Consider the following 230686-nt stretch of genomic DNA (forward strand, 5'->3'; position numbering starts at 1 on the left):
AGGCTGTTATCAATGACTACGTTACGCCGGTGCTGTGCCACGACATTCCGTTGCAGATGACCGTCGGTGTGGGATTGTTAAAACTTGGGGGGGCAGGTGAGTCGCCGCATGAGTGCTTACGTCTGGCGATCAGCGCCGCAGATGATGCTCGAGATCGAATGGTGGGCTGGTGTTACTACGAGGCTAAACTGGACACCGCGCAGCAGCGCACTTTTATTATCTTGAGCTCGCTGGCAACGGCTATAGCCAGCGATGAACAATTCAGAATGGTCTACCAGCCTCGTATTGATATAGGCACCGCAAAATGCACGTCGGTTGAGGCGCTGCTGCGCTGGGAACATCCGCTTCTTGGGGCAATTGGACCTTCAGAGTTCATACCGCTGGCTGAAAAAACAGCGTTAATGGGGCAGATCAGTTTGTGGGTCTTGCACAACACGATCGACCAAGCTGCCCAGTGGCAGCGTCAGGGCTTGAATTTCAAGGTGTCGATCAATGTAACTGTGCAGGATATTGAGTCTTCAGTATTCATAAACGCTCTGGTTCGCAGGGTTCGACAGGCTGATTTCGATCCTCGGTTACTTGAAGTGGAGTTGACTGAAAGCGCCCGCATAGATGACTTCGACAGCGTGCTGCTCCATCTCAATCAGCTGCGTGCGTTGGGCATCGGGATTGCCATTGATGACTTCGGTACGGGCTATAGTAATTGGTCTCACCTGCAACGGCTCCCCGCCAGTGTCGTCAAATTGGATCGTTCACTGATTGAAAACCTGGTCCAGCAGTCCAGGAGTCAGTGCCTGGTACGCACCATTATCAAACTTGCCCATTCGTTGGGGTACCGCGTTGTGGCTGAGGGCGTTGAGACCCTTCAAACGTATGAGCTTGTCAGTGGCTGGGGATGTCATGAGGTCCAGGGATATTTGATCGCAAGGCCGATGGAGGCTGCTGCGATACCTGGATGGTTATCTAATCGCGCCTGAGAATAATCACCCGAGCCTGTCCCTTTTTTTCAACTCGCCTGTCATTCCAGGCAGTGAATAAAATCGAGAGCCCTCCCATGCCCGCCGTCCCCGCCATGTCCTTGCGTCCCTTACTGAAACTGAGCCTGCTGCTCAGCCTCGGCACCAGCCCGCTGTTCATCCCGTTCAGTTACGCCGAAGACGCCGCCGCCCGTCGCAGTTACCAGGTGCCGGCCGGCAGCTTGAGTGCGGCGCTGACGCGTTTCGCCGGGCTGGCGGGGGTCAACCTGTCGATCGATCCGGCGCTGGTCAGCGGTCGCAGCAGCAGTGGCTTGTCCGGCGATTATGGTGTGGAGGAGGGCTTTGCACGGTTGCTGCAAGGTTCCGGTCTGCAGCTGCAACCGATGGGCGAGCAGGCGTATGTGTTGGTGGCGGTGCCGGACGGCGCGAGCCTGCAATTGGCGCCAACGTCGATTGTGGGCACTACCGGTCTGGCCGATGGCGACACCTATGCCGGTGGCCAGGTGGCGCGTCGGGGTTCGCAAGGGCTGTTGGGCGCGCGGGACTTCATGGAAACGCCGTTCAGCATGACCACCTACACCGCGGATGCGGTGAAGAATCAGCAGGCGCGCACCCTCGGCGATCTGATCGCCAGCGACCCTTCGGTGCGTGCCACCAACCCGGCCGGCGGGCGTTATGAGCAGTTCACCATCCGTGGGTTCAGCCTGTTCAACAGCGACGTGGCCTACAACGGCTTGTACGGTGTGTTGCCGACTTACACCATCGACATGGAAATGGCCGACCGCGTCGATATCGTCAAGGGCCCGACGCAGTTGATCAACGGCATCTCCCCACGCGGCAGTGTCGGCGGCGGGATCAACGTGGTGCCCAAGCGGGCTACCGACAAGGACATCAATTCGTTCACCGGCAGCTGGGCCTCCGACAGCCAGGCCGGTGGTGCGGTGGATATCGGGCGTCGGTTTGGCGAGGACAATAAGTTCGGCATCCGTTTCAACGGGGTGAAGCAGGCCGGGGATACGGAGTGGGATCACCAGTCGGTCGACCGCGAAATGGCGGTGCTCGGCCTGGACTTTCGCGGCGAGCGCCTGCGCCTTTCCACCGATATCGGCCGTACCGAGCGCGACACCGACGCGCCCCAGGAACGCGTGCAAGTCGGCGCCAATGCCAAGGTGCCGAGCGCCAACGATGTGCGACGCAACTACGCGCAGTCCTGGAGCAAGGCCAGTACCAACGACACCTTTGGCACGCTCAACGGCGAGTTCGACCTCAGCGACAGTGTGATGCTGTACGGCGGGGTAGGCGCGCGCAAGAGTAACCATGACTTCCTGCGCCACGCAGTGTCGGTCACCAATAACGCCGGGGATTTCAGCGTGCTGCCGCGTGATTTTACCCGCGATGAAAATGTGCGCACCGCCACCGCCGGCGTGCGCAGCTGGTTCCACACCGGGCCGGTCAGCCATGAAGTCAACCTGGCGGCCAGCTATTTCTACATGGACTTTGAAAACGGCGGGGCGCGCTATGCGGCGGCGCCGAGCAATCTCTATAACCCGGTACAGACCCCGGTGCCCTCGCGGCCGACGCGCTTTGATTCCAGGGTCTACACCGAAAATAAGTTCAGCGGCGTGGCCTTGTCCGACACCCTGGGCTTCTTCGACGACCGCTTGCTGGTGACCCTCGGGGCGCGCTGGCAGCGGGTGAAGGTGGATGACTGGACCGACAACGTCAAAGGCGCCACCGCCTACGATGAAGAAAAGATCTCGCCCTCCGGTGGCGTACTGTTCAAGGCCACCGACAAACTCTCGTTGTATGCCAACTATATGGAGGGCTTGAGCCAGGGCAAGGTCGCACCGTCCACCTCGATCAACGAGGACGAGATCTTCCCGCCCTTTATCAGTCGCCAGATCGAGGCGGGCGCCAAGTACGACGCCGGGGCCTTTGCCGTGACCGCCGCCGTGTTCCGTATCAAGCAGCCGGCGTATGAAACCAACGCCACCTCGCGGGTGTTCGGCCCCAACGGCAAGCGCCAGAACAATGGGGTGGAATTGAGTGTGTTTGGTGAACCGCTGAAGGGGTTCCGCCTGCTTGGCGGGGTGATGTACATCGACAGTGAATTGACCCACACCACCAACGGTGCTTTCGACGGCAATCGCGCCCCCGCCACACCCAAATACAACGTGAACCTGGGCGCCGAATGGGACGTGCCGACGCTCGAAGGCCTGACCTTGACCAGTCGCGGCATCTACTCCAGCTCACAGTACCTGGACCAATCCAACGTCAAGCAGATCGACGCCTGGAACCGCATCGACGTGGGCGCGCGTTACGCGTTCAAGGTCGATGACAAGCACATCACCCTGCGCGCCAATGTGGAGAACGTCGCCGACAAGCGCTACTGGAGTTCGGCCGGTGCGTCGGATGACAGCGAGCCGGGATTGACCCTGTCGACACCGCGTACCTATCTGTTGTCGGCCACTGTCGATTTCTGAGGATTGTAAACAGACCCCAGTGTGGGAGGGGGCTTGCCCCAATGCCAGTCAGTTAAGGCTTTTTGTAGGAGCGAGCTTGCTCGCGAAAAATTCACAGGCACCGCGTTCATTCAGAAAGCACGCATTATCGTTGACGTTTTTCGCGAGCAAGCTCGCTCCTACAGACGGCGGTGTACGCTTAACTGACTGGCATTAGGGCTTGCCCCCGATCGCAAGCCGCCGGCGTTGGAATTCGGTGTGCTGGCGGCCACGCGGGTGCTGGAAAGCCTTGGCGTACTGGCGGTGGTGGATGAGGTGCAGCGCTTGAACCTGTTGGACTGCCGCCTGATCGAACGCGAAAGCGCCTGAGCTTTATTTGCGGCCCAAGAGCAATTTGGATACGGTGCAAGTCTGCCCACAAGGATGTTCCCATGACAGAAAATCCCCCTAAAACCCGCCGTGCACCCAAGGGTGAAAAACGCCGCGAAGAGCTGCTGGACGCAGCTTTGCAGGTGTTCTCCCTGGAGGGCTACAGCGGCGCCTCCGTGGCCCAGGTGGCGGCGATTGTCGGTATTTCCGTGGCTGGCCTGCTGCATCACTTTCCCAGCAAGATCTCGTTGTTGATGGGCGTGCTGCAACGCCGCGACGAAGTCAACCAACGGATTGCCGATGAAGTACGCGCCGAGAAGTCGTTGACCGGGTTGCTTGGCAGCCTGCGCGCGATCAACCGCTCGAATGCCACCGCGCCTGGCGTGGTGCGCGCGTTTACCATTTTGAATGCGGAAAGTCTGCTTGATACGCAACCGGCGTGGAGCTGGTTCCAGGCGCGCTATGCGGGGATCCAGCGCCGTTTGCAGGGGCAGTTTGCCGACCTGGTGGCGGCGGGGGAGGTGCGCGGCGACGTGGACATCGCCGGGCTGGTGGAAGAAATCCTGGCCATGATGGATGGCCTGCAGATCCAGTGGCTGCGCTTTCCGGAGCAGGTGGACCTGGTGGCGCGGTTCGATGCCTACATTGCGCGGGTCGAAGCGGCCATTAGAGCCTGAGTCGATCCCGGTCCAAATGTGGGAGGGGCGGTGCGACGATTCGACTTGCCTCCGATGGCGGCCTCGGGGCCGACCAGGATTTTGATGTCGATCCCGGTCCAAATGTGGGAGGGGGCTTGCCCCCGATGGCGGCCTCAGGGCTGGCCAGGATGTTGGATCAGACCGAGTACATATCCGTTTCTGCGGTCACGGCTGCTATGGGTTCCGCCCTTACGGCGGCTCACTTTTGAAAAGCGCAAAAGTAAGCAAAACGCTCTTGCCCCACCACTCGGCACCTCGCCCAGGCTCGGTGTGCCCGAACGCAGGCTTGAATCCGTGGGCCGCCGCCACGCGCCATCCATGGCGCGGGGCGGCTAACCCGGCGTCCTGCCGGGTTACCCACGGATTCAAGCCTGCGTTCGGCCAGCGTGGTTTAACGGGGCGCCTGAGATCAAGATCAAAAGCCAGATCAAGATCAAGAGCGGCTCGCTGCGCATCGTGGTTAGAGGGCGCGCTACAGTATTGTGTAGGTGTGCCCGATAGCAGTGATTCAGTCGGTACAAGTGTCGACTGAACCACCGCCATCGGGGGCAAGCCCTAATGCCAGTCAGTTAGCGCCGATCCCCTGTGGGAGGGGGCTTGCCCCCGATAGCGGTGGGTCAACCAACATCAGTGCTTGCTGGGCCGACGTCATCGGGGGCAAGCCCCCTCCCACATTTGATCTTCGCTGCTTTAAGCATTTCGTTCGCTTAACTGACTGGCATTGGGGCAAGCCCCCTCTCACAGGGATCAGTTGCCCGCAGCACTGCCCTGGCTGCTGTCATCGCTCATGTCATAGCCACCACCGTCGCTGGTGCCGCTGTCCCCTTCGTTTTGATGCAGCACACCGCCGGTCTTCACCGTCGACTCACGCAGCGTCGAGTTCAGCGCCGAACGCGGCAGCGGGTTGCTGGTGGTGGTCGACAGTTCCTGGCGGAACGGGTTGACCAGCTTGGCGTTCAGGCGGATGTCCTGGGACGAAGCGCCCACCGACAGGTTGAAGCTGTCGGCGTCCACCACCCACTGCTTGCTGGCCACATCGTAGTAGGCCAGCGAGCGGTCGTTGAGCTCGATGGTCACGCGCTTGCTCTGGCCAGGCTTGAGGAACACTTTCTTGTAGCCCTTGAGCTCCTTGATCGCGCGTTCGACTTTCGGGTTGTTCTGGCCCACGTACAGCTCGGCCACTTCGGCGCCCGCGACCTTGCCGGTGTTGGCCAGGTCGAACGACACCTTGATCGGCGCACCGGCCACTGCGACGCCAGGGCTGACGCTGATGTTGCTGTAGCCGAAGGTGGTGTACGACAAGCCATAACCGAACGGATACAGCGGCTTGATGCCCTTTTTCTCATAGCCGCGATAGCCCAGGAACAGGTCGTCCTTGTAGCTCATCTCGCTCAGGGTTTCCTGGTTGTCGAATTTCGGAAAAGTCGCGTAGATCGGGTTGTCTTCGATGTTGCGTTCGATACTGATCGGCAGCTTGGCCGACGGGTTGACCTTGCCCAGCAGGATCTCTGCCAGGGCCTGGCCGCCGTTCTGCCCAGGGTAGAACGCGTGCAGGGCGGCCGGCACCTGGTCGATCCAGTCGCTCATCTTCAAGCCGGTGCCGCCGTGCAGGGTGACCACGGTGTGCGGGTTGACCTTGGCGATGCTCTGGATCAGCAGGTTCTGGTATTCCGGCAGGTCGAAGCTGTGGTCGAAGCCTTCGCCCTCGTATTCATTGCTGTTGCCGGCTGCCACCAGTACGGCGTCGTACTGGGCCAGGTCCTGTGGTGCAACCAGCGATGCCCAGCTCATCTGCACGCCAACCAGGCCGCCCATGGTGGAGAGGTAGCCGTTGCGGCGCGAGTATTCAAGCTTGATGTCGACCGGTTTGCCGGCTTCAAGATTGACCTTGGCGAACACCGGGATGGTCGGCGGAATGCTGTTGTTCGGCAGCGGTTTGCCGTCGCCGTTGTCGAGGACTTTCTTGCCGTTGACGTACAGGCGTACCGCACCGTCGGCGCGGACCTTGAACACCTGTTCGCCGCTGACGGTCGGGGTGATCTGGCCGCTGTAGCGAATCGACGTGGCGGCGGTATCGCCATTCACCGGCAGGCTGTCGGTGGACCAGTCGAGGTTGACGTGGGTGTCGGTGCGCGTGGCAGCCGGGTCACCGGACCAGTTGGTGTTGCTGAAGAACTCGGTCTTCAGGCCTTTGACGCTGTTGCCGTTGCTGTCGGCATGGGTCCAGCTGGAGGTGGCCGGGTCCAGCGACAGCCCGTCGATGAACTCGACCTTGGCGCCTGGCGCCAGTTGCTGCAAGCCGCTCAGCTCACTGATGTAGTTGGCGGCCATCACGTTGGCGCTGCCGAAACCGGTAGGCGGCGCGTACTTGGCCAGGGTGCCGACCACGGCGATGCGCTTGACCTTGTTCGCGTCCAGTGGCAGCAGGCTGTTCTGGTTTTTCAGCAGCACGATGCCTTCGCGCGCGGCATTGAGCGCCGTGCGGTTGCTGGTGGCGCTGTTCATGTTGTGGCTGGTCAGCGGGGCTTTGCTGTCGAACTTGTACAGGTAGATCTGCTTGAGGATGCGGCGAACCTTGTCATCGATGGTCGCGCTGCTCAGCTCGCCACTGTCCAGGTACGGCTTGAGGACGGTGCTGTTCATCTGGTAGCCCATCATGTCCAGGTCAGTACCGGCCTGTGCTGCCGGCAAGCCGTCGACCACGGCGTTGTAGTCACTCTGGACGAAGCCCGGGTAGCCCCATTCGGTTTTCAGGATGTCGCGCATCAGGTGCTTGTTCTGGCACGCGAACTCGCCGTTCACCTTCTGGAAGGCACACATCATCATCGCGACTTTGCTGTTCTTCGAGGCGGACTCGAAAGGCGGCAGGGTCATTTCGCGCAGCACGCGCTCGCTGATGGTTTCGTTGAGGTGGAAGCGGTTGCTTTCCTGGTCGTTGGCGGCGAAATGCTTGGCGTTGGCCCACACGCCGCGCGACTGAATCCCGTTGATCACCGCCGGCCCCAGGCTGGCGCCGAGGAAGGGGTCTTCACCCGACAGATACTCGAACGCACGGCCGCTGTATGGCATGCGGTACAGGTTGACGCCGGGGCCGGTGACGAACTGATAACCGCCGCTGGCGGTGTCGTAGCCCAGGGCACGGCCCAGGTCGATGGCGCGACGCGGGTTCCAGCTGGCTGCCAGGTTCGGCCCGGACGGGTACACCACGCCCTGGGCGTTGCCTTCACTGGTGTAGCGCACGCCGACACCGCCGTCGGCGCCGTGGATCTGCGGGATGCCGTATTGGGTCAGCGGCTTGACGTCCCAACCGCCAGTGCCGCCGATGTAGGCGAGCTTTTCTTCCATGGTCATCTTCGCCAGGGTGTTGTCCGCAGCCTTTTGCGCGCGGCTCACCCGGCCCTCATCCAGGGCCGGGCTGGTGGCCGCATGCACCTGGGACACCGCCAGTGCCAGCAGGGCAAATGCCGACTGCGCACCGATCATTTTGCGTTTGTTCATGGGTTTCTCCGACAACTGTTTATTGAAAATAGGGTGCCAAAACGCGCGCTTCACACAGCGCGCTCGTCACTTTTTACGGGCAATAGTCCGCCTTGATCGCAATATTTAACCGATGGCTAATTGCAACTACTTGGCAGGTTTCGCAGTATTAAAAGTTTAATAATTGTATGGATTGTTGTTGTGAGTAGTGTCTAAGTGGCATCACGCGATGGCGTTTTGAACCGCTAAAACTGCATAATTAAGGCAATTCTTGCGGTTATAAGTCAAACAAAAGCTAATTTTTGCGTGAAATAAGAAATATTTCCTTACCTTTCGGAACTAAGGCTAAACCTACCAGTCGATTGGTTTAAGAAAATATATGGCGGCATGGCGAACTAGTGGCGTTGCCCGGTAGTTCTAAAAGGCCATGTTTTATACAAGCTGTCATACACAACGCTTTGGTGTAGGGTCTTGATCGAATTCAAGGCGCCACTTGAGCTGTCCGCTGTTTTTGAACTGGAGAATCTTTATGAAAATATCCCTGTTGGGTGCCGGCCTCGTGCTGGGCGTTGCACTGAGTGGCGCGGTCATGGCCGCTGAATCTACCGACGCCGATGCGACGTCGGGTGCTGCCGATTCCACCGTGCTGACCCAGACCCACGACGCCAAGGCGGCGAAAAAGCAGAAAGCCGAAACCACCAAGGGTGGCCGACCGTTGAATACAACGGCCACCCCAACCAAGTAAGCCTGATCCCTGTAGGAGCGAGCTTGCTCGCGAAGAGCTCAAAGACACCGCGCTCATCCAGAATGTCCGCGTCATCGTTGACGTTCTTCGCGAGCAAGCTCGCTCCTACAGGAGGTTTTCACAGCCCCTCAGATTTTTACCCATGCCCAGTCCCTCAACGCCCATCGACGCCTGCCAGATGCACGTCCCGGATACCGAACAGGTCTGCGCGTGGCTGATGCAACAGGCCGGGTTGAAAACCGTGGACCTGGAGCGCGCCCGGCGCCTGTCCCAGGAGGGCGGCGACACTGAATTGCTTGGCCTGCTGACCCGCCTGGGGTTGGTCTCCGAAGTCGAACTGGCCCGCGCCTGGGCCGACCTGCTCGGCGCGCCGCTGCTGCTGGCCGACGCCGCGCCACCTTTGCTTGACCCGTTACCGAGCCTGACCGAGCGCTTTATGCGCCACTATCAGGTCGTGCCCGTGGGCTGGAGCCAGGGTGGCCTGCGCGTGCTGGCGGCCAACCCGTCGCTGGTCTATCCGTTCCAGGCCATGGCCTATGCCTGCGGCGTCCCGGTGTGGCTGGCGGTCGGCCCGCGCAACGAGGTCGAAACCCTGATCGAGCGCTACTACGGCCAGGGCCGCTCGGCCATGGGCACGCTGATCGAAAACCTCGACGAGCAAAGCGGCGCGCTGGAAGACATCGAGCATCTCAAGGACATGGCCTCCGAGGCGCCGGTGATTCGTCTGGTCAACCTGATCCTGCAGCGCGCGGTGGAGCATCGCGCCTCGGACATCCATATCGAACCCTTCGAAAACCAGCTCAAGGTGCGCTACCGCATTGACGGCGTGCTGCACGAGGCCGAGGCGCCACCGTCGAGCTCATCCGCCGCGGTGATTTCGCGGGTGAAGATCATGGCGCGCCTGGACATCGCCGAGCGGCGTCTGCCCCAGGACGGTCGGATCATGCTGCGCATCCAGGGCAAGGAACTCGACCTGCGGGTGTCCACGGTGCCCACCAGCTTTGGCGAGTCGGTGGTCATGCGTTTGCTTGATCGCCAGACCGTGAGCTTCGACTTCCAGAGCCTGGGTTTTGATGGCCAGCGCCTGCAAACCTTCCTCGAAGTGCTGGAGCGGCCCCATGGGATTCTGCTGGTCACCGGGCCTACCGGTTCGGGCAAGACCACCACGCTGTACACCGCGCTGTCACGGCTCAACACTGCCGAGCGCAAGATCATCACGGTTGAAGACCCGGTGGAATATCAACTGGAAGGCATCAACCAGATTCAGGTCAAGCCGGCCATCGGCCTGGACTTCGCCGGCGCGCTGCGCTCAATCGTGCGTCAGGACCCGGACGTGATCATGATCGGCGAAATCCGCGACCTGGAAACCTGCCGCATCGCTATTCAATCGTCGTTGACCGGGCATTTGGTGCTCTCTACGTTGCACACCAACAGTGCGGCGGCGAGTATCACTCGGCTGCTCGACATGGGCGTCGAAAGCTACCTGATTGCCTCGACCGTCAACGGCATCCTCGCCCAGCGCCTGGTGCGCCGCCTGGACCCGGCCACCCGGGAAGCCTTCGAAGCGCCGCCCGAGCTGATCGCCGAGCATGGCCTGGACCGCTTTACCGATGCGCGCCCGATCATGCTCTATCGCCCCCGCGCCGATGCGCCGGGCGGTGGTTACCACGGCCGCAGTGCAATCACCGAATTGCTGGTGATGAATGAAGAACTGCGCAGCCTGCTGATGCGCCAGGCCGATGCCGCCACCCTGGAAGCCGCCGCCCGCCGTGGCGGCCTGCGCACCTTGCATGAAGAGGGCCTGCGCCAGGCCGTCGCCGGCGTGACGTCATTGGAAGAAGTCCTGCGTGTGACCCGCGGGGAGGGCGCGTGAGCCTGTTCAAATACCGCGCGCTCGACAGCCAGGGCGCCGCACAACACGGCACGCTCGAGGCCAGGGACCACGCCGCCGCCGTCGCCCTGTTGCACAAGCGCGGGCTGCTGGTGTTGCAGGTTGACGTCGCCGGTGCCCAGGGGCTGCGCAATGCCCTTGGCCGTGGTCAGTTGAGCGGGGCGGCGCTGGTCAGTTTCACCCAGCAACTGGCCACCCTGTTGGGCGCCGGCCAGCCGCTGGAGCGCTCGCTGGGCATCCTGCTCAAGCAGCCTGGCCAGCCGCAGACCCGCGCACTCATCGAGCGTATCCGCGAACAGGTCAAAGCCGGCCAGCCGTTATCCAAAGCGCTGGAGGAAGAGGGCAGCCAGTTCTCGCCGCTGTACCTGAGCATGGTGCGCGCGGGCGAGGCGGGCGGCGCCCTGGAAAACACCCTGCGCCAGCTCAGTGACTACCTCGAGCGCAGCCAATTGTTGCGGGGCGAGGTGATCAACGCGCTGATCTACCCGGCCTTTCTGGTGGTCGGCGTACTTGGCTCGCTGGCGCTGCTGCTGGCCTATGTGGTGCCGCAGTTCGTGCCGATCTTCAAGGACCTGGGCGTGCCCATTCCGTTGATCACCGAAGTGATCCTCGGGCTCGGCCAGTTTCTCGGGGCCTATGGCATGGCGCTTTTCGCCGGGTTGATCGTCACGATCTGGACGCTGGCCGCACGCCTGCGCGACCCACAGCGCCGTGAGCGTTACGACCGGCGTGTGCTCGGCATCCGCGTGATCGGCCCGCTGCTGCAACGGGTCGAAGCGGCGCGGTTGACGCGCACCCTCGGCACCTTGCTGAGCAACGGCGTGGCGCTGCTGCAGGCGCTGGTGATCGCCCGGCAGGTCTGCACCAACCGCGCGCTGCAAGCGCAAGTCGCCCAGGCCGCCGAATCCGTCAAGGGCGGCGGCACCCTGGCCAGTGCCTTCGGCGCGCAGCCGCTGCTGCCCGACCTGGCGCTGCAAATGATTGAAGTCGGCGAACAGGCCGGCGAACTCGACAGCATGCTGCTCAAGGTCGCCGATGTGTTCGACGTCGAAGCCAAGCGCGGCATCGACCGCCTGCTCGCCGCGCTGGTGCCGTCGCTGACCGTGGTCATGGCGGTGCTGGTGGCGGTGATCATGCTGGCGATCATGCTGCCGCTGATGAGCCTGACCAGCAATATATGAACCCTCAAGGACCCACACCTATGCGCCATACCCGATTCAAGCCCGCCCGCCGCCAGGGCGGTTTTACCCTGCTGGAAATGCTCGCCGTAATCGTGCTGCTGGGCATCGTCGCCACCATCGTGGTGCGTCAGGTCGGCGGCAACGTGGACAAGGGCAAATACGGCGCAGGCAAGGCGCAACTGGCCAGCCTGAGCATGAAAATCGAAAGCTACGGACTGGACGTTGGCTCGCCGCCCAAGTCCCTGCAGCAACTGGTCGACAAGCCGGGCAACAGCGCCGGCTGGGCCGGGCCGTATGCCAAGCCGTCGGACCTCAAGGACCCGTTCGGCCATGCCTTCGGCTATCGCTTCCCCGGCGAGCACGGCGCGTTCGATCTGATTTTCTACGGTCAGGACGGCCAGCCCGGTGGCGAAGGCTACAGCGCCGACCTGGGCAACTGGGAATAACGGTTGAACATGGCCAACGCCCAACGTGGATTTACCTTGCTGGAGATGCTGGTGGTGATCGTCTTGATCAGCATCGCGGCCGGCCTGGTGGGTTTTGGCCTGCAGCAAGGCCTGCGCGCCGCCAAGGAGCGCCAGGCGGTCGGGCAGATGGTCGAGGCGTTGCGCAGCACGCGGGCGCGCGCGATTGTCAGCGGCACCCCGCAACGCACGGTGTTCGACTTGCGCAGCCTCAGCTTCCAGGCCCCGGGCCGCCCGAAAAAACACTGGCCGGCCGACCTGCAAGTCACCTTGCACACGGCCGAACACGCAGGCTCGGCGGTGGAGTTCTACCCTGATGGCAGTTCCACCGGCGGTAACCTGTTATTGGCCAATGGCAGCCGGCGCTGGCGCATCGATATTGGCTGGCTGACCGGCAGCGTGCAGTCCAAGGCGCTGCCATGAAGCGGCAGGCCGGATTCACCCTGCTGGAAATGCTCGCCGCGCTGACGCTCATGGCGATCTGTAGCACGGTGCTGCTGGTCGCTTTCGGCCAGAGCGCGCGCTCGCTGCTGCAAGTGGCCCACAGCGACCGCCTGAGCCATGCCGCCGTCAGCGTGATGGACCAGGAAGCAGCGGGCCCCTTGGCCAATGGCGTGCGCCAGGGCGATCTGGACGGCATCGCCTGGCAACTGCGCATCGCCCAGCAGCCGACCCGCATCGGCCAGCCGCATTTGTTTCGCCTCGACCTGACGGTCAGCGAAGGGCCGCGCCACGCCAGTTTCAGCACCTTGAAGCTGCGTGCGGCAGGGACCGGTTTGTGAAGCGCCGTCAGCAGGGCTTCACCCTGCTCGAAATCATGATCGTGCTGAGCCTGCTCGGCGTATTGCTGACCCTGGTGGGTGGCGCGCTGCTGGGGGCCAATCGCGCGGTGCTCAAGGCGCAGCGCTACACGGTCAGCCTGGATGAAATGCGTGCGGCGCAGCAGTTTTTGCGCACGGCGATCAGCGAGACGCTGCCCCTTGACGTGACCGAGGACGACAGCCAGACCGACGGGTTTTTCGCCGGCAGCCCGCAGCGCATGCAGTTTGTCGCGACCCTGCCGGGCGTGCTCGGTGGCGGGATTCAGCGCTTCACCCTGCAGTTGACCGGCGCCGAGGCGCAGCGCGATTTGCAGGTGGCGTTCGCGCGGTTTGAGTCTCAAGCGCAGGTCAATGTACCGGCGTCGCGCAGTGAGCCACAGGTGTTATTGAAAGGTGTCGAAGATCTGCAGTTCAGCTATCGCGGCGTGTCGCCCAAGGGCCAGGCCACCGGCTGGATCAGCGAGTGGCCGTGGACCAGGCGCTTGCCCTCGGCGGTGCGGATTGCGGCGCGCGTCAACGGGCCGGTGCCGTGGGTCACCCAGGTGGTCGCGCTGCGCTTGAACCTGTCGAGTGGGGGCCCCGAATGATCCGGCATCAGCGCGGTGTCGCGCTGCTGCTGGTGCTGTGGGTGCTGGCGTTGCTCAGCCTGCTGCTCGGTGGCCTGGCCGGCTGGGTGCAACTGGAAACCCGCCAGGCGGCGTGGCACCGCCAGCACACCCAGGCGGTGCTGGCCGCCGAGGCGGGCGTGGCGCTGGCGATGCAGGGCCTGGCCGACCCGTTGCAGCGCAAACAATGGATCGCCGATGGGCGTGAAATCCCGTTGGTGTTCGACGATGCGCAGCTGCACGTCAGCCTGCGCAGTGAACGCGGCAAGTTGTACTTGAACAGCGCCGAGGTCGGCGATTTTGCGCGGCTGGCCCTGGCCTGCGGTGCGACCCAGGCCCAGGCCAGCCAACTCGCCAAGGACCTGGAGGTACGACGCAACCAGGGCCTGGCGCCGTTCAGGGTCATGGAAGAAGTGCGGCAGTTGCCGGGCATGACCCAGGCGCTGTACAGCGCGCTGGTCCCCGAGATCAGCTTGTGGAGTGGCCTGGACCGGCCCGATCCGGCCTTCGCCAGCGCGCTGATGCGCCGCGCCTTGAACCTGCCGCACCTGAGTGCGGTGGGCGCCGACCCCGGTGAGGTGCTGGTGATCGACAGTCGCGCGCAACGCCCCGGCGGTTACCAGGCCCAGTTGCAGGCCACCGTGTTATTGAGCCCCGCGCAAGGCAGCGCACAACCTTATCGAGTCTTACGTTGGCAAGAATGAACGAACACTTATCCGCACGGCTGCAGTTGCTGACGGAACCCATCACCCAGCGCTGGCGCGGCAGCCTGCTGCAAATGGGCTGGCGGCTGTGGCTCAAGGAGCTGCGTGGCTGCCTGCCGGCCTGGCTGTCGCTGCAGGACATCCCCGAGCATGTGTACCCATGGCCGCTGACCGCGCCCGTGTCGCCCGTGGCCGGCGAAGCGCGCCAGGTGCTGTTGCTGGCGCCCTCGGCGGTGCTGGTGCAAGCCTTGCAGCTACCCCCGGCGGCGGCGCGCAACCTGGCGACGGTGGTGGGGTATGAACTGGACCGTTTCACCCCGTTCGATGCGGCGCAGCTGTACTTCGTCGCGCGCCAGGAACGGCGCACTCCGACCCACGTGCACGTGACGCTGGTGGCGATCCTGCGCGAGCGCCTCGACCAGATCCTCACCGAGTGCGCCGCCCTCGGCTTGCAGCCCCACGCGGTGGATGTGGCGGACGCGGCGGGCGTCCCGATGGGCATCGACCTGCTGCCGGTGCCGCTGCGCCCACGGCAACGCCCGGCGGGCAAAGGCCTGCAACGCAGCCTGCCGTGGCTGTGCGGTGCCTTGCTGATTGCCGCCATGCTGCTGTGGCTCGACGACCGCCAGCGCGTGCTCGAGAGCATGCAGCAAAGCGTGCGCGCGCAAAAAGCTCAGGTCGCCCAGGTCCAGGCCCTGCGCCAGCAGCTGCTCAATACTCGCGGTGCCGCGCAGTACCTGATCCGCCGCAAGACCGCCCAGCCGCCGCTGGCCGGGCTGCTCAACGAGCTGACCGCCTGCCTGCCGTCCGACACCTGGATCGACCAGCTGGAATTCAACGATGGCGCCGAGGTTTCATTCTCCGGGCAAAGCGCCAAGGCCAGCGCCCTGATCACCCGGGTCAAGGGCTGCCACAGCCTGGAAAACGCCCAGTTCGAAGGGGTGATCCAACCCGATGCGCAAACCGGCAAGGATCAATTTTCCTTGCGCGCCCACCTGCACCAGGAGGCCGCCGATGCGCCGACCACTGACACCCCGTGAACGCCGTGGCGCAGCCCTGATCGGCCTGGCTCTGGTGCTCGGCGCCGCGTATTGGCTATTGGTCGACAGCTGGTTCGCCGGCCCTTTGCGCGAGATGGGCGAGCAGGCCGAGCAGTTGCGCGAACAGCAGCAACGCTACGCCGGCGTATTGCGCCAGGGCGATTCCCTGCGCCAGCAACTCGAGGAGGCGCGCCAGGACCCGGCCAGCAGCACCAGCCTGCTGCCCGGCGATGACCCCAGCGCCGTGGCGGCGGACCTGATGCAACGCATCGCCGACCTGATCAACAGCCGCGCCGGCCTCGGTGGCGGCTGCAGCCTCACGCAGCGCATGCCGATCACTCCCGAGCAGGACGACAGCGAACCCTACCGCCAAGTCAAAGTCAGCCTGACCCTGAACTGCGCCATCGAGCCCTTGACCGCGATCCTGCATGAGCTGGAGTACCAGCGCCCGTTTCTGTTTGTCGACGAGATGAGCATCCGCCGTGGGCCGAACGCGCCCGCCAGCGGGGGTGCCGGTCAACTGGTGGTGCACCTGCTCGTGCGTGGCTACCTGCAACCGGCTTCCGCCGCGCAGGTGCGCCGATGATCAACGCACTGCGTCCCCTGGAGTGGCTGTTGCTCGGCGTGGCCGGGCTGTTGGGCCTGTTGATGGTCGGCATCCTCAGCAGCATCGGCGATGCGCCCGAGTGGTTGCCGGCGCCCGAACCCGATGCGCGCGCCAACGCCACGGCCAAGGTGCTGGTGGCCCCGAGCGCATCCCTGGAAAGCCTCGCCGGCACCTGGCAGGCGCCGCTGTTCAGCCCTGACCGCAGCCCTGACCGCGCGGTTGGCCAAGCCGCCGTCTCCAGCCTGTCGAGCCTGACGCTGACCGGCATCGTGCTGGACGGCGATCTGCGCGTCGCACTGCTCAAGCGCACGGACGGCCCGCCACTGAAAGTCCACCAGGACCAGACCCTGCCCAACGGCTGGCGCCTGGAACACCTGACACCCCGCGAAGCCCGCTTTGTGCTCGACGGCCGCACGCAGACCCTGAGCCTGCGAGGCCTGCGCCTGCCGCCGCCGTCGACCACCCCCCCGATTACCCTTCCTCACGAGTCCGCCCCTTGATCGATACATTCCCCGGCGCTTTGCGCACCACCGTGTTTTGCCTGGCCACCGCCGTTTCCCTCGGTGGCTGCGGCACATTCCCCGAGCATCTGGACCCGGACGAGGCCTTGTTGCACGAGGCGATGCAGGGCACCGGCGCGCAACGCCCGCCCGTCGACCCGGCCAGCGAGCAGGCCCCGGTCGATAACAGCCAGCCCCAGGCCAGGACACCGCCCCAGCGCCAATTGATTCGCGGCAACCAGCAGTTCGTGCGCCAACCCACAGCAGCGCCGGCCGACAAGGCAGAGGCGGGCGGCGACATCGTGTTCAACTTCGCCGACCAGCCGATCGAGGCGGTGATCAACAGCGTGATGGGCGACCTGCTGCATGAAAACTACAGCATTGCCCAGGGGGTGAAGGGCAATGTCAGCTTTTCCACCTCCAAACCGGTGAACAAGCAGCAGGCGCTGTCGATTCTGGAAACCCTGCTGTCGTGGACCGACAACGCCATGATCCAGCAGGGCAACCGCTATGTGATTTTGCCGGCCAACCAGGCGGTGGCGGGCAAGCTGGTGCCGCAGATGCGCGTGTCGCAACCGTCCAGCGGCCTGTCGGCGCGGCTGTTCCCGCTGCGTTATATCTCGGCCACCGAGATGCAGAAACTGCTCAAGCCGTTTGCCCGCGAGAATGCCTTTTTGCTGGTTGACCCGGCGCGCAATGTGCTGAGCCTGGCCGGTACGCCGGAAGAGCTGGCCAACTACCAGGACACCATCGACACGTTTGACGTGGACTGGCTCAAGGGCATGTCGGTGGGCGTGTTCGGCCTGCAACGCGCCTCCGTCGCCGAACTGATGCCCGAGCTGCAAAAAATGTTCGGTCCTGACAGCGGCATGCCGTTGGCGGGCATGGTGCGTTTTTTGCCGATCGAGCGGACCAACTCGGTGGTCGCGATTTCGTCGCAGCCACAGTACCTCAGCGAAGTCGGTGACTGGATTCACACCATCGACGAAGGCGGCGGCAACGAGCCGCAGATGTATGTGTACGACGTGCGCAACATGAAGGCCACCGACCTGGCCAAGTACCTGCGGCAGATCTACGGCAGCGGCGCGATCAAGGACGACGCCCCGGCCAAGGTCGCGCCCGGTTTGCGCACCGCGACCCTGTCATCGCCCGGCACCAACAGCACGTCCGGCAACACGCCTGGCGGGCTGAGCGGCAACAGCAGCGGCATGGGCAACACCACCCAGCCTGCCAGCGAGGATGACGAGCAAGACACCCAGACCAGCGAAGACACCGAAAGCGCCGACGACGGTAGCACGGCTGACGCGCCGGCCAAAAGCCTCGACGCCGGCACCCGCATCACCGCGCAAAAAAGCAGTAACCAGCTGCTGGTGCGCACGCGCCCGGTGCAGTGGAAGGAGATCGAATCGGCGATCAAACGCCTCGACAACCCGCCGCTGCAAGTGCAGATCGAGACGCGCATCCTTGAGGTCAAACTCACCGGTGAACTGGACCTGGGCGTGCAGTGGTACCTCGGCCGCCTGGCCGGCAATTCCACCAGCACCACAGTGGCGAACGCTTCCGGCAGCCAGGGCGCGCTGGGCGGTGGCGGGGCCGGGCTGGGGGCGGCGGATTCGTTGTTCTATTCCTTCGTCAGCTCCAACCTGCAAGTGGCCCTGCACGCCCTGGAAACCAACGGCCGCACCCAGGTGCTGTCGGCGCCGTCGCTGGTGGTGATGAACAACCAGCCGGCGCAGATCCAGGTGGGCGATAACATTCCTATCAGCCAGACCACGGTGAACACCGGTACTTCTGACACTACCTTGAGCAGTGTGGAGTATGTGCAGACGGGTGTGATATTGGATGTGGTGCCGCGCATCAATCCGGGTGGCCTGGTGTATATGGATATTCAGCAGCAGGTCAGCGATGCGCAGGACCAGGCGGCATCGAGTAATGACACGCCGAATAATCCGCGTATTTCCACACGCTCGGTGTCCACCCAGGTGGCGGTGCAGAGCGGGCAGACGGTGCTGCTGGGGGGGTTGATCAAGCAGGACAATGCGGACTCCGTCAGTGCCGTGCCGTACCTGGGCAAGATCCCCGGCTTGCGCTGGTTGTTCGGTAACACCAGCAAATCCAAGGACCGCACCGAGTTGATTGTGCTGATCACTCCCCGTGTGATCACCAGCAGCAGCCAGGCGCGGCAGGTGACGGATGATTATCGCCAGCAGATGCAGCTGCTCAAACCGGCTAACTGAAGGAACGTGGTTAAAAATGTGGGAGGGGGCTTGCCCCCGATGGCGGCCTCAGGACCGACCAGGATGTTGGATCAGATCGAGTACATATCCGTTTCTGTGGTAACGGCTACTTAGGGTTCCGCTTTTACAGCGGCTCACTTTTGAAAAGCGCAAAAGTAAGCAAAACGCTCTTGCCCCACCACTCGGCACCTCGCCCAGGCTCGGTGTGCCCGAACGCAGGCTTGAATCCGTGGGCCGCCGCAATGGGCCATCCATGGCCCAGTGCGGCTAACCCGGCGTCCTGCCGGGTTGCCCACGGATTCAAGCCTGCGTTCGGCCAGCGTGGTTTAACGGGGCGCCTAAGATCAAGAGCCAGATCAAGATCAAGATCGACTCGCTTCGCATCGTGGTTACGGTTGAGCGCTACAGAGTTGTGTCGATACCTATGTTTCGTTCGCTTAACTGACAGGCATTAGGACTTACCCCCGATAGCGGTGTGTCAGATTGAAGATCTATTCACTGACCCTCCCTCATCGGGGCCCCTCCTTCCATAATTGGAGCTCAGATTATTCCCACAAGGCTTTCAGGTTGTCGCTCGGAACCCTGCTGACTAACCTCCTAGCCGTCGCTGCCGATTCAGCGGCCGGATTTGACCGTCCGACTTCCGAGGTGCACCTGTGGCAACATCGACTCAGGCGTTTTTTTCACGTCTGTTGTATCGTGTCGCGGCAGTTGTACGCGGGATACCTTCGGGTATGCCGGTGTTCCTCGAACCGGTCGGTCAACCCGCGTATAGCTGCCACCCTCTTTCGTTTGACCGCGAATCGTGGCGGCTCCATTCCCCGAGGAGTTTCATCATGATCAAAGACAGCCCCAACCCGCCAAGCTCTCCAGAATACGAAGGGCTCTTCACGCTTCGCGCCAACCTGGACACGGAAACCCTACTGGTCAACGCTTCCCAGGATCTAGCTTCCATCAGCGATATCGCCACCCACCTGGCCTTTGAAATAGAAGGCGCCCAACGCAACGTCGCCCTGGGCATATGCCGAATGCTCGAAGGCGTCCAACAGCTGGTCGACAAGGCATTGGACAAAACCCATCCAGCCGCCTGAGCACAGTTAAAAATGTGGGAGGGGGCTTGCCCCCGATGGCAGAGGGTCAGCTACAAATTTATCAACTGACACTCCCTCATCGGGGGCAAGCCCCCTCCCACATTTCCAACCGAGTTCCAGCATTAGACATCGGTCGGCTACCAGGCCGTCGCGCTTCTGCTTTTGATCTTAGGCGCCCCGAGCCTAGGCGAGGTGGCGGAACCCTAAGCAGCCGTTACCTAAACAACGGATATGTGCTCAGTAAAACATCAAATATATGAATAAAAACGCAAAGAAATAATGAAATACAAGAATATTAGCTTATGCCCAAATAGCATTATATTTTTAAAATCCATTCCGTTATGTTTGATCGCAACAGCCTACCCCTGACCCCGGATGGTACCCAGCGTGATTCAGATTCTGCGCACCTGACGGGGTAATTCCCCCGCAGCAGAATCGTTGGAACGGAGTTCGACGTATGTTGCCACTTCAAACCCCTCGCTCGCCCCACACCTAGTTCAAACCGCACCTGCACCTTCAACACCGGCCATGCCGCGCCAGGCGCGTGCCTGCCCGACCCTGCGATTTGAAAAAACCGGGAATAGCGATGAAGCATGTTCTACCCCCCACCGCCGCCTTGACCTTGTCCCTGCTGGCCGCTGCGGTCCAGGCCCAGGACGACAGCACCCTGTCCACCGTCGTCGTCACCGGCAACCGTGGCGCCGAGCAGCGCACCGTCACCAGCAGCGCAGTGCCGATCGATGTGGTCAGCGCCAAACAGCTGCAAAGCACCGGCAAGCCCGGTTTGATGGAAGCCTTGAGCGCGGTGATCCCCTCGCTGACCCTGCCGGAAAAAACCGGCTGGGACGCCAGCGGTATCGCCCGTGCTCCCAACCTGCGTGGCCTGAGCGCCGCCGAAGTGCTGGTGCTGGTCAACGGCAAGCGCCGCCACACCAGCGCCACCCTGAACATCAACGGCATCAACACCGGCGCCGCACCGGCTGACCTGGACCTGATCCCCATCAGCGCCATCGACCATGTGGAAGTGCTGCGCGATGGCGCCGCCGCCCAATACGGTTCCGACGCCATCGCCGGGGTGATCAACGTGATCCTCAAGGCCGATACCCGCGGCACCTCGGTGACCCACGCGGGCCAAGGCTATGACGGCAAGAAGCAGACCGTGCAGCAAAGCCTCAACAAAGGCTTCGAAATCGGCGACGGCGGCATCGTGCAACTGGCCCTGGATGCGCGCAGCCAGAATGACGACAACAAGGCCAGCGCCAACGGCTACACCTATGAACAAGCCTACGGCCTGGCCGGCAAGTCCACCTACGGCGGCTACGGCACGCCCAAGACCAACCTGCTGACCCTGGGCTACAACGCCGAACTGCCGATCGACGACAGCCTCAGCCTGTACTCCTTCACCACCTACTCGCGGCGCAAGGCCGAGCAGGGCCAGAACTTCCGCCTGCCGACCATCACCAACACCATCACCACCGGGCCCAATGGCTATCCTTCCGGCTACACGCCCACCTGGTACATCGACGAAGACGATTTCCAGGCGGCCATCGGCGGCAAGGGCACCGTGGGCGAGTGGGACTGGGATCTGTCCACCACCTACGGGCGCAACGAGGCGGAGCAGGGCACCACCCACAACCAGAACCCGTCCCTGGGCGAGGCCACGCCGAACAGCTTCACCTCCGGCACGTGGATTTCCACCGAGCTGACCACCAACCTGGACTTCAAGCGCGGCTTCGATATCGGCCTGCAAAAGCCGCTGGACCTGTCCTATGGCTTCGAGCACCGGCGCGATACCTATGAGGTGCAGGCCGGTGACTACGCGTCCTATGCCAACGGCGGTTACTGCGTGGCGCCGGGCAATTGCGCCTCGTCCGGGGCCCAGGTCACCAACGGCATTTCCCCCGACGAAGCAAGCAGCGCCTCGCGCAACAGCGTCGCCGGGTATGTCGATGCGGGCTTCAACCCGCTGCCGGACTGGTACGTCGGCACCGCCGTGCGTTATGAGCATTACAACCAGGGGGTGGGCGCCACCCGCAGCGGCAAGCTGACCACGCGCTATGACTTCACGCCGCAAGTGGCCGTACGTGCCACCGTGAGCAACGGCTTTCGTGCGCCGTCCCTGGCCAACAGCCTGTTCAGTGCGCGCTCGACCACCTATGGCGTGGTGGACGGGGTGTACCAGTCGATCAACTACGGCGTCCTGCCGGTCGGATCGGCGGCGGCCAGGGCCCTGGGCGCCGAGGACCTGAAGCCCGAACGCTCGACCAACTTCAGCCTCGGTTTGACCCTCACCCCCACCGACCGCCTGAGCTTCACCGCCGACGCCTACGTGATCAACCTGCGCGACCGCATCACCCTCACCGGCACCCTGCTGGGGCCCGAAGTCAGCCAGGTGTTGCAGAACAACGGCGTCAACTCCACCTCCGGCGGCCAGTACTTTATCAACGGGGCCGACACCCGCACCAAGGGCCTGGACCTGGTCAGCAGCTACAACCAGGACCTGGGCACGTTCGGCGCGGTGAAGTGGACCGCCGCGTTCAACTGGAACCAGACCAGAATCCTCAATTACAAGCAGTCGACCAATATCCTCGGCACTTCCTATGAGCTGATGGACCGCCAGGCGCGCAACCTGATCACCGGCGTACAACCGAGCACCAAGCTGATCCTCGGCGGCGACTGGAGCCTCGGGCGTTTCAACCTGAACCTGGCCCTGACGCGCTACGGCGCCTACAAGGAAGTCAACGCGTCGGCCGATCGCGAGCTGGACCGGGTCTACAGCGCCAAATGGATCACCGACCTCGACCTTGGCTACGACCTCACCAAAGACCTCAACGTGGCCATCGGCGCCAAGAACCTCTTCGACCTCTACCCCAAGAAACAAGGCGTGCCGAGCAGCACCATGCTCGCCAGCTACGGCACCTATTCGCCCTACGGTTTTACCGGCGGGTACTACTACACCCGGCTGACTTATGCCTTCTAAGACCTGCGAGGAATAGACCATGCCCATTGTCGCCAAACCCTTCGACCTGATCGATGAAGTCAACCCTTACCCGCGTCACCAGCGCCGTGTCGCCACGCCGATCAAGGCCTTGCAGGTAGTGCCGGCCCGGCATCCCTGGCGCTGGGCCGGGTCGATCTTTGCCGCGCTGGTGCTGCTCGCCATCGTGCATTCCCTGGCCACCAACCCGCGCTGGGAGTGGGACGTGTTCGGCCAGTGGTTCTTCTCGCCCTCGGTGCTGCGTGGCTTGGGGCAGACGTTGTTGCTGACGCTGCTGAGCACGCTGTTCAGCATTATCCTCGGCACCGCGCTGGCCCTGGCGCGGTTGTCCGGTTCGCCGTTGCTGGCGGCGCTGGCCTGGGGCTATATCTGGTTTTTCCGCTCGATGCCGGCGCTGCTGGTGCTGATCATCCTCTACAACTTTGCCTACCTGTACGACCACATCGTGGTCGGTGTGCCGTTCACCGAGGTGGTGTTCGCCGAGTGGTCGACGGTGGATGTCCTCAGTCAATTTACCGTGGCCGTGCTGGGCTTGAGCCTGATGCAGGCGGCGTATGCGGCGGAGATCATTCGTGGCGGCCTGATCGGTGTGGAGGCCGGCCAGCATGAAGCAGCGGCGGCGCTGGGGCTGCCGGCGTCGCGCCGCATCTTTCGCATCATCCTGCCCCAGGCACTGCGCTCGATTCTGCCGTCGGGGTTCAACGAGATCATCGGCCTGGTCAAGGGCACGTCCATTGTCTACGTGCTGGCCCTGCCGGAGCTGTTTTACACCGTGCAGGTCATCTACAACCGTACCCAGGCGGTGATCCCGCTGCTGATCGTGGCCACGGTGTGGTACCTGATCATCACCACCGTACTGACCAGCGCCCAGTATTACGTCGAGCGCCATTTCGCCCGAGGTACCGCGCGCGTGCTGCCGCCGACACCGCTGCAGCGACTGCGCGATTGGCTCAAGGAGAAAGCCCATGGCTGAGGCACGCGCAGGGCGTATCCAGATCCAGGGCGTCGGCAAGCGCTTTGGCAACCAGCAGGTGCTCGACAACATCGACCTGACGATTGATCCGGGCAAGGTCACGGTGATCCTCGGGCCGTCCGGCTCGGGCAAGTCCACCTTGCTGCGAACCATCAATCATCTGGAGAAGATCGACAGCGGGCATATCACCATCGACGGTGAGTACGTCGGCTATCGGCGCAAGGGCGATCTGCTGTTTGAGCTCAAGGAGCGCGAGATTCTCAAGCGACGCATCGACGTGGGCTTCGTGTTCCAGAACTTCAACCTGTTCCCGCACCTGACCGCCTGGGAAAACATCGCCGAAGCGCCGTTGGCCCACAAGCGCTGGAGCAAGGCCCGGTCCCGGGACAACGCCGCCGAGTTGCTGGCCAAGGTCGGCCTGGCGGACAAGCTCGATGCCTACCCGCGCCAGCTCTCCGGTGGTCAGCAACAGCGCGTCGCCATCGCCCGCGCCCTGGCACTGGACCCCAAGGTACTGCTGTTCGACGAACCCACCTCGGCCCTCGACCCGGAACTGGTGGGCGAAGTGCTCGACGTGATCAAGGGCCTGACCCGATTGGGCGTGACCCTGGTGATCGTCACCCACGAAATCGGCTTTGCCCGCGAGGTGGCTGACCACGTGGTGTTTCTCTGCGACGGCCAGTTGATCGAAGAAGGCCCGCCCGAACAGATCTTGCGCCAACCCCGACATCCCCGCACCCAGGCCTTTCTCGGCAAGGTGCTTTAGTTCAAGGAGTGACTGCCCATGTTTACCCATCCCCTGCGTGTGGCCGTGCTGGCGCTGGCCGTCGGCACCGCGCAACAGACGTTCGCCGTGCAGCAGGTCGACCTCAGCCCGGACCGCCCGCGCATTCATGCGCCCCGTAACGAAGCGGCGATCGCGCAGATCCCGCCGGGCTTCAAGTTCGCCCAGCCGGGCAAGTTCACCGTGGCCGTGTCCGGTGTGGCCGGGCCGCCTCTGGCGCTGCTGGCCAGCGATGACAAGACCACCATCGGCAGTGAAGCCGACACCGCGCAGTTGGTCGCCGACAGCCTCGGCCTGCAACTCAACGTAGTGCAGACCAGTTGGGAGGACTGGCCCCTGGGCGTGAGTTCGGGCAAGTACGACGCGGTGATCAGCAACGTCACCGTGACCGAAGCGCGCAAGAAGCGGTTTGACTTCGCCACCTATCGCCAGGACGTGCTCGGGTTTTACGTGAAGAGCACCAGCCCCATCAGCGAGATCAAACAGGCCGCCGACATTGCCGGGCTCAAGATCATCGTCGGCTCCGGGACCAATCAGGAAAAAGTCCTGCTGGCGTGGAACGAGGCCAATGAAAAGGCCGGCCTCAAGCCTGCGCTGTTGCAGTACTTCGACGACCAGGCCGCCGCGCAACTGGCGGTGCAGTCGGGGCGCAGCGATGCGTTGTTCGGGCCCAACTCGGTGTACGCCTATTCGGCGGCGATCACCGGCGGCATCAAGCGCGTCGGCACCGTCAACGGCGGCTGGCCGTTGCAGGCCGATATCGCCGTGACCACGCGCAAGGACAACGGCCTGGTCAAGCCGATCCATACCGCCCTGGAAGGTGCGATTGCCGGCGGTCAATACGCCCAGGTGTTGCAGCGCTGGGGGCTGGATGTGGAGCGCGTCGATAAATCACTGATCAACCCACCGGGCCTGCCGGATTAGGAGTATCGAACATGGGACTGACACGACGTGAAGCGCTGTCCAGCATTGCCGCCATCGGCGGTGAGCAGGCGGCCAAGGACGCGTTGGCCGCCTTGGGCCTGGGGCCGTCTTCACACCGGCGGCCACAACCGCTGAAACTCAAGGAAGGCCTGGGGCAGGGCACCCGCGTGCTGGTGCTGGGCGCCGGGATTGCCGGGCTGGTCACTGCGCTGGAACTGAGCCGGGCCGGGTTTACCGTGCAGGTGCTGGAGGCCCGCGACCGCGTGGGCGGTCGCACCTGGACCCTGCGCAACGGCGACCGCGTGGACTACACCGATGGCCGCTCGCAAACCGTAGCGTTCGATCCGGACCAGTATTTCAACGCCGGCCCCGCGCGCATTCCCAGCCAGCACCGCACGATCCTCGACTACTGCAGTGAACTGGGTGTGCCGCTGCAAGTGCTGGTCAACAGCAGCCATGGCGCCCAGGTGCGGCCGGACCTGCAACAACCGGCGTTCACCGTCGGCCAGGCGGTCAATGATGCGCGCGGCCATCTCTCCGGCCTGCTGGCCAGGGCGGTGCAGCGCGATGCGCTCGACGACGTCTTGACCGGCGAGGAACGCACGCGCCTGCTCGCGTTCCTGCAGGTGTATGGCGACCTGTCCCAGGCACTGGCCTACGAAGGCAGCTTGCGTGCCGGGCACCTTGAATCGCCCGTGCACCCCGGCGCACTGCCCGCCAGCGCGCAGCCGATCGGGCTTGAGCGCCTGTTGCATCCCGAACTGTGGGGCGCGCTGCTGCACACCGAATTCCCGGAGTTCTCGGCGACCATGTTCCAGCCGGTGGGCGGCATGGACCGCATCACCGAGGCGTTCTACCAACGCGTGCGCGAGCAGGTGCAACTGGGCGCCCAGGTGCGACAGATTCGCCAACTGGAAGACGGCGTCGCGGTGACCTATCACGACCGGCACAGCGGCCGTGAACAGGTGGTGCGTGCCGATTATCTGGTCTCCACCTTGCCGCTGCCATTGCTGGCCAGGCTCGATACCGACTTCAGCGACCCGGTCAAAGCCGCCCTGCTCAGCACCCGCAACGACCAGGCAACCAAAGTGGCGTGGCAATCGCCGCGTTTCTGGGAGACCGATTACCGCATCTATGGCGGCCTGTCCTGGGTTGAACACCCGGCGCGCCTGCTGTGGTACCCGAGCAACGACCTCAATACCCGCGACGGGGTGCTGGTGGCCGGTTACGTCACCGGGGAGGGCGCCGACGCGTTCGGCGCGCAGTCGTTTGCCACGCAATACGCCGCCTCCCGGCACGCCGTGGAATTGCTGCATCCCGGTTATTCCGCGCAGTTGCGCCACCCGTTGGCGGTGGCGTGGGAGCAGATCCCCTACAGCGAAGGCCCATGGCTGCAACGCGAGCACTTCCCCGCCAAGGCCAGCGCATTGCTGGAGCAGGCCCACGGCCGCGTGTATTTCGCCGGCGACGGCCTGGTGCAGAGCGGCGTGGGCATCTGGCAGGAATCGGCAGCCAACTCGGCGCGGCATGTGGTCGCGCAATTGGCTGAACGGGTGACCCGGCAACGTCACAGTGCGGCACTGGCGGCGTCATAGCTTTTGAACCTGTGTAGACATCCAACAAGGAGCAACCCCATGAGCGACAGCATCCAACGCACCAGCGTCGGCGATTTTCCCATCTCGCAAACCGTGACCGTACCGGCCTCGGCCAGCCTGGTATTCGTCAGCGGCACCTTGCCGGACCTGGCCGACCCGAACGTTGCCGGGGTCTACGGCGATACCGAAGTGCAGACAGTGTCGGTGTTCAACAAACTGCGAAACATCCTTCAGCAGCAGGATTTGGACCTGGGCGATATCGTGCAATTGCGGGTCTTCCTGGTGGGCGCCCCGGAAACCGACGGCAAGCTGGACTTCGCCGGATTGCAGCGCGGTTACACGCAGTTCTTCGGCACCCTCGAACAACCGAACAAGCCGGCGCGCACGGCGTTGCAGGTGGTGGCATTGCCCTTGCCCGGGGCATGGGTGGAAGTGGAGGCGGTGGCTGCCAGGACGGTGTGAGCCCAGGGCAGACTGCCACTTTTTTCCGAGAAAATCCCTACAGGTATCTGGGAGTTTTCATTCTTCTCACCCGTGTTTTTCCTCCTAGGATGGCGCCATCGCTTGACCACAAGCGAGACGGCAATGGGGCCTGTCTTTCAGGCCCCCAGCCATACGAATAGGCTTAGGAGTCAAAACATGAGGATCACCCGTGTGAGCAAACGCCTGCGCCGCTCGGCCTGGGCGGTGATCGTTGCGGCAACATTGGCCGGCTGCGCCACGCCGCTGCCGCCGACGGAAAAAATCTCCCTGGCTCGCGACTCCGTGGGGCGTGCCCTGGCGGCACAAGCCACGCAATTCGCACCGCTGGAGATGAAGACCGCTCAAGACAAACTGGCGCGTATGGAGCAAGCCATCGGCGAGAAACACTACGCGGAAGTGGACGCGCTGGCCGAGCAGATCGAAGTGGACGCCAACCTGGCCGAGACCAAGGCCAACACGGTGCGTAAACAGCAGGTCCTGCAGCAGGCACGCGAGGGCATCCAGGTGCTCAAGCAGGAAATGCTCAACGCCCCCGCGACCACCCACTGAGGATTCTCCCATGCGTGCCACTTACTTCATTCCCGTTTTGTCCGCCTTGGCGCTGGCCGTGGCCGGTTGCGCCACGCCGCCGGAAAACGCGCAACTGCTGCAAGCGCGCAGTCAGTTTTCCAGCTTGCAGCAAAAGCCCGAGTCCAACACCCTGGCGGCGGTTGAAACGCGCATCGCCTCGAATGCGCTGGACCGCGCCAACCAGGTCTCGCTGCATGACCGCACCGACCCGAAGATCGATCAGCTGGCGTACCTGGCGTCGCAGCGAATCGCGGTGGCCGAACAGACCATCGCCGGCCGCAAGATCGATGCCCAGCTCGACAATATCGCGGTCGACCGCACCCAGGTGCAGCTTGATGTCCGCACCGCACAACTCAAGGCCTTGCAGGCCATGAAGGCGCAGCCGTCGGAGCGCGGACAGGTGATTACCTTTGGCGATGTGCTGTTCGATACCGCCAGGGCCGACCTGAAACCGGGCAGCCAACGGGACCTCCAGAGACTGGCGGATTTTCTGTTGCAGAACCCCGAGCGCCAGGTTCGCGTGGAAGGTTTCACCGACAGCACCGGTGGCGACGCGTTCAACCAGACCTTGTCCGAGCGCCGCGCCCAAGCCTTGGCGCGTGGCCTGGAGCGGTCCGGCGTGGGCAGCGAACGCATCACCGTGGTCGGCTACGGCAAGCAGTTCCCGGTGGCCGATAACCTGAGCGCGCCGTCACGCCAGTTGAACCGCCGCGTGGAAGTGATCGTGTCCAACGACGGCTCGGCGGTCAGCGCGCGCCGCTGAGCCAGGCGGGAGTAGCGCGCGCCGTTACTCCTGCAGCTGCAACGCCTGCTGTTTGAGCCTGCGCTTTTGCTCGAAGGGCAACTTCTCATTGTCCCCATAGGGCGCGCTGTACCAGTTGCCGTAAGTTGGATTGGGTAGCAGGAACCAGCGCTGCCCCAGCCAATTCACGTAGGGTTGGACCGCCTTGCGCTGGGCCGCCGGCGTGTTGTGTTCGGCCTGCACGAAATCGCCCAGGGAATCCCCGGCCATCAACAGCACCCGCGCATGGCGGGCGACCCATTGGCGACGACAGTTCTTGCCATAGCCGGCGCTTTCGCAGTGGCCGGTAGGCGTGCTGGCCGCCAGGATTTGTTCATCGCTCTCAATCGGGAAACCGCGCAGGCGCAGATTTGCAGCCGTGGCCGCAACCTGGCTGTGTTCGCGATTGGTGAGGTAATAGACCTTGATGCCTTTTTGCCGGGCCGCCTGCAGGAACGCCACCGAACCGGGCAGCGCCCGGGCCTTGGCCTGGTCGACCCAGGTGTTCCAGCGGTCATAGGAATAGACCTGGTTGTTCAGAATGTCGCGGGCATTGAGCGGCACGTTGTCCAACAGGGTTTCGTCGATATCGACCACCACGGCCGGCGGCAGGCCTTTCAGATCTCGCGCGGGAAAGGGCAGGGCGTCCCAGGTGGGATCAGCCAGGGCAACGTCGAGCTGACGGGTGGCGTTGGCGAAGAGCTGACGGTAGATCAGCTCGTGCTCGATGGAGGTCTGGGTCCAGAGCACGGCGTCGAGTTGGTCGTTGGCCCGTGGGGTGTGCTGGCAGCCTGTCAGGGTATTAGCCAAGAGACAGGCAGTGGCGAAGATCAGCTTACGCATGGCGTCGTTTCGCAATGGGAAGTGGGCGGGAACTGAATCAATAAGACTCACCGATAGAGCAGTGTGCAATCAGCTTTTGTATTGCCCGCCGTAACAAGCTTTCTTGGTTTTTATTCATGTATATGATTAATGAACCATTCGGTTGCAGGACGATAATGCCGGCGAGGTCGTCGCGATAATTGATCACTTCATGGAAGCCGCTTTGGTCTGTGAACAGCATCAGGGCTCCGCGCTCGGCTCGGGTGATGTCGTAAATGCCCTGCAACGGGCCGTGCACGGCGGTTTCGAACAAATTGAGCATTGCCTGGCGGACAGGCTCTCCTGAACGTACCGTTGTCTGATAAGAGTCGGCAAGTATCAATTCCATGCCTGAGTTGCTGATACTCTGCGCAGTACTTGGCCAATCACGGTACGCCTGAGGCGTCAGGACATCTGCCATCGAACTTGACACATCGACGATCAGCTTTGGTAACGGCAAGGCATAGTCGGTAATTGCCCGCCGCAAATGCTTGCGTAACTGACGGGCCGAATCCGCATTAGTGGGTGTGACGCAGGCGAATGCCTCGCATCGTTCGCTGACGTTTACGTCGCCTGCCTGCTGGCAAAGCTCAAGGAGCTTTTTAGGTTGGCTGATCGGCACAGGCCCATAGTTTGCGAGCGCTACCAGCGCCTGTGTATTGAGTTTTGCGTAATCACGTAGTGCTTGATTGAAGTTTCGTGTGTTGGCTCTGGCGTATTGTTTGGCTTCAAGCACATAAATGATGCGATGGCTTCCATCGGCTCGGCGCTGCAGCAGTGAATAGTCCGGTTGAATATTTTGTTTTCGGCCGGTTCCCATCAGGGCAATACCTTGCGCCGCGACCCGGAACTCCGCCATCAACTCGAGAACGTCGTTGCCGACATGCAAGTTGGCGACATGGGTAGGGCTGAAAGTGAATGTCAGGCACTTGTTTACCCCCACCAACTGAAAGCGTTCACCGCCTTGTTCCACCTCGCGTTTGATCAAGGTAACCAGCCATATGGAGTAAAGCTGTGAACGATGCTTCCAGATGGGCAGGTCGAGTAAATCCTCAAGATCATGGTACGACGCTTTAGCCGCGACCAACTCTGAGTGAGCATTAACCAGCGCTTCGACTCTGTCTGCCAGGACGCCACGGTGCGACTGGGGCACGCGCTGGTAATACCAAAGCATGCGCAAGAGTTGGAAACGCGCGATGTGATCGTCTTGCGCGTGTGCCAGTGTGGACTCGCTCCATTGTCTGATCGGAGCGCGCTCTGACATCTGTGGCTCGTCATTCCTGCGGGCGCTGCGTAGATCGCTCTGGCTGGTGTAGCGGCCGGTGCGGCGGCATAACTCGTCGACCATCGTTGCGACAGGCAGGAGTGCCTGGCTGAGGGGATCAGTGATCGCCCCCGTGGGTAGCGGAGCGGGTGTCCGGTAAGGCCAGTCGACGTTGTTTATCCAGGCTGTGGCTTGATTACTCGCGATGGGAGCTGCGATGGCCGCCTTGGCTCGTTCGGTTCCGAATGTTTCTTCAAAAGCCGTCTGAAGCCCTCTGCTGATTGCAATCAAGTCCGCGGGCTTATAAGCACGTTGCGCAACAATGTTGTGCAGGTTTTCAATTGCGTTACGCGCGCGGCGAAACGCATCGGCATTGAATGAGAGTTTATCGCCCTCATTAAAATCGAACTCAATCAGGAGTTGCTCATTACTGAGCGATACGCCTCCTTCAGTGAACATCTCGTAGATGTCAGTGAGCATCATGCTAAACGGCTGCAGGGCATTGAGCACGGCAATCAGGAACGTGGTTATGTCGACGTCATGCTGCTTCAGGTATGCGCCCACATCCTGTAACGCAGGTATGTGCAATTGCGCACGCAAATCCGCGACGAATTGCCGGTCATGGCTCTTGGGTGCCAGCCGGTCCCCTGAGTTCAAGCTATTCCACAGCTCGGCGGCGGTTTTTAACGGCACAGGATCATCCTTGATTAAGGTAAGTGGCTATTAGCCATAATTCGCAAAGCGTGAGATGTTACCCCACTTAAGGAAACCATGCGCTTCTCAGGATCATCATGAACATACAACAAGGTCTTTACGAAAACGTCACGCTCATCGACGTGCAATTGGCATCCGTCTATTACCCGATTCTCGTTGACTTGGCCAAGCATAAGCATTGCCTGACTTATACGGAGTTGGTCGATCGAGCCAAGCATGAGCACCCCGACAGCGGGGTTGTTCAAAATGCTATTCCGGTATCCACGGGGCGACGACTGGATGTGGTCAGGCTGTTCACCGATGAGCGTGAGTTGCCAGACCTGACGTCGCTGGTGATCAGTAAAGGCACTGGAGAATGTGGAAGCTTTTTTACTCGTCACTTCGATCCCGTGGCTGCGCGCGAGCAGGTCTTCTCATACGATTGGAATACCGCAACCACAGATTTTGCAGGTTTCGTTGAAGTGACCGAGAGTGCCGTGAAACCTCGAAAAAAGGTCAAGAAGCCGCAGGCTCGCGAACGCATGGCGGCTTACTATCAGGCGAATAAAGCCGGCTTGCCGTTGAATGTAAGTGAATACAGAGAAGCCATCATCGAGCTCATTATGGAAGGCTTCCCTGACGAGCAAGCCTATTCCCTGGCGCTTCGCCAAACAGGCTGAGCATCCCCGTCTACCGTCCAATGAGCCCGAGCCGGTTCAATACAGATCCCGCCTATCCAGCGCGCATGTGAACTGTGGTCAGGCCAATAGGCGTTTGCGTCGAGCACTTCAAGACCGAGCGGCGTCAGCGCCAATTCCCGTCGCGGCCACTCCAGATGCGTCTCGGTTTCCACCAGCAACGGCTGGTCGCCATCGATCAACGGTCGCAACAGCGCGTGAAACATCATGTCGCCCAGGAACGGCAGCGGTTCGCGCTTGGCCATCAGTTCTGCGAACACCCGGCCAAACGGCACCGGCCCGGCTTCGGCGATATGAGCCTTGAGCTTGGGCCAACTGCTGAAACCCAGCGCTTTGGCGATCTGCCATTGCGCCTGGGACAAGGTGGCGTTGGGGTCCTCGTGCTTGAGGTGCAGCAGCAGTTGCTTGGCACGCTTGCGCTGCTGCTCAAGGTTGAGGCGGCCATTGGTAGTGGAAGTAAAAGGGCTTTGCGACATACGAGCTCCTTGCATAAACCTTTTCCGCTTTAAGGTTGGGAGTCGTAGAAACGAGGTGGAGCTGTGATGTCCTGGGCGCAGCCCTTTCCGCGGAAGGTGGCGTGGAGGGCGCCAGGCGGGAAATATAGGCAGAGTGGCGGCCGATTGCAAACTCAGACGGGTTCATCAGACTTGCGATCAATCCAGTGAGTCTTGATCCCTTTGGCCCAGGCCACCGTATAGAAACAGCTCAGCAACACAATGCCCCATTGCTCGGCATTGATCGACGACCAGAACCAGAACGGCTGGCCGGCCATGCCGAACAGGCAGGCGTAGCGGCGGACTTTAAGGCGTTTGCTTTGGCTGAACCAGATGGCGACGACGCCGAGGGCGGCGATCATGAGTTGCGCGATCAAAGCGATTTCCCTTACCAAAGGTGAGAGGGCGCAGGCCTCTCCCACCGGTTGATTTGCTGCGCGTAGGGCTATTTGTCCTTGCGCGCATCCATGGTTTTTTGATGCTCGGCAAGGAACGGCTGTTCCGCCGGATCGAAGCGATCGATCCCTGCGGTAAACCGATGCCAGTACGGATACAGCGGCTGGCGACGCGTCACGGCCTCGATGCGCGAAGATTGTTCTTCGGTCAGTTTCAGCTCGGTCGCCGCGAGGTTGTCGCGCAGGTGCTCTTCGGTACGGGCGCCGACGATCAACGAGGTGATCCCCGGGCGATCCTTGAGCCACGCCAGGCAGGTGCGCGCCACCGACACACCGTGCTCATCGCCCACGGCGGCCAGGGTTTCGATGATGTCCAGCGCGCGCTCCTGGTCATGCACGTAGGGTTCCGGCCAGCCACTGCCCTGGCGGGTAGTGGGCGGTGGCTTGTGCCCGCGCCGGGTCGAGCCGGTCAGCAGGCCTTCGCCCATCGGTCCCCACACCAGCGTGCCGATATTCTGGTCCAGCGCCAGCGGCAGCAGCTCGTACTCGGCCTCGCGGGATTCGGGGGTGTAGTAGATCTGCTGGGTGATCGGCTTGAGCATGCCGTGCAACTCGGCCTTGCCCAGCGCCTTCATCATTTGCCAGGCGGTGAAGTTGCTGGTGCCGAAGTAGCGAATCTTGCCCGAGCCCACCAGCAGGCGCAGTGCTTCAAGGGTTTCTTCGATGGGCGTCAGGCCGTCCCAGTTGTGCAGTTGGTACAGGTCGATATGGTCGGTGCCCAGGCGCTTCAGACTGGCTTCACAGGCGCGAATCAGGTGGTAGCGCGACGAGCCGGAATTGTTCGGGTTCTGGTCCACCGGGCTGCGGCCCTTGGTCGCCAGCAGGATGTCGTGGCGCTTGTCGCCCAGGGCTTTGCCGACCACTTCCTCGGCCAGGCCATGGGAATAAAGGTCGGCGGTGTCGATCATATTTACCCCGGCATCGAACGCGATATCGAACATGCGCCTGGCCTGGGGCACGTCCACCGCGCCGCATTTCTCGAACTCGGCGCGACCGCCAAACGGCACCGTGCCCAGGATGATTTCCGAGACCAGCAGGCCGGAATGGCCCAGTTGTCGGTATTGCATGTTGCCTCCTACATTGCGTTGCACGTGAAGGTGTGAACGACAGGAGTGGCGATAGTTTGAATTTTTTTGTGCAGCCTTCGTGTGCCTGCCGCGCCATTGCCGTCACAGAGGCACCTCATCCGCCAGCGCACCGGCAGAATTCGCGCGTTTATGTGCTTGGGCGAACTCACCTGGATCGGCTGAAATTGCTCTCGTAGCTTAAAGGTTTGTAGGAGACGTCTTGTTTGTATGTATTAATTATTTAACTGTCACGTGGTTTTAGTCAGTGCTGGCGGAATGTTCCTACGTATATTTCCCGGATTAATAAGTTTGCGTTTTGCCTGTTGCTACCTAACCGTTTTGCTAGCTATTATTTTTCCAAGTGATTTGCTAGCGTCTAGGACTGCCGCGAATGGTGCAGAGGCTTGGATATGGAGCTGAAGGATATTGGTAATACGCCGTTAGTTGAATTGGCTACGCTTTGCGCAAATGGAAACAGGGTGTTCTCTAAGTGTGAGTATTTGAATCCGTCGGGAAGTCATAAGGATCGTACGTATTTAAATATCATCAATCGATTGGAGGAAGCTGGGACCATTAGTCCGGGCATGACGCTGGTTGACAGTTCTACCGGAAATGGAGGGGCTGCATTGGCATGGATCGGTAGGTTGAAAGGATATAAAGTAAAGGTGTTTATGCCGGAGGGTATGACCGAAGAACGGAAAATACAAATACGCTCTTATGGTGCGGAAATAGTAGAAACTCCAAGAGAGTTTTTCTTGCAGGGGGCAGTGCGTCGAGCGAAAGATTATGTGTTGAAAACCTCATCCAAAGATTGCTACTGTCTGGATCAGTCCAATAGCTTATTAAATAAAGAGGGCTGGATAGTCTGTGGGAACGAGTTGGTAAAGCAGTTGAGCATGCAAAATGTCGTGCCTGACTTTTTCGTATGTTCAATCGGTACGGGGGGCACGTTCTCGGGTATTGCTGAGGTGTTCAAGCAAGCGTACTCCGGAATCAAAACCATAGCACTGGAGGTTAGCAACTCGGCGCCTTTATTTGCACAGCGAAACAACCTGGCATTTAATCACCAACCCCACAATTTAATGGGCTTGGGAGCTGGCGTCATATCGGCTAACACGGACCCCGGTCTGATTGATGAGATCAGCGTGATTGATGGCGCCGACGCGTGGCCTCGGATGAAGCAGTTTATCGAATCTGAAAAACTCCCCATTGGGCCTACGTGTGGAGCCAATCTTCTGATGTGTGATGAAATTGTTAAACTTTTCCAAAATAAGAACATAGTGACTTTGTTTTTTGATAGTTCTTGGAAATATGCAAGCCGTTGGGACGGCTTCTACCCTGAGTACGGTGAGGTGCGCCATGTTACTGGAAGAGATTTATAAAAAAGCGAGGGTTGTGAGGTCTGGAAAGTCTTTGACGACGGTGAATGAATTTACTGATCAAATACCTGCTTTGCGCCCAGCGGTTCTAATGGAAGTCGCTCATAAGATAATCAAGTCGGCCAATCTTGATGTCTCGAAGATTGTCACGGAGGAAGATAAGGGCGCTGCGCTGGCAACCACAGTCTCTTTGCTGACAGGCATTCCACTGGCCATGGCTAGGTGGTATTCCTATAGTCTAGGTGATGCCAACGAGCAAGTGGTGTCTATTGACTCTGAGTATTTCAAGGGTCAATTGTATCTCAATGGCATTGAAGCGGGTGATCGGGTCATTATTGTTGACGATACACTAAATTCTGGTGGTGCGGTGATTGCGCTGGTAGAGGCTGTTAAGGGAGCTGGAGCTGAAGTAGTAGACATTGTCTGTGCTGTGGAAAAAGTTGGAAATGCGGGAGCTGATAATGTAAGGAAAGCGACTGGATTTCTCGTTAAAACCATTATTAAAGTAGCGGTTGGCGAAGATCGGGTAACGATTGAATGAGGACATTCGACGACGCGTGGGTGGCTGAATGTTAATGCAACGGACAGGAATAATCATCGGCTTGGTATTTTGCTTGATTAGCGCAGCGTTCGACGTTTACGTTGCGTTGATCACACAGTCGATCAGTACGCTGAACGTTGTCTTTTATTGTTTCATGACGTCGGCCTGTTTTTTTGGTGCCTGGGCGCTCTATCGAAATAGGCGCTCACTGTTTTCGAAACTAAGAGCTCAATGGCGATTAATCGTTATCGTCAATCTGGCGGTACTGCTCAATTGGGGCGGGTTGTTCTACGCACTGCGCTATTTGGAACCCGCAGTAGTGGGGGTGGCGTCGGTAGCCTGTGGCCCGGCGCTGACGTTGATTATTTCGTTGTTCAACAAACGTGGCGCCAAGGTCGCCCTCGCGGACGCGGTGGTTTCATGGCTCGTGCTCGTCTCGGTAGCGGTCATGTTGTTCAATTCCTTTGTGGGGGACAGCGGCGTCGTGGCTACCACCGATGGCCAGCGAGCGCTTGGTATCGCCAGCGTGTTGGCGTGCGCATTGGGCACGGTCATGTACACGGTTTTTTCCAAAGAGATGTTCGCTCGTCAATGGACCGTATACGAAATTCTGGGTATCAGGAACATCGCGATGGTTGGCGTTTGTGCCGTTGCAATTCCTGCCATGGGAGGCAGTTTTATACTCGATCGTGAGTGGCTTGCGCCTATCGTGCTGCTGGTAGTGTTAGGGCATTTGCTGCCCATTTACCTGATCCAGAAAACTATCTATTACCTCACGCCTATTCACGTTTCCCTGGTATTGCTGACGCTTCCTGTATTCGTCCTGTTGCTCCAGTACTTGGATGCGAGAGTTGAATTCTCCGTCGCCAGCGTCGCCGCGGTGATTGTGATTGTTTTGCTGCTGCTGGGTAGATCGCTGCATGCCTTGAAAAGGGAGGCGTTATGAGAGTGGTGATGGTCGATGGGTTTTCATCCGGGAAATTCCTGGCCAAGCAATTAAAAGATGCAGGCTGTGTACTGGTGCATGTGGCCTCATCCGACACGCTGGACAGCTACTATTACAAGGGCTTTGACTGCGCGCTCTATGAACGGATGATCGTCCATCGCGATGTTGAGATGACCTTGGCGCAACTCCAGCGTTTCAAACCGCAGTTCATTCTTGCAGGTGCAGAAACGGGTGTGTTGCTGGCTGACCAGTTGAACGAGCAATTGCAACTGCCTTATCGCAATCGTTTCGATAAAACCAACGCACGTCGAAACAAGTACGAAATGATTCAATGTATAACCCAGGCGCAACTGCCTGCGGCGCGGCAGTTCATTGCTGACGGCTGGGAGTCTGTTCAACACTGGATCGATGAGCACGGACGCTTCCCTGTGGTCATCAAGCCGCTTGAAAGCGCAGGCGCCGATGGTGTGTTCATCTGTGAAGATATGTACGCCTGCAAGGCTGCTGTCGAGCGTTTGCTGGGGACGACCAACAAGTTGAATATTCCCAACACGCAGGTGCTGATTCAGGAGTACCTGGCGGGCATGGAGTATGTGGTGAATATGGTCTCACTCAACGGCCGACAGCTTGTCACTGAGGTCGTACGTTACCGAAAGCAGCGAACGGCGAGCGGTGGCATTCTCTACGATATTGACGAACTGATTGGGCCTGACACGCCGGTTTATTCAATTCTTGTCGACTACACGCGAGCCGTGATGCGGTGCCTGGGTATCCGAAACGGTCCCAGCCATGCAGAGGTCATGCTCACCGAAGACGGTCCGAAACTGGTGGAAATCGCTGCTCGCACTGATGGCATTCTTCGACCCGGGGTTTCGAAGCTGACCACTGGCCTGGGTCAGATTGATGCTGTGGTTCTATCCCTTATGCAACCTGCGGCATTTGAGCAGCGTTCAGCGGGTGAGGTGGGTTACCAGCGTCTGCAACATACCTACAATGTCTGCTTGATCAACCGCTCGGAAGGCTATTTCGAAAAGGACGTATTTTTGAGAGAACTGCTCAAACTTGAGTCGTTCTTCGAGGCTGTGTTTTACGTTGAGAACGGCCAGCAGATAGACGTCACTCAGGATGTGTTCAGCCAACCCGGCACGGTGTATCTGGTACACCCCGACCCTGGAGTGATCGAGGCGGATTACCGCAGAATTCGCACACTTGAATTGGAGGGCGCTTATTTGGCTGCCAGATAGCGGGGAAGAGTGGTGAATGCGTTACTGTTTCATTTTATGAAATGCTGGATTGTAAAATCTGGCCATTCCATTGACGGTTGGCACATAAGAATAATGCAGCCATCGACACGAATACTCGGTCGACCACGCCCTGGAGTTCGTCATGCCTGCAATCAAACTGTACGGTTTCCCCCTGTCCGGCCACTCCCACCGGGTCGAACTGATGCTGTCCCTGCTGGGCCTGCCCATGGAATTTATCCTGGTGGACCTCAAGCAGGGCGCCCACAAAACGCCCGAATTCCTCGCCACCCTCAACCGCTTCGGCCAGGTGCCGGTAATCGACGACGGCGGCGCCGTGCTGGCCGATTCCAACGCGATCCTGGTGTACCTGGCCACCATCTATGGCAACGGCCGTTGGCTGCCTGCTGACCCGCCCGGGCAGGCACGTGTGCAGCGTTGGCTCTCGGCGGCGGCCGGTCAACTGCATGCCGGGCCTGCCACGGCGCGCCTGGCCACGGTGTTTGGCGCCGAGGTGGACACAGCCGCTGCCATCAACCGCGCCCACGCCCTGCTGGACGTGATGGAGCAGCAACTGGGCGACAGCCGCTTTCTGGCCGGCGACCTGCCGAGCATTGCCGATATTGCCTTCTACACCTACGTGGCCCACGCGCCGGAAGGCAATGTGTCGCTGGCCGACTATCCTCAGGTGCGCGCCTGGCTCGCCAGCATTGAAGCCTTGCCGGGTTTCGTCGGCATGCCGCGTACGATGGCGGGTCTGCAATCACAGTAAACCCAAGGGGCGTCGATGGACCGTTTTCATGAAATGCAGGTGTTCGTCGCGGTGGCCGAAGAGGCTGGCTTTGCCGCCGCCGCGCGGCGTCTGAACACCTCGCCGCCCAGCGTGACCCGGGCGATTGCCGCCATGGAACAACGTATCGGCACTCAACTGCTGGCGCGTACCACCCGCAGCCTGCACCTGACCGAAGCCGGCCAGCGTTACCTGGAAGACTGTCGGCGCATCCTTGCCGAGCTGAGCGAGGCTGAGGACGCGGCGGCGGGCAGTTATTCGATCCCCTGCGGGCAACTGAACGTGACCGCCCCGGTGCTGTTCGGCGAGTTGTTCGTGGCGCCGGCGCTGGGGGCGTATCTCGACCGTTTTCCCCAGGTGAACATCAACGCCCTGCTGGTCGACCGCGTGGTCAATATGAGCGACGAAGGCGTCGACGTGGCCGTGCGCATCGGCCATCTGCACGAGCCGGGGCAGCAGGCTATCGAGGTGGGCGAAGTGCGCCGGGTGGTGTGCGCATCGCCCGCCTATCTGGCCCGGCATGGGCGGCCCCAGCGGCCCGAACACTTGCGTGAAGCGAAGATCGTCGCCTCATCCGCCAGCCAACGGGTGAGTGAATGGGCCTTTGTCCAGGACGGCCTGCCGCTGACGGTGCCGATCGAACCGCGGCTGGTGGTCACTGCAAACAATGCCGCGATCAACCTGGCGCGGTTGGGGTGGGGCATGACCCAGGTGCTGTCCTATCAGGTCGCGGCGGCGGTGGCGACGGGCGAGCTGGAGATTGTCCTGCAGGACTTCGAGCCGGCGGCGTTGCCGATCCGCGTGGTGTTCCAGAACAACGGTCGAGTGCCGGCCAAGGTCAGCACCTTCGTGGATTTTCTGGCCGAGCGCCTTGGGCGTGACGTGGCCCTGAAACCGATCAAGCAGCGCGGCTGATGGAGCGCTATCGCGATATGCAGTTGTTCGTGGCGCTGGCCGGGCAACCGAGCCTGGCGGCGGCGGCGCGCTTTGCGCACGTCTCAGGGCCGACCCTGGTGCGCGCGATTGCGCGTCTGGAAGCGCGTTTGCGTGTGACGCTGTTGCAGCGCAGCACCCGTGGGGTCGGCCTCACCGACGCAGGCACTGCCTATCTGGCCGACTGCGTGCGGTTGCTGGCGGCGGTGGAGGCGGCTGAAGCCTCGGCCAAGGGTTCGCACCGCCAGGCCCAGGGCAATCTGCGCGTATTCATGCCATTGCTGTTCAGCCGCTATGTAATGGCGCCGGTACTGGCCGCGTACATGGAGCGTTACCCGCTGGTGCGCCTGGTCGCCCACTACCACGACTACTACCCGAACCTGCATGAGGAAGGGCTGGACGTGGCGGTGCTGGTGGGCGAGTTGCCCAGCTCGTCGTTGATCGCGCGACCGGTGGGGCAAGTGCGGCATATTCTCTGCGCCAGTCCCGGCTACCTTGCCACCTACGGCGAGCCGCTGCATCCCGATGCCCTCAGGCGGCATCATCTGATCGCCCATGCCGACCCGGTGCAGTGGGACTTCGCGCACTATCAGCTCAAGGCCCGCGCACGTCTGCGCTGCGCCACGGTGCAAGGCGCGATCAACGCGGCCGTGGTGGGCGCGGGGTTGCTGCGTTGCCTGAATTACCCCGTGCACGAGCACTTGGCAAGCGGACGGCTGCGTCGCGTATTGCAAGGCTTTGAGCCGCCTGCGGTGCCGGTGCAGGTGGTCTACCGCGAAGGTCGTCATGCGCCGATGCGCGTGCGTAGTTTTGTCGATGACTGTGTAGCGGCGCTGCGTGGGCACCCGGCGTTTCAGCTGGCGTAATAGTGGATTGCCTGAGGTGGCCATTCTCTCGGCGACGGGTCAGGCGCAGCATCGAGCTATTCAACGAGAGGTGAGCGCCATGAACGCAATCGAGCAATCCCCCTGGCATGCCGGCGAACGGCAACTGCAGGCCAGTGCCGGCGCAGCCGAGCGCATGGCCGTGATCGGCCCCAAGGTCATACGCGATCATCTGCCGCAGCAGCATCGCGATTTCTATCCCTTGCTGCCTTACCTGGTGGTGGGGGCGGTGGATGAGCAGGGCATTCCCTGGGCGACGATGCTTGAGGGCGCGCCAGGGTTCGCGCATTCGCCTGATCCGTACCGGTTGCAGGTCGACAGCCTGCCCTGCAACAGCGATCCGGCTCGCGCCGGCATTACGGCGGGCGCAGCCGTTGGCGTGCTGGGCATCGACCTGAACACACGCCGACGCAATCGCATGAATGGTCGCATTGGCGCAGTGGGCCATGACGGTTTTGCGGTCGATGTGGTGCACAGCTTCGGCAACTGTCCCAAATACATCCAACTGCGCCCGGTCGATAGGATTGCGCGCAAACCCGGCAGCGGGGCCGAGCACAGCGACAGCCTGGATGATGCCGCACGACGGATGATCCGCAACGCCGACACGTTCTTTGTCGCCAGCTACATCGACCTGCATGGCGAGCGTTCGGTGGACGTTTCTCATCGTGGCGGCAACACTGGGTTCGTGCGCGTGGAAGGCAACGTGCTGACCATTCCGGACTTTGCCGGCAACCTGTTCTTCAACACCCTCGGCAACCTGCAAGCCAACCCGGTGGCGGGGTTGTTGTTCATCGATTTCGCGTCGGGGGATGTGCTGCACGTGGCGGGGCGTACCTCGCTGATGCTCAGCGGGCCGCAGGTGGCCGAATTCGAAGGGGCGCAGCGGTTGTGGACGGTGACTGTGGAACATATCGTCCGACGCCCGGCAGCCTTGGCATCGCGTTGGCAGTTCGTAGAGTTTTCACCCTATAGCCTGGCGGTGGGACGTCGGTGAGCAGGCACGGTTTTGCCGGCGCAGCAGTGGTGCCTCGCCACAGGACCGGCGGTATGTTTGCGGCGTAGCATTGCATTCGGATGAAAACCCCGAGCGTGCGGAGTTTTCCGATAGAAATCAGCCGAAATAGAAGGATGTTGTTACCGGTTGCCCACTTTGGCATCAGGAACCTTTCCTACCGACTTGCCACGCATGAGTACTTGTCGAACTCAATGCGCAACGGTGACGGTTGGCAAGTCATGCATCTTTAATCGCTCTGCGATTTCTATCCTTTTGTTAAATGAGGCTCCATACAATGGTCACGCTCAACACGGCTGACAGTAGACAGGCTTATTCCGCCTATGCCACTTCTCAACAGCCAGATAAAACACCTGAACAATTCGATCGGTTTGGCCAAGTGCCGACACCTCATGCAGCTGGCCAGATTTTCAAGGCCAACCGTAATGATCATGAAATGGCTGAGTTGTTGAAATTGCTAAGTACGTTAGTCTCAACGCTTAAAACCTGGACGAATAACGAAAACGCGAGGCCCACGCCCCCGGCACCCGTGACAGTGATACCCAAACCGCTGGTAAATGTCATGCCCAGGCCACAGATTGAAGTCGCGCCGGCCGCCGAGACGGTGCAATCGGGCAAGAGCGTGTGGAAAGAACAATTGGCACCGTTCATGAATCGATCGAATCTGGCCACTAGTCGAACCGCCTTTGATACCGAACTCATTGAAATGTTTTCCGATAGCAACAGGGATCCTTCAACTACGTTCTTGTCTGAAAAAACCAAAGGGCAAAAACCCGACGATATTCGCAACGGACTGCGCGCCACGTATGAGAACTTTCCCTACCAGGGCACCAACGGCAGAGAGGAGCACGTCGCGGCGATCAAGGTGGCCATGGCCACCTTTGGGCAAAGCCCCGCCGGGATTTTCAAGGATGTCGTCAAAAGTGGCGACGGCTATGACGTTACGATGAAAGACAGCTTCACGCTGCACATCACCGGCGAAGAGCTTCACCTGGCGGCCAAGGCGGCGAAATTCAGTGGCGGGGATGAAGGCATGATCAAGGATGCGCATTTTCTGTTCGGTGTGATGAGCAAGCGTCGACACCTGGAGCTGGAGCGGGGCAACGCGACGGACCGGTTCTTCAGCCTTTATGGCAAGGACAGCGCGTACCATGCCCAACGTACTTATCCGGGGGTGCTGGCGTCAGCGGGACAGGGCGTCGACGGTGACACGGCGTTGAACTATCTGGGGCTCAAGGAGCATGTGCAGGTGATCGACGCCAGTGCACTGGGCACGCACATTGGCGTGCCATTGGACAAAGGCGGGAGAAACAAGAATGGCGCCATTTTTGAAGGTGTCATGGAAGGGCAGTTATACAATAAGCCGGTTTCACCATCATTGAAGGTAGTAACCCTTCGCGGTTGAAGTGAGTCAGTCAATCCATTAAGTCTGCAGGGTTTTATTGCAGTGTAGCGCCGCAGTGATCATGGCGCCCAAGCAATTGTGCGCCTTTTTTTAGTGGGTTATACGAGTGAATGAATATGTTAGTGTCTAATGTTAATTATGCTGTCTCGGGTTACGCCGAGGCGAGCAGTGGCCTGAGTGCTTCAGGATTATCCAATGAGATTATGCCCGCCAGTCCCGCCGAACAACTAAATAGTCTAGTAGGTGAGTTGGAACGTTTATTAGGGTTGTTATCTTCGCGATTTGAAGCAAAGAGCAAAGTAAGTCCGTCACCTGCGCCGGCTGTCAATAATCTGCCTTATAATCGCGAAGTAACCCCCGGCGAGTTTATAAGAGGAACAGCGGCGAATACAGGCGTCAAGCCCGATGATATATTCAAAGACTTTTATCAGATGACGGAAGGTAATTGCGTGACGATATCCGCCATTAAAGCCGCCATGATGAAATTCGGCCACAACCCTCACGGTATTTACAAGTCCATACACGCCACCGACGCCGGTTACCATATTGTCATGCGTGATGGATGCAAGCTGGATATCACCCATGATGAGTTGGAAGAGGCCAAGGCCGGTGCGGACTTCGGCGCCGACCGGCCCAACGACGTATTGGTCAATGCGCAGTTCTTATATGCGGTCAGTGCCAAGCGGGCGTATCACGAAAATAACGACGGGATTGGCAAGCAGAGCTTCGCCGCAGCCATGCGCAGTTTGAATGACGGTGAGTATCCGGGGCAGGCGCTGCGTCGCCTGGGCCTCAAGGACTTCGTTGCACCCGCCAGTCTTGAAGACTTCCTGAGTGGCGCCATCGGTACGGTTGATAACGGCGTCCATTCGATGGCCGTCGTCGATGGCTTTCTGGATGTTTACGGATTCAAGCAGCCCATGCGTGACCGTGGCTGGAGCAGCCATCGCGCGATTGGCCTGAAGCTGCTCTAGCGTGCAGTTGCAAGGCTTGGCGGCTGATCCCACGCGCCGCCCAGCGCGGTATACAGGTTCACCTGCGCCACCAGTTGCGCCAGGCGATCGACAATCAGCGCCTGCTGTGAATTGAACAACGCGCGCTGCGCATCCAGAAAGGTCAGGTTGCTGTCGACGCCGCTGCGGTAGCGGTGCTGGGCCAGGTCATAGTAGCGCTGGTTGGCGGCGACGAAAGCCTGTTGCGCGTCCAGTTGGTCGTTGAAGGTCTGGCGCGCCGCGAGGCCGTCGGCGACTTCCTGGAAAGCGGTCTGGATGGACTTTTCGTACTGCGCCACCGTGATGTCCTTTTGCAGCCGGGCGTAATCCAGGCTAGCGCGCAGGCTGCCGGCGTTGAAGATCGGCAGGTTGATTTGCGGCTGGAACGTCCAGGTGCCCGCACCGCCCTTGAACAAACCCGAGAGTTGCGTGCTGGTGCTGCCGGCGTTGGCCGTCAGGGTGATCGACGGAAAGAACGCCGCCCTGGCCGCGCCGATATTGGCGTTGGCCGCCTGCAACTGGTATTCGGCCTGGAGAATATCCGGGCGCCGTTGCAGCAGGTCTGAAGGCAGCCCCGCAGGCACGCGGGCCACCAGGTCGTCGGACAGCGCGCGCGCGGGCAGGTTGGCATCCACCGGGCCGCCTACCAGCAAGGTGAGGTTGTTGAGGTCCTGGGCTACCTGGCGTTCGTAGCGGGCCACGCTGGCGCGGGTGCTTTCCACCGCCGTGCGCGCCTGTACCACGTCCAGCGCCGAAGCCTTGCCGGCGGTTTTACTGCGGCTGGTCAATTGCCAGCTGCGGTCATTGGCCGCCAGGGTTTGCTCGGCCAGGGCCAGCAGCTCCTGGTCGGCACGCCAGGTCAGGTAGGCATTGGCGACGTTGGTCACCAAACTCAACTGTGCGCTGCGCCGGGCTTGTTCGGTACCCAGATAAGTCAGCAGGGCCTGTTCGCTGAGGCTGCGCACGCGGCCGAACAGGTCGAGTTCATAGGCACTCAGGCCCAGGGTGGCGGAATAGTTGGAGGTGATCGCCGACTGGCCGGTGCCGGTCACACCCTCCGGCAACTTCTGACGCTTGCCGGCCCCCGTGGCGGACACCGCCGGAAACAGGTCGGCGCGCTGGATGCGGTACTGCGCCTGGAACGCCTGTACATTCAGCGCGGCCACCCGCAGGTCGCGGTTGTTGACCAATGCCGCATCGATCAACGGGGGCAGCGCCGGGTCGTGGAACAGCTGGCGCCAGTCCACGGCCTCGGGCAATGTGCCGGCCTGCGCCTGGCGATACACCCCGTCCTGGGGATAGTAGGCCGGCACGGGCGCGTCGGGTCGCTGATACTCGGGGATCAGCGAACATCCGCCAAGCATCCAGGCCACGCCAACGGCGGCAAGGGTCAGTTTGTGCATCAGGCGCCCACCATCCATTTGGCCAGCCCGTGTCGGCCACTCACGCCGAGCTTGGCGGCGGCGCGCTTGAGGTAGGTTTCAATCGAGCTGTTTTTCACACTGAGTTTTTCCGCGATCTGCGGCACGGTGCCACCGGTCAACAGGCCCAGGCAGACTTCCTGCTCGCGGGCCGACAGGGTGATGTCGCTCAGCGCCAAACGCTTGTAGAACTCACGCTGCAAGTGCGACTGCTCCAGCCCGTTGTGCCCGGGCTCCGCCTCGACGTGCGGCGCCTGGCGCAGGATCTGCACGTGGCGCTCCATCAACGGCAGCAAGGTCTCGGACAGGCATTTGAGAAACGACAGTTCCGCCAGGGAAAACCCGCGCTCGGCAGGTGGGCGGTAGAGCGAAATCACACAGCGTCGATGACCCTGGCGCGAGACCAGGTGGCACTGGTGCGAACTGCCGCGCCGGTGCGCGCTGTTGGCCTTGGCTTTCATCTGGATCAGCAGTGGGTCCTGCATGCGTAGCATCTGTCGCAGCAAGGGGTGGTCGTCCAGCGCGTGCAGTATCTGGGGCGCGGGCAGGTCGTCGTTCAGGCCGGCACTGCCCAGCAGTTGGATATCCAGCACGCTGTCACGCAGCTCATCGAGGCTCCACTCGCTTAAGTCCACCAGATGAATCGGTATCCATTTGTCCACCAGATGCAGCATGTTGGCGGCAAAATTTTCCTGGCCGCTGCTGGAAATAAGCTCGCCCATTTGGGCGTAAAACTGTGGGCTTTCGGTGTCGGTAATACTTGGGGTCAGACTCATAGCCATCTCATCCTTGATGTCGAAAACCGTCAACGGATGCCCTGGGTCTGTTCGGGGCGCTCCGTACTGCTTGAACGTAACTCGGCGTTCGAGATTTCATTTAGCCATAGCGATTTGTCCTACGTATGTAGCGGAAACGAGGGACACAAGCTGCCATAAAATTCGCGTCATTAATTCGTCGCTTCCTATAGCAAACTTGGCCTACGAGCCGGAAGAGCGAGACTTTAAAGTTAATTAACTGTTTGATAGTTAAAGAAAATATACTAATTAAAAAATATTTTTCAAATTAAACGTCGGGCAGATATAGCCAATGTCCTACAGGGCTTTCATCGTTTCAGCAGTGAACCCTCAGCCCAGCCCACTCTATCCGTTTGGATGTCCGGGTTTCGGGTGTCAGACGCCGTTGCCCGACCATGCTCAAATCCGGCCAATTCGTGGTAATGGGCGACCCTGCGCGGCCAGTGCCTGACCCCCATGAGAAGGACCTTATGACGCAACTTTCCAGCCCGCCGGCCAGTTTCCCCCTCACCGCCGCGCAACAGGACATCTGGCTCGACCAACTGCGCGCGGGCGACTCGCCGTTGTACAACATTGGCGGCTACGTCGATCTGGCCGGCGCCATCGCACCTGAATGGATCCAGCGTGCGGTCGAGCTGCTGGTGGCCCGGCACGACGCGTTGCGCACCCAACTGCACAGCGACGCCGACGGCTTGCCCCGGCAAACCTTCGCCGCCGCATGGACGGTGGACGTGGCGCAATACGACTTCTGCGGCTTGGCCGACCCCGAGGCCGCCGCCCAGTCCCTGATCCAGGCGCAAATGGCCCGGCCCTACGCCATGAGCGGCGAACCGTTATTTCGCTTTTTGCTGATCAAGCTCGACGACGACCATTACCGCCTTGGCACCCAGGCCCATCACCTGATTCTCGACGGCTGGGGGTTCGGCCAGATGCTGCAATCCCTCGCCCAGCTGTACACCGCCGTGCAGCACGGCCGGCAGCCGGAAGGGGTAGCAGCGTCTTATATCGACTTCATCGACACCGACCAGCGCTATCGGCAGTCGGCCCGCTACGCCCGCGATCGCGACTATTGGTTGGACAAATACCCGGTGCTGCCCGAGCCGCTGCTCACGCCACGGCACACCGCCAAGGCCGCGAGCAGCACCTGCGTGCAACCCTTCCCGACGGCGCTGCTCAAGCGCATGGAACATGTGGCCCACCGTTACCAGGCGTCGGCGTTCCATGTGTTGCTGGCGGCGCTGTACGTGTATTTCACCCGTACCGGCCAACGCGATGATTGGGTGGTGGGCCTGCCGATTCTCAACCGTTCCAACGCGCGCTTTCGCGCCACGGTCGGCTTGTTCGTCCAGGTCAGCGCCGTGCGGTTGCAGTTCAGCGAAGCCTTGAGCTTCGCTGAACTGGTGCGCGGGGTGCGTGACCAGCTCAAGCAGGACATGCGCCACCAGCGTTTCCCCCTCAGTGAGATGAACCGCGAGCTGGGCCTGCGGCGTACGGATCGCGGGCAATTGTTCGACCTGTCGGTGTCGTTCGAGCAGGACGACCACGACCTGCGCTATGGCCAGGTGCAGGCCCGTGCGGTCAAGGTGTCCAACCACCATGAGCCGCTGCCGCTGGCGATCCACTTGCGCAGCAACCGGTACCAGGACACCGCGTGCCTGCATTGCGTGTATAACGAGGCCTACTTTGAACAGGCTGACGTAGAGGCGTTGGCGCAGCGCCTCACCGGGTTGCTGGAGCAGGGCCTGGCGGACACGACGCTGAGGGTGGGCGAGTTTGCGTTGCTGACGCCACAGGACCAGGCCCGCTTGCAGCAATGGAATGCCACCGGGCAAGCCAGCACCACGCCGCAGACCCTGCATGGGCGTATCGAGGCTCAAGTCGAGCGCACGCCGCAGGCTGTCGCGGCGGTGTATCAGGGGCGGCAGCTGACTTATGCGCAACTCAACCGGCAGGCCAATGCGCTGGCCCATCAACTGTTGGCCCACGGCGTGCAGCCGGATGACCGCGTCGCGGTGCTGGCGCGACGCGGCCTGGAGACTCTGGCCGGGTTGTTGGCGGTGCTCAAGGCCGGCGCCTGCTATGTGCCGATAGACCCGGCCCATCCCGCCGAGCGCTTGAATTATCTGCTGCACGACAGCGCGCCCGTGGCGGTACTGACCCAGCGCGACCTGCTGCATCGCCTGCCGGCCCTGGATGTGCCGGTGCTTGAACTGGACGCTTGCAGCGACCGCGATGCCGCCAGCAACCCCCAGGTCGCGGTGATGCCGTCCCACCTTGCCTATGTGATTTACACCTCCGGCTCCACCGGCTTGCCCAAGGGTGTGATGGTCGAGCACCACAGCGTATCCAACCTGGTGGACTGGCATTGCCGGGCCTTCGACCTGCATGCGGGCAGCCATACCGCCAGTGTCGCCGGGTTTGGTTTCGATGCGATGGCCTGGGAAGTCTGGCCGGCGCTGTGCGTCGGCGCGACCCTGCATCTACCGCCCGCCCACGACGGCGCGGAAGATATCGATGCGCTGCTAACGTGGTGGCGCGCCCAGCCACTGGACGTGTGTTTCCTGCCCACACCGGTGGCCGAATACGCCTTCAGCCAGAACCTGGCGCACCCCACCTTGCGCACCCTGCTGATCGGCGGCGACCGCCTGCGCGGGTTCAACCGCGCGCAAACCTTCGAGGTCATCAATAATTACGGCCCTACCGAAGCCAGCGTGGTCGCCACCTCCGGGCGCGTTGTCGCCGGCCAGCCGCTGCACATCGGCGCGCCCATCGCCAATGCCTTTGTCTACCTGCTGGACGCGCAGCAACGGCCGGTGCCGATTGGCGTCGTGGGGGATTTGTATGTCGGTGGTCAGGGTGTGGCGCGGGGCTACTTCAATCGCCACGAATTGACTGCCGAACGTTTTCTCGATGACCCGTTCAACGGCGGCCGAATGTACCGCAGCGGTGACCTGGCGCGCTGGCTGCCGGACGGCAACCTTGAATACCTGGGGCGCAATGACGACCAAGTGAAGATTCGCGGTGTGCGTATCGAATTGGGGGAAATCGAAGCGGCGCTGGCGACGCACCCCTCGATCAAGACCGCCGTGGTGGAATATCGCGAAGGGCAATTGCTGGCCTGGTTCATTGCGCATCACCCGGTGGACATCGAAGCGCTTCGCGGGCATCTGCAAGCCTCGCTGCCCGATTACATGCTGCCGGCCGCCTACGTCCGCCTCGAGGCCTTGCCCCTGACCGCCAATGGCAAGCTCGACCGCCGGGCGCTGCCGGCGCCGACTCAGGCAGCCTTTGTCACCCGCCGCTATGAGGCACCCAACGCAGGTGTCGAAACCACCCTGGCGCAGATCTGGACCGAATTGCTGCAGGTGCAACAGGTCGGCCGGCACGACCACTTCTTCGAACTGGGCGGGCACTCGCTGCTGGCGGTGCAACTGGTGCAACGCATGCGCGAAGCCGGCCTGCAGGCCGACGTGCGGGTGTTGTTCGGCCAGCCGACCCTGGCCGCGCTGGCGGCGGCCAGTGTCGGCAGCGCAGTGGCGGTGCCGGCCAATCGCATCTCGGCCGGTTGCACGCGGATTACGCCGGACATGCTTGCCCTGGCCGACCTCGCCCCATCCAGCCTGGACCGCATCATCGCCGACATCCCCGGTGGCGCCGGCAATGTGCAGGAGATCTACCCGCTGGCGCCGTTGCAGGAAGGCCTGCTCTATCACCACATCACCGACGAGCGCGATCCCTACCAGCAGCAGGCGATGTTCAGCTTCGCGCACCGCGAGCAGTTGGACGCGTTTGCCCAGGCGCTGCAACAGGTGATCGACCGCCATGACATCCTGCGCACCAGCCTGGTGTGGGAGGCCCTTGAACAGCCGATGCAGGTGGTGTGGCGGCACGCGCTGTTGCCGCTTGAACCGCTGCGTGAACCCGCCCAGCCGCTGGACCTGCGCCGTGCGCCGCTGATGGCCCTGGACTACGCCGAAGAGCCGCACCACCAGCGCTGGGTGGCCAGGTTGCGCTTCCATCATTTGGTCAACGACGCCACCTCGACCACCGTGCTGGTGGACGAAATCCGTGCCCATCTGCTCGGTCAACAGGCGCAGTTGCCGGTGCCGGTGCCGTATCGCAACGTGGTCGCGCAGACCCGTTCAGCGCAGCGGCAGGCGGCCCACGAGGCGTTCTTTCGCGAGCGCCTGGCGGACGTGGATGAACCGACCCTGGCCTTCGGCTTGCGGGAGCGCCAGGCGGACCGGGATGAAATCGAGGAGTTCGTGCAGACGCTCGACGCGTCACTCAACCAACGGTTACGTGCCCAGGCCCGGGCTGTTGGGGTCAGCGCCGCCAGCCTGTTTCACCTGGCGTGGGCGCAGGTGCTCAGCCGCGTGGCCAGCCGTGAGGACGTGGTGTTCGGCACGGTGTTGCTCGGTCGCCTGCAAGCGGGCGAGGGCGCGGATCGCGCCCTGGGCATGTTCATCAACACCTTGCCGCTGCGCGTGCGCCTGGCCGGGCAAAGCGTGATGGACGCATTGACCGACACCCACCAGCAACTGAGCGCCTTGCTCGTGCATGAGCAAGCCTCGCTGGCCCTGGCCCAGCGCTGCAGCAGCGTCGCGCCGCTGTTCAACAGCCTGCTCAACTACCGTCACACCAGCGCCGAGCCGACGTTGAACCTGGTGCCGGGCATCGCCTTGATCAGCAGCGAGGACATTCTCAGTTATCCGCTGATGCTCACGGTGGACGACATTGCCAGCGGCTTTCGGCTCAAGGCCAAGGCGCCACGCACCGTGGGGGCCGAGCGCGTGCTGGGTTACCTCGGCACGGCGCTCAACGGTCTGGTCGAGGCGTTGGAACAGGCGCCGGCCACCCCGGTGCGCGATGTGCAGGTGCTGCCCTCCGGTGAGTTGCAAAAACTGCTGGTGGACTTCAACGCCACCGCCACCGCCTATCCCGACACCCTCACCGTGCAGGCGCTGTTCGAGGCCCAGGCGCGGCAACTGCCGGATGCGGTTGCAGTGCAGGCAGGCGCGCAGCAACTGACCTATCGCGAACTCAACCAGCGCGCCAATCAGTTGGCCTTCCACCTGCGCGAACAGGGTGTAACGCCGGATTCGCGGGTGGCGCTGTGCGTCGAGCGCGGGCTGGACCTGGTGGTGGGTTTGCTGGGGATTCTCAAGGCCGGTGGCGCCTATGTGCCGTTGGACCCAGGCTACCCCCGCGAACGCCTGGCCTACATGCTGCAAGACAGCCAACCGGTGGCGCTGCTGCTCCAGGCCGCGACCCGTGATTGTGTGCAGGATGTGGCGGTGCCGGTGATTGATTTCGACCACTGCACCTGGCACCAGGCACCGGCCGACAACCCGGTGGTGCCGGGTTTGACGGTCGACCACCTGGCCTATGTGATGTACACCTCCGGCTCCACCGGTACTCCCAAGGGCGTGATGATCGAGCATCGCGGCCTGGGCAACCTGATGCATTGGGGCGCCCGGTTGTGTCCGCAGGCACCCGGCGGCGCCTTGCTGCAACGCGCGCCGTTCAGCTTCGACGGCTCGGTGTGGGAGCTGTTCTGGCCGCTGACCCAGGGCATGCGCCTGGTGCTGGCGCGGCCCGACGGGCATCGCGAGCCGGCGTACCTGGCCCAGGTGATCCGCGAGCAGCACATCAGCGTGATCAAGTTCGTGCCGGCGATGTTGCAGCAGTTTCTTGAACTGGAAGAATCGGCCCTGTGCACCCGCCTTACCGACATCCTGTGCGGCGGTGGCGAGCTGACCGAAGCCTTGGCGCGCGGGGTGCGGGCGCGCTTGCCCGGCGTGCGCTTGCATAACGTGTATGGGCCCACCGAAGCCACGGTGGACAGCAGCGCCTGGACCCTGGAGCCGGGCGCGCCGGTGCCCGCGCTGCAACTGCCGATCGGCCGGGCGATCAACAACACCCGCCTGTATGTGCTGGATGAACATGACAGACCGGTGCCGATGGGCATCAGCGGGCAACTGCACATCGGCGGCGTGGGTGTCGCCCGTGGCTACCTGGGCCTGCCCCGGATGACCGCCGAACGCTTTATCGACAGCCCCTTCGTTGCCGGCGACCGGCTGTATCGCACCGGCGACCTGGTGCGCTACTTGCCTGACGGCAACCTGGAATTCCTCGGGCGCAATGACTTCCAGGTCAAACTGCGCGGCGTGCGCCTGGAGCTGGGCGAAATCGAAGCGCGCCTGGCCGCTCATCCCGCCTTGCGTGAAGTGGCGGTGCTGATTCGCGACGAGCGCCTGGTGGCCTACTTCACCCTGCGCGAAAAGGCCCCCGGCCTGGACGCGTTGCGCGCCCATGTGCTGGAACAGCTACCCGAATACATGGTGCCGGCCGCCTTCGTGCAACTCGACAGCCTGCCGCTCAATCCTGCCGGCAAACTCGACCGCAAGGCCCTGCCTGAACCGGGCCTGGAGGCTGTGGTCAGCCGCGGCTATGAAGCCCCTCAGGGTGAGGTGGAAACCCTGATGGCGACGATCTGGGCGCAGGTGCTGAAACTGGAACGGGTAGGGCGGCACGACCACTTCTTTGAATTGGGCGGGCATTCCTTGCTGGCGGTCAACCTGGTGGCACGCTTGCGCAAGGCCGGGCTGGAGGTGGATGCGCGGACGCTGTTCAGCCAACCCACATTGGCGCAACTGGCGGCGCGAACAGTGACGCAAGTGCACCGCGCTGAAGTCCCCCAAACCGCCATCCCCCAACTCAACCGCCGCCGCCGTCTGTAGGAGCGAGCTTGCTCGCGAAAAACGTCAACGATAACGCGTGCTTTCTGAATGAACGCGGTGCCTGTGAGTTTTTCGCGAGCAAGAACTAGGCGTCCCCCTCGCTCCTACAAAAAAGCCTTGACTGACTGGCATTGGGGCTTTCCCCCTTCCACTCAATGCCCTTCGGGAATAAACGCCACACTCCCCCCCGACCGCTTCTGAAACAACCGCTCGCCATTATCCGGCTGCGTCGTGATCACCTGATGATCAACCCCCAGAAAGGCCAGTGGCGTCGGGTCTTCTTTGGAGTACTGCGCAATCACAATCGTGTGCTGCGGATCGAACCCCTGGCCGCTGGTTTTTTCCAGCCAGGCCATGAACGCGGCGCTGTCGCCCTGGCGCGGGAAGTCTTGGGTTTCGCTGACGTAGTAGAACGGCTTGCCGCCGTTCTGCAAGTACATCGGCACTTTGTTGTCCACTTCCACCAGCACCAGTTGCCATTGGTTCCAGGGCGCGCTTTTCACTGCCTGGGCTTTTACGTCTTCGGCAAAGCGGGTGACGCCGCCGTTGCCGGTGGTCCATGGGTAGATCACGCCGAGCACCAGCAGCATCAAGCCTGCGGCAATGCCGAAGCTTTTTTGCCAGCGCGGCCAACGGGCCGGTTGTTGATACAGGCGCTCACTCAGCCACCAGGCGCCGAGCAGTTGGGCAAAGGGCACCAGGGGCAGCACGTAGTAGCTGCGTCGGCTGCCGCTGGCGGTGAAGAACACAAACAGCAGGCCCAGGCCCCACACCAGCCAGCGCACGTTGGGCGGTGTATGGCGCCAGTGACGGAGGGCGAGCCACGCGCCGAGCATCCAGCACGGCGCCCATGGCAGGGTGTAGGCCGGCAGGTAGATCAGGTAGGTGTAGATCGGGCCCATATGGTCGAAGGGGTCGAAAAAGCGCACCACGTTTTCGCGAAACACCAGTTGCAGGCCGCTCTCGCCGTAGGTGGGGGCGCCGTAGAGATGGGACAGTACGAAAGGAATCGCGTAGAACGCGCCGGCGATCAGCAGCGCCAGGACCAGCCGGGGGTTGAGGTGGCGTTTGTAGCGGTGCTGGCTGAGCAGATGCGGCAGCAGCACCAGCCCCGGCAGTACGAACCCGATCAGGCCCTTGAACAGCGACGTTGCCGCCAGCAACAGGAAGAACACCGTATAGCGCCCCAACCGGGTGTCGTCCGGCCCGCGCCAATACCACCAGACTGCCGCCAGCACGCCGCACACGGTCAGCACATCGGCGGTGGCCACGCGGGCCCAGAACAGGAAGTAGAAGGTGGTGGCGAGCATCCAGCCGGCGATCAGCCCGGTGCCTTTGCGAAACAGCTGTTCGCCGATCAGGTACACCAGCCAGATGCTCAGCCAGGCCGCAATCACCGATGACAGGCGCAGTGACCACGGCCCCAGGCCGCCCATGAGGTTGGCCAAACCCGTGATCAGCCAATAGGAGGGCAGGGGTTTGTCGTAATAGGGGGCGCCCTTCAGATACGGATCGAAGTAGTCGCCGCTTTGCAGCATCTGCAGGGCGATGTTCGCCCAGCGCGTTTCCGGCCCCCACAGGTCGCGACTGCCCAGGCCCAGCAACAGGAGCAAGGCCGAGACGCCGAGCAATAACGCGAGGGCGCCGCGTTCGGTTTTACACACGCGCATGGGCTGTTCCTGTCAGGGCGATCAAGGTTGTCGGGGGTAAATCGTCAGCACCAGGTTGCCCTTGCGGTAGCGCTTGCCACCGGGCGGCAGTTGGCCTTCCTCAAGGTGTTCGCTGGTGCTTTTGACGCGCATCAGCACGCCGACCGAACCCTGGGTGCGTGCTTCGCTCAACCAGGACTGAACGTTGTCCAGCGTGACTTTGCGCTGTTGCGCATCCAGGTAATCCAGGCCGTAGCGCAGTTCCCCCGCCGTGTTGTAGAACGCCACCTGCGGCCGGCGCAGGCGCCACGCCAGGGCCGACGCCGAGCCCAGTTCGTTGCTCAGCAGAGCATGGGTGTGTTGCAGTTCATCCAGATGCTCAAGCACGAACTGGTCGGGCATTTCGTTGTCCGCGATGATCTGCGGCATGCTCGCCGGCAACAGCGCCACCAGCAGGCCGATCCCCAGGGCCGGCATCGCCCATAACGTCAGCGGACGCATCGCTTGCAGCAGGTTGGTCAGGATCCAGCCGAGCAGCACGATAAACGCGAGAGACAGGCTGAACATTTCGGCGTGGCTGTTGCTGTAGATCGGGTTGGCGATCTGCAGGTAAATCAGCGTCACCATGGCCGCCATGCCGAGGCTGAAATTGAGTGCGCCGTTGATGAAGATCGCACGGGTCTCGTGCCGGTTGAGCAGGTCGATCAAGGCATGGCCCATCAGCAACGCCAGGGGTAGCAGGCACGGCATGATATAGGTCGGCAGCTTGCCGCTGCTCAGGCTGAAAAAGCCCAGGGGCAGCAGCAGCCACAGGGCGAGAAAGCCAATGGCGGGCTCGCGCCGGTGTTTCCAGGCCTTGCACAGGGTGGTGGGCAGCAGGGCGGACCAGGGCAGGCACGCCACCACCATGATCGGCAGGAAAAACCACCACGGCCGCGCATGCTGCGCCGTGTCCGAGGCGAAGCGGCGGATGTGTTCATGCCAGAAAAAGAAGCGCCAGTAATCCGGTTCGCGCACATCGATTGCCAGCGCCCACGGCAGGCAAACCAGCACCGCGACCAGGATTGCCAAAGGCCCGAAGCGCAGCAACTCGCCGACGCGGCGCTGCCAGATCAGGTAGGGCACGGCGATCAGCACCGGCAGCAGCCACGCCAGAAAGCCCTTGGTCAGAAAGCCTGCGCCGCAGGCCAGCCCCAGCAAGGCCCAGGCACCCAGGCGCGCGCGTGGCGTGGCGCTGTCGAGCGCAAACCAGAGGGCGACCAGGCTCAGGTTGACCCAGAAGGTGAATTGCGGATCGAGGTTGGAATACCCGGCTTGCCCGGCCACCAGGCCAAAGCTCATGTAGAGCAACGCACAGGCGAAGCTTTTACGCGGGTCGTTCCACAGGCGGCGTGCAATCAGGTAGGCCAGCAACACACTCAGCGCCGAGGTCAGGACAGAGGCGATACGCACGCCGAACAGGTTCTGGCCAAACACCGCCTGGCCCAGGGCAATCAGCCAATAACCCGCGGCCGGTTTTTCGAAATAACGCACCCCCATGAAGTGCGGTGCCACCCAGTTGCCGCTCATCAGCATTTCCTGACTGACCTGGGCGTAGCGGGTTTCATCCGGCGTCCACAAACCGTGCAAACCCAACGGCAGCACCAGGAAAATGACCAGGCCAAGCACCAGCACCGGCAAGGGCTTCAATCGGTTCATGAACACCTCGTTCCCTGACATTCAGTCACAGGCGCGAGGTTTAAATAGTTAAAGGCGTCGAGCATTAAGATAGTCACTGATTCATTAGAAAGTTAGGGCGTCCTGAACTAACAGGCGCACTTAAAATGCCTGACACGGGCTGTCGTTTTGCTGAACGCCCGACTCGGTAATATGTAAAAAAGTGTATTTAAAGTTGCTTCAGCGCGACCGCCCATTCCTGGCTTTTCATAGTGCCCAGGGCGTTGAGTTTGCCGTCGGGCAATACCTGCACGAACAGCGCGCTGCCGTACTCGGCGGCCTGCGCATGGGGGTAGCCGAGTGACTCCTGGAAGTCACTCATGCAGGCGCTGTGGGTGATCAGCATGAGGTTGCGATCCGCCTGTTTATGGCTGAGGATTTCTTCGCCCATGGCGTCCCCGCAGATGGCGAGGGGGCCGGGGGACAGCTCGGTCTTGCCGAACATGAACAACGACGTTTGCGCGGTGCGCGTAGTGGGGCTGCTGAGCACGTCGGTGCGTTCCATGCCCAGTGTTTCAAAGGCGATGCCCAGGTCGGCCGCGCGTTGCGTGCCATTGACCGTCAGGCCGTCGGCCGGCCCGTAGCAGGGGTTGTTCGAGCGATCACAGCGCTCTTCATGGCGCACCAGCACGATCAGGTCGCCGTTGCGCCAACTGGCCAGCACCCCGGAGGTGACCAGGCGGTTGCCGATGCCCAGATCCTGCGGTGACCTTGGCCAGAACAAAAAAACGTTCAATAGCAGGGCGAATACAATGATGCTCGCCACAGGCACCCGGAATTTTCTCAGGCGCTTTAACCTGGCCCTTCGGGGTTTGGTCAGGGTAATGTCTGCCACGCTGTTCACCCTTGGCACAAATGATTGTTTTGTTGTTAAAAGACAGGCGCAACTCATACGGCAGATGTCCCTGGTGGAGCAAAAGCCTGTCACAAGGCTGCTGTCTTTCAGCTGAACATGTGGGTATTAAGAAACACCGTTTGAGGCAACTTGAAAGTTGTCGGTTAATGCTGCCTGGGTGGGGAATTTAAAGTGTCCGGGGTGGGCAAGCGGTGAAATCAATGTGAAAAAATTGCGTGGGAACGCGCATCAGCCGTTATTCTCGTTTGCAGTCATTGATCCGAGTGTCCATATGTTGCAGGTAGAAGGTGTTGTTAAAAACTACGCCACCCCCCAGGGCCCGTTGACCGTCCTGGCGGGTGTCGACCTGCACCTGGGGGCGCGCAGCAGCCTGGCGCTGATGGGCGAGTCGGGCAGTGGCAAAAGCACGTTACTGCACCTGGTGGCCGGGCTCGACCGTGTGGATGGCGGCAGCATTCTGATCGGCGATCAGCGCCTCGATCGTCTCAACGAAGGGCAACTGGCCCAGTGGCGGCGTACCGAAATCGGCCTGGTGTTCCAGCAGTTCAACCTGATCGGCAGTTTGCGTGTGGAGGACAACCTGGCGTTCCAGGCGCGCCTGGCCGGGCGTTTCGATGCGCAGTGGCAGGCGCAACTGGTGGAGCGCCTGGGGCTGGGCGACTTGCTCAAGCGTTACCCGGAACAGCTCTCCGGCGGCCAGCAACAGCGGGTGGCGGTAGGGCGCGCCCTGGCGTCGCGCCCCGGCTTGCTGTTGGCCGATGAACCCACCGGCAATCTTGACGAAACCACCAGCGATGAGGTGCTGCAACTGCTGCTCGACCTGTTGCGCGACAGTCCCACCAGCCTGTTGATGGTCACCCACAGCCCGCGTCTGGCCGCACGCCTGGATCAGCAGGTGGTGCTGCACCACGGTCGCGTCGTACCGATGGAGCCGCGCTGAGATGGCGGTGTTCTACTGGACGCTGCGTGCGCTGCTGAGCCACTGGCGGCGCCATCCGGTGCAGTTTTTCAGCGTGCTGACCGGCCTGTGGCTGGCCACTGCGTTATTGACCGGGGTGCAGGCCCTCAACAGCCAGGCGCGGGACGGCTACGCGCGCGCCAGCCAATTGATCGGCGGCGAACCGCAAGCCAGCCTGAGTGCGCCGGACGGTGCCGGGTTCGCCCAAGCGGTGTTCGCCGAACTGCGCCGCGCCGGCTGGCCGGTGTCACCGGTGGTGCAGGGGCGGGTGGTGCTTAAGGGCCATGAAGAGCAACGTCTGCAATTGATGGGTATCGAGCCGGTGTCGTTGCCCGGCAGCGGCAGCGTGGCGGGGCAACGCTTGAGCCAGGCGCAGATACTGGCGTTTTTCGAGGCGCCGGGGCGCACCTGGATTGCCGCGCAAACCTTGCAGGCGCTCGGCCTGCATGAGGGCGAGCAACCGCTGACGGCCAACGGGCAACGCCTGCCGCCGTTGCAGGTGCAGCCGGACATGGCCCCCGGCATGCTGCTCACCGATATCGGTTTCGCCCAACCGCTGCTCGACATGCACGGGCGGCTGTCGCGCCTTTTGGTGGACAACACCTTCGCCGCCCGTCATCCCGTGCCGCCTGCCGGGCTGCAACTCAAGCAGGGCGATGACAACAACCTTTCGCGACTCACCGAAAGCTTCCACCTGAACCTCGACGCGCTGGGTTTTTTGTCCTTTGTGGTGGGGCTGTTTATCGTGCACGCGGCCATCGGCCTGGCCCTGGAGCAACGCCGCGGCCTGCTGCGCACCTTGCGCGCCTGCGGGGTCAGCGCACGCCTGCTGATCCTTAGCCTGGGCGTGGAGCTGGGGTTCCTGGCCTTGCTCGGCGGCGTGCTCGGTGTCGCCAGCGGTTATCTGCTCGCCAGCCTGTTGCTGCCGGATGTGGCGGCCAGTTTGCGCGGCCTCTACGGTGCCGAAGTCGCCGGCCAACTGAGCTTGAGCCCCTGGTGGTGGCTGGCGGGCCTGGGCTTGAGCCTGCTGGGTGCGTTGCTCGCCGGGGCCAGCAGCCTGTGGCGCGCGGCACGCCTGCCGCTGCTGGCGCTGGCCAACGCCCAGGCCTGGCATGAGGCTCACGGGCGCTGGTTGCGACGCCAGGGCTGGGTGGCGGGCGCGGCGCTGCTAGTCGCGCTGCTGGCGCTGGTCTGGGGCAACAGCCTGGCTGCCGGGTTCGTGCTGATGGCGGCCTTGCTGCTGGGCGCCGCGCTGGGCTTGCCGGTGCTGCTCAATGGATTGTTGAAGGGCGTGCTGGGGCGCAGTCGTTCGGTGCTGGGCCAATGGTTCCTCGCTGATTGCCGCCAGCAATTGCCGGCCTTGAGCCTGGCCCTGATGGCGCTGCTGTTGGCCCTGGCGGCGAATATCGGCGCGGGCTCGATGACGTCGGGATTTCGCAGCACGTTCAATAACTGGCTGGAACAGCGTCTCACCGCCGAGCTGTACCTCAACCCGCTAAACCCGGCCCAGGCGCAGCACTTGCAAACCTGGCTGGCGCAACAACCGCGGGTGCAGGCAGTGCTGCCCAGTTGGCAAGTCGCGGTGCAGTTGCAAGGCTGGCCGGCGGAGGTGTTCGGCGTGGTCGACGACCCCACCTATCGCCAGCACTGGCCGTTGCTGGAGGCGGCAAGCACACCCTGGGACCGCTTGCTGCAGGACGACAGCGTGATGCTCAGCGAGCAATTGGCGCGGCGCTTGAACGTGCGCTTGGGCGACACCGTTCCAGTCCCCACGCCCCAGGGCCCCTGGTCACCGAAAATCGTCGGTATCTATGCCGATTACGGCAACCCCAAGGGCCACCTTCTGGTCAATGCCAAGCACTTGCTGGCGCACTGGCCGACGCTGTCACCGGTGCGTTTCAACCTGCGCGTGGCGCCCCAGGACGTGCCGCCGCTGGTGCGTGACGTACAGCGTGAATTCGCCCTGGAGGACAGCCGCATCGTCGATCAACAGCAACTCAAGGGCTGGTCCAGCCAGGTGTTCGAACGCACCTTCGCCGCCACCGCCGCGCTGAACAGCCTGACCCTTGGCGTGGCGGGTGTGGCGCTGTTCATCAGCCTGCTGACCCAGAGCCAGAGTCGCCTCGGCCAACTGGCGCCGCTGTGGGCACTGGGGGTGACGCGCCGCCAACTGATGCTGCTCAACCTCGGCCAGACCTGGCTGCTGGCGGTACTCACCCTGGTGCTGGCGTTGCCCTTGGGGCTGCTGCTGGCGTGGTGCCTGGATGCGGTGATCAACGTGCAAGCCTTCGGCTGGCGCCTGCCGTTGCAAGTGTTCCCGTGGCAGTTGGCGCAGTTGATGGGGCTGGCGATGCTTGCCACGCTGCTGGCGTCGGCCTGGCCGCTGTGGCAGCTGTATCGCAGCCGCCCGGCGGATTTGTTGAGGACCTTTGCCCATGAAGATTAAAGCGTTGGCGTGGGTGGTGTTGCTGCTGCTGAGCGCGTGCGACAAGGCGCCCGCGCCCGAAGAAAGCTTCGCCGGCCTGGGCAGCGAGGCCGCCGACTTCGTCCAGGTGGTGCCCGGAAAAGTCTTTACCTTCCCCGAGGACCACGGCCCGCATCCAGGCTTTCGCATTGAATGGTGGTACGTCACCGCCAACCTCAAGGATGCCCAGGGCAATGCCTTCGGCGTGCAATGGACACTGTTTCGCAATGCCGTCAAAGCCGGGCCACCGCAACCGGGCTGGCGCGACTCCACGATCTGGCTCGGCCATGCCGCCGTCACCTCCGCCACCCGCCACTACGCCGCCGAACGCTTCGCCCGCGGCGGTGTCGGCCAGGCCGGAGCGCAGGCGCAGCCGTTCAACGCCTGGATCGATGACTGGAACTTCGCCAGCCGCCCCGGCGCTGCCAGCGCCCTGGCCGATATGCAACTCAAGGCCAGTGGCAAGCAGTTCGCCTATGACCTGCAACTGACCTCCAGCCGCCCGCTGGTGCTGCAGGGCGACAACGGCTACAGCCGCAAATCCGACCAGGGCCAGGCGTCCTATTACTACAGCCAGCCGTTTTTCAGCGCCAACGGCAGCGTCACGCTCGACGGCCAGACCTACCAGGTCAGCGGCAACGCCTGGCTCGACCGCGAATGGAGCAGCCAGCCCCTGGCCGCCAACCAGACCGGTTGGGACTGGTTCTCCCTGCACCTGGACCGGGGCGAACAACTGATGCTGTTTCGCGTGCGGCAAAAGGACGGCGGCGGCTATCTCACCGGCACCTGGATCGACGCTCAGGGACGCACCGAGACCCTGCACAACGCGGATATACAACTGACGCCGCTGACTACCACCGAGATTGACGGGCGCAGCATTCCCACACGCTGGTCGCTGAAAATCCCCGGCAAGCACTTGGACATCACCACCGAGGCCGTCAATTCGAAAGCGTGGATGAACCTGGGCATCCCCTACTGGGAAGGGCCGGTGAAGTTCGACGGTGGGGTGGGGTATCTGGAGATGACCGGCTATTAGGGCGCTTTCCGTAGGCGCTTAACTTTTGCTATGTAGGCAACTTCCCAAACGTATTTTTTGACCCCTTCCTGCTTGTGTCCAGGCTGTAGGCGCCTGCTTATATTTCGATGCCATCTCGCTCGGTATCGGAACTCAGGACATGGCGTACGGCTACATCAATCAACAGGCTATACCCTACGCATTTTTGAAATCAAAACTGTGGCACGCAGGCTTGTTGCAGGGCCCCGATCATTTTGATGTGCTGAATCAACACCTGAGCCAAGGGATGGTGAGGCCGGGTGAGTTGGTGATCGTTCCAGAAACGTCCAGTACCCATTGCACAATCGAAGAAGCCTGGTTGATGCGCCACGCTGAAGAGATCGGCCGCCAGTTGGATCAGGATAGGCCGATCGGTAGAGCAGGAAATACAAATTACGACCTGGCGCAGAGCATTCTGGGGTATGGCTCGATAGGCATCGGCAGTGCGACGTCGGCTTGGAGCCGGCACCTGAAGGAAGTTGCGAATACTTTGGAGGAAATCGAACAACTGCATCGGCAATTGAAGGACGGCGGGTTGGACAGAGAGACGTTTATACGCCAGCGCCAACGGATGTTTGGCGTTTTGGATTCGCAACTGCAAGGGGCGGCGCGATTTGGCTCGGGGTTGCGTGGCAATCAACCGCTGAAGGGAGCGCTTGGGATCTCGACCCAAAGCTATCTGCATCAAGGCGAGATTGCGGGGTACGCGCAGCGGGTGCGGACGATTACGCAGATGTCGAAGTGGTTGAAGCAAGGAACCTATCTTGGGTTGGCGTTGGATGTGGGCGTGGCGGGGTTGGAAGTCAGGGAGGCGTGTGTAGTGGGAAGGGAGGCGCAGTGTCGGCGAGCGAAGTATGTGGAGACGGGGAGGTTTGTGGGTGGAGCATTCGGTGCTGCTGTTCTGGGCAAGCGTGCCGCAAATATTGCTCGCAGTGCATGCCGGATTGCACTGGATGTTTCACTGAAAGGCAACGGTGAACTGGTTTGTGGAATTATCGGAGGCGCTGTTGGCGGGGCGGCGGGAGGCTCTTTTTCTGGTGAGTTTGGTGGGTTTTTGGGGGGAAGAGTATTGGAAGTCGACGGCGATCTGATATTCCAACCCGAGGGAACATAACGATGTCCCTTTTTCTTGTATATAGCATTGTGACGTTCGCTTGGTTGATTGTCGTCTTCGGACTGATAGTGTTTGCTGAATACGCAAGGCTCGATGAACTGGAAAGTTACTTCAGTGAGAACGAGAAGGTTCTTAGACATAAGCGTTTCAGGGAAGGATATGATCCGATCGACAGATATCATCGCATGAGCCTGATGATCGATATCCTGTCAGGACCGAAAGCATATCTGAAGGCAGGCCTTGTGACCGAGGCTGAGCTGGCATCCGTCCCCTTGACGCTTAAACGCTGGGCTTTGTGGCCGTATCGCCTGGCGGATGTGTGTGCCATCGAAATGGTTGTATGGGAGGTTTGGCGCAGGTGGTGCGATATACCAATTCCATGAGGAGTGGCGGCGAGGTGATGTGCGCATAATCTGGGCTTTCGGTTGTGGCTATTGGGCTACCTGGCTCTAGAGAGGCTCGTTTTTTCCTGAGCCAGGGTGCGTGGTCGATATTTTTTTCAAAAAACACTGTTCATTTATCCAGTATTATCCTACAGTCCATCCCAGGTGACCGGATGTCGCCGATCACCTGAACTTCTATTTTTTAACTATGGATGGATAAAAAATGAAATCGAAAAAAGCCCTTATGCTAGGCGCGGCCATGATGGCCTCCTGCTTTGTCTCGGCCTTCGCCCTGGCTGATCAAGCGCCTCAGAAACTCAGTGCCGACGCGGTCAGGCAGGCCGTGAACAAGGCGCTCAAGTCCGGTGGCAAGCTGGACGCGCCGAAGGTGTCGGCTGAGCTCAAGCAAAAACTGTCGGTGGCCAAATCCGGCCAATCCAAAGCGGTGACCAAAGCTCTAAAGACTGCGCCGTTCGACATCGTGGTCGGTGAGCTGAAGAAACCGGCGCAAAGCGAACTGAAAAGTGCGGCGGTTGCAGCGTTTGAACCGTTGTTCCCGACCCTGGATATCAACACGCTCTACACCGTCGATGCGGTGCAGGCAGGTAACGAATTTGCCTACCACTTCAACCTGGCGCAGAACGCGCGGGTGCAGGTGCAACTGGTCAACCAGAGTGCAGGCGCGGACATGTCGCTGACCCTGTTCCAGGATGACGGCCAGGGCAACCTGAGTGTGGTGGGTACGTCGGATGCCGCAGGCAATGCCGATGAATACCTCAACGGTGTACTGCCGGCCGGTGACTACTACTGGTACATGGTGGCCAAGGTTGCCGATAACGCGCAGTTCAGTTTCGGCGTGGCGGTGGACAGCAACATCGACGCATTCGAGCCCAACGACAGCGCGCAAACCGCATTCGCGTTGCCCGACTCGATGAACAAGGTCAGCGGTAACCTCGACAATGCCGGCGATGTCGATTACTTCGACTTCAAGGCGGTACGTGGCCAGAGCGTGAGCATGTACCTGGCGGGCGACGAGAGCGGCAGCCGTAACCAGTGGATCTTCGACCGCTTCGATGGCGCCAATTGGGTCACCGTGCCGGCCGGCTCCACCTCGACCTATCCGAGCGTGACGCCGGGCACCACCGTGAAAGTGCGCGTGCGCGCCAACCCGGCGGTGGCGCAGGACCCGGGCAAGTATTACCAGTTGAGCCTGGGCTCCACGCCGCGCCTGAACACCAGCAGTGTGAAAGGCGACAATATCGTGCGGGTGACCGAAGTGTGGTTGGCCACGCAAACCGCGCGGCTGTTGAATTGGTCGACCCAGTGGTCGGACTCCACCGGCGCGCCGCTGCTGGGCGTGACTCCTGTGTTGCGCGTGGACAACCACTTCGTCGACTTGAACTACCGCTGGGTCGACTACAAAGCGACCACCAACAGCGCGGGTGTTTCCGAGGCCACGGCCAATATCGGTACTTGCTTCGGTGATTACACCACGGTGATCAACGACAGCAGCACCGGTGTGCCGTACACATGGAGAACCACCTACAACGAGGGCGGCTGGCGCATCGAGTTGGCCGAGTTCCCCGGCGTGGGCGTCGGTGGTGACAACGTGCAATACGTCAGCCTGGGGCATATCTGCACCCAGGACATCATCCACTGACACAGTGAGGTAAAACAGAAGGGGCAGCCTCCAGGGGCTGCCCCTTTTTTTGTTGCGTACTCGCGTATTTGCTGGCTGCACATATCAAAATGTGGGAGGGGGCTTGCCCCCGATGGCGGCCTCAGGACCGACCAGGATGTTGGATCAGATCGAGTACATATCCGTTTCTGCGGTAACGGCTACTTAGGGTTCCGCTTTTACAGCGGCTCACTTTTGAAAAGCCGGAATGCCGGCCCAGTCAAAAGTAAGCAAAACGCTCTTGCCCCACCACTCGGCACCTCGCTTGGGCTCGGCCAGCGTGGTTTAACGGGGCGCCTAAGATCAAGAGCCAGATCAAGATCAAGAGCGACTCGCTTCGCATCGTGGTGACGGTTGAGCGCTACAGAGTTGTGTAGATATCTATGTTTCGTTCGCTTAACTGACAGGCATTAGGGCAGGCCCCCTCCCACATTTCGATTGCGACCGACCAGTGGAGGCTTGCACACCTCTCATTTCCTTGTTAGCTTCTGACAAAATGTTAACGATAACATTTGCTCTAAAAATAAAAACAAAACAGAGACCCACGCCATGAAAATGCTCCCGAAAACCCTGTGTTTATTGGCTGCCAGCATCACTCTGGGCAGCGTTTCCCCTGTGTTTGCCGAAGCCGCCAAGCCGATCCGCATCGGCGCCTCGTTCCAGGAAATCAACAACCCCTATTTCGTCACCATGAAAAACTCCCTGGAAGAAGCCGGCGCGAGCATCGGGGCGAAGCTGATCATCACCGACGCCCGTCATGATGTGTCCAAGCAGGTCAGTGACGTCGAAGACATGCTGCAAAAAGGCATCGATATCCTGCTGATCAACCCGACCGACTCGGTCGGTGTGCAATCGGCGGTCAAGTCCGCCCATGCTGCCGGTGTGGTCGTGGTGGCGGTGGACGCCCAGGCGGATGGCCCGCTGGACTCTTTCGTCGGCTCGAAAAACTTCGATGCCGGTTTCCAGGCCTGTGAGTACCTGGCCAAACACATCGGCGACAAGGGCAATATCGCCATCCTCGACGGCATCGCCGTGGTGCCGATCCTCGAACGTGTGCGCGGTTGCAAGGAGGCGGTGGCCAAGCACCCGGACATCAAGATTGTCAGCATCCAGAACGGCAAGCAGGAACGTGACCAGGCGCTGACCGTCACCGAAAACATGTTGCAGGCCCAGCCCACCCTCAAGGGCATTTTCAGTGTGAACGACAACGGCTCCCTCGGCGCGCTGTCGGCCATCGAAGCCAGCGGCATGGATGTGAAGCTGGTCAGCGTCGACGGTGCGCCGGAGGCGATCAAGGCGATCCAGAAACCCGGCAGCAAGTTCATCGCCACCTCGGCCCAATACCCCCGTGACCAGATTCGCCTGGCCCTGGGCATTGCCCTGGCCAAAAAGTGGGGCTCCCAAGTGCCCGCCACGATCCCGGTGGACATCACCCTGATCGACCAGGCCAAGGCCAAGGACTTCAGCTGGTAAACCCAATGCGCCCCACGCGCGCCGTGGGGCGCAGGTCTTCCTTCTGAGTGCGAGGTCGGCGGCATGAGCAGTCTTCTGAAGCTGGAAAATATCTGTAAGCGTTACCCGGGGGTGCAGGCCCTCAAGTCCATCAACCTGCAAGTGGAACGCGGCGAAATCCACGCGTTGCTCGGGGAAAATGGCGCGGGCAAATCCACCCTGATGAAGATCCTCGGCGGCGTCGAGCATCAGGATGAAGGGCAGATCCTCATCGACGGCCAGCCCCGGCAATTTGCGACCTACCGTGATGCGATTGCCGCCGGCATCGGCATCGTGTTCCAGGAATTCAGCCTGATTCCTTACCTCACGGCGGTGGAAAATATCTTCCTCGGCCATGAGCTGAGCAACCGCTTCGGCCTGTTGCGCAAACGTGAAATGGTCGAGGCATCCCAGGCCTTGTTCAAGCGCCTGGGCGTCAGCATCAACCTGCAATGCGCGGTCAAGCACCTGAGCGTGGCCGAGCAGCAGTTCGTCGAAATCGCCAAGGCCCTGGCCCTGGAGGCGCGTTTGCTGGTGCTCGACGAACCCACCGCAACGCTGACGCCCAGCGAGGCCGAGCTGCTGTTCGAGATCATGCGCGAACTCAAGCGCCAGGGCGTGGCGGTGATTTTTATCTCGCACCATCTGGAGGAGATTTTCCAGGTGTGCGACCGCATCAGCGTGTTGCGCGACGGCGGTAATGTGGGCGTCACCGCCGTGGCCGACAGCGATATCGACCGTCTGGTCGAGATGATGGTCGGCCGCCGCCTGGCATGCAGTTTTCCGCCCAAGCCGACCACCGAGCGCGGCCCGCTGTTGCTGGAGGTCAAGGATATCCAGCTGGTGCGCAACGGCCCCCATAACAGCTTCCAATTGCACAAGGGCGAGATCCTCGGCTTTGCCGGATTGGTCGGCTCCGGTCGCACCGAACTGGCCCTGGGCATGCTGGGCGCGCTGCCGTCGGTGAGCAAAGACGTGTGGCTGCGCGGCGAAAAAATCGCCCTTGACGACCCGGCCCAAGCCTTGGCGCACGGCATCGGCCTGCTCCCGGAAAGCCGCAAGAGCGAAGGGCTGATCACCGACTTCAGCATTCGCGAAAACATCTCGCTGAACAACCTGCCCAAGTACCAGAACGCCGCTGGCCTGATCGACAAGGCCAGCGAATGCGCCAGCGTCGAGGCCCTGATGCGCCAGCTGTCGATCAAGGCGCCCAGCGCGGAAAGCCGCGTATTCAACCTCAGCGGCGGCAACCAGCAAAAGGTCGTGATCGCCCGCTGGATCAACCACCACTGCGACGTGCTGGTGTTCGACGAACCCACCCGGGGCATCGATGTGGGCGCCAAGGCGCAGATCTACGCGCTGATGCGCAGCCTCACCGAACAGGGCTACGCAATCATCATGATTTCCTCCGAACTGCCGGAAGTCATCGGCATGTGCGACCGCGTCGCGGTGTTCCACAAAGGCGCGATCGTCAAGGTGCTGGAAGCGTCCGCCGTCAATCCTCAAGAGGTCATGCGCCATGCAACAGGGGGCTCAAGTGAATACGTCCATTAACACCGCAGGTGCCGGCCGGTTGCGCCTGAACCTGGCGCGGTTGCTGCGCTCGCCGGCGTTTTATCCCTTTGTCGGGCTGGTGGTGGTGACCCTGGTGATGATCCTTGCCAGCGACACCTTTCTCACCGCCAGCAACCTGTCGAACATCGCCCGCCAGGTGTCGATCAACGCGATTATCGCGGTGGGCATGACCTGCGTGATTCTCACGGGTGGCATCGATCTGTCGGTGGGGCCGGTGATGGCGCTGTCCGGCACGCTGACGGCCGGCTTGATGGTCGCGGGGCTGCCGCCGGGCCTGGCCATCGGCGCCGGGATGCTGGTGGGTGTGGCGTTCGGCATCGGCAACGGCCTGTTCGTGGCCTACCTGCACATGCCACCGATCATCGTGACCCTGGCGACCATGGGTATCGCCCGGGGCCTGGGGCTGATGTACACCGATGGCTATCCGATTTCCGGGCTGCCGGAGTGGTTCGCGGTCTTCGGCCGCGCCAGCGTATTCGGCATTCAGGTGCCGATTCTGATCATGCTGCTCACTTATCTGGTGGCTTATGTGCTGCTGCAGCACACGCGCATCGGTCGCTACATCTACGCCATCGGCGGCAATGAAGAGGCGGTGCGTTTGTCCGGGGTACGGGCGGCGCGCTTCAAGCTGCTGGTGTACGGCATCAGCGGCCTCACCGCAGCGATTGCCGGGCTGGTGCTGACCTCGCGCTTGATGAGCGGCCAGCCGAATGCCGGCGTGTCGTTCGAACTGGATGCGATTGCCGCCGTGGTACTGGGCGGTGCGTCGATTGCCGGCGGGCGCGGCGTGATCGTCGGCACGTTGCTGGGCGCGATGCTGCTCGGCGTATTGAACAACGGCTTGAACATGCTCGGCGTATCGCCTTACGTGCAGAGCGTGATCAAGGGCGCAATCATTTTGCTGGCGATCTTTATCAGCCGTCAGCGCCATCGCTAACCCCTTATTCACACAGGACCGAACCCCATGGACAAGCACACTGATATGCAAGCCGTCGTCTGCCACGGCCCGAAAGACTACCGCCTGGAGCGCATCGGCAAACCCCGGGCACGCGTCAATGAGCTGGTAATCCGCATTGCCGCCTGCGGCATCTGCGCCAGCGACTGCAAGTGCCATTCCGGTGCGGCGATGTTCTGGGGCGGCGACAATCCTTGGGTCAAGGCGCCGGTGGTACCGGGCCACGAGTTTTTCGGCTATGTGGTGGAGGCGGGCGAGGGCGCCGAGGAACATTTCGACGTGGCGGTGGGCGACAAGGTGATCGCCGAGCAGATCGTGCCCTGCGCCAAATGCCGATTCTGCAAGTCGGGCAAGTACTGGATGTGCGAAGTGCACAATATCTTCGGCTTCCAGCGGGAAGTCGCCGAGGGCGGCATGGCCCAGTACATGCGCATTCCCAAGACCGCCATCGTGCACAAGATCCCCGAGTCGGTGTCCCTGGAAGACTCGGCGCTGGTGGAGCCCATGGCCTGCTCGATCCATACGGTCAACCGAGGCGATCTCCAGCTCGATGACGTGGTGGTGATTGCCGGCGCCGGCACCCTGGGCCTGTGCATGGTGCAGGTGGCGGCGCTGAAGACGCCGAAGAAACTAGTGGTGATCGACATGGTCGACGAGCGTCTGGAACTGGCGAAAAAATTTGGTGCCGACGTGGTGATCAACCCGTCCCGCGACGACGCCCGCGCAATCATCAACGGTCTGACTGACAATTACGGCTGCGACGTGTACATCGAGACCACCGGCGTGCCGGCCGGCGTCACCCAGGGCCTGGACCTGATCCGCAAGCTCGGGCGCTTCGTCGAGTTCAGCGTGTTCGGCGCCGAGACCAGTGTGGACTGGTCGATCATCGGCGACCGCAAGGAGCTGGACGTACGCGGCGCCCACCTCGGCCCGTATTGCTACCCGATTGCCATCGACCTGTTCGAACGCGGCCTGGTCACTTCCAAAGGCATCGTCACTCATGACTTCCCGCTGGATGACTACGCCGAGGCATTCGAGCTGGCCAACTCGACCAAGTCTATCAAGGTGCTGTTGAAGCCGGTGCTCTGACCATGAACTACGTAATGGGTGTAGACATAGGAACCCAGAGCACCAAGGCGCTGCTGGTGGATGCCCACGGCACGATCATCGCCCAGCACAGCCAGGCGTATCGCGTGGACACGCCGAAAGTGCGCTGGGCCGAGCAATGGCCGCAGGTCTGGCTGGATGCGGTCGAGGCCTGTGTGGCGCAGTGCATGCTCAAGGCCGGCGTCGCGGCGCAGCAGGTCAAGGCGCTGTGTATCAGCAGCCTGTACGGCGGCTCGGGGATCGCGGTGGATGCGCAGATCACCCCGCTGCACCCGTGCCTTATCTGGATGGACCGGCGCGCCGGCGAACAGGTGCAGTGGGTACGTGAGCATGTGGACCTGGACCGGCTGTTCGCCGTCACCGGCAACTCGCTGGACAGCTACTACGGCTTCACCAAGATGCTCTGGCTCAAGCAGCATCGGCCGCAGGTGTGGGCCGACACGCGTTACCTGTTGCCGCCCAACAGCTATATCAACTGGTGCCTGACCGGCGAGCTGGCGGTGGACCATAGCAGCGCCGGCAATATCGGCGGTGTCTACGATGTGGCCGCGCGCGGCTGGTCGGGCGAGATGCTCGAGGTACTGGGCATCCCGCCGTCGATGATGCCGCAGCGGTTGCTGTATTCCGGTGAGGTGGTAGGCGGTTTGCTGGAGGACTGGGCCGCCCGCCTGGGCTTGCAGGCGGGTACGCCGATTCTGGCCGGTGGCGTGGATGCGGCCATGGCGACCCTGGCAGCAGGCGTCACTCAACCGGGCAACCATGTGGCGATGATCGGTACCAGCATGTGCTGGGGCTACCTCAACCAGCGGGTGGATGCGCAGCACGGGTTGGTGAGCATGCCTCATGTCTATAACGGCCATCGCGACCTGTATATCTTCGGCGGCGCGATCACCGCCGGGGCATCGGTCAGCTGGTTCCGCGAACAGTTCTGCCAGGCCGAGGAACAACAGGCCCAGGCCAGCGGCCAGGACAGCCTGGCGTTGCTGGAGCGCAGCGCGATGAATATTCCGGCGGGCAGCGAGGGCCTGTTGTTCCTGCCGTACCTGATGGGCGAGCGCAGCCCGGTCTGGGACGACCGCGCCAGTGGCAGTTTTGTCGGGCTGAACCTGTATCACACGCGTATCCATCTGTACCGCGCGGTGCTCGAAGGGGTGAGTTTTGCCCTGCGCCACAATATCGAAGCCGGCACACGGGGCGCCCATTCCCTTGATCCGCACTTGATTGTGGTAGGCGGTGCGAGCCATTCGGATGTGTGGATGCAGATCATCGCGGATGTGACGCGCTACCCGGTGTACACCATCGTCCAGGAAGTCGAAGCGGCGCTCGGTGCGGCGTTGCTGGCGGCGCATACGGTGGGGGTGGTCAGTGATGCGGCGATGGACAAGGGCTGGGTGCAGTTGGCATTGCGGGCGCAGCCCAAGCGGGAGAATGTTGCGGTCTACGATCACGCGTTTGCCCAATACCTGAAGCTGTATCCCGCGCTGAAACCGATCATGCACACCCTGCAGGCCAGCTGACCCAATAGGGTCAAAAATGTGGGAGGGGGCTTGCCCCCGATGGCGGTGGGTCAGTCACAGAGGCATTTGCTGATACTCCCTCATCGGGAGCAAGCCCCCTCCCACAATGGATCTCCATCGTTTCGGGAATTTTATTCATGCCGGCTACTTTTGACTTCACTCACCAACGCATCCTCGTCACCGGCGCCAGCAGCGGGATTGGCCGCGAAATCGCCCTGCAGCTGATCGCCAGTGGCGCCGAGGTGTTCGCTCTTGGCCGCGACGCCCAGGCCCTGGCCGAACTGGGCTGTCACACCCTGAGCCTGGATATCGCCGACAGCGCCGCCCTCGACAAAGCCTTGAATGAGCTGCCAGCGCTGCACGGCCTGGTCAACTGCGCCGGTATATCGCGCCTGGAACCCGCCGCCGCCATCAGCGCCGAGGCCTTCGACCAGGTGATGAGCGTCAACGCCCGCGCCGCTGCGCAAGTGGCCAGCCGTGTTGCGGCAAAAATGATCCAGGCGCATATCCCCGGCAGCATCGTCAACGTCTCCAGCCAGGCCTCGCTGGTGGCGCTGGATGATCATCTGAGCTATTGCGCCTCCAAGGCCGCGCTTGATGCGATCACCCGCGTGCAATGCGCTGAATGGGGGCGCTTCGGCATTCGCGTCAACAGCGTCAACCCCACCGTCACGCTCACGCCGATGGCGACCATGGCCTGGTCCGATCCGGCCAAACGCGACCCGGCGCTGGCCGCCATTCCCCTGGGCCGTTTTGCCCACACCGTGGAAGTCGCGTTGCCGGTGCTGTTCCTGCTCAGCGATGCCGCCAGCATGATCAGCGGCGTGAGCCTGCCCATCGATGGCGGTTATACCAGCCGCTAGCCGTTCTCCAGTTGCCCGGCGATGACCACCTTGTCCCGCGGCTTGTGCGGGTCTTGCAGGCGATCGAGCAGCAGGCGCACCGCACTGCTGCCGGCCAGAGAGGCGTCGTGGGCCACGCAGGCGATGGGCACGCCGAAAATATCGGCGAAGGGCAGGCGGTCGATGCCGCAGATGGTCAGGCTGTCGTGGGCGATGTTGTGCATGCGCAACGCGCGCAGGGCGCCAAGGGTGATCAACTGATTGAAGCCCATGATCGCGTCCGGCGCCGAGTGCGCGGCGAGGTAGTCGAGGGTGTGCAGGTAGGACGGCATCAAGGTGTAGTCCCCGGCCTGCACCTGAACCTGCACCTGGGGATGGTCGGCCAGCACTTCGCGCAGGCCCTTGAGGCGTTCGACGGTGATGCGCGAGTGCTCGGGGCCGGTCAGCACCAGCAGGCGCTCAAGGTTCGGGGTCTGGCGCAACAGGTAGTGCGCGGCCTGGATGCCGCTGTGGTAGTTGTCCAGCACCACGCGGCTGAACGGGCTGTCGTGGAGCGTGCGGTCAAGCAGCACCACCGGCGTCTTGCCGTTGCCCAGGCGCTCGAGATAGTCGGGCTGGTAGCTCGGCTCATCGGAGACCGGCGACAGGATGATCCCCGCCACGCGATAACCCAGCAGGGTATCGACCGCCTTGCTTTCCAGTTCTTCGAGCTCATCGGTGTCCACCAGCATGATGGTGTAGCCGTGCTTTTTCGCTTCGCGGGAGATCGCCTTGATCATCTCGCTGTAGAACGGGTTGTCCACCGATGCGGTAATCACGCCGATGATCAGGCTTTCACTGCGCTTGAGCCCGCGCGCGAAGGCATTGGGCACGTAGTCGAGTTCGCGCGCCACGTCCAGAATGCGCGCCAGGGTGGCGGGTTTGACCAGGTCAGGTTTGCTCAACGCCCGGGACACGGTGATGGTGGTCATGCCCACCCGCTTGGCGATGTCGCTGATGGTGACGGACTTTTTCTTGTTCATCGGTAAGGCTGCAAGAGGACATACCCGCAGGCTAGCATGCGCGTACGCCCAGGGTGATTCAAATCAGCGGGTCCCAACGTTGCGACCAGTCACCTTCGGCCTTGACCACCTCGCGCAACAACGTCAACGCCTGCTGCAGCACCGCCGAATCCCGCGCCCGTGAATACACCAGATAGGTCGGAAAGCTGAATTCCGGCGCCTTGGCCACCCGCTGCATCACGCCGCTGTCCAGGTAGCTCTGCACCACCCGCGTGCGGAAATACCCGGCGCCGCCGTTCTCCAGGATGTACTGCAACGCCAGCGGCCCGAGGTTGAAACTCACTGCGGCGCGGGCGCGGTCGGGCAGGGCGGCGTCGTGCTGCTGGCGAAAACCGTGGCCCCAGTCGATATAGACGTAAGGTTCGGGTTTGCTCGTCAGTTGTACGAGGATCAGTTTTTCCTCCAGCACCTGCTCCACCTGCAAGCCCGGCCAGTACTGCGGCTGGAACACCAGCGCGGCGTCAAGCACGCCCAACTCCAACTGGCGCAGCAGGTACTCGCCTTCCCGCACTTCAGTGCGCAGCGCATGCCCCGGAATCTGTTCGCGCAAGGCCTTGGCCCAACCGAGCATCAGCGGATTGCACAAGCTGACCTCACCGCCGATATGCAGCACATTGCGATAGCCGTCCGGTAACGGCAGGTCGCGCTTGGCGGCTTCCCAGGTTTGCAGCAGCTGGTTGGCATACACCACAAAGGCCTCGCCGTCGGCGGTCAAGCGGGCACCGGCGCGATTGCGCACGAACAGTGTACTGCCCAACTGGTTTTCCAGGTTTTTCACCCGTGCGGTGATAGCGGTCTGGGTGACATGCAGTTTCTCCGCCGCTGCGGCGAAGCTGCCGCAGCGGGTGATTTCGAGGAAGGTGCGTGCCAGTTCGATGTCCATGTCGATTCCGAATCAGGAGAAAGTGTAAGCGCGGAAAAGTCTGCACGATAACACGGGTATTTCGCACGAACGTATTGCTCTCAGGCTTGCTCTTGGAAGTATCTGGACGGCTTCCGGTTAAGGAAACACCTCTGCCGGCCCGGGCGATGCCGGACTAGTTTGACGTGAGCCTGCAAGGGCTTATCCCCAGGCATGTCTCTTGACTTAACTGACCTAGTAATAAGGAGCGGTCACTATGTCCAGTCCAGTAACGTTTACTGTCTCTCTCTTTGCCAGCAATATGATCACTCATTTGGATCGCGTACTTCACGATGATCAGCGAGGTGGTGGGCGCATGATCAATGGTAAGCCCTCATACACGGTCCAGCAGGCGGCCGCTGAGATCACCCGTGAGAAGTCCCGTTGGCACGATACCAATGGTGATGGAAAAACAGATATCACCTACCAGTTCCGAACGACGCCCGGGCCGTTTTTTCGCATACATGGCCTCAGCGGGTTCAGTGAGTTCAACCAGGCACAAAAGGATTCGGCGCGCGAGGCGATGAATCACTGGTCGGATATGACGAATGTCAGGTTCACGGAGGCTGGGCCTGGCGTGTTGGGCGAGGGCAATATCAGCTTGGGAAATTTCGCTGAAAGTACGGATGGGCAGAACGCTTTTGCGAAGATGCCTCCGCCTGAGGCTTTTCAGCGGCACCTGGCGAACAATCCGCATATTCCGCGGATCTGGGCCACTTCTGAAGTATGGCTTAATTCAACGGATGAAGATCACATGGTACCGAGCCATACCAATGAAGGGCATTTGACCATTGCACATGAGCTGGATCATGCGATGGGGTTCTCGCACCCGTTCAGAAGCCCACCTGAAGGTTCGGATGCGAGTTACCACACGGCGACCTATGCAGAGGACACCAGCGGGTACAGCATCCTGAGCTATTGGAATGAAAGCAACACGGGGCAGTCCTTTTCCAAGAACGGTGTCCACTACTCGCCCTCGACCCCAATGGTGGATGATATCGCCGCCAGGCAATCGGTGTACGGTACCAATCACGAAACCCGAGCGGGCGATACCATCTATGGCTTTAATTCAAATGCCGACCGGGCAGCCTATCGCTTGAGTTCATCCGCCGACGCGCCGGTGTTTACGATCTGGGATGGTGGTGGTATGGATACGCTGGACTTGTCCGGATTCAATCAGGACCAGATCATCAACCTCAACGAAGGCGCTCCTTCGGATGTAGGGGGAATGAAAAAAAATGTATTCATCGCCAAGGGCACGACGATTGAGAATGCCAAGGGTGGTTCTGGAAAAGACATCTTCATCAGCAACCTTACCCAGAACATATTGACCGGCGGCGCAGGCAAGAATACCTACCTGTACTTGGACCCGCGGCAATCTGCAGCGCACCAGCCTGACCGGATCACCGACTTCGTTCCGGGAGAGGACAAAGTCGATATCTCCAACCTGCGAGCCACAGGGCCGTCGAGCTCCTATGTCGATGAGTCTGACGCCAACAGGGTCCGAACCAGTTGGTACGGCATGAGCGTTGTTCCGCTTCGTGACATTGCCGAGAAACCTGTGGACTTTGTCAGCCGGTTTACCGGCGCGGGACGCCAGGCCATCCTCGATTACGATGCCGAAACCCGCCAAGCCACGCTGCAGATTGACCTGGACGGCGATCGTAGCGCCGACTTCGCACTCAAGATCGACAGTCAGGAGCCTGTACAAGAAACTGATTTTGTAACCTGAACCCGCATTGTCCACCCCTTGGATACCTTCATGCCGGTATCCGCGGGGTGGATGGCACCTGCAAGTGCTGGTAGTGGCCTGATCTGCAATGCCGCGTTCACTCAGGGCAGGATAATTTCGGCGGACGTTTCTCCTGCTATGGAGCGGCTGACCCTCACGGTATTGCCCTGGGTCGCGGGGTATTCGCTCCAGTACAGGCTGTTTTCATTGCTTCGGGTATACATCTGGCCCACTTGGCGCCCATCCGCCCTGAGCAGGCGATAGTCGCTGTTGATCAGGTAGACCGCCACGGCTTTGTGGGGCCCCAGGGTGCACCAGACGGTGTAGGTTTCGGATTTGGCCCAGCCCCTGGTTTGCGTGCTGACCTGGGTGACGCTCAGGCTGATTTTGGCAGAGGCCTTGAAGAAACTGGCGAATTGCAGTTCGACGCTGCTTTCCGTACCCACGGTCTGCGAGGTGCTCTCGGTGGTCGACCCATTTTCGATGTTGGTACTGGCCCAGTTGTAACGTTGTACGGTCGACGTGTTGTTATGCGCGTGGTTGAGCAACACGTAGTAATCCTTGCGCTCCAACTGGTAGTAGGGCGTCTGGGTCAATTGTTCCATGGGGGTCAGGTCGGGGTCTTCTATGGTGAACCAGGGCAGTTGGGTGACATAGGCCGTGGTGGTTTTTTCGAACGCTGAAGGTTTGGCGTAACTGTGCAGAAGGGGGGCGACGCTGGGCGCCGTCGATTCGATCAGCATATGTGCGCGCAGAGCATGCGCGGGGCTACTGGCCAAAGGTCGAGCATAGCCCGGCTGGCCCATGAAAGTGCCGGCGCTGAAATACACTTCAACCGGTGGCGCGGTGGGCGGCTTGACACTCCAGGCGGAAAAATCCCCGGGTGCGCCGGTGCCTCGATCGCTCCAGAGCAGCTCGTCGATGTGCGACGTGACCGCCAGATCATCACGCAGGCACCGAACCGCATTCACGGAAGGTTCAAGCAGGCCGTTGCCGACTACCAGTCCCATTGCTACATAACCTTCGGGCGGAATCGGGCGCCAGATCGATACGTTGTGCCCGGGTTGCTCAAAGGCCCATACCCGTTCGAAATCCGTAGGTGGCTTCAAGGCGGTACCCGTGGGCCCATTGGCATCGGCGACCACCGGCATCGCCTGGACGCCGTCGATGGTCTTGAAATTATCTTCAAGCCTGTCGCCGATCGGGTAGTAGCCAGCCAGCTTCGGAGGAATGCGAGGGCGCCAGAGACTGGCGGGCGCATCGCCAAAATGCCCATCCTCGCGACGCCGGTTGTTCCAGAAGTGGGTGAAGTTGTTGGTGAAATTGATCAGCAAGTCTTTGTATTTAAGGGGGGCCATCGGGATCGCTCTGTTCAGTTCGCAAATCTCTGGCGGTCGTCAAGCCGCCGGAGGGTTGAGTACGCTGGACAGTTGATACCTGCTGGCGAGGCGGGAAGCGGTAGATAGCTATGATTAGGGCAGGCATTTTTGATTGGAATGCAGTGCAAATGTGGGAGGGGGCTTGCCCCCGATAGCGGTGCGTCAGTCACAGATGTATTTACTGACACGCCGTCATCGGGGGCAAGCCCCCTCCCACATTGGGTTGTGTGGTGAACCAAGAGTGAGCGAACTCCAGTAGATCCGGTGCGGCTCACTCCCAGCCGCCACGGTCGAGACAGCGGGTGCTTGCCGGGGGCTGTTTGCCGTAGGCCAGAAACTCACCCAGCCAGCGGCTGACACAACCGCCGGCAGTTGCCTGGTCGGGTTCCTTGAGCAGCAGCAACTCGACGCCGGAAGCGCCCGGTTCGCCGCGTCCGGCGTTGACCAGCACCATGCGTGCGATGCGTTCGGGAAACCGCGTGGCGTAGCGGTTGCCCAGGCGCGCCGCGTCGGCATTGCCGACGTAGTTGAGCCGGGCCTCGCCCAGTTGCCCGCGTACATACTCCATGTCCTGTGCCGCCTGTTCGATGGCGTCGTCCCCTTTGAGCTCGCGGCTGCTCAGTTCGATGATGTCGTAGCGGTCGACGAGCGTGCGGTAAGCCTGAGTGGCGTAGGACTCCCAGCGGCCGGCCAGATGCAGGGCAAAGGTGGCGTTTTTAGCTGTGTGCGGCTCGCCGGACTGGATAAACACCACGCCCTCGCGGTTGAGCGGGTCGCGCGCGCCGACGCGTGTCACGCTCAAGCGCAGGCGGCCACGGCCAGGGGCGGTATGGTCGCGGGGCACCGTCACCAGGCCGCATTGGGTGCGGGCGAGTACGTCGGGGTCGAGCCGCTCGAAAATCGGGAAAGGGCAATCGAGTAACCAGTCAATGGCGGTGGGCGCGATCAACGGCTCGGCCAGGGCCAGGTGTGCAATCAGCCAGCCGCCGAGGCAGACCAGGCATTTTCCAACAACGCTGGGTTTCATTAAAGGTCCCTGGGAGCCGTGTGAAGGCGGCTTTTTTACCAAGGACCTTGGGTCTAATAATGTAAGGCGATTAAACGGATCGTGTACGAAACTGGAGTTTCGTTTATCAGCTGCCGCTATCCCAGCCACCGCCCAGGGCTTTGTACAAGGCGATGCTGGCTTGCAGGCGCGACAGCCGCAGCTGCACGTTCAAGTCCTGGGCGGCGTACAGGGTGCGTTGGGTTTCCAGCACCGTGAGCAGGTCCTCGGCACCGGCCTGGTAGCGGCTTTGGGCGATGCGGAACGCGGTCTGGGCCTGTTGCAGCTCTTCGGTTTGCCATTGGCGTTGCTGGTCGAGTCGACGGATGCTGCTGAGGGCTTTTTCCACATCGGCAAAGCCATTGATGATCGCCCCACGGTAGATTTGCAGCAGCTCATCCTGGCGCGCACGGGCCTTGTCGCGTTCGGCGCTCAAACGACCGTTGTTGAAGATGGGGGCCACCAGACCCGAGGTCAGCGTGTAGAACGGGCTGCGCAGGATCTCGTCGGCCTGGTACGCGCCCGAGCCCAGGGTCGCGCCCAGGGTCACCGCTGGCAGCATTGCCGCGCGGGCGACGCTGACGTCGGCACTCGCCGCCGCCAGCTGTGCCTCGGCCTGGGCGAGATCGGGACGCCGGCTCAATAACTGGCTCGGCACGCCGGGCCCGATGGTTGGCCAGGTCAGTGCCTGGAACGTCTCGCCGCCCAGTTCCAGCGCCTGCACGGGCTGGCCGAGCAACGCGGCGAGGGTAATGCGCGCCTCTTCGGCCAGTTGCTCGACCAGCGGCAGTTGCCGTTGCTGGCCGGCCACCAGGTTTTTCTGTTGCGAAAGCTCCAGGGCTGTGGCGGAACCAGCGTCGTAGCGGGTTTGCACCAGCTCCAGCACCTTGCGCGCATTCGCCAGGTTCAGCTCGGCGATCTGCACGCGTTGGCGCGCGGCCAGTGTTTGCGCGTAGCGGTCGGCGACGTTGCTGAGCAAGGTCAGTTCCACGTTGGCCTGGTCGAACCGGCTGGCGTGCACGCTCTGCAGCGCGCTGTCCCGCGCTGCGGCGCGGCCGCCCCAGAAGTCGAGTTCGTAGCTGGCCGTGAGATTGGCGTCATAGCTGGTCACGGTTTTATCGCTCTCGCTCGCGTTGAGGTCCGCGTTGCCGCTGCCACGCAACAGCTTTTCACGGGTGGCGGTGAGGTTGAACTTGACCTCGGGCAGCAGCGGCGCCCCGGCAATCACTGCCGTTGCCTGCGCCTGGCGCACGCGGGCCATGGCGGCGGCCACGTCGAAGCTGTCACGTCGGGCCTGGTCGATCAGGCGGTTGAGCGACGGGCTGCCAAACTGCGTCCACCAGCGTTGGTGAGTGGCTTGGCTGGCCGCGCGTTCGGCCTGGTGCCAGGCGGCAGGCGGCGCAATGCCGCTGTCGACGGCGGGCGGGTTGTCGGCGCAGGCGCTGAGCAGCAGGCACAGGCTGAGCAGTGAAAGCGGCGTGGGAAGGGATTGTTTATTCACTGGTCAATGCCTTAACCGGATCGAGCCGGGCAGCTTTACGGGCCGGCATAAAGCCGAATACGACGCCGGTGAACAGCGCGCAGCCAAAGGCGCCGAGCATCGCCACCAGGGAAAATTGCACCGCCACTTCGGCCAGTACCAGCACGCCGCCCACCAGCAGCGCCAGGGCGATACCGAACAGCCCGCCGACCACCGAGAGCATCACCGCCTCGGTGAGAAACTGACGCAGGATGTCGCGCTGGCGGGCGCCGGTGGCCATGCGGATACCGATTTCGCGGGTGCGCTCACGCACGGTCATCAACATGATATTCATCACGCCGATGCCGCCCACCAGCAGGGAAATCGCCGCAATCGAACCGAGCATCAACGACAGGGTGTTGGCCGTGCGCGCTTCGGCCTGGATCATCGCGGCGTTGTTGGTCAGGTGATAGTCGTCCTTGCCATGGTGCAAACGCTTGAGCAACTGATCGATGGCCTGCTCGGCGGCGTTCACGCGGGTGGCGTCGGCAGCGGCAATCACCACGTATTCCGGGTTGTAGCTGCCGAACAGGCGAATGCTGGCGGCGGAGTAGGGGATGGCAATGCGATCGTCGCTGTCTTTGTTGCCCGAACTGGAGCCTTTTTCCTGGAGCACGCCGACCACCTGGAAGGGCACGTTTTCGATCAGGATGTATTGGCCGATGGGGTTGACCAGACCCTTGAACAGCTTGTCGCGCACCCGGGCGCCGATCACCGCGACGGTGGCGGCGTTGCGTTCGTCGGCCTCGGTGAAGTAGCTGCCCTCGACCACCGGCCAGTTGAAGATGGTCGGGAAATGGGTGTCGTTGCCGCCCACATAGGCCATGTAGTCGATGTTGCCGAACCGCACGCCGGCTTCGGCGCCGTTGACCGGCATGATCCGTTTCACCTGCGGCAGGGTGGCCAGGGCGGCCACGTCGGCGGGGGTGATGATGCCCAGGGGCGTACGCGGGTTGGGCGACGAACCACTGACATACAGAATATTCGAGCCGAACGCGCCCATCTGCGCCATGACCTGGCGTTTGCTGCCTTCACCCACGGCCAGCATGACCACCACCGAGGCCACTCCGATAATGATGCCGAGCAGGGTCAGCGCGGTGCGAAACCGGTTGATCCACATCACGCGCCAGGCCGCCTGCAACGCATCGAGCAGTTCGGCTTTCCAGGCACCGTTGTGTTCGGCGCCATCGGCCAGGCGCTGGCGCAGGTCCACGGCTTGCAGCGCAGCGCCGTTCGCTGGCGCCTCGGTGTGGGCGGCGGCCGAGTCGCTGATGATCAGGCCGTCGCGAATCTCGATGATGCGGTTGGCCCGCGCCGCCACTTCGCGGTCGTGGGTGATCAGGATGACCACATGGCCCTGGCTCGCCAACTCGTCGAGCAGGGTCATCACCTCGGCGCCGCTGTGGCTGTCGAGCGCGCCGGTGGGTTCGTCGGCGAGGATGATATGCCCGCCGTTCATCAGCGCACGCGCGATGGACACTCGCTGCTGCTGGCCACCGGAGAGCTGATGCGGACGGTTGCCGGTGCGCTCGGCCAGGCCCAGGCGGGTGAGCAGGGCGCTGGCGCGGGCGTGCCGTTCGCCGGCACTGATGCCGGCATAGATCGCCGGCATCTCGACGTTTTCCTGGGCCGATGCCGACGGGATCAGGTGGTAGCCCTGGAACACGAAACCGAAGGCTTCGCGGCGCAGCCAGGCCAGTTCGTCGCTGCCCAGCTGGGCGACGTTTTCCCCGGCGAACAGGTAGTCGCCTTCGCTCGGGCGATCGAGGCAACCGAGGATGTTCATCAACGTCGACTTGCCGGAGCCCGACGCGCCGACGATGGCGACGAACTCCCCGGCATGGATCGACAGGTCGATGCCGCGCAGCACGTCGACCTGCGGGCTGTCGCCGCCGCCGTAGGATTTGCGGATGTGCTTGAGTTCGATCAGTGGCGTGGTCAATTCAACCCCCGCTGCCGTCGGCCGGGCCGATCAACAGGTGATCGCCTTCGTCGAGGCCGTCCAGCACCTGCACGCGCAGGCGGTCGCTGATCCCCAGGCGCACCGTGCGCTGCTCGATGCTGCCGTTTTTCGCCACCACTCGGGCGATTTGCGTGTCCGCCGTGGGCGTGCCTTGCAGTGCGGCCACCGGCACGGTAAGGGCGTCCTTGACCTGGCTGGCGACGAAAAACACCTGGGTGGTCATTTCCGCCATCAGCGCGTTATCGGCGTTATCGACATCCAGCAATACCGTGTACAGCACTACGCGGCCGGTGCCGCTCTTGCCGGCGCTGCTCGGGCTGCCGCTGCCCTGGGTTTCGTTCAACGGCTTGGGCGGGATCGGCAGGATCTGGCGCACAGTGCTGGTCCAGCGCCGACTGCCGCCGCTCAAGGTGGTGAAATACGCACTCATGCCGGGTTTGACATGGCCGATATCGGCTTCGGAGACTTCGGCCCACACCGTCATGGGCGACAGTTTGGCGATGCGCAGGATCAGCGGAGTCTGTTGTTGGGCGTTGAGGGTCTGGCCGACCCGCGCATCCACCGCGACCACGGTGCCGGCCATCGGCGCGTAGATGCGCGTGTAACCGAGTTCCGCTTCGTCGCTGCGCAGGCTGGCCTGGGCCTGACGAATCTGGGCCTGGAACATGTCGACCCGCGCCTGGGTCGCGCTCAGTTCGGCCATGGCGGTTTGCACATCTTCTTCGCGGGTGGCGTTACCGGCGCTCAGGCGTTGCTGGCGCTGGTATTTCTGGCGCGCCAAGGCGTGCTGGGCTTTCTGCTCCTGCAACTGCGCCTGCAGATTTTCGATGGCGTAGCGGCTGGCATCGAGCTTGGCTTTCTGCGTCGAAGGGTCGATCTCCACCAGCAACTGGCCCTCCTTGACCTGATCACCGGCCTCGACGTGGATCTTCTGGATCTGCCCGGAAGCCTGGGCGCCGACGTCCACATAGCGCCGTGGTTGCAGGGTGCCCAGGGCCGTGACGCTGTTCTCGATATCGCCACGGGTGACGGTAACAGTGGCCAGGGTATCGCGACCCGTCGCAAGGCCTTGCCAGGTGGCAAACGCAACGATGGGAATCAGGCACGCCACCACAAGCAGGGCGCGTCGGGCAGGTCGAGGGCGTTTCATGCGTAGGTTCCAGCCAGGAAAGATCGGGGCGCAGTCGCGCAGAGCTGACAGGTAAACGAAGAAAATGCCCGCGGATTTAGGCTGTTACACGCGCGGTTACAGGTTGTATGAAGAAAAAAATCGACCGTTGATGCGAGACTTCTTTAAAAGTAGATGAGAATTACTATAAATTGCACACACTCAAACTGCCATCATCGATGGATGTGTTTCTACGCAGGTTGGCATCGTCCGCACCACGGCCATGGGCCAGGAGTCATGTTGGAAAACTACTATCGCGAGCTGGTGTGTTTCCTCAACGCCAAGCTGGGCAACCGTCAGGTGGCCGAGGATGTGGTGCATGACGCGTATGTGCGGGTGCTGGAGCGCTCCAGTGACACGCCGATCGAACAGCCGCGCGCGTTCCTGTACCGCACCGCGTTGAACCTGGTGATCGACGGCCATCGGCGCAACGCCCTGCGCCAGGTCGAGCCCCTGGAGGTGCTGGACGCTGAAGAGCGCTTCGCGCCCTGTTCACCCCACGCCAGCCACGATCAGAGCCAGCGCCTGGAGATGCTCGAGCGTGCCCTGGCCGAGTTGCCGGCGGCCTGCCGCGACAGTTTCCTGATGCGCAAACTCGACGGCCTGTCCCACCTGCAAATCGCCGAGCGCCTGTGCATTTCCCGCGCCCTGGTGGAAAAGCACATCGTCAATGCCATGAAGCACTGCCGGTTGCGCATGCGTGAGTGGGAAGCGCACTGAAGCGCTGTTAGTTAAATTTTATTTCACTGTCCTCGTTTCCTATCAACACACGGCCTGTTGTTCAGGCCATGAAGGTATTCCCGCCCCAACCGCCAAGGGGCTTATCCAGAGGACACTGGAATGACACAGGCAATTGCTTCGCCCGCGGTTCACGACCTGATCGGTATCGGCTTCGGCCCTTCGAACCTGGCGCTGGCCATCGCCCTGCAGGAGCGTGAGAAGGCCCAGGGCAAACTGGACGTGCTGTTTCTCGACAAACAAGCCGACTACCGCTGGCACGGCAATACCCTGGTGACCCAGAGCGAATTGCAGATTTCCTTCCTCAAGGACCTGGTGACCCTGCGCAACCCCACCAGCCCGTATTCCTTCGTCAACTACCTCAAGGCCCACGACCGCCTGGTGGACTTCATCAACCTGGGCACCTTTTACCCGTGCCGCATGGAGTACAACGACTACCTGCGCTGGGTCGCCGGGCAATTCCAGGCCCAGGCCCGCTACGGCGAGGAAGTGCTGGCCATCGAGCCGATCCTGCACCAGCAGCAGGTTGAAGCGCTGCGCGTGATTTCCCGCGATGCGCTGGGCGAGCAGCATGTGCGCACCACACGCTCAGTGGTGGTCAGCGCCGGCGGCACACCGCGTATTCCCGAGGCGTTCAAGGCGCTCAGGGGCGACAGCCGGGTCTTCCACCATTCCCACTACCTGGAGCGCATGGCCGGCCAGCCGTGTGTCGACGGCAAGCCGATGCGCATCGCGGTAATCGGCGGTGGCCAGAGCGCGGCCGAAGCCTTTATCGACCTCAATGACAGCTTCCCATCGGTGCAGGTTGATATGATCCTGCGCGGTTCGGCGCTCAAGCCGGCGGATGACAGCCCGTTCGTCAACGAAGTCTTCTCGCCGGCCTTTACCGATCTGGTGTTCCAGCAAGTCGGCGCTGAACGTGAACGCCTGGTCGCCGAGTACCAGAACACCAATTATTCGGTGGTCGACCTGGACCTGATCGAGCGCATCTACGGCATCTTCTATCGCCAGAAAGTCTCCGGCATCGCGCGCCAGGCGTTCCGCACCATGACCGTGGTCGAAAAGGCCACTCCCGGCTCGCTGGGCATCGAACTGGCGCTGCGCAACAATGCCACCGGCGAAACCAGCGTGAGCCACTACGACGCGGTGATTCTCGCCACCGGTTACGAGCGCCAGATGCACCGCGAACTGCTCGCGCCGCTGGAGGCCTACATGGGCGATTTCGAAGTGGCCCGCGATTACCGCATCGTCACCGACGAGCGCTGCAAGGCCGGGATCTACATCCAGGGGTTCAGCCAGGCCAGCCATGGTCTGAGCGATACGTTGCTGTCGGTGCTGCCGATTCGCGCGGATGAAATTGCCGCGTCGTTGTATGCCAATGACCGTAGCCGTGGCAGCGCGCGCTCGGTGCAGGACCTGCTGCTCGCCACTGCAAGCTGACCGGATTCTGTAGGAGCGAGCTTGCTCGCGAAGAACGCGAGGGCGCCGGGTTGATTCAGAAGGGGCGCGTTATCGTTGATGTTTTTCGCGAGCAAGGGCTAGCCGCCCGCCTCGCTCCTACAGGCGGTACTTGTGACAAGGCGTTGCTGCTGATACTGTACAAAAAACCAGTATCGGTAGCTCTCCATGCAGTTGATCGAAAAACTCAGCATTCTTGCCGACGCCGCCAAGTACGACGCTTCGTGCGCCAGCAGCGGCGCGCCCAAGCGCAGCTCCGAAGGCAAGGCCGGGCTGGGTTCCACCGATGGCATGGGTATTTGCCACAGCTATACGCCCGATGGCCGCTGCGTGTCGCTGCTCAAGGTGCTGCTCACCAACTTCTGTCTCTATGACTGCCAATACTGCGTCAACCGCCGTTCCAGCGACGTGCCCCGTGCGCGGTTCAGCCCGGAAGAAGTGGTCACCCTGACCCTGGACTTCTACAAGCGCAATTGCGTCAGCGGGCTGTTTCTCAGTTCCGGCATCATCCGTTCAGCCGACTACACCATGGAGCAGTTGGTGCGGGTTGCCAAGCTGCTGCGCGAGGAGCACGACTTTCGCGGCTATATCCATCTCAAGACCATTCCCGAAGCCGACCCCGCGTTGATCGCCGAGGCCGGGCGCTATGCCGACCGCCTGAGCGTGAACATCGAACTGCCCACCGATGCCAGCCTGCAAACCCTGGCGCCCGAAAAGCAGATCGTCTCGATCAAGCAGGCCATGCAAACCATCTACACCGGTGAACAGACGGTGCTCAACGAACCTCGCGCACCGCGCTTCGCCCCGGCCGGGCAGAGCACCCAGATGATCGTCGGCGCCGACGATACCGACGACAGCACCATCCTGCACGGTGCCGAAGCCTTGTATGGCAATTACAAGCTGCGCCGCGTGTATTACTCGGCGTTCAGCCCGATTCCCAACAGCCCCAAGAGCGTGCCCCTGGCCGCGCCGCCGCTGATGCGCGAGCATCGTTTGTACCAGGCCGACTTCCTCCTGCGCAGTTACGGTTTCAGCGCTAACGAGCTGTTCGAAGGCCCCGGCCACCTGGCCCTGGATATCGACCCCAAGCTGGCGTGGGCCCTGGAGCATCGCGAGGTGTTTCCCCTGGACCTGAACCGCGCCGAGCCGACCTTGATCGCGCGCATCCCCGGCATCGGCCTGCGCACCACCCAGCGCCTGGTGGACCTGCGCCGCGAACGCAAGATCCGCTTCGAAGACCTGGCGCGCATGCGCTGCGTGCTGGCCAAGGCCAAGCCGTTCTTCATCACCAGCGATTACCACCCGCAGCAGGCCGACAGCACCAGCGTATTGCTGCGCGAACAACTGCGCGATCGCCCGCAACCGCAACAGATGGGGTTGTGGGGATGATCAGCCTGGAATGCGACAACCTGTTCAGCACCTGGCGCGAACAGGCGCGCTGGCTGCTCAGCCATCAGGTCGACCCCAGCCAGGTGAGCTGGGGCGAGGCCGAAGTGGCGGATTTGTTTGCCACCGACCAGCCCATTGCGTCCGAGCCGGGTCCGTTCCAGGCGCGCATTCCCAAGGCCTTGTTGCCACTGCTGGAGTCGGCCGCCTGTTACCACGGCGATCAGCGTTGGAGTTTGCTCTACGAAGTGTTGTGGCGGGTCAGCCATGGCGACCGCACGGCCATGCTGGCCGGTGACAAGTTGGGCAGCGAGCTGCAGCGCCGCATCAAGCAGGTCAGCCGTGAAGCCCATCACTTGCATGCGTTTGTGCGGTTTATTGCACTGCCGGCCGAAGCGGGCCCCGAGCTGCCGGAGTACGTGGCCTGGCACGAGCCGGCCCACGATATTTTGCACAGTGCCAGCCAGCATTTTATCGGGCGCATGGGCCGTCATCGCTGGATGATCGCGACGCCCCTGGACGGGGTGTATTACGACGGCGAGCAATTGATTCACCAACGCCAGTGCCCCGAGGCGTGGCAGCAACTGGCGCAGAATGTCGAAGACCCGCACAGCGCCATGTGGTTGACCTATTACAGCCACATCTTCAATCCGGCGCGCTTGAACCCCAAGGTGATGGAAGGGCATTTGCCGAGCCGGTTCTGGAAGAACCTGCCGGAGGGCAAGTTGATTCCGGGGCTGATCAGCGAGGCGCGCACGGGCAAACAGAAGGATGGGCAGGCCAGACTGGTGGGCACCAAACCCGGCAAACGCATTTCAGGCGGGCCCAGTTAGAACATGTGGGTGGGGACTTGGTATGGTGGTGTCTGTCATAGCGCCCGCAGCCAGGAGCAATCATGTCTACCGCTGTTCGTCTTGCCCAAACCGCCGATGCCGAAGGCATCAGCCAAGTCATCCTGGCGGCCTTGCACAGCAGCAATGCGCAGGATTACCCGGCGGATGTGATTGCCCGCGTGGCGAGCAATTTCACCCCCGATGCCGTGCTGGCGCTGCTCAAGCGCCGTGTCGTGCTGGTGGCCACCCAGGGTCAGGTGATCGTCGCCACCGCCGCCCTCGACGCCAACGTGGTGCGCTCGGTATTCGTCAACCCGGCGTTGCAAGGGCAGGGCATTGGTCGGCTGTTGATGATCGAGATCGAACTGCGCGCCCGCGAAGCCGGGGTGACGGTGCTGAGTGTGCCGTCCTCGCTGACCGCCGAACCGTTCTACAGCAAGCTGGGGTTTCACACCGTGCGCGATGTCTATCACGGCAACGAGCGCACGCTGGTCATGGAAAAGGCCCTGCTGTCCCGGCACCCCATCGGCCCGTATCGCGACCGTCAGCACCGTGCGCAAGTGGTTGAGTTGTGGCAGGAGGCGTTCGGCTACGACACCGCGCATAACCTGCCGACCCTGGCGATCGACAAGAAGCTGGCGGTCAATGACGGCTTGTTCTTTGTCGCGACCGATAAAAAGGCCGTGATCGGTACGATTCTCGCCGGCTATGACGGCCATCGCGGTTGGCTGTACTCGGTGGCGGTGCGTGCCGACTATCGTCGCCACGGCCTGGGATCGTCGTTGGTGCGTTACGCGGAACAGGCGTTGACGGCGTTGGGTTGCATGAAGATCAACCTGCAGATCACCGGCGGCAATGACGCGGTGGTGGGGTTCTACGAGGCGTTGGGGTACGGGGTGGAGCCGAGGATCAGCATGGGCAAGAAGATTGCGGGAAATATTCCTGCCCAATCTTGAGAACACAGGAGGCAAATGTGGGAGGGGGCTTGCCCCCGATGGCGGTGGATCAGTCACATCTTCGGTGGCTGACACTCTGCTATCGGGGGCAAGCCCCCTCCCACATGGGTTTTGCGTTGTGGCTATCAGACCTTGACGATCCAACCCGCCGGCGCTTCAACGTCACCGGTCTGCACGCCCGTCAGCTCTTTGTAGAGTTTCTGGGTAATCGGGCCCACTTCGGTTTCGCTGTGGAACACGTGCAGCTTGCCGTTGTACTGGATGCCGCCGATCGGCGAGATCACCGCAGCGGTGCCGCAAGCGCCGGCTTCCTTGAATTGATCCAGCTTGTCGATGAACACTTCGCCCTCGACCACGGTAAGGCCCAGGCGGCTCTGGGCCAGTTCGATCAGCGACAGGCGGGTGATGCCCGGCAGCACCGAAGGCGACTTCGGCGTGATGAACTGGTTGTCATGGGTGATGCCGAAGAAGTTCGCCGAGCCGACTTCTTCGATTTTCGAATGGGTCATCGGGTCCAGGTAGATCGCGTCGGCGAAGCCGGATTTTTTCGCTTCCGAGCCCGGCATCAGGCTGGCGGCATAGTTACCGCCCACTTTCGCGGCACCGGTGCCTTGTGGGGCGGCGCGGTCGAAGGTGGAGATCTGGAAGTTGTGGGGCACCAGGCCGCCTTTGAAATAGGCACCGACCGGGATGGCGAACACCGAGAAGATGAACTCCGGCGCGGTGCGCACACCGATGTTGTCACCGGTGCCGATCACGAACGGGCGCAGGTACAGCGCGCCGCCGCTGCCGTAAGGCGGGATGAAGCGCTCGTTGGCCTTGACCACTTGCTTGCAGGCTTCGATGAAGTCTTCGGTCGACACATGCGGCATCAGCAGGCGGGCGCAGCTGCGCTGCATGCGCGCGGCGTTCTGGTCCGGACGGAACAGGTTGATCGAGCCGTCCTTGCAGCGGTAGGCCTTGAGGCCTTCAAAGCACTGCTGGCCATAGTGCAGGGCGGTGGAACCCTCGCTGATGTGCAGCACGTTGTCGTCGGTCAGGGTGCCTGCTTGCCATTCGCCGTTTTTCCAGACCTGGAGAAACCGCTTGTCGGTCTTGATGTAGTCAAAACCCAGCTTGTCCCAATTGATGCTTTCGTTACCCATGACACCCTCTAATCTCTGGTCAAGTCGGATTTTTTTCTGGATGGGCTCAACAATACTTCATTCGCAGGGCCGTCCGCATCCCCTTGTAGGAGCGAGCTTGCTCGCGAAGAACGCAAGATCACTGCGTTTCGTCTGGATGCGCGCGTTTTCGTTGACGTTTTTCGCGAGCAAGCTCGCTCCTACAGGTGCAACGCATGCCCCAAAGCTCGCAACGCGGCTTCCTGCACCGCTTCGCCCAAGGTCGGATGGGCGTGGATCGTGCCCGCCACATCCTCCAGCCGCGAGCCCATTTCCAGGCTCAGGCCAAACGCAGTGGACAGTTCCGACACCCCGGCCCCCACCGCCTGCCAGCCGACAATCAGGTGATTGTCACGCCGCGCGACGACGCGTACGAAGCCGGTTTTCGACTCCAGGGTCATGGCCCGGCCGTTGGCTGCGAACGGGAAGCTCGACACGATACAGTCCAGGCCGGCCGCCTTGGCTTCGTCCGGGGTCTTGCCGACCACCACCAGTTCCGGGTCGGTGAAGCATACGGCAGGGATCGCCGCCGGGTTGAATTCTCGGGATTTGCCGCTGATCAATTCGGCAACCATCTCGCCCTGGGCCATGGCCCGGTGCGCCAGCATCGGCTCGCCGCTGAGATCGCCGATGGCATACACATTGCGCATGCTGGTCTGGCAACGGCTGTCGATCCTGATAGCGGCGCCGTTCATGTCCAGGTTCAGCGCTTCGAGATTCCAGCCCTGAGTGTTGGGTTTGCGCCCTACAGCCACCAGCACCTGGTCCGTCTCCAGCGAAAGGCTGTCGCCATTCGGATCGCGCACTTGCAGGCAGTTATCGGCAAAGCCGGTGACGCTGTGCTTGAGGTACAGCTTGACCCCGAGTTGTTTGATCGATTCGTTAACCGGCTGGGTCAGCTCGGCGTCATAGGCCGGCAGGATGCGATCCTGGGCCTCGACCACGCTGACGTCGGCACCGAGCTTGCGATAGGCGATGCCCAGCTCCAGGCCGATATAACCGCCACCCACCACGATCAGCCGCTTCGGTACGTGGCTAGGGGCCAGGGCTTCGGTGGATGAAATGACCGGCCCGCCCAGCGGCAGCATCGGCAGCTCGACGCTTTTCGAACCGGTGGCCAGCAGCAGGTGTTCGCACTGGATGCGCTGTTCGCCGACGTCGACGGTCTTGCCGTCCACCACCCTGGCCCAGCCGTGGATCACCTGCACCTTGTGTTTCTTCAGCAGCGCGGCGACGCCGGTGGTCAGGCGGTCGACGATGCCGTCCTTCCATTCCACGCTCTTGCGGATGTCCAGAGTCGGCGCAGCCACTTCGATGCCCAGCGGCGAGCCCTGGCTGTGGTGCACGCTTTGCTGGAACTGTTCGGCCACGTGGATCAAGGCCTTGGATGGAATGCAGCCGATGTTCAGGCAGGTGCCGCCCAACGCCTGGCCTTCCACCAGAATCGTCGGGATGCCCAGTTGGCCGGCGCGAATCGCGGCCACGTAACCGCCAGGGCCGCCGCCGATAATCAGCAGCGTGGTGTGCAGTGTCTGAGTCATGCCCTTACTCCAGGAACAGGCTGGCGGGTTGTTCGAGCAGGCCGCGCACGGCCTGGATGAATTGCGCCGCGTCCATGCCATCGACCACACGGTGATCGAACGAGCTGGAGAGGTTCATCATCTTGCGCACCACGATCTGGCCCTTGATCACCATCGGCCGCTCGACGATACGGTTGACGCCGACAATCGCCACTTCCGGCAGGTTCAGCACCGGCGTGCTGACGATGCCGCCCAGGGCGCCGAGGCTGGTCAGGGTAATGGTCGAGCCCGACAGCTCATCGCGGCTGGCCTTGCCGTTGCGGGCGGCCGTTGCCAGTCGCGTGATTTCTTCGGCCGTGCCCCACAGGTTGCGGGCTTCGGCGTGGCGCACTACCGGCACCATGAGGCCGACGTCGCTCTGGGTGGCGACGCCTACATGCACTGCGCCGAGGCGGGTGATGACCTGGGCGTCGTCGTCGTAGCGGGCGTTGATCTGCGGGAAATCGCGCAGTGCCACTACCATGGCACGCACGATGAACGGCAGCAGCGTCAGCTTGCCGCGTGCGGCGCCGTGTTTTTCGTTGAGGTGCACGCGCAGCTCGTCCAACGCGGTGACGTCGATTTCTTCCACGTAGCTGAAATGCGCGGCGCGGCGGGTGGCGTCCTGCATGCGCTGGGCGATCTTGCGGCGCATGCCGATCACCGGAATCTGGTGCTCGTCGTTGCGTTCGGCATAGGGATTGGCGGTTGCCGAAAGTGTGCTAGCGCCTTGCTGAAGGTAGGCCTCGAGATCTTCATGCAGGATCCGTCCGGCCGGCCCGGAGCCCTGTACCAGGCGCAACGGGATACCCGCATCCAGGGCATGCTTGCGCACGGCGGGGGAGGCCAGCGGGCGCTCATTGGCCTCCCGGGCCACGGGTGCCTGGACCTTGGCCGCCACAGGCGCGGGCTTGCTTTGAACCGGTTCCGGCTTGCTCTCCAGCACCGGCGCGGCTTTTTCCACCGGTGCGGCCGCTGCCGGCGCTTCCCTGGCGTTACCGGCGCCTTCCACTTCAATGCTGATCAGAATACTGCCCACCGCCATGACTTCACCCGGCTCGCCGCCCAGGGAAATCACCTTGCCGTGAACCGGCGAGGGAATGTCCACCATCGCCTTGTCGGTCATCACATCCGCCAGCACCTGGTCTTCGACGACCAGGTCGCCGACCTTCACATGCCATTGCGACAGTTCAACTTCGGCGATGCCTTCGCCAATGTCCGGCATCTTGATAACGTGCGTGCCCATTCAGACCTCCATGACCCGTTTCAACGCCGCGCCCACCCGGGACGGGCCTGGGAAATACGCCCACTCCTGCGCGTGCGGGTAGGGCGTGTCCCACCCGGTAACGCGCTCGATCGGCGCTTCCAGGTGGTGGAAGCAATGCTCCTGCACCAGCGACACCAGCTCGGCGCCAAACCCGCAGGTGCGCGTGGCTTCGTGTACCACCACGCAACGGCCGGTCTTTTTCACCGAGTTGACGATGGTTTCCAGGTCCAGTGGCCACAGGCTGCGCAGATCGATGACTTCGGCATCGATGCCGGTCTCTTCGGCGGCCACTTGCGACACATACACGGTGGTGCCGTAGGTCAGCACCGTCACAGCGGAACCTGGGCGCACGATGGCGGCCACGTCCAGGGGCACGGTGTAGTAACCGTCCGGCACCTGGGCTTGCGGGTGTTTTGACCACGGCGTCACCGGACGGTCATGGTGGCCATCGAACGGGCCGTTATACAGACGCTTGGGTTCAAGGAAGATCACCGGGTCATCGTTTTCGATGGAGGCGATCAGCAGGCCCTTGGCGTCATACGGGTTGGACGGCATCACCGTGCGCAGGCCGCAGACCTGGGTGAACACCGCTTCGATACTCTGGCTGTGGGTCTGGCCGCCGTAGATGCCGCCGCCGCACGGCATGCGCATGGTCAGGGGCGCGGTGAACTGGCCGGCCGAGCGATAACGCAGGCGCGCCGCTTCGGAGATGATCTGGTCGGTGGCGGGGTACACGTAGTCGGCAAACTGGATTTCCGCGACCGGACGCAGGCCGTAGGCGCCCATGCCCACCGCGACGCCGACGATGCCGCTTTCGGAAATCGGTGCGTCGAACACCCGCGAGCTGCCGTACTTGGTCTGCAACCCTTCGGTGCAGCGGAACACGCCGCCGAAGTAACCGACGTCCTGGCCGAACACCACCACGTTGTCGTCACGTTCAAGCATCACATCCATGGCCGAGCGCAGGGCCTGGATCATGGTCATGGTGGTGGTGGTCATGGCGGTTTCCAGTTCGATGCTGTTGTTGTGATCGTTCATGTCAGACCCCCAACTCTTGACGCTGGCGCTTCAAGTGCTCCGGCATCTCTTTATAGACGTCCTCGAACATGGTCGCGGCGCTTGGAATCTGGCCGCCGGCCAGGGTGCCGTACTGTTCGGCCTGTTTTTGCGCGGCGATGACTTCGGCTTCCAGTTCGGCGCTGACCGCCGCGTGTTCCTCGTCGGACCACTGGCCAATCCTGATCAGGTGCTGCTTGAGGCGGGCAATCGGGTCGCCCAATGGGAAGTGGCTCCAGTCATCGGCGGGGCGGTACTTGGACGGATCATCGGAGGTCGAGTGCGGACCGGCGCGGTAGGTCACCCACTCGATCAGCGTCGGCCCCAGGTTGCGGCGCGCGCGCTCGGCTGCCCAGGCGGAGGCGGCGTACACGGCGATAAAGTCGTTGCCGTCCACGCGCAGCGAGGCGATGCCGCAACCCACGCCGCGTCCGGCAAAGGTCGTGGCTTCACCGCCGGCAATCGCCTGGAAGGTGGAGATGGCCCACTGGTTGTTGACCACGTTGAGAATCACCGGGGCGCGGTACACGTGGGCGAAAGTGAGAGCGGTGTGGAAGTCCGATTCAGCGGTGGCACCGTCACCGATCCAGGCCGAGGCGATCTTGGTATCGCCCTTGATCGCCGAGGCCATGCCCCAGCCCACGCCCTGTACGAACTGGGTGGCGAGGTTGCCGGAAATGGTGAAGAAACCGGCGTCCTTGACCGAGTACATGATCGGCAACTGGCGGCCCTTGAGCGGGTCGCGTTCGTTGGACAGCAGTTGGCAGATCAGGTCCACCAGCGGCACGTCGCGGGCCATCAGGATGCTTTGCTGGCGGTAGGTGGGGAAGCACATGTCGTCGATGTTCAAGGCCAGGGCCTGGGCGCTGCCAATGGCTTCTTCGCCAAGGCTCTGCATGTAGAACGACATCTTTTTCTGGCGCTGGGCGACCACCATGCGGTTGTCGAAGATGCGCGTCTTGAGCATCGCGCGCATGCCCTTGCGCATGATGTCTGCCGAGACACCCTCGGCCCACGGCCCGAGCGCCTGGCCCTGGTCGTCGAGCACGCGGATCAGGCCTTTGGCCAGGTCGGCGGTGTCGGCCGGTTCCACGTCGATGGCGGGTTTGCGTACCAGGCCGGCGTCGGTCAGGCGCAGGTAGGTGAAGTCGGTCTTGCAGCCCGGGCGGCCCGAGGGTTCGGGAACGTGCAGGCGCAGCGGTGCATACGGCTGGTTCATGGCTTTCTACGCTCGATCTTGTGAATTTCTTGTAGTGGGCGCGCTAGCTGACAGTCAGTCTTCGGGTAGAAGAAATCTTGTCCTACAACAATCATAGGCGTGGCGTAGAAGAATATTTATCTGTGTTTCGTTGCGCTCAGGATCATTTGCGGATAAAAAATCTGCATAAACATAATAAACAGGTGATTTTGTCTCATGCGCAAACTGGACCGTACCGATATCGGCATTCTCAATGCCCTGCAGGAGAATGCCCGCATCACCAACGCCGACCTGGCCCGCTCGGTCAACCTGTCGCCCACGCCGTGCTTCAACCGGGTGAAGGCGATGGAGGAGCTGGGCCTGATTCGCGAGCAGGTCACGCTGCTGGACGCCGACCTGCTGGGGTTGCACGTCAATGTGTTCATCCATGTGAGCCTGGAAAAGCAGAATGAACTGGCGTTGCAGCAGTTCGAAGGCGCGATCTCGGACCGCCCGGAAGTGATGGAGTGTTACCTGATGGCCGGCGACCCGGACTATCTGATCCGGGTGCTGGTGCCGACGATCCAGGCGCTGGAGCGGTTCATGATGGACTTTCTGACCAAGGTGCCGGGGGTGGCGAACATTCGCTCCAGTTTTGCCTTGAAGCAGGTGCGCTATAAAACCGCGCTGCCGCTGCCGGCCAACGGCATAAACCTGGGCTCCTGATTCAACACGGAACAATATGTGGGAGGGGGCTTGCCCCCGATAGCGGTGTGACAGTCAGCTTATCTGTAGCTGACCCTCCGCCATCGGGGGCAAGCCCCCTCCCACATTTTTGACTGCATTTCAAAGTTGGTTGAGGGGAATCTTGAGGTAGGTGACACCGTTGTCTTCAGCCGGCGGCATGTTCCCCGCCCGCACATTCACTTGAATCGCCGGCAGCAACAAAGTCGGCATGCCCAATCCGGCATCCCGGCTGGTGCGCATCGCTACAAACGCCGCCTCATCCACCCCGTCATGCACATGAATATTCCCTGCTCGTTGTTCCGCCACGGTCGTTTGGCACTTCGCTTCACGGCCCTCGGGTGGATAGTCATGGCATACATACAGCTTGGTGTCCGAGGGGAACGCCAGCAGCTTGCGCATCGACGCGTACAACTGCCGCGCATCGCCGCCGGGGAAGTCGCAGCGGGCGGTGCCGACATCGGGCATGAACAGGGTGTCGCCCACCAGGATCAAGCGCCCGTCGATCAGGTAGGCCATGTCCGCCGGGGTATGCCCGGGCACATGCAGCGCCTGGGCCTGCAGGCCACCGATATGGAAGATTTCATCCGGCGCAAACAGGTGATCGAACTGCGAGCCATCGACACGAAACGCCGGCTCCAGGTTGAACAGCTGCTTGAATACGCCTTGCACCTTGCTGATGGACTGGCCAATCGCAATCTTGCCGCCCAGGGTGCGGCGCAGGTACGGCGCGGCGGAGAGGTGATCGGCGTGGGCGTGGGTTTCCAGCAGCCACTGCACCTGCAGGCCATGCTCGCGGACGAAGGCAATCACCTTGTCGGCCTGCGCGGTATCGGTGCGCCCGGACGCCGGGTCGTAGTTGAGCACCGAATCGACGATGGCGCAGGGGCCGCCATCGGCTTCATAGACCACATAGGTGTAGGTCGACGATGCCTCATCCAGAAAGGCTTGAATCAACGCTGGCATGGCGGCTGTCTCTGTTTGGGAAAAATGTGGTTACAATCAGTTTACGTTTAAACATAATGTCTTGAGCTTAAGTGAGATGAAGGAACCGAGGCAAATGGAATCTACGTTGAGTGAGGGCGAGGTCGCCCAGTTGCGTGCATCGGCGTCCAAGGCCTGTTCCTTGCTCAAGGCGCTGGCCAATGAAGACCGCTTGTTGATCCTCTGCCAGTTGACCCTGGGCGAACGCAACGTCGGCGAGCTGGAAGCCCAGACCGGCGTGCGCCAGCCCACGCTGTCACAACAGTTGGGCATCCTGCGGGACGAAGGGTTGGTCGCCACCCGTCGGGAAGGCAAATACATTTTCTACGGATTGGCCAGCCACGAAGTGATTCAAGTGATGAAGACCCTGTCCGGCCTGTACTGCGGCGCGGTGATAAAAAGCTGGGCGTGACGCCATCCGGCAGCGACCCTTGTGTGCATTGACTCAAAAAGGCAGTAGACCATGACCGAACAACACTGGGGACCCACCATCAGTGGCGATATCGTAGTCATCGGCGGCGGTTCGGCAGGCATCGGCCTGCTGGCCAGCCTGCTCAAGCGCGACCCGCAACTGAACCTCATCCTGATCGAACCCAACGACTACCATTGCTATCAACCCGCCTGGACCCTGGTGGGCGGCGGCGCCTACGACCTGCAAAAGACCCGGCGCCCGCTGGCCGACGTACTGCCCGATGGCGTCACCTGGGTCCAGGCCGCCGTCAGCGAATTACTGCCTGACGAACAGACCCTGGTGCTCGACAGCGGCCAGCGCGTCACCTGGAAAAAACTGATTGTCTGCCCCGGCCTGCGCCTGGCCTGGGAAAAGATCGAGGGCCTGCAGGATACCCTCGGTCGCCACGGCGTCACCTCCAACTACAGCTATGAACATGCCGCCTATACCTGGCAACTGGTGCAGCAGCTCAAGGGTGGCAAGGCGCTGTTCACCCAGCCGGCCATGCCGATCAAATGCGCCGGCGCGCCGCAGAAGGCCATGTACCTGTCCTGCGATCATTGGCTCAGGCAGGGCAGCCTGAAAAACATCGAGGTCGAATTCAACCTGGCCGGTGCCGCGCTGTTCGGCGTGGCGACCTTTGTGCCGCCGTTGATGAAGTACGTCGAGAAATACAACGCGCGGCTGGCGTTCAATGCCAACCTCGTGAAGGTCGACGGCCCGGCGCGCAAAGCCTGGTTTGAAGTCAAGGACGCAGAGGGTAACGTGAGCGTCGAAGAGAAAACCTTCGATATGCTCCACGTCGTGCCGCCGCAAGTCGCCCCGGATTTTATCCGCCAAAGCCCGCTGGCCGACGCCGCCGGCTGGTGCGAAGTGAATCCTCACAGCCTGCAGCACCTGCGCTACCCGCACATCTTTGGCCTGGGCGACGTGTGCGGCACCGCCAACGCCAAGACCGCCGCAGCGGTGCGCAAGCAGATCGTGGTGGTGGCCGAAAACCTGCTGGCCCTGCGCAAACAGGCGCCGCTGCCGCTCAAGTACGACGGCTACGGCTCCTGCCCGCTGACGGTGGAGAAGGGCAAGGTGGTGCTGGCCGAGTTCGGCTACGGCGGCAAGCTGCTGCCGACCTTTCCCCTCGACCCGACCCGGGCGCGCCGTTCGATGTGGTTCCTCAAGGCCACGCTGCTGCCGTGGTTCTACTGGAACGGCATGCTCAAGGGCCGCGAGTGGCTGACCCGGCTGAGCAAGGTGGACTGAATGCTGCTGGCGAGTGTGTTGGGTATCTTGATGGGCCTGGTCATGGGCTTGACCGGCGCGGGCGGCGGCATCCTCGGGGTGCCGGCGCTGGTGCTGGGACTGGGGTTGACGATGACCCAGGCCGCACCGGTGTCGTTGCTCGCCGTGGGTGCGGCGGCGGCGGTGGGGGCGATTGACGGCCTGCGCCATGGACTGGTGCGTTACCGTGCGGCGTTATTGATTGCGTTGCTGGGTGCGTTGTTCTCTCCGCTGGGCGTATTCGTCGCCCATCAACTGTCGGAGCCGGTGCTGATGGGCCTGTTCAGCGCCCTGATGGTGCTGGTGGCCTGGCGCATGCTGCGGCGCGAAAAGGTCGAGGCCGGGCCGAGTGACCATGGCGCGGCCTCCTGGGGCCAGAAGAACTGCATGCTCAACCAGCAGACCGGACGCCTGGCCTGGACCGCCAAATGCAGTGCGACCCTGGCGGCATTGGGCGCGGTCACCGGTGCGGTCTCGGGTTTGCTCGGCGTGGGCGGCGGCTTTCTGATCGTGCCGGCGTTCAAGCAACTGACCGATGTGCAGATGCGCGGGATCGTCGCGACCTCGTTGATGGTGGTCAGCCTGCTGTCGCTGATCGGCGTGGCGGGGGCCTTTCACGCCGGTGTGAATATCGAGCCGGTGGGCTGGGCATTTATCGTGGCGAGTATTGTCGGCATGTTGGCCGGACGGCGCTTGTGCTCAGTGATTCCTGCGCGTGCGCTGCAAGTGGGGTTTGCCGGCTTGTGTGTGCTGGTGGCGGCTGGAATGCTGATGAATGCTTTGCTCCGGACCTGAAATACAGTCCAAGTGAGGGAAGGGCGCGCTTGCGGTGAGCGGCAACTGATGACTTTTCGGCGGGTTCAGCGCCGTCGGGCTGGGGAGTTGATACCCGTCAACACCGCGTGCGGCAGTTTGCGCCATGCTCAGGGCTTGATCTGACGGCTCACGGAGCACCCCCATGAACGCCCCCGCAACAACCGCTGCATCATTCAAATTACCCCTCGGCCTGGTGTTCGCCGTGCTGGTAATGATCGGCGTGCTGCTGTTGCCGCTGCCCGCCGATTTGCCGGTGGCCGGGCATCGCATGCTGGCGATCCTCGCGTTTGCCGTGGTGGTGTGGATCACCGAAGCGGTGTCCTATGAAGCCAGTGCGATCATGATCACTTCGCTCATGGCGTTTTTGCTCGGTACCGCGCCGTCGATCCAGGACCCCGCGCACCTGATCGGCACCAGCCCGGCGATCAGCATGGCGCTCACCGGGTTCTCCAATCCGGCGCTGGCGCTGGTGGCGGGCGCGCTGTTTATCGCCGCCGCCATGACCCACACCGGTCTGGACCGGCGTATCGCGCTGGTCACGCTCAGTCGAGTCGGCACCAGCACCCGGCGCATCCTGCTCGGGGCGATTGCGGTGACCATCCTGCTCAGCCTGGTGGTGCCCAGCGCCACCGCGCGCAGTGCCTGTGTGGTGCCGATCATGATGGGCGTGATCGCCGCGTTCGGCGTCGACAAGCGCTCGAACATCGCCGCCGGCATCATGATCGTAGTGGCCCAGGGCACCAGCATCTGGAACGTCGGCATACAGACCGCCGCTGCGCAGAACCTGCTGACAGTCGGCTTCATGGACAAGATGCTCGGCCAACGCGTGTCGTGGATCGACTGGCTGATCGCCGGTGCGCCGTGGGCGTTGATCATGTCGGCCGTGTTGCTGTTCCTGGTGCTCAAGCTGTTGCCGCCGGAAACCGACAGTATCCCGGGGGGTAAAGAGGCGGTGGCGCAGTCGCTGGTGGAAATCGGGCCGATGACCGGGCCGCAGAAGCGGCTGTTGAGCGTGTCGGTCCTGCTGCTGCTGGCCTGGGCGACAGAAGGCCGGCTGCACAGTTTCGACACCACCTCCACAACCTACGCCGGGTTGGTATTCCTGCTGCTGCCGGGCATTGGCGTGATGAGCTGGAAGGATGTGCAGTCGCGGATCCCGTGGGGCACGGTCATCGTGTTCGGCGTGGGCATCAGCCTGGGCACGGCGTTGCTGACGACCCAGGCCGGACAGTGGCTGGGCTCTACCGTTGTGGCCCACACGGGACTGGATCAGGTGGGGCCGTTGGGGGTGTTTGCAATTCTTGGGGCGTTCCTGATCCTGATTCACCTGGGGTTCGCCAGCGCCACGGCGCTGACCTCGGCGTTGCTGCCGATCCTGATTGCGGTGCTGCAGACCTTGCCGGGGGATTTCAGCCGGTTGGGCATGACCATGCTGCTGGGGTTTGTGATGAGCTACGGGTTTATCCTGCCGATCAATGCGCCGCAGAATATGGTGTGCCTGGGGACGGGAACGTTCACGGCGCGGCAGTTTGCCAAGGTGGGGGTTTTGGTGACGTTGATCGGGTATGGGTTGATGCTGGTGTTTGCGGCGACGTATTGGAGTTGGTTGGGGTGGGTCTGACCGTGCATTCCATGTGGGAGCTGGCTTGCCTGCGATGGCGGCCTTCGAGCCGACCGGAATTTTTGATCGTTCCCACAGTTTGACCGTGCACGCTTGATACATGGCGAGATGAACGTACCTCAGGTTACTGTTCTCTAAGTAATGGCTCCACCAGCCTTACGCGTCGGCTCATCAAGGTCACCGAATGGATAAATACACCCCGCATACATGGCAACCCCACGAGCGGCCGAGCTTGCCCGGTTCGCCGTCGACGCCGCTGCACCCCACCCACAAGCGCTGGCTGTTCGCGCTGGTCGGCGTGCTGGTGGCGATCACGGGCGGGTTGGGCAACGCCCTGGTCATCGCCAACCTGCAATACCTGCAAGGCGCCCTGGGCGCGACCACGGCGGAAATGGCCTGGCTGCCCGCTGCCTATGTGATGACTAACGTGTGCATGAACCTGCTGCTGGTAAAATTTCGCCAGCAGTTCGGCCTGCGGGCGTTTACCGAGGTGTTCCTGGTGTTGTATGCGCTGGTGACCTTCGGCCACTTGTTCGTCAATGATCTCAACTCGGCCATCGCCGTGCGGGCGGCCCACGGCATGGTGGGGGCGGCGCTGAGTTCGTTGGGCTTGTACTACATGATCCAGGCGTTCCCGGCCAAGTGGCGCTTGAAAGCCCTGGTGCTGGGGCTGGGCACTGCGCAGCTGGCATTGCCGCTGGCGCGTTTGTTCTCTGAAGATTTGCTGCAAATTGCCGAATGGCGCGGGCTATACCTGTTCGAGCTGGGCCTGGCGCTGATCTGCCTGGGCTGTGTGTTCCTGCTCAAGTTGCCGCCCGGCGACCGGTTCAAGACCTTTGAAAAACTCGATTTCCTCACCTTCGCGATCCTGGCCACCGGCGTCGCCTTGCTCTGCGCGGTGTTGTCCCTGGGGCGCATCGACTGGTGGCTGGAGGCGCCCTGGATCGGCATCGCCTCGGCCTGTTCGCTGGTGCTGATCATGGCCGGCCTGGCCATCGAACATAACCGCGCCAACCCGATGCTGATGACCCGCTGGCTGGGCAGCGGCACCATGATTCGCCTGGCCTTGGCGGTGATCCTGATTCGGATGGTGCTGTCCGAACAATCCACCGGTGCGGTGGGTTTCATGCAGATGCTGAACATGAGTTACCAGCAGATGCATACGCTGTACGTGGTGATGCTGGTCGGGGCGATTGCCGGCCTGGTGGTCAGCGCCTTGACGATCAATCCGGCACACTTGCTGATGCCACTGATCATCTCCCTGGCGTTGATGGCGACGGGGTCGGTCATGGACAGTTTTTCCAGCAACCTGACGCGACCGCAGAACCTGTATATCAGCCAGTTCCTGCTAGGCTTCGGCGGTACCTTCTTTCTCGGGCCGACCATGGTGCTGGGCACCAGGAATGTATTGACCAACCCGCGCAACCTGGTGAGTTTTTCGGTGATGTTCGGGATTTGCCAGAACCTCGGCGGCCTGATCGGCGCGGCGTTGCTCGGCACCTTCCAGATCGTGCGCGAGAAGTATCACTCGAGCATGATCGTCGAGCACCTGACCTTGCTCGACCCCCGCGTCGCGGCGCGGGTACAGAGTGGCGGCTCGGCCTATGGTGGTATCGTTGCCGACCCGGAACTGCGCAACCTCATGGGCATCCGCAGCCTGGCTACGGCGGCCACCCGTGAGGCGAACGTCATGGCGTACAACGATGTCTTCATGTTGATTGCGATCATCGCGATCCTGACCATGATCTGGATCTTTATCCGCAGCCTGTGGCTGATGAGCACCACCAAAGCAGCCACCCCTTCCGTTCAACCTGTCGGCGCCTCTTCATGACCGAACCCACGACCACGACTACCAACGCCATCGCTTCCACGCCCGAGGGCACCACGCCGCCGGGCGCCGCTGTGACCGAACCGCGCTCGTTGCGAGTACGCCTCCTTTCGTCCCTGGGCTTTGCCGCGGTTGCCATCGTCGGCGTGCTGATCGTGCTGTACGCGTGGCAACTGCCGCCGTTCAGCAGCGCCGTGGAAACCACCGAAAATGCCTTGGTGCGTGGGCAGGTGACGATCATCGGCCCGCAGCTCAGCGGCTATGTATTCGAAGTGCCGGTGCAGGATTTCCAGTATGTGAAGGCCGGTGACCTGCTGGTGCGCCTCGATGACCGCATCTACAAGCAGCGCCTGGACCAGGCCCTGGCGCAACTGGCGGTGCAGAAGGCTTCGCTGGCCAATGTAGTGCAGCAACGCAACAGCGCCGAAGCGACCATCAAGTTGCGCCAGGCCGCGCTGGTCGACAGCCAGGCCCAGGCGCGCAAAAGCACCGCCGACCTGCGCCGCAATGAAGAGCTGATCAGCGACGGCTCGGTGTCCAGGCGTGAGCTGGACGTCACCCGCGCCGCCAATGCCCAGACCGTCGCCGCCGTGGCCCAGGCCCAGGCCAGCCTGGAAATCGCGCGGCAGGACCTGCAAACGGTGATCGTCAATCGCGGCTCCCTGGAGGCCGCAGTGGCCAGTGCGGAGGCGGCGGTGGAATTGGCCCGGATCGACCTGTCCAACACCCGCATCACCGCACCCCGGGATGGCCAGTTGGGGCAGATCGGCGTGCGCCTCGGGGCCTACGTCAACTCCGGTGCGCAGTTGATGGCGCTGGTGCCCAAGCAGTTGTGGGTGATCGCCAATATGAAGGAAACCCAGATGGACAATGTGCAGGTCGGCCAGCCGGTGACCTTCACCGTGGATGCATTGAACCACCGCAGGTTTCACGGCACGGTGCAGCATATTTCCCCGGCAACCGGCTCGGAGTTCAGCCTGTTGCAGGCGGACAACGCCACCGGCAACTTCGTCAAGATCGCCCAGCGCGTGCCGGTGCGGATCACCGTGGACCCTGACCAGGCCGAGAGTGAACGATTGCGGCCGGGGTTGTCGGTGGTGGTGAGTATCGATACGGCAGGGCGCCTGAAGAATAGTCCGCCCTGACATTGACACCACATTTGGAGTGTATTTCAGGTTGAAATTGAGGTGGGTCGACTGGCCTTGTTCCAACAGTCTGTAGGAGCGAGCTTGCTCGCGAAAAACGTCAACGATAACGCGTGCTTCCTGAATAAACGCGGTGCCTGTGAGTTTTTCGCGAGCAAGCTCGCTCCTACAAAAAGCCTTTGACTGGCATTAGAGCAAGCCCCCTCCCACATTTGGAGTGTATTTCAGGTTGAAATTGAGGTGGGTTGACTGGCCTTGTTCCAGCAGTTTCAGGCCCGGCCTTCCCGGCAAGTGATGGGCATTCACCGGATGGCTTACCGGCTCGATGCAGAAAAATTCCAACCCCGGCGGGCAATACAGCAGGAAGTAATCGGCGCCGGTGGCCTGGCACTCGAGGCTGTACCCAAGCTGCGGTTGCTCGATCAGGCAGTGCCCGTCCCAGCCACAAAAGCCGTTATCCACCAGCCCCTCCGGCAGCGGTTTGGTTTGCCCAAAATCCCAATCCTGCGGCACCGCCGCCAATTGCGTCGGCAGCTTGGCCGCATCGCTCATCCACGCCTGCGACGCCTTCGCCTGTAACCGCGTATCCGGACGACGCGGGAAATACGGATGCAATCCCAGCCCATGCCACGCCGCGTTTTCGGCCAGATGAGTCACGCGCAATTCAATCGCCAGCACCCCATCGTGCAACCGAAACCGTTGCTCGGCGCGGTACGCGAACGGTGTGTCGCAAAGCAAGTGCAACACCACTTCATCGGCGGTTTGGCTGCTCACCTGCCACGCCTGCTGCCAGGCCGAGCCATGAATCGGCAGCGGGTCAGTGAGGCTGTTGGGATTGAGGGCCAGCCAGCCGTCGGGGTTGTCGAAGCCGCCGTGGGCGATTCGGTTTGACCAGGGCGCCAAGGGGTAGCAGCCCAGCTTGCCCGGCAGCCCGGTGTTGATCGCCTGCTCATCGCTATTGCGCAACAGCGGCTGGCCGGTGGCGCGTACCGTCCAGTTCACGATGGCGCCGCCGATGGCCGGGGCGAGCACCAGGTGGGTGAAGGGGTCCGAAAGCTCAATCACGATTGACCTGCCTTATGGAAATGGTAAACACAGCGCTGCTCGAAGTGTGGGAGGGGGCTTGCCCCCGATAGCAGTGGGTCAGCTGATGCAACTTTGACTGAACCACCGCTATCAGGAGCAAGCCCCCTTGTGTCTTGAGTCAGGATTAGACTGAGGGTGAGAGCGGTGAGTAGCAAGCTGAATGCCCCGAGTGCTTAAAGCACGTGTGGGAGCCCACGCTGCTACTCACCTCTCCGCTCTGGACATGAGCCCGAACAGTTGAACGAGCCCACCTCGAACAGTTACAAGCGTGGGCCAAGCCAGAGCGCTCTCACTCTAAGTGTAAGAGGGTTTGGCAATGTTTTCCTACTCTGCAGGCATTGATGTTTCCAAAGACAGTCTTGAGGCTCGGATTCATTTACTTGAAGCTGGGGTAAGCTGTTCCAACACTGAAAGAGACTTACCAGCGTTGATCGGGTGGCTAATGCTTTACCAGGTTAGTCGCGTGTTGGTGGAAGCCACGGGCGGTTACGAGCGCAAAATCGTCAAAGCGGCTCAGGCTGCCGGCCTTGAGGTTATGTGCGTTAATCCCCGTCGTGCCAAAGAGTTTTCCAGAGCGATGGGCCAGAAAGCCAAAACCGACCCGATAGACGCAAAGTCTCTGGCGCACTATGCAGCCGTTCTAGACTCGCCAAGTGCCCGAATCACAAGCCCGGAACACGACAAGCTGCGCGCGCTGGTCCAGCAGCGGGAACATTTTGTTCAGCAAAGAGATGACGACAGACGACGCCTGAAAACGGCTTCCTGCGATGCGGTAAAGCCTGCATTGCAGAGCCATATCGACTATTTGAACACGGCAGTGGAGGCGATAGATCGACTGATTCGTCAAAGTGCGAACGAGCTAGATAGCGAAAAGGTGGCTCGACTGTGTTCAGTCAAAGGAATTGGTCTGGTTACTGCCACCAGTCTTATGGCTTACCTGCCTGAGCTGGGGGAGATTGGAGGGCGCCCTATCGCGGCATTAGCGGGCCTCGCTCCGTACAACAACGACAGCGGAAGGCATAAAGGTGCACGCCACATTAGTGGCGGAAGGTTTTCAGCTCGTCGCCCACTTTACATGGCCTGTTGGGTGGTCATCCGGGACCAGCCAGAATTCGGGACTCGATATAAGGCGCTACGTGATAAAGGGAAATGCGCCAAAGTCGCGTTGATCGCCTGTATGCGCGTTTTGTTGGTACGCCTGAACGCGATGCTGCGCGACCGTACTGAATGGAAAGAGCGTACCGCTTAGCGCGGTAGCAGCTATTTCCTCCAACATCGCACGACTTAAGGCTGTGGGAGCTTTGCTGTCTATGAAAAATGACTTCTGAATTGAATCCATTAAGACAGTTGCTCCCACATTCAAGCATCCTTGTTCTTGAAATTGGATTTACAACACCACGCTTGGCAACCACAGCGACAGTGCCGGAATGTAGGTCACCGCAATCAGCACCAGAAACAGCACCGCATAAAAAGGCAGCAGCGCCTTCACGGTCTTCTCGATGCTGACCTTGCCCACCGCCGCGCCCACGAACAACACCGCGCCCACCGGCGGGGTGATCAGGCCTATCCCGAGGTTCACCAGCATGATCATGCCGAAGTGCACCGGGTCCACACCAATACCCAGCACCACCGGCAGCAAAATCGGCGTGAGGATCAGGATCAGCGGCGCCATGTCCATCACCGTGCCGAGCAACAGCAGCATGACGTTGATGCACATCAGGATCACGTAGCGGTTGTCCGACAGGGTCAGGAACAGCGTGGTGATCTTCGCCGGGATCTGCATCAGGGTCATGATGTAGCCGAAGCTGGCGGCGAAGGCGATCAGGATCATCACGATGGAAATGGTGCGCACCGTGCGATGCATCAGCTTGGGCAGCTCGCGCCATTTGTAGTCGCGGTAGATGAACATGGTCACGAAAAACGCCCACAGCACGGCAATCGCGGCGGATTCGGTGGCGGTGAAGATACCCGAGAGGATGCCGCCGAGGATGATCACCATGGCCATCAGGCCCCAGAGCGCATCGGCGGCGATCTTCAGCGCTTGCTTCAAGGGGATGACTTCGCCTTTGGGGTAGTCGCGTTTTTTCGCGAAGATCAGGCACAGCACCATCAGGCACGCGCTCATCAACAGGCCCGGCACCACGCCAGCCATGAACAGCGAGGCGATGGAAACGGTGCCGCCCGCCGCCAGGGAGTAGAGCACCGAGTTATGGCTCGGAGGCGTCAGCAGCGCCTGCACCGAGCCGCTGACCGTCACCGCCGTTGCGAACTCACGGGGATAACCCCGGCGTTCCATCTCCGGAATCAGCACCGAACCGACCGACGCGGTATCGGCCACCGACGAGCCGGAGATCGCGCCGAAAAAGGTCGAGGCCATGATATTGACGAGGGACAGACCGCCACGCACAAAGCCCACCAGCACCCCGGCAAACGCCACCAGGCGCCGCGACATGCCGCCCTCGGCCATGATCGCCCCGGCCAGCACGAAGAACGGAATCGCCATCAGCGAAAACTTGTTCACCCCGCCCGCCACCTGGATCATCAGGGCCTGGAACGGGATGTCGATCCACCATGCGCCGATCAGCGCCGACAAGCCCAGCGCGTAGGCCACCGGCATGCCGATCAGGATCAAGGCGATAAAACTGCCCAACAGAATCAATGCGTCCATATCAGGCGGCCCCTTCGCTTTCTTCTACCAGGTCGAAGCGCACCACGCGCCGGTTGCTCTGGTCGCCCAGCAGCAGTTTTTCCACCACGAAGATCAGGGTCAGCAAGCCGCCAATCGGGATCGGCATATAGGTGATGCCGACGCGCAGGGTAGGGATGGCGCTCATGAACTGGTTCCAGGTGGACAGGCACAATTTGGCGCCCCAGATCGTCATGAACAGGCAGATGGTGCCCATCAGCAGTTGCGAAACAATGCCGACGACGCGGCGTTGGGTGGCAGGCAGGCGGTCGGTGACCATGGCCACCGACATATGCGCACCGGCGCGGTAGCTGGCGGCGGCGCCGATGAAGGTGAACACCAGCATCAGCAGGATGGCGGTGGGCTCCGGCCAGCTTGAGCCGGTGCCGAGGATGTAGCGGGCGAAAATGCCCCAGGGAATGATCAGTGCGACCCCGAGTACCGAAAGGCCGGCGACCCAGATGCAGGTCATGTAGATGCGGTCATTGATGCGCAGCAGTAGATTCTTCATGGCGTTCACCGTAACCGGGCGCGTCGGTGTCGACCGCGCCGGGCCTAGCTGGGGGGAGTGTGCTTACTGAACGGCGTCGATACGCTTGATGATGTCGGCGTAAGGCGCGCCGTACTTGGCACGAACCTGTGCGGTGGCGTCATAGAAGGGCTTTTTGTCGACGGTGATGAACTCGACACCGGCGGCCTTGAGCTTGGCTTCACTGCTGGCGGACTTGGCGTCCCACAACACGCGCTCGTCAGCCTGGGCGGCCTTGGCGGCTTTCTTGACCATGTCCTGCTGCGCGGGGGTGAGCTTGTTCCAGGTGATCTTCGACATCACGATGGGTTCGGGCAGGATCAGATGCTCGGTGAGGGTGTAGTACTTGGCGTTCTGGTAGTGGTTGTGCTCGAGCAGTGTCGGCGGGTTGTTTTCCGCGCCGTCTATCACGCCGGTCTGCAAGGCGCTGAAAATTTCGCCGGTGTCCATGGCGATGCCATTGGCGCCCATCGCGTTGAAGGCATCGATGAACAGCGGGTTGCCCTGCACGCGAATCTTCATGCCCTTGAGGTCTTCGATCTTGCGCACCGGTTTCTTGGTGTAGAGGTTGCGCGTGCCACCGTCCATCCAGGCCAGGGCGACCAGGCCGAACTCGGAGTGGGTGATCTTGGCGAGGATTTCATCGCCGATTTCGCCGTCGATGACCTTGCGCATGTGTGCCTGGTCACGGAACACGAAGGGCAGGTTGAACACGTTGACGTCGGGCACCACCGGGCCGACGATGCCGAGGCTGACGCGGGTCATCTGCACGGCGCCGACCTGGGCCTGTTCGACCACTTCTTTCTCGGAGCCGAGCACGCCGCCCGGGAAGTACTTGAAGGTCAGTTCGCCGTTGCTTTCCTTGGTCAAGGCCTTGCCCATGTTCTCTTCGGCAACGACGGTGGGGTAGCCGGCGGGGTGGATGTCGGCAAATTTGATTTCCAGCGCCTGGACGGCGCTGCTGAGGGCGACGAGTGTGGCGGCGAGCAAGGTGCGTTTGAAGTCCATAGGGTTTCATTCCTGTCTTGTTATTGTTGTATTCAAGGCACAGCGATGCAGCTAGAGGGTGAACGTGGGCTCCGGCAAACCGGTGGTGCCGGGATTGAGGGCAAACACACCGCCGGAGAGGGACTGCTCACTCTGGTCGTCACGGATCGAGGTGACGTACAGGGTGTCCAGACGACTGCCGCCGAAGGCGCACATGGTGGGTTTCTTCACCGGGACGGTGAGGGAGCGATCGAGGCGACCTTCGGGTGTGAAGCGATGGACCAGCCCGGCGTCGTTGGCACAGATCCAGTAGCAGCCATCGGCATCCACGGCGGCGCCATCTGGGCGGCCAAGGTGCTGGTGCATGTCCACGAACACGCGGCGATTGGACGGTGTGCCAGTGTCAATGTCGTAGTCGAACGCCCAAATCTGCTGCACCAGCGGGTGTGAGTCCGAGGCGTACATCGTACGGCCGTCGGGGCTGAAGGCCAGGCCGTTCAGGGTAATGAAACCGTCCAGTTGGGCATGGGGCGCCGAGCCGGCTGCGTAGCGATACAAGATGCCTTCGGCGGCGTTCAGGCCCATGTTCAGCACCATGCTGCCGGCCCAGAAACGGCCCTGGCGATCACAGCGGCCGTCGTTGAGGCGCATGTCCGGGCGTGGATGCTTGACCTCGGCCAGGAGCGTGGTGTCGAGGCTGCCATCGTTGTGCGGGCTCAGGTGGAAAAAACCGGACTCCATGCCGGCGACCCAGTTGCCCGCGTCAGTGCGGGCAATACAGGCGAGCATCTGAGGGGCTTGCCACGTTGCGACCTGGCCTGTGGCCGCATCCCAGCGCTGCAGGCAGCGGTTGGGGATATCCACCCAGTACAGGGCATTTTCCTCGGGCACCCACACCGGACATTCGCCCACGGCGTTGCGGGCGTCGACAATCAATTCTGCACTCATCGTCACTCATTCCCTTGGGTTGCCGTGAACTCAGTCACCGAACGGGCCTGCCGCGCAGAACGCGCCGCCCTGGTAGATTTTGGCCGGGTCATCGTCCGCCACCGGCGGCTGGGCCTCGACCTGGGCGCGGAACACTTCGGAGCTGTCCTTGGGTGCAAAGCCCAGGTGCGCGGCGTAGCGGTTGTCCCACCAGGTGTCGAGGTTATCCGACATGCCGTAGACCACGGTATGCCCCACGTCTGGGGTGTACAGCGCGCGTTCGAGCAGCTGGGTCAGGTCGTCGAAGCTCAGCCAGGTGTGCATCATCCGGCGGTTCTGCGGTTGCGGGAACGACGAGCCGATACGAATGCTCACGGTCTGGATGCCGTAGCGATCAAAGTAGAAACTCGCCATGTCTTCGCCATAGGACTTGGACAAGCCGTAATAGCTGTCCGGACGGCGCGGGGAATGGGCATCGAGTTGTTCGCCCTGCTTGTAGAAGCCGATCACATGGTTGGAGCTGGCGAAAATCACCCGCTTGACCCCATGACGGCGCGCGGCTTCGTAGATGTGGAAGACGCCACTGATGTTGGCACCGAGCACTTCTTCAAACGGACGCTCCACCGACACGCCGCCAAAATGCAGGATCGCATCGACGCCTTCCACCAGATGGTGCACGGCGTGTTTGTCGGAAAGATCGCAGGGCTGCACTTCTTCATGGGCGGCGGCGGGGGCCATGTCGGCGATGTCCGACAGGCGCAGTACCTTGGCGTAGGGGCGCATGCGTTCGCGCAGGACTTTGCCCAGGCCACCGGCGGCGCCGGTGAGCAGGATGCGGTTGAAGGGAGTGGGCGTGATGGTGGTCATGGGCATTCCAATTTTTGTTGTAGGTTGTCGTATGACTATGTGGAAATAGTGTGAGGGATTCCCTGGGTTGTCAACGCCCTTACAGTCAGTGAGATCAAATGTGGGAGGGGGCTTGCCCCCGATTGCAGTGGTCCAGCTGACATCTGTGTGACTGATACACCGCCATCGGGGGCAAGCCCCCTCCCACAGGGGTTTTGCGGCACCTTCAGATCACCTGCTGTCTTAAAGCAAGGATATTGGATAACTCACAAAGATTCGGTTCTCATCGAATTCGTTGTTGCTGAAATCCCGACGCATGGTCGAGTTCCTCCAGCGCACGTTCAAATTCTTCAACGCACCGCTTTGCACGGTGTAGGCCAGCTCGGACTCGCGGCCCCATTCCTTGCCATCGGTAATTGCGCCGGTATGCACGTTACTGCCGCTGATGTAGCGGTTCATCATGGTCAAGCCGGGAATGCCGAGCACCACAAAGTTGAAGTCGTGGCGCAACTGCCAGGATTTTTCTTTGGCGTTGTCATAACTGGCGTTGTAACTGTCGTTGGCCAGTGTGCCGCCGCTGGTGCCGTTAATGCGCATCCACGCGCTGTCGCCGGTGAGTTTTTGCAGGCCGACGTAGAAGGTGTTGCCGCCGTACCTGGCCGAGAGCAGGGCGAAGGCGGTCTTGTTATCGAGGTCGCCGGCCAGCGCGCTGCCGTCTTCCTTGCCGTTGAAGAAACCGAGGTTGGCGCCCAGGGTCCAGTCGCCCATCGGCTGGCTGTGGGTGAAGTTGAGGTACTGCTGCTGGTAGATATCGGTGAGTTCGGCGTACCACAGGCCGACCTGGGTGCGCTTGTCATTGAACGTGTATTCGCCGCCGCCGAAGTTGAAGCGGTCGGAGGTGAACGCGGCTCTGCCGTTCATGAACATGTCTTCCATGCTCGCGTCGTTGCGCGGGCTGTTGCCGCGGAACTGGCCGCCGTAGAGGGTCAGGCCGGCAATCTCGTTGGACGTTACCTGGCCGCCGCGGAAGGTCTGGGGCAGGGAGCGGCCGTCATCGGAGCGCAGGATCGGCAGTACCGGCATCCATTCGCCGACCTTCAGTTCAGTCTTCGATAACTTGGTTTTCAGCGCCACGCCCAGGCGTCCGAAGTTATCGGCCGGGCGACCATCATCGTGCACCGGCAGCAACTGGGTGCCGGCGGTGCCTTTGCCGCCATCGAGCTTCTGCGAGTACAGGCCCAGTACGTCAATACCGAACCCTACGGTGCCACGGGTGTAGCCGGACTTGGCATCCAGGATGAAGTTCTGCGTCCACTCTTCGGCCTTGCCCTGGGGGTTGGTGGGGTTGGTGAAGTTGCGGTTGAAGTAGGCATTGCGCAGGTTGAGCGTGGCTTTCGTGTCTTCGACAAACCCTTCGGCGTGGGCCGTGAAGGGCAGGGTGAACGCGAGGCTGCCGAGGCTGATGAGACCGAGGCGACAGGAGGAATTGCGGGCGAATTGACTCACAGTGAGGCTCCCTTTCTTTTGTTGTTTTTATTATTTGTCATACGTTGTCGTACAACATTAGGCGGGATATTTACGAGGTTTTAACGGGGTGTCAAGCAGAAGTTATAGGATGACCTGCCGGGCCTGGATAATGCCTGGATAAAAAGTGGGCACGGTCAACTGTGGGAGGGGGCTTGCCCCCGATAGCGGTGTATCAGCTGAAAATAATCCTGACTGACACACCGTCATCGGGGGCAAGCCCCCTCCCACATTTGAATGAAGCTTCAGCCGGCCATGACCATCGGCGGCAGGGTGCCCAACAGCGATACCGCCGCCACCGCTGCAACACCTAGTAACCATTCCGTCATTACACTGGCCTTCAAGCTGCTCACCCGCTGTTCGCACTGTTCCAGGCGCAACCGATTCAGCAAGGCCAGCACCAACATGCCGCCTACCAGCAGCACCTTGATCAGCAGAATCAAGGCAAAGCCTTCGAACAGCGGGGTAGGCCACAGTTGGCCGGTGAGCACGCGCACGTTGACCAGGCCGGTCACCAGCAGGCCGGCTACCAGGGCGTAACCCACGCCGCTGAAGCGCCGCAGGATCGGCTGCAGCGCAAGCGGCTGTGGCTGCCGGAGAATCAACACCAGCACCAGCAACCCGCCCAGCCAGGCACCGACGCACGCCAAATGCACCACCTGATTGAGAATCAGCAGTCGTCCGCTGAGGCCATCGAGCATGGCGCCATGGCCCACCGGTGCCAGGGTCGCCAGCATCAGCGCGATCAGCGGCAGGCGAAGCGCCGGCAAGGGCTTGATCAGGGCGATCACCAGCAGCAGGTTCAGCAGCAGATGCCAGGCCCACACCTGGCCGAAGAAGGTCTTGCCCAACACCAACTGGACGGTGGCCGGTTGCAGTGCCGCGTCCCAACCGCCGGCCATGCTGGCGGTGATAAGCAACAGCCACGCCACCCCTGAGCCGAGCCCCAGCCAGGCCAGGCCTCGGGTGATGCGCAGCAGGCGCTGGTCAAGCGCCGGTTGCGCGCCTGCCCCGAGCAGCACAGGCCTGAACACACAGGCCCCGAACATCAGCAGCACAACGATGAAATGCACGAAACGGCACAGCACCAGCAGGGTTGCCATGAATTATTGGCCGACCTTGAAGCTGTATTCACCGTTGCTCTTGTGGGTGTCGACCGACACCGCGTTCCACACCACTTTGTAGTTGCCGGCCGCGAGCGGTGCGGCGGGTGTCACCACCAGGACTTTCTTGTCGGCGTCCGGGGTTTGAAGGCCCTTGATCGCGATTTCCGTGCCGTCCTTGCTCAGGGACACCTTGGTGAAGGTCGCCTCGACGCCTTCGCTGAACGTCAGTCGCAGGTCCTTCGGTGCGGTAACGCTGCTGTCTTTGGCTGGCGTGGCGCTTTCAAGGTGCGCATGGGCAAATGCCGCAGACGCGCCCAGCAGTGAGGCGAGCAGGGCCAAGGATATCAGGGACTTCTTGATCAACATTGTTCAATACCAATCAGAGGATAGAAGTTGCCAGTGTACGAAGTTTCGGTTCGGCGTGTCGCCCCGATCTAGAGCCGATGGTAGTCTCTAGGTCGTGTTGTTGTCAGGGAGCCCTTATGGGCAATCACAAGATCGGCATTCGGCGGGTCAACGTCGAGAAAATCCTGCTGGCGGCGGAGAAGGTCTTCGCTGAAAAAGGCTATGGCAGCACTGCCATGGCCGACATCGCCAAAGAGGCGCAACTGCCGCGCTCGAATCTGCATTACTACTTCACCACCAAGAGCGAGCTGTACAGCGCGGTGCTGTTCGACCTGCTGGAGGTGTGGAAACAGGACGCCCTGAGTTTCGAAACCTTCGATGACCCGCGCGTGGTGCTCAGCAGCTACATTCGCGCCAAGATGCAGCGCTCGCGCACGCGGCCTTACGGCTCGAAAGTCTGGGCCAATGAAATCATCCATGGCGCGCCGACCCTCGGTGAGGCGTTGGATGAAAGCCTGTACGACTGGGCCAAGATGAAGGAAGCGAAAATTCGCCATTGGGTAGAAGACAAACGCATCCTGCCGGTGGAGCCGTCGAGCCTGCTGTATATGATCTGGGCGTCGACCCAGCACTATGCGGACTTCGATCATCAGGTGAATATCTTGAATGATCACCAGCCGCTGTCGGATATGCAGTTCGAGCGGGCGATTCAGACGGTGACCGGGGTGATATTGCGCGGGATTGGGTTGCAGCCTTGAGTCTTGTGGTGAGGCTGAAGGCCTCATCGGGGGCAAGCCCCCTCCCACATTTGGAATGCATTCCAATGTGGGAGGGGGCTTGCCCCCGATAGCGGTCTGAAGGCCTACACCGCCTCCCGATAAGGATTCCTCGGATCCTGGGTCCAATTCAAAAACGGCTTGCCCGTGTCGATCGGCACCATCTCGATGCAGTCGGCCACCGGACAGGTAATCTGGCACAGGTTGCAACCCACACACTCGTCATCGATCACCTCGTATTTATGCGTACCATCGACCTGCTTCAAACTGGCAATGGCCTGGTGCGAGGTGTCCTCGCAGGCGATATGGCAACGCCCGCAGCCGATGCACGTCTGCTGGTCAATCTTCGCGATCACCTGATAGTTGATATCCAGATATTTCCAGTCGGTGGTGTTGCCCACCGCGCGTCCGGAAAACCCGTGCAAGCTGGCGTAACCCTGGCTGTCCATCCACCGCGACAAGCCATCCTTCATTTCTTCAACGATGCGAAACCCATGCAGCATCGCCGCCGTGCACACCTGCACCGCGCCGCAGCCGAGGGCGACGAATTCGGCGGCATCACGCCAGTTGCCGATGCCGCCAATACCGCAGATCGGCAGGCCCTGGGTCTGCGGGTCACGGGCGATTTCGGCGACCATGTTCAGGGCAATCGGCTTGACCGCCGAGCCGCAGTAGCCGCCGTGGGTGCTTTGCGTGCCGACCATGGGCAGGGCGACCATGCGTTCCAGGTCGACGCTGGTGATGGAGTTGATGGTGTTGATCAGCGATACCGCATCCGCGCCGCCGCGATACGCCGCGCGCGCGGCCACGCGGATGTCGGTGATGTTCGGCGTGAGCTTGACGATCACCGGCAGCGAGCAGTAGGTCTTGCACCAGCGCGTCACCTGCTCCACATATTCCGGCACCTGGCCCACGGCTGCGCCCATCCCACGTTCGGGCATGCCATGGGGGCAACCGAAATTCAGCTCGATGCCGTCGCAGCCGGTGGCCTCCACCCGCGGCAGGATGTTTTTCCATGACGCTTCGACACAGGGCACCATCAGCGACACGATCAGTGCGCGATCCGGCCAGTCCTTTTTCACCTGGGTGATTTCGCGCAGGTTGATCTCAAGGGAACGGTCGGTGATCAGCTCTATATTATTGATGCCCAGCACTTCGCGATTGGCTCCATAGTGGGCCGAGTAGCGCGACGACACATTGACCGCCGCCGGGTCTTCACCCAGGGTTTTCCACACCACGCCGCCCCAGCCGGCCTCGAAGGCGCGCACCACGTTGTAGGCTTTGTCGGTGGGGGGAGCGGAGGCCAGCCAGAACGGGTTGGGGGCTTTGATACCGGCGAACACAATCGACAGATCGGCCATTACGCGGCCTCCACGTTAAGCATGAGTTGGGCATGCATGGCCTCGGCGGCCAGCTTGCCGTGTTGCACCGCCTGCACGGTGAGGTCCTGGCCGAGACTGACACAATCACCGCCGGCATAGATGCCGGGAATGCTGGTGCGCAGGTGTTCGTCGACAAAGATGCGTTCGCCCACGCGATGCAGCTGCCGGGCCAGCGGGTCGTGCAGCGCTGCGTTGTCAAAACCCTGGCCGATGGCCTTGAAGATGGCGTCGGCAGCCAGTTCGAAGGTTTCGCCGGTGGGCTGCAGGCGCCCGTTTTCCATGTGCGTGCGGGCAAAGCGCATGCCGCGTACATGGCCTTTGTCGTCAAGCAGGACTGCTTCGGGCTGGGCCCAGGTCAACAGGCGTACCTGATTGGCCTTGGCAATGTCCTGCTCATGCCGGGTCGCGCCCATGTCGGCCACACCACGGCGGTACACGAGGTTGACGTCGCGGGCACCGAGGCGCGCCATTTGCACGGCCATGTCGATGGCGGTGTTGCCGGCGCCGAGCACGATGCAGCGGTCGGCCAACGGCAGTTGGGTAAGGTCATCGGCTTGGCGCAGCTCGCGGATATAGTCGGTGGCGGCGAGCACGCCCGGGGCGTCCTCGTGCGGCAGGCCGAGGTGTTTGCTGGCCGCCAGGCCGAGGCCGAGAAACACCGAATCGAATTGCGTGTGCAGCTCGCTCAGGCTGAGGTTGTCACCCAGGCGCTGGCCGTGACGGAGCTCGATGCCGCCGATTTGCAGGAGGAAATCCAGTTCCTTCTGGGCGAAGTCGTCCACCAGTTTGTACTTGGCGATCCCGTATTCATTCAGGCCACCGGCTTTTTCCCGGGCTTCGAAAATCACCACGTCATGACCATGCAAGGCGGCGCGATGGGCACACGCCAGGCCGGCAGGCCCTGCACCGACCACGGCGATGCGTTTGCCGGTGGGCGCGGCGCGCTGGAACGGGTGTTCGCTGAAGTGGGCGTTGTCCACGGCGTAGCGTTGCAGCAGGCCGATCAGCACCGGGGCGCATTCTTCGGCGTTATTGCGCACGCAGGCTTGCTGGCAAAGGATCTCCGTGGGGCAGACACGCGCGCAGCTGCCGCCCAGGATGTTGGCCGAGAGAATTGTCTGCGCGGCGCCTTGCACGTTTTCGGTGTGGATATTGCGGATGAACGATGGGATATCAATGTCGCTGGGGCACGCGTTCACACACGGCGCGTCGTAGCAATACAGGCAGCGCGAGGCTTCCAGTCGGGCCTGGCGGGCGTTGAGGGGTGGTGCCAGATCGGTGAACTGACTGGCGAGGGTGGCGCCGTCTTCGCGGGGATGGGGGAGGTGGGTCAGGGTCTGGATCACGGTAGTGGCCTCACGGTTTTTTTTGGATTGCCTCTAAGTGGGCATTTTTGTTGCCTTCACTGGCCTCATCGGGGGCAAGCCCCCTCCCACATTGAAATGCATTCCAAATGTGGGAGGGGGCTTGCCCCCGATGGCGGTCTCAGCGGTTCACAGCCACTGGCTTGGACAGCGCTGCCCGCTTGCTCAACTGCTCGAACACCGACGGGTACGCCGGCCGCTGCACATACCGCCCGGCGCCACGCTCGGCGCGCAGGTCGCCATCGGCCCAGACCAGCTTGCCCTGGCTGATGGTGTGGCTCGGCACGCCGCGTACGGTCTTGCCTTCGAAGATGTTGAAGTCGACCTGCTGATGATGGGTCTTGGCGGAAATGGTGCGCGTGCCCTCAGGGTCCCACAGCACCAGGTCGGCATCGGCGCCCACGCGAATCGCGCCTTTGCGCGGGTAGAGGTTGAAGATCTTCGCGGTGTTGGTGGAGGTCAGCGCGACGAATGCCTGCATCGACAGCCGCCCGGTGTTGACGCCTTCGTGCCACAGCAGCGCCATGCGGTCTTCGATGCCGGCGGTGCCATTGGGGATCTTGCTGAAGTCGTCACGCCCGACGGCCTTTTGCTCGGCGCAGAAGCAGCAGTGGTCGGTGGCGGTGGTGTGCAGGTTGCCCGATTGCAAGCCGTGCCAGAGTGCCTCCTGATGCCCGCGCGGGCGGAACGGCGGGCTCATCACGTAGCCGGCGGCGGTCTGCCAGTCGGGGTGTTGATAGACGCTGTCATCCAGCAGCAAGTGGCCGGCGAGCACTTCGCCGTAGACCGCCTGACCCTTGCCCCGCGCATAGGTGATTTCGTCCAAGGCTTCCCGGGTGGAGACGTGCACCAGGTACAACGGCGTGCCGAGGGTTTCGGCGATGCGGATCGCACGGCTGGCCGCTTCGCCCTCCACCTGGGAAGGACGCGACAGCGGATGCGCTTCCGGCCCGGTGATGCCCTGGGCCATCAATTTGCGTTGCAGGTGGTAGACCAGCTCGCCGTTTTCCGCATGCACCGTGGGTACCGCGCCCAATTCGAGGCAGCGCTCGAAACTGGCCACCAGAGTGTCGTCGGCGGCCATGATCGCGTTCTTGTAGGCCATGAAATGCTTGAAACTGTTGATGCCGTGGTGGCTGACCAGTTCGGCCATTTCTTCGCGTACCTGGTCGCTCCACCAGGTGATCGCCACATGAAAGCCGTAGTCGGACGCCGACTTCTCGGCCCAGCCGCGCCATTGGTGGAACGCCTCCATCAGGGACTGCTGCGGGTTGGGAATCACGAAGTCGATGATCGACGTTGTACCACCGGCCAAACCCGCCGCCGTGCCACTGAAAAAGTCTTCACTGGCCACAGTGCCCATGAACGGCAATTGCATATGGGTATGGGGATCGATGCCGCCGGGCATCAAGTATTGACCGCTGCCATCGAGTGTTGCAGTGCCGGCGGGAATATCCAGGTCTGTGCCAATCGCACGTATCAGACCGTCTGCGCAAAACACATCGGCGCGGTAACTTTCATCATGGGTAATAACGGTGGCGCCACGGATCAACAGCGACATGTCGAGTTCCTCACAGGCTTGACCGGCTTGTGCCAGTTCTAAGTGTTGTAATACGGTTCACCGAGAACGGTTTTATTCCTGTCATTGGTGACAGGAATAGAAACTAGCCCGAGTTTTTCGATTGGGCAAGAATATTTTTATCAGTCTGGTTACTGATCTAACTTATTGATTTTTAAGCATAAAAATCTAATTTCACCAAAATGGCGCAAGCGGATACCATTTTGACGCACTTGACAGGTTGCCGATTTGAGCAACATTTCTTATTGCAAATCAGCCGCTTGAGAGATGGCGCTTGACGGGGCCGGGAAATAAAAATAATTGTGTTGCACCAGATTGAGTCCTGAAGGTTCGGACAACTTCCGTGTCATCACGCCTGAGTCGCACGGCAAGTTGCGAATACTCAATCGGGTAATCGGATAAAGCTGATTAACATCAGCCAGTTATATATGCAGTGTGGGTCGCGAAGCGGTTGTCGGCACGGTTATTGAGTGCAGTGGCGGCTGGCCGGGCCTGAGATGTCATGTTGTCTACGAGGTACTCCGGCCACCTGCCTTAACCGCGCAGGTGAGCAACAATAATTTTAAAAAAACCGTGGAGCGGCCATGCAACAGAACAGATCGCAAGTCATTGAACGCAACGGCCTGTACGAACTCGACGCCGGCCCCGACGTCCTCGACAGCCCGCGCTACAACCACGACATGGCGCCGACCAAGGTGCACGAACGCACCTGGAGCACATGGCATATCACGGCGCTGTGGGTCGGTATGTCGATCTGTGTGCCCACCTACACCCTGGGCGGTGTGCTCACCGCGTACTTCGGGTTGTCGGTGGGCGAAGCGCTGATGGCGATTTTGCTGGCCAACATTGTGGTGCTCATCCCACTGACGCTTAACGCATTTCCTGGTACGAAGTACGGCATTCCGTTTCCGGTGCTGTTGCGCTCATCGTTCGGCATCCTTGGCTCCAATGTGCCGTGCCTGATCCGGGCGCTGGTGGCGTGCGGCTGGTTTGGTATACAGACGATGTTCGGCGGGTTGGCGATTCACCTGTTCCTGGGGTCGATTTTCGAGGGCTGGAAGTCCCTTGGCGGTACCGGCGAGGTGATTGGTTTCATGGTGTTCTGGTGCCTGAATCTGTGGGTGGTGTTGCGTGGCGCCGAGTCGATCAAGCGCCTGGAAACCCTGTCGGCGCCGTTGCTGGTCGCCGTGGGCATTGGCTTGCTGGTGTGGGCGATGCCGAATGTATCGATCAGCGAACTGATGGCGATCCCACCCAAGCGTCCCGAAGGCGCGAGCCTCACCGGTTACTTCATGGCCGGCCTCACCGCCATGGTGGGGTTCTGGGCCACGTTGTCGCTGAATATCCCTGACTTCAGCCGCTACGCCAAAAGCCAGAAGGACCAGATCCTCGGGCAGATTTTCGGCCTGCCGCTGACCATGTTCCTGTTCGCCGCCCTGGGCGTGATCATGACCGCCGCCTCGGTGAAACTGGTGGGGGTCAGCGTGTCCGACCCGGTCACCCTGATCGGGCATATCCAGAGCCCGGTGTGGGTCGCCATTGCCATGGCGCTGATCATCATCGCCACCTTGTCGACCAACACGGCGGCGAACATTGTTTCGCCCACCAATGATTTTCAGAACATCGCGCCCAAGCTGATCAACCGCACCACGGCGGTGATTCTGACCGGTCTGGTGGGGTTGGCGCTGATGGCCCATGAGTTGCTGAAAAAACTCGGGCTGATCGTATCGGACGTCAGCCTGGAGACGGTGTATTCCAACTGGTTGCTCGGCTATTCCAGCCTGTTGGGGCCGATTGCCGGGATCATGGTGGTGGACTATTTCATCACCCGCAGGCAGCAGCTGGATCTGGCGGGACTCTACCGTGACGACGTGTACCCGGCCTGGAACATCAGCGGTTTTATCGCGTTCGGCGTGCCGGTGGTGCTGACCTTGCTGTCCCTGGGCAGCGACGCGTTCAGCTGGTTCTACAGCTATGGCTGGTTTACCGGCTCGGCGTTGGGTGGGGTGCTGTATTACGCGCTGAATGCCAGGCGCGCGATCACGCCAGTCGCAGCCAAATCATCTATGTGAACACGGTCAAAAATGTGGGAGGGGGCTTGCCCCCGATTGCAGTGTGTCAATCACCTGTAACTGAACCACCGCTATCGGGGGCAAGCCCCCTCCCACATGTTGACCAGTTTTCACTGTTGGAATCGTGTCAATTCAAGCCTGAGGAGATCCCCCCATGAACGCTGCCCTCGACGTTCTGCAATCGACCCATCAGCACATCAACCGCGACCGGTTATGGCAGTCGCTGATGGACCTGGCCAAACTCGGCGCCACCCCCAAGGGCGGGGTGTGCCGCCTGGCCCTCACCGACCTCGACCGCAAGGCCCGCGACCTGTTCGTGCAGTGGTGCGAGGAGGCCGGTTGCACGGTGACCGTCGACGGCATCGGTAATATTTTCGCCCGACGCCCAGGGCGCAATCCCGACCTGCCGCCGGTGATGACCGGCAGCCATATCGACACCCAGCCCACTGGGGGCAAGTTCGATGGTTGCTTCGGTGTGTTGGCTGGTGTGGAAGTACTGCGCACCCTCAACGACCTCAAGCTCGAAACCGAGGCGCCACTGGAGGTGGTGGTGTGGACCAACGAAGAAGGCTCGCGTTTTCCACCGTGCATGATGGGCTCCGGGGTGTTCGCCAAGAAATTCACCCTGGCCGATACCCTGGCCAAGGTGGATGCGGACGGCGTCTCGGTCGGCGAAGCGCTGAACGCCATCGGTTATGCAGGCACGCGCCCTGAGAGCGGGCACACAGTCGGCGCTTATTTCGAGGCGCATATCGAGCAGGGGCCGATTCTCGAGGATGAGAAAAAAACCATCGGCGTGGTGCTCGGAGCCCTCGGGCAGAAGTGGTTCGACCTGAAGCTGCGAGGCGTGGAAGCGCACGCCGGACCGACGCCGATGCACCTTCGCAAGGATGCGCTGGTGGGCGCCGCCGCGGTGGTCGCCGCAGTAAATGCAGCGGCATTGCAGCACCAGCCGCATGCCTGCGGGACCGTGGGTTGCCTGCAGGCGTATCCCGGTTCGCGCAATGTGATTCCTGGTGAAGTGCGCATGACCCTGGATTTTCGTCACCTGGAGCCGGCGCGCCTGGATTCGATGATTGCCCAGGTGCGCAAGGTGATCGATGACACCTGCGCCAAACATGGGTTGAGCTTTGAACTGGAACCCACCGCCGACTTCCCGCCGCTGTATTTCGACCCGGGCTGTGTGGATGCCGTGCGCGATGCGGCCAATGGCCTGGGACTGTCGAACATGGACATTGTCAGCGGGGCAGGGCACGACGCGATTTTCGTCGCCGAGCTGGGCCCGGCGGGGATGATCTTTGTGCCGTGTGAGGGTGGCATCAGCCACAACGAAATCGAGAATGCCGCGCCGGATGACCTGGCGGCGGGGTGTGCGGTGTTGTTGAGGGCGATGTTAGCGGCTTCAGCAGCCATCGCCAGCGGCAAGCTCGCGGCCTGAAATGCGGTAAAAAGAATGTGGGAGAGGGCTTGCCCCCGATGGCGGTGTATCAGTCACCAGATTTATTGAATGACCCACCGCTATCGGGGGCAAGCCCCCTCCCACATTTGAACTGTATTGGACGTTAGACCCAAATGGCATCCCACAAGGGGTAATCGCCAATCCGCTCGACCAACCCTGCCCGCAATGGATTGGCCACTACATAGCGGGCCATTTTCACAAGGTCATCCTCTTTGCGCAGCGCCCGGTCGTGGAAGCTTTCCTGCCATAGCCGGCCTTTGCGTCCAGCGGTGCCGTTGACGGTTCGTGTACTCCTGGATTTTACCTGGCACATCAGGTTTGCCAGCGAGCCTTTTTTCAACTCGATGATCCAGTGGAAATGGTCGGGCATGATGACCCATGCCAGGGAGTTTGCCAGCCCTTGGTGCTGAGCGATCCGAAACTGCCAGACCACCAGGCGACCGAGATGGAAATTGTTGAATATCGGTATGCGTTCGTGAGTGTTGGTGGTGATGAGGTAGATACGGTTGGGTTCGCTGAAACGTCCGATGCGCAGGCGGTGTGACGCGGGTAAATCTGCCATTCCCTGGCCCTCTCAACAAGTGTCTGGAGAGGCTAGGTCGCCGAGCAAGAGGTCGGCGGACAGGCTTTTGGCAGGATGTGTCTGGAGGGCCGCTATCGGGGGCAAGCCCCCTCCCACAGGGGCTCAGCTCGGTTCATACATTGTGTGTCTGGCGCGGAACCAGTGTGGGAGGGGGCTTGCCCCCGATTGGGGTTTCAATCACAGCCTCAGGCGCCGGGTTGCCATCCACCCCCCAACGCCGTCACCAACCCCACGCTCGCCTGCAACTGCCGCGTCTGCACTGCCTGCAACGTCCTCTGCGCCTGCAAGGCCGCCGTCTGCGCGGTGACCACATCCAGATAACTCACGGCTCCCGCCTCATAGCTGTTCATCGCCAGCGCTTGAGTGTGCTGCGCCGCATGCGCCGCGGCCTGTTCATCCTGGGCCTGCTGCTGCAAGTCGCGCAGTTGTGCAAGGTTGTCTTCCACCTCGCGCACGGCTTTCAAGACCTGGCTGCGGTACTGCGCGGACGCTTCTTCAAACTCGGCCTTGGCCTGGCGTTCGTTGGCACTCAAGCGCCCGCCATCAAGGATGGGCAGGTTCATCAGCGGCCCCAGCGCCCAATAGCGATTGCCCGCTGAAAGCAGATTGCCCACGCCCTGCGTCTGGCCGCCAATCAACCCCGTCAGGCTGAAGTCCGGATACCACGCCGCCTTGGCCACGCCGATAGAGGCATTGGCTGCGAACACTCGTCGTTCCGCCGCTGCGATATCCGGGCGACGTTGCAGCAGGAGGCTCGGCAGCTGCGATGGAATCCCTGGCAAGGCCATCAACTGCGGGCTGGGCGGCAATGAAAAAGTGCTGGCCGCCACGCCGACCAATTCGCCGATGGCATGCTCGGTCAGGTTGCGCTGCCCGCGTACTTCATCCAGCTGCGCCTTGGCCTCGGCCAGTTGATTTTGCGCACGGGTGAGGTCCAGTTCCGACGCGATCTGGCCTTCATAACGGCTGCGGGTAAGTTGCAATGCCTGGCTGAAATCCTCCAGCGAGTGCGTGAGAATCCGGCTCTGCGCATCCAGCCCGTTGAGCTGCACATACAGCGTTGCCAACTGGCGTTGCAGGCTCAGGCGCGCCACGGCCAGGTCATCCCCGGATGCCTGGGCCTGGGCATCGCCGGCCGCGACCTGGTTGCGGATCCTGCCCCACAGGTCCAGCTCGTAGCTCAACGAGAATCCGGCGGTGTCGCTGTTGTACACCGACGGTTGCGTCGTGCCGCGCAACGGCCTCGAATCCGACTGGCGCTGGCGCAACGGCTGGGCGCTGGCGGTGATCTGCGGGAACAGTCCCGCATGCAACTGGCTGGCATATGCCTGGGACGCATCGAAATGCGCCAGCGCCGCGGCCAGGTCCGGGTTGGCCTTGAGCAGTTGCTGTTGCAGCGCATCGAGCGTTGGGTCGTTGTACAGCTTCCACCACTGCGGCGCCAATGGGTCGGACGGCTGCGCGCTGTGCCATGGGCCATCGCTGGTCTGTTCGCGATAGCCCGCCGGCAGGTCAACCGACGGCACTTGATAGGCGGGCGCCATGGAGCAGCCTTGCAAGGCCAGCAGCATCAATGCCGCAAACGGGTTAAGCCTTGGGCGCATGGGCACCCCCGGTGGCATCGGCCAGTTGGACCGGGTCGCCTTCGCGCAGGGCATCGGGCGGGTTGTCGATGATGCGGTCGGCGGGTTTCAGGCCCTGGTCGATCACCAGGCGCTCGCCCAGGTCCAGGCCGATATGAATGGCTTGCAGGTGCACATGGTTGTGCCCGTCCAGTACCGCGACCTGGGTGCCCTGGGCGCGGAAGATCAACGCGCTGGCCGGGATGCTCACACCGTGGGTGTCCGCCGGAATCGGCAAGGTCGCTTCGGCATAGTCGCCGGGCAGCAGTTCACCGTTCGGGTTGTCGACGACGAACTGCGCGAGCAGGGTGCCGGAGCGTCGGTCGATAGCCGTGGAGTCGCCGATCAGGCGCGCCTTGAAGTGCTCGCCCGGATGTTCGGGCACCGTCAGCTCGGCTTCCAGGCCTGGGTGGATTACCGCCGCGTAGTTCTGTGGCACCGGCACGTACAGGCGCAATTGGTGCGTGTCGGCAAGGCTGAACAGCTCCGGATCGCTGTCGGTGTCGGCCTTGATCAACTGGCCGATGTCGGTGTTGCGCGCGGTGATGGTGCCGGCGAAGGGCGCGCGCAGGGTCTTGTAGCTTTCCAGTGCGCACAGCCGCGCATAGTCGGCGGCGGCCGCCTGGGCATTGGCTTTGGCGGCGGCGGCATCCGAGGCTTTCTCATCGGCTTCCTGGCGCGACACGGAATGGCTGGTCAACAGGTTTTGCCAGCGCGTTGCGGTGGTGGCGGCCAGGCGCGCATTCGCCTGTTCCTGGACCAGGTGGGCGTGGGTTTGCGCCAGTTGCTGGTCAAGGTCCGGGCTGTCGATTTGCGCGAGGATTTGCCCGGCCTGGACCTGGCTGCCGATATCGACTTTCCAGTCTTTCAAATAGCCGCTGACCCGCGCATGGATCGGCGCCTTGCTCCAGGCCTCCAGGTGCGCCGGCAAACGCAGCGTATCGCCAGCGGCATTCTGTTCGGGCTGGAACACCATCACCTGGGGAATGGCCGCGGTTTCAGTCCAGGCGGTCACCGATTGTTCATGCAGCGTGCGGGCATGCAAGCCGTTGGCGACCAACAGGGCGGCCAGGGTCAGGCCGCCGACACCCATGAGCATCAGACGCTTGCGCGAGGGTTTTTGATCAGACGACATGGGACGTTTCTCCAGCAATAGCGCGAGTAGGGTGACGACCGTGGACCAGGCTGAAGACCACGGGAACAAACAACAAAGTGGCGATGGTGGCGAAAATCAGGCCGCCGATCACGGCGCGGCCCAGTGGCGCGTTCTGCTCCTCGGACAGCGCCAGGGGCAGCATGCCGATGATCATCGCCAGGGCGGTCATGCACACCGGGCGAAAGCGCGTGTAACCGGCCTCCATCGCCGCTTTCAAGGCATCGCCATGTTCGGCCAGGCGTTCACGACAGAAGCTCACCACCAGGATCGAGTTGGCGGTGGCCACGCCCATGCACAAGATCGCGCCGGTCAGGGCCGGCACCGACAACGAGGTGCCGCTGAGGAACAGCATCCACACGATCCCCGCCAGTGCCGCGGGCAACGCGGTGATGATCACAAAGGGGTCGGCCCAGGATTGGAAGTTGACCACGATCAGCAGGTAGATCAGCACCACGGCGCCGAGCAGGCCGAAGCTCAAGCCGCTGAACGCCTCGTGCAACGCATCGATCTGCCCGTGCAGGCTGATCGTTGCGCCTTTGGGACGCATGGACGCCGTGTCATCCAGGACTTTTTGCACATCGCGTGCGACGCCGCCGAGGTCGCGGCCCTGCACGTTGGCATACAGGTCCAGGGTGGGTTCGATGTTGTAGTGGGTCACCACCGCCGGGCTTTGTACCCGCGAAATAGTCGCCACGCCGCCGAGGATCTGGGACTGGCCATCGGCCCCGGTTACCGGCAGTGCTTCCAGCGAGGGCAGGCTGTCGAGGCGGTATTGCGGCGTAGCGGCCACGATCGAGTAGGACACGCCATTGGCCGGATTCAGCCAGAACGTGGGCGCCACCTGGGAGCTGCCGGCGAGGGAGGCGACCATGCTGTTGGTCACGTCTTTTTCGGTGATGCCCAGGCCATTGGCGCGCAGGCGGTCCACATTCACTTGCAGCGACGGGTAACCGGTGGACTGCTGGATCCGCAGGTCGGCGATGCCGGGGACGTGTTGCAGGCGCCGTTCGAGTTCCACGGCATAGGCGCGGTTTTCTGCATCGTTGCGCCCGGAAATCTTGACGTCCAGCGGTGCCGGCGCGCCGAAGTTGAGGATCTGGCTGCTGATGTCCGCCGGCAGGAACGCAAAATGGCTGCCGGGGAAGCTTTGCGGCAGGGCTTCACGCAGTCGTTTCACGTAATCGGCGGTGGGCGCGTGGTCCTTTTTCAGCGTGACCTGGATATCGCCGTCCTGCGGGCCGATGGTGCCGCTGCTGCTGTAGGCCATGTCGATGCCGCTGAGCGGGATGCCGATGTTGTCGACGACCGTGTCCAGCTCCTGCGCCGGGATCACCTCGCGAATCCGCGCTTCGATGCGGTCGAACGCGGCGGCGCTTTCCTCGATACGCGTACCCAGCGGCAGGCGCACATGCAGCGCCAGTGCGCCGGCATCGGTGGCCGGGAAAAAATCCTGGCCCAGGCTCGGCAGCAACACGAACGAGGCCAGCACGCAGGCGAGAAAACCGACGATAAAGCGCTTGCGCGCGCCGAGCGCGAGCATCAGCAGGCCATGGTAAGTGTCGCGGATGTTCGAGAAATGCCGTTCGAACCCCTGCTGGAAATTCAGTACCCCTTGCAGCACGGCATGGCGCGGCTTGCGGTGCTGTTCGCCCTCGTGGTGGTTGATGAATGGATCTTCCGGATGATGCCCCAGGCCTTGCTCCGGTACGTGGGGCTTGAGCAGAAACATCGCCAGGGTCGGCACCAGGGTGCGCGAGAGAATGAACGAGCTGGCCATGGCGAAGATCACCGCCAGCGCCATCGGCCGGAACAGGTACCCGGCGATGCCTTGCAGCAGGAACATCGGCACGAACACGATGCAGATGCACAGCAGCGAGACGAACGCCGGGCCGACGATTTGTGCGGCACCGTCGAGGATCGCGGTCTTCACCGCCTTGCCTTGTTCCAGGTGCCAGTTGATGTTCTCGATGGTCACTGTGGCGTCGTCCACCAGAATGCCCACCGCCAGTGCCAGCCCGCCCAGGGTCATCACATTCAGGGTTTGTCCGCTGACCGCCAGCAGCGCGATGGCCGACAGCACCGCCAGCGGAATCGACGCGGCGATGATCAGCGTCGAGCGCCAGCTGCCGAGAAACAGCAGGATCATCGCGCTGGTCAGCAGGGCGGCGATGATGCCTTCCTGGGCCACGCTGCCTACCGACTGTTTGACGAACACCGAGGCGTCGCCCAGCAGTGAGGTCTTCAGCGACGGCGGCAGGGTTTCGTTGATGCGCGGCAGCATCTGGCGGATGCCGTCGATGATCGAGAGCGTAGAGATACTGCCGTTCTTCAACGCCGGCATCAGTACCGCGCGGTGGCCGTCGACGCGCACGATATTGGTCTGCGGTGGCGAGCCGTCCCGCACGTGGGCCACTTGGCCGATGGTGATAATCGCGCCGTCGACGTTCTTGATCGGCAAATCATTGAGCTCATCGATGGCCTTGGGGCTGTTGTTCAGCAGGATCGTGTATTCGTTGGGGCCGAGCTTGGCGGTGCCCACCGGGATGATCTGGTTCTGCAGCGCCAGGGCGTTGCCCACGTCCTGGGCCGACAAACCCTTGGCCGCCAGGGCCTGGGGATCGAGGTCCAGGGTGATCTGGCGCTGCTTGCCGCCCATTGGCGTGGGCATCGCCAGGCCGGGCAGGGCGCTCAGCGGCAGGCGGATATTGTTCTGCACCAGGTCGCGGATCCTGGCTTCCGACAGGCTCGGGCTGGAGAACGCCATTTGCAGGATCGGTACTGTAGAGGCGCTGTAATTTAGAATCAGCGGTGGAGTAATGCCCGGTGGCATCTGCTTGAGCACGGTCTGTGACACCGCCGTGACCTGGGCGTTGGCGGTGCGGATATCCACGCCGGGCTGGAAGAAGATCTTGACGATGCCCATGCCCGGCAGGGATTGCGATTCGATATGTTCGATGTCGTTGACGGTCGTGCTCAGGGAGCGTTCGTAGGTGTAGATCACCCGCCCGGCCATGGCGTCCGGCGACAGGCCGTTGTATTGCCAGACCACGGCGACCACCGGAATACCGATATCGGGGAACACATCCGTGGGCGTACGCAGGGCCGCCATGGGCCCGATGATGCAGATGAATATGGCCAGCACGATAAACGTGTACGGCTTGTGCAGTGCGGTCTTTACCAGCCCGAGCATGCGTGAGTCTCCGAAAAAAACAGGATTGCAAACCCCGGCAGTCTTGCCCGACCCAACTAACACGCACCTTTCAGCCAGGTGAAGGAAGATTTAGGTAACGGCTGAAGATCCTTTCATTTGTATTCATTTGTTCTACAAACGGCGGCTCTTCAAGCTTGCCAGCCATCGAATACGCTTTTTTACCGATGTGCTTTGGAGCCCTGCCATGTCACCGAGAACCCTGTTGTTGATTCCCACCCTTGCGGCTGTTGTATTGCTGTCGGCATGTGCCGGTCCGATCCCCAAGGCCGACCCGAGCCAAGCCTGGATCGGCTTGAAGGAGGAAGCGCCGAATGACCTTCTGGCCGAGCGCGTCGACGGCCAGCGCGTGGATGACGGGCGCTACTTTGAAGTAAGCCCCGGGGACCATCGCCTGGACGTGACGCTGTTCGAGGAAGAGCCCGGCGACGATAACCAGCAGGACTGCCAGGGCCGGGTCGAGTACAAGCATTTCAAGGCGGGTGAGCATTACACCCTGGAGGAGTCGAGCCTGGGCACTACCGTGCGCGCAGCGCTCAAGGATGGGCACGGCAAGGAAGTCGCCGCCACGCAAGACTTCAATTGCATGCCCGGCTAGGCATGGTGCGCCGTCGCCTTGTTCGGCTTGGCCGGCGCAGCGGGTTTGACGTGGGGGTGATGATGCCGGCGCGTCACGCGCATGACCCCCCACAACATGGCGGCGGCCACCGCCAGCCAACCGCAGATCAACAGGAAAATCGTCGTTGCAAGGCTCATTCAGGCCTCCCTTCACCCCGTCCGGGGTACACACAGTCTTCTCAATGGACAGTCTAGCTACCCGGCGGTTGCCTGCTATTGACCAATGGTCGTGTCCGTCCAACGTGTTTGCTCTATGGCGGGCGTTTTATCGACACTTGAGGCTATACCCCTGCCCAAGAGCGTCCTATGATCGGGGCCCTCACCGGCAGTTGATCAAGAGAGTCAAACATTGCGCTTACGGTCGAACCTCAAAACAACCCTCCTGCTGGCCTGTGCCCTGGGGCTGACGGCCTGTTCCAGCCAGCCCTCGAAACTCCCCGGCCTGCCGGAGCGGGTTGAACTCAACGGCGTGCCGACCTTTCGCAGCGAGGCTTATCAGAGCGGTCCTACGGCTCTGGCCAGCATGCTGTCGCAACAAGGCATTGTCATGACACCGGGGCTGCTCGATAAGCCGCTGCGCCTGCCGGGTGCCGAAGCGGACCTTGAGCGCAACATGCAAAAGCTGGCGCGTGAGTACGGGCTGATGGTGTATCCGCTGGAGGCCAGGCTCACCGCTGTGTTGGCGCAGGTGGCGGCCGGTTACCCGGTGATGGCACGCATCAACTCCAGCTTCTGGTCCGGGCCACGCTATGTCGTGGTGGTGGGGTTCAATCAGCAGAAGAGCACGGTGCTGCTGCGTTCCGGCAGGGAGCGGCGATTGATGATGCGCTTCAGTGACTTTGAGTCGGCGTGGAAGAGCGCGGGACATTGGGCGATCCTGACCCAGCGTCCGAGCCAGTTGCCGGCGAATGTGGATGCGCAGCGCTGGCGGGAGGCGGCGAACGCAACGGCGCAGGCCGGGCAGGAACAGGCGGCGGCCCAGGCGCTAAAAGTCCTGGCAGAACGAAAATAATAAATGTGGGAGGGGGCTTGCCCCCGATGGCGGTGGATCAGTAGATATTCATGTATCTGACCCACCGCTATCGGGGGCAAGCCCCCTCCCACATTTGATCGGTGTTGTCAGTTGACTAGCGGCGCACTTCTGCCACACCCGCACGGTTCTTCAGATTCTTGTCAGCCTTGTAGCGCAATGCCACATCCGGCACCGCGCCGCCCTTGCCGGTCTCGACCCAGCTGCGAATACGGCTGGCATCGGCAAAGTGAGTGAACTTGCCAAAGGCATCCAGGATCACCAGCGACACCGGGCGGTTACCCATGCTCGTGACCAGCACCAGGCAATGCCCGGCCTGGTTGGTAAAGCCGGTCTTGGTCAGCTTGATGTCCCAATTGGCACGATTGATCAGGTGATCGGTGTTGGAGAAACCCAGGGTGTAGTTGGGCTTGCGGAACGCCACGGTCTTTTCCTTGGTGGTGCTCAACTGGCTCAACATCGGGAATTTGCGCGCATAGGCCAGCAACTTGCTCAGGTCGCGGGCGGTCGAGACGTTGTGGATCGACAGGCCGGTAGGCTCCACGTAATGGGTGCTGGTCATGCCCAGCGCCTTGGCCTTGGCGTTCATCGCCGCAATGAACGCCGCGTAGCCGCCCGGGTAATGGTGGGCCAGGCTCGCGGCGGCGCGGTTTTCCGAGGACATCAGCGCGATCAGCAGCATTTCCTTGCGTGGCATCTGGCTGCCGATCTTCACGCGGGAGAACACGCCTTTCATTTCCGGCGTGTCGGTGATGTTGATGTCGATGTATTCATCCATGTTCTGCTTGGCTTCCAGCACGATCAGGCCGGTCATCAGCTTGCTGACGGACGCGATGGGCACTACCACGTCGGGGTTGCTGGCATAGATGACTTTGTTGGTCTGCAAATCCACCAGCATGGCGCTGCCGGAAGCGATTTGCAGTTTGGAAGCGTCACGCGGGGCCAGGGTGGATTCGGCGGCGTGGGCGAAGGTGCCTGCGAAAGCAAAAAACAGGCTGACGAGAGAAAGACGAATTTTCACGCGGATGAACTCGCTAAAGAAAGTAAGGAAATACCGTGTGGACACGGGTTTTATGAAAAATGACGTTACATTCTAGGAGTATGGATCAGAAACTGTCGAATGTTCTTCCAGAACCAGACGAAAGTGCTTAAAAACTAAGAAAAAACAGTTTTTCTCCTGGCAATAAAAAGCCCTGCGATAAGGCAGGGCTTTTTCAGTACGCCTGGTTATTAGCTGTGCAGGGTTTCAGCGGCATACAGCGTATTTTCCAGCAGGCACGCTCGGGTCATCGGGCCTACACCGCCCGGAACCGGCGTGATCCAGCCGGCGCGGGGCAGGGCGGTCTCGTAGACCACGTCGCCCACCAGCTTGCCGTCGTCCTGGCGGTTGATGCCGACGTCAATGACGATGGCGCCTTCCTTGATCCACTCACCTTTTACCAGGCCTGGCTTGCCGGCGGCGACCACGACCAGATCGGCGCGGCCAACGTGGCCGGCGAGGTCCTTGGTGAAGCGATGGGTGACGGTCACGGTGCAACCGGCCAGCAACAGTTCCATGGCCATCGGGCGGCCGACGATATTCGATGCGCCAACCACGACTGCGTCGAGGCCATACAGATCAACCCCGGTGCTTTCCAGCAGGGTCATGATGCCTTTGGGCGTGCAGGGGCGCAGCAGCGGGATGCGCTGGGCCAGGCGACCGACGTTATAAGGATGGAAACCATCGACGTCTTTGTCCGGGCGGATGCGTTCCAGCAGTTGGGAAGCGTCCAGATGCTCGGGCAGCGGCAACTGCAGCAGGATGCCGTCCATGCCCGGGTCATCGTTGAGGCTGTCAATCAGGTCGGTCAGGGCCTGTTGAGTGGTGTCCGAAGGCAAGTCGTAGGCTTTGGAAATGAAGCCGACCTCTTCACAGTCTTTACGCTTGTGCGAGACATAAACCTGAGAGGCAGGATCGCTGCCGACCAGGATCACCGCGAGGCCGGGCGTGCGCAGGCCTTGCTGGCGACGCTCGGTGACGCGTTTGGCGATCTGCTGGCGCAGGCTGGCGGCGATTGATTTGCCGTCGATAAGTTGTGCAGTCATTACGCGTGATTAACCATCGAGAGGGGGAAGAAAAGTGCGCGCATTCTCGCACGCCAGGGCGCGAGGGCAAAGGCGCTTGGTCTGCAAATTGGCCTAAGCCCTTAAATAAAATCAGTTTTTTTCAAAAAAGATTTGACGGGTTTCAGGTCGCTCTATACTATTCGTCGCACTTGTCGGGCACAGCCTAGCACTGGTTAGAAAGTCGAGCAGAATTGTTGTCCTGCAAGGCTGGAAACACTTAGTTTGTAATCCTCCAAGAGTACAGATTAATCAGGCGCCCGTAGCTCAGCTGGATAGAGCATCCGCCTTCTAAGCGGATGGTCGCAGGTTCGAGTCCTGCCGGGTGCGCCATTAGGCAGCTTTGGCACAAGTAGCGCTAGATGGTGGGCGTAGCTCAGTTGGTAGAGCACGGGATTGTGACTCCCGTTGTCGAGGGTTCGATCCCCTTCGTCCACCCCATATTTTGAAAAGGCGCCAGATTAATCGTCTGGCGCCTTTGCTTTAAGAGCTTCAAGCGCGGATGTGGTGGAATTGGTAGACACACTGGATTTAGGTTCCAGCGCCGCGAGGCGTAAGAGTTCGAGTCTCTTCATCCGCACCAAATAAAGCTCGGTCCCGTCGAAAGGCAGGGAAGGGTTCAACAAAGAAGTGGTTTGGTTTCTTTGTTAACGCAATATGGTGGGCGTAGCTCAGTTGGTAGAGCACGGGATTGTGACTCCCGTTGTCGAGGGTTCGATCCCCTTCGTCCACCCCATATTCGAAAGGCGCCAGATTTAACAGTCTGGCGCCTTTTTTGGTTTTGGCGGTTTGATAGTTCGGCGGTCGCGGTAGTGGGCCCCATCGGCAGCGCGTTTCGTCGCATTTGTGTATCTCGATGATGCCGCGTTGCCTGCTCGCGCCGTTCGCGGGGCGCGCCGTCAGGGAGATGAATGGCTGCTCTTCTTTATATAGAAGGGCGGCGCAGAGCCCTGGCGCAATTGGCTGTATTTGTCACCGGGGCGAGGTACTTCAGTGCCTTCGTACCGATAAATTGCCGGCTGTTTTCAGGTGTATTTCCAGTAGGGTGACTTCTTGAGTTTGACCCACTAGAATGCATGCCCTTGATTGGGGTCGGAAATGGCCGGCTAATGTCTGTGCAACGAGGAATATCCATGCAAGTTTCTGTTGAAAATACTACTGCTCTCGAGCGCCGCCTGAGCATCACCGTGCCGGCAGAGCGTATCGAGACTGCGGTCAACAAGCGTCTGCAGCAGACTGCCCAGAAGGCCAAGATCGCTGGTTTCCGTCCAGGCAAAGTGCCGATGAGCGAAATCAAGCGTCGTTTTGGTGCCGATGCGCGCCAGGAAGCTGTAGGTGACGTGATCCAGGCTTCCTTCTACGAAGCCGTTGTCGAGCAGAAGCTGAACCCGGCGGGCTCGCCTTCGATCGAACCCAAGTCCCTGGAAGCTGGCAAGGACCTGGAATACGTTGCTACTTTCGAAGTCTTCCCAGAGTTTGAAGTGGCCGGTTTTGAAGGCATCGAAATCGAGCGCCTGAGCGCCGACGTCGCTGATTCGGACCTGGACAACATGCTGGAAATCCTGCGCAAGCAGAACACCCGTTTCGAAGTGGCCGAGCGTGCCGCCCAGAACGAAGACCAGCTGAACATCGATTTCGTTGGCAAGGTTGACGGCGAGGTATTCGCTGGCGGCTCCGCCAAGGGCACTCAGCTGGTGCTGGGCTCCAACCGCATGATCCCGGGCTTCGAAGACGGCCTGGTCGGCGCCAAGGCCGGTGAAGAGCGCGTTCTGAACCTGCAATTCCCTGCTGACTACCAGAACCTGGACCTGGCCGGCAAAGCCGCCGAGTTCACCGTGACCGTCAACAGCGTTTCCGAGCCTAAGCTGCCAGAGCTGAACGAAGAGTTCTTCGCTCAATTCGGCATCAAGGAAACCGGCATCGAAGGCTTCCGCACCGAAGTTCGCAAGAACATGGAGCGCGAGCTGCGCCAGGCCATCAAGTCCAAGGTCAAGAACCAGGTCATGGACGGTCTGCTGGCCGCCAACCCGATCGAAGTGCCCAAGGCACTGCTGTCCAACGAAGTGGATCGCCTGCGCGTTCAAGCGGTTCAGCAGTTTGGTGGCAACATCAAGCCTGACCAACTGCCGGCCGAGCTGTTCGAAGAGCAAGCCAAGCGCCGCGTCGTGCTGGGCCTGATCGTGGCTGAAGTGGTCAAGCAGTTCGACCTCAAGCCTGACGAAGACCGTGTTCGCGAAATGATCCAGGAAATGGCCTCGGCCTACCAGGAACCTGAGCAGGTCGTGGCTTGGTACTACAAGAACGACCAGCAACTGAACGAAGTACGTTCGGTTGTGCTTGAAGAACAAGTTGTGGATACTGTTCTGCAGAAGGCTAAGGTGACCGATAAAGCGGTCTCTTACGAAGAAGCAGTCAAACCGGCGGAAGCAGCACAAGCCGACTGATTGTCCAACTCGTTGGAAATTCAACCATAAGCCAGCCTCGCGCTGGCTTATGCGTTTTCAAGACATGACTATTTGGGAGTAACTGCAGAGCATGTTCCGTAATTCCTATATTCAGCAGAACTCTGATATCCAGGCCGCAGGCGGCCTGGTCCCGATGGTTGTCGAGCAGTCCGCTCGTGGTGAACGCGCCTACGACATCTACTCGCGCCTGCTCAAGGAGCGAGTGATCTTTCTGGTCGGCCCGGTAGAGGACTACATGGCCAACCTGATCTGTGCGCAGCTGCTGTTCCTTGAAGCGGAAAACCCGGACAAGGACATCCATCTCTACATCAACTCGCCGGGCGGTTCGGTGACGGCGGGCATGTCGATCTACGACACCATGCAGTTCATCAAGCCAAACGTGTCGACTACCTGCATTGGCCAGGCCTGCAGCATGGGTGCATTCCTGCTGACCGCCGGCGCCGAGGGCAAGCGTTACTGCCTGCCGAACTCACGCGTGATGATTCACCAGCCACTGGGCGGTTTCCAGGGCCAGGCATCGGACATCGAAATCCATGCCAAGGAAATCCTCTTCATTCGTGAGCGCCTCAACACGCTGATGGCCAAGCACAGCGGGCACACACTTGAAGAAATCGAGCGTGATACCAACCGTGATAACTTCATGAGCGCTGAAGCCGCCCGTGAATACGGGTTGATCGACGCAGTGATCGAAAAGCGCCCCGCTTAATATAAGCCGCTCAAAATAGGGCTGGTCGGCATGTCCGACCACTGGCGGGCTTGAAAAAGCCCGCATAAGCCTTCATCTTGTGTTGCAAGCCTATCGGATTTGGATCGAACGAATGACTGACACCCGCAACGGCGAGGACAACGGCAAGCTGCTCTATTGCTCCTTCTGTGGCAAAAGCCAGCATGAAGTACGCAAATTGATTGCCGGCCCCTCGGTGTTTATCTGCGACGAATGCGTCGACCTGTGCAATGACATCATCCGCGAGGAGGTGCAGGAAGCCCAGGCCGAGAGCAGTGCGCACAAACTCCCATCGCCTAAAGAAATCAGCGGCATCCTTGACCAGTACGTGATTGGTCAGGAGCGTGCAAAGAAGGTTCTGGCCGTAGCGGTGTACAACCACTACAAGCGCTTGAACCAGCGTGACAAGAAAGGCGACGAAGTCGAACTCGGCAAGAGTAACATCCTGCTGATCGGCCCTACAGGCTCGGGTAAGACCCTGCTTGCGGAAACCCTCGCTCGCCTGCTGAACGTTCCGTTCACCATCGCCGACGCCACCACCCTCACCGAGGCGGGTTACGTGGGTGAAGATGTCGAGAACATCATTCAGAAGCTGCTGCAGAAGTGCGACTACGACGTAGAGAAGGCCCAGATGGGTATTGTCTACATCGACGAAATTGACAAGATTTCGCGCAAGTCGGACAACCCGTCGATCACTCGGGATGTTTCCGGTGAAGGCGTACAGCAGGCTCTGTTGAAGCTGATCGAAGGCACGGTCGCTTCGGTACCGCCGCAAGGTGGCCGCAAGCACCCGCAGCAGGAATTCCTGCAGGTCGATACGCGTAACATCCTGTTTATCTGTGGCGGTGCGTTCTCCGGGCTGGAAAAGGTCATCCAACAGCGTTCCACGCGTGGTGGCATCGGTTTCGGCGCGGAAGTGCGCAGCAAGGAAGAAGGCAAGAAGGTGGGCGAGTCCCTGCGTGAAGTCGAACCTGACGATCTGGTCAAGTTCGGTCTGATCCCGGAATTCGTCGGTCGTCTGCCGGTCCTGGCGACGCTGGACGAGCTGGATGAGGCGGCGTTGATTCAGATCCTCACCGAGCCGAAAAACGCCCTGACCAAGCAGTACGCCAAACTGTTCGAGATGGAAGGTGTGGACCTCGAGTTCCGTACCGACGCGCTCAAATCAGTGGCCAAGCGCGCCCTGGAGCGCAAGACCGGCGCACGTGGTCTGCGCTCGATCCTTGAAGGCGTGTTGCTCGATACCATGTACGAAATCCCCTCGCAGTCCGAGGTGAGCAAAGTGGTGATCGACGAAAGCGTTATCGAAGGCAAGTCCAAGCCACTGTATATCTATGAAAACAGTGAGCCGGCTGCCAAGGCTGCACCTGACGCGTAAGCGTCTTTGCAGTGGCGGTACAAGCAAGGGGCCTTTTGGGGCCCCTTGTTTTTTTGGGGTGTTTTTGCATGACGGCTGATTAAATCGCGTTTATTCATGCGTTTAACTGCTGGCATTGAGCTTGTTTTTTTTGCATGCAACCCCCATCTTGGTTTCAAGCTTATTTTTGAACTGTCATAGAGGCGAAATCATGAAGACAACCATCGAATTGCCTCTCCTGCCGTTGCGTGATGTCGTCGTCTATCCGCACATGGTTATCCCGCTGTTCGTGGGGCGCGAGAAGTCTATCGAAGCCCTCGAGGCCGCGATGACGGGCGACAAGCAGATCCTGCTGCTGGCCCAGAAGAATCCTGCTGATGATGATCCGGGCGAAGACGCCCTGTATCGCGTCGGCACCGTTGCGACTGTGCTGCAATTGCTCAAGCTGCCCGACGGTACCGTCAAGGTACTGGTGGAAGGCGAGCAGCGCGGCGCGGTAGAGCGCTTCATGGAGGTGGACGGCCACCTGCGCGCCGAAGTGGCGCTGATCGACGAAGTCGAAGCCCCTGAGCGTGAATCCGAAGTCTTCGTGCGCAGCCTGCTTTCGCAGTTCGAGCAGTATGTGCAACTGGGCAAGAAAGTCCCGGCTGAAGTCCTGTCGTCCCTCAACAGCATTGATGAACCGAGCCGCCTGGTTGACACCATGGCTGCGCACATGGCGCTGAAAATCGAGCAGAAGCAGGACATCCTCGAAATCATCGACCTGTCGGCCCGTGTCGAGCATGTGCTGGCATTGCTGGATGGCGAAATTGACCTGCTGCAGGTCGAGAAGCGCATCCGTGGCCGCGTGAAGAAACAGATGGAGCGCAGCCAGCGCGAGTACTATTTGAATGAGCAGATGAAGGCCATTCAGAAAGAGCTCGGCGACGGCGAGGAAGGCCATAACGAGATCGAGGAGCTGAAAAAGCGTATCGATGCCGCCGGCCTGCCGAAGGACGCGCTGACCAAGGCGACGGCCGAGCTGAACAAGCTCAAGCAAATGTCGCCGATGTCGGCCGAAGCCACCGTGGTTCGCTCCTACATCGATTGGCTGGTGCAGGTGCCGTGGAAAGCACAGACCAAGGTGCGCCTGGACCTGGCCCGCGCCGAGGAAATCCTCGATGCCGATCACTACGGCCTTGAAGAGGTCAAGGAACGGATCCTCGAATACCTTGCCGTGCAAAAGCGCGTGAAGAAAATTCGCGGTCCTGTGTTGTGCCTGGTCGGTCCTCCCGGGGTGGGTAAAACTTCTCTGGCGGAGTCCATCGCCAGCGCGACCAACCGCAAATTCGTGCGCATGGCCCTTGGCGGTGTGCGTGACGAAGCGGAAATCCGCGGACATCGCCGGACTTATATCGGTTCGATGCCAGGAAGATTGATTCAAAAGATGACCAAAGTGGGCGTGCGCAACCCGCTGTTCCTGCTCGATGAAATCGACAAAATGGGCAGTGATATGCGTGGCGATCCGGCCTCGGCGTTGCTCGAGGTGCTCGATCCCGAGCAGAACCACAACTTCAACGACCATTATCTGGAAGTCGACTACGACCTCTCCGACGTAATGTTCCTGTGCACCTCCAACTCCATGAACATTCCACCCGCCTTGCTGGACCGGATGGAGGTGATTCGTCTGCCGGGTTATACCGAAGACGAGAAGATCAACATTGCGATCAAATACCTCGCGCCCAAGCAGACGGCGGCCAATGGCCTGAAGAAAGGCGAGATCGAGTTTGACGTCGAAGCGATCCGAGACATCGTGCGCTATTACACCCGCGAGGCCGGTGTACGGGGCCTTGAACGCCAGATCGCGAAGATCTGCCGCAAGGCGGTCAAGGAACATGCACTGGAAAAACGCTTCCTGGTGAAGGTGACGGCCGATGCGCTGGAACATTTCCTCGGTGTGCGTAAATTCCGCTACGGCCTGGCCGAGCAGCAGGATCAGGTAGGGCAGGTGACTGGCCTGGCGTGGACCCAGGTGGGCGGCGAGTTGCTGACCATCGAAGCGGCCGTGATCCCGGGCAAGGGTCAGTTGATCAAGACCGGCTCCCTCGGCGACGTGATGGTCGAATCGATCACCGCCGCGCAGACCGTGGTGCGCAGCCGTGCCAAGAGCCTGGGTATCCCTCTGGATTTCCACCAGAAGCACGACACCCATATCCACATGCCGGAAGGGGCGACCCCGAAGGATGGCCCCAGCGCGGGTGTAGGCATGTGTACGGCCCTGGTGTCGGCATTGACCGGCATTCCGGTGCGTGCCGATGTGGCCATGACCGGTGAGATTACCCTGCGCGGCCAGGTATTGGCCATTGGTGGCCTGAAAGAGAAATTACTCGCCGCACACCGGGGTGGAATCAAGACCGTGATCATTCCCGAAGAGAATGTCCGCGACCTCAAGGAAATTCCTGACAATATTAAACAGGATCTTCAGATCAAACCGGTTAAATGGATTGACGAAGTCCTGCAAATTGCGCTGCAATACGCGCCGGAGCCCTTGCCGGATGTGGCTCCGGAGATTGTCGCGAAGGACGAAAAGCGCGAGTCGGATTCCAAGGAAAGAATTAGCACGCATTAAAGTGTTGGAGCCTGGGGGGCTTCCTTGACAGCTTTTTAGAGCCCTTGTTATAAAGCGGCTCTTAAGTGTCTGTAGGCCATCCAGCACTGGTTTTTGCTTTTTACCAAAAAAACTTAGAATCATACTCATAGATATATAAGGGGACTTAGAGTGAACAAGTCGGAACTGATTGATGCTATCGCTGCATCCGCTGATATCCCGAAAGCTGCTGCCGGCCGTGCGCTGGACGCAGTAATCGAATCCGTCACTGGCGCTCTGAAGGCCGGCGACTCCGTGGTACTGGTAGGCTTCGGTACTTTCTCTGTGACTGACCGCCCAGCTCGCACTGGCCGTAACCCACAGACCGGCAAAGCACTGCAAATCGCTGCTGCCAAGAAACCAGGTTTCAAAGCCGGTAAAGCCCTGAAAGAAGCCGTTAACTAAGCTTCGATCAAGCCTTTGCTTACCCGGGTCGGACGCAGGTCTGGCCTGGCAGCGGAGCGGTAGCTGGCCCGAGTATCCATCGGGTTGCCACGCCGGGGGTCAGAGTTCAAACCCCCGTCCGCTCCGCCAGTTACGAGAAGGCGCATCCTCGGATGCGCCTTTCTTCTATCCGGATTCTACCCACGCTCCACGGTTGCCAATTTTTGATGTTCAACCGTTTCTGGGGGACGCATGCTGCAAAATATCAGGGACAATTCACAAGGCTGGATTGCCAAGACCATTATCGGGATCATCGTCGCATTGATGGCGTTCACCGGTATCGAGGCTATTTTCCAGGCTTCGGGTAATAACAAGCAGGACGTGGCCAAGGTCAACGGTGAGGAAATCACCCAGACTGAATTGAGCCAGGCCGTTGATATGCAACGGCGCCAGCTGATGCAACAACTGGGCAAGGATTTCGATGCTTCCCTGTTGGACGAGAAGCTGCTGCGCGACGCGGCCCTCAAGGGCCTGATCGATCGCAAGCTGCTGCTGCAAGGCGCTGCGGATTCCAAGTTCGGCTTCTCGGAAGCGGCTTTGGACCAGGTGATCCTGCAGACGCCGGAGTTCCAAGTGGACGGCCAGTTCAACGCCGAGCGCTTTGACCAGGTGATTCGTCAACTGGGCTACAGCCGCCTGCAATTCCGTCAGATGATGACCCAGGAAATGCTGATCGGCCAGGTGCGCGCAGGCATCGCCGGCAGTGGTTTCGTGACCGATGCCGAGGTGCAGGCATTCGCCCGTCTGGAAAAACAGACGCGCGATTTCGCCACCGTCAACATCAAGGCTGACCCGGCAGCGGTGAAACTGACCGACGCCGAAGTCAAGGCCTACTACGACCAGCACGCCAAGGAGTTCATGACCCCGGACCAGGTCGTCATCGACTACCTGGAGCTGAAGAAGTCGTCCTTCTTCGACCAGGTCACCGTCAAGGACGATGAGCTGCAGGCCGCCTACGAGAAAGAAACCGCCAACCTCGCTGAACAGCGTCGTGCCGCGCACATTCTGATCGAAGTCAACGACAAGGTCACCGAGGCGCAAGCCAAGGCCAAGATCGAAGACATCCAGGCGCGCCTGGCCAAGGGCGAACAGTTTGACGCGCTGGCCAAGGAGTTCTCGCAGGATCCGGGCTCGGCCAACAACGGTGGCGATCTGGGCTTTGCCGGTCCCGGCGTCTACGATCCGGACTTCGAGACGGCGCTGTACGGCTTGAAGCAGGACCAGGTATCCGCGCCGGTGCGCTCAGCCTTCGGTTGGCACTTGATCAAGCTGTTGGGGGTTGAAGCGCCAGAGGTGCCGACGTTCGCCAGCCTGAAAGACAAACTGACCCGCGAGCTCAAGACCCAGCAGGTTGAACAGCGGTTTGTCGAAGCGACCAAGCAATTGGAAGATGCGGCATTCGAAGCCTCCGACCTGGCACAACCAGCGTCTGACTTGAAGCTGACTGTACACACCTCGGCGCCGTTCGGCCGGGAAGGTGGTGAAGGCGTCGCGGCCAACCGTGCCGTGGTCACCGCTGCGTTCAGTCCGGAAGTGCTGGATGAGGGGGCCAACAGCAGCGCCATCGAACTGGACCCTGAAACCATCATCGTGCTGCGCGCCAAAGAACACCTCAAGCCTGCCCAGCTGCCGCTGGAAAAGGTTGAGGCGGCGATCCGCACGCAGATGACCAAGGAGCGTGCGAGCGCTGCCGCCAAAACCCATGCCGACGAGTTGATCGCCAGCCTGCGTGATGGCAAGACCGCACTGGACCAGCCGATTGACGGCCAGGACTGGAAGGTGACCGAGGCGGCCACCCGTGCTCAGGAAGGCGTCGACCCTGCCGTGCTGCAAGCGCTGTTCCGCATGCCCAAGCCTGCCGCCAAGGGCAAGCCGACCTTCACCACCGTCACTCTGCGCGACGGTAGCCTGATGATCGTGCGCTTGAACGGCGTCAACGAAGCGGCAGCCCCTACGGACGAAGAAAAAGCGCAATACCGCCGCTTCCTCGCTTCCCGTATCGGCCAGCAGGACTTCGCGGCGTACCGCAAGCAGCTGGAAACCCAGGCAGACATCAAGAAGTTCTGATGTTGGCTTGAATAAAAAGACCCCGGCCTGAGAAGGCCGGGGTCTTTTTTTGCGCGCATTAAAGCCCGGGACTGCTCTTGATCGTTCCCACGCTCCGCGTGGGGATGCATCCCGTGACGCTCTGCGTCACTCTTGCGCAGGTGCCGGATTTTGCGCCGAGAGCAGGACGCGGAGCGTCCAGGGCGGCATTCCCACGCAGAGCGGGAACGATCAGCCTGGGACCGAGAACCTGAGCCTGCCCCAGGTCAGCCCGATGACTGCGGCCAGGGTCGAGGCCGTCAACACGCTCAGCTTGGCCGCCGACAGCAAGGCCGGGTCGGAGAACGCCAGGGACGAGATAAAGATCGACATGGTAAAACCAATCCCCGCCAACAGACCCACCAGGCCAACGCCCGCCCAGGTAACGCCGTCCGGCAGCTTGCAGAGGTTGAGCTTGACCAGCATGACACTCGCCAGCATCACCCCCAGGGGCTTGCCCAGCACCAGGGCGAAGATAACGCCCATGAACACGCCATGGGGCAGCGGATCGTCCAGGTTGAAGCCGCTCAGGCTTACGCCGGCGTTGGCCAGGGCGAACAGCGGCATCACGCCAAATGCCACCCACGGGTGCAACGCCGATTGCACCCGCTGCACGGGCGGTAACAGTTCGCGCTGGGCTTCGCGCAATTGCTTGAGCGGCTCGGCAACGTGTCCAGGGCCTTCAGGCGACTGGGAGAAGCGCTCCATCAATTCGTCGAACGTACGGCCGATGGTGTCCAGCGGGCGCTCGTTGGCGGGCTTGGAGTTGACCGGCGTCATCAGCCCCAGGATCACGCCGGCGAGGGTCGGGTGAACGCCGGTCTTGAGCAGGCCGAACCACACGATCGCCCCAGGCAGCAGGTAGATAACGGCCTTGCCGATGCCCATGCGCTGGAACACCAGCACCAGCGCGAGCCCGGCGGCGGCAATCACCAGCCCCATGTAGTCGAGGCTGGCGGTGAAGAACACGGCAATGATCAGGATCGCCACGATGTCATCAATGATTGCCAGGGCCAGCAGCAAAACGCGCACGCCACTGGGAATCGACTTGCCCAACAATGCCAATACGCCGACGGCAAAGGCGATGTCTGTCGCGGTAGGCACGGCCCAGCCACTGGCGGCGGCGGTGCCGTGGTTGAGCAGGGTGTAAATGATCGCCGGCATCAGTACGCCGCCCAGCGCAGCACCCAATGGCAAGGTGGCCAGCTTCAGGTTGGCGAGCGCGCCGTCCTTGATTTCCTGACGAATCTCAGCGCCCACCACCAGGAAGAAGATGGTCATCAGGCCGTCATTGACCAGAAAATGCAGAGAACGCGACACGCTGTAGTCGCCCAGCCCAAGGGTGACCGGCGTGTTCCAGAAGTGTTCATAGGTATCGGCCGCCGGACTGTTGGCCCAGATCAAGGCTACGACAGCGGCCAGCAGCAGGACAATGCCGCTGACGGCCTCAATATGTGAAAAGCGCTCAAGGGCGGACAGTGCGCCCTCGGTCAAACGCTGGGGGCGGGGGATAGCGCGGTGTTTATCAGGCACGACAAGTCTCCATTGGCGGCCCGACCAACGCTTATCGTTTAACCTGCGCTGTGCCGTATGCAGCAACGCACCCAGGGCGATAATAGGAACTTGGGGAATAAGTTGTAAACAAACTTGTCATAGTCGCCGGCGCCGTTCAAAAAACCTGTGACGTTTTACCGACAGGAATGCGCGCGCCAATGCGGTGTTCTGTTGCACAATACCGCCCGGACTGTTTTTCTCAGGATTTTCGATGTCGACATCATTTCACTTGCGAAACCTCGGGTTGGCGCTGGTGCTGGCGGGCGCGGCGGGTTGCTCGTCACCCAAGAGCGCTATTTATGAACATGAGAATTTCGACGACTCCGGTACGTTTTCCCGCGATTACCCGGTGAGCGATGTGGCGGCCTGTGAAGCAGCGCGCCGTGCCCTGCTGAGCCAGGGCTATATCATCACCAGCAGCGATCCGAAGCTGGTGGCCGGTAACAAGAGTTTCCAGCAGACCGGCGAGACCCATTTGCAGATCAGCTTCAACGTGGTGTGTGCCGCTGATGGCAAAGGCAGCAATCACTCGACGATGTTTGCCAACGCCTTGCAGGACCGCTATGCGCTGAAGAAGGTCAACAACTCCGCCAGTCTGGGGGTTGGGGTGCTGGGTTCGGTGTCGATGCCCATCGGCTCCACCGATGACTCGATGGTCAAGGTAGCGAGCGAGACCGTCTCGGCGCCCAAGTTCTACGAGCGTTACTTTGCCTTGGTGGATGTGTTCCTGCCCCAGGAAGTGAAGCAGGCTGAGCATATACCCGAGAAGCCCAAGGACGAGCTTGGCATGCCGGAACCGAAAGCCGCGCCGGCCACCGAAAAACTCGAGGCACCTCAGGCGACACCTGTGACGCCTGCCGCTTCCCAGCCACTTGCACCGCCACCCGAGGCCGCCCCCATCGCGCCGAGCGTAGAGCCAGTACCGGAGATGGCACCGACGGCCCCGGTAACCGAGCCTGCGCCCGCGCCGACCAATCCCAGCCTGCCGGCGCCGACCGAGGCGATTCCACCCCTGCCAACGCCAGCGCAGTAAGTCAAACCGTAACGGGGTCTGTCTTGTCGACGTTGATCCCGTAGCGGTTGATCGCTTCCGTGATTTTGTCACGACCGATCACACCGTCATCCGCCAGTGCCTTCAGCGCTGCCAGCACGATGAAGTGGCGGTCCACTTCAAAAAACTCGCGCAACGCTTCCCGGGTATCCGACTGGCCGAAACCGTCGGTTCCCAGCGCCACAAAGCGGCGGTCGTGTACGAAGGGGCGAATCTGATCGGCAAATAATTTCATGTAGTCAGTGGCAACCACCACCGGCCCGCTTCTACCGGCCAGGCAGTTTTCCACGTAGCTCAGGCGTGGCTCGTTTTCCGGATGCAGCAAGTTCCAGCGCTCCACGGCGTGCCCGTTACGGCGCAGCTCGGTCAGGCTGGTGACACTCCACACGTCGCAGTAGAGGGCGAAGTCTTCCTGGAGCAGTGCCGCTGCAGCGATGACTTCGCGCAAAATCGAACCACTGCCCATCAACTGCACCCGAGCATCCGGGTGCGTGCTCAGCGGATACATCCCTTTGAGAATGCCATCCTCCACGCCGTCGGGCATTGCCGGGTGCGGGTAGTTTTCGTTGAGCAGGGTGATGTAGTAGTAAATGTCTTCCTGTTCGACATACATGCGCCGCATGCCTTCGCGAATAATCACCGCCAGCTCGTAGGCAAAGGTCGGATCGTAGGCGACGCAGCAAGGAATCACCGACGCCAGGATATGGCTGTGCCCGTCGTCATGCTGCAACCCTTCGCCCATCAGGGTGGTGCGCCCGGCCGTGGCACCCAGCAGAAAGCCACGCGCGCGCGCATCACCCGCCGCCCAGGCCAGGTCGCCGACGCGCTGGAAGCCGAACATCGAATAGAAAATATAGAACGGCACCGTCATCAGGCCATGGTTGCTGTAGGACGTACTTGCTGCGATCCATGAGGAAATGGCACCCGATTCATTCAGGCCTTCCTGCATGATCTGTCCGTCCTTGCTCTCCTTGTAGTAGCTCAGTTGCCCGGCGTCCTGCGGGGTGTAAAGCTGGCCGACGGCGGAGTGGATGCCGATCTGCCGGAACAGGCTTTCCATGCCGAAGGTGCGCGACTCGTCGGGCACGATGGGGACGATCAGCTTGCCCAGCTGCGGGTCCTTGAGCAGCGTGCCGAGAATGCGCACAAACGCCATGGTGGTGGAAATGGCGCGCTCTCCAGTGTCCTTGAGTTGAGTGGCGAATGCCGACAGGGGTGGAATCGTCAACGGGGCGACGTCAGTGTGCCGGGCAGGCACATAGCCGCCCAGGGCCTGGCGTCGGGCATTGAAATAGCGGGCTTCTGTGCTGTCGGCTGCCGGCTTGAGGTAAGGAATTTCGTCGAGCAGGTCATCGGCCACTTCCAGCCCGAAGCGGTCGCGGAAAGCTTTTACCGCGTCGGCACCCATTTTCTTCAACTGATGATTGATGTTCTGGCCTTCGCCGGCTTCGCCCATGCCGAAGCCCTTGACGGTCTTGGCCAGGATCACCGTGGGCTGGCCCTTGTGGCGCGCTGCGGCAGCATAGGCGTTGTAGACCTTGAGCGGGTCGTGGCCGCCCCGTGAGAGCTTCCAGATATCGTCGTCGGACATGTCCGCAACCAGTGCCAGCAACTCCGGGTATTTGCCGAAAAAATGCTCGCGCACATAGGCGCCATTCTGGGATTTGTAATTCTGATAATCGCCGTCCACGCATTCCATCATGCGCTGGCGCAGCAGGCCGGTCTGGTCCTTTTCCAGCAGCGCATCCCAGCCCCCGCCCCAGATCACCTTGATCACATTCCAGCCGGCGGCGCGGTACAAACTCTCGAACTCCTGGATCACCTTGGCATTACCGCGCACCGGGCCGTCCAGGCGCTGCAGGTTGCAGTTGACGACGAAGATCAGGTTGTCGAGTTTCTCGCGACCGGCCAGGGAGATAGCGGCCAGGGATTCCGGTTGGTCCATTTCGCCATCACCCAGAAACGCCCATACCTTGCGGCCCTGATGTTGCTTGAGGTCGCGAAACTCCAGATAACGCATGAAGCGCGCCTGATACGCGGCCGTGATCGGCCCCAGACCCATGGACACCGTAGGAAACTGCCAGAAGTCCGGCATCAGCCGAGGGTGAGGATAGGATGACAGCCCAGCGCCGCCGGCCTCGCGGCGAAAGTTGTCCAGCTGGGCTTCGTTGACGCGGCCTTCCAGATACGCGCGGCCGTAGATGCCGGGGGAGGAGTGGCCCTGGATGTACACCAGGTCGCCGTCGAAGGTGTCGGTTCGGCCACGAAAGAAATGGTCGAAGCCTACGTCGTACAACACGGCGGCTGACGCATAGGTCGCAATATGCCCACCCACGCCTGAGTGCTTGCCTGCGCGCAATACCATCGCCATGGCGTTCCAGCGGATAAACGCATTGGTCCGCCGTTCAATGTCCAGGTCACCGGGGTAGGGCAGTTGGCGGTCGACAGCAATGGTGTTGACGTAAGGGGTGGTCACCCGTCCGTAAAAGTCGCCGTGGCGCGCCACGTCGAAATCCAGCAACTGGTCGATCAGGTAATGGGCGCGAGGGCGGCCTTCGGCGGACAGCACCGATTCGATGGAGTCCAGCCACTCGCGGGTTTCCTGCGGATCGTGGTCCAGGGATGCTGCGTTATTCGGGGTCATATGAGGCTCCAGGGTAGGCGGATTCCGGGCGGCGAGCGCCTTGTGGGCGGGCTGCGATATAGTTGCAATTGCAACGACATGCCGGAATTTAGCCCGGGATGAGCTACTATTGCAACCTTCTTGAAATTCCCCCGGATGGTGTTGCATGTCGTCGAAAGAGCCTGATGTATGGTTCCGTTTTGTCAGGGCCCACAGGACGGTCATCCGCGAGATCGAGCGCAGGTTAAGCGAGGCGCAGCTGCCTCCGTATGCCTGGTACGACGCGTTGTGGGGCCTGGAAAGCGGTCCGGAAGGCACCCGCCGTATGCATGAATTGGCCGATGTACTGGCCATCGAGCGTTACAACCTCACGCGCCTGGTCGACCGCCTGGAAAAGGACGGCCTGGTGGTGCGCTCGCGTTCCGACGGTGATGGCCGCGCGGCGTTTGCCTCGATCACCGACGCGGGCCGGATGCTGCGCAAAAAAATGTGGAAAATCTACGAGAGCACCGTGGATGAGCTGTTCCTGTCGCAGATTGAGCCGGAACATCGCCAGGCGTTTGCCGATGCACTGGAGCGTACGGCGGGGTTGGCGATGGGGGCTGGCGTGCAGACCCGTAGCCGGCGCAAAACGTCAATGTGATGAAGTGTGGCCAGGTCATTTCAGGTCATACCGTTGCAGAGCGTCTTCCACTTTTTGTGTATCGAAATGCCCTTCATCGGCCAACGCTTTCAAGGCCAGCACGGCAATCCAATAGCGGTTCGGCGCGGCGGCCTGCACCGAGCCTGCGCCCAGCGCCACGAAGCGCGTGTCCACATGCGCGGCCAACGGGTCGATAACCGACTGTGGGTAGCCGGTGACGGCAATCACCGGTGTTCGGCTCCCCGCCAGGCAGTCGCGCAGGTGGCTGCTGCGTCTGGGTGCGCATGGATGCAGACGGTTCCAGCGCTCAACGGCCGCCGCCTCGCGTGCCAGTCGGGTGTAACTGGGGCAACTCCATACGTGCGCCGTGATACCCCATTGCTGCTCCAGCAATTGTGCGGCGTGCATGACCTCTTCCAGCGCACGACCGGCACCGAGCAAGCGCACGTTCTCTATGCCGGCAGCTCGCTGCACGGGGTACATGCCCTTGATCACGCCCTCACGGTCCAGCGTCTGCGCTGCGAGTGTGCTTGGCTGATCATGCAGCGCCAGGTAATAAAAGCCCGGCTGGCCATCGACATACAACGTACGCAACCCGGCCAGTACGATCGCCCGTGCCTCTTCGCCCGAGGCGGGGTCGTAGGGCGTACAGCGTGGATGGCTCGCCAGCCACAAGGGCAGCGACGGTTGCGCGCCCTTCGGCCAAGGAGAGGGATGGGTTTCGCTGTCATTGCACAAAATGCCGCGCTGGGCGGTCTGGCCTGACAATGCGCACAGCTGTGCAGACGACGTGGCGCTGTGCAGGTAGAGCAGCGGTTTTTCCCCCGCATTGCGCGCGAACCAGATGGGCCAGTGACCCGGGCGCCGACTGCGCGACTGGCCGCGAATCACCCAGGCCTGGCGGCTGGACTCCAGCGTGCCGGCCATGCTCATGACCGTGTACAGCGGCGAGCTGCGCGAGCAGGCGCAGGTGTCCAGTGCGTCGATGCACAGTTGCGCAGCGCGTGCGGTAGAGGCGGGCATGGGGCGTGGCTCCTGGCGACAGAGGTGCCTACCCTACTGGAATTTATCCAGTGATTGCAATTGCAATGATTGCAATAGTTCCTCGGTTCTCCGGCTAAATCGATCCGCCGCTGCTGCGTTTAATCTTCAAGTGCAGGAACGTCACGGCGCAGACATTTTTTCGTCATGACGGCACTTTAGGCTGGTCGTGCAGGTCATTAATGGCGCGGCGCTTTTAAACTCAACAAGGAGTCCCCCATGGACGATTACCAGGAAGAATTGCTCGAGTACCAGGCATTCGAGCTCGACCCGCTGGATCCGGTCGACGATGCCACCGAGCTGTAAACCCGACTTCAGGCGGAATGCCGCTGGCTGCGGCGAAATTCCCCTGGGGTCTGGTTGTTCCAGCGCCTGAAGGCGCGTTGGAAGGCTTGGGCCGAGGCAAAACCGAGCAAGTAGGCGATCTCGCCAAAGGCCAGTTCCGTATCGCGAATGTAGGTCATGGCCAGGTCGCGACGGGTATCGTTGAGAATCGCGCGGAACTGGGTGCCTTCGTCGGCCAGTTTGCGGCGCAGTGTCCAGGTGGGCAGCTTCAAGCGCGCCGCCACTTCTTCCAGGTCGGGTTCCCGGCCACCATTGAGCATCGGCCCCAGTAGCCGGGTAACGCGCTCGCGCAGGCTGCGGGTGCGGGTCAGTTGCTCCAGCTCCCTTTCACACAGCTGTAACAACAGGTGCCAGGTGCTCGGGCAGTGTTGCGGGTTGCGCAGGGCCAGGGTGGCCTGGTTCAGGCGCAGTTGATTGCTGTGGGCACCGAACTGCAGCGGACTGTCCCCCAGCACGCTATACAACGGGCTGTACTCGGGGGCCTGGAATTCGATTTCGATGCGTTGGGCCTGCACCCTCTGTTGCGCCAGGCTCGACAGTTGATGCAGCCAGCCGGCGATGATCGAGTCCACCACAAAGCGGTTATAGGCATTGTAGGGGCTGATGGAATAAAACCTGAGCCAGGCGCCTTCGGCGTCTTCATGAAAGCTCGACTGTCCACGGTAGTTGGAGCCATACAGCGGTTCGAAGCGCGTCAACGTGCGCGCGGCTTCGCGTACGGTCGGTGCCTGGGCGGCGGTGACACCGGCGAGCCCGGCCTGGCTCAGGCGACTGAGCTGACCCATGCGCAGGCCCAGGCCTGGATCGCCGGTCAGTTGGATTGCCGCATGCCCCAGGCGCATATAGCGCGGGATCGACAAGCGTGCGCCTGCTTCGGCCAGGCGCGCGGGGTCCAGGCCGTATTGCAGCAACAGCGGTTGCGGGTCCAGGCCGTGGCTCTGGACGGCATCGGCCAGGGTGTGCACGAAGCCCACCGACAGATCCCCCAGGCGCACCGGCTTCACGCGGTTACAGCCAGATATTCAGCAGGCGCGCGCCACGGGCGTCGCCGTCGGCGAACAGCTGCCCGTTGCGGCTGAGAAAGCTTTGCCCGGCGCTGCCCAGGTCCCAGAACTGTCCACGCAAGAACACACTCATGCCTGCCGTGGCCTGGCTGATCGGTGGCTGACCGATCAGGGTCAGACGACGCCAGGCTTCGCCCTCGCTGGTTTCTTCGGGCTTGAGGCTGACTTCGGACGGGGTCGACACGCTCTTGAAGCCGCGCCACGGGCGGTCCCAGGTATCGCGCCCGGTCACATAGGCCGGCACTGCAATCAGTTGGGCGCCTTGTTCGTTGAGCTTGCGGTAGTTGTCCGGGTACCAGCTGTCGCTGCCGATCAGCACGCCCAGGCGCCCGGCCGGGGTGTCGACTACGCTGACGATGTTTTCATCGCCGGGTTCGATAAAGCCGCGCTCATCGTAGATCGGATACAGCTGACGCTGCGGCTGGCCCAGGGGCAAACCATCGGCGGCAAAGACCACGCTGACGTTATACAGCGCGCCGTGGCCGACCTGCAGTTGCCCCAGGGTCACGCTGGGGTTGGGCAGGGCGATGGAACCGGCCACCAGGGTCACGCCGAACTCCTTGGCCAGGCCGCCAAACAGCACCTGGTAGTCGCGCGCCATGCCGGGGGCTTTCATGCGCAGATACGCATCGTCCATGCGGTTGTCACCGGTGGCGCTGATCCAGGCGCGCAGGAACTGCAACGGGTTGCTGATCGACAGCCAGTTCATCGCGTCCTTGAGGTGGGTGGCCTGGTACAGCTCATTTTTTTCGCCGGTCAGCATCAGCCAGGTGCCGACATGTTCCGGCAGCACGACGACGGTCTTGTCGTTGATCAAGCCCTGTTCCCGGGCCTTTTGCAGGTAGGCCGAGAGCTTCAGGTGCAGGCGTTCCAGGCTCTGGTAGTCGGCGGGAAACAGCTCCGGCTGGATACCCAGCAGGTTGCCACGCTCGGCCGGCTGGCCTTCATTGACCGCGAGTGTGATGCGCAGGTCCGACAGGTAATGCGCCACGGGGCGCTCCTGGGTCCAGACCAGATACGCGGCGAGTGAGGCAACCAGGGCCATGGTGACGGTGAACACGAGTAATTTGCGCATGGGGCAACAGACAACAGACCGGTGGCAGGGTTCGCGACTAGGGTAGGGCCCCTGGCTCGGCTTGCCAAGGCTTGCTGTGCATTTGGATCAATAAGTTGTCAGTTTCAGTCATTGAGCGGTGGGTGATCGCCTCTTAGTCTGTGAGACATAACCGATGGGGTGCCATTTGAGCTCTCCACGTCCCGTGATGATCCGTTGTGGAGCTGTACCATGACCGCTGCTGCCTACCCGCACCTGCTGGCCCCGTTGGACCTGGGTTTTACCACCCTGCGCAACCGCACCCTGATGGGGTCGATGCACACGGGCCTTGAAGAAAAGCCCGGCGGTTTCGAGCGCATGGCGGCTTATTTCGCCGAGCGCGCCCGTGGCGGCGTCGGCCTGATGGTGACCGGCGGCATAGGTCCGAACGATGAAGGCGGCGTGTATGCCGGCGCGGCCAAGCTGACCACCGACGAAGAGGCGCAAAAGCACCGGATCGTCACCCGCGCCGTGCACGATGCCGGTGGCAAGATCTGCATGCAGATCCTGCATGCCGGGCGTTATGCCTACAGCCCCAAGCAGGTGGCGCCGAGTGCGATCCAGGCACCGATCAACCCGTTCAAGCCTCGGGAGCTGGACGAAGAGGGGATCGAGAAACAGATCCAGGATTTCGTCACCTGCGCGCGGCTGGCCCAGGTCGCCGAGTACGACGGCGTGGAAATCATGGGTTCCGAAGGGTACTTCATCAACCAGTTCCTGGCCGCCCACACCAACCATCGCACCGACCGCTGGGGTGGCAGCTTTGAAAACCGCATGCGCCTGGCCGTGGAAATCGTGCGTCGGGTGCGCGAGGCAGTCGGCCCGAATTTCATCATTATTTTCCGCCTGTCGATGCTGGACCTGGTCGAGGGCGGCAGTGTCTGGGAAGAAGTCGTGCAGTTGGCCAAGGCCATCGAGCAAGCCGGCGCCACCATCATCAACACCGGTATCGGCTGGCACGAAGCGCGTATCCCGACCATTGCCACCAAAGTGCCGCGCGCCGCGTTCAGCAAGGTCACCGCCAAGTTGCGGGGCGCGGTGCAGATTCCGTTGATCACCACCAACCGTATCAACACCCCGGAAGTCGCCGAACGGATCCTCGCCGAGGGCGATGCCGATATGGTCTCGATGGCGCGGCCGTTTCTCGCCGACCCGGAGTTCGTCAACAAGGCCGCGGCGGGGCGCGCCGACGAGATCAACACCTGCATCGGCTGCAATCAGGCGTGCCTGGACCACACCTTTGGCGGCAAGCTGACCACCTGCCTGGTCAACCCGCGCGCGTGCTATGAAACCGAGCTCAACTACCTGCCTGTGCAGCAGATCAAGAAAATTGCCGTCGTCGGAGCCGGTCCCGCCGGGCTGGCGGCTGCTACCGTGGCTGCCGAGCGCGGGCACCAGGTGACCTTGTTCGATTCGGCCAGCGAGATTGGCGGCCAGTTCAACATCGCCAAGCGCATACCGGGCAAGGAAGAATTTTTCGAAACCCTGCGCTACTTCAAGCGCAAATTGCAGACCACCCACGTCGAGCTGTGCCTGAACACCCGTGTGGATGTGGCGCAACTGGTGGCGGGCGGTTATGACGAAGTGATCCTGGCCACGGGCATCGCACCGCGTACGCCGGCAATCCCGGGGGTGGAGAACGCCAAGGTGCTCAATTACCTGGACGTGATCCTGGAGCGCAAGCCGGTCGGCAAGCGCGTGGCGGTGATTGGCGCGGGCGGTATCGGTTTCGACGTGTCGGAATTCCTGGTGCATCAGGGCGTGTCCACCAGCCTGGATCGCGAAGCGTTCTGGAAAGAGTGGGGCATCGACACCCGACTCGAGGCCCGTGGTGGCGTGGCCGGGATCAAGCCCGAGCGCCATGCACCGGCGCGTGACGTGTTCCTGCTGCAACGCAAGGCCTCCAAGGTCGGCGACGGCCTGGGCAAGACCACCGGCTGGATCCACCGTACCGGCCTGAAAAACAAACAGGTGCAGATGCTCAACAGCGTCGAGTACCTGAAGATCGATGATGAAGGCCTGCATATCCGCATCGGCGCCGAGGGCGAGCCCCAGGTGCTGGCGGTGGACAACATCGTCATTTGTGCCGGCCAGGACCCGCTGCGCGAGCTGCATGACGGCCTGGTCGCCGCCGGGCAGAACGTGCACCTGATCGGCGGTGCCGATGTGGCAGCCGAGCTGGACGCCAAGCGCGCCATCAACCAGGGTTCGCGCCTGGCTGCCGAGCTGTAAGTCGCCGAAGAGGGGCGGTGGTAGACTACCGCCTCTTTTTCATTCAGATACCTCTCGATGGGCCCTTTCGACTGGCTGCCCCGCGCGCCCCTTGAACCTGTGCAGCTCGATTGGCTGAACGGGATCGAGTTGGCGGTGCTGCGCCTGGACCGTATCGATCCGCTGATCAGCGGCAACAAGTGGTTCAAGCTCACCGAACACCTGAACCAGGCACGACACGCGGGGGCCACCGGGGTCATCAGCCTCGGCGGGTCTTACTCCAACCATCTGCACGCACTGGCGGCTGCGGGCAAGCGCTTTGGCTTTCCCACGGTCGGCCTGTTGCGCGGACATCCTCAAGACACCCCCACCGTGCTCGACCTCAAGGCGTTCGGCATGCACTTGCATTGGCTCGGTTACGGCGGCTATCGCGCACGCCATGAGCCGGGCTTCTGGTTGCCCTGGCGCGAACGGTATCCCCATCTTCATCCGGTGCCCGAAGGCGGCGGCGGGCTGGCCGGTGCGCTGGGCTGCGCGGTGTTGGTCGAGCAGGCGCGGGCGCAGATGGGCCATCTCGGGTGGGCGGATTACGACGCCTGGTGGCTGGCAGCCGGTACCGGGACGACCCTGGCCGGGCTGGTGCTGGCGGAGGCGGGGGCGCATCCGGTGTACGGCGCAATGGCGGTGCCGGATAATCATGGCGTGGCGCAGAATGTGAGTGCGGTTGTGCAGGCCGGTTATGAGTTGCTTGACGCCAGCCGAGGCGGCTTTGCCAAGGTCGATCCGCTGCTGCTCGATTTTATCGAACGCACCGAACAGGCCTGCGGTGTGCCGCTGGAGCCGCTCTACACCGGCAAGGCGCTGTTGGCGTTGAAGCAACAGATCGAGGCCGGACGCTTCGCCCCCGGTACCCGCCTGATCTTCATCCACACCGGCGGCCTGCAAGGCCGCCGAGGTTTCAATGCCTTTGCGGGAGGGGCCTTGCCCTGATGCCAGTCAGTCAAGCGAACGTCGCCCTCTGTAGGAGCGAGCTTGCTCGCGAAAAACGTCAACGATAACGCGTGCTTCCTGATTGAACGCGGCGCCTGTGAGTTTTTCGCGAGCAAGAGCTAGGCGCCCCCCTCGCTCCTCCAAAAAGCCTTAACTGACTGGCATCAGGGCTTGCGCCCGATAAGGTGTATCACTCGATGAATGTGCCCGCTGACTCAACGCCACCGGAAGCAAGTCCCCTCCCACCCGGCATCATTCTCAGCGCTGTGTTATCGCGCAGCACGTAGTGATGAAAGATTCCCGCCAACGCATGCAGCCCGATCAGCCAGTAACCGATTTGGCCAAACAGCACATGCCAGCCTTCGATCTCTTTGGCCAGAGCCTTGTTTTCAGCGATCAGCGGCGGCAATTCCATCCCGTAGAACATCACCGAATGCCCCTCGGCACTGACGATCAGCCAACCGGCAATCGGCATGCCGATCATCAACCCATACAGGGCGAAGTGGGTCAGGGTCGCCAACAGGCGTTGCCAGTGCGGCGGCGCCGGCACGATCTGCGGCGCCACGCCCAGGCTGCGCGCGAACAGGCGCAGCCACACCAGCACAAACACGGTCAGGCCGAACATAAAGTGCATTTCGACGATCAGCGTGCGCGCACCGCTGCCTTTGGGGAACTGGCCGCGCAACTCAATGCAGGCGTAGACCACCGCCAGCAGCACCACCATCAACCAGTGCAACGCAATCGACATGGTGCTGTAGCGCGTATCGGAATTTTTCCACGGCATCGTTGGTTTCCTCACTCATCAGGGCCTACCTCCGTTCTTTGACGGAGTGAGTTAACTGTATGCCTGTTTTAAGCGCTTCGCCTGTTGTGAATGCCGCTGCATTGATCTTCGTCAGTCGCTTTGCGGCATTTCCCCGCGAGCCAGGCGTGCGTTGATATGGGCGATAACCTGCGGCAGATCGGTAATGGTGTCCACGAGATAATGCGGGCGCGAGCCTTCGAACAGCGCTTCGATACGCTGGCGCTCGCGGGCCAGTGTGGCGCTGTCCAGCGCCCGGAACTGCTCATAGGTCAGGCCCAGGGCATTGCCGGAGCAGGTCAGGGCCACCGTCCACATGCCCGCACGTCGGCCTTCGAGGATACCCGGCACGGTGTCGTCGACTTTCACGCACGCCGCCACATCGTCGATGCCCAGGGCGATCACGTTGGCCAGCGCCTGCGCCGGCCACGGGCGGCCGTTGGGCACTTCATCGGTGGCGACCACATGGTCGGCCACGTAACCGTGGGTGGCGGCCAGGGCGACCACCTTGTCCATCACCTGTTTGGGGTAGCCGGAGCAGGAGCCGATCTTGATGCCCTGGGCGCGCACGCCGGCGAGGGTGTCGAGGGCGCCGGGAATAAGTGCCGAGTGTTCGGCGATTTTCTCGATCTGCAGCGGCATGAAGCGTTGGTAGATGGCGCTCACGTCTTCGTCGGTCGGCGTGCGGCCGAAGGCCTTGCGATATCGCTCGGCGACCTGCGGCTGGTCGCAGAGGGTGCGAATGTGGTCCCACTTGCCCATGCCCATCGGGCCACGGGCTTCTTCGATGGACACCTGTACGCCGAACTCGGCGAAGGCCTCGACAAAAATCTGCGTGGGGGCAAAGGAGCCGAAGTCGACCACGGTGCCGGCCCAGTCGAGGATGACGGCCTGGAGGGTGGTGGGGTTTTGATAGTTCATGGTGCGGGTCCTGTGTAAGGGGGCAATCAAATGTCCAGCACGCTCATTTCCTGCAGCGCCTCGGCGATGGCGTTGACCGCCGCCTGCATGCCTGTCGCGTCGACATGGCCGATGCAGCCCACGCGGAAGGTGTCCACCTGGGTCAATTTGCCCGGATAGAGGATGAAACCCTTGGCCTTGACCCGTTCGTAAAAGTCCTTGAACTGGTAGCGCGGGTCTTTCGGTGCGTGGAAGGTGACGATGATCGGTGCCTGGATCGCCGCCGGCAGGAAGCTGCGCAGGCGCAGTTCGGCCATGCCGTGCAGGAGCGTGCGGCAGTTATTGGCGTAGCGTTGATGGCGGGCGGGCAGGCCGCCTTCTTCGTGGTATTGCAGCAACGCTTCGTGCAGGGCGGCGACCACGTGGGTAGGCGGGGTGAAGCGCCACTGGCCGGTGCGGGCCATGTAGCCGTGCTGGTCGAACAGGTCCATCGCCAGGGAATGACAGTTGCCTGCGGCTGCGGCCAGCGCGGTCTTTTCAGCCAAGACAAAGCCCATGCCCGGCACGCCTTCCAGGCATTTGCCGGAGGCTGCGATCAATGCGTCGAAGGGCACTTGGCGCGCATCGATCGGCAGCGCGCCGAAGGAACTCATGGCGTCGATGATCAAGCGCTTGCCGTGGCGTTTGACCACCTCGGCGATCTGCGCCAGCGGATTGAGGATGCCGGTGCTGGTTTCGCAGTGGATCAGCGCGACATGGGTGATCGAGGCGTCGGCGTGCAGCAGGCGGTCCACCTCGGCGGCTGTGGTGGGTTGGTCTTCCGGGGTTTCGAAGGTGCTGTAAGCGCGGCCGAGCACGTCACAGATCTTCGCCAGGCGCTTGCCGTAGGCGCCGTTGATCAGCACCAGCACCTTGCCGTTACGCGGTACGAGGGTGCCGATGGCGGCTTCGACGGCAAAGGTGCCACTGCCTTGCAACGGCACGCAGTCGTGGCTGGCGGCGCCATGGATGATCGCCAGCAAGTGCTCGCACACGCTGGCGGTAAGTTGGTTGAAACGCTCATCCCATGAGCCCCAGTCCACCATCATCGCCTGACGGGTACGCTCGGAAGTGGTCAACGGGCCTGGAGTCAGCAGGAGTGGCGCGGCAGGGGTCATCTCGGGTCCTCGCAAAACAACGGGTCGACTCTACGGCGCCTAAATTGCAGTTTGGCTTGTCATCAATCAAATTGTTTGTTGTTATGCGAGCTATCAGTGAGGCCGATAGACATGAACCTGTTCCAATTGCGCGCATTCGATGCGGTGGCCCGTGAGGGCAGTTTTACCCGGGCGGCGGCCCGGCTGTTCATCAGCCAGCCGGCGGTGACCGGGCACATCAAGGCCCTGGAAGAGCACTACCAGATCCCCTTGCTGCGCCGCACTGCGCGGCGGGTCGAGTTGACCGAGGAGGGCGCACGCCTGGCGGCCATCACCCGGGCGATCTTCGGCCTGGTGGACGAGGCGCAGGCCATGCTCGAAGCCAACCGCCAATTGCTCACCGGGCGCCTGGAAGTGGCGGCCGACGGCCCGCATCTGGTGATGCCTCTGATCGCCCGGCTGCGCGCCCTTTATCCGGGCGTCACGGTGAATCTGCGCCTGGGCAATGCCCAGGAAACCCTGGCGGCGTTGTTGTCCGAGCATGCGGACGTGGCGGTGCTGACCGAAGTGGAACCGCGCAATGGCCTGCACCTGCATCCCTTGGACGAGTCGCGTATTTGCGCGCTGGTGCCGGCCGCGCATCCGTGGGCGACGCAGACCGAGGGCATTGCACTGGCAGCGTTGAACGAGGCGATCATGGTGTTGCGCGAGCCCGGTTCCATCACCCGGCGTACCTTTGATGACGCGTGCCAGGCTGCCAATGTACGGCCCAGGGTGCTGCTGGAACTGGACAGCCGGGAGGCGGTGACCGAGGCCGTGGCGGCCGAGCTGGGAGTGGGAGTGGTGTCGTCGATCGAGGTCAGCCAGGACCCGCGAGTACGCGCTGTGCCGATCCGGGGCGACGGCCTGCTGAACCGGCATCTGCTCGGCTGCCTGGAGCGACGCCGGTCGCTGCGCTTGATCCAGGCGTTTTTCGAGTTGGCGCCTTGAGGGTTTTTTGGTGGAACGATGCGTGGCTGCGCTATAAACTCTGCCCCCAAAGCGCCGGCCAGTAGACGTTTCGGCGCCATGGAAAGTAGAGAGTGAGTCATGGGCGCACAGTGGAAAGTCAAACATAAAGAAGCGGCAGCCAATGCCAAGGGCAAGATCTTCGGCAAGCTGGTGAAGGAAATCACCATTGCCGCCCGCAACGGTGCGGACACCTCGACCAACGCTCACCTGCGTCTGGTGGTGGAGCAGGCCAAGAAGGCCTCGATGCCCAAGGAAACCCTGGACCGCGCGATCAAGAAGGGCGCCGGTCTGCTCGGTGAAACCGTGCAGTACCACCGCGTCACCTATGAAGGTTTCGCCCCGCATCAGGTGCCGTTGATCGTCGAGTGCGTCACCGACAACATCAACCGCACCGTGGCGGAAATCCGCGTGGCGTTCCGCAAGGGCCAACTGGGCGCTTCCGGCTCGGTGGCCTGGGATTTCAACCACGTCGGCCTGATCGAAGCGTCGCCGGACACCCCGGACGCAGATGCCGAAATGGCCGCCATCGAAGCCGGCGCCCAGGACTTTGAAGACGGCGAAGAAGCAGGCACTACCTTGTTCATTACCGAAACCACCGACCTGGACGCCGTGCAGAAAGCCTTGCCGGAACAGGGTTTTACCGTGCTGTCGGCCAAGTTGGGCTACCTGTCGAAGAACCCGGTCAGTGGTTTGACCGATGAGCAGATGGCCGAAGTCGAGGCGTTCCTGGAAGGCCTGGACAACCATGATGATGTGCAGGATATGTTTGTCGGGCTGGCTGGCTGATTCTATCTGGATGCATGCAGTCAAAATGTGGGAGGGGGCTTGCCCCCGATGGCGGCCTCAGGGCCAGCCAATATCTTGGATCAGACCGAGTACATATCCATTATTTAGGTAACGGCCACTTAGGGTTCCGCCCTGACGGCGGCTCACTTTTGAAAAGCGCAAAAGTAAGCAAAACGCTCTTGCCCCACCACTCGGCACCTAAGATCAAGAGCCAGATCAAGAGCGGCTCGCTGCGCATCGTGGTTAGCGTTGGGCGTTGTGTAGATACCCATGGCACACCGCCCCTTGTAGGAGCGAGCTTGCTCGCGAAAAACCTCAATGATAACGCGTGCTTCCTGAATGAACGCGGTGCCTGGGAGTTTTTCGCGAGCAAGCTCGCTCCTACAGGCACCCCTCCCACATTTGCTCCAGTGGTGTCAGAGCGCGCTCAGCAAGACTTCGATCTCTTCGAAGCTTGGTCGTGCCAGCACTTGCGGCTGACAGCAGCTGATTTGCAGTTCAGCCAGCTCATCTGCGACTGCCCCCTCGACTCGCTCCAGCAACTCCCCCAGCAGCACACCGAACGCGCGCACTTCAATGCGCTGCAGCGCCCTGGTTTCCAAGGTGTCCGCCGTTGAATGGAATGATGCCGCGCCAAAATCCCCCAGCAAACAATCACCCGTCGCATTCCACAAAATATTGTGGCCGTACAGGTCGCCGTGGGTAATGCCGTGCCGATGCAGGTGCGCGGCGACCGAGGCGATACCGCGTGCCATGCGCAGTACCACGTCCAGGCTGAAACGGGTGTCGGGTGCGTAGATGTCCCGCGTGCAGGACGCCAGGCTCGGCAACGCCGCGAGATTGCGGTAACTCGGGTCGATCAGGTCCATCACCAGTGCAGCCTGGTCATCGGGGTGATCGCTGACGCGGCCTTCGACCTTGATCAGGTTGGGGTGCAGCCCGGCGGCAATGCAGGCTTGCATTTCATGCAGCGGTGAACCGTCGCTGGTGATGGCGCCTTTGTACAGCTTGACCGCGACCGGCAATGCCTGGGGTTTCCATAGCGCCTTGCGAATGATCCCCGAGGCGCCTTCGCCCAGCACTTCGCCCAGTTGCAGGTCGGTCCAGGGAATGTCCGGCGTCGCATCAGCCGTCACCGCCACGGCCATTTCCACCGGATTGCCGGCATACGCCAGCCATGTCAGGCTCGGCAGGGCCAGCAGCCACTGCGGCAAGTGGGTGAGGCGGTTGGATGCGATGCGGATCAACTCAAGGTTTTCGCACTGGGCCAGGCTAGGCGGCAGATGGGTCAGTTGGTTGCCGGCCAGCATCAGCTTTTGCAGCAGCGGGCGCTGGCCCAGTTCGTCGGGCAATTGGCTGATGCAGTTGTCGGTGAGAATCAGCCAACGCAATTGGGGCGGCAGAGCGGCCGCCGGCACCTGGTGGATGCGGTTGGCCTTGAAGCCGATCATGCTCAGCTGGGCGCAGCGACCCAGGCATTCGGGCAGTTCGGTGAAGGCGTTGTCCGAGCAGAACAGCACGCGCAGGTGCCGCAGGCGGTGCAGGTCGTCCGGCAGGCTGCTCAAGGCGTTGCCCGTGAGGTTGAGGATTTCCAGCGAGTCGGCCAGTTCGAAGATTTCCCGGGGGAATTCGGTCAGCCCGCAGGCCAGATCCAGGCGGGTTGCGCCGGCCAATTGGCCGGCCTTGAGTTGGGCGAGGGTATTGATCAACGGCGCGGTCACTCGGCAAGGAGACGTGAAAAGGCGCTCATGATACCGGGTCGCGCGCCGCTTGCGTGGCGCAGGGACGTAATTGCCCCAGGCGGCTGGCGGTCCGCGCAAGGTCGATGGCCTTGCCGCCCAACGCGTGCTCCAGAGGCTGCGCGCCGATCAGGATCAGCTGTTTGTCGCGGTCGTAAAGCACGTCCACCAAGTTGATAAAACGTTGCTGCACGGCAATCGGGCAGTCGGCGAGGTGGGGCAGGCCGTCGATGGTCCAGTGATCGAAGTCCTGGCACAGCAACAGATAATCCATCACGGCGGTGAGCTGTTCGCACAGGTCGTTGAAGGTGAAGGCGATGCTGCGCGCTTCACGGCGACGGCACTGCAACTGCCGGTTGCCGACGGTCAAGGGCAACGCCGGGCAATCCGCGGCAGGCAGCCCGAACGCCTCACGTTGCGCCACGCTGCCTGGCCAGATGTACCTGCCCGTGCTGAAGCGCTGCTCGGCATGGGCCTGGGGCAGGCGGCGAAAGTCCTCGGGGGCGCTGACTTCCAGCACGTCCATGCGCGCCGCGATCAGGTCGATCACCGGCTTGAAGCGCTGGTGGTACAACGGGTTGGGCAGCAGGCCCTCGGGCGCATAGTTGGACGTCACCAGCACCAGCACACCGCGCTGGAACAAGGCCTTGAACAAACGGCTGATGAGCATCGCATCGCCGATATCGTGCACATGGAATTCGTCGAAACACAGTACGCGGCAGCCCGCCAGCCGTTCGTCCAGGGCCACGGCCAGCGCATCGTCCTGCGCGCGGTGCTGGAACATGCCCTTGTGCAGGTCGGCGAAAAAATCGTGAAAGTGCACGCGCTGCTTCTCGGCAATCGGCAGCGCCTGGAAAAAACCATCGAGCAGCCAGCTTTTGCCGCGTCCGACCGGGCCGTGCAGGTACAGGCTGCGCGCGGGTCGGCCGCCGAGCAGATGCCCGGTCTCGCGCGCCAGGGCGGTGATAGCGTGGGTCTGGCCGGCACTCAGGGTGTAGCCCTGCTGCTCGGCCTTGTGCTTGAAAAATGCACTGATGGGCGAGGCGCCCGCATGTCGGGGTGCATTGCCCAGCAGGCGCCGGATCAGGGAAAGCACGGTCAAAAGGCACGTCTCTCTTGTTTCGGTGGTGGCTCACTTTAGGCCGCTTGCCACGATTTGACCAATAGCCAGGCTGCATCCAGCCGCTCGAAACAGCCAGGCGCGGAGGTATTCCTGACCAGACTGGCAGATTCCCCGCAAGTGACTACCCTTATACGCAGGAGTCACCCCTGTATAAGGATTTGGGGCAGTGAAGGGACGAACAGTACTGGCAGTCATGGGCACGATGCTCTGCAACACGGTTTTCGCAGCACAGGTTCAAGTGGTGGTGCGCATCGACGTGCAGCGCGGTTGCCAGTTGGTGGGTACCACGCGCACTGCGGGCATTGAGCAGCTTGGCGTGCTGGATTTCGGCAGCGGCCCGCGTCTGGATGACCCGGCCGGGCCCTTGAGTGCGGCGCTGATCAGCCAGCGCCAGCCTCGCCTGGAATGCAATCCCGATACACCCTACCAAGTGCGCGTTGATGGCGGCCTGCATGGCGGCGTCGGCGAAGTGCGCTATCTGGCCAATGACGCGCCTGCGAGCAAACCCATCCCCTATCGCATTTATGCCGACGCCGCGCGGTTGATCCCGTTGCCGGTGAATGTGCCGGTCAGCGGTCGCGTGCCGGACAGCGGCTCGGTCGACCTGCCGCTGTTCGGCCGTATCGAACCGCTCAAGGACATCCCCGCCGTCGGCCGTTATTCCGACCTGCTCAAGGTCACGGTCACATGGTAATCCGCTGTCTGGCCGTAACGGCTCTGCTGTTGCTGGCCGAAGATTCGCAAGCGGCTGCCGCCAGCGGGCAGATCCAGGCGCGGTTGGTGATCACTGCCAGTTGCGAGGTCAACATGAGCGTCGAAACGGCACCCGTGACGCCCGAAGGCGGTACCGCGATGCTGGATTTCGGCAGCCAGGGACCGACCTGGAACGACACCTTGGGCGCGGCCGTTTCCGCAGGCGACAAAACCCCGTTGTCGGTGTCCTGCAGCCCCTCTGTGGCCAGCAGTTTCACCGTGACCATCGACGGTGGCACCCATGGCGACGGCATCACGCGGCGCCTGAGCAATGGTAGCCAGTCCATTCCCTATCAGCTGTGGGCAGACCCTCTGGGTCGCAGCGCCTACAGCATCGGCGAGCAACGAAATTTCGCCATGACCCACGACGCCCAGGTACCGATCCCGGTATTCGGCTCCGTGGTGGCGAATACCAGGGCCTTACCGGCCGGCATCTATACAGACACCCTGACGGTGACTCTGGATTGGTAAACCATGAGGATGGATATCATGCATGTACGCGTATCTCGATTAGGCGCTTGCGCCCTGGGCCTGGCGATGGCCTCGAGCCTCAACGCGGCGACCACCGTGACCGGGCAGATCAGTTCCAGCCTGACCTTGATTGCAAGCTGCCAGGTCAACGGCTCCGGTGCGGCGACCGGGTTGAACTTCGGTAGCCTCAATTTCGGTACCACCAATAGCTTGTTTACCAACGCCGACGCCCAGTTGCTGGGCGGGACCGGCACCGGCGGCGCGTTGTCGATCCTGTGTTCGGCCGGCACCACACCCGCTGTCAAAGTGCGCGCCGGAGCCCATGACGGCGCCTCGCCGGGGGGTACGCGCGCACTGGCCGACGGCGCGGGCAATTTCGTGCCCTATGACTTTTACACCGACAGCGGTTTTTCTTCGCTGTTGGCGGTCGATGGCGTGATTACCCTCGCCGCAAGTACCGGTGTGGCGCAAACCGTGGGCCTGTATGGACGTGCGGTGGGCAAGCCGGGCCTGCCGGCAGGCGTCTACACCGACACCGTGGCCGTGGAACTGACGTTCTGACGATGTGGCTCAGAGTGTGGCTGGCCTGTGGGCTGGCGTTGCCGCTGCCGTTGTCGGCGGTGACCAGCCAGAGCTTGCAGGTCAGCGCGACCGTCACGCCGGGCTGCCTGATCATGGGCGGGGGCAGCAACTACGGCGCGCTGACCTATGGCAGCTTTCCGGCCCTGGCCACCGGCACGGTAACCGCCGCCCTTACCGGCGGCGTGGCCTTGCAATGCACGCCGGGCGTGGCGCTGAGCATGAGCGTCGACGGCGGCTTGCACAGTGGCACCGGGCGCAATTTGCAGCTCAACAGCGGCAGCGCGCGGGTGCCTTACCAGTTGTTTCGTGATGCGTCGTTCAGCCAGAGCCTGGGAGTCAACCAGAGCGTCAGCGTGAGCTATAGCGATGCAAACACCATCAGCCTGCCGATCTACGGGCGGGTGATATTACCGGGCAATCAGCCTGGGGGGACGTACAGCGACACGTTGCAGGTGCAGCTGTCGTGGTAGGGCTATTGGTCATGAGGAGTGGGTTTATGCGTGTAACTTCCCGGCGGTTAGGGGCCGCGGGTATTGTCTTGAGTGCCCTGTGCGCGAGCGGGCTTGTGCAGGCGGCCAGCTCGGTGCTGATCTGGCCCATCGACCCGGTGCTGGAGGCAGACCAGCAGGCCAGCGCGTTGTGGCTGGAGAACCGTGGCAGCGAGACGGCCAACCTGCAGGTGCGCGTGTTTGCCTGGAGCCAGAACGGCTTCGACGAGCAGTACCAGAACCAGCGCGACGTGATCGGCAGCCCGCCGGTGGCCAGGATCGAGCCCGGCCAGAAGCAACTGGTGCGCCTGACCCGAACCCGCGAAGTGCCGCCAGGGCAGGAATTGGCCTATCGCATCATCATCGATGAAATTCCCTCTGCGCTGCAGGTGCCCGCGCCACCGGAGGGCAAGAATACGGCGGCGGCGATTCGCTTCCAGATGCGCTATTCGGTGCCGTTGTTTGCCTACGGCGCCGGCCTGTGGAGCAAGGACGACGCCACCCGCCAACGCGATCCCAAGGGCGCCGGCCAGCCGCAATTGAGCTGGAAGAAGGTCAACGTGGCCGGGCGCAGCTATATCGAGGTGCGTAACCAGGGCGCGGTGCATGCGCGGTTGACCGATGCTGCTTTCAAACAGGGCGGCCAGGCCAGGCCGCTGGTGGAAGGGCTGCTCGGCTACGTATTGCCGGGGGCGACCATGCGCTGGCCGATACCGGGCGATGTCTCGGGCGATCAGCCGTTGCAGGTCAGGATCAACGGCGCGACGCAGTTGGAGAGCCTTGCGCCGACACGCTAAAGGGTGTGTCGCGGGACGGGCGCAAGCCCGGGTTTTAGCAGGATGGAGATGTCCATTGAAGGACGCAACGCCATGGTGAGTCGTGGTTGGGCTCGTGGTATATGGCCGTCGGTGGCAGTGGTAAGCGGGCTGTGGGGCGCTGCGGTAGCGGGCGACCTGCCGCCGCCGCCGAGCAGCATGGAGGCTGTCGCCGATGCACAGCTGTTTCTGCAACTGGTGGTCAACCAGATGGACACCGGCCGGGTCATCGCCGTCGATCAACGCGCCGGGCGGCTCTTCGTGCCGGCCAGCGCCTTGCAGGAGGTGGGTATGATGCTGCCGGGTGATCCCGAAGGCAGCGTGGCCCTGGACACAGTGCCCGGCCTGCACAGCGATTACGACAGCAACGGCCAGCGCTTGCTGCTGGATGTGCCACCGTCGTGGTTGCAGGAGCAGTTCATCGGCAACCGCAACACCTACCCGCGTACCCAGGCCATGAGCAGCTTCGGCGCCTTGCTCAACTATGACGTGTATTTCAACGACACCGACGAAGGCGGCAGCTACCTGGCGGCGTGGAACGAAGTGCGTCTGTTCGATAACTGGGGCAGCTTGTCCAACACCGGGCAACTGCGCCAGACCCTGTCCGATGGCATCAGCAGCAGTACGCTCAACAACGGTTACCGGCGCTACGACACCACTTGGCGCTTCTCCGATGATGAACGGCTGCTCACCTACGAAGCCGGGGACGTGATCAGCGGTGCCTTGCCCTGGAGCAGCTCGGTGCGCCTGGGCGGGGTACAGCTGTCGCGGGATTTCGCCGTGCGCCCGGACCTGGTGACGTACCCCTTGCCGCAGTTTGCCGGTGAGGCGGCGGTGCCCTCGTCGGTCGACCTGTTCATCAACGGCTATAAATCCGAAAGCGCGCAGTTGCAACCCGGGCCGTACACCCTGACCAACATCCCGTTCATCAATGGCGCCGGCGAGGCCGTGGTGGTCACCACCGACGCCCTCGGCCGCCAGGTGTCGACCACCGTACCCTTCTACGTCACCAGCACCTTGCTGCAACACGGCCTGACCGATTTTTCCGTGGCCGCCGGCACCTTGCGCCGTGACTACACCCTGCGCGACTTCGGCTACGGGCCGGGCGTGGCCAGCGGTACGTTCCGCTACGGCTATTCCGACAACCTGACCCTGGAAAGCCACGCCGAAGCGTCCAGCGACCTGATCCTCGGCGGGCTCGGCGGCAACCTGCGCCTGGGCAATTTCGGTGTGCTCAATACCGCCGTCAGCCAGAGCCGGTTCGACAGCCTCAGCGGCCGGCAACTGAGCCTCGGCTATCAGTACAACAGCGCGCGCTACAGCCTGATGTACCAACGCGTCGAACGGCGCGACGCGTATGCCGACCTGACCCTGGTCGACACGCCCTACGCCCGCCTCAGCAAGCGCAGCGAGCAAGTCACCCTGAGCCTTAATCTGGAGCGGTTCGGCAGCCTCGGCCTGGGTTATTTCGACGTGCAGGCGGCGGACGATTCGCGCACGCGCCTGCTCAACCTGAGCTGGAGCAAACCGCTGTGGCGCAACTCCAGCGTGTACCTGTCGGCCAACCGCGAAATCGGTGACAGCAACTGGGCGATGCAGGCGCAACTGGTAATTCCGTTCGACCTCAACGGTAGCCTGGCCTTGAGCACCGAGCGCAGCAAGGACGGCGCCAGTACCCATCGCATCAACTACAGCCGCGCGGTGCCCAGCGAAGGCGGGCTGGGCTACAACCTCGGCTACGCCCAGGGCGATACCCCCACTTATCGCCAGGCCGACCTGACCTGGCGCTTGCAGTCGGTGCAGTTGCAGGCCGGTGTGTACGGCAGCAGCGAGGCTCAGACGCGCTGGGCGGATGCCAGCGGCTCGCTGGTGTGGATGGGCGGTAACACCTTTGCCGCCAACCGCATCAACGATGCCTTTGTGGTGGTGAGCACCCAGGGATTCGCCGGGATCCCGGTGCGCTATGAAAACCAGTTGGTCGGCGAAACCGACAGCAAGGGCCACTTGCTGGTGCCGTGGAGCAGTGCGTATTACCGCGCCAAATATGAAATCGACCCGCTGAACCTGCCGCCGAATGTGCAGAGCCCGAATGTGGAGCAGCGCGTGTCGGTGCGCCGTGGCAGCGGTTACTTGCTGGAGTTTCCGTTGCGCCGGGTGCTCGCCGCGAGCATCACCCTGGTCGACAGCCAGCACCAGGAGTTGCCGCTGGGCAGCCTGGTGGTGCATGAACAGAGCAACACCCAGGCGGTGGTGGGCTGGGACGGGCTGGTCTATCTGGAAAACCTCAGCGCCCACAACACACTGCAGGTCACGCTCGGTGAGGGTCGCAGCTGCCAGGCGCGATTCGATATCGATGAGCACCAACAGGACGTGCCGCTGATCGGCCCGTTGGTCTGCCAATGAAGGATTGAACAGGGAGTGTTCGGGTGAGGGGCAAGGGATGGCTGTTTGGGATGGGGCTGTTTGGGTTAGCGCTGTTGTGTTCGGGCAAGGCGTTGGCCGCGTGTTCGGTAGGGGCCACGGTGCCGGCCAGTTTCGGTTCGATCAGTTCGATGACCGTGCGCACCGCTGCGCAAACCAGTTCCACCACCAGCGCCGGGCTGAGTTGCACCTCGTCCCTGATTTCGCTGCTGGTGTCGAGCGACCATTTCTACGCCACGATTACTTCGTCCCAGAGCGGCCTGCGCGGGCCGACGGGGGATGTGATCGGCTATACGATTTATGGCACCAACAGCACCAGTTACCCGATCGCCCGCGGGGCGCAGTTCGATTTTGGCGGTGCCGGCGGTATCGCCCAGATCATCGGCCTGATCGCAGGGCCGGGTCCTAAAAGCGTACCGCTGTACCTGGGCAGCATCACCGGCAGCAATGTCGCCGCGGGCGTGTATACCGAGACGTTGAGCATCGCCTGGAACTGGAACTATTGCTCGGGCGTCGGCCTTGGCGGCATCTGCCTGGGGCGTGACATCGGCAGCGGCACAGCGTCGCTCACCGTGAGCATGACCGTGACCAATGATTGTCAGATCACCGCCCCCAATATCAGCTTTGGCAGCGCGCCGGTGGTCAGCGGATTTACCGCAGTGAGCGGGCAGACCATCAATATCGCCTGCACCAAGGGCAGCGCCTATACCGTGGGCTTGAGCGACGGCCAGAACGCGGTCGGCGTCGGCGGGCGGCGGCGCATGATTTCCGGCGCCAACTACCTGGCCTACGACATTTTCAAAAGTGCCGGCACCACGCGATGGGGCAGCGTCGGCGCGGCGCGGCGGGCCAGTTCCACGGCGGAGGTCAACCCCGGCAACGGCTTGGGCACGGGCAGCCAGGTGTTCAACTACAACGCCCGGATCTACACCGACCAGCCCACGCCGCCGGCCGGTATTTACCTGGACAACGTGGTGCTGGACGTGGGCTTCTAGAACTTAATCTGCTGCGGGGCGGCCTGATCCACCGGGCTGACCATCGCATAGTTGTACCCGCCGCCCGACCAGTAATCGGCCTGCAAGCCGTCGGCGCTGCGGCTGCCGCGCGGCAGGAAGCCGTTGTTTGGACCCGGCGGGCGGATATAGAAGCTGATGCGCCGGCCCTGCGCGTCCTGGTACAGCACCATGGCCGCTGCGCCTTGGTCGGTGGTGAGCAGGCGTCCGCTGACCGGCTTGAACCCCGCCTGGCTCAAATCGGGCAAGCGATGGGCCTGGTTGAAGTAGCGATCGAGCCAGGCCTGCATCGTGCTGCGGTCCTGAGCGTTGTAGTCGGCGGGCATGATGCCGTCCTGGGCAAACAAGCGGTATGCCTGCATCGCATCAGCCATCGGCAACAGCGCTGGCTGGGTGGCTTCGCGGGCGTGCCAGCCGCCCAGTCCGCCGAGGCTGACGGCGATCAGCAGCAGCGCCGCAGTGGCGAGATGGCGGCGGGATTGATGCTTGATGCGCTGGCGAATCAGCGCCGGATCCAATGCCGGGTTGTCCGGCTGTTGCAGGGCACCGCTCAAGGACGCACGCAGCAATTGCGCATCCTGTTGCCAGGCATGCACCTGGGCGGCCACCTCGGGGTGGCTCGCCAGCCAGGTTTCAAGGACGCGGCGATCACTGTCCGGCAACTGGTGATCGACGTAGGCGTGTAAGTCGCGTTCGCTGGGAGGCAGGCTGATCATTTGAGTATCCGCAGGGAAGGGCTGGCAATTTCGCCATCGCTGAGTTGACGCAAGGCCTGGCGGGCGCGTGAGAGACGCGACATCACCGTACCGATGGGCACGTCGAGTATTTCGGCGACTTCCTTGTAGCTCAAGCCTTCGACCGACACCCACAGCAGCAGGGCGCGCTGCTCGGCAGTGAGGCGGTCGAAGGCCAACAGGGTGGATTGGGCCATCACCGTGCGCTCCACCGAGGGCTGCGCATCGTCGCGGCCGGTAAAGAATTCGAGCATGCGCGCGTAGCGCCGGCTGCGCCGATGGGCATCGAGAAATTGTCGGTACAGGATCGAAAACAGCCACGCGCGCAGGTCGCCTGCGATGCGCTTGTCGGCCCAGGCGATGATCGCCCGTTCCAGGGTCGACTGCACCAGGTCGTCGGCACTGCTGGCGTTACGGGTCAGGGACACGGCAAAGCGCCGCAGCCTGGGGATGAGTTCACGTAACTGTTCGTCGAGTTCATGCATGGGCGTCTGGCTGGCTACTACGCTGCTGGGACTAGAGAGACGTCCGGTGCTGAAGGTTATTCCGTGGGCCGAAAAATAAAACGTGGCCAGGGAATAGAGTTTATCGGCGTGCGTCTCAATGCTCCGACCTTATGTTTCACCCCCTAAGGCCTCTGGCCCTGGAGTTCATTCATGGTAGATCACTCACCACCGCCTCGTCCTGCGTTAAGCACCGCGAGCCTGATCGCGCGACTCGCCGGTATCGGTGCCGTGGTTGCCGTTGTTGCCGGGGCATTTGCCTACGTCAACGGCACCCTCGACCCACAGCGCCTGCGCCCGAAAACCCTGGTCAATGCCCTGGAAACCAATAACGGCGTGCATCCGGGGTTTCGGCGTAACCATGCCAAGGGTGTGTGCGTGGCCGGGTACTTCGAGAGCAGTCCCGAGGTGCGCGCTTACTCCAGCGCCCAGGTGTTCAACGAGGCGAAAACCCCGGTGATCGGGCGGTTCGCCTTGCCCAGCGGCAACCCTTATGCGCCGGACAGCAGTGTGCCGATCCGCAGTTTTGCCGTGCAATTCAGTCAGGCCAACGGCCAGCAGTGGCGCACCGGGATGAACAGCATGCCGGTGTTCCCGGTGGGCACCCCCGAGGCGTTCTACCAGTTGCTCAAGGCCGGCGCGCCGGCCCCGGCCACCGGCAAGCCGAACCCGGCGAGCATGCCGGCATTCTTTGCCTCACACCCGGAGACAGCGCCGTTTCTGGCCTGGGTCAAAACCGCCAAGCCATCGGCCAGTTACGCGACCGAAACCTATAACGGTATCAACGCGTTTTACCTGGTGACCGACGACGGCAAGCGCCAGGCCGTGCGCTGGTCCGTGGCGCCGCAGAGCCAGGACGCAGCGGGCGATACCGCGCCTGAAGGCGCCGACTTCCTGGAAAAAGACCTGGTGCAGCGCCTGGCGGCGGGGCCGTTGCATTGGCAATTGAACATGACACTGGCCAACCCTGGCGACCCGCTGGATGACGCCAGCAAGACCTGGACCGGTGAACACAAGGTACTCAACGCCGGCACCCTGGTGTTGCAGAGCAGCCAGCCACAAGCCGACGGCGATTGCCGCGATATCAACTTCGATCCGCTGATTCTGCCCAGCGGTATCGAGGCGTCCAACGACCCGCTGCTGGCGGCACGCTCGGCGGCCTATGCCAGTTCATACCTGCGCCGTGCCGGTGAAGTCAGCCCGTTGCACAGTGCCTCCCAGGAGTCCAAGCCATGAAGGTTCAACCACGCTTTTTCGCCCCGTTGGCGCGTTTGCTGCACTGGCTGATGGCGTTGATGATCATCGCCATGCTGTTTATCGGCGCAGGCCTGGCGGCGTCGGTGTCCGAGCGCCATGAGTGGCTGATTCACCTGCACAAGCCGTTGGGCATCGCGATCCTGGCGCTGGTCGTGGTGCGTCTGGTGGTGCGTCTTTCCACGCGCCAACCGCCGCTGCCGACGGACTTGCCGCTGTGGCAAGTACTCGCGGCCAAGGCGTCTCACGTCGTGTTGTATGGGTTGATGCTGGTGTTGCCGCTGTTGGGCTGGGCAATGATTTCGGCCGCCGGTGACCCGGTGATGCTCAGCAGCTCCGTGCAACTGCCGGCATTGGTCTCGGCGAATGCGCCGTTGTTTGCGCTGCTGCGCAAGGCCCACGGTTATCTCGCCTACCTGCTGTTTTTGACGGTGCTGGTGCACCTGGCGGCCGCGCTGTTCCACGGGTTGATCCGCCGCGACGGCGTACTGCAAAGCATGACCGGCACCCGCCACTGATCAGCGTTGGCTGACAGTCAACGCACGTGGCCGATGATATCGGCCACGCTGCTCAGCACATCCTTGCCCAACTGCCTGGAGCGCTCGCCGGACCAACCGGTTTTCGGGTTGGGCGCGTCATCGTTGTCCTTGAAGGGCATCTCCAGGGTCAGTGACAGGCAGTCGTACTGTTCACCGACCGCATTGCATGCCAGGGTCATATTGGCTTCGCCCGGCAGATCGCGGGTGTAGCCGTGGGTGGTCTGAAAGTCGCGAGTCAGTTGGCTCAGGTGGCTGCGGAAGTGTTTCTCGAGGGCTTCGATACGCGGGCTGTAACCGGGGTTGCCTTCACAGCCAGCGGTGAAAATGTAGGGGATTTCTTCGTCGCCATGGATATCGAGGAACAGGTCGACGCCATATTTTTCCATCTGCTGTTGCACGAACAGGACTTCCGGGCTGAGTTCCTGGCTGGCGCTCTGCCAGGCGCGGTTGAGGTCCTGGCCCATGGCATTGGTACGCAAGTGGCCATGAAACGCGCCGTCGGGGTTCATGTTGGGCACCAGGTACAGGTCGGCGACGGCCAGGAGCTTTTTCAACTCGGTATCACCGCTCTGCTGCAGGCGTTCGATCACGCCCTCCATAAACCATTCGGCCATGTGTTCGCCGGGGTGCTGCTGGGCGATGATCCAGACTTTGCGGCGGCCTTCGCCGCCTTTGCCACGGCGCAGCAGTTGGATATCACGGCCCTCGACACTTTTACCGGTGGCCAGCAGCTTGACGCCGGCGTACTTCAGGGCCTGCTCGATCAACCAGTCGTGACGTTCACGGCTATAGGGTTCGAAGTAGGCGAACCACGCGTGCTTTTCCCGGGTCTGCAGGCTGATATGCAGGATTTCGCCATCAAAGCGTGACGGCACGCGGAACCAGTTGACGTGGTCGTAGGACGCCACGGCGTTATAGCCGGTCCATGCATGCTTGTAGGATGACCGGCCCGCGTTGCTCAGGCGAAAAGTGTGGGTGTGGCCCACGTGCATGCCTTCGGCCTTGAAGTGGAACCACTGGTAATGTTGGCTGCGGGTGTCAGGTTTGATCGCCAGTAACAACTGGTAGGCATCGCTGGCATCCAGGACCTGGATATTGCCGCTGTCGAAGTCGGTGCTGATTCTGATGGACGTCAAGGCCACGGTCATAGTCTAGTTGCCTGAATATGCGGATGTGGCGGTTATCTTACACAGGCGGCAGGCAATGTCTGGAGGCAAAATTGTTGCACGGGGGGAGGGGGCGTCATCCGTGACGCCGCCGCAGCTTAGAGTCTATGAGATTGATTCTCAAGCGCTAAATCGTGAAGATATCGGGCTGGGCCTTGCTGCGGCTTTCTTTTCGCAATGGTCTTTTGCTACCATTCGCGCCATCAAGCAACACACAGTCTTCATTAGCCTGAAGCCGTCAGAAACAACTGGCAAAAAAAAGACCCGGCCAAAGAGCCGGGTCAAAAACCGTGATTAGCCTGATGAGGAGATATTCCAAGAGTCCGACCTAAGGTCTCTTGGTCTATCGACTGATCTCGCGATCAGCCAGGTCCAATAATAATCATTATCATTTGCAAGTCAAATGTTTTTATCCCTCCGATAGAAATATTTTTCCCATGCGCCCGTCAGCCGTTTACCTGAACGTCCGGCGTTCGCAACGACCGCTCCACCATCGCCTTCGCCATATCAATCAAATACACCACCGAAAATGCCAGGTCGCGCTGATTGCCCTGGTGGCTGCTCGCCGACTCGTAGGCGGTTGCCGCAGCGCTGCGCAGCAGGTCGGAGGCATGCACCAGCGCTTCCTCCTGGCTGATGCCTGGCTTGAGGGTGAAAAAGGCTGCGTCCAAGGCGGGTGCAGACATTTCCTCTTTCAAGTAATAGTCCAGCGCGCGCTGTGCGGCGCCACTGCAGCGCATGTCGTGCAGCTCAGTGTTTTCAGGTGTTTCAGGCAGGTGATAGGGGCTCGTCGTCATAAGGGGCAGTACTCTGGGTGGGTGTCGAAAACCTTATATCGATGATAGTACGTATCGTATTTATGTCGTTTTATGGATTACTACAAACTGTTTATTGCCCTGGAAAATACGCAACGTATTGTCAGTGCCATGGATAACTGGATAGCGTTGGTGCGAGCCAATATGAAAGACCGCAAGGTCACGCAGGATGAACTGGCGGAGCGCCTGGGCATGTCCCAGGGCGGCGTCGGCCATTGGCTCAACAAGCGCCGCGTTCCGAGCATCGCGGACATGAACCGGGTACTGGCGGAACTGGGGCTGGGCTATCTGGAGGTCGCACTGGAGATTCGCGAGAGGGCGGATACCCAGGCGACACTGGAGCACCACTACAACCCGTATTTTCGCTACCCGGTCAACGACTGGAACGGTGTGTGCGAACTGCGCGAGGCAAGGGCCAGCTATGGGCCGGAACGCTTCGAATTGACCGATTACCACGCCCACGGCGACGCCTTCTGGCTACCGGTGATCGGCGACGCCATGACCGCGCCCAGTGGCCTGAGCATCAGCGCAGGCATGCTGATCCTGGTAGACCCGGCGGTCGAGGCGCAGCCCGGCAAGCTGGTGGTTGCACAATGGCTGGACAACCCCCAGGCCACCTTTCGCCAGTTGCAGGCAGACAGCGGCCAGCTTTACCTGGTGCCGCTCAATCCCACTTACCCCAAGCTGCTGTTCACCGACGACTGCCGCATCCTGGGTGTTGTCGTGCAAGCCACGGCGAAGTTCTAGTGCGCCGGCTCCAGTTCCACCAGCGCACTGCCTTCGGCGACCATTTCCCCCTCCTGGCAAAACAGGGCCTTGACCACGCCCGCCTCAGGCGCGCGGATGCTGTGCTCCATCTTCATCGCTTCGAGTACCACCAGTTGCGCACCGGCTTCGACCCGTTGACCGATGTCCACCAGCACGCGCACGATGCTGCCGTTCATGGGGGCGGTGAGACCGCCTTGAGGGGACTGACCGGCCTCGGCTGCCGCAATCGGGTCGAACAGGCTGACCGCCTGCATCTCTCCATCCCAGCGCAGATACACGGTGCCTTCAGTGCGCACCGCCAGATGGGCGCGGCGTATACCCTGGTGTTCGATGATCAGTTGCTCGTCGGTGAGTGGCGACGATTGCCCGGCCAGCGTGACCAGTCGATCCTGGCCGTTACAGCTCAAATGCAGCGAAACCTGGGCCGGCAGCCCCGCGCGAAAACCGTGGGTCGCGGCCCACGGTCCGTCTCCGGTCGGCAGGGTTTGCATAAAGGCCGAACCCGCCGCCTGCCAGAACTCATCGCTCAACGCCCCGGCCACCGGCAGCAGTTCTTCCTGATAGCGCGGAATAAATCCGGTATCCAGTTCGGCCGCGGCAAAGGCCGGATGACCAATGATGCGCCGCAGGAAGCCAAGGTTGGTCTTGAGCCCGCCCACCGCACATTCGTCGAGCATACTCAGCAAGCGCAGCCGCGCCTGCTCACGGTCCTCGCCCCAGGCAATCAACTTGCCGAGCATCGGGTCGTAGAAGGGCGAAACGCTGTCCCCTTGTTCGACGCCGCTGTCCACGCGCCGCCCGGGGCCTGGCCTGGACTCGCGGTACAGCGCCAACCGTCCGGTGGCGGGCAGGAAATCATTGGCCGGGTCTTCGGCATACAGCCTTACCTCAATCGCATGCCCCCTCAGCGGTACCTGCGCCTGGGTGATCGGCAGCACTTCACCCTGGGCGACACGGATCTGCCAGGCCACCAGGTCGAGGCCGGTAATCGCCTCGGTGACCGGATGCTCCACTTGCAGGCGGGTGTTCATCTCCATGAAGAAAAACTCGCCGCGGGCATCCAGCAGGAACTCCACGGTGCCCGCGCCCACATAGCCAATCGCCTGCGCTGCGCGTACCGCCGCTTCGCCCATGGCCTTGCGCTGCTCGGCACTGACTCCCGGCGCGGGGGCTTCTTCCACCACCTTTTGATGACGCCGCTGGATCGAGCAATCGCGCTCATTGAGGTACAGGCAGTTGCCGTGTCGATCGGCAAATACCTGGATTTCCACATGGCGCGGTTTGAGCAGGTATTTCTCTACCAGCATCTGCCCGTTGCCGAATGACGAGAGGGCCTCGCGCTGGGCGGAGGCCAGGGCTTCTGCCAGCTGGCTGACATCCTCGACCACCTTCATGCCCTTGCCGCCGCCGCCTGCGGTGGCCTTGAGCAGTACCGGGTAACCGATACGCGCACAGGCTTCGCGGAAGGTTTCCAGGTCCTGGGCCTCGCCGTGATAGCCCGGCACCAGCGGCACGCCGGCGGTTTCCATCAAAGCCTTGGCCGCCGACTTGCTGCCCATCGCGTCAATGGCCGAGGCGGGCGGGCCGAGGAAGATCAAGCCCGCTGCCTCGACGGCCCGGGCAAACCCGGCGTTTTCCGACAGGAAGCCGTACCCCGGATGAATCGCCTGGGCGCCGCTGGCGTGGGCGGCGGCGATCAGTTTGTCGATCTGCAGGTAACTGTCGGTGGCCTTGCTGCCGCCCAGGTCGACACGAATATCCGCTTCGCGGCTATGCCGCGCATCACGGTCGATCGCACTGTGCACGGCCACGGTGGTCAGCCCCATCGCCTTGGCGGTGCGCATGATTCGGCAGGCGATTTCGCCACGGTTGGCCACCAGCACGCTAGTCAATGTGCTCATGGATGCGGCTCCCTGGATTGCCAGCTGGGTGCGCGTTTTTGCAGAAAGGCGCGCAAGCCTTCCTGGCCCTCGGCACTGACCCGAATTCGCGCGATGGCGTTTTCACAGTAACGCCGCAGCGCCGGGGTCAGGGCACCGTTGCCCACCTCGCGCAACAAGTCTTTGCTCGAACGCATCGCCGCCGGGCTGTTGTGCAGCAGGTTGGCGATCCACTCATCCACCCGTTGGTCCAACGTCTCGGCCGGATAGCTTTCCGCCAACAGGCCGATCTCTCGCGCACGCCGGCCGTCAAAGCGCTCGGCCGTCAAGGCGTAGCGACGGGCCGCGCGTTCACCGATGGCCTGCACCACGAACGGGCTGATCACCGCCGGTGCCAGGCCGATACGCACTTCCGACAGGCAGAACTGCGCGTCATCGGCGCCGATTGCCATGTCGCAGCAACTGATCAAGCCCAGCGCCCCACCGTAAGCGGCGCCTTGCACCACCGCCAGGGTGGGGATTTTCAGCTTGGCCAGGTTGTACATCAACTCGGCCAGCTCACGGGCGTCGTCCAGGTTGGTGTGGTAATCCAGCTCGGCCGACTGCTGCATCCAGGCCAGGTCGGCGCCGGCGCTGAAGTGCTTGCCGCGCCCGCGCACCACCAGAAAGCGCAGGGACGGATCGCCCTGTACGTGGTCGAGGGCGATGATCAGTTCGCGGATCATCTGGGCGTTGAACGCGTTGTGCTTGGCTTCACGGCTGAGCCACAGCGTGGCAAAGCCACGGCTGTCGGTGATCAGTTCGAGGGTGTTGAAATCGCTCATGCAAGAAGCTCCATGAAAATGAGAGGCCTCCTGTAGGAGCGAGCTTGCTCGCGAAGGTCGTCCACGATAACGCGGGTATCCAGGATGCACGCGTTGACTGGACGTTTTTCGCGAGCGAGCTCGCTCCTACAGGTTACATGCGGAACACGCCGAAGCGGCTCGGCTCAATAGGCGCATTGAGTGCGGCGGACAGTGCCAGGGCCAGCACGTCGCGGGTCTGCAACGGGTCAATGACGCCGTCATCCCAAAGACGTGCGCTGGAATAGTAGGGGTGGCCCTGGGTTTCATATTGGTCGAGGATCGGCTGCTTGATCGCGGCTTCTTCCTCGGCGCTGAACGCATTGCCGGCACGCTCGGCCTGCTCGCGCTTGACCTGCACCAGCACGCCCGCCGCCTGTTCGGCACCCATCACGCCGATGCGCGCGTTGGGCCACATCCACAAAAAGCGCGGGTCATAGGCGCGCCCGCACATGCCATAGTTACCGGCACCGAAACTGCCGCCGATGATCACCGTGAACTTGGGCACCTTGGCGCAGGCCACCGCCGTCACCAGTTTGGCGCCGTGCTTGGCGATGCCGCCGGCCTCGTACTTCTGGCCGACCATGAAACCGGTGATGTTCTGCAGGAACAGCAGCGGAATGCCGCGCTGGCAGGCCAGTTCGATAAAGTGCGCGCCTTTTTGCGCGGCTTCGGCGAACAGGATCCCATTGTTGGCCAGGACCGCCACCGGGTAGCCGTGCAGGTGCGCAAAGCCGCACACCAGGGTGGTGCCGAACAGCGCCTTGAACTCATCGAACACCGAGGCGTCCACCAGCCGTGCGATCACTTCGCGCACGTCGAACGGCTGCTTGGCATCGGCCGGGATCACGCCATAGAGCTCTTCGCCGCTGTACAACGGCGCGACGGGCGGGCGTTGGCGCAACTCCCCCAGCTTGCGCCAATTGAGGTTGGCCACGCTGCGACGGGCCAGGGCCAGGGCGTGTTCATCGTTGTCGGCATAGTGATCGGCCACGCCGGAAATCCGGCAATGCACATCGGCGCCGCCGAGATCTTCGGCGCTGACCACTTCGCCGGTGGCGGCCTTCACCAATGGCGGGCCGGCGAGGAAGATCGTCGCCTGTTGGCGCACCATGATCGCTTCGTCGGCCATGGCCGGCACATAGGCGCCACCGGCCGTGCACGAGCCCATCACCACGGCAATCTGCGGAATGCCCTGGGCGCTCATGTTGGCCTGGTTGAAGAAGATCCGCCCGAAGTGCTCACGGTCCGGAAACACTTCATCCTGGCGCGGCAGGTTGGCACCGCCGGAGTCCACCAGGTAGATGCACGGCAGGCGGTTCTGCTCGGCGATGGTCTGGGCGCGCAAGTGTTTCTTGACCGTCAACGGGTAATACGAGCCGCCTTTCACGGTGGCATCGTTGGCGACGATCATGCATTCGACGCCTTCCACACGGCCGATGCCTGCAATCACGCCGGCGGCGGGCACGTCTTCGCCATACACCTGGTGGGCGGCCAGTTGGCTCAATTCGAGGAATGGCGAGCCTGGGTCGAGCAGGCGATTGATGCGCTCGCGTGGCAGCAGCTTGCCGCGCGAGGTGTGGCGTTCCTGGGCCTTGGCGCCGCCGCCTTGTTGTACCTGAGCGAGCACGGCGTGCAGCGCGTCGACCTGTTGGCGCATCGCCGCGCTGTTGGCGACGAATTCCGTCGAGCGTGGGTTGAGCTGGGTGTGCAGGGTGGCCATGGGGCGCTCCTTCAGCGGGTTTCGTTGAACAGTTCGCGACCGATCAACATCCGCCGAATCTCACTGGTGCCGGCGCCGATTTCGTACAGCTTGGCATCACGCAACAGGCGCCCGGCGGGGAATTCATTGATGTAGCCGTTGCCGCCCAGGATCTGGATCACATCCAGGGCCATTTGCGTGGCGCGTTCGGCGCTGTACAGGATCACGCCCGCGGCGTCCTTGCGCGTGGTCTCGCCGCGCTCGCAGGCCTGGGCTACCGCGTAAAGATAAGCGCGGCTGGCATTGAGCTGGGTGTACATATCGGCGACCTTGCCCTGGATCAGCTGGAACTCGCCGATGCTCTGGCCGAACTGCTTGCGTTCGTGGATGTAGGGCACGATCAGGTCCATGCAGGCCTGCATGATTCCGGTGGGGCCGCCGGAGAGCACCACGCGTTCGTAATCGAGGCCACTCATCAGCACTTTGACGCCGCCGTTGAGTACGCCGAGGATGTTCTCTTCGGGCACTTCGACGTCATCGAAAAACAGCTCGCAGGTGTTGGAGCCGCGCATGCCCAGCTTGTCGAACTTGTTGCTGCGGCTGAAGCCTGTCCAGTCACGTTCGACGATGAATGCGGTGATACCGTGGGCGCCTTTTTCCACGTCGGTCTTGGCGTAGATCACGTAGGTGTGGGCGTCGGGGCCGTTGGTGATCCAGGTCTTGCTGCCGTTGAGTACATAAACGTCGCCGCGTTTGTCGGCGCGCAGTCTCATCGACACCACGTCGGAACCGGCGTTCGGCTCGCTCATCGCCAGGGCGCCGATATGCTCACCGCTGATCAGCTTGGGCAGGTACTTGAGTTTCTGTGCGTGACTGCCGTTGCGGTTGATCTGGTTGACGCACAGGTTGGAGTGGGCGCCGTAGGACAACGCCACCGAGGCCGAGCCGCGGCTGATTTCCTCCATGCTCACCACGTGCGCCAGGTAACCCAGGCCGGCGCCGCCGTACTCCTCCGGTACGGTGATGCCCAGCAGGCCCATGTCGCCGAACTTGCGCCACAGGTCGGCCGGAAACAGATTGTCGATATCGATCTGGGCTGCGCGGGGTGCGATTTCCTTGGCCACAAAGGACTGCACCTGGTCGCGCAGCATGTCGATGGTTTCGCCGAGGGCGAAGTTCAGGGACGGGTAACTCATGGACAGGCACCTTAATGTGAGCTTTTGTTGTTGTGTTGTTGTGAAGGCCGGGCGCGGGGGAGGGCGCTGACCTTTACGTTAACGTAAGCTTGCGTTGCGGCGCTGTCAATCGTAGTTTACGTTTACGTCAACCTACAAAAAAGACAACAGGGGTCGTTATGGATCAACCGAATCAGAGCTACAGCCGTGGTTCCCAGGACAAGGCTTTGCTGGCCATGACGATTGGCCAGGCGTTCGATCAGACTGCTGCGCAACACCCCGACGGCGAAGCATTGGTGGTCCGCCATCAACAGCGACGCTTGACCTGGCGTCAACTGGCCGAGACGGTTGAATTGCACGCCAGGGCGTTCATTGCGTTGGGCATGCAGACCGGCGATCGCCTGGGTATCTGGGCCCCCAATTGCGCCGAGTGGTGTATCTGCCAGATTGCCAGTGCCAAGCTCGGGGTGATTCTGGTCAATATCAACCCGGCGTATCGCACCAGTGAGCTGGACTACGTGCTCAGGCAGTCCGGTTGCCAGTGGCTGGTGTGCGCCAGCGCGTTCAAGACATCCGACTACCACGCCATGCTGCAGGAGCTCAAGCTTGAGCTGCGCGGCATCATCAGCCTGGACCCCAACCCGCCCGCGCCATTCATGCCTTGGGCGCACTTGTCGGCGCTGGGTGCAAGCGTTTCTGTGCAGCAACTGCATGCCCGCCAGGCCAGCCTGCATGTCGACCAGCCGGTGAATATCCAGTACACCTCCGGCACCACCGGCTTTCCCAAAGGTGCCACCCTCAGTCACCACAACATCCTCAACAACGGCTATATGGTCGGCGAAAGCCTGGGGCTTACCGCACAGGACCGTTTAGTGATTCCCGTGCCGCTGTACCACTGTTTTGGCATGGTCATGGGTAACCTGGGGTGCATCACCCACGGCACCACCATGATCTATCCCAATGACGGCTTCGACCCGTTGCTGACGCTGACCGCCGTCGCCGAAGAGCGCGCCACCGGCCTGTACGGCGTGCCGACCATGTTTATTGCGCTGCTCGATCACCCACGCCTGGGCGAGTTCGACCTGGCCAGCCTGCGTACCGGGATCATGGCCGGCTCGACCTGCCCGATCGAGGTGATGCGCCGCGTCATTGATGAGCTGCACATGGGCGAAGTGCAGATTGCCTATGGCATGACCGAAACCAGTCCGGTGTCCTTGCAGACCGGCGCCGATGATGACTTGGAGCGCCGCGTGACCACCGTGGGTCGCACTCAGCCGCAGCTGGAAAACAAGATCATCGATGCGCAGGGCAACACGCTGCCACGCGGTGAAATAGGCGAACTGTGCACGCGCGGCTACAGCGTGATGCTCGGCTATTGGAACAACCCCGAGGGCACTCGCGATGCTATCGACGAGGAGGGCTGGATGCACACCGGCGACCTGGCGACCATGGACGAACACGGTTATGTCTGCATCGTCGGGCGCAACAAGGACATGATCATTCGTGGTGGCGAGAACGTATATCCTCGGGAGCTGGAAGAATTTTTCTTCACCCATCCGGCCGTGGCCGATGTGCAAATCATCGGTATTCCCGACGAACGCTACGGTGAGGAAATCGTCGCCTGGATCAAGTTCCACCCAGGCCAGGCAGCGAACGAGCTGGAGTTGCAAACCTGGTGCAAGGGCCGCATCGCCCACTTCAAGACACCCAGGCACTTCAAGTTCGTGGACGCGTTCCCGATGACGGTGACGGGCAAGATCCAGAAATTCCGCATGCGTGAAATCTCCATCGAAGAGCTGCGAACACCGCCGCAATAACGCGCAGAAAGCACAAAGGGGACCCGAAGGTCCCCTTAATTTGTCGTTGCGTGCTCTTTTTTATTATTGAGGGGCGGCCTGTTGTTGTTTTTGGTAGCCGTGGCCCTTACCGCTGTTTTGGGTGACCCCCATCCGGGGTCAAGAGCAAACGTATTTTTTTGAGCGCTGATCTGCTTCTTCGTAAACGATCCAACCAGTGGCAGCTACCTGAGGTAGTTTTATTTTTCTCTAACCGGTTGCGGGTTTCGGCATGCCGTACCCTGCGAAGCACATCTTCTCCAAAAAAATCTGTTAGCTGCGTCTCTGCCGTGTTGTTTTTGTTATGTCAGAGTCGTTTCGTCTTATTTTTATTAGGTTTGGCGCTTTTTATTCTTGTTATGCCATAGAGATAGCAGAAGCCGTGCCAACTTTATAAACTCCTTTAAAATCAAATGGTTGATTTTTTGACAGGCCAGAGCTTCCGAGCTGCGCGGCGGATTATGTTCCCGCGTTACCCGCTGTACCGGGCTGCGGTAACACATTGTCACAGCTGTGCTACTCAACCGAGGTTACGCGCCTTCGCCACACGCGATCCGCTCGCCCGTCCCACTACCTGGCTGATCTGCTGGCCCGCGCCAATCAGGCGCTCCAGGTCGATGCCCGTGTCGATCCCCAGTCCATTGAGCAGGTACACCACATCCTCGGTGGCGACGTTACCGCTCGCGCCCTTGGCATAAGGGCAACCGCCGAGGCCCGCGATAGAGCTGTCGAACACCTGGATGCCTTCCAGCAGGCCGGCGTAGATGTTGGCGATCGCCTGGCCGTAGGTGTCGTGGAAATGCCCGGCGAGCTTGTCGCGCGGCACCTGTGCGCCGACCACTTCGAACAGCCGCCGTGTCGCCCCCGCCGTGCCGGTGCCGATGGTGTCGCCCAAGGACACTTCATAACAGCCCATGGCATACAGCTCGCGGGCGACGGCCGCCACCTGTTCCGCAGCGATATCGCCTTCATACGGGCAACCCAGCACGCACGACACATACCCGCGCACGCTGACCCCGTGCTGCCGGGCCGCCGCCATGATCGGCGCAAACCGCTCCAGGCTCTCGCTGATGGAACAGTTGATATTGCGTTGGGAAAACGCTTCGGACGCCGCCGCAAATACCGCGACTTCCTTGACTCCGGCCGCCAGTGCATCTTCAAAGCCGCGCAGGTTCGGCGCCAGCGCGCCATAGGTCACGCCAGGCTTGCGCTGGATCTGCGCGAACACCTCGGCGGAGCCGGCCATTTGCGGCACCCATTTGGGCGACACGAAACTGCCGACCTCGATATAGCCCAGGCCGGCGGCGCTCAGGGCGTCCACCAAGCGGACCTTGTCGGCCACGCTGATCGGCTGGGCTTCGTTCTGCAAACCGTCGCGCGGGCCGACTTCCACCAGGCGTACGTGTGAGGGGAGGGACATGGCGGTTACCTTCTGGTCAATGGCCGGCCTGGCGCATGGTGTGGGCCAGGGCCTGGGTGCAACGCTCTTCGGCGGTGTCCAGTTCCAGCTTCATTTGTTCGATATCCAGCAACTGTTGCTCAAGCTGCTCACGGCGCTCGGCAATCTTTGCCAGCATGCTGTTGAGTTGTATGTGGTTGCCGCTGGTGGGGTCATAGAGCTCGATCAACTCGCGGCATTCGGCCAGGGAAAAGCCGATGCGCTTGCCGCGCAGGATCAGCTTGAGGCTGACCTTGTCCCGCGCCGAGTAGATGCGCTCCTGGCCCCGGCGTTCGGGGGCCAGCAGGCCTTGTTCTTCGTAGAAGCGAATGGCGCGGGTGGTGATGTCGAGTTCGCGGGCGAGGTCGGAGATGCTGTAGGTGGTGCTCATGGCGGTGCTCGAGAAAGGCCTGGCGCTAAGCTAATGGCAGGTTGACGTAAACGTCAAGATCGTCATCAGTACTGTAGGAGCGAGCTTGCTCGCGAAAACCCCGAGAGCACCGGGTTAAACCAGACAACCCGCGTTATCGTTGACGATTTTCGCGAGCAAGCTCGCTCCTACAATTTATCCAGTTTCTTCTCGTGGGCGGTGACTTGCTGGCACAACTCGATCATCTGCTCGCGCATCCAGCGGTTGGCCGGGTCCTGGTCGGTGCTTTCGTGCCAGTACAAATGGGTTTCCACCGGCGGCACGTCGTTGACCGGCAGGTTGAACCAGTGCAGTTCATGGCGACGGGCGAAGCGTTCGGGCACGGTCATGACCATGTCGGTCTGCTGTAATACTTGCGAGGCCATCAGGTAGTGCTGGGAGCGCAGGGCGATCTTGCGCTGGATGCCCATCTTGCCCAGGGCCAGATCCACATGCCCCAGGCCGTTGCGGCGGCTGGAAATATGAATATGGGTCAGCGACAGGTAGTCATCCAGGCTGAATTTGTCCTTGCCCGCCATCGGATGGCCCTTGCGCATGGCGCACACGTAGCGGTCTTCCATCAGCTTGACGTGGCGCACTTGCGGGTCGGTGTTGAGCGGCGCATCCACGGCGAAATCCAGGCGCCCGGCGGCCAGTTCCTTGGTGGTTTCGCGGCGTTTGGACAGGAAACTCTCGATCACCACCGTCGGCGCCAGGCGGCGCAGACGCTGGAACAGCAGCGGTAAAATCACGGCTTCGGTCAGGTCGGTCATGCTGATGCGATAGGTCTTGGCCGCCTGCTGCGGGTTGAAAATCCGGCTCTCCTGCACGGAAACCCGCAGCAACGACAACGCATTGCGCACCGGGCCGATGATGTTCTGTGCCATCGGCGTAGGCACCATGCCTTGGGCGGTACGCACGAACAGCGGGTCGTTGAACGTCTCGCGCAGGCGTGCCAGCGCGTTGGACACCGCCGGCTGGGTGATGCCGACAATCTGCCCGGCACGGGTCAGGTTGGCTTCGGTGTAGATCGCATCGAAGACGATAAAGAGGTTGAGGTCGACCTTGCTCAGATTCATTTGGCTTGCGCTCTTATTATCAGGTGGCGATTTTTACGTCTTCAGACGCCGATCATATATCGGTGATGAATGTTAATACACGCCGAGAATAGGCTAGGTAAATTATCAGCGCTGTTCTAGCATCGATTGCATGCCCTAAACAACCTCTCAGAGAAGGGAGCCGCTCATGGATTTCGCCTATTCGCCCAAGGTTCAGGAACTGCGTGAACGCGTCAGCGCATTCATGGACGCTTACGTCTATCCGGCCGAGCCGGTGTTCGAACGCCAGGTCAGCGAAGGTGACCGCTGGCAGCCCACCGCCATCATGGAGGAACTCAAGGCCAAGGCTAAAGCCGAGGGGTTGTGGAACCTGTTCCTGCCGGAGTCCGAGCTGGGCGCCGGTCTGACTAATCTTGAATACGCGCCACTGGCCGAAATCATGGGTCGCTCGTTGCTGGGCCCCGAACCGTTCAACTGCTCGGCCCCCGACACCGGCAACATGGAAGTGCTGGTGCGTTACGCCAATGAAGAGCAGAAACAACGCTGGCTCGAGCCGCTGCTGCGCGGCGAGATTCGTTCAGCCTTCGCCATGACCGAACCGGATGTGGCCTCTTCGGACGCCACCAACATGGCCGCCCGCGCCGAACGCCAGGGCGATGAATGGGTGATCAACGGCAAGAAGTGGTGGACCTCCGGCGCCTGCGACCCGCGCTGCAAGATCCTGATCTTCATGGGTCTGAGCAACCCGGATGCGCCGCGCCACCAGCAGCACTCGATGATCCTGGTGCCGGTGGACACGCCCGGCGTAAAAATCCTGCGCCCGCTGCCGGTATTCGGCTACGACGACGCGCCCCACGGCCACGCCGAAGTGCTGTTCGATAACGTACGCGTGCCTTATGAAAACGTGCTGTTGGGTGAGGGACGCGGGTTTGAGATCGCCCAGGGTCGGCTTGGCCCGGGCCGTATCCACCACTGCATGCGCTCGATCGGCATGGCCGAGCGCGCGCTGGAGTTGATGTGCAAGCGCTCGGTCAACCGCAGCGCCTTCGGCAAGCCGCTGGCCCGCCTGGGGGGCAATATCGACAAGATCGCCGACTCGCGCATGGAAATCGACATGGCGCGGCTGCTGACCTTGAAGGCGGCGTACATGATGGACACCGTGGGCAATAAAGTCGCCAAAAGCGAAATCGCCCAGATCAAGGTGGTGGCGCCGAATGTGGCGTTGAAGGTGATCGACCGAGCTATCCAGATCCACGGTGGTGCCGGTGTGTCCAATGATTTCCCGCTGGCCTATATGTACGCCATGCAACGCACCCTGCGCCTGGCCGATGGGCCGGATGAAGTGCACCGCGCGGCGATCGGCAAGTTCGAGATTGGCAAGTATGTACCCAAAGAGTTGATGCGCGGCGGGCAGTAAGACCGCGTCGCCTGCTATCGGCGGCAAGCCACCTCCCACACTTGGATGTGTGAATACGGTCAAAATGTGGGAGGGGGCTTGCCCCCGATGAGGCCGGCTTGAACACCCCAAAAACCAGCCTCAGTACACCCAGACCTCCACCCGCCGATTCTTGATCCGCCCTTCATCCGCCGTATTCGCCGCCACCGGCATCTGTGCGCCGAACCCGCGAATGTCGCGCAGTATCACGCCGCTTTTCACCAACTCCCTGCGCACCGCCATGGCCCGCAGCTTCGACAGCAAGGCCGCCCGCTGCGGATCATTCTTGGCATCGCCAAACCCCACCAGCGTCACCTGCTTGTGCAGTTTGCCGTGGCTTTTCAGGTAGGCCACCACCCGCTGCACATCCTGGCGCGCCTTGTTGTCCAGGCTGGCGCTGCCTTCCTCGAAACGAAAGTTCACCGTCAAGCGCTGGGCGTTGCGCGCAATCGCCTGATACTCCTCGGGCATCGAGGCGCGTGGCTCCACGCCGATCGCCTGCACGTGCTGAGCGATAAAGCCGTTGGCCGCGACGATGGCCTGGCCCTGGCTGCTTTGGGCAAAGTCCACCAATGCCCTGGCCCAAGGGTTATGGGTCTCCGCAGGCAGATAAAAGTACAGTCGCCGTGACAGCGGGTAGTCCTCGGTGGCGATCAGGCTGCCCAGTGGCAGCATCGGTTGCGAGTCGCCATCGACCACCGCCACGGCCTTGGCCTGGCGTACGTAGGGCAGCCCGATAAAACCGATGCCTTGGGGGTCCTGGCTGACCGCATCGGACAGCGCTTCGCTGGACTCGAAACGCCGGGCCGACGCGGCCAGCGGTGTGTCGCGGCGGTTCAGCACCAGTTCCTTGAAAGTGTCATAGGTACCGGACCGGTCGTCGCGGGCGTACACATGAATGGCGCCGCCACTGCCGCCCAGCGCTTCCCAGGTGCTGATCTGGCCATTGAAGATCTGCGCCAGTTGCTCGGTATTGAGAGTATCCAGCCGATTCTGCGGGTTAAGGATGATCGCCAGGCCGTCAATGGCGATCACCTGTTCGGCGCCGGGACTTTTCAGGTCGCCAAGGGGCTCGAGATCGACCAGTTCGTTGTCGTTGATCGGGCGCGATGACGCGGCCAGGTCGGCGCTGTTGTTTTTCAGCGCGGCAAAGCCCGTGCTGGAGCCGTGGGCGGCTATGTCGATGAATACGGTCTTACCCTGACGGGTTTTGCCGATCACACGCTGCTCATTGGCACCGTTGGCGGCTTCGCTGTGCACGCCTTGCAAACCCTGGCGCTCCATCAACCCCTTGACCAGGGCCGGCCCCAACCCCGCGCCGATGGTGTTGGAGCCCTGGATGCGCAATGCCGGGCCTTGATCGGGAAGCGGGAGAGGGGAGGACACAGCGAAAAACGGGAAAAGCGTCAGCAGTAACAGAACGCGCAGCCTCATGCCGGCACCTTCTTGCGCAAAAGGGAGTGCCGCGAGATTAAGTCAGTTGGATTGCAAACATATGACTGATAGATCACAGATCAAAATGTGGGAGGGGGCTTGCCCCCGATAGCAGTATGTCAGTCAGTTGATCTGTAACTGATACACCGCCATCGGGGGCAAGCCCCCTCCCACATGGGATTTTCACCGGCAGGGAGATCAGCTCAGCTCAAGCCAGATCGGCGCATGGTCCGACGGCTTTTCCAATGCCCGCAGATCATAATCGACGCCGGCATCCTTGATCCGTGGGAGCAAGCCATTGGACGCCATGATCACGTCGATGCGCAGGCCGCGCTTGGGCTCATCCTCAAAGCCACGGCTACGGTAATCGAACCAGCTGAAGCGGTCGGTCACTTCAGGGTTCAGGTGACGGAAGCTGTCCACCAGGCCCCAGTTTTTCAGGCGGGCCATCCATTCGCGCTCTTCGGGCAGGAAGCTGCACTTGCCGGTTTTCAGCCAGCGTTTGGCGTTGTCGGCGCCGATACCGATGTCGCAGTCTTGCGGGGAAATATTCACGTCGCCCATCACCACCAGTGCCTGGTCATTGCTGAAGCGGCTTTCCAGCAGTTGCTGCAGGTCTTCATAGAAGCGCTGCTTGGCCGGGAATTTGGTGGGGTGGTCGCGGCTTTCACCTTGTGGAAAGTAGCCGTTCATGATGATGACCGGGTTGCCGTTCTCGTCGGCGAAGGTGCCCCAGATAAAACGGCGCTGGGCGTCTTCTTCATCGGTGGCAAAACCTTTGTGCACATCCAAGGCTTCCTTGCGCGAAAGCAGGGCCACACCGTAGTGGCCTTTCTGGCCATGGTAGTAAACGTGATAGCCCAGCGCCTGGACTTCGGCCAGCGGGAACTGGTCGTCGTGGACCTTGGTTTCCTGCAGGCCAATGACGTCCGGCTGATGCTTTTCAATCAGCGCCGCCAGCTGATGAGGGCGGGCACGCAGCCCGTTGATATTGAAGGAGACGATTTTCATGGTCGGCGGTCCAGTCTGGCAAAAGGGCGATGCTAGCCGACAAGTCGGACGGGGGCCAGCGTGGCGGTAGGAAGCATGCGCTGCTACTGTCTGGGAACGACTGGCGCTGCGCAGGTTCGTACCCATAAGAACGCCCTATTTTTGAATGGCGTCCAGGAGATTGACTGTTATGCCTGACACTTCGACGGCCGCTGCCGAGATTCGCGTGCTCAACAGCGGTTATTCCCGCGAAGCGCGTTCCCTGCTGTACCAGGCCTACCGTCACGAACCGACCTTCGCCTACATCTTCGAAGCCGAGCGGCCAGGTTATGAACAGCGGGTGCGCGCCACGGTGCGGGAGCTGGTCAAGCAGCATTTCTTCCAGAAACTTCCGGCCATCGGCCTGTTCGTCAACGACCGTCTGATCGGCGTCGCCCTCATCGCGCCGCCGCAACGGCGCCTGGGCATCACCGAGAGCTGGGCCTGGCAGATCCGCATGTGGTTGAGCACCGGTGTGCGCGGTACGCGGCGTTACCTCGAATACCATCAGGCTGTGTTGGCGTGCCTGCCCGCAGCGTCGGTGCATGTGTTGCCGTTGCTGGGCATTCACCCGCAGTTGCAAGGCCAGCACTACGGCGAACAATTGCTCGAAGCGGTCCATAACTGGTGCGCCGAAGACCCGCACTCATCGGGCGTGGTGCTCGACACGGGCAATTCCCGTTACCTGGATTTCTATAAGCGTCAGGGCTATGAGGAAATCGGTGAAATTGCCGTAGGACCTGTCCTGGAGCATGTGTTTTTTCATCCCAATCCCCAGGCGTTAAATGCTGCAACGGCTTGAGACAGAATTATTCAGATAAATCCGAGTTCAAAGTTCCTCTCTCGCTCGTGTAGCATCCGCGCCTATGAAGTTTCCAGGAAGATTTACCAGCGGCTTGATTCTGCTGTTCACAAGCTGCGGCGCATGGGCGCAAAGCGAACTGGACGTGCGGATCAAACCCTCAAATGACGCGCTGAAAGCCAACATCGAAGGCTACATCGGCGGGGTTGGCGATCGTGATGAAGAAGCCCTGCTGCGATTCAGCCGTGGGGCCGAAGAACAGGCGCGCAAAGCGGCCCAGGCGCTGGGCTTCTATCAGCCCCGGATCGCCAGCGATGTGAAGGGCGGCAAGAACCCGCGCCTGACCCTCACCATCGACCCAGGCGAGCCGGTGCATCTGCGCAACGTCACCCTGCGGGTCGATGGTCCGGCGGCGAGCCTCAAGGCATTTCGCGTGCCCGCCAGTGACGATCTCAAGCCCGGCGCGGTGCTCAATCACGGCCATTACGATGACGCCAAGCGCCTGATCCAGAATCAGGCGTCGCGTTACGGCTTTTTCAGCGGGCGCTTTACCAGCCAGAAACTTGCCGTCGACCCTCAAGCAGGCGTGGCCGACATCGAACTCATTTACGACAGCGGCCCGCGCTACAGCATGGGTAAGGTCAGCTTCAGGGGCGACACGCCCTTTGACGAAGAGCTGTTGCAACGCATGGTGCCGTTCAAACCTGGCACGCCCTATGACTCCGAACTGGTCGCCGAACTCAACCAGAACCTGCAGGCCAGTGGTTTCTTCGACAGCGTGCGCGTGGACGCCAGCCCCACAGCCTCGACCAATGACGTGATTCCGGTGGCCGTGCAACTGGACACGCGCAAACCACGCACCATGGGCCTGGGCCTGGGGTTCTCGACCGATGTCGGCCCACGGGGCAGGGCCAACTGGACGCGCCACTGGGTCAACCCCCAGGGCCACAGTTATGGCTGGGAAGCCGAGTTGTCGGCGCCGCGCCAGAACGTCGGGCTGTGGTATGACATTCCGCTGGACCCTCCGCTCACCGACAAATTGCGTTTCGCCGGCGGCTATCAGAATGAAGAGATCGCCAACACCGACACCTTGAGCAAGCTGCTCACCCTGGGCCCCGAATGGCACAGCAAGTTGCCCGGCGGCTGGACGCGGGTGATCTCGCTCAAATACCAGCGTGAAGAATATCGCCTGGGCAATGACTCGGGCTTGAGCAACCTGGTGATGCCGGGCATCAGCTATTCCTACTTGCGCAGCGACAACCGCATCGATCCGCACAACGGCTATCGCCTGATGTTCGACAGCAAGGTCGCCAAGGAAGGGCTCGGTTCCGACACCAACCTGTTGTATGGCACTGCCACGATCAAGGGCTTGACCACCTTGTGGGATAACCACCGGTTCCTGGGCCGTGCGCAGGTGGGCGGCAGTGCCACCAATGGCTACAAGTCGGTGCCGCCGTCGCTGCGCTTCTTCGCCGGTGGCGACCAGAGCGTGCGCGGTTATGAATACCAGACTCTGTCGCCGGAAAACGATCGCGGCGACCGCATCGGTGGCCGCTACATGGTGGCGCTGAGCGCCGAGTACCAATATTCCATCACTGAAAAGTGGCGGATCGCGACCTTTATCGACCAGGGCAACTCGTTCAACACCCTGGACATGCCCAGCCTGAAAACCGGCGTGGGTGTGGGGGTGCGCTGGGTCTCGCCCGTGGGCCCGATCCGCCTCGACCTGGCCCATGCCCTGGAAGACCCGGGCGGCATTCGATTGCACTTTTCCATGGGGCCTGAGCTGTGATGCGTGGTTTGAAAATAGCGGGGCTGGCGCTGGTCGCCATCCTCGCCTTGCTGTTATTGGCGCTGTGGTCGGGGCTCGGCACCCAGGCGGGCAGTCGTTGGGCCTTGGGCCAGGTGCCAGGTTTGAGCGTGGAGAATTTCCAAGGGCGTCTGGGCGGGCAATGGCGCGCCGACCATCTGCTGTGGCAACAGGACGGCAGCCGCGTCGAGCTGAATGCACCGATATTCGATTGGTCGCCCGGCTGTCTGCTGCGCATGGCCCTGTGCATCAACCGACTGGATGTGGAACAGGTCAGCCTGGAATTCGCCCCCAGTGCCGAAGAAAGCGACAGCGGGCCGATTCAACTCCCCGACCTGAAACTGCCGGTTGCCCTCCAGTTGGGCGATGTGCGCATCGGCAGCCTGCTGTTCAACGGCAGTGAAGAACTCAAGGGCCTGCAATTGGCCGCGCACTGGACCGCCGCCGGGCTGCAGATCGACTCGGTGCGTCTGCAGCGCGATGACCTGGTGCTGGACCTCTCCGGCCTGCTGCAACCTACCGGCGATTGGCCGCTGAATGCCACCGGCAACCTGAGCTTGCCCTATGCGCCGAGCGGCGCACCCTGGACCATCGCCCTCAAGCTCGAGGGCGACCTGCTCAAGACCCTCAAGCTCGACGCCGACAGCAGCGGCTACCTGCCGGCCAAGCTCACAGGCGAGCTGCAACCTCTGGCGCAAAACCTGCCGGCGCAGTTGCGCATCACTTCCGAGGCGTTCAAGCCCAGCGCCGATCTGCCCGACACCTTGCAGCTCAACCAACTGGACCTGAGCGCCAAGGGCGACCTTAAAGCGGGTTATCAGTTGCTGGGCAAAGCAGTATTACCGGCGGAAAAAGGCCCGGTGGATTTACTGCTGCAAGGCAAGGTCGATGCCAAGGGCGCACAGATCGCCGGCCTCGACCTGAACGCCGGCGACAAGCAGAGCCTCAAGCTCAGCGCCAACCTGGACTGGCAACAAGGCTTGCGCGCCGACGCCAAAATCGACTGGCTGGACTTCCCCTGGCACCGCCTCTATCCGGTCATCGACGAGCCGCAAGTGGCCTTGCGTACCTTCAACGGTGAAATCTCCTATAAAGACGGCAACTACCTGGGCAACCTCAAGGCTGACCTCGACGGCCCGGCGGGCAAGTTCAATGTGGTTACGCCGTTCAGTGGCGATCTCAAGCAAGTCTTTCTGCCTGAGTTGAAGCTGAGCGCAGGCCAGGGCAAGGCCGAAGGCCACCTGAACCTGCAATTTGCCGACGGTATCGCCTGGGACACCGCGCTGGACCTGTCGGCATTGAACCCGGCGTACTGGGTCGCAGAGTTGCCCGGCACCCTGGCCGGGCCGCTGCGCAGCAAAGGCGAGTTCAAGAACGAACAGCTCAAACTCAACGCCGACCTCGACCTCAAGGGCCGCCTGCGCGGACAGGCCGCCGTATTTGCGGCCAAGGCCGAAGGCGCGGGGCAGCAATGGACCCTCGCCAACCTGGACATCCGCCTGGGCGACAACCGCATCAACGGCAGCGGCAGTCTGCAGCAACGCCTGGCCGGGCAGATCGACATCAAGCTGGCGCGCCTGGCCCAGCTCTGGCCGCAACTGCGGGGGCAAGTCAACGGGCGTTTCGAGGTGGCTGGCACCTTGAAAGCCCCTCAAGGCAAGCTCGACCTCAAGGGCCTGCAACTGGCCTTTGCCGACAACCGTCTGCAAACCCTCAACCTGGACGCCAACCTCGATAGCGCTCAGCGCGCCAAGCTCGACCTCAAGGCCAGCGGCATTCAAAGCGGCGAGACGCAAGTCGGCAACCTTACCGCCAGCGCCCAGGGCGATATCAAGAACCAGAAGGTTCAACTGGCCCTGACTGGCCCGCTGGTCAAATTGGCCCTGGCCCTGGACGGCAACCTCGACAAAGACAACTGGCGTGGGCGCCTGGCCAGTGGTGACGTACAAGCCGGTGGCCAGGACTGGCGGCTGCAAGCCCCGGCGAAGATCGAACGCCTGGCCGATGGCAAGCTGACCTTCGCCGCGCACTGCTGGGTCTCCGGCGGCGCCAGCCTGTGCGGCGAAGACCAGCGCCTGATGCCCGAGCCGAAGCTGCGCTATCACCTCAAGCAATTCCCTATCGACAGTCTTGCGGCGTTCCTGCCCAACGACTTCGCCTGGCAGGGCAGGCTCAATGCCGACGTACAACTCGACCTGCCGGCCAGCGGTCCGAAGGGCGTGGTTTCGGTAGACGCTGGTGGCGGCAACCTGCGGGGGCGGGACAAGGGCCAATGGCTGGATTTCCCCTACGACACCCTGAAACTGGAAACTACCCTCAACCCCAAGCGCATCGATACCCAGCTCAACTTTCGTGGCGGCAAGCTCGGCGAGCTGCTGTTGCAGGCGCAGATCAACCCGCTGCCGGCCAACAAGCCGATCACCGGCAACTTCAGCCTCACCGGACTGGACCTGGCCGTGGCGCGACCCTTTGTGCCGATGGTGGAAAAGCTCAACGGCAAGCTCAACGGCAATGGCCGCATCTCCGGCGGTTTGCTCGCGCCCCTGGTTAACGGCAACGTGAATCTGGTGGACGGTGAAGTCTCAGGTCCTGAACTGCCCATCAGCCTCGAGGGCCTGAACCTGCAGGCGCAGATCGCCGGCGAAAGCGTTCAGCTTAATGGCGGCTGGCACAGCGGCAAGGCGGGGCAGGGCAGCCTCAAGGGCCAGATCGACTGGGGCCGCGCCCTGGTGGTGGACCTCAGCCTCAAGGGCTCGCAACTGCCGGTGACAGTGGAACCCTACGCGGTACTGGAAGTGGCCCCCGACCTGAACATCAGCCTCAAGGACGACAAGCTGGCGATTGCCGGCAAGGTGCACATCCCTCGCGGCGATATCACCGTGCGCGAGCTGCCGCCGTCGACGGTCAAGGTGTCCGATGACACGGTGATCGTCGGCAGCCAGACCGAAGCAGGCAAACCGCCGATGGCCATGGCCATGGATATCGACGTGGAGGTAGGCGAAGACCAGCTCAACTTCGCCGGCTTCGGCCTCACCGCCAAAGTGCAGGGCCATGTGCATATCGGCGACAACATGGACACCCGTGGCGAGCTGTGGCTCAACGACGGCCGTTATCGTGCCTACGGCCAGCGCCTCAACGTGCGCCGTGCACGGTTGTTGTTTGCCGGGCCGCTGGACCAGCCGTTCCTGGATATCGAAGCGGTGCGGGTTACCACCGAGGCCTCCCGCACGGTCACGGCCGGGATTCGTTTGAGCGGCAGCGCCGAGCAGCCGACCACGCAGATCTTCTCCGAGCCCGCCATGGCTCAGGAGGACGCGCTGTCCTATCTGGTGCTGGGGCGTTCGCGCACCAATAACGGTGAAGACAACAACATGCTTGCCGAAGCCGCCCTGGGCCTGGGCCTGATGGGCAGCGCCGGGGTGACCTCGGACATCGCCCATAAATTGGGCATCCAGGATTTCGACCTGGATACCCAAGGCACCGGCAACAGCACTGCCGTGGTGGCCAGCGGCAAGATCAACGAGAAACTCAGCCTGCGTTACGGGGTAGGGGTGTTCGAACCGGCCAACACCATCGCCTTGCGCTACCTGCTGAGCAAGAAGGTGTACCTGGAAGTGGCCACAGGCGTAGCCAGCTCCCTGGATATCTTCTACAAACGCGACTTCTAAGCCGTACTCGGTTAAAAAATGTGGGAGGGGGCTTGCCCCCGATAGCGGCCTTTCAGTCAGCTAATCTGTAGCTGACACACCGCTATCGGGGGCAAGCCCCCTCCCACATTGGTTCTTTATTTCACTCAAGTTTTTGGTCAGTTACCAAGCAACCTAACTATTCCATTTGACATTCGCTGCCTAAGCAGTAATATCTCGTCACACATTCACTGCCTAGGCAGTAATAAGGTGACTTTCGATGCCCCACTTCACCCCCGACAACTTCCACAACTGCCATCTCGGCCTGTTGCTGGGCCGCGCCGCGATCCTCAAGGACCGCATCATCGACACCCATATGGAACCCCACGGCATCACCGCCGCGCAGTTCAAGGTGTTGATCATCATGGCCCAGTTCGGTGTCGACACCCCGGCCGAGCTGTGCCGCCACCTGTCCCTGGACAGCGGCTCGATGACGCGCATGCTCGACCGGCTGGAGCAGAAAGGCTTGCTCAGCCGCAAACGTTCCGAGCTGGACCGCCGCCAGGTGCAGTTGGTGCTGACCGCCGATGGCCAGCGCCTGGCGGACATGCTGCCGCACATCGGCGCCCAGGCCCTTAACCAACTGGCCGGCGTCCTTGAGACGGGCGAGCTGGAAACCCTGGAACGCATCCTCAAGAAAATTCTGATCGCTGCAGGTGACCCCATCACGATCCAGCGGGTAGGTAACCAATGAACACACGCGCACTCAGTCTGGTGCTGGCGGCGATGACGCTGGCCGGTTGCGCCAACTACAGCGGCCTCGACACCCAAGGCCAACGCCTGGACGCCAACACCCTGCAAACCGGCAAGTCCTTGAGCGGCGTGACGCTGTCGGATGCCGCCTGGCCCAGCGCCGACTGGTGGAAAAGCCTCGGCGACCCACAGCTCGACGGGCTGATCCAGGAAGCCCTGCAAAACAGCCCCGACATGCAAGTGGCCGACGCCCGCGCCCACCAGGCCGAAGCCGCGGCCTATGCCGCCAACGCCGCGCGCCTGCCAACCCTGGATGCCAGCGCCGGCGTGAGCCGTTCGCGCCTGGCCAAGGATCAGGACCCGCGCGGGCAGGGCGATGCCTACTCGACCGTGCGCAACATCGGCGCCAGCTTCAATTACAACTTCGACCTGTGGGGCGGCCAGCGCGCTGCCTGGGAAGCCGCCCTGGGCCAGGCCCGCGCCGCCGAAGTCGATCAGCATGCCGCGCGCCTGACCCTGGCGGCCAACGTGGCCAAGGCCTACAGCGACCTGGGCCAGGCGCACATCGTGCGTGACCTGGCCGTGGATGACCTCAAGCGCACCCGTCAGATGCTCGACCTGAGCCAGCGCCGCCTGAGTTCGGGTATCGACAGCGAGTACCAGTACCAGCAGACCGAAAGCCTTGAAGCCAGCTCCCAGTCGCAGCTGATCGATGCGGAAAAACAACTGCAAAGCGCCAGGATCGCCCTCGCCGTATTGCTCGGCAAAGGCCCGGACCGTGGCAATGAACTGGCCCGCCCGGCGGTGTTGAAACCCGCTGCCGTTGCCGTGCCGTCGGTGCTGCCTGCCGAGCTGCTCGGCCGACGCCCGGACCTGATCGCCGCCCGCTGGCGGGTGGAAGCCGCGAGCAAGGACATCGCCGCCAGCAAGACGCGCTTTTACCCCAACCTCAACCTGAGCGCGAGCGCCGGCGCCGAGTCGTTGCTGGGGGACGCCATGTTCGGTTCGGCCAGCCGCTTCTTCAACATTGCGCCGACCGTGTCGCTGCCGATCTTCGATGGCGGCCGCCTGCGCGCCGACCTCGATGCCCGCGACGCCGATTACGACCTGGCCGTGGCCCAGTACAACAAGACCCTGGTGCAAGCCCTCGGCGATATCGGCACCACCCTGTCGCAACTGCGCGACACCGGGCGGCAGATCCAGGCGCAGCAACATGCCGCCGACATCGCCCAACAGTCCTACGACACCGGGGTGCAGCGCTACAGCTCCGGCATCGGTAATTACCTGGATGTGCTCAGCATCGAGCAGCAATTGCTGCAGGCCCAGCGTCAGTTGGCAAGCCTGAATGCTGCGCAGATCGATCTGTCGATTCAATTGATGCAGGCCCTGGGCGGCGGGTTCGACGCCAACAGCGTGGCCGCGACCGCCCCAGCCACCCGCACGGAATAATTTGAGGTATTTGTCATGGCCACTGCCGACAACAACAACGCAACTGAACAACCTAAAGACAACAACCCGCGCAAACGCAAAGTCATGCTGATCGGCCTGGCGCTGATCGTCATTCTCGGTGCCGTCGGCGTGTGGGCCTGGTACGAGTTGTACGGGCGCTTCAATGAAAGCACCGATGATGCCTATGTGAACGGCAACGTGGTGGAAATCACCCCGCTGGTCACCGGCACCGTGGTCAGCATCGGCGCCGACGATGGCGACCTGGTCCACGAAGGCCAGGTGCTGGTCAACTTCGACCCCAACGACGCCGCCGTCGGCCTGCAAAGTGCCCAGGCCAACCTGGCCCGCACCGTGCGCCAGGTGCGTGGCTTGTACAGCAACGTCGATGGCATGAAAGCCCAGGTCAACGCGCAGAAGGCTGACGTGCAGACGGCCCAGGACAACTACAACCGACGCAAGACCCTGGCCCAGGGCGGCGCGATTTCCCAGGAAGAACTGTCCCACGCCCGCGATAGCCTGACCGCGGCGAAGAACGCCTTGACCAACCTTGAGCAGCAACTGAAAACCACCAACGCCCTGGTGGATGACACGGTGATTTCGTCCCACCCGGATGTGCAAGCCGCCGCCGCGCAGTTGCGCCAGGCTTACCTGACCAACGCGCGCAGCACCTTGATCGCGCCCGTCACTGGCTATGTGGCCAAGCGCACCGTGCAACTGGGCCAGCGCGTCCAGCCGGGTACCGCGCTGATGGCGGTGATACCGCTGGACCAACTGTGGATCGATGCCAACTTCAAGGAAACCCAGTTGCGTGATATGCGCATCGGCCAGCCGGTGGACATCGAGTCGGACATCTACGGCAGCGACGTGAAGTACAGCGGCACCGTCGACAGCCTCGGCGCCGGCACCGGCAGCGCGTTCGCCCTGTTGCCCGCGCAGAACGCCACCGGCAACTGGATCAAGATCGTGCAGCGTGTGCCGGTGCGCATCCATATCAATGCTGAGGAGCTGGCCAAACACCCGCTGCGCGTTGGCTTGAGCACCGTGGTCAATGTGGACCTGCACGACCAGAGCGGCCCGGTCCTGGCGCAACAGCCGCCGCAGAAGGCCTCGTTCACCACCAACGTGTATGACCGTCAACTGGCCGAGGCCGATGCCATGATCAACCAGTTGATCCATGACAACAGCGTCGCCGCTCCCAAGGCTGCGCAACGCTGATGAGCAATAACGCCTCGTTCACGCCACCCAGCCTGTTGATGGCCACTATCGGGCTGTCGCTGGCGACCTTCATGCAGGTGCTCGACACCACCATCGCCAACGTGGCGTTGCCGACGATTTCCGGCAACCTGGGCGTGAGTTCGGAGCAGGGCACCTGGGTCATTACCTCGTTTGCGGTGAGCAACGCCATCGCCTTGCCGCTCACCGGTTGGTTGAGCCGGCGCTTCGGCGAGGTGAAGCTGTTCCTGTGGGCGACCCTGCTGTTCGTGCTGGCCTCGTTCCTCTGCGGTATTTCCACCTCGATGCCCGAGTTGATCGGCTTTCGCGTGCTGCAGGGGCTGGTGGCGGGGCCGTTGTACCCGATGACCCAGACGCTGCTGATCGCGGTCTACCCGCCGGCCAGGCGCGGCATGGCCCTGGCGCTGTTGGCGATGGTCACGGTGGTGGCGCCGATTGCCGGGCCGATCCTCGGCGGCTGGATCACCGACAGCTATAGCTGGCCGTGGATCTTCTTCATCAACGTGCCCATCGGCATCTTTGCGGTGATGGTGGTGCGTGCGCAGTTGAAGAAGCGCCCGGTGGTCACCAGCTACCAGCCGATGGACTATGTGGGGTTGTTGAGCCTGATCGTCGGGGTCGGCGCCTTGCAGATCATCCTCGACAAGGGCAATGACCTGGACTGGTTCGAATCCAACTTCATCATTATCGGTGCGGTGATCTCGGCGATCGCCCTGGCGGTGTTCGTGATCTGGGAGATGACCGACAAGCACCCGGTGGTGAATCTGCGTTTGTTCGCCTACCGCAACTTTCGCATCGGCACCATTGTGTTGATCGGCGGGTACGCGGGCTTCTTTGGCATCAACCTGATCCTGCCGCAGTGGCTGCAAACCCAGATGGGCTACACCGCCACGTGGGCCGGCCTGGCGGTGGCGCCGATCGGTATCCTGCCGGTGCTGATGTCGCCGTTCGTGGGCAAATACGCGCACAAGTTCGACCTGCGCCTGCTGGCGGGGTTGTCGTTCCTGGCGATGGGCTTGAGCTGTTTCATGCGCGCGGGCTTCACCAATGAGGTGGATTTCACCCACATCGCCCTGGTGCAGTTGTTCATGGGGATCGGCGTGGCGCTGTTCTTCATGCCGACCCTGAGCATCCTGATGTCCGACCTGCCGCCGCAGCAGATTGCCGACGGCGCTGGGCTGGCAACGTTCCTGCGCACCTTGGGCGGCAGCTTCGCGGCCTCGCTCACCACCTGGATCTGGATTCGCCGCGCCGACCAGCACCATGCGTACATGAGCGAGAACATGACCACTTATGACTCGGCCACGCGCGACGCGATACAGGCGCTCGGCGGGGCGGGGCACAAAGCGTATGCGCAGTTGGACCAGATCCTCACCAGCCAGGCCTACATGATGTCCACCGTGGACTATTTCACCTTGATGGGGTGGATCTTTGCCGGGTTGATGCTGCTGGTGTGGCTGGCCAAGCCGCCGTTTACCGCGAAAGCGGGGCCTGCGGCTAGCGGCCACTGATCCGAACGGATTGTGAAATGCAATCAACTGTGGGAGGGGGCTTGCCCCCGATAGTGGTGGGTCAGTTACAGATGTATCAACTGACACACCCTCATCGGGGGCAAGCCCCCTCCCACAGTTTGACCTCTGTTCACATGGGATCAGTGGTGCTGCGGATCAAGCGCCGGGCAACGCCAACTGCGGATTGACGAAGTCAAACGCCGCCAGTTGAAAACCTTGCTCATCCACCTGCAATGCCCACCCTTGCTTGTCCCAATCCCCCAGCACAATCCGCTTGGCCGCCTGCTCACCAATCTGCAACTTATGGATGGCAGGGCGGTGGGTGTGGCCGTGGACCAGGGTGCGCACGCCGAACTGCTGCATCACCCGCGGTACTTCTTCGGCGGTGACATCGACAATGTCGTTGGCCTTCATGCGCACCTGGGCGCTGCTTTCACTGCGCAATTTGCGCGCCAGTTTGTGGCGCGTGCTCAAGGGCAGGTGGCGCAGGATAAACAGCACAATCGGGTTGCGCAGGATGCGCCGCAGCTTCATATAGCCGAGGTCGCGGGTGCAAAGGCTGTCGCCGTGCATCAGCAGCACGGGTTCGCCGTACAATTGCACGACACTCGGGTCCTTGAGCAAGCTGGCGCCTGCGGCTTTGCAGAACGCCGTGCCGATCAGGAAGTCGCGGTTGCCGTGCATGATGAAAATCGGGGTGCCGCTTTCGCTCAGTTCGCGCAGCGCGTCACAGATGGAACGCTGGAACGCGGTCATCCCATCGTCGCCAATCCAGGCTTCGAAGAAGTCCCCCAGAATGTACAACGCCTGGGCGCCACGGGCGCGGCCGTGGAGCAGATCCAGAAACGCCCGGGTAATGTCCGGGCGTTCCTCTTCCAGATGCAAGTCTGAAATCAGCAATATCACCCAACGATCTCGGCTTTCTCGACGATCACGTCTTCGGCTGGAACGTCCTGGTGACCGGCTTTGGACGTGGTGGACACGCCTTTGATCTTGTCGACAACGTCCTGGCCTTCGGTGACTTTACCGAACACCGCGTAGCCCCAACCCTGCACGTTTTTGCCGCTGTGGTTCAGGAAGGCATTGTCGGCCACGTTGATGAAGAACTGTGCGGAGGCCGAATGCGGCTCCATGGTACGGGCCATGGCGACGGTGTACTTGTCGTTGGAAAGGCCGTTGTCCGCTTCGTTCTGGATGCTTGGGCGCTTGTCTTTCTTCTCTTTCATGCCGGGCTCGAAACCACCGCCCTGGATCATGAAGTTGCCGATGACACGGTGGAAAACGGTGTTTTCGTAGTGGCCGGCGTTGACGTACTCGATGAAGTTGGCGACGGTGATCGGCGCTTTCTCGGCGTTCAACTCGATGACGATGTCACCGTGGTTGGTGGTCAGTTTGACTTGAGTCATGTTCACTACTCTTTTCAGGGAATTCGTGGGTTTGAGTGCCTGGGCACCTTACCTGTCTGGCTTAAACGACAGCCAAGGCGCGCAGTTTAGCGTGCCCGGCAGGAATTTCGAGGTGGTTTTTTACCGCCCCGGCCACAAAAGCAGTAATTAAACAGCAGTTTTTGGTGCCAGCCTGTCAGTGTCTTGACTGCATCGGCTATTATGAGCCCTTTGTTTTATCTGGCCCCACCTGGCCACGAACCTGTCTGTTCAAGGATCCTATGAGCAAGCCCACTGTCGACTCTACCCCGAATGCCAAGGCCGGCCCTGCCGTCCCGGTCAACTTCCTGCGCCCGATCATCCAGGCGGACCTGGATTCGGGCAAGCACACGCAGATCGTCACCCGCTTCCCGCCAGAGCCCAACGGCTACCTGCACATCGGTCACGCCAAGTCGATCTGTGTGAACTTCGGCCTGGCCCAGGAGTTCGGTGGCGTCACGCACCTGCGTTTCGACGACACCAACCCGGCCAAGGAAGACCAGGAGTACATCGACGCCATCGAAAGCGACGTGAAGTGGCTGGGCTTCCAATGGTCCGGTGAAGTGCGCTATGCCTCGCAATACTTCGATCAGTTGCACGACTGGGCCGTCGAGCTGATCAAGGCCGGCAAGGCCTACGTCGACGACCTTTCCCCCGAACAGGCCAAGGAATACCGTGGCACCCTGACCGAGCCGGGCAAGAACAGTCCGTTCCGCGACCGTTCGGTAGAGGAGAACCTCGATTGGTTCGCCCGCATGCGCGCCGGCGAATTCCCGGACGGCGCCCGCGTGCTGCGCGCCAAGATCGACATGGCCTCGCCGAACATGAACCTGCGCGACCCGATCATGTACCGCATCCGCCATGCCCACCACCACCAGACCGGCGACAAGTGGTGCATCTACCCCAACTACGACTTCACCCACGGTCAGTCGGATGCCATCGAAGGCATCACGCACTCCATTTGCACCCTGGAGTTCGAGAGCCATCGTCCGCTGTACGAATGGTTCCTGAGCAACCTGCCGGTGCCGGCCCAGCCGCGCCAGTACGAGTTCAGCCGCCTGAACCTGAACTACACCATCACCAGCAAGCGCAAGCTCAAGCAACTGGTCGATGAAAAACACGTGCATGGCTGGGATGACCCGCGCATGTCGACCCTGTCGGGCTTTCGCCGTCGCGGCTACACCCCGGCGTCGATCCGCAATTTCTGCGACATGGTCGGCACCAACCGTTCCGACGGCGTGGTCGACTTCGGCATGCTCGAATTCAGCATCCGCCAGGACCTCGACGCGAACGCCCCGCGTGCCATGTGCGTGCTGCGCCCGTTGAAAGTCGTGATCACCAACTACCCGGAAGACAAAGTCGACAACCTCGAGTTGCCGCGTCATCCGCAGAAAGAAGAACTCGGCGTGCGCAAGCTGCCGTTCACCCGTGAAATCTACATCGACCGCGATGACTTCATGGAAGAGCCGCCAAAAGGCTACAAGCGCCTGGAGCCGAACGGCGAAGTGCGCCTGCGCGGCAGCTACGTGATCCGTGCCGACGAAGCGATCAAGGACGCCGTTGGCAACATCGTCGAACTGCGTTGTTCGTACGATCCGGACACCCTGGGCAAGAACCCTGAAGGCCGCAAGGTCAAGGGCGTGGTCCACTGGGTGCCGGCCGCTGCCAGCATCGAGTGCGAAGTGCGCCTGTACGATCGACTGTTCCGCTCGCCGAATCCTGAAAAGGCCGAAGACAGCGCCAGTTTCCTCGACAACATCAACCCTGATTCCCTGCAAGTACTCACAGGTTGTCGTGCTGAACCCTCCTTGGGCGACGCACAGCCGGAAGACCGTTTCCAGTTCGAGCGCGAAGGCTACTTCTGCGCGGATATCAAGGACTCGAAACCGGGCGCGCCGGTATTCAACCGTACCGTGACCTTGCGTGATTCGTGGGGCCAGTGATTAAAGTCTTAAGGGAAACATCGTGCTAACGATCTACAACACGCTCAGCAAGACCAAAGAAGTCTTCAAGCCGCTCGATGGCAACAAGGTGCGCATGTACGTGTGCGGCATGACCGTGTACGACTACTGCCACATCGGCCACGGCCGCAGCATGGTTGCCTTCGACCTGGTGACCCGCTGGTTGCGCTTCAGCGGCTACGACTTGACCTATGTGCGCAACATCACCGACATCGACGACAAGATCATCAATCGCGCCAACGAGAACGGCGAGTCGTTCGACGCGCTGACCGAGCGCATGATCGCCGCGATGCACGAGGACGAGGCGCGCCTCAATATCCTCAAGCCGGACATGGAGCCGCGTGCCACCGACCACATCCCGGGCATGCACGCGATGATCCAGACCCTGATCGACAAGGGCTACGCCTACGCGCCGGGCAATGGCGACGTGTACTACCGCGTCGCCAAGTTCATGGGCTACGGCAAGCTGTCGCGCAAGAAGATCGAAGACCTGCGCATCGGCGCCCGCATCGAAGTCGACGAAGCCAAGCAAGACCCGCTCGACTTCGTGCTGTGGAAAGCCACCAAGCCTGGCGAGCCGAGCTGGGAATCGCCGTGGGGTGCCGGGCGTCCGGGCTGGCACATCGAATGCTCGGTGATGTCCACCTGCTGCCTGGGCGAGACTTTCGACATTCATGGCGGCGGCAGCGACCTTGAGTTCCCGCACCATGAAAACGAAATCGCCCAGAGCGAAGCCGCCACCGGCAAGACCTACGCCAACGCCTGGATGCACTGCGGCATGATCCGTATCAATGGCGAGAAGATGTCCAAGTCCTTGAACAACTTCTTCACCATTCGCGACGTGCTGGAAAAGTATCACCCGGAAGTGGTGCGTTACCTGCTGGTGTCCAGCCACTACCGCAGCGCCATCAACTACTCGGAAGACAACCTCAAGGACGCCAAGGGCGCCCTGGAGCGGTTCTACCACGCATTGAAAGGCTTGCCCGCAGTGGCCCCGGCCGGCGGCGAAGCGTTCGTGGCACGGTTTACCGAAGTGATGAACGACGACTTTGGTACGCCGGAAGCGTGCGCGGTGCTGTTCGAGATGGTGCGTGAGATTAACCGCCTGCGTGAGACGGATATCGACGCAGCAGCGGGTTTGGCGGCACGTTTGAAAGAACTGGCCAGTGTGCTGGGCGTGTTGCAAATGGAAGCCGATGACTTCCTGCAAGCCGGTGCTGAAGGGCGGGTGGATGCCGCTGAGGTAGATGCACTGATCCAGGCGCGTCTGGCGGCTCGTACCAATAAAGACTGGGCGGAATCCGACCGTATCCGTGACCAACTGACCGCGATGGGTGTGGTGTTGGAAGACGGAAAGGGCGGGACGACGTGGCGGTTGGCGGATCAAGCCTGATTGTTAACCCGATCCAAATGTGGGAGGGGGCTTGCCCCCGATAGCGGTAGTTCAGTCAGTTCATCAGCAACTGACCCACCGCCATCGGGAGCAAGCCCCCTCCCACTTTTGACCGTGCTCACTTTGTTCAGTCTTCAGATTCAGATCTATCTTTGGGTATATCTTTGAGGTTTAGCGTTTTATCCACCATCAACTGAATCCCCTCCAGCATCCGGCAAATTCCCAGGGCCACGCTACGCGGGGTGCCTTCGATCTCAAAAGCCAAATGACTTGCCAGCGCTTGAACCGACGCAAGATCCTCCGACGCGTTGACCAGCAGCGTCTCGGCGTCAAATCCTTCACGTACGGCAAACACACCATGATCCTCAGCAGATGGATCTGGTTTTTCAGACGGGTTCAGGTAGTGATTTATTGCTCGATGAGCGGCAGTGTGAAATGCGGTTGAATCTGACGGTGGATTCGGACTGTCTTTAATCATGGCGAAGCTCCTAGAGTATTGGAGTCACCTAGAGTCTAATCGGGCTGCGAAACCCGGTCGCTGAACTTACAGCGACCGCTGAAGATTAGGCAGCCATCTTCCGAGCGACAACCCTAAAACACTGTCAGAAATTTCCGTGCGTGGCGATGCGGCAATATCCAGATTTTAGGATATTTTCCAAGATGCCCATTGAGTTTGACGCTTGTTCGCTCCTAGCTTTAGATGGTTACCACGACCACCCAAGACGAAATTGGCGGTGATTCAAATGGAGTGTATTTTCTGCAGCATTGTCCGCAAAACCTCCCCAGCCCATATCCTGTGGGAGGACGAACATCACATGGCGTTCCTCTCGATTTTCCCCAACACCCCAGGCTTTAGCGTGGTCATCCCCAAGCAGCATTACGGCAGTTATGCGTTTGCGCAGTCGGATGAGGTGCTGGCTGATCTGATCGTGGCCACCAAGAAAACCGCCTTGCTGATCGACCGGGCGTTTCCCGATGTGGCTCGTACGGGGATGATGCTGGAAGGCTATGGGGTAGATCATCTGCATGCGAAGTTGTTTCCCATGCATGGGACGGGGCAGGACAGCGCGTTCAAGCCGTTGAGCTCGAAATTGGATAAGTTTTTTGAGGCTTATGAAGGTTATATCTCGTCCCACGACCACGTGCGGGCGGATGATGCCGAACTGGCAGAATTGGCCGAGCGAATCCGATCTTTCGCCTAGTACAGTTCCAAATGTGGGAGGGGGCTTGCTCCCGATAGCAGTGGATCAGTCAGTTCATCGGTAACTGACCCACCGCCATCGGGGGCAAGCCCCCTCCCACATTGATCAGCGGCGGCTGCTGACTTCGGCGGGTACGTCGTCACCTGCCATGCGCTTGCGGAACAGGGCCGTTCGCGCAAGTAGCAGCGTGGTCACCGGCACCGTGATCGACAATAGAATCGGGATCAACCAGCCGTGCAACACCGGCCCGGACTTGAGTACCGAAAAGTAGATAATCGACGCCAACGCTACGCACCACGCGCCAAGCGTCGAGGCCAGCGCCGGCGGGTGCATGCGCTGGAAGAAATCCTTCATGCGCAATAACCCAAGCGCCCCGATCAGCGCAAACACGCTGCTCAGGACCAGCAGCACACCGACGACGATTTCCATCCATAACGGCATCATTCAATCACCTCCCCACGCAACAGGAATTTGGCCAGGGCGAACGAGCCGACAAAGCCGAACAGCGCAATCAGCAGCGCCGCTTCAAAATAGGTGTCACTGGCGTAACGGATGCCCAGCACCAGCATCATCAGCATCGCCAGGATGTACAGATAATCCAGCGCCAGTACGCGGTCCTGGGCTGACGGGCCTTTGAACAGGCGGATCAACGTCAGCACCATCGCCAACGAGAACAGGAACAGGCTGAACAGGATCGCATTGGAGAGCAGGGCGCTCATTCGAAGATCTCCATCAGGGGCCGTTCGTACGCGGATTTGAAGTGCTCGATAAACTGCGCCTCATCGTCCAGGTCGAACACATGCAGCAGCAGGACGCTGCGGTCCAGCGCCAGTTCCGACCAGATCGTGCCAGGAATCACCGTGGTGATCATCGCCAGCGCCGCGAGGCCGTTGGGGCTGCGCAGGTCGATGGGGATTTTGATGAAGCGCGCGCGTGGCGGGCGTGAGCCGCAGGTCAACACGCCCCAGGCCACTTGCAGGTTGGAGACAATCACATCACGGCCCACGCGCAGGAAAAGGCGCAGGATCACGTCGGGACGGCGCAGGCTGATCGGTTGCGGGCGCAGTGGCGCCATCATCAGCGGCGCCAGCACGCCCAGCAATGCACCGAGCAGCAGGTTGCCGGCGCTCATGGACAGGTTCAGCACCAGCCACAACCCCAGCAAGGCCAGCGACAACCACGGGGCGGGAAACAGGCGCTTCATGGTTGCACCTCCAGCGCGGCGGCCTGGGCTTCGGGACTCGGCACCGGGCGCGTTGCCATCACCGCCATCACGTAGCTTTCCGGGTTGTTCAGGCTCTTGGCGGTGGCCAGCGTGTAGCGCATCAGTGGCTCGGCCTTGAAGGTCAGCGCGATGCTCAGGCCCAGCAGCAGGAAGATCGGCACACATTCGTAGCGGCGCAGCAGGGGCGAGGGCCGTTCTTCCGGGGTCCAGAAGCGCTGGATGCCGAGGCGGGCGAAGGCGATCAGCGAGGCCAGGCCCGACAGGATCAACAGCGCCACCAGGCCCCAGGCCGCCGGACGGATGGGCTGATCCACCGCATTGCCGAGCCCCAGCGGATTGACCAGCGCATGCAGCAGACTGAGCTTGCCGATAAACCCGGACAGTGGCGGCATGCCGATGATCAGCAGCGCGCAGGCCACAAAACTCAGGCCCAGGAACGCCATGGTCCAGGGGATCACCTGGCCGATCACGGCTTTCTGTTCATCGTCGAGGTTGACCCCGGGCCGTGGATGCAGGGATTCCATGGCCTTGGGCAGCGCATCGATTTCTTCATCCAGTGGCAGGTCGTTGGCCGAGCGCGAACGCTCGATCAGCTCGGCCAGCAAGAACAGCGCGCTCAGCGCCAGGGTCGAACTGACCAGATAAAACAGCGCCCCTGCAATCAGGCTGGGCTGGGCGAAACCGACGGCCGACAACAGGATCCCGGCCGACACCAGGATGCTCAGGCTCGCCATGCGCTCCAGGCGCTGCGCCGCCAGCATCGCCAGCGCCGCGCAGACGATGGTCGCCATGCCGCCGTACACCAGCCAGTCGCCACCAAACAACGCCGACGCACCGGCCTGGCCGGAGAACAGCAAGGTCCACAGGCGCAGCACGGTGTACACGCCCACTTTGGTCATGATCGCGAACATCGCCGCCACCGGCGCGCTGGCCGACGAGTAGGCGGGGGCCAGCCAGAAGTTCAGCGGCCACATGCCGGCCTTGGCCAGGAACGCGGTGGCCAGTATCGCCGCGCCGGCGTGCAGCAGGCCGCGATCAGCCTCCGGCACCAGCGGGATTTTCAGCGCCAGGTCAGCAAAATTCAGCGTGCCGGTCACGCCGTAGATCATCGCCGCGCCGATCAGGAACAGCGACGAAGCCAGCAGGTTGATCGCGATGTAATGCAACCCCGATGACACCCGCGCGCGGCCGGAACCGTGCAGCATCAGGCCGTAGGACGCCGCCAGCAGTACCTCGAAGAACACGAACAAGTTGAACAGGTCGGCGGTGAGGAAGGCGCCGTACAAACCCATCAGCTGGATTTGGAACAGCGCATGAAAACTGGTGCCGGCACGGTCCCAGCGGGCCATGGCGAACAACAGCGCGCTGACGCCGATGATCCCGGTCAGCACCAGCATCAGCGCCGACAGTTGATCCACCACCAGTACGATACCGAACGGCACTTGCCAGTTGCCCGGCAGGTACACGCCGATCGAGCCGGGACCGCCTTGTTGCGTCCAGTACAGCAGCAATACGGCGATGCCCAGGCCCATGATGCTGGAGAACAGGTTGATCCTGGCTTTGAGCGGGCGGCGTTTCTCGCCGAGCATCAGCATCAACGCGGCGGTGAGTAACGGCAGCAGAATCGGCGCAACGATCAGTTGGTTGACCCAATTCATTCCTTGGGCTCCCGGCCGTCCACATGGTCAGTACCGGTCAGGCCGCGGGAGGCCAGCAGCACCACCAGGAACAACGCGGTCATGGCGAAGCTGATCACGATGGCCGTGAGCACCAGCGCCTGGGGCAGGGGGTCGGTGTAGTTGAGCAGGTCCTGCGGCACGCCGTCCTTGATGATCGGTTCCTTGCCGATAAACAGGCTGCCCATGCTGAAAATGAACAGATTGACGCCGTATGACAACAGGCACAGGCCCATCACCACCTGGAAGGTCCGTGGGCGCAGGATCAACCAGACGCCGGAGGCCGCCAGGACCCCAATGGCAATTGCAATGACTTCTTCCATCAGGCGGCAGCTCCTTGTGGGTTGGCGACGGCTTTGGGCTGGTTGCTCGGTTTATGCGCGCGCACCGACTGGTGGCCGAGGGCGGTGAGCATCAGCAGGGTCGAGCCGACGACCATGGCGTAGACGCCGACGTCGAAGAACAGCGCGCTGGCGATATGGATGTCACCCAGCACCGGCAAGCTCAGGTGCCAGGTATGAGTGGTGAGGAACGGGTAGCCGGCAAACAACGCGCCGAGCCCGGTGAGCGTCGCTGCCAGCAGGCCGAAGCCCATCCAGCGCATCGGCCGCAGGCTCATCTGCGCCTCGACCCACTGCGTGCCGGCCACCATGTATTGCAGGATAAACGCCACCGACATCACCAGCCCCGCGACAAAGCCGCCGCCCGGTTGGTTGTGGCCGCGCATGAACAGGTAGAACGACACCACCAGTGCTATCGGCAACAGCAGGCGCACCAGCACCGCCGGTACCATCATGAAACCCAGGGCGGTGTCGCTGGCCTGGCGCGGGTTGACCAGGTCGGTCGCCACGTCCGGCGCCAGCTGGCGTTGTTGCGGCGGCAGTTCCATGCTTTCTTTCGACGGGCGGAAGCGCCGCAGCAGGGCGTACACGGTCAGCGCCACGGCACCGAGCACGGTGATTTCGCCAAGGGTGTCGAAGCCGCGGAAGTCCACCAGCATCACGTTCACCACATTGCTGCCGCCGCCTTCAGGCAGGGCGCGGCTCAAATAGAACGAGGAGATATCGTTGGGGGTCTGGCGCGTCAGCATCGCGTAGGACAACAGCGCCATGCCGCCGCCGACCACGGTGGACAGCAGGAAGTCGCGCACCCGGCGGATCCGCGCCTTGCGCAGGGTGTTGGGCAGTGGCCACACCTCTTCGATCCGCCGTGGCAGCCAGCGCAGGCCGAGCAGGATCAATACGGTGGTCACCACTTCCACCACCAGTTGCGTCAGGGCCAGGTCCGGCGCCGAGAACCACACGAAGGTGATGCACGTCATCAGACCGCACACGCTGACCATGGTCAGGGCTGCCAACCGGTGATACTTGGCCTGCCACGCGGCGCCCAGCGCGCAGGCAATCGCCAGCACCCACAGGGTGACGAACACGATGGAGCCGGGGATCTTCGGCCGATCACCCCAGGTCAGGCCGCTGTTGAACATCGGGATCATGGCGCCGATCACCGCCACGATCACCAGCAGGAACAATTGGGTTTGCAGGCGCTTGGTGCTGATGCGTTTTTCGATCTTGCGCACCCCGCGCATCATCACCACCAGGCAACGCTCGAAGCCGCGCTTGCCGTTGAAGTAGCCGATCAGCGGCGGATAGGTGAAGCGACCACGCTTGAGTTGCTTGCGCAGCATCAGGTACAGCAGCACGCCGCCGGACATGGCCACCAGGCTCATGATCATCGGCGCGTTCCAGCCGTGCCAGATCGCCAGGCTGTACTCAGGCAGCGCGCCGCCGACCACCGGCAATGCGGCGGCAGCCAGGATCGAGCCGACCATCTGGGCCGGGAAGATGCCCACCAGCAGGCAGGTGAACACCAGCAGTTCAACCGGCGCGCGCATCCAGCGCGGAGGTTCGTGCGGGGTATGCGGCAGGTCGGTCGCCGGTGGGCCGAAGAACACGTCGACGGTGAAGCGCAAGGCATAGGCCACACTGAAGGTGCCGGCAATGGTCGCGATCACCGGCAGCGCGATTTCCACCCATTTTGTCGCCGAGATAAATACGGTTTCGGCGAAGAACATCTCTTTGGACAGAAAGCCATTGAGCAACGGCACGCCGGCCATCGAGGCACTGGCCACCATTGCCAGGGTCGCGGTAAACGGGATCAGGCGCACCAGCCCACTGAGCTTGCGGATATCCCGCGTGCCGCTTTCGTGGTCGATGATGCCCGCCGCCATGAACAGCGAGGCCTTGAAGGTGGCGTGGTTGAGAATATGGAACACTGCCGCGACGGCGGCCAGCGGGCTGTTGAGGCCCAGCAGCAGGGTGATCAGCCCGAGGTGACTGATGGTGGAATAGGCCAGCAGGCCCTTGAGATCGTTTTGAAACATGGCGCAGTAAGCGCCGAGGAGGAGGGTGAGCGCGCCGGCACCGCCGACGATCCAGAACCACTCTTCGCTGCCGGACAGCGACGGCCACAGGCGGGCCAGCAGGAACACGCCGGCCTTCACCATCGTTGCCGAATGCAGGTAAGCCGAAACCGGCGTCGGCGCGGCCATGGCGTGGGGCAGCCAGAAGTGGAAGGGGAACTGCGCGCTTTTGCTCAAGGCGCCGATCAGCACCAGGGCCAGCATGACCGGGTACAGCGCGTGCGCGCGAATCTGATCGCCTGCCGCCAGCACCTGGTCCAGGTCGTAGCTGCCGACGATGTGCCCCAGCAGCATCACACCGGCCAGCAGGCACAAACCGCCCGCGCCGGTGACCATCAGCGCCATGTACGCGCCACGCCTGGCATCGGCGCGGTGGTGCCAGTAACCAATCAGCAGGAAAGAAAACAGGCTGGTCAGTTCCCAGAAAAACACGATCTGGATCAGGTTGCCGGAAATCACCAGCCCGAGCATGGCGCCCATGAAGGCCAGGAAAAACGCGAAGAAACGCGGCACCGGATCATCCGGCGACATGTAGTAACGCGCGTACAATGACACCAGCGTACCGATGCCCAGCACCAGCATCGAAAACAGCCAGGCGAAGCCATCCATGCGCAGTACGAAGTTCAGCCCAAGGCTGGGCAACCACATGAATTCTTCACGGATGACGCCACCGTGGGCGATCAGGGGATAGAGCAGGGCGACTTGAACGGTACCGACCAGGGCCACCAGGCCGGCCAGCAGGGATTCGGTGTTACGTGCATTGTGCGGCAGCAAGGCCGCCAGACAGCTGCCAATGAATGGCAGAAGCAGTAGAACTATCAGGGACATAGGCTTCTAATCTGCGGGAGTTTGGGATGCATCATACGTGCCGCTTTCGCGATCACCAAACGGCAAGATGTGGCAGCATCCTACAAGGTAGGCTGAAATTGCTCATTTGGCATTGTTTGTGGGAACGCCTCCTGTGACGCTCTGCGTCACCATGGCGCAGGGCTCAAGTTGCCAGCTTGGACGCGGAGCGTCCGGGGCTGCATTCCCACGCAGAGCGTGGGAACGATCAAGTCACCGCTACATTCGGACCTTACCCTTGCTGCTCCTGTTCCCTCTCATCGCGCAATTCGACGGCTTTTTGGCCCCGCGTCTTCAACTCGCTCACAATCACCGCCACCACAATCAACACCGCGCCTGCCATCGCAATCGGCGGGAAACGCTCCCCGGCAATCCGCCCGACCACGCCGGCCCACACCGGCTCGCCGGCGTAGATCAAGGTGGCGCGGGTCGGTGAAACACTCTGCTGCGCCCAGTTCATCGCCACCTGGATCACCGCGCTGGTCAAACCCAGGCCCACGGCGCTGAACAGCAGCAGCCATGAAAAGCCCGGCAACGGCTCGCCCATCGGCACCACCATCAGGAACGACAGCAGCGACGCCGTGGCCAGTTGCACCACGGTCACCCGCCGCACATCCACTTGCCCGGCGAAGGCGCTGATCAGAATGATCTCGGCGGCAATCGCCACGGCACCGATCAGCGTGGCGATTTCGCCGGAGCTGAAATTCAGCGAAGCACCGGCCGGGCCGGTCAACAGCATCAACCCGGCAAACGCCAGCATGATGCCGATGCTCGGCATCAACCCCGGACGCCGACCCAGCACCAGCCACTGCAATAAAGGTACAAACGGCACATAGAGCGCGGTGATGAACGCCGACTGGCTGCTCAGGATCGTCTGCAGGCCAATGGTCTGCAAGCCGTAGCCGAACATGATCGCCACGCCGATGAACACCCCGGCCTTCAACTCGAACAGGGTCAGGTCGCGCAGTGTGCGCAGGGAGAACAGGCCGACCACAATGGCCGCCGCCGCAAAGCGCAGCCCCACGAAAAACATCGGCCCGCTGACGCTCATGGCATGATGCACCAGCAGGAAGGTGCCGCCCCAGATCATGGTGATGAACACCAGGATGCATTCGGCTTTGCTCAAGCGGTTGAAACGCGAAGGGGAGTGCTGGGCAGTCATGGCGGCTCGGTCTTGCAAGGGAAAGGCACGGACCGCACAATGCGCCGCACGCTGGGCAGTATACTGCGCACACCCACCCATTGAGCAATATAGTGCACAAAGAAAATCCACACCGGGCTTCGGTCCTGCAACACGTCAGCCAGAACGTTCGGCGCCTGCGCCATGCCGCCGACCTGAGCCAGACGGCGCTTGCGGAAAAATCCGGGGTCAGCCGGCGCATGCTGGTGGCCATCGAGGCCGGCGAAAAGAACGTCAGCCTGTCCACCTTGGACCGTGTGGCCGAAGCGTTGGAAGTGGCTTTCAGCGATCTGATCCAGGCCCCGGATGCTGGCGACCACAGTCGTATCAACGAGCTGGCCTGGGCGGGCGATATCCTCGGCAGCAAAGCCGTATTGCTGGCCAAGGCCACGGCGCGGCGGGAAGTCGAACTGTGGGAGATGCACCTGGCACCGGGCGATCGCTATCGTCCGGAACCTGATCCGCAAGGCTGGAGCGTGCAGGTTTTTGTGTTCGACGGCTGTTTGACCCTGACGTTGGATGGCACGAGCAAACACATAGCGGCGGGTGAATTCTTTATGTTTTCCAGCGATCAAACCCACGTCTATTGCAATGATGGCGTCGGGGCTGTTCGGTTTGTTCGCAATGTGGTGATTTGAAGCAACACCGAAAGTTCTGTCGCGATTCTCGGATTAGTCATCGCGACGTCCCAAGTTGGGTGCATTACTTTTTTCCCGAGTTCTCCAAATGGAGAACACTGGAATAAGGGGAGATGCCCATGGCTGTAAGCCCGCTCGGTATGACCAGACCGCCTTCGCCGTTAGATAATCATGCGTCATTAATCAATACGCACGCCAGTCCGGTCAAGTCCAACAGTGAGTGCCCGCCACACTGGCGTAGCTGGGAGGCTGAGCATGTGGTGGGCGCAGAAGAAAAGAAACGGGCCACGTTCGCCATACCTTTACGATATCGCAACTACCGCGAGGATAAAGGCGGCCATCTCCCTCCCGTTGATAGAACCGCCCTGACCCGAGCCCCATTGTGCTCAAAAAAATCCGCCGATAAATACAACATGCCTCAAGTAGGGCTCGTCTCCGAGGCCGGCTTGGAAGCACGCATCGCTCGCTATACGCACAATCGGGTGCTGCCTGATTTCATCTACAACTTTTTTACGCAGGCTGACGACAAAAAGTTCCTCGCTTTCCGGCAACACCCCGAGCAGTTTCCAGTAACGCCGTTCACTCCGCAGGGCGGCATCGTATTGATGCCCAATACGCGATACATAGAAAAATATCCCGAGATTTTTCCACAGCCCTTGAACTTGAGCGCCCGCACTCGTGATACCGGCGGCTTTGCGCTGGTGGGATACTGGATACCACCTGATCTGTTTGAACATCGCCAGGCGTTTCAAGAGATTTTCAAAAATCCCATGAATACCGGTGAGGGTGTGAATGTGCGCGAACGTGTAGGCGAATATGAAAGACGTACAAACCGCACGTTTTTGGTGAATCCCATTGACGTGAAAAAAGAACACCTTGGCCTGCTTAAATCCTTTAAGGAAGTGAGCATGCGTTCCATTGAGCAGGTTTACGGTTATCAGCCGGGCAAGGACACTGTGCAAATATATTTGCACAGCCCGATCTACGGAGACTCAACCGCCGGCCTGCATATTCATGTGCGCGTGAATCAGCGGCTTCCGGCAGGTGAGGCCGACGCCGGCAGTATCGCACTGGATAAAATTATCGACGTGCTGGAGGACAAGGCGTTTGGCAGCGGCACTATCAAGAGCAAGGTGTTGGAGATGATGCCTAAAACGCGCTCGGGACTTTGGGTGTCGTTTAATTCGGCTTCGAATAAAAAGCAGTTTGAAGGGATTCCTGTTACCTATGTTTCCAATCCATGGAAGCAACCTTGAAAAAGTAAATAAAGCATGCGTCGGGTCAGTAGTTGAATACTATATTGCTATTGGAATCCTCTTCGCCGACCTTGAGTGGGTGAAGCGATCGTTAGGATGTGTTTATTTCATGCAGAGGTCATGGCTATGTTAGTTTCTTCCACGTCACCGTCATTGGTTCCTTATACCTTGACGACCGCGCCGTCGAGTACATCAACAATCAACACCGACACAGAGCGCGCTCGCGGGACGATGCCGAAGGCACCCGTCAACCTCTCCGGTGGAGTGCCCGTGGAGCGCAGCAGTAATGGGATTTTATTTACGCGTGATGCCCAGTTTATCGAGCATGATAATGAGCTATATCGCGTAAAAAACCCTTACTACACTAATTACGTCGCCGCTGAAGAAGTGGTAATGGGTAATCTGTTCTCGATGACCGGCTTGGGCGCGCCCAAGATGATGCTGTGCAATGGTTGTGAAGGTTTTTTTGACTTTAATAAAACCACCAGAAGGGACTTTTCCGCGAATGCGGACTTGTCAAAATTTGCGTGTGTTGCGTCCAAGGTCGAGCCGAGCTTCAAGGACCTCGGTACATTCCTGTTAGATACAAAGGTGATGCCTGAATTACTCAAGGCCGAAGGTGAAAAGTCGCTCATCAGCGCGCCAGCCGTCAAGAAAGTCATCGATTCTTATCATGCGCTCGTTCAGTCCTATAACAAAGCGGACAGCCGTCTTGAAGATATTTATCAAGCTTTTCCTGACGGTCAGCATCGGCAGGCGCCGGGCGTGCTGGATAAAGTAAAGGCTGAAAACCTGATCAAGTTTTCGGTACTGGAGAAACTCAATGACTTGCTGCCGCCAGAACTCAAGCAGGAACAGCAGCAGCACTACTTTGCCTCGCGGTTGATTAACAATTGGGATTACCTGAATTTTTCATTTTGCAATTTTGGTTATTTTCAACCCGACACGGCTAACGACCAATACAGGGGCATGACCGTTGATTTTGGCGGGAGCGGGACGTTGGGATTTGGCGGGCTTTCCAAGGCGGAGAGTTTTGAGCGTGCAACCCAGGGCGCGCGCCCGGAAAATCCGTTGCAATCGACCAGCTTGTTCGAGCGTAAGGATTCCACATTCTCCAGCGATTTCCCGCCCTCGCTGACGGGCATCAGCACCATCCCGCGCAGCAGGCCGCTTCTTTCCACCATCAAGGATATGGTCAAGACCGAAAACGATATTTATGAGGCCAAAAATATCCAGACCCACGAAAAGGCCCTTGGGCCTGCTCTTGAAGTGGCCTACAGATTATCGGTATTGCCCGAGCACGCACTCCAGCAGTTTTTTACCGAAAACTGGGTGGCGGGCGGTCAGGACTTCCCGTACCGCGACAAGAGCCCGGAACACAATTTCGACACACAACAAATGACCACCATCATGGCCGACAGGAAGAACGCCTTTATCGATCAATTCGGGCGGCGAAATATTGAACGCTGGGAAGCTAATAACCCTGAGCGCGCAGCACAGGCGAGGGCTGAGGTGGAGCATGCGGTCAATAGCGTGGTCGAGGGCAAGTATGAGGTCAGACCCCTTGGCGCTGGTAGCCAGACCATCTGACGCGGCGTGTTGCAGGCTTTCCATAAAGCGCCGCCCGGTTCAGCTGTTGGTAGCGCAACAGCAATTGAACATTTTGCTGCCCGGAGATCGCGAAAAACAGCGCTTGTTTCTACAGCCTGTTGATTTTCAGGGTGATTTATAAATGGCACGGCTCCTGCAAAGTCTCCGTTATTCATCCGGAGCCTGGAGTCGGCCCATGTCAGCTCACCCTCACTACTCAGCCCATATCATCCGCTCGGACGCGGAGGCCATCGAGGTTGCCACGCGGCTGGCGGCGCGGTTTGCCGTGGAGGCCAGCGAGCGCGACCGTGAACGGCGCCTGCCCGTGGCGGAACTCGACGAGTTCTCCGCCAGTGGCCTGTGGGGTATCACCATTCCCAAGGCCTACGGCGGCGCCGAGGTCTCTTATGTGACCGTGGCCGAGGTGATCAAGCTGATCTCCGCCGCCGACCCTTCGCTGGGGCAGATTCCGCAGAACCACCTCGGCGTGGTGGATATCCTCCTGCAAACCGCCACTGAGGAGCAGAAGCGCTACTACTTCGACAAGGTCCTGGCCGGCTACCGTTTCGGCAACGCCTTCTCCGAAGCCAAGAGCAAAAACGCCGGTACCTTCGACACGCAGATTCGCGTCGACGGCGACTCCGCCCGCATTGACGGTGAAAAGTTCTACTGCACCGGCGCGCTGTTTGCGCACATCGTGCCGACCGTCGGGAACAACGAGCACGGTCAGGCGCTGATTGCCTTCATCGAACGCGATGCGCCCGGCCTCACGGTGATCGACAGTTGGGACGGCTTCGGCCAACGCACCACCGCCAGCGGTGGGGTGACCCTCCACGCTGTGAGCGTGCCCTCGAGTGCGGTCATCCCCGCACACCTGGCGTTTGACCAACCCACCGCCAACGGCCCGATCTCGCAGATTATTCAGGCGGCGGTCGATACCGGCATCGCGCTGGGGGCGTTGGAGCAGGCGAAGATTCATGCCCGCCAGGCACGGCCCTGGATCGACAGCCAGCAGGACCACGGTTGGCAAGACCCGTTCACCCTTGCCGCCATCGGCGACCTGGCGTGGCGCGTGCACGGCACCGAGGCGATTCTCGCCAAGGCAGGCCGGGCGGTCGACCTCGCTCTCGCCGAACCGAATGAAGACACCGTCGCCAATGCCTCGCTGATCGTCGCCCAGGCCAAGGTGCTGTCCGCCGAAACAGCCTTGCTCGCCGGCAGCAAACTCTTCGAGCTGGCCGGCACTCGCTCGGTCACCGGCAAGCACAACCTCGACCGTTTCTGGCGTAACGCCCGCACCCATACCTTGCACGACCCGGCGCGCTGGAAATACCACTTGATCGGTAACTTCGTGCTCAACGGCGTGAAGCCTGCACGCCACGCCTGGAACTGAGGAAGCAAACCCGATGACCGCACTGAACCATGCGCGCCAACTGCTGGAAACCACCCGTCGCTTTGTCGAGCGCAGCGACGACCCTTACGTGATCAGCCGCTTCGGCGACTTGCAGATTCGTGTCGACGTGGCCGCCGCCCTGTTCGAGCGTGCCGAAACCGACCCGAGCCCGGTGGCCGTCACCGAGGCGCAAATCGCTGCCGCCGAGGCCCTTATCGCCGCCAGCAATGCTGAGTTCGAATTGACCGGCCAACGCACCGCGCTGCCGTCATCGGTCGATGATCCGTTGCGCTGGAAGTACCGGATCGTCGGCAACTACCACCTCAACGGAGTGCTTTGATGGCTCGTGTAATTCGCCTTAATGCTTTCGACATGAACTGTGTCGGCCACCAGTCACCTGGTTTGTGGGCTCACCCTCGCGACCGATCCTGGCAATACAAGGACCTGGAATACTGGACGGACCTGGCGAAAATTCTCGAACGCGGCAAGTTCGACGGGTTGTTCATCGCCGACGTGCTGGGCATCTACGACGTCTACAACGGCAACGGCGACGCAGCGATTCGCCAGGCGACGCAAGTGCCGGTCAATGATCCGCTGTCGCTGATCGCACCGATGGCCCTGGTCACCGAACATCTGGGATTCGGCCTGACTGCCTCGCTGTCCTTCGAACATCCGTACCCGTTCGCACGCAGGCTTTCCACCCTCGATCACCTGACCAAAGGCCGGATCGGCTGGAACATCGTCACCTCCTACCTGGAAAGCGGTGCCAGGAATCTCGGGCAAAAAGCCCAGACCGAACACGATGCACGCTATGACTACGCCGAAGAATACCTGCAGGTTTGCTACAAACTCTGGGAAGGCAGCTGGGAGGAGGGCGCGGTACTGCGCGACCGCGAGCGCCGAGTGTTCAGCGACCCGCGCAAGATCCACGAGATTCGGCATGCGGGCAAACACTTCCAGGTGCCCGGCATCCACCTGTGCGAACCCTCGCCGCAGCGCACGCCGGTGCTGTACCAGGCCGGCGCCTCCAGCCGCGGCAAGCAATTCGCCGCCGAACAGGCCGAGTGCGTGTTCGTGGCCGCGCCGTCCAAGGTGCTGCTGAAAAAGACCGTCGCGGATATCCGCCGGCGCGCGGCCGAGGCGGGGCGTGATCCGCGCAAAATCCTGATCTTCAACCTGCAGACGGTGATCGTCGGCGAGACCGACGCGCAGGCCAAGGCCAAGTTCGACGACTACAAATCCTATGTCAGCTACGAAGGCGCGATGGCGCTGATCTCCGGCTGGACCGGCATCGATTTCAGCCAGTTCAAACCGGACGAGCCGCTCAAGCATGTGCACACCAACGCCATCCAGTCGGCGGTGGAAGCCTTTTCCACGGCCGATCCCGACAAGGTCTGGACGCCGAATGAACTGGCCAACTGGGTCGGCATCGGCGGCTTTGGCCCGCTGTTTGTCGGCGGGCCGCAGACCGTGGCGGACCTGCTGCAGGAATGGGTGGAGGAGACCGATGTGGACGGCTTCAACCTGGCCTACGCGCTGACCCACGAGACCTTTGTCGACGCCGTGGAGTGGCTGGTGCCGGAGCTGCAGAAGCGTGGCGTGTACAAGACCGAATACGCCCAGGGCACGTTGCGCGAGAAGTTGTTTGGCGAGGGGCCGAGGCTGGGCGCCAATCACCCCGGCGCCGGCTACCGCGACCTGTCCGACTCACACAAAACCCCTGTGGGAGGGGGCTTGCCCCCGATAGCGGCAGGTCAGGCAAAGGTGTTCTAACTGACCCACCGCCATCGGGGGCAAGCCCCCTCCCACAGTTGCCCTGTGTCGTTTTGAACATTTCAGCCAGCGGACCACCGCACGCTTAAACACCCAATAGGAGTCATCCCTATGAGCGTGCCCGAACCCAAAGCCGCCCTGGAACGCCTGCACCACTGGGCACAGCTCACACCGCTGCAGGTCGCGCTGCGCCACAAACGCCAGGGCCAATGGCATGCCTGGCGCTGGATCGACGTGTTGCGTGACGTCGAACGGGTGGCTGACGGCTTGCGCCAGCAGGGTTTCAGCGAACAGTCGCGGCTGGCGCTCAGCGGCGCGTTTGAGCCGAACCTGCTGTTGCTGGCGCTGGCCGCCCAATCCGTGGGCGGGCAGGTGCTGACGCTGGCCGATGATCTGGATCCGCAAGCCCTGGAGCAACAGCTATGGCGCCTGCATTCCAGCCACGCCTGCGTTCAAGGTCGCCAAGCCGATTGGGCATTCGTCCAGCGGCTGGACTTCGTTCAACTGCTCGGCCCGGTCGACCCGGCGCAACGCGTGCAACGCTGGTGGCAATCCAGCGCTGAAGCCGTGTTGTGGAGCGAGGAGGGTACTCACTGGCAGGGCGGTCTTGCCGTGGTGCTGGAGCAGTGGCTCGACAGCGGCCACGGCCTGGCGTTTCCGGAGACCCTGGCTTCGGCGCGACGCGACCGCAGCGAAATCGCCCCCACCGGCCTGCTGCTGTCACCCGAACGTTTGCAGCATTTGGCCGATGAGATCGAAAGCCGCCTCGCCGCCCACGGTACCTGGCGTCGACGTCTGTGTGACTGGGCCATCGCCCATCCGCAAAGCGGCCTGCGCCGGTTGCTGAAAAACCGGGTGCGCAAGGTGCTCGGTTTCCAGCGCCTGGCCTATATCTGGCAACCGCTTAAAACCACTGCCGAGCCAATCTGGCTGGCCGAATTCAAACGGGACATTGCATGAGCCAGGCCATTTTGCAGGTGCGCGATATTTCGCTGTCGTTCAAAGGCGTCAAGGCGATCAATGCGTTGTCTTTCGAGGTGCGGCGCGGCGAGATCTGCGCACTGATCGGGCCCAATGGCGCAGGCAAGAGTTCGTTGCTCAATGTGATCAACGGTGTGTACCGCTTCGATGCCGGTGAGATTGTGTTCGAGGCGCAGCACTTGCACCGGGTCGACCCGCTGGGCGCCGCACGCCTGGGCATCGGCCGTACCTTCCAGAACAATGCGCTGTTCAAGAAAATGAGCGTGCTCGACAACGTCCTCACCGGCCTGTCGCGGCATATGCGCACCAGCCTGATCGAACAGGCCCTCGGCCTGCCCCGTGCGCGGCGTGAAGCGCAAGCGTTTCGCCTGCGCGGGCAGGGCATCCTGGAATTTCTTGAGCTGCAAGCACACCGCGATGTGCCGGTGGGCAACCTGTCCTACGGTCTGCAAAAGCGCGTGGAGTTGGGCCGCGCATTGATCGCCGAACCCAGTCTGTTGCTGCTCGACGAACCCATGGCCGGCATGAACGCGCAAGAGAAACAGGACATGGCGCGCTTTGTCGCCGACGTCAATCGCGACCTGGGCACCACCGTGGTGTTGATCGAGCACGACATGGGCGTGGTCATGGGCCTGTCCGACCATGTGGTGGTGCTTGACTACGGGCGCAAGGTCGGCGACGGCACGCCGGCCCAGGTGCAGGCCAACCCCGACGTGATCGCGGCCTATCTGGGAGCGGTGCACTGATGATCTTTTTCTTCGAAACCCTGCTCGGCGGTTTGCTCGCCGGCACCCTGTACTCGCTGGTCGCCATCGGCTTCGTGCTGATCTACAAGGCCAGCGGCGTGTTCAATTTCGCCCAGGGCGCGATGCTGCTGTTTGCCGCGCTGACCTTCGTCAGCCTGCACGACCAGGGCGTGCCGTTTGCCCTGGCGCTGCTGCTGACGGTGGGGGTGATGAGCGTCGGCGCCTTGCTCATCGAGCGGCTGGTGTTACGTCCGCTGGTGAACCGTTCGCAGATCACCCTGTTCATGGCCACGCTGGGCCTGTCGTTCATCATCGAAGGCCTGGCCCAGGGCCTGATGGGCTCGCAGGTACGCGCGCTGGACCTGGGCATCGATGACGTGCCGCTGTTTGTCGGCCCGCTGATGCTCAGCCAGTTCGACCTGATCGCCGCGGCGGCCGCCGTGGTGCTGGTGACCGTCCTCGCGCTGCTGTTCAACAAGACCCGCATCGGCGTATCGCTGCGCGCGGTGGCGGATGACACCACGGCGGCGCTGTCCATCGGCATCAACCTCAACCGGATCTGGCAGATCGTCTGGGCGGCGGCCGGCATCGTCGGGCTGGTCGCGGGGCTGCTATGGGGCGCGCGTCAGGGGGTGCAGTTCTCGTTGTCGCTGGTGGTGCTCAAGGCCTTGCCGGTGCTGATCATCGGCGGCTTTACCTCGATTGGCGGGGCGATTGCCGGCGGGCTGATCGTCGGCGCCGCCGAGAACCTCGCCGAGGTGTATATCGGCCCGTTGATCGGCGGCGGTATCACGCCGTGGTTCGCCTATGTATTGGCGCTGGCCTTCCTGTATATCCGTCCCGCCGGCCTGTTCGGCGAGCGCGCCATCGAGCGAGTCTGAAAGCATGTCGATTCCCGTCGTTCAAGCAACCGCGCCACTCGTGCTGGTGCAACGCCGTATTCCCTGGGGCCTGCTCGGTCTGCTGGCCCTGGCCTTTGTCGTGGTGCCGCTGTGGGGCAACGACTATTGGCTCAACGCGATCCTGATCCCGTTTCTGGTGCTGTCCCTGGCCGGGCTGGGCTTGAACCTGCTGACCGGCTACACCGGGCAGACATCGGTGGGGGCGGCGGGTTTCATGGCGGTGGGCGCGTTCGCCACCTACGGGTTTTTGCTGCGCCTGCCCGAACTGGGCTTGCCGGTGGCGCTGCTGGGCGGCGGGATTATCAGCGCGTGGGTGGGCCTGTTGTTCGGCCTGCCCAGTTCGCGGATCAAGGGCTTCTACCTGATGGTCACGACGCTGGCGGCGCAATTCTTTCTTGAGTGGCTGTTCGTCAAGTTCCCCTGGTTCTATAACTATGGCTCGTCCGGGACCATCTCCGCACCGCAGCTGACGCTGTTGGGTCACGACCTCAACACGCCGTTGGGACGCTACTGGCTGACCCTGGTCACGGTGCTGCTGCTGACCTGGACTGCCGTCAACCTGGTGCGCAGCCAGGTCGGGCTCAACTGGATGGCGATCCGCGACATGGACACCGCCGCCGCCGTGGTCGGCATCCCGGTGGTGCGCTACAAGCGCCTGGCGTTCGCGGTCAGCTCGTTCTACCTAGGGATTGCCGGTGCGCTGTGGGCATTCGCCTACCTGGGCACGGCCAGCGCCGGCAGCTTCGATATCAACCGCTCGTTCCAGATCCTGTTCATCATCATTATCGGTGGCATGGGCAGCATTGCCGGCAATTTCGTCGGCGCGGCCTTCATCAGCCTGCTGCCGATCCTGCTCAGCCACGCCGGGCAGGCGCTGTTCGGCGGCTCGGTCGATGCCGGGCAGTTGCAGAACCTGCAGAAAATCATTTTTGGCGTGTTGATCATCGTGTTCCTGATCAAGGAACCCGAGGGCCTGATTCGCCTGTTGCACACCCTGCGTGACCGCCTGCGGCAATGGCCGCTGCGTTTCTAACCTTCCTTCAAGAGAACTTCCATGCGTGCATCCTTGAAACGTTCCCTGCTCGGCACCGCGTTCGCGCTGGCCGCCCTGGCTGGCGCCGTGCCCCAGGCCGTGGCCTCGCCCGACCAGCAATTCATTCCCCTGGCGACCTACCGTGTCGGCGCCTATGCCTCCAGCGGCGTGCAGGTGTGGGCCGGGATGATCGACTACCTGCGCTATATCAATGAGGTCGAGGGCGGCATCAACGGCGTGAAGCTGGTGTGGCAGGAGTGCGAGACCGAATGGACGGCGGAGAAGGGCATCGAATGCTACGAGCGTTTCAAAAATGGCCTTGATGGCGCGCCGGTCGCGGTGTACCAGCCCAACGGTGCACCGGCCGCCTACGCGCTCAGTGAACGGGCGGAAGTGGACAAGATCCCGCTGATCACCCTGGGTTACGGTCGCACCGAAGCCACCGACGGCACGGTGTTTCCCTACAACTTCCCGGTGATGCTGACCTTCTACAGCGAAGCCTCGACCCTGGTGAACTACATCGCCGAGCGCGAAGGCGGCTTCGACAAACTCAAGGGCAAGAAGATCGCCACGGTCTATCACGACTCGGCCTACGGACGCGAAACCCTCGGCCCGTTGAAATTGCTGGCCGACAAGTATGGCTTCGAAAATATCCAGATCCCGGTGGCCGACCCTGGCAACGAGCAGTCGGCGCAATGGCGCCAGGTACGCCAGGCCAATCCGGACTGGGTGTTCCTGCGCACCTGGGGTGTGTCCACCCCGGTGGCGGTGAAGACGGCGGCGCGCTTCGGCTTCCCGGTGGACCATATCATCGGTGATATCTGGGCCAGTTCCAGCGAAGACGTGCTCCCGGCCGGTGCCGCCGCCAAAGGTTATCTGGCGCTGACGCCGTACCCGGCAGGCAGCGACTTCGAGATCCACAAGCGCCTCAAGCAGGCGATCCTCGACAAGGGCCACAGCGACCTCAAGGACCTGAAAAACTTCGGCAGCGTCTATTACAACTCGGGCCTGGTGAACGCCGCCGTGGCCGTGGAAGCGATTCGCACGGCCCAGGCCAAATTCGGCAAGCGCCCGCTCAATGGCGAAGAGGGCCGCTGGGGCCTCGAGCACCTGAACATTGATGACGCGCGCCTTAAGGACATGGGCTACCTGGGCCTGATGCAGAACCTCAAGCTGTCGTGCCGCGACCATGAGGGCGGCGGTTCGGCGCGGGTGCAACAGTGGGACGGGGCCAACTGGACACTGATCAGTGACTGGATCGCCGCCGACCGTGCGTTGTTGCGCCCGCTGATCGATGAAAAATCCGCCGCGTTCGCCAAGGAAAAGCACCTGACGCCGCGCACCTGCAACGGGGATGAATAAATCATGAGCCAGCCTGCCACCGAGCCAGGGCATCCGGCATTGCTGACGGTCGACGACATCGAAGTGATCTATGACGGGGCGATCCTGGCCGTGGCCGGGGTGTCGCTGAATGTGCCCAAGGGCGCCATCGTTGCGTTGCTCGGCGCCAATGGCGCAGGCAAAAGCACCACCCTCAAGGCCATTTCCGGGCTGGTGCGGGCCGAGCGCGCCGACGTCAGCCGTGGCCGGATCGACTACGCCGGCCTGAACCTGGCGGGTGTAGAGCCCAGCCAGCGGGTACGCCAGGGCATGGTGCATGTGCTGGAAGGCCGGCATGTGTTCGGCCAGCTCACGGTGGAAGACAACCTGCGCAGCGGCGGCTTTGTGCGGCGCCTGAGCCGCAGGGAGCTGGCCCAGGACCTGGAGCGCATCTACACCTGGTTCCCAAGGCTCAAGACCAAGCGCCACACCCGCGCCGGCCTGACCTCCGGTGGCGAGCAGCAAATGGTCGCCATCGGCCGGGCATTGATGACCCGTCCCGCCCTGGTGCTGCTCGACGAGCCGTCGATGGGGTTGGCGCCGATGATCGTACAGGAGATTTTCGCGATCATCGCGCAGCTCAACCGCGAGCAACAGGTGAGCTTTTTGATCGCCGAGCAGAATATCAATGTCGCACTCACCTATGCGTCCCGGGGCTACGTGCTGGATACTGGGCGGGTAGTGTTGAGTGGCAGTGCCGCCGAGCTGTTAGGACGGGGTGACTTGCATGATATTTATCTGGGCAAACAGTAAGGGCGAACGTGCATGAGTGAATCGATCCGCAACGCCGATGTACTGATCATCGGCGGCGGCCTGAGCGGCACGATGCTGGCGGTGCAACTGCTGCGCCTGCCGGGCCGGCGGCGCCTGCTGGTGATCGAACCGCGTGCGCAACTGGGGCGCGGCGAGGCCTACAGTGCGGTCGAACTGGGCCACACCCTGAACGGCAATGCGGCGCGCATGAGTGTCGACCCGGACAATGCCGATGACCTGACCCAGTGGCTTACCGACTACATCGGCGCCGGCGGATGGCCGGAGTCGGCGCAACAGCCTGTGCCCATCAGCGAACTGTTCCCGCCACGGGGCATTTTTGGCCTGTATGCGCAGCAGCGCTTGGCGCAGGCCAAAGCGCTGTCCGCCTCCACCGTCGAGCATATCCGTGCAGAAGCGGTCGATGTGCAAGTCGATACAGCCGGTACCCAGTTGACCCTGGATAACGGCGAGCGCCTGCGTGGCGCCTGTGCCGTATTGGCTACCGGCATGTTCCCGGCGGCGCGCACGCCGCTGACCGAATCCAGCGGCTTGAACGCGGCGGCGGTGGACCCGTGGGATGTGCAGGCCATGACCCGGCTCGACCCACACTCGAGCGTGCTGATCATCGGCTCCGGGCTGACCATGGTGGATGCCGTGGTCTCCCTGGAGCAAGCCGGGCATCGTGGGCCGATCGAGGTGTTCTCGCGCCATGGCCTGTTGCCCCATGTGCGCCGCCAGCCGCCGGGCTGGGACGACTTTCTCGGCGCTGATCACGCGCTGCGCAGCCCTCGGCAGCTGTTGCGTGAAGTGCGGCGCCAATGCCGCATTGCGCTTGACCAGGGCATCGATTGGCAGGCGCCGCTGGACACGGTCCGGGTGCATATCGCCCGGTTGTGGAGCCAGGCGAGCGACCGTCAGAAACGTCAGTTCGTGCGGCACGTGCGGCCGTGGTGGGAAAGCCATCACCACCGCTCGCCGCCGTTGAGTGCGCAGTTGGTGGAACGGTTGCACGCAGAGGGGCGGCTGCGGATTCACGCCGCTTCGTTCAAGGGGCTGGTGCCTGGGGCCAGCGGCGTAACCATCGGCGTGCGCCATCGCGGCGAGCAGACCCTCACCCAGGTGTCCGGCGCGGCGCTGATCAACTCCAGCGGCATCGAATACGACTGGCGTCGCGTGGCCCGGCCGTTGCCGCAGCAATTGCTCAAGCGCGGGTTGATCCAGCCTGGGCCGTTGGCGCTGGGGATTGCGGCGGACACCTCTGGCGCCGTGCTGGATGCCCAGGGCCAGGTGAGTGGGCGGCTGTTCGCCATGGGCCCGCCGCTGCGTGGGATGTGGTGGGAGAGTACGGCGGTGACGGATGTGGCGATCCAGGCCAAGGCACTGGCCGCAAGGCTCACACAAATTTAAATGTGTGAGGGGGGCAGGCTCTGATGCCAGTGTAGGAGCGAGCTTGCTCGCGAAAAACTCACAGGCACCGCGTTCATTCAGGAAGCACGCGTTATCGTTGATGTTTTTCGCGAGCAAGCTCGCTCCTACAGACTGGCATCAGGGTAAGCCCCCTCCCACATTGGATCTCTGTTTATTTTGAGATTTTCACCAGTCCAGGCTTGAGGCCAAACACTTCAACCCCCTGGGGCGTCGATTGCCCGGTTGTCACCTTCACCCGCTCCACCGGCTTGTCCATCGACTCCCGAAATTCAACCGTCATATCGGGCCCGATCGCCGCGCTCGGCACCACAATCGCCTGCGCATTGTTGTACGTCACAATGGTCAGCCGCGCGCTCATGCCCAGGCGCACCTGCTGCACCTGCTGCGGCGTGAGCCGGGGGATCGACAGCGTCACCGGAAACTGCGCGCTGCCCTGGCTGTCATTGGCGATCGCCAACCCGCTGACCACGCTCACCGAACCCGTCAGTCGCTCACCGTCAAAACCATCCCCCATGACCTCCACCGCCTGGCCCTGATGCAGTTGATTGATGTCCAGTTCGGAGACCTTGGCGACGATTTTCAAGCGTTCGATATTGGCCAGGCCGAATAACACCTGGCCTTGACTGACCTTGCTGCCGGCCTGTACCGGTGCGTTGTTGCTGACACCGCTTTGGGATGAAGTGCTGTTGCCGGGTGCGGGCACCACGATACCGGAAAAGGGCGCCTTGACCTCCTTGCCTTCGAGCAGTTTGTGCAGGGCGTCGTATTTGACCGTGGCGTTGGTCAGTTCCATATCGGCGATCTGTCGATATTCGCCCTGGCCCTGTTCCAGCGCCTGTTGCAGTTCACTGCGTGCCGCTGCCAGGTCAAGTTGCTGCTGCTGGGTCTGTTGCTTGAGGTCGTCGAGTTCGTTGCGCGGGATGATGCCGCGCTTGAACAGGTTTTCGCTTTCGGTGAGCTTGCGCCGGGTATTGCCGGCGTTCATTTCTGCGGTGCGCAGGCTGCGTCGCGCGCGGCTGACGGCGGCGCTGCTGTCCCAGTCCTGCATTTCCTGCACGGTGCGCCGGGCCTTGAGCTGGGCCGAGAGGGCGTCGCGCAGTTGCACTTCGAGGGTGGCCGGGTCCATGCGTAACAGCACCTGGCCGGCCTCGACGCGCTGGCCTTGCTCGACCAGGTTGGCCAGTACATTGCCGTCGAACGGCGCGGTGAGCGTAACGGTGGTGTCGGGCTCGATCTTGCCCACCAGGCCGATCTGATGCACCAACGGGTCGGGCTTCACCGCCAGCCACTGTTCACCGGCGGTGGCCGGGCTTTCGGCAGGGGGCCGCAGTGCCAGCCCGACGCCCGCCACCAGCAGGATCAACACGGCGCCCAGCAGGCGTTTGCGATTAGTAGTCATTGAGGGCGATTTCCCAGCTTTCCAGGGTCATGCCCAGCGTCAAGTCCAGCTGGGTCTGAGCGTTCAAATAAGCGATCAGCGCATTGAGCCGCGCGTTTTCGGCGTTGCGCAGGTCAGTTTCGAAGCTCAGCACCTGGAAGTTGGTGGAGCGCCCGGCACTGAGTTTTTCCCGTTCAATCTCGATCTTGCGTCGCGACAGGTCCACGGCGCGTTGGGCGATTTCGTACTGGCGCCAGCGGGTGCCGAGGTCGCGCACCACATCGTTGACGCTGCGCTCGAGTTCCTGGCGGGCGTCGGTGATACGGATTTCCTGGTCCTCGACATCCACCCGGGCCCTGACTTCGGCCTGGCGCGTGCTGATATCGCCGATGGGGATCTGCACCTGCACGCCGGCGTAGCTGTCCCAGTTGCGGTTATGGGCGCGGCCATTGTCGCTGTCGCTCGCGTCGCGCACCTGGTTCGCGCCCGCCACCAGGTCCACTTGCCAGCGTCCGGAATCCTTGGCGATCACCAGATTGAGATCGGCCCGCTGGCTGCCGAGCAGAGCGGCGAGGTATTCCGGTTGCTGGGTTTGCGCGAGGTTGAGCGCCTGGCGCTTGTCGATTTCCATGGGCCTGGCCTCCAGGGCCTCGGTGGCGCGAATCGGTGTCGACAAGTCCAACGCCAGCAGGCGCAGCAGGGCCAGGCGACTGGTATCGAGCTGGTTCCGGGCTTCCTCCACGCCCAATTGCTGGGTGGCGATGTCGGCTTCGGTCTGCACGATCTCGAACTCGGCCATGCGCCCGGCGCTGATCAATGCCTTGTTCACCTCCAGCAAGGTGTTGGAGCGCTGGAGTGCATCCTGCACGATCACCTGTTGCTCCTGGGCCCGCAGCAACTCGCGGTAGGTGGCGATGATCTGGCTGATGGTTTGCGCCACGGTGGCCTTGAGGTTGAGACGGTTGGCCTGTTCGGCCAGGCGCGACAGGCGCAGCGGCGCGGTGGTGGCGTCCCAGCCGGCACCGCGCATCAGCGGCTGGATGATGGCCAGGTCAAGGCCGTCGCTGCGGTAACGGCCGGCACGGTCGGCGTTGTTCAGTTGCTGAGTCCAGGCCATGCTCAGGCGGGTGCCGTATTCGCCGAGCAGGCTGGTGGACGGCGCCAGGTTGGCGTTGCGCGCGTTGTCCTGGGAACCGCGTGTGCCCCGGTAATAACTGTTGAGGGTGAGTTTGGGGTTGAACACATCTTCGGCGACCCGCAGGTCGAACTTCTGCGCGACCCGCTGCAGGTAGGCGCTGCGGATCGCCGGGTTGTTGCGCAGGCCCAGGTACACGGCGTCGCCCAGAGTCAAGGTGGTCACCTGGGCATTCAGCGATACACCCCGGTCATAG

At 61.8% G+C, this 230686-nt stretch carries 193 protein-coding genes, 4 tRNA genes and 1 pseudogene (2 of these 198 only partly in view); 120 read left to right on the forward strand and 78 right to left on the reverse strand.

From position 1 onward, the window contains the following. From TU82_RS02805 to TU82_RS02815, 4 genes and pseudogenes are all read left to right on the forward strand, one after another. Positions 1-977: the 3' portion of a putative bifunctional diguanylate cyclase/phosphodiesterase gene (locus tag TU82_RS02805; RefSeq protein WP_057721591.1), read on the forward strand. Its footprint begins 787 nt before the window's first position; 977 of the gene's 1764 nt are visible here — the last part of the coding sequence; its start codon lies off the left edge, out of view; it ends in the stop codon at positions 975-977. Between the two features lie 77 nt (positions 978-1054). Further along, positions 1055-3460, forward strand: a complete 2406-nt coding sequence (locus TU82_RS02810; RefSeq protein WP_057721592.1) for a TonB-dependent receptor — start codon at positions 1055-1057, stop codon at positions 3458-3460. A 213-nt stretch (positions 3461-3673) separates the two neighbouring features. Beyond that, positions 3674-3808, forward strand: a pseudogene (locus TU82_RS28585) (LacI family transcriptional regulator); the annotation flags it as partial. Positions 3809-3870: 62 nt separating this feature from the next. Continuing rightward, positions 3871-4485 (forward strand): TetR/AcrR family transcriptional regulator, encoded by a 615-nt coding sequence (locus TU82_RS02815; RefSeq protein WP_057721593.1) that lies wholly within the window; start codon positions 3871-3873, stop codon positions 4483-4485. A gap of 768 nt (positions 4486-5253) precedes the next feature. Here TU82_RS02815 and TU82_RS02820 read toward each other — a convergent pair. Next, the gene (locus TU82_RS02820; protein WP_057721594.1) at positions 5254-8004 is read right to left on the reverse strand and encodes a beta-glucosidase; all 2751 of its coding nucleotides are present in this window, start codon (positions 8002-8004) and stop codon (positions 5254-5256) included. Positions 8005-8512: 508 nt separating this feature from the next. Here TU82_RS02820 and TU82_RS02825 point away from each other — a divergent pair. From TU82_RS02825 to TU82_RS02925, 21 genes are all read left to right on the forward strand, one after another. Beyond that, the gene (locus tag TU82_RS02825) at positions 8513-8728 is read left to right on the forward strand and encodes a hypothetical protein (RefSeq protein ID WP_057721595.1); all 216 of its coding nucleotides are present in this window, start codon (positions 8513-8515) and stop codon (positions 8726-8728) included. 142 nt (positions 8729-8870) lie between these two features. Further along, positions 8871-10601, forward strand: coding sequence for a type II secretion system ATPase GspE (gene gspE / locus TU82_RS02830; protein WP_057721596.1), 1731 nt, complete (start codon positions 8871-8873; stop codon positions 10599-10601). Then, positions 10598-11800 carry a type II secretion system inner membrane protein GspF gene (gspF, locus tag TU82_RS02835; protein WP_057721597.1) on the forward strand — a complete coding sequence of 401 codons (1203 nt, stop codon included), beginning with the start codon at positions 10598-10600 and terminating at the stop codon, positions 11798-11800. The genes gspE and gspF overlap by 4 nt, the downstream gene beginning before the upstream one ends. Positions 11801-11820: 20 nt before the next feature. Next, positions 11821-12246, forward strand: a complete 426-nt coding sequence (gene gspG, locus TU82_RS02840; RefSeq protein ID WP_027607415.1) for a type II secretion system major pseudopilin GspG — start codon at positions 11821-11823, stop codon at positions 12244-12246. Between the two features lie 9 nt (positions 12247-12255). Continuing rightward, entirely contained in the window at positions 12256-12687 is a 432-nt protein-coding gene (locus TU82_RS02845) for a GspH/FimT family pseudopilin (RefSeq protein ID WP_057721903.1), read from the forward strand. Then, on the forward strand, positions 12684-13046 hold the full coding sequence (locus tag TU82_RS02850) for a type II secretion system protein (RefSeq protein WP_057721599.1): 363 nt from the start codon (positions 12684-12686) through the stop codon (positions 13044-13046). Before TU82_RS02845 ends, TU82_RS02850 begins: the two co-directional genes overlap by 4 nt. Then, on the forward strand, positions 13043-13672 hold the full coding sequence (locus tag TU82_RS02855) for a prepilin-type N-terminal cleavage/methylation domain-containing protein (RefSeq protein ID WP_057721600.1): 630 nt from the start codon (positions 13043-13045) through the stop codon (positions 13670-13672). Before TU82_RS02850 ends, TU82_RS02855 begins: the two co-directional genes overlap by 4 nt. Continuing rightward, on the forward strand, positions 13669-14394 hold the full coding sequence (locus tag TU82_RS02860) for a hypothetical protein (RefSeq protein ID WP_057721601.1): 726 nt from the start codon (positions 13669-13671) through the stop codon (positions 14392-14394). Before TU82_RS02855 ends, TU82_RS02860 begins: the two co-directional genes overlap by 4 nt. Then, positions 14391-15434 (forward strand): PilN domain-containing protein, encoded by a 1044-nt coding sequence (locus TU82_RS02865; protein WP_057721602.1) that lies wholly within the window; start codon positions 14391-14393, stop codon positions 15432-15434. Before TU82_RS02860 ends, TU82_RS02865 begins: the two co-directional genes overlap by 4 nt. Then, a complete protein-coding gene (gene gspM / locus TU82_RS02870) occupies positions 15409-16020 on the forward strand; it encodes a type II secretion system protein GspM (RefSeq protein ID WP_057721904.1) in 612 nt (203 codons plus the stop codon). The genes TU82_RS02865 and gspM overlap by 26 nt, the downstream gene beginning before the upstream one ends. Next, positions 16017-16541 (forward strand): general secretion pathway protein GspN, encoded by a 525-nt coding sequence (locus TU82_RS02875; protein WP_057721603.1) that lies wholly within the window; start codon positions 16017-16019, stop codon positions 16539-16541. The genes gspM and TU82_RS02875 overlap by 4 nt, the downstream gene beginning before the upstream one ends. Next, positions 16538-18778 (forward strand): type II secretion system secretin GspD, encoded by a 2241-nt coding sequence (gene gspD / locus TU82_RS02880; protein ID WP_057721604.1) that lies wholly within the window; start codon positions 16538-16540, stop codon positions 18776-18778. The genes TU82_RS02875 and gspD overlap by 4 nt, the downstream gene beginning before the upstream one ends. Positions 18779-19614: 836 nt before the next feature. Beyond that, positions 19615-19869: a DUF6124 family protein gene (locus TU82_RS02885; protein ID WP_057721605.1), complete on the forward strand. Its 255-nt coding sequence runs from the start codon at positions 19615-19617 to the stop codon at positions 19867-19869. A gap of 586 nt (positions 19870-20455) precedes the next feature. After that, a complete protein-coding gene (locus tag TU82_RS02890; RefSeq protein ID WP_057721606.1) occupies positions 20456-22849 on the forward strand; it encodes a TonB-dependent receptor plug domain-containing protein in 2394 nt (797 codons plus the stop codon). Positions 22850-22868: 19 nt separating this feature from the next. Beyond that, positions 22869-23840, forward strand: coding sequence for an amino acid ABC transporter permease (locus TU82_RS02895; RefSeq protein WP_057721607.1), 972 nt, complete (start codon positions 22869-22871; stop codon positions 23838-23840). Beyond that, positions 23833-24606 carry an amino acid ABC transporter ATP-binding protein gene (locus TU82_RS02900; protein ID WP_057721608.1) on the forward strand — a complete coding sequence of 258 codons (774 nt, stop codon included), beginning with the start codon at positions 23833-23835 and terminating at the stop codon, positions 24604-24606. The genes TU82_RS02895 and TU82_RS02900 overlap by 8 nt, the downstream gene beginning before the upstream one ends. Before the next feature lie 18 nt (positions 24607-24624). After that, positions 24625-25548 (forward strand): ABC transporter substrate-binding protein, encoded by a 924-nt coding sequence (locus TU82_RS02905; protein WP_057721609.1) that lies wholly within the window; start codon positions 24625-24627, stop codon positions 25546-25548. Positions 25549-25559: 11 nt separating this feature from the next. Then, on the forward strand, positions 25560-27143 hold the full coding sequence (locus TU82_RS02910) for a flavin monoamine oxidase family protein (protein WP_057721610.1): 1584 nt from the start codon (positions 25560-25562) through the stop codon (positions 27141-27143). A 39-nt stretch (positions 27144-27182) separates the two neighbouring features. Continuing rightward, positions 27183-27605: a RidA family protein gene (locus TU82_RS02915; protein WP_057721611.1), complete on the forward strand. Its 423-nt coding sequence runs from the start codon at positions 27183-27185 to the stop codon at positions 27603-27605. 177 nt (positions 27606-27782) lie between these two features. Further along, positions 27783-28175 carry a DUF4398 domain-containing protein gene (locus tag TU82_RS02920; protein WP_057721612.1) on the forward strand — a complete coding sequence of 131 codons (393 nt, stop codon included), beginning with the start codon at positions 27783-27785 and terminating at the stop codon, positions 28173-28175. A gap of 10 nt (positions 28176-28185) precedes the next feature. Then, complete coding sequence (locus tag TU82_RS02925; protein WP_057721613.1) at positions 28186-28959, forward strand: OmpA family protein; 774 nt, start codon at positions 28186-28188, stop codon at positions 28957-28959. A gap of 24 nt (positions 28960-28983) precedes the next feature. Here the strand turns inward: TU82_RS02925 and TU82_RS02930 are convergent, their stop codons facing one another. Beyond that, a complete protein-coding gene (locus TU82_RS02930; protein WP_057721614.1) occupies positions 28984-29820 on the reverse strand; it encodes a 5'-nucleotidase, lipoprotein e(P4) family in 837 nt (278 codons plus the stop codon). Between the two features lie 37 nt (positions 29821-29857). Then, positions 29858-31795, reverse strand: a complete 1938-nt coding sequence (locus tag TU82_RS02935) for a hypothetical protein (protein ID WP_057721615.1) — start codon at positions 31793-31795, stop codon at positions 29858-29860. Positions 31796-31893: 98 nt separating this feature from the next. On the opposite strand from TU82_RS02935, the gene TU82_RS02940 reads away from it, so the two are divergent. Then, positions 31894-32475 (forward strand): hypothetical protein, encoded by a 582-nt coding sequence (locus TU82_RS02940; RefSeq protein WP_057721616.1) that lies wholly within the window; start codon positions 31894-31896, stop codon positions 32473-32475. Here TU82_RS02940 and TU82_RS02945 read toward each other — a convergent pair. The 3 genes from TU82_RS02945 to TU82_RS02955 form a co-directional block, all read right to left on the reverse strand. Continuing rightward, positions 32445-32969: a hypothetical protein gene (locus TU82_RS02945; RefSeq protein ID WP_057721617.1), complete on the reverse strand. Its 525-nt coding sequence runs from the start codon at positions 32967-32969 to the stop codon at positions 32445-32447. The genes TU82_RS02940 and TU82_RS02945 overlap by 31 nt on opposite strands. Before the next feature lie 152 nt (positions 32970-33121). Continuing rightward, entirely contained in the window at positions 33122-33364 is a 243-nt protein-coding gene (locus TU82_RS02950) for a hypothetical protein (protein WP_057721618.1), read from the reverse strand. 68 nt (positions 33365-33432) lie between these two features. Then, entirely contained in the window at positions 33433-34509 is a 1077-nt protein-coding gene (locus tag TU82_RS02955) for an aldo/keto reductase (protein ID WP_057721619.1), read from the reverse strand. A gap of 410 nt (positions 34510-34919) precedes the next feature. On the opposite strand from TU82_RS02955, the gene TU82_RS02960 reads away from it, so the two are divergent. From TU82_RS02960 to TU82_RS03005, 10 genes are all read left to right on the forward strand, one after another. Then, a complete protein-coding gene (locus tag TU82_RS02960; protein WP_057721620.1) occupies positions 34920-35891 on the forward strand; it encodes a cysteine synthase family protein in 972 nt (323 codons plus the stop codon). Then, positions 35869-36429 (forward strand): phosphoribosyltransferase family protein, encoded by a 561-nt coding sequence (locus TU82_RS02965; RefSeq protein ID WP_057721621.1) that lies wholly within the window; start codon positions 35869-35871, stop codon positions 36427-36429. Before TU82_RS02960 ends, TU82_RS02965 begins: the two co-directional genes overlap by 23 nt. Positions 36430-36463: 34 nt before the next feature. Next, complete coding sequence (locus TU82_RS02970; RefSeq protein WP_072024087.1) at positions 36464-37375, forward strand: EamA family transporter; 912 nt, start codon at positions 36464-36466, stop codon at positions 37373-37375. Continuing rightward, the gene (locus tag TU82_RS02975) at positions 37372-38619 is read left to right on the forward strand and encodes an ATP-grasp domain-containing protein (protein WP_057721623.1); all 1248 of its coding nucleotides are present in this window, start codon (positions 37372-37374) and stop codon (positions 38617-38619) included. The genes TU82_RS02970 and TU82_RS02975 overlap by 4 nt, the downstream gene beginning before the upstream one ends. Positions 38620-38761: 142 nt before the next feature. Then, complete coding sequence (locus TU82_RS02980; RefSeq protein WP_057721624.1) at positions 38762-39388, forward strand: glutathione S-transferase family protein; 627 nt, start codon at positions 38762-38764, stop codon at positions 39386-39388. 15 nt (positions 39389-39403) lie between these two features. Next, the gene (locus TU82_RS02985) at positions 39404-40321 is read left to right on the forward strand and encodes a LysR substrate-binding domain-containing protein (RefSeq protein ID WP_057721625.1); all 918 of its coding nucleotides are present in this window, start codon (positions 39404-39406) and stop codon (positions 40319-40321) included. Continuing rightward, positions 40321-41205, forward strand: coding sequence for a LysR family transcriptional regulator (locus TU82_RS02990; protein WP_057721626.1), 885 nt, complete (start codon positions 40321-40323; stop codon positions 41203-41205). The genes TU82_RS02985 and TU82_RS02990 overlap by 1 nt, the downstream gene beginning before the upstream one ends. A gap of 79 nt (positions 41206-41284) precedes the next feature. Further along, positions 41285-42217: a pyridoxamine 5'-phosphate oxidase family protein gene (locus TU82_RS02995; protein WP_057721627.1), complete on the forward strand. Its 933-nt coding sequence runs from the start codon at positions 41285-41287 to the stop codon at positions 42215-42217. Between the two features lie 295 nt (positions 42218-42512). Continuing rightward, positions 42513-43640, forward strand: coding sequence for a type III secretion protein (locus tag TU82_RS03000; protein ID WP_169794951.1), 1128 nt, complete (start codon positions 42513-42515; stop codon positions 43638-43640). 110 nt (positions 43641-43750) lie between these two features. Then, entirely contained in the window at positions 43751-44614 is an 864-nt protein-coding gene (locus TU82_RS03005; protein ID WP_231982760.1) for a hypothetical protein, read from the forward strand. On the opposite strand, the gene TU82_RS03010 is transcribed toward TU82_RS03005, so the two are convergent. Together TU82_RS03010 and TU82_RS03015 are read right to left on the reverse strand one after the other, a co-directional pair. Next, positions 44611-46035, reverse strand: a complete 1425-nt coding sequence (locus TU82_RS03010) for an efflux transporter outer membrane subunit (RefSeq protein ID WP_057721629.1) — start codon at positions 46033-46035, stop codon at positions 44611-44613. The genes TU82_RS03005 and TU82_RS03010 overlap by 4 nt on opposite strands. Beyond that, a complete protein-coding gene (locus TU82_RS03015; protein ID WP_057721630.1) occupies positions 46035-46829 on the reverse strand; it encodes a helix-turn-helix transcriptional regulator in 795 nt (264 codons plus the stop codon). The genes TU82_RS03010 and TU82_RS03015 overlap by 1 nt, the downstream gene beginning before the upstream one ends. 488 nt (positions 46830-47317) lie before the next feature. On the opposite strand from TU82_RS03015, the gene TU82_RS03020 reads away from it, so the two are divergent. Next, complete coding sequence (locus TU82_RS03020; protein WP_057721631.1) at positions 47318-53590, forward strand: non-ribosomal peptide synthetase; 6273 nt, start codon at positions 47318-47320, stop codon at positions 53588-53590. 152 nt (positions 53591-53742) lie between these two features. On the opposite strand, the gene TU82_RS03025 is transcribed toward TU82_RS03020, so the two are convergent. The 3 genes from TU82_RS03025 to pmrG form a co-directional block, all read right to left on the reverse strand. Then, positions 53743-55260 (reverse strand): ArnT family glycosyltransferase, encoded by a 1518-nt coding sequence (locus TU82_RS03025; RefSeq protein WP_057721632.1) that lies wholly within the window; start codon positions 55258-55260, stop codon positions 53743-53745. A 21-nt stretch (positions 55261-55281) separates the two neighbouring features. Continuing rightward, positions 55282-56937 carry a lipid IV(A) 4-amino-4-deoxy-L-arabinosyltransferase gene (gene arnT, locus TU82_RS03030; protein WP_057721633.1) on the reverse strand — a complete coding sequence of 552 codons (1656 nt, stop codon included), beginning with the start codon at positions 56935-56937 and terminating at the stop codon, positions 55282-55284. 187 nt (positions 56938-57124) lie between these two features. Beyond that, the gene (gene pmrG / locus TU82_RS03035) at positions 57125-57799 is read right to left on the reverse strand and encodes a lipopolysaccharide core heptose(II)-phosphate phosphatase PmrG (RefSeq protein ID WP_057721634.1); all 675 of its coding nucleotides are present in this window, start codon (positions 57797-57799) and stop codon (positions 57125-57127) included. Positions 57800-58082: 283 nt separating this feature from the next. On the opposite strand from pmrG, the gene TU82_RS03040 reads away from it, so the two are divergent. From TU82_RS03040 to TU82_RS03095, 12 genes are all read left to right on the forward strand, one after another. Next, positions 58083-58751, forward strand: a complete 669-nt coding sequence (locus TU82_RS03040) for an ABC transporter ATP-binding protein (protein WP_057721635.1) — start codon at positions 58083-58085, stop codon at positions 58749-58751. Position 58752: 1 nt separating this feature from the next. Continuing rightward, positions 58753-61215: an ABC transporter permease gene (locus TU82_RS03045; RefSeq protein ID WP_057721636.1), complete on the forward strand. Its 2463-nt coding sequence runs from the start codon at positions 58753-58755 to the stop codon at positions 61213-61215. Further along, positions 61205-62269, forward strand: a complete 1065-nt coding sequence (locus TU82_RS03050) for a lipocalin-like domain-containing protein (protein ID WP_057721637.1) — start codon at positions 61205-61207, stop codon at positions 62267-62269. The genes TU82_RS03045 and TU82_RS03050 overlap by 11 nt, the downstream gene beginning before the upstream one ends. A gap of 139 nt (positions 62270-62408) precedes the next feature. Continuing rightward, complete coding sequence (locus TU82_RS03055) at positions 62409-63401, forward strand: hypothetical protein (protein WP_057721638.1); 993 nt, start codon at positions 62409-62411, stop codon at positions 63399-63401. Positions 63402-63403: 2 nt separating this feature from the next. Then, positions 63404-63784, forward strand: a complete 381-nt coding sequence (locus TU82_RS03060; RefSeq protein WP_057721639.1) for a hypothetical protein — start codon at positions 63404-63406, stop codon at positions 63782-63784. A gap of 223 nt (positions 63785-64007) precedes the next feature. Further along, the gene (locus TU82_RS03065) at positions 64008-65444 is read left to right on the forward strand and encodes a hypothetical protein (RefSeq protein ID WP_057721640.1); all 1437 of its coding nucleotides are present in this window, start codon (positions 64008-64010) and stop codon (positions 65442-65444) included. A 567-nt stretch (positions 65445-66011) separates the two neighbouring features. Then, complete coding sequence (locus TU82_RS03070; protein ID WP_057721641.1) at positions 66012-66935, forward strand: substrate-binding domain-containing protein; 924 nt, start codon at positions 66012-66014, stop codon at positions 66933-66935. Positions 66936-66998: 63 nt separating this feature from the next. Next, positions 66999-68507, forward strand: coding sequence for a sugar ABC transporter ATP-binding protein (locus TU82_RS03075; RefSeq protein ID WP_057721642.1), 1509 nt, complete (start codon positions 66999-67001; stop codon positions 68505-68507). Continuing rightward, positions 68473-69465 carry an ABC transporter permease gene (locus TU82_RS03080; RefSeq protein WP_057721906.1) on the forward strand — a complete coding sequence of 331 codons (993 nt, stop codon included), beginning with the start codon at positions 68473-68475 and terminating at the stop codon, positions 69463-69465. Before TU82_RS03075 ends, TU82_RS03080 begins: the two co-directional genes overlap by 35 nt. A gap of 27 nt (positions 69466-69492) precedes the next feature. Further along, the gene (locus tag TU82_RS03085; protein ID WP_057721643.1) at positions 69493-70572 is read left to right on the forward strand and encodes an alcohol dehydrogenase catalytic domain-containing protein; all 1080 of its coding nucleotides are present in this window, start codon (positions 69493-69495) and stop codon (positions 70570-70572) included. 2 nt (positions 70573-70574) lie between these two features. Continuing rightward, positions 70575-72107, forward strand: coding sequence for an FGGY-family carbohydrate kinase (locus TU82_RS03090; protein WP_057721644.1), 1533 nt, complete (start codon positions 70575-70577; stop codon positions 72105-72107). 137 nt (positions 72108-72244) lie between these two features. Continuing rightward, the gene (locus TU82_RS03095; RefSeq protein ID WP_057721645.1) at positions 72245-72970 is read left to right on the forward strand and encodes an SDR family oxidoreductase; all 726 of its coding nucleotides are present in this window, start codon (positions 72245-72247) and stop codon (positions 72968-72970) included. Here TU82_RS03095 and TU82_RS03100 read toward each other — a convergent pair. After that, positions 72967-73971, reverse strand: a complete 1005-nt coding sequence (locus TU82_RS03100; protein ID WP_057721646.1) for a LacI family DNA-binding transcriptional regulator — start codon at positions 73969-73971, stop codon at positions 72967-72969. The genes TU82_RS03095 and TU82_RS03100 overlap by 4 nt on opposite strands. Before the next feature lie 58 nt (positions 73972-74029). Next, complete coding sequence (locus TU82_RS03105; RefSeq protein WP_057721647.1) at positions 74030-74893, reverse strand: LysR family transcriptional regulator; 864 nt, start codon at positions 74891-74893, stop codon at positions 74030-74032. Between the two features lie 235 nt (positions 74894-75128). On the opposite strand from TU82_RS03105, the gene TU82_RS03110 reads away from it, so the two are divergent. Next, on the forward strand, positions 75129-76643 hold the full coding sequence (locus tag TU82_RS03110) for a M10 family metallopeptidase C-terminal domain-containing protein (RefSeq protein WP_057721648.1): 1515 nt from the start codon (positions 75129-75131) through the stop codon (positions 76641-76643). 101 nt (positions 76644-76744) lie between these two features. Here the strand turns inward: TU82_RS03110 and TU82_RS03115 are convergent, their stop codons facing one another. The 5 genes from TU82_RS03115 to TU82_RS03135 form a co-directional block, all read right to left on the reverse strand. Next, the gene (locus TU82_RS03115; RefSeq protein ID WP_057721649.1) at positions 76745-78001 is read right to left on the reverse strand and encodes a Vps62-related protein; all 1257 of its coding nucleotides are present in this window, start codon (positions 77999-78001) and stop codon (positions 76745-76747) included. 292 nt (positions 78002-78293) lie between these two features. Further along, complete coding sequence (locus TU82_RS03120; RefSeq protein WP_057721650.1) at positions 78294-79049, reverse strand: alpha/beta hydrolase family protein; 756 nt, start codon at positions 79047-79049, stop codon at positions 78294-78296. A gap of 106 nt (positions 79050-79155) precedes the next feature. Next, positions 79156-80568 carry an efflux transporter outer membrane subunit gene (locus TU82_RS03125; RefSeq protein ID WP_057721651.1) on the reverse strand — a complete coding sequence of 471 codons (1413 nt, stop codon included), beginning with the start codon at positions 80566-80568 and terminating at the stop codon, positions 79156-79158. Further along, entirely contained in the window at positions 80561-82528 is a 1968-nt protein-coding gene (locus TU82_RS03130; RefSeq protein WP_057721652.1) for a MacB family efflux pump subunit, read from the reverse strand. The genes TU82_RS03125 and TU82_RS03130 overlap by 8 nt, the downstream gene beginning before the upstream one ends. Position 82529: 1 nt before the next feature. Beyond that, complete coding sequence (locus TU82_RS03135; protein ID WP_057721653.1) at positions 82530-83699, reverse strand: efflux RND transporter periplasmic adaptor subunit; 1170 nt, start codon at positions 83697-83699, stop codon at positions 82530-82532. 255 nt (positions 83700-83954) lie between these two features. Here TU82_RS03135 and TU82_RS03140 point away from each other — a divergent pair, with 255 nt between their 5' ends. From TU82_RS03140 to TU82_RS27540, 5 genes are all read left to right on the forward strand, one after another. Continuing rightward, entirely contained in the window at positions 83955-84437 is a 483-nt protein-coding gene (locus TU82_RS03140) for a sigma-70 family RNA polymerase sigma factor (protein ID WP_057721654.1), read from the forward strand. A 120-nt stretch (positions 84438-84557) separates the two neighbouring features. Further along, positions 84558-85895 carry a lysine N(6)-hydroxylase/L-ornithine N(5)-oxygenase family protein gene (locus TU82_RS03145; RefSeq protein WP_057721655.1) on the forward strand — a complete coding sequence of 446 codons (1338 nt, stop codon included), beginning with the start codon at positions 84558-84560 and terminating at the stop codon, positions 85893-85895. Positions 85896-86081: 186 nt separating this feature from the next. Continuing rightward, positions 86082-87302 (forward strand): putative DNA modification/repair radical SAM protein, encoded by a 1221-nt coding sequence (locus TU82_RS03150; protein ID WP_057721656.1) that lies wholly within the window; start codon positions 86082-86084, stop codon positions 87300-87302. Beyond that, the gene (locus TU82_RS03155; RefSeq protein ID WP_057721657.1) at positions 87299-88132 is read left to right on the forward strand and encodes a TIGR03915 family putative DNA repair protein; all 834 of its coding nucleotides are present in this window, start codon (positions 87299-87301) and stop codon (positions 88130-88132) included. The genes TU82_RS03150 and TU82_RS03155 overlap by 4 nt, the downstream gene beginning before the upstream one ends. Before the next feature lie 62 nt (positions 88133-88194). Further along, entirely contained in the window at positions 88195-89088 is an 894-nt protein-coding gene (locus TU82_RS27540) for a GNAT family acetyltransferase (protein WP_082631951.1), read from the forward strand. 125 nt (positions 89089-89213) lie between these two features. On the opposite strand, the gene TU82_RS03170 is transcribed toward TU82_RS27540, so the two are convergent. From TU82_RS03170 to TU82_RS03190, 5 genes are all read right to left on the reverse strand, one after another. After that, positions 89214-90233 (reverse strand): branched-chain amino acid aminotransferase, encoded by a 1020-nt coding sequence (locus TU82_RS03170; RefSeq protein ID WP_057721658.1) that lies wholly within the window; start codon positions 90231-90233, stop codon positions 89214-89216. 179 nt (positions 90234-90412) lie between these two features. Further along, complete coding sequence (gene lpdA / locus TU82_RS03175) at positions 90413-91792, reverse strand: dihydrolipoyl dehydrogenase (RefSeq protein WP_057721659.1); 1380 nt, start codon at positions 91790-91792, stop codon at positions 90413-90415. Between the two features lie 4 nt (positions 91793-91796). Next, entirely contained in the window at positions 91797-93056 is a 1260-nt protein-coding gene (locus TU82_RS03180) for a dihydrolipoamide acetyltransferase family protein (RefSeq protein ID WP_057721660.1), read from the reverse strand. Continuing rightward, positions 93057-94115, reverse strand: a complete 1059-nt coding sequence (locus TU82_RS03185; RefSeq protein WP_017136257.1) for an alpha-ketoacid dehydrogenase subunit beta — start codon at positions 94113-94115, stop codon at positions 93057-93059. Between the two features lies 1 nt (position 94116). Beyond that, complete coding sequence (locus TU82_RS03190) at positions 94117-95352, reverse strand: 3-methyl-2-oxobutanoate dehydrogenase (2-methylpropanoyl-transferring) subunit alpha (RefSeq protein WP_057721661.1); 1236 nt, start codon at positions 95350-95352, stop codon at positions 94117-94119. A gap of 195 nt (positions 95353-95547) precedes the next feature. On the opposite strand from TU82_RS03190, the gene bkdR reads away from it, so the two are divergent. Then, positions 95548-96036, forward strand: coding sequence for a Bkd operon transcriptional regulator BkdR (gene bkdR, locus TU82_RS03195; RefSeq protein ID WP_057721662.1), 489 nt, complete (start codon positions 95548-95550; stop codon positions 96034-96036). A gap of 120 nt (positions 96037-96156) precedes the next feature. On the opposite strand, the gene TU82_RS03200 is transcribed toward bkdR, so the two are convergent. Continuing rightward, on the reverse strand, positions 96157-97020 hold the full coding sequence (locus TU82_RS03200; RefSeq protein ID WP_057721663.1) for an MBL fold metallo-hydrolase: 864 nt from the start codon (positions 97018-97020) through the stop codon (positions 96157-96159). A 94-nt stretch (positions 97021-97114) separates the two neighbouring features. Between TU82_RS03200 and TU82_RS03205 the strand changes: the two genes are divergently transcribed. From TU82_RS03205 to TU82_RS03230, 6 genes are all read left to right on the forward strand, one after another. Continuing rightward, positions 97115-97450, forward strand: coding sequence for an ArsR/SmtB family transcription factor (locus TU82_RS03205; RefSeq protein ID WP_057007617.1), 336 nt, complete (start codon positions 97115-97117; stop codon positions 97448-97450). Positions 97451-97501: 51 nt separating this feature from the next. Beyond that, on the forward strand, positions 97502-98746 hold the full coding sequence (locus tag TU82_RS03210; protein WP_057721664.1) for an NAD(P)/FAD-dependent oxidoreductase: 1245 nt from the start codon (positions 97502-97504) through the stop codon (positions 98744-98746). Further along, positions 98747-99559 (forward strand): sulfite exporter TauE/SafE family protein, encoded by an 813-nt coding sequence (locus tag TU82_RS03215; RefSeq protein ID WP_057721665.1) that lies wholly within the window; start codon positions 98747-98749, stop codon positions 99557-99559. A gap of 163 nt (positions 99560-99722) precedes the next feature. Continuing rightward, positions 99723-101201: a DASS family sodium-coupled anion symporter gene (locus TU82_RS03220; RefSeq protein ID WP_057721666.1), complete on the forward strand. Its 1479-nt coding sequence runs from the start codon at positions 99723-99725 to the stop codon at positions 101199-101201. 184 nt (positions 101202-101385) lie between these two features. Next, positions 101386-103032, forward strand: a complete 1647-nt coding sequence (locus tag TU82_RS03225) for an MFS transporter (RefSeq protein WP_057721667.1) — start codon at positions 101386-101388, stop codon at positions 103030-103032. Further along, the gene (locus TU82_RS03230; protein WP_057721668.1) at positions 103029-104174 is read left to right on the forward strand and encodes an HlyD family secretion protein; all 1146 of its coding nucleotides are present in this window, start codon (positions 103029-103031) and stop codon (positions 104172-104174) included. The genes TU82_RS03225 and TU82_RS03230 overlap by 4 nt, the downstream gene beginning before the upstream one ends. A 189-nt stretch (positions 104175-104363) precedes the next feature. On the opposite strand, the gene TU82_RS03235 is transcribed toward TU82_RS03230, so the two are convergent. After that, positions 104364-105239 (reverse strand): aldose 1-epimerase, encoded by an 876-nt coding sequence (locus tag TU82_RS03235; protein ID WP_057721669.1) that lies wholly within the window; start codon positions 105237-105239, stop codon positions 104364-104366. 337 nt (positions 105240-105576) lie between these two features. On the opposite strand from TU82_RS03235, the gene TU82_RS03240 reads away from it, so the two are divergent. Then, the gene (locus TU82_RS03240) at positions 105577-106509 is read left to right on the forward strand and encodes an IS110 family transposase (RefSeq protein WP_057721670.1); all 933 of its coding nucleotides are present in this window, start codon (positions 105577-105579) and stop codon (positions 106507-106509) included. A gap of 138 nt (positions 106510-106647) precedes the next feature. Here TU82_RS03240 and TU82_RS03245 read toward each other — a convergent pair whose 3' ends face one another. The 8 genes from TU82_RS03245 to copC form a co-directional block, all read right to left on the reverse strand. After that, the gene (locus TU82_RS03245; RefSeq protein WP_057721671.1) at positions 106648-107928 is read right to left on the reverse strand and encodes a TRAP transporter large permease; all 1281 of its coding nucleotides are present in this window, start codon (positions 107926-107928) and stop codon (positions 106648-106650) included. Position 107929: 1 nt separating this feature from the next. Then, the gene (locus TU82_RS03250) at positions 107930-108457 is read right to left on the reverse strand and encodes a TRAP transporter small permease (protein WP_057721672.1); all 528 of its coding nucleotides are present in this window, start codon (positions 108455-108457) and stop codon (positions 107930-107932) included. Between the two features lie 63 nt (positions 108458-108520). After that, entirely contained in the window at positions 108521-109483 is a 963-nt protein-coding gene (locus TU82_RS03255) for a TRAP transporter substrate-binding protein (protein ID WP_057721673.1), read from the reverse strand. Between the two features lie 51 nt (positions 109484-109534). Continuing rightward, positions 109535-110410: an SMP-30/gluconolactonase/LRE family protein gene (locus TU82_RS03260; RefSeq protein WP_057721674.1), complete on the reverse strand. Its 876-nt coding sequence runs from the start codon at positions 110408-110410 to the stop codon at positions 109535-109537. Between the two features lie 30 nt (positions 110411-110440). Beyond that, complete coding sequence (locus TU82_RS03265) at positions 110441-111256, reverse strand: NAD-dependent epimerase/dehydratase family protein (protein ID WP_057721675.1); 816 nt, start codon at positions 111254-111256, stop codon at positions 110441-110443. A gap of 222 nt (positions 111257-111478) precedes the next feature. Continuing rightward, entirely contained in the window at positions 111479-112741 is a 1263-nt protein-coding gene (locus TU82_RS03270) for an OprD family porin (protein WP_057721676.1), read from the reverse strand. Positions 112742-113004: 263 nt separating this feature from the next. Beyond that, positions 113005-113862, reverse strand: a complete 858-nt coding sequence (copD, locus tag TU82_RS03275) for a copper homeostasis membrane protein CopD (RefSeq protein ID WP_057721677.1) — start codon at positions 113860-113862, stop codon at positions 113005-113007. A gap of 3 nt (positions 113863-113865) precedes the next feature. After that, entirely contained in the window at positions 113866-114231 is a 366-nt protein-coding gene (gene copC / locus TU82_RS03280) for a copper homeostasis periplasmic binding protein CopC (RefSeq protein WP_057721678.1), read from the reverse strand. A gap of 116 nt (positions 114232-114347) precedes the next feature. Here copC and TU82_RS03285 point away from each other — a divergent pair, with 116 nt between their 5' ends. Further along, positions 114348-114968, forward strand: a complete 621-nt coding sequence (locus TU82_RS03285; protein ID WP_057721679.1) for a TetR/AcrR family transcriptional regulator — start codon at positions 114348-114350, stop codon at positions 114966-114968. 104 nt (positions 114969-115072) lie between these two features. Here the strand turns inward: TU82_RS03285 and preA are convergent, their stop codons facing one another. The 3 genes from preA to hydA form a co-directional block, all read right to left on the reverse strand. Continuing rightward, positions 115073-116347 carry an NAD-dependent dihydropyrimidine dehydrogenase subunit PreA gene (gene preA / locus TU82_RS03290; protein ID WP_057721680.1) on the reverse strand — a complete coding sequence of 425 codons (1275 nt, stop codon included), beginning with the start codon at positions 116345-116347 and terminating at the stop codon, positions 115073-115075. Next, on the reverse strand, positions 116347-117714 hold the full coding sequence (locus TU82_RS03295; RefSeq protein ID WP_057721681.1) for an NAD(P)-dependent oxidoreductase: 1368 nt from the start codon (positions 117712-117714) through the stop codon (positions 116347-116349). The genes preA and TU82_RS03295 overlap by 1 nt, the downstream gene beginning before the upstream one ends. 139 nt (positions 117715-117853) lie before the next feature. After that, on the reverse strand, positions 117854-119293 hold the full coding sequence (gene hydA / locus TU82_RS03300) for a dihydropyrimidinase (RefSeq protein WP_057721682.1): 1440 nt from the start codon (positions 119291-119293) through the stop codon (positions 117854-117856). Positions 119294-119895: 602 nt separating this feature from the next. On the opposite strand from hydA, the gene TU82_RS03305 reads away from it, so the two are divergent. Together TU82_RS03305 and TU82_RS03310 are read left to right on the forward strand one after the other, a co-directional pair. Then, positions 119896-121383: an NCS1 family nucleobase:cation symporter-1 gene (locus tag TU82_RS03305; RefSeq protein ID WP_057721683.1), complete on the forward strand. Its 1488-nt coding sequence runs from the start codon at positions 119896-119898 to the stop codon at positions 121381-121383. A gap of 154 nt (positions 121384-121537) precedes the next feature. Continuing rightward, complete coding sequence (locus TU82_RS03310) at positions 121538-122821, forward strand: Zn-dependent hydrolase (RefSeq protein ID WP_057721684.1); 1284 nt, start codon at positions 121538-121540, stop codon at positions 122819-122821. Positions 122822-122945: 124 nt separating this feature from the next. On the opposite strand, the gene TU82_RS03315 is transcribed toward TU82_RS03310, so the two are convergent. The 4 genes from TU82_RS03315 to TU82_RS03330 all read right to left on the reverse strand — a co-directional run bounded on the left by TU82_RS03315 (position 122946) and on the right by TU82_RS03330 (position 129393). After that, the gene (locus TU82_RS03315; RefSeq protein WP_057721685.1) at positions 122946-123404 is read right to left on the reverse strand and encodes an REP-associated tyrosine transposase; all 459 of its coding nucleotides are present in this window, start codon (positions 123402-123404) and stop codon (positions 122946-122948) included. A 206-nt stretch (positions 123405-123610) separates the two neighbouring features. Further along, on the reverse strand, positions 123611-125029 hold the full coding sequence (locus TU82_RS03320) for an efflux transporter outer membrane subunit (RefSeq protein WP_057721686.1): 1419 nt from the start codon (positions 125027-125029) through the stop codon (positions 123611-123613). Further along, on the reverse strand, positions 125013-126182 hold the full coding sequence (locus TU82_RS03325) for an efflux RND transporter periplasmic adaptor subunit (RefSeq protein WP_057721687.1): 1170 nt from the start codon (positions 126180-126182) through the stop codon (positions 125013-125015). Before TU82_RS03325 ends, TU82_RS03320 begins: the two co-directional genes overlap by 17 nt. Continuing rightward, the gene (locus tag TU82_RS03330) at positions 126172-129393 is read right to left on the reverse strand and encodes an efflux RND transporter permease subunit (RefSeq protein WP_057721688.1); all 3222 of its coding nucleotides are present in this window, start codon (positions 129391-129393) and stop codon (positions 126172-126174) included. Before TU82_RS03330 ends, TU82_RS03325 begins: the two co-directional genes overlap by 11 nt. Positions 129394-129598: 205 nt before the next feature. Here TU82_RS03330 and TU82_RS03335 point away from each other — a divergent pair, with 205 nt between their 5' ends. Further along, the gene (locus TU82_RS03335; RefSeq protein ID WP_057721689.1) at positions 129599-130009 is read left to right on the forward strand and encodes a PA0061/PA0062 family lipoprotein; all 411 of its coding nucleotides are present in this window, start codon (positions 129599-129601) and stop codon (positions 130007-130009) included. Here the strand turns inward: TU82_RS03335 and TU82_RS28855 are convergent. Beyond that, on the reverse strand, positions 130006-130167 hold the full coding sequence (locus TU82_RS28855; RefSeq protein WP_164485100.1) for a hypothetical protein: 162 nt from the start codon (positions 130165-130167) through the stop codon (positions 130006-130008). The genes TU82_RS03335 and TU82_RS28855 overlap by 4 nt on opposite strands. Before the next feature lie 211 nt (positions 130168-130378). Between TU82_RS28855 and TU82_RS03340 the strand changes: the two genes are divergently transcribed. Beyond that, on the forward strand, positions 130379-131041 hold the full coding sequence (locus TU82_RS03340) for a peptidase C39 family protein (protein WP_057721690.1): 663 nt from the start codon (positions 130379-130381) through the stop codon (positions 131039-131041). Between the two features lie 115 nt (positions 131042-131156). Here TU82_RS03340 and pbpG read toward each other — a convergent pair whose 3' ends face one another. Together pbpG and folD are read right to left on the reverse strand one after the other, a co-directional pair. Then, positions 131157-132080, reverse strand: a complete 924-nt coding sequence (gene pbpG / locus TU82_RS03345; protein WP_057721691.1) for a D-alanyl-D-alanine endopeptidase — start codon at positions 132078-132080, stop codon at positions 131157-131159. Positions 132081-132289: 209 nt separating this feature from the next. Beyond that, on the reverse strand, positions 132290-133144 hold the full coding sequence (gene folD, locus TU82_RS03350) for a bifunctional methylenetetrahydrofolate dehydrogenase/methenyltetrahydrofolate cyclohydrolase FolD (protein ID WP_057721692.1): 855 nt from the start codon (positions 133142-133144) through the stop codon (positions 132290-132292). 274 nt (positions 133145-133418) lie between these two features. On the opposite strand from folD, the gene TU82_RS03355 reads away from it, so the two are divergent. From TU82_RS03355 to TU82_RS03400, 10 genes are all read left to right on the forward strand, one after another. Then, positions 133419-133495, forward strand: a tRNA-Arg gene (locus TU82_RS03355). 32 nt (positions 133496-133527) lie between these two features. Next, positions 133528-133603: transfer RNA gene (locus TU82_RS03360), tRNA-His, on the forward strand. 57 nt (positions 133604-133660) lie between these two features. Then, positions 133661-133745, forward strand: a tRNA-Leu gene (locus TU82_RS03365). Between the two features lie 77 nt (positions 133746-133822). After that, positions 133823-133898 (forward strand) — tRNA-His (locus TU82_RS03370). A gap of 397 nt (positions 133899-134295) precedes the next feature. Beyond that, complete coding sequence (tig, locus tag TU82_RS03375) at positions 134296-135606, forward strand: trigger factor (RefSeq protein ID WP_057721693.1); 1311 nt, start codon at positions 134296-134298, stop codon at positions 135604-135606. Positions 135607-135697: 91 nt separating this feature from the next. Beyond that, positions 135698-136333, forward strand: a complete 636-nt coding sequence (gene clpP, locus TU82_RS03380) for an ATP-dependent Clp endopeptidase proteolytic subunit ClpP (RefSeq protein WP_003174822.1) — start codon at positions 135698-135700, stop codon at positions 136331-136333. Positions 136334-136445: 112 nt separating this feature from the next. Continuing rightward, positions 136446-137729 carry an ATP-dependent Clp protease ATP-binding subunit ClpX gene (gene clpX, locus TU82_RS03385; protein ID WP_017136464.1) on the forward strand — a complete coding sequence of 428 codons (1284 nt, stop codon included), beginning with the start codon at positions 136446-136448 and terminating at the stop codon, positions 137727-137729. A gap of 190 nt (positions 137730-137919) precedes the next feature. Beyond that, complete coding sequence (gene lon, locus TU82_RS03390) at positions 137920-140316, forward strand: endopeptidase La (protein WP_057721694.1); 2397 nt, start codon at positions 137920-137922, stop codon at positions 140314-140316. Positions 140317-140466: 150 nt separating this feature from the next. Then, positions 140467-140739 carry an HU family DNA-binding protein gene (locus tag TU82_RS03395; protein WP_003174819.1) on the forward strand — a complete coding sequence of 91 codons (273 nt, stop codon included), beginning with the start codon at positions 140467-140469 and terminating at the stop codon, positions 140737-140739. 231 nt (positions 140740-140970) lie between these two features. Beyond that, on the forward strand, positions 140971-142845 hold the full coding sequence (locus TU82_RS03400) for a SurA N-terminal domain-containing protein (RefSeq protein ID WP_057721695.1): 1875 nt from the start codon (positions 140971-140973) through the stop codon (positions 142843-142845). Positions 142846-143055: 210 nt separating this feature from the next. Here TU82_RS03400 and nhaA read toward each other — a convergent pair whose 3' ends face one another. Next, positions 143056-144396 carry a Na+/H+ antiporter NhaA gene (gene nhaA, locus TU82_RS03405; protein WP_057721696.1) on the reverse strand — a complete coding sequence of 447 codons (1341 nt, stop codon included), beginning with the start codon at positions 144394-144396 and terminating at the stop codon, positions 143056-143058. Positions 144397-144628: 232 nt separating this feature from the next. Here nhaA and TU82_RS03410 point away from each other — a divergent pair, with 232 nt between their 5' ends. Then, positions 144629-145450, forward strand: a complete 822-nt coding sequence (locus TU82_RS03410; protein ID WP_057721697.1) for a DUF2242 domain-containing protein — start codon at positions 144629-144631, stop codon at positions 145448-145450. A gap of 1 nt (position 145451) precedes the next feature. Here TU82_RS03410 and aceE read toward each other — a convergent pair whose 3' ends face one another. Continuing rightward, positions 145452-148112, reverse strand: coding sequence for a pyruvate dehydrogenase (acetyl-transferring), homodimeric type (gene aceE, locus TU82_RS03415; protein WP_057721698.1), 2661 nt, complete (start codon positions 148110-148112; stop codon positions 145452-145454). 145 nt (positions 148113-148257) lie between these two features. Between aceE and TU82_RS03420 the strand changes: the two genes are divergently transcribed. Next, positions 148258-148734, forward strand: a complete 477-nt coding sequence (locus tag TU82_RS03420; RefSeq protein WP_057721699.1) for a MarR family winged helix-turn-helix transcriptional regulator — start codon at positions 148258-148260, stop codon at positions 148732-148734. A gap of 15 nt (positions 148735-148749) precedes the next feature. Here the strand turns inward: TU82_RS03420 and TU82_RS03425 are convergent, their stop codons facing one another. From TU82_RS03425 to TU82_RS03435, 3 genes are all read right to left on the reverse strand, one after another. After that, on the reverse strand, positions 148750-149757 hold the full coding sequence (locus TU82_RS03425) for a transketolase-like TK C-terminal-containing protein (RefSeq protein ID WP_057721700.1): 1008 nt from the start codon (positions 149755-149757) through the stop codon (positions 148750-148752). Positions 149758-150089: 332 nt separating this feature from the next. Continuing rightward, on the reverse strand, positions 150090-151124 hold the full coding sequence (locus TU82_RS03430) for an AraC family transcriptional regulator (RefSeq protein WP_057721701.1): 1035 nt from the start codon (positions 151122-151124) through the stop codon (positions 150090-150092). Between the two features lie 4 nt (positions 151125-151128). Next, the gene (locus TU82_RS03435; protein WP_057721702.1) at positions 151129-152259 is read right to left on the reverse strand and encodes a carbon-nitrogen hydrolase family protein; all 1131 of its coding nucleotides are present in this window, start codon (positions 152257-152259) and stop codon (positions 151129-151131) included. A 210-nt stretch (positions 152260-152469) separates the two neighbouring features. Between TU82_RS03435 and TU82_RS03440 the strand changes: the two genes are divergently transcribed. Together TU82_RS03440 and TU82_RS03445 are read left to right on the forward strand one after the other, a co-directional pair. Next, positions 152470-154509 (forward strand): NADPH-dependent 2,4-dienoyl-CoA reductase, encoded by a 2040-nt coding sequence (locus TU82_RS03440; RefSeq protein ID WP_057721703.1) that lies wholly within the window; start codon positions 152470-152472, stop codon positions 154507-154509. A 57-nt stretch (positions 154510-154566) separates the two neighbouring features. Continuing rightward, positions 154567-155478 (forward strand): 1-aminocyclopropane-1-carboxylate deaminase/D-cysteine desulfhydrase, encoded by a 912-nt coding sequence (locus TU82_RS03445; RefSeq protein ID WP_057721704.1) that lies wholly within the window; start codon positions 154567-154569, stop codon positions 155476-155478. A 190-nt stretch (positions 155479-155668) separates the two neighbouring features. Here the strand turns inward: TU82_RS03445 and TU82_RS03450 are convergent, their stop codons facing one another. The 3 genes from TU82_RS03450 to TU82_RS03460 all read right to left on the reverse strand — a co-directional run bounded on the left by TU82_RS03450 (position 155669) and on the right by TU82_RS03460 (position 158337). Next, entirely contained in the window at positions 155669-156262 is a 594-nt protein-coding gene (locus TU82_RS03450; protein ID WP_057721705.1) for a cytochrome b, read from the reverse strand. A 111-nt stretch (positions 156263-156373) separates the two neighbouring features. Next, on the reverse strand, positions 156374-157201 hold the full coding sequence (gene phnX / locus TU82_RS03455) for a phosphonoacetaldehyde hydrolase (protein ID WP_057721706.1): 828 nt from the start codon (positions 157199-157201) through the stop codon (positions 156374-156376). A 26-nt stretch (positions 157202-157227) separates the two neighbouring features. Next, complete coding sequence (locus tag TU82_RS03460) at positions 157228-158337, reverse strand: 2-aminoethylphosphonate--pyruvate transaminase (protein ID WP_057721707.1); 1110 nt, start codon at positions 158335-158337, stop codon at positions 157228-157230. Positions 158338-158448: 111 nt separating this feature from the next. Here TU82_RS03460 and TU82_RS03465 point away from each other — a divergent pair, with 111 nt between their 5' ends. Together TU82_RS03465 and TU82_RS03470 are read left to right on the forward strand one after the other, a co-directional pair. Then, positions 158449-159306 carry a LysR substrate-binding domain-containing protein gene (locus TU82_RS03465; RefSeq protein ID WP_057721708.1) on the forward strand — a complete coding sequence of 286 codons (858 nt, stop codon included), beginning with the start codon at positions 158449-158451 and terminating at the stop codon, positions 159304-159306. A gap of 99 nt (positions 159307-159405) precedes the next feature. Further along, a complete protein-coding gene (locus TU82_RS03470) occupies positions 159406-160113 on the forward strand; it encodes a YebC/PmpR family DNA-binding transcriptional regulator (protein ID WP_057721709.1) in 708 nt (235 codons plus the stop codon). 416 nt (positions 160114-160529) lie between these two features. On the opposite strand, the gene TU82_RS03475 is transcribed toward TU82_RS03470, so the two are convergent. Together TU82_RS03475 and zapE are read right to left on the reverse strand one after the other, a co-directional pair. Then, positions 160530-161819, reverse strand: coding sequence for a protein kinase (locus tag TU82_RS03475; RefSeq protein ID WP_057721908.1), 1290 nt, complete (start codon positions 161817-161819; stop codon positions 160530-160532). 40 nt (positions 161820-161859) lie between these two features. Then, positions 161860-162954: a cell division protein ZapE gene (zapE, locus tag TU82_RS03480; protein WP_057721710.1), complete on the reverse strand. Its 1095-nt coding sequence runs from the start codon at positions 162952-162954 to the stop codon at positions 161860-161862. Between the two features lie 214 nt (positions 162955-163168). Between zapE and TU82_RS03485 the strand changes: the two genes are divergently transcribed. The 7 genes from TU82_RS03485 (at position 163169) to TU82_RS03515 (ending at position 169500) form a co-directional block, all read left to right on the forward strand. Then, positions 163169-163669, forward strand: a complete 501-nt coding sequence (locus TU82_RS03485; protein WP_057721711.1) for a Csu type fimbrial protein — start codon at positions 163169-163171, stop codon at positions 163667-163669. After that, entirely contained in the window at positions 163663-164199 is a 537-nt protein-coding gene (locus TU82_RS03490) for a Csu type fimbrial protein (RefSeq protein WP_057721712.1), read from the forward strand. The genes TU82_RS03485 and TU82_RS03490 overlap by 7 nt, the downstream gene beginning before the upstream one ends. Positions 164200-164217: 18 nt before the next feature. Continuing rightward, a complete protein-coding gene (locus TU82_RS03495; RefSeq protein ID WP_057721909.1) occupies positions 164218-164760 on the forward strand; it encodes a Csu type fimbrial protein in 543 nt (180 codons plus the stop codon). A 2-nt stretch (positions 164761-164762) separates the two neighbouring features. Continuing rightward, positions 164763-165251, forward strand: a complete 489-nt coding sequence (locus tag TU82_RS03500) for a Csu type fimbrial protein (protein WP_057721713.1) — start codon at positions 164763-164765, stop codon at positions 165249-165251. Between the two features lie 26 nt (positions 165252-165277). Then, positions 165278-166066 (forward strand): fimbrial biogenesis chaperone, encoded by a 789-nt coding sequence (locus TU82_RS03505; RefSeq protein WP_057721714.1) that lies wholly within the window; start codon positions 165278-165280, stop codon positions 166064-166066. A gap of 72 nt (positions 166067-166138) precedes the next feature. Next, positions 166139-168487, forward strand: coding sequence for a fimbria/pilus outer membrane usher protein (locus TU82_RS03510; RefSeq protein ID WP_057721910.1), 2349 nt, complete (start codon positions 166139-166141; stop codon positions 168485-168487). A 50-nt stretch (positions 168488-168537) separates the two neighbouring features. After that, positions 168538-169500 (forward strand): Csu type fimbrial protein, encoded by a 963-nt coding sequence (locus tag TU82_RS03515; RefSeq protein WP_057721715.1) that lies wholly within the window; start codon positions 168538-168540, stop codon positions 169498-169500. Here TU82_RS03515 and TU82_RS03520 read toward each other — a convergent pair. Together TU82_RS03520 and TU82_RS03525 are read right to left on the reverse strand one after the other, a co-directional pair. After that, complete coding sequence (locus TU82_RS03520) at positions 169497-170234, reverse strand: anti-sigma factor family protein (RefSeq protein ID WP_057721716.1); 738 nt, start codon at positions 170232-170234, stop codon at positions 169497-169499. The two genes, TU82_RS03515 and TU82_RS03520, sit on opposite strands and share 4 nt — an antisense overlap. Continuing rightward, positions 170231-170737 carry an RNA polymerase sigma factor gene (locus TU82_RS03525; RefSeq protein WP_057721717.1) on the reverse strand — a complete coding sequence of 169 codons (507 nt, stop codon included), beginning with the start codon at positions 170735-170737 and terminating at the stop codon, positions 170231-170233. Before TU82_RS03525 ends, TU82_RS03520 begins: the two co-directional genes overlap by 4 nt. A gap of 171 nt (positions 170738-170908) precedes the next feature. On the opposite strand from TU82_RS03525, the gene TU82_RS03530 reads away from it, so the two are divergent. Next, on the forward strand, positions 170909-171991 hold the full coding sequence (locus TU82_RS03530; protein WP_057721718.1) for a catalase family peroxidase: 1083 nt from the start codon (positions 170909-170911) through the stop codon (positions 171989-171991). Further along, the gene (locus tag TU82_RS03535) at positions 171988-172527 is read left to right on the forward strand and encodes a cytochrome b (protein ID WP_057721719.1); all 540 of its coding nucleotides are present in this window, start codon (positions 171988-171990) and stop codon (positions 172525-172527) included. The genes TU82_RS03530 and TU82_RS03535 overlap by 4 nt, the downstream gene beginning before the upstream one ends. A 17-nt stretch (positions 172528-172544) precedes the next feature. Here TU82_RS03535 and TU82_RS03540 read toward each other — a convergent pair whose 3' ends face one another. Continuing rightward, positions 172545-173696 (reverse strand): M14 family metallopeptidase, encoded by a 1152-nt coding sequence (locus TU82_RS03540; protein WP_057721720.1) that lies wholly within the window; start codon positions 173694-173696, stop codon positions 172545-172547. Positions 173697-173751: 55 nt separating this feature from the next. Here TU82_RS03540 and TU82_RS28860 point away from each other — a divergent pair, with 55 nt between their 5' ends. After that, complete coding sequence (locus TU82_RS28860; RefSeq protein WP_162276142.1) at positions 173752-174012, forward strand: hypothetical protein; 261 nt, start codon at positions 173752-173754, stop codon at positions 174010-174012. A 148-nt stretch (positions 174013-174160) separates the two neighbouring features. Here the strand turns inward: TU82_RS28860 and TU82_RS03550 are convergent, their stop codons facing one another. Beyond that, positions 174161-174511, reverse strand: a complete 351-nt coding sequence (locus TU82_RS03550) for a DUF6124 family protein (RefSeq protein ID WP_057721721.1) — start codon at positions 174509-174511, stop codon at positions 174161-174163. Between the two features lie 129 nt (positions 174512-174640). Between TU82_RS03550 and TU82_RS03555 the strand changes: the two genes are divergently transcribed. Beyond that, the gene (locus TU82_RS03555; RefSeq protein WP_057721911.1) at positions 174641-175276 is read left to right on the forward strand and encodes a LexA family protein; all 636 of its coding nucleotides are present in this window, start codon (positions 174641-174643) and stop codon (positions 175274-175276) included. Here the strand turns inward: TU82_RS03555 and TU82_RS03560 are convergent. The 4 genes from TU82_RS03560 to TU82_RS03575 all read right to left on the reverse strand — a co-directional run bounded on the left by TU82_RS03560 (position 175273) and on the right by TU82_RS03575 (position 180917). Then, positions 175273-177198: an acetyl/propionyl/methylcrotonyl-CoA carboxylase subunit alpha gene (locus TU82_RS03560; RefSeq protein WP_057721722.1), complete on the reverse strand. Its 1926-nt coding sequence runs from the start codon at positions 177196-177198 to the stop codon at positions 175273-175275. The genes TU82_RS03555 and TU82_RS03560 overlap by 4 nt on opposite strands. Then, positions 177195-178001: a gamma-carboxygeranoyl-CoA hydratase gene (locus TU82_RS03565; protein WP_057721723.1), complete on the reverse strand. Its 807-nt coding sequence runs from the start codon at positions 177999-178001 to the stop codon at positions 177195-177197. Before TU82_RS03565 ends, TU82_RS03560 begins: the two co-directional genes overlap by 4 nt. Positions 178002-178134: 133 nt before the next feature. Continuing rightward, positions 178135-179742, reverse strand: coding sequence for a carboxyl transferase domain-containing protein (locus TU82_RS03570; RefSeq protein ID WP_057721724.1), 1608 nt, complete (start codon positions 179740-179742; stop codon positions 178135-178137). An 11-nt stretch (positions 179743-179753) separates the two neighbouring features. After that, a complete protein-coding gene (locus TU82_RS03575) occupies positions 179754-180917 on the reverse strand; it encodes an isovaleryl-CoA dehydrogenase (protein WP_057721725.1) in 1164 nt (387 codons plus the stop codon). A gap of 158 nt (positions 180918-181075) precedes the next feature. Here TU82_RS03575 and TU82_RS03580 point away from each other — a divergent pair, with 158 nt between their 5' ends. Next, the gene (locus tag TU82_RS03580; protein ID WP_057721726.1) at positions 181076-182713 is read left to right on the forward strand and encodes an AMP-binding protein; all 1638 of its coding nucleotides are present in this window, start codon (positions 181076-181078) and stop codon (positions 182711-182713) included. Between the two features lie 538 nt (positions 182714-183251). On the opposite strand, the gene TU82_RS03585 is transcribed toward TU82_RS03580, so the two are convergent. The 3 genes from TU82_RS03585 to TU82_RS03595 form a co-directional block, all read right to left on the reverse strand. After that, the gene (locus TU82_RS03585; protein ID WP_057721727.1) at positions 183252-184151 is read right to left on the reverse strand and encodes a hydroxymethylglutaryl-CoA lyase; all 900 of its coding nucleotides are present in this window, start codon (positions 184149-184151) and stop codon (positions 183252-183254) included. A 16-nt stretch (positions 184152-184167) separates the two neighbouring features. Continuing rightward, a complete protein-coding gene (locus TU82_RS03590) occupies positions 184168-184560 on the reverse strand; it encodes a MerR family transcriptional regulator (protein ID WP_057721728.1) in 393 nt (130 codons plus the stop codon). A gap of 167 nt (positions 184561-184727) precedes the next feature. Next, positions 184728-185657 carry a LysR family transcriptional regulator gene (locus TU82_RS03595; protein WP_057721729.1) on the reverse strand — a complete coding sequence of 310 codons (930 nt, stop codon included), beginning with the start codon at positions 185655-185657 and terminating at the stop codon, positions 184728-184730. Between the two features lie 166 nt (positions 185658-185823). On the opposite strand from TU82_RS03595, the gene TU82_RS03600 reads away from it, so the two are divergent. Further along, the gene (locus TU82_RS03600; RefSeq protein ID WP_057721730.1) at positions 185824-187053 is read left to right on the forward strand and encodes an acyl-CoA dehydrogenase; all 1230 of its coding nucleotides are present in this window, start codon (positions 185824-185826) and stop codon (positions 187051-187053) included. Between the two features lie 120 nt (positions 187054-187173). Here TU82_RS03600 and TU82_RS03605 read toward each other — a convergent pair whose 3' ends face one another. Next, a complete protein-coding gene (locus TU82_RS03605) occupies positions 187174-188505 on the reverse strand; it encodes a substrate-binding domain-containing protein (RefSeq protein ID WP_057721731.1) in 1332 nt (443 codons plus the stop codon). Positions 188506-188703: 198 nt separating this feature from the next. Beyond that, positions 188704-189516: an exodeoxyribonuclease III gene (gene xthA, locus TU82_RS03610; RefSeq protein ID WP_057721732.1), complete on the reverse strand. Its 813-nt coding sequence runs from the start codon at positions 189514-189516 to the stop codon at positions 188704-188706. A gap of 169 nt (positions 189517-189685) precedes the next feature. On the opposite strand from xthA, the gene TU82_RS03615 reads away from it, so the two are divergent. From TU82_RS03615 to TU82_RS03645, 7 genes are all read left to right on the forward strand, one after another. Beyond that, entirely contained in the window at positions 189686-190336 is a 651-nt protein-coding gene (locus tag TU82_RS03615; protein WP_057721733.1) for a GNAT family N-acetyltransferase, read from the forward strand. Positions 190337-190400: 64 nt separating this feature from the next. Continuing rightward, complete coding sequence (locus tag TU82_RS03620; protein ID WP_057721734.1) at positions 190401-192128, forward strand: autotransporter assembly complex protein TamA; 1728 nt, start codon at positions 190401-190403, stop codon at positions 192126-192128. Further along, positions 192128-195814 (forward strand): translocation/assembly module TamB domain-containing protein, encoded by a 3687-nt coding sequence (locus tag TU82_RS03625; protein ID WP_057721735.1) that lies wholly within the window; start codon positions 192128-192130, stop codon positions 195812-195814. The genes TU82_RS03620 and TU82_RS03625 overlap by 1 nt, the downstream gene beginning before the upstream one ends. Before the next feature lie 238 nt (positions 195815-196052). Further along, positions 196053-196526, forward strand: coding sequence for a MarR family winged helix-turn-helix transcriptional regulator (locus TU82_RS03630; protein ID WP_057721736.1), 474 nt, complete (start codon positions 196053-196055; stop codon positions 196524-196526). Then, a complete protein-coding gene (locus TU82_RS03635; RefSeq protein WP_057721737.1) occupies positions 196523-197974 on the forward strand; it encodes an efflux transporter outer membrane subunit in 1452 nt (483 codons plus the stop codon). The genes TU82_RS03630 and TU82_RS03635 overlap by 4 nt, the downstream gene beginning before the upstream one ends. Positions 197975-197989: 15 nt before the next feature. After that, a complete protein-coding gene (locus tag TU82_RS03640; protein WP_057721738.1) occupies positions 197990-199189 on the forward strand; it encodes an HlyD/EmrA/EmrK family protein in 1200 nt (399 codons plus the stop codon). Beyond that, positions 199189-200718, forward strand: a complete 1530-nt coding sequence (locus TU82_RS03645) for a DHA2 family efflux MFS transporter permease subunit (protein ID WP_057721739.1) — start codon at positions 199189-199191, stop codon at positions 200716-200718. Before TU82_RS03640 ends, TU82_RS03645 begins: the two co-directional genes overlap by 1 nt. Positions 200719-200874: 156 nt before the next feature. Here the strand turns inward: TU82_RS03645 and lpxH are convergent, their stop codons facing one another. Continuing rightward, positions 200875-201624 (reverse strand): UDP-2,3-diacylglucosamine diphosphatase, encoded by a 750-nt coding sequence (gene lpxH, locus TU82_RS03650; protein ID WP_057721740.1) that lies wholly within the window; start codon positions 201622-201624, stop codon positions 200875-200877. Then, on the reverse strand, positions 201621-202124 hold the full coding sequence (locus TU82_RS03655; RefSeq protein WP_057721741.1) for a peptidylprolyl isomerase: 504 nt from the start codon (positions 202122-202124) through the stop codon (positions 201621-201623). The genes lpxH and TU82_RS03655 overlap by 4 nt, the downstream gene beginning before the upstream one ends. A 260-nt stretch (positions 202125-202384) precedes the next feature. Here TU82_RS03655 and TU82_RS03660 point away from each other — a divergent pair, with 260 nt between their 5' ends. After that, positions 202385-204085, forward strand: coding sequence for a glutamine--tRNA ligase/YqeY domain fusion protein (locus TU82_RS03660; RefSeq protein WP_057721742.1), 1701 nt, complete (start codon positions 202385-202387; stop codon positions 204083-204085). 22 nt (positions 204086-204107) lie between these two features. Then, positions 204108-205496, forward strand: coding sequence for a cysteine--tRNA ligase (gene cysS / locus TU82_RS03665; protein ID WP_057721743.1), 1389 nt, complete (start codon positions 204108-204110; stop codon positions 205494-205496). Between the two features lie 127 nt (positions 205497-205623). Here the strand turns inward: cysS and TU82_RS03670 are convergent, their stop codons facing one another. After that, positions 205624-205974 (reverse strand): DUF6124 family protein, encoded by a 351-nt coding sequence (locus tag TU82_RS03670; RefSeq protein ID WP_057721744.1) that lies wholly within the window; start codon positions 205972-205974, stop codon positions 205624-205626. A gap of 265 nt (positions 205975-206239) precedes the next feature. Between TU82_RS03670 and TU82_RS03675 the strand changes: the two genes are divergently transcribed. Continuing rightward, the gene (locus tag TU82_RS03675) at positions 206240-206698 is read left to right on the forward strand and encodes an HIT family protein (protein WP_057721745.1); all 459 of its coding nucleotides are present in this window, start codon (positions 206240-206242) and stop codon (positions 206696-206698) included. A gap of 105 nt (positions 206699-206803) precedes the next feature. On the opposite strand, the gene TU82_RS03680 is transcribed toward TU82_RS03675, so the two are convergent. The 7 genes from TU82_RS03680 to TU82_RS03710 form a co-directional block, all read right to left on the reverse strand. Continuing rightward, the gene (locus TU82_RS03680; protein WP_057721746.1) at positions 206804-207142 is read right to left on the reverse strand and encodes a Na+/H+ antiporter subunit G; all 339 of its coding nucleotides are present in this window, start codon (positions 207140-207142) and stop codon (positions 206804-206806) included. After that, positions 207139-207417 carry a K+/H+ antiporter subunit F gene (locus TU82_RS03685; RefSeq protein WP_005789171.1) on the reverse strand — a complete coding sequence of 93 codons (279 nt, stop codon included), beginning with the start codon at positions 207415-207417 and terminating at the stop codon, positions 207139-207141. The genes TU82_RS03680 and TU82_RS03685 overlap by 4 nt, the downstream gene beginning before the upstream one ends. Continuing rightward, complete coding sequence (locus TU82_RS03690) at positions 207414-207902, reverse strand: Na+/H+ antiporter subunit E (RefSeq protein ID WP_057721747.1); 489 nt, start codon at positions 207900-207902, stop codon at positions 207414-207416. The genes TU82_RS03685 and TU82_RS03690 overlap by 4 nt, the downstream gene beginning before the upstream one ends. After that, a complete protein-coding gene (locus tag TU82_RS03695) occupies positions 207899-209581 on the reverse strand; it encodes a monovalent cation/H+ antiporter subunit D (protein WP_057721748.1) in 1683 nt (560 codons plus the stop codon). The genes TU82_RS03690 and TU82_RS03695 overlap by 4 nt, the downstream gene beginning before the upstream one ends. Next, positions 209578-209922 (reverse strand): Na+/H+ antiporter subunit C, encoded by a 345-nt coding sequence (locus TU82_RS03700; RefSeq protein WP_003192163.1) that lies wholly within the window; start codon positions 209920-209922, stop codon positions 209578-209580. The genes TU82_RS03695 and TU82_RS03700 overlap by 4 nt, the downstream gene beginning before the upstream one ends. Continuing rightward, on the reverse strand, positions 209922-212846 hold the full coding sequence (locus tag TU82_RS03705) for a monovalent cation/H+ antiporter subunit A (RefSeq protein ID WP_057721749.1): 2925 nt from the start codon (positions 212844-212846) through the stop codon (positions 209922-209924). The genes TU82_RS03700 and TU82_RS03705 overlap by 1 nt, the downstream gene beginning before the upstream one ends. 250 nt (positions 212847-213096) lie before the next feature. Continuing rightward, positions 213097-214026, reverse strand: a complete 930-nt coding sequence (locus TU82_RS03710; RefSeq protein ID WP_057721750.1) for a DMT family transporter — start codon at positions 214024-214026, stop codon at positions 213097-213099. A gap of 92 nt (positions 214027-214118) precedes the next feature. Here TU82_RS03710 and TU82_RS03715 point away from each other — a divergent pair, with 92 nt between their 5' ends. The 13 genes from TU82_RS03715 (at position 214119) to TU82_RS03775 (ending at position 227896) form a co-directional block, all read left to right on the forward strand. Further along, positions 214119-214682, forward strand: coding sequence for a helix-turn-helix domain-containing protein (locus tag TU82_RS03715; RefSeq protein ID WP_057721751.1), 564 nt, complete (start codon positions 214119-214121; stop codon positions 214680-214682). 119 nt (positions 214683-214801) lie between these two features. Then, a complete protein-coding gene (locus TU82_RS03720) occupies positions 214802-215938 on the forward strand; it encodes a hypothetical protein (protein WP_156421628.1) in 1137 nt (378 codons plus the stop codon). 120 nt (positions 215939-216058) lie between these two features. Beyond that, complete coding sequence (locus TU82_RS03725) at positions 216059-217528, forward strand: hypothetical protein (RefSeq protein WP_156421629.1); 1470 nt, start codon at positions 216059-216061, stop codon at positions 217526-217528. Positions 217529-217724: 196 nt separating this feature from the next. After that, positions 217725-218921 carry an SfnB family sulfur acquisition oxidoreductase gene (locus TU82_RS03730; RefSeq protein WP_057721754.1) on the forward strand — a complete coding sequence of 399 codons (1197 nt, stop codon included), beginning with the start codon at positions 217725-217727 and terminating at the stop codon, positions 218919-218921. Between the two features lie 13 nt (positions 218922-218934). Beyond that, complete coding sequence (locus tag TU82_RS03735) at positions 218935-219261, forward strand: acyl-CoA dehydrogenase (RefSeq protein ID WP_057721755.1); 327 nt, start codon at positions 218935-218937, stop codon at positions 219259-219261. After that, entirely contained in the window at positions 219261-220694 is a 1434-nt protein-coding gene (locus TU82_RS03740; protein WP_057721756.1) for an LLM class flavin-dependent oxidoreductase, read from the forward strand. The genes TU82_RS03735 and TU82_RS03740 overlap by 1 nt, the downstream gene beginning before the upstream one ends. A 111-nt stretch (positions 220695-220805) precedes the next feature. Beyond that, positions 220806-221654, forward strand: a complete 849-nt coding sequence (locus TU82_RS03745; protein WP_057721757.1) for an AMP-binding protein — start codon at positions 220806-220808, stop codon at positions 221652-221654. Continuing rightward, entirely contained in the window at positions 221651-222421 is a 771-nt protein-coding gene (locus TU82_RS03750) for an ABC transporter ATP-binding protein (protein WP_057721758.1), read from the forward strand. The genes TU82_RS03745 and TU82_RS03750 overlap by 4 nt, the downstream gene beginning before the upstream one ends. Beyond that, positions 222421-223302 (forward strand): branched-chain amino acid ABC transporter permease, encoded by an 882-nt coding sequence (locus TU82_RS03755; protein ID WP_057721759.1) that lies wholly within the window; start codon positions 222421-222423, stop codon positions 223300-223302. The genes TU82_RS03750 and TU82_RS03755 overlap by 1 nt, the downstream gene beginning before the upstream one ends. Before the next feature lie 4 nt (positions 223303-223306). Beyond that, complete coding sequence (locus tag TU82_RS03760) at positions 223307-224356, forward strand: branched-chain amino acid ABC transporter permease (protein ID WP_057721760.1); 1050 nt, start codon at positions 223307-223309, stop codon at positions 224354-224356. Positions 224357-224377: 21 nt separating this feature from the next. After that, positions 224378-225718: an ABC transporter substrate-binding protein gene (locus TU82_RS03765; RefSeq protein WP_057721761.1), complete on the forward strand. Its 1341-nt coding sequence runs from the start codon at positions 224378-224380 to the stop codon at positions 225716-225718. A gap of 3 nt (positions 225719-225721) precedes the next feature. After that, a complete protein-coding gene (locus TU82_RS03770) occupies positions 225722-226489 on the forward strand; it encodes an ABC transporter ATP-binding protein (protein ID WP_057721762.1) in 768 nt (255 codons plus the stop codon). Positions 226490-226501: 12 nt separating this feature from the next. Further along, on the forward strand, positions 226502-227896 hold the full coding sequence (locus tag TU82_RS03775) for an FAD/NAD(P)-binding protein (protein WP_057721763.1): 1395 nt from the start codon (positions 226502-226504) through the stop codon (positions 227894-227896). A gap of 172 nt (positions 227897-228068) precedes the next feature. Here the strand turns inward: TU82_RS03775 and TU82_RS03780 are convergent, their stop codons facing one another. Together TU82_RS03780 and TU82_RS03785 are read right to left on the reverse strand one after the other, a co-directional pair. Beyond that, positions 228069-229316: an efflux RND transporter periplasmic adaptor subunit gene (locus TU82_RS03780; RefSeq protein ID WP_057721764.1), complete on the reverse strand. Its 1248-nt coding sequence runs from the start codon at positions 229314-229316 to the stop codon at positions 228069-228071. Continuing rightward, on the reverse strand, positions 229306-230686 hold the 3' portion of the coding sequence (locus TU82_RS03785) for a TolC family protein (protein ID WP_057721765.1). 98 nt of this gene lie beyond the right edge of the window; 1381 of the gene's 1479 nt are visible here — the last part of the coding sequence; its start codon lies off the right edge, out of view; its stop codon occupies positions 229306-229308. The genes TU82_RS03780 and TU82_RS03785 overlap by 11 nt, the downstream gene beginning before the upstream one ends.

The sequence above is a fragment of the Pseudomonas orientalis genome (genome assembly GCF_001439815.1).
Taxonomy (GTDB): domain Bacteria; phylum Pseudomonadota; class Gammaproteobacteria; order Pseudomonadales; family Pseudomonadaceae; genus Aquipseudomonas; species Aquipseudomonas orientalis.

Coding starts and splice junctions, on each gene's coding strand:
- TU82_RS03020 (WP_057721631.1), top strand. CDS start 47,318: ATGACGCAACTTTCCAGCCCGCCGGCCAGTTTCCCCCTCACCGCCGCG.
- TU82_RS03445 (WP_057721704.1), top strand. CDS start 154,567: ATGGGCCCTTTCGACTGGCTGCCCCGCGCGCCCCTTGAACCTGTGCAG.
- TU82_RS03725 (WP_156421629.1), top strand. CDS start 216,059: ATGGCTATGTTAGTTTCTTCCACGTCACCGTCATTGGTTCCTTATACC.
- TU82_RS02955 (WP_057721619.1), bottom strand. CDS start 34,509: ATGCAATACCGACAACTGGGCCATTCCGGCCTGCTGGTCTCGGAAATC.
- TU82_RS03335 (WP_057721689.1), top strand. CDS start 129,599: ATGTCACCGAGAACCCTGTTGTTGATTCCCACCCTTGCGGCTGTTGTA.
- TU82_RS03260 (WP_057721674.1), bottom strand. CDS start 110,410: ATGAGTGCAGAATTGATTGTCGACGCCCGCAACGCCGTGGGCGAATGT.
- TU82_RS03560 (WP_057721722.1), bottom strand. CDS start 177,198: ATGAGCACATTGACTAGCGTGCTGGTGGCCAACCGTGGCGAAATCGCC.
- TU82_RS03590 (WP_057721728.1), bottom strand. CDS start 184,560: ATGAGCACCACCTACAGCATCTCCGACCTCGCCCGCGAACTCGACATC.
- TU82_RS03565 (WP_057721723.1), bottom strand. CDS start 178,001: ATGAGCGATTTCAACACCCTCGAACTGATCACCGACAGCCGTGGCTTT.
- TU82_RS03735 (WP_057721755.1), top strand. CDS start 218,935: ATGACCGCACTGAACCATGCGCGCCAACTGCTGGAAACCACCCGTCGC.
- TU82_RS03105 (WP_057721647.1), bottom strand. CDS start 74,893: ATGGACATCGAACTGGCACGCACCTTCCTCGAAATCACCCGCTGCGGC.
- TU82_RS03320 (WP_057721686.1), bottom strand. CDS start 125,029: ATGCGCCCAAGGCTTAACCCGTTTGCGGCATTGATGCTGCTGGCCTTG.
- phnX (WP_057721706.1), bottom strand. CDS start 157,201: ATGAACTATCAAAACCCCACCACCCTCCAGGCCGTCATCCTCGACTGG.
- TU82_RS02920 (WP_057721612.1), top strand. CDS start 27,783: ATGAGGATCACCCGTGTGAGCAAACGCCTGCGCCGCTCGGCCTGGGCG.
- TU82_RS03055 (WP_057721638.1), top strand. CDS start 62,409: ATGGCGTACGGCTACATCAATCAACAGGCTATACCCTACGCATTTTTG.
- TU82_RS03010 (WP_057721629.1), bottom strand. CDS start 46,035: ATGCACAAACTGACCCTTGCCGCCGTTGGCGTGGCCTGGATGCTTGGC.
- TU82_RS02860 (WP_057721601.1), top strand. CDS start 13,669: ATGATCCGGCATCAGCGCGGTGTCGCGCTGCTGCTGGTGCTGTGGGTG.
- TU82_RS03090 (WP_057721644.1), top strand. CDS start 70,575: ATGAACTACGTAATGGGTGTAGACATAGGAACCCAGAGCACCAAGGCG.
- TU82_RS03450 (WP_057721705.1), bottom strand. CDS start 156,262: ATGCCGTGGAAAAATTCCGATACGCGCTACAGCACCATGTCGATTGCG.
- TU82_RS03580 (WP_057721726.1), top strand. CDS start 181,076: ATGGATCAACCGAATCAGAGCTACAGCCGTGGTTCCCAGGACAAGGCT.
- TU82_RS02980 (WP_057721624.1), top strand. CDS start 38,762: ATGCCTGCAATCAAACTGTACGGTTTCCCCCTGTCCGGCCACTCCCAC.
- TU82_RS03100 (WP_057721646.1), bottom strand. CDS start 73,971: ATGAACAAGAAAAAGTCCGTCACCATCAGCGACATCGCCAAGCGGGTG.
- TU82_RS03600 (WP_057721730.1), top strand. CDS start 185,824: ATGGATTTCGCCTATTCGCCCAAGGTTCAGGAACTGCGTGAACGCGTC.
- TU82_RS03315 (WP_057721685.1), bottom strand. CDS start 123,404: ATGGCAGATTTACCCGCGTCACACCGCCTGCGCATCGGACGTTTCAGC.
- bkdR (WP_057721662.1), top strand. CDS start 95,548: ATGCGCAAACTGGACCGTACCGATATCGGCATTCTCAATGCCCTGCAG.
- copD (WP_057721677.1), bottom strand. CDS start 113,862: ATGGCAACCCTGCTGGTGCTGTGCCGTTTCGTGCATTTCATCGTTGTG.
- TU82_RS02975 (WP_057721623.1), top strand. CDS start 37,372: ATGAGAGTGGTGATGGTCGATGGGTTTTCATCCGGGAAATTCCTGGCC.
- TU82_RS02865 (WP_057721602.1), top strand. CDS start 14,391: ATGAACGAACACTTATCCGCACGGCTGCAGTTGCTGACGGAACCCATC.
- TU82_RS03185 (WP_017136257.1), bottom strand. CDS start 94,115: ATGAACGATCACAACAACAGCATCGAACTGGAAACCGCCATGACCACC.
- TU82_RS03135 (WP_057721653.1), bottom strand. CDS start 83,699: ATGAAACGCCCTCGACCTGCCCGACGCGCCCTGCTTGTGGTGGCGTGC.
- TU82_RS03250 (WP_057721672.1), bottom strand. CDS start 108,457: ATGAAGAATCTACTGCTGCGCATCAATGACCGCATCTACATGACCTGC.
- TU82_RS03050 (WP_057721637.1), top strand. CDS start 61,205: ATGAAGATTAAAGCGTTGGCGTGGGTGGTGTTGCTGCTGCTGAGCGCG.
- TU82_RS03265 (WP_057721675.1), bottom strand. CDS start 111,256: ATGACCACCATCACGCCCACTCCCTTCAACCGCATCCTGCTCACCGGC.
- TU82_RS03435 (WP_057721702.1), bottom strand. CDS start 152,259: ATGCGCAAATTACTCGTGTTCACCGTCACCATGGCCCTGGTTGCCTCA.
- TU82_RS03700 (WP_003192163.1), bottom strand. CDS start 209,922: ATGGAAGAAGTCATTGCAATTGCCATTGGGGTCCTGGCGGCCTCCGGC.
- TU82_RS03420 (WP_057721699.1), top strand. CDS start 148,258: ATGTCGTCGAAAGAGCCTGATGTATGGTTCCGTTTTGTCAGGGCCCAC.
- TU82_RS03190 (WP_057721661.1), bottom strand. CDS start 95,352: ATGAACCAGCCGTATGCACCGCTGCGCCTGCACGTTCCCGAACCCTCG.
- TU82_RS02890 (WP_057721606.1), top strand. CDS start 20,456: ATGAAGCATGTTCTACCCCCCACCGCCGCCTTGACCTTGTCCCTGCTG.
- TU82_RS03720 (WP_156421628.1), top strand. CDS start 214,802: ATGGCTGTAAGCCCGCTCGGTATGACCAGACCGCCTTCGCCGTTAGAT.
- TU82_RS03525 (WP_057721717.1), bottom strand. CDS start 170,737: ATGCATGAACTCGACGAACAGTTACGTGAACTCATCCCCAGGCTGCGG.
- TU82_RS03040 (WP_057721635.1), top strand. CDS start 58,083: ATGTTGCAGGTAGAAGGTGTTGTTAAAAACTACGCCACCCCCCAGGGC.
- clpP (WP_003174822.1), top strand. CDS start 135,698: ATGTTCCGTAATTCCTATATTCAGCAGAACTCTGATATCCAGGCCGCA.
- preA (WP_057721680.1), bottom strand. CDS start 116,347: ATGGCCGATCTGTCGATTGTGTTCGCCGGTATCAAAGCCCCCAACCCG.
- TU82_RS03245 (WP_057721671.1), bottom strand. CDS start 107,928: ATGGACGCATTGATTCTGTTGGGCAGTTTTATCGCCTTGATCCTGATC.
- TU82_RS02825 (WP_057721595.1), top strand. CDS start 8,513: ATGAAAATATCCCTGTTGGGTGCCGGCCTCGTGCTGGGCGTTGCACTG.
- TU82_RS03155 (WP_057721657.1), top strand. CDS start 87,299: ATGATCAGCCTGGAATGCGACAACCTGTTCAGCACCTGGCGCGAACAG.
- TU82_RS02995 (WP_057721627.1), top strand. CDS start 41,285: ATGAACGCAATCGAGCAATCCCCCTGGCATGCCGGCGAACGGCAACTG.
- TU82_RS03730 (WP_057721754.1), top strand. CDS start 217,725: ATGTCAGCTCACCCTCACTACTCAGCCCATATCATCCGCTCGGACGCG.
- TU82_RS03120 (WP_057721650.1), bottom strand. CDS start 79,049: ATGAAACCCAGCGTTGTTGGAAAATGCCTGGTCTGCCTCGGCGGCTGG.
- TU82_RS03760 (WP_057721760.1), top strand. CDS start 223,307: ATGTCGATTCCCGTCGTTCAAGCAACCGCGCCACTCGTGCTGGTGCAA.
- TU82_RS02875 (WP_057721603.1), top strand. CDS start 16,017: ATGATCAACGCACTGCGTCCCCTGGAGTGGCTGTTGCTCGGCGTGGCC.
- TU82_RS03530 (WP_057721718.1), top strand. CDS start 170,909: ATGGTAGATCACTCACCACCGCCTCGTCCTGCGTTAAGCACCGCGAGC.
- TU82_RS03550 (WP_057721721.1), bottom strand. CDS start 174,511: ATGACGACGAGCCCCTATCACCTGCCTGAAACACCTGAAAACACTGAG.
- TU82_RS02810 (WP_057721592.1), top strand. CDS start 1,055: ATGCCCGCCGTCCCCGCCATGTCCTTGCGTCCCTTACTGAAACTGAGC.
- TU82_RS03080 (WP_057721906.1), top strand. CDS start 68,473: ATGCAACAGGGGGCTCAAGTGAATACGTCCATTAACACCGCAGGTGCC.
- TU82_RS02960 (WP_057721620.1), top strand. CDS start 34,920: ATGGAGCTGAAGGATATTGGTAATACGCCGTTAGTTGAATTGGCTACG.
- TU82_RS03015 (WP_057721630.1), bottom strand. CDS start 46,829: ATGAGTCTGACCCCAAGTATTACCGACACCGAAAGCCCACAGTTTTAC.
- TU82_RS03025 (WP_057721632.1), bottom strand. CDS start 55,260: ATGCGCGTGTGTAAAACCGAACGCGGCGCCCTCGCGTTATTGCTCGGC.
- arnT (WP_057721633.1), bottom strand. CDS start 56,937: ATGAACCGATTGAAGCCCTTGCCGGTGCTGGTGCTTGGCCTGGTCATT.
- TU82_RS03205 (WP_057007617.1), top strand. CDS start 97,115: ATGGAATCTACGTTGAGTGAGGGCGAGGTCGCCCAGTTGCGTGCATCG.
- TU82_RS03410 (WP_057721697.1), top strand. CDS start 144,629: ATGTCGACATCATTTCACTTGCGAAACCTCGGGTTGGCGCTGGTGCTG.
- TU82_RS02970 (WP_072024087.1), top strand. CDS start 36,464: ATGCAACGGACAGGAATAATCATCGGCTTGGTATTTTGCTTGATTAGC.
- TU82_RS03585 (WP_057721727.1), bottom strand. CDS start 184,151: ATGTCCCTCCCCTCACACGTACGCCTGGTGGAAGTCGGCCCGCGCGAC.
- TU82_RS03440 (WP_057721703.1), top strand. CDS start 152,470: ATGACCGCTGCTGCCTACCCGCACCTGCTGGCCCCGTTGGACCTGGGT.
- hydA (WP_057721682.1), bottom strand. CDS start 119,293: ATGTCGCTGTTGATCCGTGGCGCCACCGTTATTACCCATGATGAAAGT.
- TU82_RS03305 (WP_057721683.1), top strand. CDS start 119,896: ATGCAACAGAACAGATCGCAAGTCATTGAACGCAACGGCCTGTACGAA.
- TU82_RS03765 (WP_057721761.1), top strand. CDS start 224,378: ATGCGTGCATCCTTGAAACGTTCCCTGCTCGGCACCGCGTTCGCGCTG.
- TU82_RS03485 (WP_057721711.1), top strand. CDS start 163,169: ATGGGCACGATGCTCTGCAACACGGTTTTCGCAGCACAGGTTCAAGTG.
- TU82_RS02945 (WP_057721617.1), bottom strand. CDS start 32,969: ATGTCGCAAAGCCCTTTTACTTCCACTACCAATGGCCGCCTCAACCTT.
- TU82_RS03230 (WP_057721668.1), top strand. CDS start 103,029: ATGACCGAACCCACGACCACGACTACCAACGCCATCGCTTCCACGCCC.
- TU82_RS03060 (WP_057721639.1), top strand. CDS start 63,404: ATGTCCCTTTTTCTTGTATATAGCATTGTGACGTTCGCTTGGTTGATT.
- TU82_RS03005 (WP_231982760.1), top strand. CDS start 43,751: ATGAATATGTTAGTGTCTAATGTTAATTATGCTGTCTCGGGTTACGCC.
- TU82_RS03085 (WP_057721643.1), top strand. CDS start 69,493: ATGGACAAGCACACTGATATGCAAGCCGTCGTCTGCCACGGCCCGAAA.
- TU82_RS03695 (WP_057721748.1), bottom strand. CDS start 209,581: ATGAATTGGGTCAACCAACTGATCGTTGCGCCGATTCTGCTGCCGTTA.
- TU82_RS27540 (WP_082631951.1), top strand. CDS start 88,195: ATGTCTACCGCTGTTCGTCTTGCCCAAACCGCCGATGCCGAAGGCATC.
- TU82_RS03615 (WP_057721733.1), top strand. CDS start 189,686: ATGCCTGACACTTCGACGGCCGCTGCCGAGATTCGCGTGCTCAACAGC.
- TU82_RS03540 (WP_057721720.1), bottom strand. CDS start 173,696: ATGACCGTGGCCTTGACGTCCATCAGAATCAGCACCGACTTCGACAGC.
- TU82_RS02820 (WP_057721594.1), bottom strand. CDS start 8,004: ATGAACAAACGCAAAATGATCGGTGCGCAGTCGGCATTTGCCCTGCTG.
- gspG (WP_027607415.1), top strand. CDS start 11,821: ATGCGCCATACCCGATTCAAGCCCGCCCGCCGCCAGGGCGGTTTTACC.
- tig (WP_057721693.1), top strand. CDS start 134,296: ATGCAAGTTTCTGTTGAAAATACTACTGCTCTCGAGCGCCGCCTGAGC.
- TU82_RS03400 (WP_057721695.1), top strand. CDS start 140,971: ATGCTGCAAAATATCAGGGACAATTCACAAGGCTGGATTGCCAAGACC.
- TU82_RS03330 (WP_057721688.1), bottom strand. CDS start 129,393: ATGCTCGGGCTGGTAAAGACCGCACTGCACAAGCCGTACACGTTTATC.
- TU82_RS03110 (WP_057721648.1), top strand. CDS start 75,129: ATGTCCAGTCCAGTAACGTTTACTGTCTCTCTCTTTGCCAGCAATATG.
- TU82_RS03425 (WP_057721700.1), bottom strand. CDS start 149,757: ATGCCCGCCTCTACCGCACGCGCTGCGCAACTGTGCATCGACGCACTG.
- TU82_RS03505 (WP_057721714.1), top strand. CDS start 165,278: ATGCGTGTAACTTCCCGGCGGTTAGGGGCCGCGGGTATTGTCTTGAGT.
- TU82_RS03150 (WP_057721656.1), top strand. CDS start 86,082: ATGCAGTTGATCGAAAAACTCAGCATTCTTGCCGACGCCGCCAAGTAC.
- TU82_RS02900 (WP_057721608.1), top strand. CDS start 23,833: ATGGCTGAGGCACGCGCAGGGCGTATCCAGATCCAGGGCGTCGGCAAG.
- TU82_RS03515 (WP_057721715.1), top strand. CDS start 168,538: ATGGGGCTGTTTGGGTTAGCGCTGTTGTGTTCGGGCAAGGCGTTGGCC.
- TU82_RS03075 (WP_057721642.1), top strand. CDS start 66,999: ATGAGCAGTCTTCTGAAGCTGGAAAATATCTGTAAGCGTTACCCGGGG.
- TU82_RS03215 (WP_057721665.1), top strand. CDS start 98,747: ATGCTGCTGGCGAGTGTGTTGGGTATCTTGATGGGCCTGGTCATGGGC.
- TU82_RS02930 (WP_057721614.1), bottom strand. CDS start 29,820: ATGCGTAAGCTGATCTTCGCCACTGCCTGTCTCTTGGCTAATACCCTG.
- TU82_RS03000 (WP_169794951.1), top strand. CDS start 42,513: ATGGTCACGCTCAACACGGCTGACAGTAGACAGGCTTATTCCGCCTAT.
- TU82_RS03470 (WP_057721709.1), top strand. CDS start 159,406: ATGGGCGCACAGTGGAAAGTCAAACATAAAGAAGCGGCAGCCAATGCC.
- TU82_RS03770 (WP_057721762.1), top strand. CDS start 225,722: ATGAGCCAGCCTGCCACCGAGCCAGGGCATCCGGCATTGCTGACGGTC.
- TU82_RS03495 (WP_057721909.1), top strand. CDS start 164,218: ATGCATGTACGCGTATCTCGATTAGGCGCTTGCGCCCTGGGCCTGGCG.
- TU82_RS03685 (WP_005789171.1), bottom strand. CDS start 207,417: ATGAGCGCCCTGCTCTCCAATGCGATCCTGTTCAGCCTGTTCCTGTTC.
- TU82_RS03180 (WP_057721660.1), bottom strand. CDS start 93,056: ATGGGCACGCACGTTATCAAGATGCCGGACATTGGCGAAGGCATCGCC.
- TU82_RS02985 (WP_057721625.1), top strand. CDS start 39,404: ATGGACCGTTTTCATGAAATGCAGGTGTTCGTCGCGGTGGCCGAAGAG.
- TU82_RS03755 (WP_057721759.1), top strand. CDS start 222,421: ATGATCTTTTTCTTCGAAACCCTGCTCGGCGGTTTGCTCGCCGGCACC.
- TU82_RS02990 (WP_057721626.1), top strand. CDS start 40,321: ATGGAGCGCTATCGCGATATGCAGTTGTTCGTGGCGCTGGCCGGGCAA.
- TU82_RS02965 (WP_057721621.1), top strand. CDS start 35,869: ATGTTACTGGAAGAGATTTATAAAAAAGCGAGGGTTGTGAGGTCTGGA.
- TU82_RS03655 (WP_057721741.1), bottom strand. CDS start 202,124: ATGACTCAAGTCAAACTGACCACCAACCACGGTGACATCGTCATCGAG.
- TU82_RS03660 (WP_057721742.1), top strand. CDS start 202,385: ATGAGCAAGCCCACTGTCGACTCTACCCCGAATGCCAAGGCCGGCCCT.
- TU82_RS03115 (WP_057721649.1), bottom strand. CDS start 78,001: ATGGCCCCCCTTAAATACAAAGACTTGCTGATCAATTTCACCAACAAC.
- TU82_RS03140 (WP_057721654.1), top strand. CDS start 83,955: ATGTTGGAAAACTACTATCGCGAGCTGGTGTGTTTCCTCAACGCCAAG.
- lon (WP_057721694.1), top strand. CDS start 137,920: ATGAAGACAACCATCGAATTGCCTCTCCTGCCGTTGCGTGATGTCGTC.
- TU82_RS03510 (WP_057721910.1), top strand. CDS start 166,139: ATGGTGAGTCGTGGTTGGGCTCGTGGTATATGGCCGTCGGTGGCAGTG.
- TU82_RS03520 (WP_057721716.1), bottom strand. CDS start 170,234: ATGATCAGCCTGCCTCCCAGCGAACGCGACTTACACGCCTACGTCGAT.
- TU82_RS03225 (WP_057721667.1), top strand. CDS start 101,386: ATGGATAAATACACCCCGCATACATGGCAACCCCACGAGCGGCCGAGC.
- TU82_RS03065 (WP_057721640.1), top strand. CDS start 64,008: ATGAAATCGAAAAAAGCCCTTATGCTAGGCGCGGCCATGATGGCCTCC.
- TU82_RS03535 (WP_057721719.1), top strand. CDS start 171,988: ATGAAGGTTCAACCACGCTTTTTCGCCCCGTTGGCGCGTTTGCTGCAC.
- TU82_RS02925 (WP_057721613.1), top strand. CDS start 28,186: ATGCGTGCCACTTACTTCATTCCCGTTTTGTCCGCCTTGGCGCTGGCC.
- TU82_RS03570 (WP_057721724.1), bottom strand. CDS start 179,742: ATGGCCACCCTGCACACCCAGCTCAACCCACGCTCGACGGAATTCGTC.
- TU82_RS03640 (WP_057721738.1), top strand. CDS start 197,990: ATGGCCACTGCCGACAACAACAACGCAACTGAACAACCTAAAGACAAC.
- TU82_RS03740 (WP_057721756.1), top strand. CDS start 219,261: ATGGCTCGTGTAATTCGCCTTAATGCTTTCGACATGAACTGTGTCGGC.
- TU82_RS03285 (WP_057721679.1), top strand. CDS start 114,348: ATGGGCAATCACAAGATCGGCATTCGGCGGGTCAACGTCGAGAAAATC.
- TU82_RS03775 (WP_057721763.1), top strand. CDS start 226,502: ATGAGTGAATCGATCCGCAACGCCGATGTACTGATCATCGGCGGCGGC.
- TU82_RS02885 (WP_057721605.1), top strand. CDS start 19,615: ATGATCAAAGACAGCCCCAACCCGCCAAGCTCTCCAGAATACGAAGGG.
- TU82_RS02910 (WP_057721610.1), top strand. CDS start 25,560: ATGGGACTGACACGACGTGAAGCGCTGTCCAGCATTGCCGCCATCGGC.
- TU82_RS03465 (WP_057721708.1), top strand. CDS start 158,449: ATGAACCTGTTCCAATTGCGCGCATTCGATGCGGTGGCCCGTGAGGGC.
- TU82_RS03145 (WP_057721655.1), top strand. CDS start 84,558: ATGACACAGGCAATTGCTTCGCCCGCGGTTCACGACCTGATCGGTATC.
- TU82_RS02895 (WP_057721607.1), top strand. CDS start 22,869: ATGCCCATTGTCGCCAAACCCTTCGACCTGATCGATGAAGTCAACCCT.
- TU82_RS02815 (WP_057721593.1), top strand. CDS start 3,871: ATGACAGAAAATCCCCCTAAAACCCGCCGTGCACCCAAGGGTGAAAAA.
- TU82_RS03705 (WP_057721749.1), bottom strand. CDS start 212,846: ATGTCCCTGATAGTTCTACTGCTTCTGCCATTCATTGGCAGCTGTCTG.
- lpdA (WP_057721659.1), bottom strand. CDS start 91,792: ATGACTCAGACACTGCACACCACGCTGCTGATTATCGGCGGCGGCCCT.
- folD (WP_057721692.1), bottom strand. CDS start 133,144: ATGACTGCACAACTTATCGACGGCAAATCAATCGCCGCCAGCCTGCGC.
- TU82_RS02905 (WP_057721609.1), top strand. CDS start 24,625: ATGTTTACCCATCCCCTGCGTGTGGCCGTGCTGGCGCTGGCCGTCGGC.
- TU82_RS03200 (WP_057721663.1), bottom strand. CDS start 97,020: ATGCCAGCGTTGATTCAAGCCTTTCTGGATGAGGCATCGTCGACCTAC.
- TU82_RS03710 (WP_057721750.1), bottom strand. CDS start 214,026: ATGACTGCCCAGCACTCCCCTTCGCGTTTCAACCGCTTGAGCAAAGCC.
- gspM (WP_057721904.1), top strand. CDS start 15,409: ATGCGCCGACCACTGACACCCCGTGAACGCCGTGGCGCAGCCCTGATC.
- TU82_RS03780 (WP_057721764.1), bottom strand. CDS start 229,316: ATGACTACTAATCGCAAACGCCTGCTGGGCGCCGTGTTGATCCTGCTG.
- TU82_RS03605 (WP_057721731.1), bottom strand. CDS start 188,505: ATGAGGCTGCGCGTTCTGTTACTGCTGACGCTTTTCCCGTTTTTCGCT.
- TU82_RS03095 (WP_057721645.1), top strand. CDS start 72,245: ATGCCGGCTACTTTTGACTTCACTCACCAACGCATCCTCGTCACCGGC.
- TU82_RS03310 (WP_057721684.1), top strand. CDS start 121,538: ATGAACGCTGCCCTCGACGTTCTGCAATCGACCCATCAGCACATCAAC.
- TU82_RS03690 (WP_057721747.1), bottom strand. CDS start 207,902: ATGAAGCGCCTGTTTCCCGCCCCGTGGTTGTCGCTGGCCTTGCTGGGG.
- TU82_RS03240 (WP_057721670.1), top strand. CDS start 105,577: ATGTTTTCCTACTCTGCAGGCATTGATGTTTCCAAAGACAGTCTTGAG.
- TU82_RS02845 (WP_057721903.1), top strand. CDS start 12,256: ATGGCCAACGCCCAACGTGGATTTACCTTGCTGGAGATGCTGGTGGTG.
- TU82_RS02915 (WP_057721611.1), top strand. CDS start 27,183: ATGAGCGACAGCATCCAACGCACCAGCGTCGGCGATTTTCCCATCTCG.
- TU82_RS03070 (WP_057721641.1), top strand. CDS start 66,012: ATGAAAATGCTCCCGAAAACCCTGTGTTTATTGGCTGCCAGCATCACT.
- xthA (WP_057721732.1), bottom strand. CDS start 189,516: ATGAAAATCGTCTCCTTCAATATCAACGGGCTGCGTGCCCGCCCTCAT.
- TU82_RS03255 (WP_057721673.1), bottom strand. CDS start 109,483: ATGGACTTCAAACGCACCTTGCTCGCCGCCACACTCGTCGCCCTCAGC.
- TU82_RS03635 (WP_057721737.1), top strand. CDS start 196,523: ATGAACACACGCGCACTCAGTCTGGTGCTGGCGGCGATGACGCTGGCC.
- TU82_RS03675 (WP_057721745.1), top strand. CDS start 206,240: ATGGAGTGTATTTTCTGCAGCATTGTCCGCAAAACCTCCCCAGCCCAT.
- TU82_RS03575 (WP_057721725.1), bottom strand. CDS start 180,917: ATGAGTTACCCGTCCCTGAACTTCGCCCTCGGCGAAACCATCGACATG.
- TU82_RS03500 (WP_057721713.1), top strand. CDS start 164,763: ATGTGGCTCAGAGTGTGGCTGGCCTGTGGGCTGGCGTTGCCGCTGCCG.
- gspE (WP_057721596.1), top strand. CDS start 8,871: ATGCCCAGTCCCTCAACGCCCATCGACGCCTGCCAGATGCACGTCCCG.
- aceE (WP_057721698.1), bottom strand. CDS start 148,112: ATGACCCCGAATAACGCAGCATCCCTGGACCACGATCCGCAGGAAACC.
- TU82_RS03490 (WP_057721712.1), top strand. CDS start 163,663: ATGGTAATCCGCTGTCTGGCCGTAACGGCTCTGCTGTTGCTGGCCGAA.
- TU82_RS03625 (WP_057721735.1), top strand. CDS start 192,128: ATGCGTGGTTTGAAAATAGCGGGGCTGGCGCTGGTCGCCATCCTCGCC.
- clpX (WP_017136464.1), top strand. CDS start 136,446: ATGACTGACACCCGCAACGGCGAGGACAACGGCAAGCTGCTCTATTGC.
- TU82_RS03220 (WP_057721666.1), top strand. CDS start 99,723: ATGAACGCCCCCGCAACAACCGCTGCATCATTCAAATTACCCCTCGGC.
- TU82_RS03670 (WP_057721744.1), bottom strand. CDS start 205,974: ATGATTAAAGACAGTCCGAATCCACCGTCAGATTCAACCGCATTTCAC.
- TU82_RS03555 (WP_057721911.1), top strand. CDS start 174,641: ATGGATAACTGGATAGCGTTGGTGCGAGCCAATATGAAAGACCGCAAG.
- copC (WP_057721678.1), bottom strand. CDS start 114,231: ATGTTGATCAAGAAGTCCCTGATATCCTTGGCCCTGCTCGCCTCACTG.
- TU82_RS28855 (WP_164485100.1), bottom strand. CDS start 130,167: ATGAGCCTTGCAACGACGATTTTCCTGTTGATCTGCGGTTGGCTGGCG.
- TU82_RS03210 (WP_057721664.1), top strand. CDS start 97,502: ATGACCGAACAACACTGGGGACCCACCATCAGTGGCGATATCGTAGTC.
- TU82_RS03595 (WP_057721729.1), bottom strand. CDS start 185,657: ATGAATCTGAGCAAGGTCGACCTCAACCTCTTTATCGTCTTCGATGCG.
- TU82_RS28860 (WP_162276142.1), top strand. CDS start 173,752: ATGTCTGGAGGCAAAATTGTTGCACGGGGGGAGGGGGCGTCATCCGTG.
- TU82_RS02850 (WP_057721599.1), top strand. CDS start 12,684: ATGAAGCGGCAGGCCGGATTCACCCTGCTGGAAATGCTCGCCGCGCTG.
- TU82_RS03750 (WP_057721758.1), top strand. CDS start 221,651: ATGAGCCAGGCCATTTTGCAGGTGCGCGATATTTCGCTGTCGTTCAAA.
- TU82_RS03630 (WP_057721736.1), top strand. CDS start 196,053: ATGCCCCACTTCACCCCCGACAACTTCCACAACTGCCATCTCGGCCTG.
- TU82_RS03325 (WP_057721687.1), bottom strand. CDS start 126,182: ATGTCGTCTGATCAAAAACCCTCGCGCAAGCGTCTGATGCTCATGGGT.
- TU82_RS03170 (WP_057721658.1), bottom strand. CDS start 90,233: ATGGGTAACGAAAGCATCAATTGGGACAAGCTGGGTTTTGACTACATC.
- TU82_RS03620 (WP_057721734.1), top strand. CDS start 190,401: ATGAAGTTTCCAGGAAGATTTACCAGCGGCTTGATTCTGCTGTTCACA.
- TU82_RS03645 (WP_057721739.1), top strand. CDS start 199,189: ATGAGCAATAACGCCTCGTTCACGCCACCCAGCCTGTTGATGGCCACT.
- TU82_RS03745 (WP_057721757.1), top strand. CDS start 220,806: ATGAGCGTGCCCGAACCCAAAGCCGCCCTGGAACGCCTGCACCACTGG.
- TU82_RS03045 (WP_057721636.1), top strand. CDS start 58,753: ATGGCGGTGTTCTACTGGACGCTGCGTGCGCTGCTGAGCCACTGGCGG.
- TU82_RS03460 (WP_057721707.1), bottom strand. CDS start 158,337: ATGACCCCTGCCGCGCCACTCCTGCTGACTCCAGGCCCGTTGACCACT.
- TU82_RS02940 (WP_057721616.1), top strand. CDS start 31,894: ATGAACATACAACAAGGTCTTTACGAAAACGTCACGCTCATCGACGTG.
- TU82_RS03680 (WP_057721746.1), bottom strand. CDS start 207,142: ATGATGCCGTTATGGATGGAAATCGTCGTCGGTGTGCTGCTGGTCCTG.